This window comes from Fibrobacter sp. UWT3 (genome assembly GCF_900230125.1).
In the GTDB taxonomy this organism is placed as follows: domain Bacteria; phylum Fibrobacterota; class Fibrobacteria; order Fibrobacterales; family Fibrobacteraceae; genus Fibrobacter.
Genome location: NZ_OCSS01000001.1, coordinates 115,343 through 346,028, shown reverse-complemented (window position 1 = coordinate 346,028; position 230,686 = coordinate 115,343). Strand labels below are relative to the sequence as shown.

General features: G+C 54.2%; 173 protein-coding genes and 1 tRNA gene (2 of these 174 cut by a window edge). 55 read left to right on the top strand and 119 right to left on the bottom strand.

All coding sequences use genetic code 11. The features are described from left to right. Window positions 1-719: the 5' portion of a fibro-slime domain-containing protein gene (locus CRO08_RS01370; RefSeq protein WP_097034761.1), read on the bottom strand. The gene continues 3,763 nt to the left of window position 1, outside the view; only the first 719 of its 4,482 coding nucleotides appear in the window; it begins with the start codon at window positions 717-719; its stop codon lies off the left edge, out of view. 166 nt (window positions 720-885) lie between these two features. Continuing rightward, window positions 886-5,325, bottom strand: a complete 4,440-nt coding sequence (locus CRO08_RS01365) for a fibro-slime domain-containing protein (protein ID WP_176495019.1) — start codon at window positions 5,323-5,325, stop codon at window positions 886-888. A 331-nt stretch (window positions 5,326-5,656) separates the two neighbouring features. On the opposite strand from CRO08_RS01365, the gene CRO08_RS01360 reads away from it, so the two are divergent. Beyond that, window positions 5,657-6,544: a GGDEF domain-containing protein gene (locus CRO08_RS01360; protein WP_097034759.1), complete on the top strand. Its 888-nt coding sequence runs from the start codon at window positions 5,657-5,659 to the stop codon at window positions 6,542-6,544. Between the two features lie 57 nt (window positions 6,545-6,601). Next, a complete protein-coding gene (locus tag CRO08_RS01355) occupies window positions 6,602-7,987 on the top strand; it encodes an MATE family efflux transporter (RefSeq protein ID WP_097034758.1) in 1,386 nt (461 codons plus the stop codon). On the opposite strand, the gene CRO08_RS01350 is transcribed toward CRO08_RS01355, so the two are convergent. The 3 genes from CRO08_RS01350 to CRO08_RS01340 all read right to left on the bottom strand — a co-directional run bounded on the left by CRO08_RS01350 (window position 7,988) and on the right by CRO08_RS01340 (window position 11,453). Then, complete coding sequence (locus tag CRO08_RS01350; protein WP_097034757.1) at window positions 7,988-10,042, bottom strand: fibro-slime domain-containing protein; 2,055 nt, start codon at window positions 10,040-10,042, stop codon at window positions 7,988-7,990. Between the two features lie 72 nt (window positions 10,043-10,114). Continuing rightward, the gene (locus CRO08_RS01345) at window positions 10,115-10,600 is read right to left on the bottom strand and encodes a hypothetical protein (RefSeq protein WP_097034756.1); all 486 of its coding nucleotides are present in this window, start codon (window positions 10,598-10,600) and stop codon (window positions 10,115-10,117) included. A gap of 34 nt (window positions 10,601-10,634) precedes the next feature. After that, a complete protein-coding gene (locus CRO08_RS01340) occupies window positions 10,635-11,453 on the bottom strand; it encodes a hypothetical protein (RefSeq protein ID WP_097034755.1) in 819 nt (272 codons plus the stop codon). A gap of 58 nt (window positions 11,454-11,511) precedes the next feature. Here CRO08_RS01340 and CRO08_RS01335 point away from each other — a divergent pair, with 58 nt between their 5' ends. Continuing rightward, window positions 11,512-12,423 carry a hypothetical protein gene (locus tag CRO08_RS01335; RefSeq protein WP_097034754.1) on the top strand — a complete coding sequence of 304 codons (912 nt, stop codon included), beginning with the start codon at window positions 11,512-11,514 and terminating at the stop codon, window positions 12,421-12,423. On the opposite strand, the gene CRO08_RS01330 is transcribed toward CRO08_RS01335, so the two are convergent. Beyond that, window positions 12,404-13,267 (bottom strand): GRP family sugar transporter, encoded by an 864-nt coding sequence (locus CRO08_RS01330; protein WP_255252198.1) that lies wholly within the window; start codon window positions 13,265-13,267, stop codon window positions 12,404-12,406. The two genes, CRO08_RS01335 and CRO08_RS01330, sit on opposite strands and share 20 nt — an antisense overlap. Beyond that, the gene (gene mnmE, locus CRO08_RS01325) at window positions 13,257-14,672 is read right to left on the bottom strand and encodes a tRNA uridine-5-carboxymethylaminomethyl(34) synthesis GTPase MnmE (RefSeq protein WP_097035682.1); all 1,416 of its coding nucleotides are present in this window, start codon (window positions 14,670-14,672) and stop codon (window positions 13,257-13,259) included. The genes CRO08_RS01330 and mnmE overlap by 11 nt, the downstream gene beginning before the upstream one ends. A 127-nt stretch (window positions 14,673-14,799) precedes the next feature. Between mnmE and CRO08_RS01320 the strand changes: the two genes are divergently transcribed. Beyond that, window positions 14,800-15,807, top strand: a complete 1,008-nt coding sequence (locus CRO08_RS01320) for an aldose 1-epimerase (RefSeq protein ID WP_176495018.1) — start codon at window positions 14,800-14,802, stop codon at window positions 15,805-15,807. Between the two features lie 31 nt (window positions 15,808-15,838). On the opposite strand, the gene purF is transcribed toward CRO08_RS01320, so the two are convergent. Then, window positions 15,839-17,224: an amidophosphoribosyltransferase gene (purF, locus tag CRO08_RS01315; protein ID WP_097034752.1), complete on the bottom strand. Its 1,386-nt coding sequence runs from the start codon at window positions 17,222-17,224 to the stop codon at window positions 15,839-15,841. A 526-nt stretch (window positions 17,225-17,750) separates the two neighbouring features. On the opposite strand from purF, the gene carA reads away from it, so the two are divergent. From carA to carB, 3 genes are read left to right on the top strand one after another with little or no spacing between them, the layout of a single operon-like run. Continuing rightward, entirely contained in the window at window positions 17,751-18,938 is a 1,188-nt protein-coding gene (carA, locus tag CRO08_RS01305; protein WP_097034750.1) for a glutamine-hydrolyzing carbamoyl-phosphate synthase small subunit, read from the top strand. After that, the gene (locus CRO08_RS01300) at window positions 18,931-20,655 is read left to right on the top strand and encodes a CTP synthase (protein WP_255252197.1); all 1,725 of its coding nucleotides are present in this window, start codon (window positions 18,931-18,933) and stop codon (window positions 20,653-20,655) included. The genes carA and CRO08_RS01300 overlap by 8 nt, the downstream gene beginning before the upstream one ends. Continuing rightward, the gene (gene carB, locus CRO08_RS01295) at window positions 20,648-23,935 is read left to right on the top strand and encodes a carbamoyl-phosphate synthase large subunit (protein ID WP_097034749.1); all 3,288 of its coding nucleotides are present in this window, start codon (window positions 20,648-20,650) and stop codon (window positions 23,933-23,935) included. Before CRO08_RS01300 ends, carB begins: the two co-directional genes overlap by 8 nt. A 65-nt stretch (window positions 23,936-24,000) precedes the next feature. On the opposite strand, the gene CRO08_RS01290 is transcribed toward carB, so the two are convergent. Together CRO08_RS01290 and CRO08_RS01285 are read right to left on the bottom strand one after the other, a co-directional pair. After that, window positions 24,001-24,189 carry a hypothetical protein gene (locus CRO08_RS01290; protein WP_072813443.1) on the bottom strand — a complete coding sequence of 63 codons (189 nt, stop codon included), beginning with the start codon at window positions 24,187-24,189 and terminating at the stop codon, window positions 24,001-24,003. After that, a complete protein-coding gene (locus tag CRO08_RS01285) occupies window positions 24,176-24,634 on the bottom strand; it encodes a hypothetical protein (RefSeq protein ID WP_255252196.1) in 459 nt (152 codons plus the stop codon). The genes CRO08_RS01290 and CRO08_RS01285 overlap by 14 nt, the downstream gene beginning before the upstream one ends. A gap of 560 nt (window positions 24,635-25,194) precedes the next feature. Between CRO08_RS01285 and CRO08_RS01280 the strand changes: the two genes are divergently transcribed. The 3 genes from CRO08_RS01280 (at window position 25,195) to CRO08_RS01270 (ending at window position 27,591) form a co-directional block, all read left to right on the top strand. Continuing rightward, window positions 25,195-25,674, top strand: a complete 480-nt coding sequence (locus tag CRO08_RS01280; protein WP_097035681.1) for a GNAT family N-acetyltransferase — start codon at window positions 25,195-25,197, stop codon at window positions 25,672-25,674. 252 nt (window positions 25,675-25,926) lie between these two features. After that, window positions 25,927-26,268 carry a P-II family nitrogen regulator gene (locus CRO08_RS01275; protein WP_097034748.1) on the top strand — a complete coding sequence of 114 codons (342 nt, stop codon included), beginning with the start codon at window positions 25,927-25,929 and terminating at the stop codon, window positions 26,266-26,268. A gap of 57 nt (window positions 26,269-26,325) precedes the next feature. Beyond that, on the top strand, window positions 26,326-27,591 hold the full coding sequence (locus tag CRO08_RS01270) for an ammonium transporter (protein ID WP_072808933.1): 1,266 nt from the start codon (window positions 26,326-26,328) through the stop codon (window positions 27,589-27,591). A gap of 130 nt (window positions 27,592-27,721) precedes the next feature. On the opposite strand, the gene CRO08_RS01265 is transcribed toward CRO08_RS01270, so the two are convergent. The 3 genes from CRO08_RS01265 to gltB all read right to left on the bottom strand — a co-directional run bounded on the left by CRO08_RS01265 (window position 27,722) and on the right by gltB (window position 35,797). Next, entirely contained in the window at window positions 27,722-29,752 is a 2,031-nt protein-coding gene (locus tag CRO08_RS01265; protein ID WP_097034747.1) for an NAD(+) synthase, read from the bottom strand. A gap of 89 nt (window positions 29,753-29,841) precedes the next feature. After that, window positions 29,842-31,206: a glutamate synthase subunit beta gene (locus tag CRO08_RS01260; protein WP_097034746.1), complete on the bottom strand. Its 1,365-nt coding sequence runs from the start codon at window positions 31,204-31,206 to the stop codon at window positions 29,842-29,844. A 172-nt stretch (window positions 31,207-31,378) separates the two neighbouring features. Then, window positions 31,379-35,797 carry a glutamate synthase large subunit gene (gltB, locus tag CRO08_RS01255; protein WP_097034745.1) on the bottom strand — a complete coding sequence of 1,473 codons (4,419 nt, stop codon included), beginning with the start codon at window positions 35,795-35,797 and terminating at the stop codon, window positions 31,379-31,381. A 425-nt stretch (window positions 35,798-36,222) separates the two neighbouring features. Here gltB and CRO08_RS01250 point away from each other — a divergent pair, with 425 nt between their 5' ends. Beyond that, window positions 36,223-38,343, top strand: a complete 2,121-nt coding sequence (locus tag CRO08_RS01250) for a glutamine synthetase III (protein WP_097034744.1) — start codon at window positions 36,223-36,225, stop codon at window positions 38,341-38,343. 105 nt (window positions 38,344-38,448) lie between these two features. On the opposite strand, the gene feoB is transcribed toward CRO08_RS01250, so the two are convergent. Genes feoB through CRO08_RS01235 form a run of 3 tightly spaced genes read right to left on the bottom strand, consistent with a single transcriptional unit; the run spans window position 38,449 to window position 41,452 of the window. Further along, complete coding sequence (feoB, locus tag CRO08_RS01245) at window positions 38,449-40,776, bottom strand: Fe(2+) transporter permease subunit FeoB (RefSeq protein WP_097034743.1); 2,328 nt, start codon at window positions 40,774-40,776, stop codon at window positions 38,449-38,451. After that, window positions 40,776-41,015, bottom strand: a complete 240-nt coding sequence (locus CRO08_RS01240) for a FeoA family protein (protein ID WP_072799394.1) — start codon at window positions 41,013-41,015, stop codon at window positions 40,776-40,778. The genes feoB and CRO08_RS01240 overlap by 1 nt, the downstream gene beginning before the upstream one ends. A gap of 11 nt (window positions 41,016-41,026) precedes the next feature. Continuing rightward, on the bottom strand, window positions 41,027-41,452 hold the full coding sequence (locus tag CRO08_RS01235; RefSeq protein WP_097034742.1) for a metal-dependent transcriptional regulator: 426 nt from the start codon (window positions 41,450-41,452) through the stop codon (window positions 41,027-41,029). A 233-nt stretch (window positions 41,453-41,685) separates the two neighbouring features. On the opposite strand from CRO08_RS01235, the gene CRO08_RS01230 reads away from it, so the two are divergent. Next, the gene (locus CRO08_RS01230; protein WP_141398185.1) at window positions 41,686-42,363 is read left to right on the top strand and encodes a DUF3800 domain-containing protein; all 678 of its coding nucleotides are present in this window, start codon (window positions 41,686-41,688) and stop codon (window positions 42,361-42,363) included. An 82-nt stretch (window positions 42,364-42,445) separates the two neighbouring features. Here CRO08_RS01230 and CRO08_RS01225 read toward each other — a convergent pair whose 3' ends face one another. The 15 genes from CRO08_RS01225 to CRO08_RS01155 form a co-directional block, all read right to left on the bottom strand. Continuing rightward, complete coding sequence (locus CRO08_RS01225) at window positions 42,446-43,123, bottom strand: fibrobacter succinogenes major paralogous domain-containing protein (RefSeq protein WP_255252195.1); 678 nt, start codon at window positions 43,121-43,123, stop codon at window positions 42,446-42,448. Between the two features lie 233 nt (window positions 43,124-43,356). Further along, entirely contained in the window at window positions 43,357-45,078 is a 1,722-nt protein-coding gene (locus CRO08_RS01220; protein WP_097034739.1) for a hypothetical protein, read from the bottom strand. Between the two features lie 12 nt (window positions 45,079-45,090). Then, window positions 45,091-45,393, bottom strand: a complete 303-nt coding sequence (locus CRO08_RS01215; RefSeq protein WP_097034738.1) for a hypothetical protein — start codon at window positions 45,391-45,393, stop codon at window positions 45,091-45,093. Window positions 45,394-45,438: 45 nt separating this feature from the next. Further along, window positions 45,439-46,227: an FISUMP domain-containing protein gene (locus tag CRO08_RS01210; RefSeq protein WP_255252194.1), complete on the bottom strand. Its 789-nt coding sequence runs from the start codon at window positions 46,225-46,227 to the stop codon at window positions 45,439-45,441. Beyond that, window positions 46,169-47,344 carry an FISUMP domain-containing protein gene (locus CRO08_RS01205; protein WP_176495017.1) on the bottom strand — a complete coding sequence of 392 codons (1,176 nt, stop codon included), beginning with the start codon at window positions 47,342-47,344 and terminating at the stop codon, window positions 46,169-46,171. Before CRO08_RS01205 ends, CRO08_RS01210 begins: the two co-directional genes overlap by 59 nt. 753 nt (window positions 47,345-48,097) lie before the next feature. Beyond that, window positions 48,098-48,301, bottom strand: coding sequence for a DUF3791 domain-containing protein (locus tag CRO08_RS01200; protein WP_097034735.1), 204 nt, complete (start codon window positions 48,299-48,301; stop codon window positions 48,098-48,100). After that, window positions 48,298-48,537, bottom strand: a complete 240-nt coding sequence (locus CRO08_RS01195; protein WP_097034734.1) for a hypothetical protein — start codon at window positions 48,535-48,537, stop codon at window positions 48,298-48,300. The genes CRO08_RS01200 and CRO08_RS01195 overlap by 4 nt, the downstream gene beginning before the upstream one ends. Window position 48,538: 1 nt before the next feature. Further along, window positions 48,539-49,042: a DUF3990 domain-containing protein gene (locus tag CRO08_RS01190; RefSeq protein WP_097034733.1), complete on the bottom strand. Its 504-nt coding sequence runs from the start codon at window positions 49,040-49,042 to the stop codon at window positions 48,539-48,541. A gap of 114 nt (window positions 49,043-49,156) precedes the next feature. Continuing rightward, window positions 49,157-49,426, bottom strand: coding sequence for a hypothetical protein (locus tag CRO08_RS01185; RefSeq protein ID WP_141398184.1), 270 nt, complete (start codon window positions 49,424-49,426; stop codon window positions 49,157-49,159). A 56-nt stretch (window positions 49,427-49,482) separates the two neighbouring features. Further along, window positions 49,483-50,331 carry an IS3 family transposase gene (locus CRO08_RS01180; protein ID WP_176495013.1) on the bottom strand — a complete coding sequence of 283 codons (849 nt, stop codon included), beginning with the start codon at window positions 50,329-50,331 and terminating at the stop codon, window positions 49,483-49,485. Between the two features lie 17 nt (window positions 50,332-50,348). Then, a complete protein-coding gene (locus tag CRO08_RS01175; RefSeq protein WP_097034692.1) occupies window positions 50,349-50,678 on the bottom strand; it encodes a transposase in 330 nt (109 codons plus the stop codon). A 440-nt stretch (window positions 50,679-51,118) separates the two neighbouring features. Beyond that, entirely contained in the window at window positions 51,119-53,200 is a 2,082-nt protein-coding gene (locus CRO08_RS01170; RefSeq protein WP_097034731.1) for a heavy metal translocating P-type ATPase, read from the bottom strand. A 51-nt stretch (window positions 53,201-53,251) separates the two neighbouring features. Further along, the gene (locus CRO08_RS01165) at window positions 53,252-53,473 is read right to left on the bottom strand and encodes a DUF1490 domain-containing protein (protein WP_097034730.1); all 222 of its coding nucleotides are present in this window, start codon (window positions 53,471-53,473) and stop codon (window positions 53,252-53,254) included. A gap of 295 nt (window positions 53,474-53,768) precedes the next feature. After that, window positions 53,769-56,027: a TonB-dependent receptor gene (locus tag CRO08_RS01160; RefSeq protein ID WP_097034729.1), complete on the bottom strand. Its 2,259-nt coding sequence runs from the start codon at window positions 56,025-56,027 to the stop codon at window positions 53,769-53,771. A gap of 171 nt (window positions 56,028-56,198) precedes the next feature. Beyond that, window positions 56,199-57,470 carry a hypothetical protein gene (locus CRO08_RS01155; protein ID WP_141398183.1) on the bottom strand — a complete coding sequence of 424 codons (1,272 nt, stop codon included), beginning with the start codon at window positions 57,468-57,470 and terminating at the stop codon, window positions 56,199-56,201. Between the two features lie 302 nt (window positions 57,471-57,772). Between CRO08_RS01155 and CRO08_RS01150 the strand changes: the two genes are divergently transcribed. The 6 genes from CRO08_RS01150 to CRO08_RS01125 all read left to right on the top strand — a co-directional run bounded on the left by CRO08_RS01150 (window position 57,773) and on the right by CRO08_RS01125 (window position 65,755). After that, the gene (locus tag CRO08_RS01150; protein WP_097034727.1) at window positions 57,773-58,609 is read left to right on the top strand and encodes an AraC family transcriptional regulator; all 837 of its coding nucleotides are present in this window, start codon (window positions 57,773-57,775) and stop codon (window positions 58,607-58,609) included. A 75-nt stretch (window positions 58,610-58,684) separates the two neighbouring features. After that, the gene (locus tag CRO08_RS01145; protein ID WP_097034726.1) at window positions 58,685-60,469 is read left to right on the top strand and encodes an ABC transporter ATP-binding protein; all 1,785 of its coding nucleotides are present in this window, start codon (window positions 58,685-58,687) and stop codon (window positions 60,467-60,469) included. Further along, entirely contained in the window at window positions 60,462-62,192 is a 1,731-nt protein-coding gene (locus tag CRO08_RS01140; RefSeq protein WP_097035680.1) for an ABC transporter ATP-binding protein, read from the top strand. Before CRO08_RS01145 ends, CRO08_RS01140 begins: the two co-directional genes overlap by 8 nt. Window positions 62,193-62,282: 90 nt before the next feature. Continuing rightward, window positions 62,283-62,849 (top strand): DUF3793 family protein, encoded by a 567-nt coding sequence (locus CRO08_RS01135; protein ID WP_097034725.1) that lies wholly within the window; start codon window positions 62,283-62,285, stop codon window positions 62,847-62,849. Between the two features lie 42 nt (window positions 62,850-62,891). Beyond that, the gene (locus CRO08_RS01130) at window positions 62,892-63,320 is read left to right on the top strand and encodes a flavodoxin (RefSeq protein WP_073192126.1); all 429 of its coding nucleotides are present in this window, start codon (window positions 62,892-62,894) and stop codon (window positions 63,318-63,320) included. A gap of 86 nt (window positions 63,321-63,406) precedes the next feature. Further along, a complete protein-coding gene (locus CRO08_RS01125; protein ID WP_097034724.1) occupies window positions 63,407-65,755 on the top strand; it encodes an RND family transporter in 2,349 nt (782 codons plus the stop codon). 204 nt (window positions 65,756-65,959) lie between these two features. On the opposite strand, the gene CRO08_RS17235 is transcribed toward CRO08_RS01125, so the two are convergent. The 5 genes from CRO08_RS17235 to CRO08_RS01105 form a co-directional block, all read right to left on the bottom strand. Beyond that, a complete protein-coding gene (locus tag CRO08_RS17235; protein ID WP_255252193.1) occupies window positions 65,960-67,030 on the bottom strand; it encodes a carbohydrate-binding protein in 1,071 nt (356 codons plus the stop codon). Further along, a complete protein-coding gene (locus tag CRO08_RS17230; protein WP_255252192.1) occupies window positions 66,952-67,932 on the bottom strand; it encodes a hypothetical protein in 981 nt (326 codons plus the stop codon). The genes CRO08_RS17235 and CRO08_RS17230 overlap by 79 nt, the downstream gene beginning before the upstream one ends. A gap of 116 nt (window positions 67,933-68,048) precedes the next feature. Next, window positions 68,049-71,549, bottom strand: coding sequence for a glycoside hydrolase family 2 TIM barrel-domain containing protein (locus tag CRO08_RS01115; protein WP_097034723.1), 3,501 nt, complete (start codon window positions 71,547-71,549; stop codon window positions 68,049-68,051). Between the two features lie 110 nt (window positions 71,550-71,659). Beyond that, window positions 71,660-73,741, bottom strand: coding sequence for a family 43 glycosylhydrolase (locus CRO08_RS01110; protein WP_097034722.1), 2,082 nt, complete (start codon window positions 73,739-73,741; stop codon window positions 71,660-71,662). Between the two features lie 172 nt (window positions 73,742-73,913). Beyond that, window positions 73,914-76,892, bottom strand: coding sequence for a glycoside hydrolase N-terminal domain-containing protein (locus tag CRO08_RS01105; RefSeq protein WP_097034721.1), 2,979 nt, complete (start codon window positions 76,890-76,892; stop codon window positions 73,914-73,916). Window positions 76,893-77,373: 481 nt separating this feature from the next. Here CRO08_RS01105 and CRO08_RS01100 point away from each other — a divergent pair, with 481 nt between their 5' ends. After that, on the top strand, window positions 77,374-79,185 hold the full coding sequence (locus CRO08_RS01100) for a BatD family protein (protein ID WP_097034720.1): 1,812 nt from the start codon (window positions 77,374-77,376) through the stop codon (window positions 79,183-79,185). 35 nt (window positions 79,186-79,220) lie between these two features. Next, entirely contained in the window at window positions 79,221-79,985 is a 765-nt protein-coding gene (locus tag CRO08_RS01095) for a BatE protein (protein WP_097035679.1), read from the top strand. A 41-nt stretch (window positions 79,986-80,026) separates the two neighbouring features. Here the strand turns inward: CRO08_RS01095 and sprA are convergent, their stop codons facing one another. Together sprA and CRO08_RS01085 are read right to left on the bottom strand one after the other, a co-directional pair. Continuing rightward, complete coding sequence (gene sprA, locus CRO08_RS01090) at window positions 80,027-86,914, bottom strand: cell surface protein SprA (RefSeq protein WP_255252191.1); 6,888 nt, start codon at window positions 86,912-86,914, stop codon at window positions 80,027-80,029. Between the two features lie 391 nt (window positions 86,915-87,305). Beyond that, window positions 87,306-89,198, bottom strand: coding sequence for an AIPR family protein (locus CRO08_RS01085; RefSeq protein WP_073113480.1), 1,893 nt, complete (start codon window positions 89,196-89,198; stop codon window positions 87,306-87,308). Window positions 89,199-89,468: 270 nt separating this feature from the next. On the opposite strand from CRO08_RS01085, the gene CRO08_RS01080 reads away from it, so the two are divergent. The 3 genes from CRO08_RS01080 (at window position 89,469) to CRO08_RS01070 (ending at window position 93,081) form a co-directional block, all read left to right on the top strand. Then, the gene (locus CRO08_RS01080; protein WP_097034718.1) at window positions 89,469-90,221 is read left to right on the top strand and encodes a leucine-rich repeat domain-containing protein; all 753 of its coding nucleotides are present in this window, start codon (window positions 89,469-89,471) and stop codon (window positions 90,219-90,221) included. Window positions 90,222-90,263: 42 nt separating this feature from the next. Continuing rightward, window positions 90,264-91,616: a S41 family peptidase gene (locus CRO08_RS01075; RefSeq protein ID WP_097034717.1), complete on the top strand. Its 1,353-nt coding sequence runs from the start codon at window positions 90,264-90,266 to the stop codon at window positions 91,614-91,616. Window positions 91,617-91,686: 70 nt separating this feature from the next. Beyond that, window positions 91,687-93,081 (top strand): S41 family peptidase, encoded by a 1,395-nt coding sequence (locus tag CRO08_RS01070; RefSeq protein WP_097034716.1) that lies wholly within the window; start codon window positions 91,687-91,689, stop codon window positions 93,079-93,081. 175 nt (window positions 93,082-93,256) lie between these two features. On the opposite strand, the gene CRO08_RS01065 is transcribed toward CRO08_RS01070, so the two are convergent. Next, the gene (locus CRO08_RS01065; RefSeq protein ID WP_097034715.1) at window positions 93,257-94,135 is read right to left on the bottom strand and encodes an FKBP-type peptidyl-prolyl cis-trans isomerase; all 879 of its coding nucleotides are present in this window, start codon (window positions 94,133-94,135) and stop codon (window positions 93,257-93,259) included. Window positions 94,136-94,276: 141 nt separating this feature from the next. Here CRO08_RS01065 and glmS point away from each other — a divergent pair, with 141 nt between their 5' ends. After that, the gene (glmS, locus tag CRO08_RS01060) at window positions 94,277-96,106 is read left to right on the top strand and encodes a glutamine--fructose-6-phosphate transaminase (isomerizing) (protein ID WP_097034714.1); all 1,830 of its coding nucleotides are present in this window, start codon (window positions 94,277-94,279) and stop codon (window positions 96,104-96,106) included. A gap of 156 nt (window positions 96,107-96,262) precedes the next feature. Here glmS and CRO08_RS01055 read toward each other — a convergent pair whose 3' ends face one another. After that, window positions 96,263-97,111, bottom strand: a complete 849-nt coding sequence (locus tag CRO08_RS01055; RefSeq protein ID WP_176495016.1) for an IS3 family transposase — start codon at window positions 97,109-97,111, stop codon at window positions 96,263-96,265. A gap of 17 nt (window positions 97,112-97,128) precedes the next feature. Then, entirely contained in the window at window positions 97,129-97,458 is a 330-nt protein-coding gene (locus CRO08_RS01050) for a transposase (RefSeq protein WP_073321178.1), read from the bottom strand. Window positions 97,459-97,710: 252 nt separating this feature from the next. Here CRO08_RS01050 and CRO08_RS01045 point away from each other — a divergent pair, with 252 nt between their 5' ends. After that, entirely contained in the window at window positions 97,711-99,102 is a 1,392-nt protein-coding gene (locus CRO08_RS01045) for a segregation/condensation protein A (protein WP_255252190.1), read from the top strand. A 130-nt stretch (window positions 99,103-99,232) separates the two neighbouring features. On the opposite strand, the gene CRO08_RS01040 is transcribed toward CRO08_RS01045, so the two are convergent. The 14 genes from CRO08_RS01040 to CRO08_RS00975 all read right to left on the bottom strand — a co-directional run bounded on the left by CRO08_RS01040 (window position 99,233) and on the right by CRO08_RS00975 (window position 115,109). Then, window positions 99,233-99,517 (bottom strand): hypothetical protein, encoded by a 285-nt coding sequence (locus CRO08_RS01040; RefSeq protein ID WP_072809059.1) that lies wholly within the window; start codon window positions 99,515-99,517, stop codon window positions 99,233-99,235. 8 nt (window positions 99,518-99,525) lie between these two features. Then, a complete protein-coding gene (locus CRO08_RS01035; protein WP_097034712.1) occupies window positions 99,526-100,239 on the bottom strand; it encodes a zinc metallopeptidase in 714 nt (237 codons plus the stop codon). A gap of 104 nt (window positions 100,240-100,343) precedes the next feature. Further along, on the bottom strand, window positions 100,344-101,525 hold the full coding sequence (locus CRO08_RS01030) for an ABC transporter permease (protein ID WP_097034711.1): 1,182 nt from the start codon (window positions 101,523-101,525) through the stop codon (window positions 100,344-100,346). Then, entirely contained in the window at window positions 101,522-102,712 is a 1,191-nt protein-coding gene (locus CRO08_RS01025; RefSeq protein ID WP_255252189.1) for an ABC transporter permease, read from the bottom strand. Before CRO08_RS01025 ends, CRO08_RS01030 begins: the two co-directional genes overlap by 4 nt. Window positions 102,713-102,724: 12 nt before the next feature. Beyond that, complete coding sequence (locus CRO08_RS01020) at window positions 102,725-103,723, bottom strand: HlyD family secretion protein (protein WP_072809068.1); 999 nt, start codon at window positions 103,721-103,723, stop codon at window positions 102,725-102,727. Next, window positions 103,723-105,510, bottom strand: a complete 1,788-nt coding sequence (locus tag CRO08_RS01015) for a TolC family protein (protein WP_083579480.1) — start codon at window positions 105,508-105,510, stop codon at window positions 103,723-103,725. The genes CRO08_RS01020 and CRO08_RS01015 overlap by 1 nt, the downstream gene beginning before the upstream one ends. A gap of 146 nt (window positions 105,511-105,656) precedes the next feature. Next, the gene (locus CRO08_RS01010; RefSeq protein ID WP_097035677.1) at window positions 105,657-107,300 is read right to left on the bottom strand and encodes a lamin tail domain-containing protein; all 1,644 of its coding nucleotides are present in this window, start codon (window positions 107,298-107,300) and stop codon (window positions 105,657-105,659) included. Between the two features lie 41 nt (window positions 107,301-107,341). Further along, on the bottom strand, window positions 107,342-108,160 hold the full coding sequence (locus CRO08_RS01005) for a polyphosphate polymerase domain-containing protein (RefSeq protein ID WP_097034710.1): 819 nt from the start codon (window positions 108,158-108,160) through the stop codon (window positions 107,342-107,344). Between the two features lies 1 nt (window position 108,161). Beyond that, window positions 108,162-109,541: a hypothetical protein gene (locus CRO08_RS01000; protein WP_097034709.1), complete on the bottom strand. Its 1,380-nt coding sequence runs from the start codon at window positions 109,539-109,541 to the stop codon at window positions 108,162-108,164. After that, a complete protein-coding gene (locus CRO08_RS00995; RefSeq protein WP_097034708.1) occupies window positions 109,541-110,641 on the bottom strand; it encodes an HlyD family secretion protein in 1,101 nt (366 codons plus the stop codon). The genes CRO08_RS01000 and CRO08_RS00995 overlap by 1 nt, the downstream gene beginning before the upstream one ends. 11 nt (window positions 110,642-110,652) lie before the next feature. After that, complete coding sequence (locus CRO08_RS00990; protein ID WP_097034707.1) at window positions 110,653-111,336, bottom strand: DUF4956 domain-containing protein; 684 nt, start codon at window positions 111,334-111,336, stop codon at window positions 110,653-110,655. 284 nt (window positions 111,337-111,620) lie between these two features. Next, window positions 111,621-113,120, bottom strand: coding sequence for an NADPH-dependent glutamate synthase (gltA, locus tag CRO08_RS00985; protein ID WP_097034706.1), 1,500 nt, complete (start codon window positions 113,118-113,120; stop codon window positions 111,621-111,623). Then, the gene (locus tag CRO08_RS00980; RefSeq protein WP_073113492.1) at window positions 113,120-114,007 is read right to left on the bottom strand and encodes a sulfide/dihydroorotate dehydrogenase-like FAD/NAD-binding protein; all 888 of its coding nucleotides are present in this window, start codon (window positions 114,005-114,007) and stop codon (window positions 113,120-113,122) included. Before CRO08_RS00980 ends, gltA begins: the two co-directional genes overlap by 1 nt. A gap of 283 nt (window positions 114,008-114,290) precedes the next feature. Further along, window positions 114,291-115,109 (bottom strand): alpha/beta fold hydrolase, encoded by an 819-nt coding sequence (locus CRO08_RS00975; RefSeq protein WP_097034705.1) that lies wholly within the window; start codon window positions 115,107-115,109, stop codon window positions 114,291-114,293. A 73-nt stretch (window positions 115,110-115,182) separates the two neighbouring features. On the opposite strand from CRO08_RS00975, the gene CRO08_RS00970 reads away from it, so the two are divergent. Next, the gene (locus CRO08_RS00970; protein ID WP_255252188.1) at window positions 115,183-116,133 is read left to right on the top strand and encodes an MBL fold metallo-hydrolase; all 951 of its coding nucleotides are present in this window, start codon (window positions 115,183-115,185) and stop codon (window positions 116,131-116,133) included. A 45-nt stretch (window positions 116,134-116,178) separates the two neighbouring features. Here CRO08_RS00970 and CRO08_RS00965 read toward each other — a convergent pair whose 3' ends face one another. From CRO08_RS00965 to CRO08_RS00915, 14 genes are all read right to left on the bottom strand, one after another. Further along, the gene (locus CRO08_RS00965; RefSeq protein ID WP_097034704.1) at window positions 116,179-116,394 is read right to left on the bottom strand and encodes a hypothetical protein; all 216 of its coding nucleotides are present in this window, start codon (window positions 116,392-116,394) and stop codon (window positions 116,179-116,181) included. A 60-nt stretch (window positions 116,395-116,454) separates the two neighbouring features. Beyond that, the gene (locus tag CRO08_RS16600; protein WP_141398181.1) at window positions 116,455-116,682 is read right to left on the bottom strand and encodes a hypothetical protein; all 228 of its coding nucleotides are present in this window, start codon (window positions 116,680-116,682) and stop codon (window positions 116,455-116,457) included. Between the two features lie 54 nt (window positions 116,683-116,736). Next, complete coding sequence (locus CRO08_RS00960; RefSeq protein WP_097034703.1) at window positions 116,737-117,237, bottom strand: DUF3368 domain-containing protein; 501 nt, start codon at window positions 117,235-117,237, stop codon at window positions 116,737-116,739. Further along, complete coding sequence (locus CRO08_RS00955) at window positions 117,234-117,509, bottom strand: UPF0175 family protein (RefSeq protein ID WP_073113499.1); 276 nt, start codon at window positions 117,507-117,509, stop codon at window positions 117,234-117,236. The genes CRO08_RS00960 and CRO08_RS00955 overlap by 4 nt, the downstream gene beginning before the upstream one ends. Window positions 117,510-117,607: 98 nt before the next feature. Then, the gene (locus CRO08_RS17225) at window positions 117,608-118,162 is read right to left on the bottom strand and encodes a DUF5915 domain-containing protein (protein WP_255252284.1); all 555 of its coding nucleotides are present in this window, start codon (window positions 118,160-118,162) and stop codon (window positions 117,608-117,610) included. Between the two features lie 145 nt (window positions 118,163-118,307). Further along, window positions 118,308-119,282, bottom strand: coding sequence for a class I tRNA ligase family protein (locus CRO08_RS17220; protein ID WP_255252187.1), 975 nt, complete (start codon window positions 119,280-119,282; stop codon window positions 118,308-118,310). Window positions 119,283-119,464: 182 nt separating this feature from the next. Continuing rightward, entirely contained in the window at window positions 119,465-122,425 is a 2,961-nt protein-coding gene (locus tag CRO08_RS00945) for an InlB B-repeat-containing protein (protein ID WP_097034702.1), read from the bottom strand. A 56-nt stretch (window positions 122,426-122,481) separates the two neighbouring features. Further along, entirely contained in the window at window positions 122,482-123,330 is an 849-nt protein-coding gene (locus tag CRO08_RS00940; protein ID WP_176495013.1) for an IS3 family transposase, read from the bottom strand. Between the two features lie 17 nt (window positions 123,331-123,347). Further along, a complete protein-coding gene (locus CRO08_RS00935; protein WP_097034692.1) occupies window positions 123,348-123,677 on the bottom strand; it encodes a transposase in 330 nt (109 codons plus the stop codon). A 199-nt stretch (window positions 123,678-123,876) separates the two neighbouring features. Next, on the bottom strand, window positions 123,877-124,026 hold the full coding sequence (locus CRO08_RS16860; protein WP_176495015.1) for a hypothetical protein: 150 nt from the start codon (window positions 124,024-124,026) through the stop codon (window positions 123,877-123,879). Window positions 124,027-124,041: 15 nt separating this feature from the next. Then, on the bottom strand, window positions 124,042-124,782 hold the full coding sequence (locus CRO08_RS00930) for a hypothetical protein (protein WP_141398180.1): 741 nt from the start codon (window positions 124,780-124,782) through the stop codon (window positions 124,042-124,044). Between the two features lie 461 nt (window positions 124,783-125,243). After that, entirely contained in the window at window positions 125,244-126,791 is a 1,548-nt protein-coding gene (locus CRO08_RS00925; protein ID WP_097034700.1) for an ATP-binding protein, read from the bottom strand. Between the two features lie 115 nt (window positions 126,792-126,906). Further along, window positions 126,907-127,086, bottom strand: a complete 180-nt coding sequence (locus CRO08_RS00920; RefSeq protein WP_097034699.1) for a hypothetical protein — start codon at window positions 127,084-127,086, stop codon at window positions 126,907-126,909. An 11-nt stretch (window positions 127,087-127,097) separates the two neighbouring features. Beyond that, entirely contained in the window at window positions 127,098-127,709 is a 612-nt protein-coding gene (locus CRO08_RS00915; RefSeq protein WP_255252186.1) for a DUF5915 domain-containing protein, read from the bottom strand. 257 nt (window positions 127,710-127,966) lie between these two features. Here CRO08_RS00915 and CRO08_RS00910 point away from each other — a divergent pair, with 257 nt between their 5' ends. The 10 genes from CRO08_RS00910 (at window position 127,967) to CRO08_RS00865 (ending at window position 134,537) form a co-directional block, all read left to right on the top strand. Beyond that, on the top strand, window positions 127,967-128,932 hold the full coding sequence (locus tag CRO08_RS00910) for an IS110 family transposase (RefSeq protein ID WP_097034697.1): 966 nt from the start codon (window positions 127,967-127,969) through the stop codon (window positions 128,930-128,932). A 339-nt stretch (window positions 128,933-129,271) separates the two neighbouring features. Beyond that, complete coding sequence (locus tag CRO08_RS00905) at window positions 129,272-129,556, top strand: hypothetical protein (RefSeq protein ID WP_141398179.1); 285 nt, start codon at window positions 129,272-129,274, stop codon at window positions 129,554-129,556. Window positions 129,557-129,582: 26 nt separating this feature from the next. Further along, complete coding sequence (locus CRO08_RS00900; protein ID WP_097034695.1) at window positions 129,583-130,056, top strand: hypothetical protein; 474 nt, start codon at window positions 129,583-129,585, stop codon at window positions 130,054-130,056. A 39-nt stretch (window positions 130,057-130,095) separates the two neighbouring features. After that, window positions 130,096-130,425 carry a transposase gene (locus tag CRO08_RS00895; RefSeq protein ID WP_097034692.1) on the top strand — a complete coding sequence of 110 codons (330 nt, stop codon included), beginning with the start codon at window positions 130,096-130,098 and terminating at the stop codon, window positions 130,423-130,425. Window positions 130,426-130,442: 17 nt separating this feature from the next. Further along, the gene (locus CRO08_RS00890) at window positions 130,443-131,291 is read left to right on the top strand and encodes an IS3 family transposase (RefSeq protein WP_176495014.1); all 849 of its coding nucleotides are present in this window, start codon (window positions 130,443-130,445) and stop codon (window positions 131,289-131,291) included. A 145-nt stretch (window positions 131,292-131,436) separates the two neighbouring features. Further along, window positions 131,437-131,862, top strand: coding sequence for a triacylglycerol lipase (locus CRO08_RS00885; protein ID WP_097034693.1), 426 nt, complete (start codon window positions 131,437-131,439; stop codon window positions 131,860-131,862). A 55-nt stretch (window positions 131,863-131,917) separates the two neighbouring features. Then, window positions 131,918-132,247, top strand: coding sequence for a transposase (locus CRO08_RS00880; protein ID WP_097034692.1), 330 nt, complete (start codon window positions 131,918-131,920; stop codon window positions 132,245-132,247). 17 nt (window positions 132,248-132,264) lie between these two features. Further along, on the top strand, window positions 132,265-133,113 hold the full coding sequence (locus tag CRO08_RS00875; RefSeq protein WP_176495013.1) for an IS3 family transposase: 849 nt from the start codon (window positions 132,265-132,267) through the stop codon (window positions 133,111-133,113). A 56-nt stretch (window positions 133,114-133,169) separates the two neighbouring features. Next, complete coding sequence (locus tag CRO08_RS00870) at window positions 133,170-133,418, top strand: hypothetical protein (protein WP_097034690.1); 249 nt, start codon at window positions 133,170-133,172, stop codon at window positions 133,416-133,418. Window positions 133,419-133,502: 84 nt separating this feature from the next. Continuing rightward, window positions 133,503-134,537 (top strand): hypothetical protein, encoded by a 1,035-nt coding sequence (locus CRO08_RS00865; protein WP_141398176.1) that lies wholly within the window; start codon window positions 133,503-133,505, stop codon window positions 134,535-134,537. Window positions 134,538-134,650: 113 nt separating this feature from the next. Here CRO08_RS00865 and ileS read toward each other — a convergent pair whose 3' ends face one another. Next, window positions 134,651-137,848 (bottom strand): isoleucine--tRNA ligase, encoded by a 3,198-nt coding sequence (gene ileS, locus CRO08_RS00860; protein ID WP_097034688.1) that lies wholly within the window; start codon window positions 137,846-137,848, stop codon window positions 134,651-134,653. Window positions 137,849-138,124: 276 nt separating this feature from the next. Here ileS and CRO08_RS00855 point away from each other — a divergent pair, with 276 nt between their 5' ends. Further along, window positions 138,125-139,516: a sugar porter family MFS transporter gene (locus CRO08_RS00855; protein ID WP_097034687.1), complete on the top strand. Its 1,392-nt coding sequence runs from the start codon at window positions 138,125-138,127 to the stop codon at window positions 139,514-139,516. A gap of 130 nt (window positions 139,517-139,646) precedes the next feature. On the opposite strand, the gene CRO08_RS00850 is transcribed toward CRO08_RS00855, so the two are convergent. The 7 genes from CRO08_RS00850 to CRO08_RS00820 form a co-directional block, all read right to left on the bottom strand. Then, the gene (locus tag CRO08_RS00850) at window positions 139,647-140,912 is read right to left on the bottom strand and encodes a carbohydrate binding domain-containing protein (RefSeq protein ID WP_097034686.1); all 1,266 of its coding nucleotides are present in this window, start codon (window positions 140,910-140,912) and stop codon (window positions 139,647-139,649) included. Beyond that, the gene (locus CRO08_RS00845) at window positions 140,912-141,760 is read right to left on the bottom strand and encodes a TIGR02147 family protein (protein ID WP_097034685.1); all 849 of its coding nucleotides are present in this window, start codon (window positions 141,758-141,760) and stop codon (window positions 140,912-140,914) included. Before CRO08_RS00845 ends, CRO08_RS00850 begins: the two co-directional genes overlap by 1 nt. Window positions 141,761-141,941: 181 nt before the next feature. Next, on the bottom strand, window positions 141,942-142,589 hold the full coding sequence (locus tag CRO08_RS00840) for a GNAT family N-acetyltransferase (RefSeq protein ID WP_097034684.1): 648 nt from the start codon (window positions 142,587-142,589) through the stop codon (window positions 141,942-141,944). 418 nt (window positions 142,590-143,007) lie between these two features. Next, a tRNA-Leu gene (locus tag CRO08_RS00835) sits at window positions 143,008-143,091 on the bottom strand. A 105-nt stretch (window positions 143,092-143,196) separates the two neighbouring features. Continuing rightward, window positions 143,197-143,781: a hypothetical protein gene (locus CRO08_RS00830; RefSeq protein ID WP_097034683.1), complete on the bottom strand. Its 585-nt coding sequence runs from the start codon at window positions 143,779-143,781 to the stop codon at window positions 143,197-143,199. A gap of 151 nt (window positions 143,782-143,932) precedes the next feature. Then, complete coding sequence (locus tag CRO08_RS00825; RefSeq protein ID WP_097034682.1) at window positions 143,933-144,472, bottom strand: hypothetical protein; 540 nt, start codon at window positions 144,470-144,472, stop codon at window positions 143,933-143,935. 6 nt (window positions 144,473-144,478) lie between these two features. Continuing rightward, on the bottom strand, window positions 144,479-145,267 hold the full coding sequence (locus tag CRO08_RS00820) for a hypothetical protein (protein ID WP_097034681.1): 789 nt from the start codon (window positions 145,265-145,267) through the stop codon (window positions 144,479-144,481). Window positions 145,268-145,725: 458 nt separating this feature from the next. On the opposite strand from CRO08_RS00820, the gene CRO08_RS00815 reads away from it, so the two are divergent. Then, complete coding sequence (locus tag CRO08_RS00815; RefSeq protein ID WP_141398175.1) at window positions 145,726-147,168, top strand: toxin-antitoxin system YwqK family antitoxin; 1,443 nt, start codon at window positions 145,726-145,728, stop codon at window positions 147,166-147,168. 2 nt (window positions 147,169-147,170) lie between these two features. On the opposite strand, the gene CRO08_RS00810 is transcribed toward CRO08_RS00815, so the two are convergent. After that, window positions 147,171-149,114, bottom strand: a complete 1,944-nt coding sequence (locus CRO08_RS00810; RefSeq protein WP_097034680.1) for a carbohydrate-binding domain-containing protein — start codon at window positions 149,112-149,114, stop codon at window positions 147,171-147,173. Between the two features lie 239 nt (window positions 149,115-149,353). Between CRO08_RS00810 and CRO08_RS00805 the strand changes: the two genes are divergently transcribed. From CRO08_RS00805 to pheS, 3 genes are read left to right on the top strand one after another with little or no spacing between them, the layout of a single operon-like run. Further along, window positions 149,354-149,887, top strand: coding sequence for a pyridoxamine 5'-phosphate oxidase family protein (locus tag CRO08_RS00805; protein WP_097034679.1), 534 nt, complete (start codon window positions 149,354-149,356; stop codon window positions 149,885-149,887). A 4-nt stretch (window positions 149,888-149,891) separates the two neighbouring features. Next, window positions 149,892-150,542: an N-acetyltransferase gene (locus CRO08_RS00800; RefSeq protein ID WP_097034678.1), complete on the top strand. Its 651-nt coding sequence runs from the start codon at window positions 149,892-149,894 to the stop codon at window positions 150,540-150,542. After that, a complete protein-coding gene (pheS, locus tag CRO08_RS00795) occupies window positions 150,539-151,561 on the top strand; it encodes a phenylalanine--tRNA ligase subunit alpha (RefSeq protein ID WP_072801315.1) in 1,023 nt (340 codons plus the stop codon). The genes CRO08_RS00800 and pheS overlap by 4 nt, the downstream gene beginning before the upstream one ends. A 160-nt stretch (window positions 151,562-151,721) precedes the next feature. On the opposite strand, the gene CRO08_RS00790 is transcribed toward pheS, so the two are convergent. The 6 genes from CRO08_RS00790 to miaA form a co-directional block, all read right to left on the bottom strand. Next, window positions 151,722-153,101 (bottom strand): mannose-1-phosphate guanylyltransferase/mannose-6-phosphate isomerase, encoded by a 1,380-nt coding sequence (locus tag CRO08_RS00790; protein ID WP_097034677.1) that lies wholly within the window; start codon window positions 153,099-153,101, stop codon window positions 151,722-151,724. A gap of 6 nt (window positions 153,102-153,107) precedes the next feature. After that, complete coding sequence (locus CRO08_RS00785) at window positions 153,108-154,250, bottom strand: polysaccharide biosynthesis/export family protein (RefSeq protein ID WP_097034676.1); 1,143 nt, start codon at window positions 154,248-154,250, stop codon at window positions 153,108-153,110. Further along, window positions 154,250-154,693: a low molecular weight protein-tyrosine-phosphatase gene (locus CRO08_RS00780; protein WP_097034675.1), complete on the bottom strand. Its 444-nt coding sequence runs from the start codon at window positions 154,691-154,693 to the stop codon at window positions 154,250-154,252. Before CRO08_RS00780 ends, CRO08_RS00785 begins: the two co-directional genes overlap by 1 nt. Before the next feature lie 64 nt (window positions 154,694-154,757). Then, window positions 154,758-155,321, bottom strand: coding sequence for a dTDP-4-dehydrorhamnose 3,5-epimerase (gene rfbC, locus CRO08_RS00775; RefSeq protein WP_097034674.1), 564 nt, complete (start codon window positions 155,319-155,321; stop codon window positions 154,758-154,760). A gap of 7 nt (window positions 155,322-155,328) precedes the next feature. Further along, window positions 155,329-156,462 (bottom strand): dTDP-glucose 4,6-dehydratase, encoded by a 1,134-nt coding sequence (locus CRO08_RS00770; RefSeq protein ID WP_097034673.1) that lies wholly within the window; start codon window positions 156,460-156,462, stop codon window positions 155,329-155,331. Window positions 156,463-156,774: 312 nt separating this feature from the next. After that, window positions 156,775-157,665, bottom strand: coding sequence for a tRNA (adenosine(37)-N6)-dimethylallyltransferase MiaA (miaA, locus tag CRO08_RS00765; protein ID WP_097034672.1), 891 nt, complete (start codon window positions 157,663-157,665; stop codon window positions 156,775-156,777). Window positions 157,666-157,693: 28 nt separating this feature from the next. On the opposite strand from miaA, the gene CRO08_RS00760 reads away from it, so the two are divergent. Both CRO08_RS00760 and CRO08_RS00755 read left to right on the top strand, forming a co-directional pair. Continuing rightward, window positions 157,694-158,824 (top strand): divergent polysaccharide deacetylase family protein, encoded by a 1,131-nt coding sequence (locus tag CRO08_RS00760; RefSeq protein ID WP_097034671.1) that lies wholly within the window; start codon window positions 157,694-157,696, stop codon window positions 158,822-158,824. 5 nt (window positions 158,825-158,829) lie between these two features. Beyond that, a complete protein-coding gene (locus CRO08_RS00755; protein WP_072809148.1) occupies window positions 158,830-159,561 on the top strand; it encodes a pyridoxine 5'-phosphate synthase in 732 nt (243 codons plus the stop codon). A gap of 14 nt (window positions 159,562-159,575) precedes the next feature. Here the strand turns inward: CRO08_RS00755 and truA are convergent, their stop codons facing one another. From truA to CRO08_RS00740, 3 genes are all read right to left on the bottom strand, one after another. Further along, window positions 159,576-160,328, bottom strand: coding sequence for a tRNA pseudouridine(38-40) synthase TruA (gene truA, locus CRO08_RS00750; protein ID WP_072809150.1), 753 nt, complete (start codon window positions 160,326-160,328; stop codon window positions 159,576-159,578). Further along, complete coding sequence (locus CRO08_RS00745) at window positions 160,329-161,261, bottom strand: hypothetical protein (RefSeq protein ID WP_072809152.1); 933 nt, start codon at window positions 161,259-161,261, stop codon at window positions 160,329-160,331. Window positions 161,262-161,533: 272 nt separating this feature from the next. Then, entirely contained in the window at window positions 161,534-162,907 is a 1,374-nt protein-coding gene (locus tag CRO08_RS00740) for a GGDEF domain-containing protein (RefSeq protein WP_097034670.1), read from the bottom strand. A gap of 99 nt (window positions 162,908-163,006) precedes the next feature. On the opposite strand from CRO08_RS00740, the gene CRO08_RS00735 reads away from it, so the two are divergent. Both CRO08_RS00735 and CRO08_RS00730 read left to right on the top strand, forming a co-directional pair. Further along, window positions 163,007-165,580 (top strand): TIGR03960 family B12-binding radical SAM protein, encoded by a 2,574-nt coding sequence (locus tag CRO08_RS00735; RefSeq protein ID WP_097034669.1) that lies wholly within the window; start codon window positions 163,007-163,009, stop codon window positions 165,578-165,580. 147 nt (window positions 165,581-165,727) lie between these two features. Further along, window positions 165,728-166,375, top strand: coding sequence for a hypothetical protein (locus CRO08_RS00730; protein WP_097034668.1), 648 nt, complete (start codon window positions 165,728-165,730; stop codon window positions 166,373-166,375). A gap of 128 nt (window positions 166,376-166,503) precedes the next feature. Here the strand turns inward: CRO08_RS00730 and CRO08_RS00725 are convergent, their stop codons facing one another. Then, window positions 166,504-166,716 carry a hypothetical protein gene (locus CRO08_RS00725; RefSeq protein ID WP_097034667.1) on the bottom strand — a complete coding sequence of 71 codons (213 nt, stop codon included), beginning with the start codon at window positions 166,714-166,716 and terminating at the stop codon, window positions 166,504-166,506. A gap of 111 nt (window positions 166,717-166,827) precedes the next feature. Between CRO08_RS00725 and CRO08_RS00720 the strand changes: the two genes are divergently transcribed. The 3 genes from CRO08_RS00720 to CRO08_RS00710 are packed head-to-tail and all read left to right on the top strand — an operon-like array spanning window position 166,828 to window position 170,287. Continuing rightward, window positions 166,828-167,661: a TIGR00730 family Rossman fold protein gene (locus CRO08_RS00720; protein WP_097034666.1), complete on the top strand. Its 834-nt coding sequence runs from the start codon at window positions 166,828-166,830 to the stop codon at window positions 167,659-167,661. A gap of 57 nt (window positions 167,662-167,718) precedes the next feature. Continuing rightward, entirely contained in the window at window positions 167,719-168,822 is a 1,104-nt protein-coding gene (locus CRO08_RS00715; protein WP_255252185.1) for a protein kinase, read from the top strand. A gap of 1 nt (window position 168,823) precedes the next feature. Next, window positions 168,824-170,287, top strand: a complete 1,464-nt coding sequence (locus CRO08_RS00710) for a hypothetical protein (protein ID WP_097034665.1) — start codon at window positions 168,824-168,826, stop codon at window positions 170,285-170,287. Window positions 170,288-170,345: 58 nt separating this feature from the next. Here the strand turns inward: CRO08_RS00710 and galE are convergent, their stop codons facing one another. From galE to CRO08_RS00680, 6 genes are all read right to left on the bottom strand, one after another. Beyond that, the gene (gene galE, locus CRO08_RS00705) at window positions 170,346-171,323 is read right to left on the bottom strand and encodes a UDP-glucose 4-epimerase GalE (RefSeq protein WP_097034664.1); all 978 of its coding nucleotides are present in this window, start codon (window positions 171,321-171,323) and stop codon (window positions 170,346-170,348) included. Between the two features lie 61 nt (window positions 171,324-171,384). Then, window positions 171,385-172,428 carry a tRNA preQ1(34) S-adenosylmethionine ribosyltransferase-isomerase QueA gene (queA, locus tag CRO08_RS00700; RefSeq protein WP_097034663.1) on the bottom strand — a complete coding sequence of 348 codons (1,044 nt, stop codon included), beginning with the start codon at window positions 172,426-172,428 and terminating at the stop codon, window positions 171,385-171,387. Window positions 172,429-172,430: 2 nt separating this feature from the next. Next, window positions 172,431-173,387 carry a YafY family protein gene (locus CRO08_RS00695; protein ID WP_255252184.1) on the bottom strand — a complete coding sequence of 319 codons (957 nt, stop codon included), beginning with the start codon at window positions 173,385-173,387 and terminating at the stop codon, window positions 172,431-172,433. 52 nt (window positions 173,388-173,439) lie between these two features. Continuing rightward, the gene (locus tag CRO08_RS00690; protein WP_141398174.1) at window positions 173,440-174,570 is read right to left on the bottom strand and encodes a BON domain-containing protein; all 1,131 of its coding nucleotides are present in this window, start codon (window positions 174,568-174,570) and stop codon (window positions 173,440-173,442) included. A 169-nt stretch (window positions 174,571-174,739) separates the two neighbouring features. Then, the gene (gene gltX / locus CRO08_RS00685) at window positions 174,740-176,209 is read right to left on the bottom strand and encodes a glutamate--tRNA ligase (RefSeq protein WP_097034660.1); all 1,470 of its coding nucleotides are present in this window, start codon (window positions 176,207-176,209) and stop codon (window positions 174,740-174,742) included. A 116-nt stretch (window positions 176,210-176,325) separates the two neighbouring features. After that, the gene (locus CRO08_RS00680; protein ID WP_097035673.1) at window positions 176,326-177,987 is read right to left on the bottom strand and encodes a LamG-like jellyroll fold domain-containing protein; all 1,662 of its coding nucleotides are present in this window, start codon (window positions 177,985-177,987) and stop codon (window positions 176,326-176,328) included. A 151-nt stretch (window positions 177,988-178,138) separates the two neighbouring features. On the opposite strand from CRO08_RS00680, the gene CRO08_RS00675 reads away from it, so the two are divergent. After that, window positions 178,139-179,923, top strand: coding sequence for an ATP-dependent endonuclease (locus CRO08_RS00675; RefSeq protein WP_072809643.1), 1,785 nt, complete (start codon window positions 178,139-178,141; stop codon window positions 179,921-179,923). Here CRO08_RS00675 and tsaA read toward each other — a convergent pair. After that, entirely contained in the window at window positions 179,898-180,707 is an 810-nt protein-coding gene (tsaA, locus tag CRO08_RS00670; protein WP_097034659.1) for a tRNA (N6-threonylcarbamoyladenosine(37)-N6)-methyltransferase TrmO, read from the bottom strand. The two genes, CRO08_RS00675 and tsaA, sit on opposite strands and share 26 nt — an antisense overlap. A gap of 12 nt (window positions 180,708-180,719) precedes the next feature. Continuing rightward, window positions 180,720-181,427 (bottom strand): LamG domain-containing protein, encoded by a 708-nt coding sequence (locus tag CRO08_RS00665; RefSeq protein ID WP_097034658.1) that lies wholly within the window; start codon window positions 181,425-181,427, stop codon window positions 180,720-180,722. Between the two features lie 62 nt (window positions 181,428-181,489). Between CRO08_RS00665 and prfA the strand changes: the two genes are divergently transcribed. Together prfA and CRO08_RS00655 are read left to right on the top strand one after the other, a co-directional pair. After that, entirely contained in the window at window positions 181,490-182,557 is a 1,068-nt protein-coding gene (gene prfA / locus CRO08_RS00660; RefSeq protein ID WP_097034657.1) for a peptide chain release factor 1, read from the top strand. Between the two features lie 92 nt (window positions 182,558-182,649). Then, on the top strand, window positions 182,650-183,636 hold the full coding sequence (locus CRO08_RS00655; protein WP_176495012.1) for a HemK/PrmC family methyltransferase: 987 nt from the start codon (window positions 182,650-182,652) through the stop codon (window positions 183,634-183,636). A gap of 3 nt (window positions 183,637-183,639) precedes the next feature. On the opposite strand, the gene CRO08_RS00650 is transcribed toward CRO08_RS00655, so the two are convergent. The 14 genes from CRO08_RS00650 to CRO08_RS00585 all read right to left on the bottom strand — a co-directional run bounded on the left by CRO08_RS00650 (window position 183,640) and on the right by CRO08_RS00585 (window position 206,989). After that, a complete protein-coding gene (locus tag CRO08_RS00650; protein WP_072809186.1) occupies window positions 183,640-183,867 on the bottom strand; it encodes a hypothetical protein in 228 nt (75 codons plus the stop codon). 128 nt (window positions 183,868-183,995) lie between these two features. Beyond that, window positions 183,996-184,427, bottom strand: coding sequence for a septal ring lytic transglycosylase RlpA family protein (locus CRO08_RS00645; protein ID WP_097034655.1), 432 nt, complete (start codon window positions 184,425-184,427; stop codon window positions 183,996-183,998). An 8-nt stretch (window positions 184,428-184,435) separates the two neighbouring features. Next, window positions 184,436-186,355, bottom strand: coding sequence for a tetratricopeptide repeat protein (locus tag CRO08_RS00640; RefSeq protein WP_097034654.1), 1,920 nt, complete (start codon window positions 186,353-186,355; stop codon window positions 184,436-184,438). Between the two features lie 74 nt (window positions 186,356-186,429). Continuing rightward, entirely contained in the window at window positions 186,430-189,363 is a 2,934-nt protein-coding gene (locus CRO08_RS00635; RefSeq protein WP_141398173.1) for a carbohydrate-binding protein, read from the bottom strand. Between the two features lie 126 nt (window positions 189,364-189,489). Continuing rightward, complete coding sequence (locus CRO08_RS00630) at window positions 189,490-191,649, bottom strand: hypothetical protein (RefSeq protein WP_141398172.1); 2,160 nt, start codon at window positions 191,647-191,649, stop codon at window positions 189,490-189,492. A 189-nt stretch (window positions 191,650-191,838) separates the two neighbouring features. After that, window positions 191,839-193,884, bottom strand: coding sequence for a M6 family metalloprotease domain-containing protein (locus CRO08_RS00625; RefSeq protein WP_176495011.1), 2,046 nt, complete (start codon window positions 193,882-193,884; stop codon window positions 191,839-191,841). Window positions 193,885-194,184: 300 nt separating this feature from the next. Next, on the bottom strand, window positions 194,185-197,073 hold the full coding sequence (locus tag CRO08_RS00620) for a hypothetical protein (protein ID WP_255252183.1): 2,889 nt from the start codon (window positions 197,071-197,073) through the stop codon (window positions 194,185-194,187). 108 nt (window positions 197,074-197,181) lie between these two features. Next, complete coding sequence (locus CRO08_RS00615) at window positions 197,182-198,897, bottom strand: lipopolysaccharide assembly protein LapB (protein ID WP_097034650.1); 1,716 nt, start codon at window positions 198,895-198,897, stop codon at window positions 197,182-197,184. After that, a complete protein-coding gene (locus CRO08_RS00610) occupies window positions 198,897-199,745 on the bottom strand; it encodes an RNA polymerase sigma factor RpoD/SigA (RefSeq protein WP_072809196.1) in 849 nt (282 codons plus the stop codon). Before CRO08_RS00610 ends, CRO08_RS00615 begins: the two co-directional genes overlap by 1 nt. Before the next feature lie 54 nt (window positions 199,746-199,799). Continuing rightward, window positions 199,800-200,096: a DUF971 domain-containing protein gene (locus tag CRO08_RS00605; RefSeq protein WP_097034649.1), complete on the bottom strand. Its 297-nt coding sequence runs from the start codon at window positions 200,094-200,096 to the stop codon at window positions 199,800-199,802. Continuing rightward, the gene (locus tag CRO08_RS00600; protein WP_097034648.1) at window positions 200,093-201,217 is read right to left on the bottom strand and encodes an Mrp/NBP35 family ATP-binding protein; all 1,125 of its coding nucleotides are present in this window, start codon (window positions 201,215-201,217) and stop codon (window positions 200,093-200,095) included. The genes CRO08_RS00605 and CRO08_RS00600 overlap by 4 nt, the downstream gene beginning before the upstream one ends. A 2-nt stretch (window positions 201,218-201,219) precedes the next feature. Further along, window positions 201,220-202,665, bottom strand: a complete 1,446-nt coding sequence (locus tag CRO08_RS00595; RefSeq protein WP_097034647.1) for an ATP-binding cassette domain-containing protein — start codon at window positions 202,663-202,665, stop codon at window positions 201,220-201,222. 98 nt (window positions 202,666-202,763) lie between these two features. Beyond that, window positions 202,764-204,206: an esterase gene (locus tag CRO08_RS00590; RefSeq protein ID WP_255252182.1), complete on the bottom strand. Its 1,443-nt coding sequence runs from the start codon at window positions 204,204-204,206 to the stop codon at window positions 202,764-202,766. Between the two features lie 212 nt (window positions 204,207-204,418). Next, entirely contained in the window at window positions 204,419-206,989 is a 2,571-nt protein-coding gene (locus CRO08_RS00585; protein ID WP_255252181.1) for an Ig-like domain-containing protein, read from the bottom strand. A 184-nt stretch (window positions 206,990-207,173) separates the two neighbouring features. Between CRO08_RS00585 and CRO08_RS00580 the strand changes: the two genes are divergently transcribed. After that, entirely contained in the window at window positions 207,174-208,025 is an 852-nt protein-coding gene (locus tag CRO08_RS00580; RefSeq protein WP_097034646.1) for a TIGR02147 family protein, read from the top strand. On the opposite strand, the gene CRO08_RS00575 is transcribed toward CRO08_RS00580, so the two are convergent. Continuing rightward, the gene (locus CRO08_RS00575) at window positions 208,022-209,185 is read right to left on the bottom strand and encodes a hypothetical protein (protein ID WP_097034645.1); all 1,164 of its coding nucleotides are present in this window, start codon (window positions 209,183-209,185) and stop codon (window positions 208,022-208,024) included. The two genes, CRO08_RS00580 and CRO08_RS00575, sit on opposite strands and share 4 nt — an antisense overlap. Next, complete coding sequence (locus CRO08_RS00570; protein WP_072809215.1) at window positions 209,182-210,030, bottom strand: TIGR02147 family protein; 849 nt, start codon at window positions 210,028-210,030, stop codon at window positions 209,182-209,184. Before CRO08_RS00570 ends, CRO08_RS00575 begins: the two co-directional genes overlap by 4 nt. 169 nt (window positions 210,031-210,199) lie before the next feature. Here CRO08_RS00570 and CRO08_RS00565 point away from each other — a divergent pair, with 169 nt between their 5' ends. Both CRO08_RS00565 and CRO08_RS00560 read left to right on the top strand, forming a co-directional pair. Beyond that, window positions 210,200-211,876 (top strand): glycosyl hydrolase, encoded by a 1,677-nt coding sequence (locus CRO08_RS00565; RefSeq protein WP_097034644.1) that lies wholly within the window; start codon window positions 210,200-210,202, stop codon window positions 211,874-211,876. Window positions 211,877-211,952: 76 nt separating this feature from the next. Next, window positions 211,953-213,266, top strand: coding sequence for a hypothetical protein (locus tag CRO08_RS00560; protein ID WP_097034643.1), 1,314 nt, complete (start codon window positions 211,953-211,955; stop codon window positions 213,264-213,266). 53 nt (window positions 213,267-213,319) lie between these two features. On the opposite strand, the gene CRO08_RS00555 is transcribed toward CRO08_RS00560, so the two are convergent. Together CRO08_RS00555 and CRO08_RS00550 are read right to left on the bottom strand one after the other, a co-directional pair. Then, entirely contained in the window at window positions 213,320-215,470 is a 2,151-nt protein-coding gene (locus CRO08_RS00555; RefSeq protein ID WP_176495010.1) for a M6 family metalloprotease domain-containing protein, read from the bottom strand. Between the two features lie 134 nt (window positions 215,471-215,604). Beyond that, entirely contained in the window at window positions 215,605-217,737 is a 2,133-nt protein-coding gene (locus tag CRO08_RS00550; protein WP_097034641.1) for a glycoside hydrolase family 9 protein, read from the bottom strand. Between the two features lie 483 nt (window positions 217,738-218,220). Between CRO08_RS00550 and CRO08_RS00545 the strand changes: the two genes are divergently transcribed. Next, window positions 218,221-219,162, top strand: coding sequence for an aldolase catalytic domain-containing protein (locus CRO08_RS00545; protein WP_073113535.1), 942 nt, complete (start codon window positions 218,221-218,223; stop codon window positions 219,160-219,162). Between the two features lie 93 nt (window positions 219,163-219,255). Here the strand turns inward: CRO08_RS00545 and CRO08_RS00540 are convergent, their stop codons facing one another. The 5 genes from CRO08_RS00540 to CRO08_RS00520 form a co-directional block, all read right to left on the bottom strand. Beyond that, window positions 219,256-221,373 carry a carbohydrate-binding protein gene (locus CRO08_RS00540; protein WP_097034640.1) on the bottom strand — a complete coding sequence of 706 codons (2,118 nt, stop codon included), beginning with the start codon at window positions 221,371-221,373 and terminating at the stop codon, window positions 219,256-219,258. Window positions 221,374-221,926: 553 nt separating this feature from the next. Beyond that, complete coding sequence (locus CRO08_RS00535) at window positions 221,927-224,155, bottom strand: carbohydrate-binding protein (protein WP_255252179.1); 2,229 nt, start codon at window positions 224,153-224,155, stop codon at window positions 221,927-221,929. Window positions 224,156-224,626: 471 nt separating this feature from the next. Beyond that, complete coding sequence (locus CRO08_RS00530) at window positions 224,627-226,852, bottom strand: carbohydrate-binding protein (RefSeq protein WP_097034638.1); 2,226 nt, start codon at window positions 226,850-226,852, stop codon at window positions 224,627-224,629. Window positions 226,853-227,058: 206 nt separating this feature from the next. Next, window positions 227,059-229,308, bottom strand: a complete 2,250-nt coding sequence (locus tag CRO08_RS00525; protein WP_097034637.1) for a carbohydrate-binding protein — start codon at window positions 229,306-229,308, stop codon at window positions 227,059-227,061. Window positions 229,309-229,468: 160 nt separating this feature from the next. Next, window positions 229,469-230,686 carry the 3' portion of a carboxypeptidase-like regulatory domain-containing protein gene (locus tag CRO08_RS00520; protein WP_141398170.1) on the bottom strand. It continues 24 nt past the right edge of the window, so only the last 1,218 of its 1,242 coding nucleotides appear in the window; its start codon lies beyond the right edge, outside the window; its stop codon occupies window positions 229,469-229,471.

Here is a 230,686-nt window from a genome sequence, read left to right as displayed (position 1 = left end):
TCAAAGACAGTAGCAAGGTCAACCGGATCTGCCACGCCGTCATCGTCCCACAGGCCGTTGATGCCCAACTGCACATCCTTGTTGTTCTTCAGGTACAACACAGCATCGGAAGGCGGAGTATCGAACACCATATAGTGCCAGCCGCAATAGTCCGGCGAAGGAATCATGGCGGTATCCTTCTTTACTCCCTGCGCAGTGGTATAGCTGATCATCAGGTCATCGGACTGCCATTCCTTTTCTTCGGGCAACAATATGTAGAAAAACTTCGCATCGGGAGCAGTACTACCAATATAGGTCTTACCTGGATTCAAAACATCTTCTGCAATATAAACCAAACCATCATCAGAAGTCGGGCACGGGAGGGTCGTCATGTTAGCACGTGCATTGGCATCGTACGGATTTTGAACCATCCACGTAGTATCAGTTACAATAAAACTGGTCATGCCCGAAGACATGCTATTCGTAATGCTGAACCGATTGGCGTAATCCGGAGCACCAATAGTAGACAAATCAACCACAAAAAAGCCTTCGGCATTCCTCTCGGTAATTGTCTTTGCCCCAGCAGCATTATTCTGCCCCGTAAATATCGCCTGAGTCCAATCACTTGGAGCCTTGAAAAGAGCTGTGCCTAAGCAACCAGCAAAAGCGCCCTGCACCCCTGCAAGGAGCCCCATGATACCCAATACAATCCCTAAGATGGATGTCTTATTATGTTTCATACCTTTTATCCATAACTGCTTCAAACCAGTAGCATACGGGATACCCCAACATGCCACACTTGCGGGGAAATTTACTTTTTTTTCGCGCAAAAAAAAGCCTCCCTTTCGGGAGACTTAAGTAAAATCACTCAATTTCAGCGATGTAAGTTTTTTGTGTGTTTCGCAATTACTTGACCACGCCCTTGCCGCGCTTCACGCCCCACACTTCGGTCAGTTCCTTCTTCGCGACCTTGCCCTTGTCGGCAAGCTTCACGAACGAAGTGTACTTGGTGATGTAGGCGCCGGTACCCACCAGACGGTGCTTGTCCGAAAGCATGTTCCAGGCCACGTAGAAGTTGCGCGGGTTCTTCACGCAGTCACCCATGCCATCCGGAGTGGTGCTCGGGTCGGGTGAGAAGAACTTGTCGTTGCAGTAGAGCCTGCCGCTCTGGTGAGCAACGAAGGCACCCAGGTTGGTGAAGTAGTCCACCTCGTACTGGAAGTAAACTTCGCTCTTGTCCAGCGAGGCATATTCGTCCTTGGACCCGATGATGGAACCCATGTCGGACTGCACAAAGTGACCGAGCGTACCCGGATGGTCAGCCTTCACCTTGTCCATGTTCTCGTTCGTCTTCACGGGGAATATCTCGCCCACCGGCATGTCGGGAGTCACCCTCGACGGGTCAGCAACGTTGTACGAAATCGTAGACACGTCAATCTTTGCGTCACCCACGACCTGCACCCACGGAGAAGGCAGACGGTTCGTCGCATTGTAGTTCGTCGGCGAATTCCAGTGCCAATCGGGGTCTGTCGCCTGGCGGAGCGTATCCATACCCGGAGCAACACCGTTCGAGGTATCGGCCCAAATCACGGCATCGGCACGGAAGCGGATGTAGTCGCCCACGTGCGGGGTCGGGTTGTTCGGGTCGGCGTTGTAGTAGCGAAGGTTGATGGTATCCTTCTTCGGCTGAGGCACGTTACCCGCCGTCGAGTGCATGTAACGGGCAGACTCACTCACGATATCAATGGCGGAGTTCAGGTAGTAGCTGAACGCCTGGGCGCCATAGTTCGCATCCATCATGGTCACCGGTTCGGAAACAATAATCCTCACCTGGTCGTAAACGGCACCATCACCTTCGTTAGACGCGCGAGCCGAGAGAATCACCGGAGCCATGCGGTCGGTAAGTCCCTTCTCGAAGAAGGTACGCGCTTCCTTGCCCTTCCACTTGTACACCGTGAACGAGGCAATCTTGTTATCCGGGTTCACGAGCGTCTTCACATCCTTACTGAGCGGTTCGTCGACAGCGAACACGAGCGTCTGGCCACCGTCCGGGCTCTTTTCGAACGCCTTGCGGATAGCGACAGTATCGAACTGGGCGGAGCACTTCATCTCCGTATCCTTATTGTTGTTCGAAATGCCCATTTCATAGGGATTAATCTTCTCGAGGTTCGATTCGTCGAAATTCAAGCAAATGTAGGTCGGGATGGAATCCTTGTCAATCTTGCGGTCGTAGATAATGGCCATGGAGTCGGCCTTACCGTCGAGGTATTCCTGGCTTTCGCTATGGAAGTCATGATAGATGTTCATTTCGCCAAGCGGGGCGCCCTTCACGTCGAACAGGTCGACAATGAGCGGCATCGGTGCAGGCGGCTTGTAGAAGTGCATGTTGCCATAGGGAGCGGCAATCGCGTTGTTCTCGATAGAACCGACAACCATGGAGGCAGCCTCGACCGAGTATTCTAGATTGCTGCGGATACGCACCAGGTACACGCCATCGGCATACTTGCCTATCTGCGAAGTAATACCATTCGAGGCATCGAGTACATCGATATCAAACGTACATTCCGTGCAGAGGGCACCGGTAACCGGGTTCGAAATAATCACGAAGAAGTCCACGTCGGAACCCACCCAGTGGAAGTATTCCGTAACGCCGTCCTCCTCGAAGTCCGGGTCCTGCGTGACCGGGTTCCAGGTAAGCACATTGCCCAGGGAATCCCTCGTTGCAGGTTCGGCAAACGAGATTGCCGGAGCATAGAACGTAATGGTAGCCGAAGTGTTACCCACGGAGGCGGTGACCGGCATGGAACCGGCAGAAAGCCCAGCAAGCGGAACTTCGAGCCAGAACGTGTCGATACCCGTCGGATTCACAGACGACGCCAGCGGGGTCACGAGCGGGACACCGTAATTCGGATCGGCGGGGTCGTTCGTCTTGTAAAGCGTTGCACCCACGGTAAGCGTAAGCGTGTAGCTCTGGCCCGGAGCAGAGATAAGGTCGATACCGCCTTGGTCATCGGGAGCAGACACGTATATCGGCACGCGCGTACCCGCCATACCTTCACCGACAAACTTCCAGGTAGTACCGCTAGCATAGGCGGCATCGTCGCCATCGACGTTATCGAACTTGACATCGTTAGAAACGATACCCAGGTTACCCTTCACGCGGAACTTGAACTTTTCCTTGCTGCCGTTGACTTCCACGTTCAGGAAGTAAGTACCAGGAGCAAGCCCGGTAATCTTGTCGGGGTTGACAACAGGGTTTCTCGGATCTGCGAGGTTGATACCGCCGTGTACCCAGCCGTTGTTACCGGCAGTCGGGCCGAACGGGAGCGCAGCACAGTCGGCACAGCCGGCAGGCGTTTCGCCCTTGCGGGTGGTAATAGAGTATGTAATGGGCTTGTCGATTTCGTCACCGCACTTAATAGTCTTTTCTGGGCCGGTGCCGCCACCGAGAGCCACAGAGGCACAGTCGCCACCACCCGAGGTTTCCACGCAGATATTCACCGCGATATCACCTGAGGCAGCGTCCTTCTTCGAAGAAAGCATAACACCCGTAGACTGCTTGATGTACATGTTCGTCTTGATAATCACGTTACTCATCGTGGTACGGCGGTCACAGAAGAAGATGTCAATCGGGTAATCGTTGCCCGGCACAAGGAAGCCTGCTCCATAGGTGGTGTTCAGGTTCCTCAGCACCACGTGGCCCGGAGCGGCAAGGTGCGCACCGCCGTTATCCACGGCAATCTTCCTGTTGATGAACACCCAGATGTCGTCGTCACCGCGGAAGGTAAATTCCTGAGATTCATTGTAGGTGAACGTTGCATGCGATTCGAAGCAGAAATGCTGGTTACGCGTTTCAGTCTTGGAAACAGTACCATCCTGGCCCCAGCGATTGAAGCCGGGCTTGCAGTAGTCACCCCAGCACCAAATCTTACCCACAGGGACTTCATCACCATTGGCAAACAGGCCTTCGCAATCCTTGCCCGTCGGCCAACCCGGAGTCTTGCAGTAGTGGTCAAGGTCCACGCCAAGAATGGAATCCGCAAAGTTCGGGACAGGGCCACATGCCGGGCGCTTGGTTCTGGCAGCGGCAAGCGGGCCGGCCAGAGTCGGCACGCCGTTGATGTTCAACGTAACCACGCCGGCATCCGTAGAATTCTCGAGCGGAGAGAAGCCGCCGATAAGGCCATTTGTAACAGCGGAATCGGAATCGTAGCCCCAACGGGTATCATTACCGTAATGACGGAAGGGCATATCGTAGCACTGCACTTCGTTCTTGCCAGGAGTATAGTTGAACAAGGTCTTGAAGTTGGTTTCGTTGGTAAAGCAGGTTTGCGCCCAAACGCTAGCCGGGTTGAACACGGGCTTATTGTCATCACCAAGGTCAGTCATCACCATTCCCTGATGAACGCCCACGCAGGTTCCATACCCGGTAAGGTCAATCGCATCTTCCGTGAACAGCGGGTTCACAGACTTATCCGTATCGTAAATAACAGCGGCGAGGCTGAAGGTACAACGGCTATTGTTGCCCGGTTCAGGAACACCAGGGTCGGTCACATACCAGCCACCATCTTCTTCACCGGGCCAGTCGCCATCGTCAGGAATAAAGTAAAGAGTATTCGTGCCGTAGGCTTCGTAAAGGAGGCTCAGGTCTACCGGAGTAGCGACTTCTTCTTCACCCCACAGGCCATTCATGCCCAGCTGCATGGTAGTGTCGTTCTTCAGGTACATGTACACGTTAATCGGAGCATCGTTGAACACCATGCCGAACCAGCCGCACATCGTCTGCATCGGGCTCATCGCCGTGTCCTTAGGGACACCGTTAAGTTCGTAATGGATCATCATCTCGTCGGACTGCCATTCCTTCACTTCGGGGACTAGCACATAGAAGTACTTTGCCGTGGGAGGAACTTTACCCACGTAGGTCTTGCCCGGCCTAGTGTCATCGGGCTGGATGTAGATTTTTTCACCTGCACCGGGGCACTGGAAATCCCTCAAGCCAGGGCGACCGGCACCCACATAGTCGGCACCGGTACTGCCGTCCATACGGCGAATACCCGGACTGTCGATGTTCGTACCGTCCGTCGTCGTGTAGACGATAAACGTAGAGTTGTCATTGCCCGTCACTTGAGCAAGATTGAACACGTAGTATCCCGAAGCGGCATCAAGCGCGGTTGCAGGCACCTTGGTACTTTCGTTACCGTAGTAGATATATAAGTCCGTCCAGGTGGCCGGAGTCTTTATATAAGCCGTTCCCGCGCAATTTGCCGCAAATGCACCCTGCACCCCTGCAAGGAACATCGCGATACCCAATACACACCCTATGAGAGAGGACTTATGTTCTTTCATAATTTTTTTATCCATTTTGGTTCTCCAGCCAATAGCATAGCAAAAAGACAGCGGCCTCTTGCGATGCCACACCGCCTTGAAATTTATCCTTTTTTTACAAAAAAAGGTAATTTTTTTTGAAAATATTTGAAAAGGGGACCGTTCTTGTGATTTTTTCGCGTATTTTGCGGGTTATACGGTAAATTTTAAGTTACATCATGGCTTTTCATCCTGTTTTAATATCTTGATGAGCGCTTTTAGGGTCCTTTTGTTCACTATTTTTCTATAATGTCATGCAGGCACATGCCGTAAATTTCAGACTATATTTATAATAGGCTGTGCGGAGACTTTTATGCAGGATTTAGACCAGACCATCGTTACCCCGGGCAAGACAATCAAATTCGAGAAAATCGAGCTGCGTCCGCACCTTATAATCCTGTACCCCCAGACCCAATTCAAGCAGATTCCCCTCCCGAAGGGGACGATTACCCTCGGGCGCGGGCAAGATGCCGACGTGCGCCTCGATGACGAGCTCGTGAGCCGCAGGCATTGCGCCATCACGTTCGACGGAATCCGCGTGACCGTCAAGGACCTCGGGAGCACGAACGGCACCTTCGTGGACGGGGAATTCGTGGAGGAGAAGGTCCTCGATTCCGACAACCGCCTGCAGATTGGCAAGATGGTGATGAAGGTGGAATTCAAGGACAAGAGCGAAGAGGCGATAGACAAGGCCCTCTACGAGGCGGCAACAATAGACCCGCTCACCAAGATAAGCAACCGCAGGAACTTCTTTGACCGTAGCCTCGGCGAACTCGCGCTCGCCCGCAGGAACAATTACTTTGTACACACCATCATGGTGGACGCGGACCACTTTAAGCGCGTGAACGACACCTGGGGCCACCAGTGCGGCGACATGGTGCTGAAGGAAATTGCGAGAATCCTGAACGAGGAAAAGCGGGAGGCCGACCTGCTCGCCCGTTACGGCGGTGAAGAATTTTTGCTGCTGCTCGCGGGGATAGGCCCCGAAGACGCACGGAAGAGCGCCGAACGCCTCCGCAAGGCGGTGGAAAGCCACAAGTTCTCGTGGAAGGACACGGTCATTCCCGTGACGATTTCCCTCGGGCTGTGCAGCCGCCAGGGCGAAAACATCGGGAAGGTCGAGGAACTGATTGCCGAATGCGACCGTCTGCTGTATGTGGCCAAGGAAGGCGGCAGGAACCGGGTAGCCTTCGAACCGTAGCTTCGCGCTGCGGTATGACGAGGGCACATTACACATTTTCTATATTTGCGCGCCGAAATGTCGAAACTGAATTCCGAGCGCCTCAATTCCTTTGGTACCGCGAGCATCCCGAAACTGGTTTTGCAGTTCTCGGTGCCCTCCATCGTGAGCATGCTGGTGAATGCGCTCTACAATATAGTAGACCGCCTCTTCGTGGGCCAGGAAGTCGGAAGCCTCGGCATCGCAGGTATCACGCTGTGCTTCCCCATCATGCTGTTCATCATGGCGATGTCGATGATGATTGGCGTGGGCGGCAACACGCTGTTCGCCATCCGCCTCGGGCAAAAGAAGTACATCCAGGCGAGCATCATTCTGAACAACTCGTTCTCGCTCCTGTTGCTGATGGCCGCCACCACGTTCACGCTCGGCGAGATATTCATGGAGCCCCTGCTCCGCCTATTCGGCGCGAGCGACCAGACACTCCCCGTTGCCAGCAGCTACATGCGCATATTGCTTTGCGGCGCGGTATTCCAGACGGTCGCCCCGGGCATGAACCACTTTATCCGCTCGATGGGCCACCCGAAAACCGCCATGTTCCGCGAGGTCATCGGCGCCGTCACGAACATCGCGCTCGACTGGCTGTTCATAGTGCAGTTCCGCTGGGGCATAGAGGGCGCCGCGTGGGCGACCATCGGTTCACAGCTGGTGGCGGCATCGCTCATCACGCAGTTCTTCGTAAAGAAGGATACCCCCATCCGCATCCGCTGGCGCCACATGAAGTTGCGTTTCGCGTACGTGAGGAAGATTATCATCCTCGGCATTCCGCCCAGCATTATGCAGGTATGCAACAGCCTGATGAATGCCATACTCAACTGGAGCCTCACCACCTACGGGGCAATCAGCCTGCACGACACGGGTGCACTCTCGGGCGGCGACCTCGCGATTTCCGCATTCGGCATCGTGAACAGCATCGCCTCGTTCATATTGCTCCCGCTGCTCGGCTTTGTACACGGCACGCAACCCATCATCGGGTACAACTTCGGCGCGCGCCTCAACGCCCGCGTGAAGGGCACCCTCAAGTTCACGTTCATCTACGCGGGGAGCTTTATGCTCGTGGCGTGGGCAATACTGATGTGGAAGGCCGAAGTGTTCGTGGCCCCCTTCGCGCCCTCCGACCTCAAGCTGCAAGAAGTCGCCGCGTGGGCCATGCGTATTTTCGGGGCGGCGTTCTTCATGATTCCGCTCGGGCTCGTTTCGGGCAGCTTTTTCCAGGGTACGGGAAAGGCGCTCCGGTCCATGTTCCTGAACGCCTGCAGGCAGGTGATTCTGCTGATACCCTTCATGCTCGTGCTCCCGCACTTCTTTGAACTGAAGGGCGTATTCATGGCGCAGCCCATCGCCGACACGGGTGCGGCCATCATCGGCGTGCTCATGCTCCGGCACGAACTGAAGAAGCTGAAATAGCTAGCGGATGTTCACGCGGCGGTGATCGAGGCCGATCTTCACGATGTAGGAACCAGCGCGCAAATTCTGCACGAGAGTCTCGGTTCCTGCGACAACGCCCTGACGCACGATGCGGCCCTGCAAATCCATAACCGCATACGTTTTCGCAGACGCATCCGGAGTAACAATGGCAAGTGTCGAGCGGGAACTGTTGCGGACAGTAAAGCCCGGGACCTTTCCGGCAACACGCACGGCAGGCTCCTTTACTGCATCAGTACCTTCCGGATTAGGCGACCCGGCCAGGTTCAGGTTCGTCAGAATATGCAGGTTGCTCATTGTCGTACGGCGATCGCAGAGGAACATGTCGAAATCGTAAACTTTCCCCGCTACAAGCTCGCCAGAAGCACCAGCAAACTCGTCCAGGTTCACGTAAGCGGGAGCCGGCATGTGGAGGCCGCCCAGGTCAATCGCCAGTTTGTTGTCGATATACACCCAGATGTCGTCGTCACCGCGTACCGCAAGGAACGCTCCCGGCCGGTAAGTGAACATCGAGTGCGTTTCCAGGCAGAAATGCTGATTGCCCTCGCTCTTGACGCGGTCATCCCACGAAAGAACGTCGTAGACATTGGGCTTATCCCCGTCGGCGAACTCGCCCGCCGATACCGGATACAAGTCAATATACGGAAGCCCGGTCTTGGGTTCTGTCAGGGACCAGTCGTAAACATCGCCAAGCGCCTGTTGCGCCTTATCGGAAATAAAGTTTTTTGCGAGATCATTGCTAGCCATGCCATACCGGATGCCACCATATTCCTCCCTTAGGGTGGCGGCGATCGCACACGTTCCCGTGCACTTTTCGTTCTTGACAGAATCGGCAAGGTCGTTCAAGGGAGTGAATGCCTGCGAAGGATTCGTGCTCCAATAGCTGTCGTATTGCCACAGGCCGTTTTGGTTCATGTAAAAATACACCCCGCGCGAACCGAACTCGTGGACCACGTTCACATCCGGAGTCGCCGTAAACATCGCGTTGAATGCTTCCGCACTCACGAAGCAGCCGCTTGCAGCATTGTAGGTCGGCTTCTTCGTCTGCGGGTCAAGCAGATCGGCAACGATTCCCGGAGTCACGCCAATGCAGGGGACTGTATTCTTCGCACCCTCGCCAGGATAGTTGTACTTGGCGTTTGCGGAATAGCACGCGTTGGCGCCCATATTCGGGTAATCATCGCAGGTAAACGCGCCGTGCAGGCTTGCATCGGTATCGTAGAACGTCATCTGCAAGAAGTAGGAACAATTGCCACTGGCATCATTGTCAGATGTCCCAAACAATTCGCCACCTGCCGGGACCATATCGGGATCGGCAAAGAAGAAAAGAGTGTCCATTTCGTAGACCTCGAATACCATATCCAAGGGAATCGGTTCGAGGGCGGCACCCAGCCCATCTATTCCGATGGCTTCCTTCAGGGATTCATCGCCCTTCTTGAAGATAATGAAATCACCCGGCACGTTTCCATAGACCCACGACGTATAGAACCAACCGCACCTGTCTTCGGCAGGCTTGAGCGGCTTGCCACTCGCATACTTTCCGTCGCCCGACCACATGGGCGGGGTCACCCACCATTCTTCCTTATCGGGAGGCAAGAAATAGAGATACTTGATTTTCGGTTTTTCCGAGGTAACAAGGGTCTTACCCGGCTGTTCCGGGTCCTCGAGAACAAATACGCTGTTGCCGGCTCCTGGGCACTTGATGTCTGTTTTTCCTTTGAGGTAACGGAAATCCTCATTCACAGCGTTGTTCCATTCTGCCTGAACGATATACTTCATCGGCATATACAGATGATTCACCAAGGCAAAGGTCGAATCCTTTTCACCGCTCGCCGCCCGAGCCAGGTCAACCTTAAAATAACGCGTTTCGGCATCGTAGCGAGGGCTCACCTCGGTCGACGTGGAATCGGTCATGACGTAGAACCGACCCGTCCAGCCTTCCTGCGGCATCAGATAGAGCGTGCCTTCGCATTTTGCAAGGGCGTTCTGCACGCCCGCAATCGCAACCGCAGACAACAGAATTTTTAAGAACTTCATATTTCCTCCTATCCAAAGAATTTAATTTACACTAAAAATATAGTATAAATTCTATCAACTATTCTTTGCGAACTAGAACAGTTTCTTCGCGTCGGTCAGCTGGCCGTCCTTCTCGTGGAAGAGGATGACGGAGCCGCCCTCGAGGGTCTTGAAGACTTCGACCAGGCGGTTGACGGTCTTTGCCTCGTCGAAGCCGATTTCGTTATTCGCAGCCTCGTTAATGACAATACCGAAGTTCACGGCGTTCGGGGCGGAACGGCGGAGGTAGGCAATGAAGTCGGCGGCGGATGCAATCACGTCGGTACGGCCCTTCACCTCGATGTTCATCGGGTCACGGATGCTAGCCGAAAGCGGGAACAGATCCTCGTTCACGGTCTGCTTCGCATTCAAGAAGAACATGTTGCCCACGTAGAGGCTAATGGTATCATCGAGCACCTTGCCCACTTCGATGGACACGTCGCAGGCAGACGACATTTCCTGAATTTCTAGCTTGGAAGGTCCGCAGGCAATGAGGGCTGCGGAAGCGAGGATGGCGAAAGCGGCCAGAATCTTTTTCATATAGGACTCCTATTGTTTGTTTCTAAATATATACTTATTTCGAGAGGATACCAAGCGCCTTTGACACGAGTTCGGACGAAAGCCTGAAGATTTCGCTCAATTTCTCGACCCTTTCGGGTTCGGCGATGCATTCCATGCGGCTGCCGTTTGCGTCGCGGATCACGAGGTTGCCCTTCTGGTAATAGTACTGCACGCCGCGCTCGCGGTCGAGGCGGTTCAACACCGGGTAGGTCATCATCTCGCGGTAGAAACTTTCGGACCAGTGCTGTTTAAATTCCTCGACGCTCACGCCTGCCACCGGGTATTCGAACCGCAACTTCATGGGCGAAGAAATCGAGCCGTCGGTACGGAGGGCGCCGCCGGTCCAGAGTTCCATGGAATCCATGTCGGGCCGCACGAGGCGCACGCTGTTCGGCACCAGCGGGAAGAGCGCCTCACCTGCACCGAAGGGTTTCGGGAGCGGAATCGGCAACGGGTCAAAAATCAGGTAGCCGGGATCGAATAAAAATTCTGAGTGGATCGCCACGCCTTCGGCTCGCGATGACGCGTTAGGATCCGCATCCGGTAAAATAAGTGCGCAGTGGATGTTCCGTTCCTTGCGTTTGTGGCCCATCACGAGCCGCGGGTTTAATCCCATGTCGCGCAGGCTTTGGTACAGGTGCCACGTCATGCTGAAGCAGGTGCCGCCGCCCATCCAGGTGTCTATATCGTTCTGGTCGCTGTCGTCGAGGTTGCGCGCGGCCGTAGCGCTGCCGGTAGATTCGAGGCGTATGATTTTCGTGAGGTTCTCGTACGTGACGTTCGAGAGCCTGTTGCACAGGTCGAGAATCTTTTGCCAGAGGGCCGGTTCCATATATGTAAATATAGGATTTTGATTCAGGTTAGAGATGACTATTTGCTATATTGTAGTCATGCTCGGTATTGAACAGAAAAAAGGAAACGACGACAGGCTCTGCGGCAGGATGATTGCCTACGCAAGGATTTTGCCCACGCCAGACGCCGAAGAAAGCAACACGCCGTTCGACGACATGATCAAGAACGGACTCTTGACGCTTGAAGGCGATTTCCGCAAGTTCAACCCGACCGTGCCCTCGCGCCGCCGCAGGAACCAGGTGATGGACGAGCGCCTGAACGAGCTCCTCGAAACGATGGAGGAGAACGGCGTCGAACTGCCCGAGAATCTTGACGTGGAAACGGTGCGCGACCGCCTGCACGAACTTTCGAACATGGAAGTCATCCCCATCCCGGCGCGCATCGGCAACTTCACCAAGGAAGAAGACATTCTCAAGGAAGAAGCCGACATTTACTTTGTCGGGGAATTCATCGGCGCGAACCAGGCGCATTTCTGCCTCACGACGCTCCCCATCTACTACCAGGCGCGTTACCGCGAGCAGACGAAGAAGCACGAGATGGAGCTCCTGAACGATATGCTCTCGCAGTTCGAGAACGGGCAGTTCCTCGACAACGACGACATCATGAGCGACACGGTGGAGCTGTTCCCCGAAGGAGCATCGCTGAACACGTTCGTGGGCGACCTCGGGAACCTTTTGAACGTGAAGGTGATTCCCTTCCTGCTCGCCTGCGAATCCGACGAGGATTACGACCGTCAGGTGAAACTGCTGTACAAGTTCATGAAGGACTACCCCGAGCCGCTGGACGTGAAGCGCATTGACGCATCGCTCCGCATGCTGCGCGAAGAAGGCAACAACGAACTTGCCCGCAAGGTGCTGGAACTGAGCACAAAAAAAATCTGCGCCCTCTACAACGAGGACGCAAAATCCGCCGAAACATTCGAGGCTGAAATTACATCTTTGAAAGTGTAAGGAGCACCGCTCCAACCAATATGACAATGGTCGAGAGCGCAAGCTTTATGCGGCCATGACGGCTTGCGTATTCACCGAACACGAACACGCCCCACATCTGGTTCACCACGAGATTGAGCTGCAGAAGCGGGTAGCCCACTGCGTAGCCGAACATGCCGTCGTCGGCGATGGCCCAGAAGATGGCGAGGGTACCGAGCATCCAGAGGATGCCGGACGCAAATGCGAACAAAGTAGGAATTTTAGGATAACCGAAACTTTTCTTGCGCTTGAGCGTCATGATGGCGACAAGCAATACGCTACCTACGCACACGCCCACCGAAAACGGGAACAGGAATTCCATATCACCAAGGGAACTAAACTTGTACGGAATCAGGTACGTACCGAAAATCGCGCCCGAAAGGAGCGAGCGCCAGTTTTTCCACACGGACTTGGTCTTGCTTGCAGGAATCCAGATGCCGATAACCATGCAGGCAATCGCCGGAACGGAGAAGTACAGAAGGGTCGGTTCCTGGAATATGACCACGCCGCTGAAGAACGAGAGCAAGATGCTCACGCTCATGGACCGAAGCCCCGTACCCGCGAGGTCCTGTTCGGCCTGCACCGCCCAAAAGCAGAGCGCGCCGCCGATAACCCAGAGAAGCCCGCAGAAAATACCGACCGGTGCCAAGTTGAACTGCCCGGTTACTCCCGCGATAACGGTGGAACAGAAGAGCGCGCCCACCGCCATCACGGCGAGGAACGCCCACGAAGAATAGTTCGGGTACTTTTTCAGGGGAACCATGTAGGTCCCGAAAGCGAAAATCCCGATGAGGACACCGATTAAACTGAGCGTGCTACTTGCCAATGCAGAACCCCGCGAAAATAGATTGTAGAATGTCTTCGGACGAGATTTCGCCCGTTATGCTCTGGAGTGCACGACGCACCACCTGCATTTCAAAAGCCAAAAGTTCGACTGCCGGATTGTTCCGGAGCAGGTCGAGCGCGCGGTCGATACCCGCAAGGGCGTCTTCGAGGCAGGCTTTCTCGCGCTCGCTCGTAATCCAGAGGTCTTCTGCGTCCGCAGATTGCTTGAACAGGGAGGCGTTCATCGCCTGGCGGAGAGCGTCGAGACCCTCGCCTGTTTTGGAAGAAACACTCAGTTCGCCATCGGGAATCGGGGATGCGCCGTTCCTGTCGGGGACTGCGCGCAGGTCGGACTTGGAATAAACGACAAGGTCCGCGTTATTTGTCATGTCCGCGAAGGTGGACGTTCTAAGATTCTCGCCTTCGCGAGAATGACGAGATGCTAATTCGCCGTCGCGAGAACAACACTTCCGCGAACCCCCGTCCACCACGAGAATCTTCATGTCGGCTTCTTCGAGAATTTCCCTGCTCTTCTTCTGGCTGAGCGCATCGAGTTCGTCTGTCGCCTGCGCCGCGATGCCCGCGGTATCGACCAGCCGGATTTCGCCACCCGCGAGAAACAGGCGCACTTCCACAAAGTCGCGCGTTGTACCCGGGACATTGCTCACGAGCACGCGGTCTTCGCCCAGGAGGGCATTCACAAGGCTTGACTTGCCCGCATTCGGCGCGCCGTAGAGCACGGCCAGCGGGAGCCTGCTAAGCGAAGCCTTCCCGTGAAAACTGTTTAAAATTTGCTGGATAGATTCACGGACAGCAACAAACCGCGCCTCCCAACCCGCAAAGTCCGGGTCGGCCTCCTCTTCCGCGAAATCCACATCGAGTTCGAGGCGCGCCGAGATGTCCTTGACCTGCGAAGCGAGTGCCGCAATCTTTTTCGAGAGGGCTCCCCCCAGAAGGCGGTGAGCGTTCTCGAGTTCTGCGCGGTTCGCGCTGTGAATCACGTCGGCCACAGATTCGGCCTGCGTCAAGTCCATCTTGCCGTTCAGGAAGGCGCGACGCGTGAATTCCCCGGGTTCGGCAAGGCGCACGCCATCGAGCCCGCGGATTGCCTGCAGCAGGTCGCGTACGATAAGCGGGTTCCCGTGCGGGTAGAGTTCCAGCACGTCTTCGCCGGTATAGGAATTCGGGCCCTCGAAGAAGATGTACAATAGGCTATCGATAAGCTTGCCCGACTGCGGGTCACGCGCAGTCCCGAGGCACGCCTCGCGCGCCTTCAATTTCTGCAGACGTTCATTCCCGAACAGGCGCGCGACCACGTCACGGACGTGGGCTCCGCTCACGCGGAGCGCGGCCACGGCACTCACGCCGGAAGGGGTCATCGGGGCGACTATCGTCTGGGAATCCATGCTCATAAAGATAGTTATTAGTAGTTAGTCCTTAGTCATTAGTAAAAAAAATGGCGCCTTCGGCGCGACCATAAGAACCAGCAACTATTGACCAATGACTAGTGACCTTTTTTCTATCTTAAAAAACATGAGCAACTTCAAACTGATTTCCCGCCCTATCGGCACAGTGCAGTGTTTTGTCCTCCAGCGCGACGACGGCGCTGAATTCGAAATCCTTTCGGGCTACGGCGGCGGGCTCAACGCCTGGCGCATCCCCGTCGCAAACTTTGCCTCCGCGGGCAAATCACCCGAGGCTAGCGCCGGCAAAAAAACGCTCGACCTGCTCTACGGTTACCGCGAAGGCGACGACATCTTCAAGATGGGCCCAGACACCAACGCGGGCTGCAGGCTAGCCCCCTACCCCGGGCGCACCGCCTACGCGAAGTTTACCTGGCTCGGGAACACCTATCAGCTCATCAACAACGTAAGCTGGGCCCCGCACGCCCTGCACGGTTTTTTGCAGAACCAGGAATGGAAATTCGAGCGTTTCGAAAGCGATAACGAAAGTTGCTCTGCCGTTTTTACCTGCGACTGGCCGGGTGCCTTCGCGGGATTCCCCTTCCCGTTTCGCGCTACAAACAAAATAACGTTCTCCGGGAACACCTACAAGGTTGAATCGACCGTAGAGAACACGGGCAAAACGGACATGCCCTATTCCGAAGGCTGGCACCCGTACTACATGCTGGGCGAAAAAATCAACGACCTGGTAATGACACTCCCGGAATCGCTCCTTGCGGAACTCGACAGCGCAGACCTCCCGACGGGCAACTTCCATGCGGACACGCGCTTTACTGCAGGCCGCAAGATTAACGACGAGTTCATCAACGACTGCTTCTGCCTCGTGGACAACAGTAATCCGGGAGAAGCAGGAAGAGGCGTCGTTACGCTCGAAGGCAAGAACGGCAAGCTCACCATCTGGCAGGACTCCCGCCTCGGGCAGTACAACGCCATCCAGATTTACACGCCCCCGACCCGCGAGAGCATCGCCATCGAGCCCATGACATCGGAGCCCGACGCACTGAATCACCACCGCGGACTCATCGTAATCCCGCCCGGCGAAAAACGCACGTTTACCTTCGGCGCGGAATACAAGTAATCCTTCGGCAAACGAAGTTTGCCTCGCACACTTACCCGCACCGGGTCTTTGTCAAATCACTTCCGATGTAGTCGGGATAGTTGTTGTCGAAACAGGCGGCGCAGTAATGCTCGCCCTCGCCGGTGCATTCCTTCATGCCCTCGACGCTCAGGTAGCCGAGGCTTTCGACGCCCAGCATCTTGGCGATTTCGTCGGGAGTCATGGAGCTTGCGGCCAGTTCGCCCTGGCTCGGGAAATCCATGCCAAAGAAGCAGGGGTGCGCCACCGGAGGCGATGCTATGCGGATGTGGACTTCGAGAGCGCCCGCGTCGCGCAACATTCGGGAAAGAATCTTGAGCGTCGTGCCGCGAACGATGGAATCTTCCACCACGCACACGCGCTTGTTCTTGAGCACGCCCTCGATGGGGTTGAACTTGAGCTTGACCTTCTGCTCGCGCACGTTCTGTGTAGGGTCAATGAAGGTGCGGCCCACGTAGTGGTTACGGAGAAGCCCGATTTCAAAGCGGATGCCGCTGGCTTGCGAATAACCTAACGCAGCCGTGGTTGCGCTGTCGGGTACAGAAATCACGATATCTGCATCTACAGGGCATTCCTTCGCAAGTTGCTTTCCCATCTTGCGGCGAATCTTGTCACAACTTTGTTCGAAAATCTTGGAATCTGGGCGACTGAAGTAGATGTACTCGAAAATGCAATGGGCCAGCCTGTCCTTGTGGGTAAAGCGCTCGGAGTGCAGCCCGTTCTGGGTGATGGTCAAGAACTCGCCGGGCTGGATGTCGCGCACGTAGTTTGCACCCAGCAGGTCAAATGCGCAGGTTTCGCTGGCGACACACCAGGCCTTGCCCATGCGGGCAAGCGAAAGCGGGCGGAACCCGAAGCCGTCGCGGGCCACGAACATGGTGTCCTTGCTGATAAACACGAGGCAGAAACTGCCCGTGAATTTCGTGATGGCTTTCTTGATGGCCTCTCCCAGGGAGTCCGCCTCGGTGCGGGCGATTTCGTGCAAGAGAATTTCGGAATCGGAGGTGGTCTGGAAAATGTGCCCTTCGCTTTCCATTTCGGCGCGGAGTTCGGTGGCGTTGGTGATGTTTCCGTTGTGGGCCACCGCGAGCTGCCCCCACTTGCAACTCACCAGAATCGGCTGGGCGTTGGCGAGGGTCGATGCCCCGGTAGTGCTGTAACGCACGTGGCCAATGCCAGCAAAGCCGTCAAATTCGTCGATGTTGTGTTCCCGGAGGAGGGTGGATACAAGCCCCATGGACTTGCGGACGCGAACCTTGTCTCCGTCGGTGACCGCGAACCCGGCGCTTTCCTGACCGCGGTGCTGCAGGGCGTAAAGCCCCATGGTTATATTCCTCACGACGGTATCGCCATTGTAAATGCCGATGACGCCGCATTCTTCGTGTAATTCGTCGAGCATAACGCCTCTCTGAAATTTATGTCTCCCCTACCTCGAAGGTCATAGCCCACCCGTTCGGGTGCAAGCAGGGAAACGGACGCGCCAGGCGTGCAAAAATCGTGCCATTTTATGGTTCGAGGGGGCAAAAAAAGGTGCAGTGCAGGCGCATGCGTCGCATAACCGAAAATTTTGGAACATGACCGGCATAATGTCGAAATTCGGCTTTACATTTTATGTAAGATAAATCTCAAAAAATACAAAAATTGTAAAGAAATTGGCCTTTTCGGGCGAATTTCGCAAAAATTTTTCTTTTTTCATGCCTTACCAACGCCTTGGCAGAATGCTAGTTTTTGGTTCCGATGAAAATATCGGAATCCATCGAGGCACACATGAGTACCGCCGTTGCAAGCCACTCGCAACGGAACCAGGCGACTCTCCCCGGGCATCTGATTTTCATTCCTGTCTTTAAAGTTTTCAATCGTTTGGCAAAAGCTTCTGGCTTTTGCCTTTATTTTTATCCGGATTTTCATTACACAGCGAGCAATATATGACAGATAAATTCAACTGGAAAGCGAAACGCGAGAAGAAAGCGTTCTTGGCACTGGCGGATGGCGCCGTGTTCCACGGGTATGCCTTTGGAGAGGCTACCGATACCGTCGGCGAAGCGGTGTTCAACACCGGCATGGCGGGCTACAAGCAGATTTTGACGGACCCCTCCTATGCGGGGCAGTTCGTGGTGTTCACCACGGCAGAAGTCGGCGCATACGCTGCAAATCTCGAAAAGTCCGAATCCCGCGATGTGTTCCTGAACGGCATCGTCGTGAACTCGCTGGACGACGTGAGCAAGGAAATCGGCGAAGAGAGCCTGCACGACTACATGCTCGCCCACAAGAAGCCTGGCATCGCAGGCGTGGATACTCGCGCACTCACCATCCACCTGCGTGAACACGGCGCACAGAAAGCTTACCTCCACGTAGACGGCACCGACATGAGCGAAGCCGACGCGATTAAGAAAGCGAAAGAATGGGAAGGCCTCGACGGCCAGGATTACGCCAGCAAGGTCAGCGACCCGAAGGGCTACGAGTTCAGTACCGAAGGCGACTTGAACGTGGTCGCGCTCGATTTCGGTATCAAGACGAACATCTTGAGAAATCTCGCAGAACAAAACATGAAGGTGACGGTGCTTCCGATCAATGCCACCTACGAACAAATTATGGCGAAGAATCCGGACGGAGTTTTCCTCTCGAACGGCCCTGCCGACCCGAACAGCCTCCCGCAAGTGGCTGCAGTCGTAAAGCAGCTTTTGGGCAAGGTCCCGCTGATGGGCATCTGCCTCGGTAACCAGCTCTTGGGTCTTGCGCTCGGCGCGAAAGTTTCCAAACTCAAGTTCGGCCATCACGGTTGCAACCATCCGGTAAAGAACTTGAAGACCGGCGCCGTGGAAATCACGAGCCAGAACCACAACTACGCTATTGAAGAAGCGTCGCTCCCCACGAATGTAGAAGTCACGCACATCAACCTGAACGACAACACGGTCGAGGGCATCCGCCATAAGGAACTCCCCGCATTCAGCGTGCAGTACCACCCGGAATCCGCTCCGGGCCCGAACGATTCCTACTACCTGTTCGGTGAATTCAGACAAATGATTTTGGACTTTAAGGCCCGCGCGGGCAAGGATTGCGCTTGTATGAATGGTGCGGGTAAGGAATGCGCCGGGGAGGTGAAAAATGGCTAAGGCAACTGCAAAGAAACAGACCAAGTACATCTTCATTACCGGCGGCGTGGTCAGTTCCCTCGGTAAAGGCATCACCTCCGCATCGCTCGCGCTGCTGCTCAAGAGCCGCGGCTACAAGGTGTTCATGCAGAAGCTGGACCCGTACCTGAACGTGGACCCGGGCACCATGAGCCCTTACCAGCACGGCGAAGTTTTCGTAACCGACGACGGCTACGAAACCGACCTTGACCTGGGCCACTACGAACGCTTCGCAGGCGTGCAATGTTCCAAGGCCTCCAGCTACACTTCGGGCCGCATCTATTCTTCCGTGCTCGCGAAGGAACGCGCCGGCAAGTACCTGGGCGGTACGGTGCAGGTCATTCCGCACATCACCAACGAAATCAAGGACGCCTTCCGTTCTGCAGCCGAAAGCGGCGCAGACATCGTGCTCTGCGAAATCGGCGGTGTCGCAGGCGACATCGAATCGCTCCCGTTCCTCGAAGCCGCAAGACAGTTCCGCTTTGAAGTCGGCGTGGAAAACACCTGCTTTGTCCACCTGGTTCTCGTGCCCTACCTCAAGGCTGCCGGCGAACTCAAGACAAAACCCTCGCAGCACTCGGTTGCCGAACTCCGCAACATCGGTATCTTCCCGGACATTCTCGTGTGCCGCACTGAAATGACGATTCCGCAGGATCACTTGGACAAGCTTGCGCTCTTCTGCAACGTAAAACCCGAATGCGTCATCGAAGAAAAGGACGTGACGGATTCTGTGTACGCCGTGCCCCGCGAACTTTCCAAGCAGGAACTTGACCTCCGCGTGCTTGAACAGCTCCACTTGAGCGTACACCCCATCATCCACTCCGAATGGGACAAACTCGTCAAGAAGGCCACCCAGCCCAAGTACGAATGCACCATCGCGCTGGTGGGCAAGTACATCGCCATCCGTGATGCCTACAAATCCGTACACGAAGCCCTGCAACACGCCGGCATGGAACACAACGCCAAGGTGAAGGTGGAATGCATCGAGGCCGAAGAACTCGAAAAGAATCCGAACCTCATCAAGAATGCTGACGGCGTCCTGATCCCGGGCGGTTTCGGTAGCCGCGGCGTGAACGGCAAGTGCGTGGCCATTCGCTATGCCCGCGAGCACAAGATTCCGCTGCTGGGAATTTGTCTCGGTATGCAGTGTTGCGTGATTGAATTTGCGCGCAACGTGCTCGGCTGGAAGGACGCCAACTCCACAGAATTCGACGAAAAGACGGCCCACCCGGTCATCGACCTGATGGACGAACAGAAGAACGTCACCGAAAAGGGCGGCACCATGCGCCTCGGCGCTTACCCGTGCAAGCTCATGAAGGATTCCAACGCGGCAAAGCTCTACAAGAGCGAAAAGATCAGCGAACGTCACCGCCACCGCTACGAATTCAACTACAACAGCGAATTCCGCAAGGAACTCGAAAAGGCCGGCCTCAAGATTGCCGGCACATCGCCCGATGGCAAGCTCGTGGAAATGGTGGAAATCAAGAACCACCCCTACTTTGAAGCCTGCCAGTTCCATCCGGAATTCAAGAGCAGACCCACCGCGCCGCACCCGCTGTTCAGCGGGCTTGTAAAAGCGGCACTTGCACAGAAAAACGCATCAAAAAAAATGACAAAAGAGAAAGTAGATTCCCGCCTTCGCGGGAATGACAAGAATAACCGCGGGAATGACAAGAATGGAGGCAAGAAGAATGCCTAAGCGTACCGACATCAAGAAGATTATGCTCATTGGCTCCGGCCCGATTGTGATTGGCCAGGGCTGCGAATTCGACTACTCCGGCGTGCAGGCCTGCAAGGTGCTCCGCCGTGAAGGCTACGAAGTTGTGCTCGTGAACTCTAACCCGGCCACCATCATGACCGACCCCGAAATGGCCGACCGCACCTACATCGAGCCGCTGAGCGTCGACATTCTGCACGAAATCATCCGTCGCGAACGCCCCGATGCACTGCTCCCGACTCTCGGTGGCCAGACGGCTTTGAACCTCGCCATGGAACTCAACGAACGCGGCATTCTCGACCGCTACCAGGTGGAACTCATCGGCGCCAAGGCGCAGTCCATCCAGCGCGCCGAAGACCGTCACTTGTTCAAAGAAGCCATGCTCAAGATTGGCCTGGACCTTCCCCGCTCCGGTTCTGCACACTCCATGAGCGAAGCACTCGCCATCGCCCACACCATCGGAAGCTGGCCGCTCATCATCCGTCCGGGTTTCACTCTCGGCGGCACCGGCGGCGGTATCGCCCACAACCCTGAAGAATTCGAGACCATCGTGAACCGCGGTCTTGACGCGTCGCTCAACAACGAAGTCCTTATCGAAGAATCGCTGCTTGGCTGGAAAGAATTCGAGATGGAAGTCATGCGCGACAAGAAGGGCAACGCCGTTATCGTGTGCTCCATCGAAAACCTCGACCCCATGGGCGTGCACACCGGCGACTCCATCACCGTCGCCCCGATCCAGAGCCTTGATGACCGTGCCTACCAGGCCATGCGTGACGACTCCCTGAAGGTCATGGAAGCCATCGGCGTCGAAACCGGCGGATCCAACGTGCAATGGGCAATCGAACCGAAGACCGGTCGCCGCATCATCATCGAAATGAACCCGCGCGTGAGCCGTTCTTCGGCTCTGGCCTCCAAGGCAACGGGCTTCCCCATCGCAAAGATTGCAGCGCTCCTCGCTGTGGGCTACACGCTCGACGAACTCCGCAACGACATTACGCAGACGACCCCGAGCTGCTTTGAACCGGCGCTCGACTACGTTGTCGTGAAGGTTCCGCGATTCACGTTCGAAAAATTCCCGAAGGCAGATTCTACGCTCGGCACCCAGATGAAGTCTGTGGGCGAAGCGATGGCCATCGGCACGAACTTCAAGCAGGCCATGCAGAAGGCCCTCCGCTCCCTCGAAACAGGATTCGGCGGATTCGGTGCCTGCGCCAAGTGCGAAAAGTTCAAGGAATACGACGACGAAACGCTCGCCAAGGAAGTCGCCCGCCCGAGCGCCGAACGCATCTTCGTGCTGCACGAAGCACTGCGCCGCAAGTGGGGTGTCGAGAAGTTGTACGAAATTACAAAAATTGACCGCTATTTCCTCCGCCACCTTGAAGAACTTGCCCTCTACGAAGACGAAATCCTTTCCGCAGGCTCGTTGGAAGCATTGGCAAAGGACCTGCCGCTCTTCCGCCAGGCAAAGGAACTCGGTTACAGCGATATCCAGATCGGTTACCTGTTCCACAAGACTCCCGAAGAAGTCATGGCGGTGCGCAAGCAGATTGGCCTTGTTCCGAGCTACTACTCCGTGGATACCTGCGCCGGCGAATTCGAAGCCATCACGCCGTATTACTACAGTTGCTACGCTTCGACAGGCTCAGCGCAGGCGCCTTTCAATGGCGAACCCGTCCGCGAAATTCCGGGTCATGGTCACAAGAAGCGCATCATGGTGCTGGGTGGCGGTCCGAACAGAATCGGTCAGGGTATCGAATTCGACTACTGCTGCTGCCACGCCGCCTTTACGCTGCGCCGCGAAGGCTACGAAGTCATCATGGTGAACTCCAACCCCGAAACGGTCTCTACCGACTACGACACTTCGGACAAACTATACTTTGAGCCGCTCACGCTCGAAGACGTGATGGGCATTTACGAACGCGAACAGTGCGCCGGCGTCATCGTGCAATTCGGTGGCCAGACTCCGCTGAACCTTGCCATGCGTCTCAAGAAGGCCGGTGCAAACGTCGTCGGCACGAGCCCCGAAGACATCGACCTCGCCGAAGACCGCGACTTCTTCAAGCAGCTGGTTGACAAGGTCGGCATCAAGCAGGCCGAAAGCGGCATCGCCCACAACGTGGAAGAAGCCCTCGCCATCGTCGAGAAAATCGGCTACCCCGTTTTGGTGCGCCCGAGCTTCGTTCTCGGCGGCCGTGGCATGGTGATTGTCTATAAGGAAAAGTACCTCCGCAAGTTCGTGGAAGAAGCCGCCGCTATTGGCGAAGGCAAGCCCATCCTCATCGACCGTTTCCTCGAAGACGCCACTGAACTCGACGTGGACTGCATCAGCGACGGCAAGCACACCGTGGTAGGCGCCATCATGGAACACGTGGAGCCCGCAGGCATCCACTCCGGCGACTCCGCAAGCGTCATCCCGCCGATGACCCTCTCCAAAGAAATCCAGGACAAGGTCCGCGCCTACGCCAAGGAATTCGCGAAGGAACTCCACGTTTGCGGCCTCATGAACATGCAGCTTGCCGTCAAGGATGGCGAACTCTACATGATCGAAGTGAACCCGCGCGCCTCCCGCACGGTGCCATTCGTGTCCAAGTCCATCGGCGTCCCGCTTGCAAGCTACGCTAGCCGCTGCATGCTGGGCGAAACCCTCGAACAGATTGGCTTTACCGAAGAAGTCCACGTGCCTTACGTGAGCGTCAAGGAAGCCGTCTTCCCGTTCGTCAAGTTCCCGGGTGTCGATATCACGCTTTCTCCGGAAATGAAATCCACCGGCGAAGTTATGAGCCTCGATCGCGACCGCGGTCTTGCCTACCTCAAGAGCCAGTTGGCATCGGGCAACAAGGTCCCGAGCCAGGGCAACATTTTCGTCTCGCTCAAGGACGAAGACAAGCAGAAGGCCGTCCCGCTCATTCGCCAACTCGTGAACCTCGGTTACGAACTGTACGCGACCCGCGGCACCTCTACGATGCTCTACAACGAAGGCATCAAGACCCGCGCCGTGTTCCGCATCTCCCGTGGCCGCCCGAACCTGCTCGACCTTATCCACGATAAGGAAGTGCAGTGGATCGTGAACACCACCGAAACCGGCGCCGAAGCCATGGTTGACGAAATCCAGATGCGCTCCAAGGCAGTCGTGTCCGGCATCCCCATCACCACGACCATCGCCGCCCTCACCTCCACCGTGGAAGGTCTCATGGACAAGCACGACTTCGGAAGATTCGAAGTGTGCAGCCTCCAAGAGTACCACAGGCACGTGAAGAAGTAAACCACGCCCTTTAAAACCAAAAGCGCAGACTCAACACGAGCCTGCGTTTTTTGCTTTAACTAACCCTATATCTTGAACTGGGCTATTTCTTCTTGAGAAAGACTACTGATGTCCTTGCCATTCCTGTCTGCATACCGAGCCAGTTCTAGCAGGTTCAACTTGCAGGGAGGAGCATTCCTGTACGGGTCGGGAACCGCCGAAAACGGAATCCGTACATCGGACAGAATGTCCTCAACCTTCTTAGTTCCATTCATAAGTGTACGTCTCCAACAATTTTTTTGCAGCAATCGGCCCCAAAATGAAATGATACGGATGAAGCGCGCCGATATGCGCACACCCTAATACGCCAATATAGTGATTTAGCAGTTCTTTGTTAAGGGCAAAACCGAAAATAACGCCATCGTAACCCCATTGTACAGATTTATCAACGGCAATGGCAAAAAGATGCCCACCAACGCCGCTATAGCGCTGTGAGCCATATACACGTTTATTGTTGTGCGGAGCAGTGCAGGCCCAGTGCAAGTACGCCGCCTTAGGCCCTTCATCATTTTTCACCCCGACCAGCCCCTGAATTTCGTTATTTTCCTTCAAGGCGAGAGCAAACACTTCAACATCGTTAGGGACCTCAATCCAGTCAATTCCCCAGCCGTTCTTTTCGTTGAACTTTTTCAGGAACGAGCGACTCTCAATCCTGAACACCACGGTTTCCTTGATTTCTCCGGTTTCGTTGTCCTTGAGGCAAGGAACAATCTCATCCAGTCAAATTCCGACACCACCGATTATTGCATCGCTATACATCTTTTACTCCTTCCCGCAAACAAGCTTAAAATTGCGGGTCTTTTGAATTCACGCTTAAAATATACATTCCTTAAATGTCATATTATGACAATCGGCAAAATTCGCGGAAATTTTGGAAATCTTGACGAAAATTGACCCCCGCAGGCGGTTGGAATCTGCTTTTTTACGCTTTTTTCTTGCCTTCCGGGCGTAGCGTCACCTTTTGACAGCGGAATAATCTATATTTTGAATGAAAATAGAGTTTTTGCTCTTGTTCTCCTCTTGAAAACTAGACTCTTTCAGTCACGGCAGACAACGCCATAATAACGCCAACGGACACTCTGGTCCATAGAGCATGATTCATAAAACCACTCCTTTTGGATTTTCTATTCCAGAAAATACTTTCAAAAAAACTGTTCCGATTGCATGTAAACTTTTTTCCGTTGACATCGCTGTCCACAAAAAATTCTATGTTCTCCAATATGCTTATCAGGCAATACAACGAAATGGACCTTGCGGCAATGATCCGCATCTGGAACGAGGTGGTCGAAGAAGGCATCGCCTTCCCGCAAGAGGACTTGCTCACGCCCGAAACCGGCAGGCAGTTCTTTGCCGCACAGACTTACTGCGCCGTCGCCGAAGAGGGCGGCAAGATTTTCGGGCTGTACATACTGCACCCGAATAACGTGGGACGTTGCGGGCACATTTCAAATGCGAGCTACGCGGTCGCTTCGGAATCCAGGGGCAAGCACATCGGCGAAATGCTCGTGAAGGACTGTCTCGAACAAGCTAAAAAGCACGGCTTCGGAGTCTTGCAGTTCAATGCCGTCGTCGAAAGCAACACGCATGCGCGGCACCTGTACGAACGCCTCGGGTTTGTCCAGCTCGGAACCATCCCGAAAGGTTTCCGAATGAAGAACGGGCATTACGAAAACATCTGCCCGTACTATCACGAACTGTAATTCTCTTCCGCAAAAAAAACAAGATTACTTTATTCGTCACACCCTGTCCTTGCGCGGCAGGAATTTTACGTTTTTTGAATATTATTCAATAAACGAAAAACATTATCCGTAAAGCCAGCGCAGTTTTCTTTCATTTTCCCCGCGATTTCGCCGTTTTTCGCGAAATTTCGCGCATTTCTCTTTTTTGGCACGCTCTTTGCATAGAGGGGGTGAATTCCAAAATTCCTTGGAATCAAACAAGGACAAAAAAAAATGAAACTCGTTACGGCCTACATCCAACCCGAACGACTGAACCTCGTGAAGCAAGCGCTTTACGAAAACAACATTTTCAAGATGTCAGTTACCAACGTGCTCGGCTGCGGCCAGCAGAAGGGCTATAACCAGCGCTTCCGCGGCGTGGTGACCGAGGTGAATTTGCTCAAGAAGATTTGCCTCAAGATTGCGGTAAACGATGATTTCGTGCAGCCCTGCATCGACGCCATCATCAAGGGCGCGCGCTCCGGCGAAATCGGTGACGGAAAGATTTTCGTCACAAGCCTTGAACAGTGCATCCGCATCCGCACCGGAGAAACGGGCCCGGAGGCAATCGGTTAGACGAAAGAAAGGCGTTTCGCGCCTACAGACGAAAGATCAATCAAAAGGATTTAAAGAATGAACGAAGTTACACAAGTCGTACCTGTCAGCGACGCAATCTTTATGACAGAAAACATCTGGATCATGATCAGCGCCATGCTGGTGTTCATCATGGGTCTTGGATTCGCCTGCGTTGAAGCGGGCCTCGTGCGCGCCAAGTGCGCTGCCAACGTCGCCTTCAAGAACATCGCGGTCCCCGCCATAGGCATCACGATGTACGCCCTACTAGGCTTCGGCCTCATGTATCCGGGAACCTTCAACGGGATTCTCGGTTTCGCGGGCTTTGGCATTGGCGACTGGGCCAACCCGGCAAGCTTCACCTCTGCCTACAACGGCCACTTTACTTTGTTTGCAGACTGGCTTTTCCAGGCAATGTTTGCAGCGACCGCAGCAACGATTGTCTCGGGTGCCGTGGCCGAACGTGTGAAACTCAATTCCTTCCTGGTCTTCACCATTGTCTACGTGGCTCTCGTCTACCCGATTGTGGGTAGCTGGACATGGGGCGGCGGCTGGCTTTCGACCATCGGCAAGGCTGGTTTCCACGACCTCGCCGGTTCTACCCTCGTGCACTCCGTGGGCGGCTGGGCAGCACTTGCCGGCGTAATGATTCTCGGGCCCCGTATCGGCAAGTACGTGAACGGCAAGGTGCACGCCATTCCTGCACACAACATCCCGCTTGCAACCATCGGTGTATTCATGCTGTGGTTCGGTTGGTGGGGATTCAACGCAGGTTCCGCACTCAGTGGCGACCCGAAGGCCACTAGCTGGATTCTCGTGACCACGAACCTCGCCGCCGTCGCAGGTATCATTACCGCAACGCTCACGAGCTGGATCGTCTCGAAGAAGCCTGACGCCACCATGGCTCTCAACGGATGCCTTGCCGGCCTCGTGGCAATCACAGCCGGTGCAGACGTGGTAACCCCGCTCTCTTCCTGGATTATCGGTGCCATCGCTGGCGTGCTCGTAGTCGGCGCAGTATTCATGTTCGACCGCCTGCACTTGGACGACCCGGTCGGCGCCCTCTCTGTTCACCTGGTGAACGGCGTGTGGGGTACGATTGCCGTGGGTATCTTTGACATGACGGGCGATTACAGCGTGCTCACGCAGCTCATCGGTGTTGCCGCCTACGCCCTACCCTGCTTCGCCGGCGCTAGCCTGATATTCTTCGTCATCAAGAAGACAATGGGCCTGCGCGTCACGGAAAGGCAAGAACTCCGCGGCCTCGACCAAAGCGAACACGGACAAGAATCCTACAGCGGATTCCAAATCTTCAGCAACATGTAATCCATTTATCCATAATCCACGTACTCCGCAAAACGAAGAAGCCCCGGGACGAACGTCTCGGGGTTTTTGCGATTTAGACTAAAATAAAAAAGCCTCGGCACGGAGGCATAAATACATACATTTTTTTTGATTAGATTTCCTTGAGCCAATCCCCAAAACTTGCGTCGCTGGGCATACGCCAGTCGGCGCGGGGCGACAGCGAGATGGTTCCGACCTTCGGGCCGTCGGGAATGCAACTGCGCTTGAACTGCTGCGTAAAGAAGCGCCTGATAAAGATGGCGAGCGCCTTGTAGATTTCTTCGTCAGTATGCTTGTTTGCAAATGCGTATTTCGCGAGGTAGCGGAGTTTTTCGGGAGAGGCTCCGTATTTCGCAAAGTGGTAAAGGAAAAAGTCATGGAGTTCGTAAGCACCGAGAATGCTCTCCGTCTTTTGCGCAATCTGGCCACTTGAATCGGCGGGCAAAAGTTCCGGAGAGACGGGCGTGTCGAGGATGTCGCGGAGGACCGCGGCAAGTTCTGCGCCTTTTTCGCGGGTTTCAAGATGCGCACCGGTTTCACTCGGGGCAAGATGCGTGCCGAATTCGCTCGGGTTGCGAACAGCGCGGTCGGCGTACCAGTTCACAATGTGGCGCACGAGCGTCTTGGGAATATCGCAGTTCACCGCATACATGGACATGTGATCGGCATTGTAAGTGCTCCAGCCGAGCGCAATTTCGGAGAGGTCACCCGTGCCGATAACGATTCCGCCTTCGCTGTTCGCGATATCCATCAGGATTTGCGTGCGTTCGCGGGCCTGGACGTTCTCGTAAGTCACGTCGAGCTTTTGCGGGTCGTGCCCGATGTCGGCAAAATGCTGGAGGCATGCCTTCTGGATATCAATGGTGCGCAGTTCCACGCCCAGGAGTTTCGCGAGTTCAACTGCATTGTTCCTGGTGCGATGTGTTGTCCCGAATCCGGGCATCGTGAGCGCAAGGATTTCTTTTGCAGGGCGGTTCAGCAGTTTGAACGTTTCCGCAACCACAAGAAGCGCAAGCGTAGAATCAAGCCCGCCGCTCAGGCCAATTACAGCACGCTTGCTTCGGGTCGCCTCCAGGCGCTTGGCAAGCCCTGCACACTGTATGTTAAAAATCTCGGTGCAAGATGTATCGCGGGTTTCCGTATTCCCTGGCACAAAGGGCGTCGGCGAAACATAGCGGTACAGGAGCGTATTGCAACCACGCAGGCAGTCAAGAGTCGCCGCACGCGCAATAATGGCACGGCTGTCAAAATCCTGGAACGAACCTTCGCTCAGACGCTGCATATTCAGGCGTTCCACGTCCACATCGGCATACACGATTTCAGTTTCCCGCGAGAAAGGCTTGCTTTCGGCGAGCATGCTCCCGTTTTCTGCAATCATCAGGTGGCCACTGAAGACCATGTCCGTTGTAGATTCATGCACTCCGGCAGAGGCGTACACGTAGGCCGCCATGCAGCGTGCCGACTGGTTCATCACCAGGTTCCTGCGGTAATCGCACTTGCCTACCAGCGCATCGCTCGCCGAGAGATTCACGATGACGTTCGCACCTGCAAGGGCAAGTTCCCCGCTCGGTGGCGCAGGCGTCCACAGGTCTTCGCAAAGTTCCACGCCTATGCGAACTTCAGAACCAGAACCCTTCACCGTGATGAAATTCGTGACAGGGACTTCGCCTGCGCCTTCTATAAAGCACGTCACGGCGCCCGCGGAATTCCCGGCCGAAATTCCACACGATCCGCGCAACAAATCGCGCCCGCTGGAAAAATGCCGTTTCTCGTAGAACTCGCGCTGGTTCGGCAAGTGAATCTTGGGCGTAATTGCAACAACGCGCCCGTGCTGCACAAAGGCAGCGCAGTTATACAGCCTTCCGAATATGCGCAAAGGCAGGCCCACCGCAATCACGGCGTCGCTTTCTTTTAAGGCGTCCGCAATCCGCACCAGCGAGCGGGTGCTGTTCAGCAAAAGCAGTTCCTGGTGGAACAAGTCGCTGCAAGTATAGCCCGTAATGCAAAGTTCCGGGAAAACGACAAAAGCCGCCCCGTTAGAGGCAGCAATTTTCGCGCTCCTGATGATTTCCTCGGTATTGTAGGCGGTATCGGCCACCTTCAACACCGGAGAAACGCATGCGAATCGATAAAATCCAAACATGATTCCGTGCGCAGTTTATATTACAATAATCAGTTGCAGTTTATATTACGACAAACATTTTCATTCCCGCAAGAATCAACAGGCGGTCGTTACTTCAGCGCTGCGACTTTCGCCTTAGCGTCGGCCATGGCGCGGACCACAAGGGACGCGCCATTTGCGCAGTCGCCCACCGCATGGATGTGTCGGGCAGGATCTGCGATAATTGCCGTACGCGGAGTGAGTTGCAGGCCCAGGTCGTTCACGATGCCTTCGGCAGGCACACCGGTGAATCCCATCGCGAGCACCACCAGGTCGGTATCGATGACTTCAGTAGAATTCGGGACTTCAGCAGGCTTGAGCGGGCGACCCTGCGGGGACATTTCCCATTCTACGCGAACCGCTTCTACGCCTGCCACGCGACCGTCCTTCACAATGAACTGCTTGGAAGAAACATTCCAGCGGCGTTCACCGCCTTCGTGCTGAGCGTAGCTCGTGCGCAGCATGTACGGCCAGTCGGGCCACGGCGTAGACGGGGAACGTTCCTCGGGAGGCTTGGGCATGAATTCCACCTGGAGCACGCTTTCGCAGCCTTCACGGATGGCCTTGCCCACGCAGTCGTTACCCGTATCGCCACCGCCAATTACCAGGACCTTGCGGCCCTTCGCGCTGAACTTTTCGGGATTGCTTTCACCCGGCATTTCGGCACCGTGCAAAAAATCGAGGGCAAGGAAAATTCCTTCGGCTTCGCGGCCAGGGATTTTCAAATCGCGGGCATTCGGCGTACCGATGGCGAGGAACACCTCGTCATAATTCTTGTGGACGTATTCTGCGGCAATGTCCTTGCCGATTTCGGTATTGTAGACAAACTTAATTCCGGCAGCTTCGAGCAGGGCGATGCGGCGGTCGATAATGGACTTGTCGAGTTTCCAGTTCGGGATGCCGTAGCGCAGCAGGCCACCCGCCTTCGCATGCTTCTCGAAGACCGTGACAGCATATCCCTTGCGGCGTAATGCCTCGGCAGCAAAGAGCCCCGAAGGACCAGAGCCGATGACGGCGGCAGACTTTCCATTGGGTTCAGCCGTCGGGAGCACCACGCGACCTTCCTCGAAGGCAGTCTCGATGATGAACTTCTCGATCTGGCGAACCATCACCGGGTCGTTATGCACGTTGCCGGTACAAGCGGACTCGCAAAGCGCGGGACAAACGCGGCCCGTAAACTCCGGGAAGAACGCCGTCTTGCTGATGATATCGTAGGCCCGTTCCGCATTCCCGGCAGCAATCGCCGCATTGAATTCGGGAACGAGGTTTCCGAGGGGGCAACCCGCACCATGGCAGAAGGGGATTCCGCAGGTATGGCAGCGTTCCGCCTGGCCGATGATTTCTATCGAGGTGAGCTTGCGCTCAACTTCGTTGTTGTCCTTGACACGCTCTTCGACAGGGCGGTAGATGTCTTGTATGCGATTAATTTGTTGCATATCAGATCTCTGGTTATAAATTTTCCTACGTGTCATTCTGAGCGAAGCCGTTAGGCGGAGTCGATATAGAATTGTTAGCAACTTGTTGCTCTACAATTCTTAGGTTCGAAGGAGCAGAATCTAACGAGCCTTGAGATCCTTCGACGCGCTACGCTTGCTCAGGATGACAACTTTAAGCCTTCTTCGCCAATGCGTTCCTGTAATCCACCGGGAAGATCTTCACGAATTTCGGGCGTTCGCTGTTCCAGTTTTCCAGAATGCGCTTGCCCTTCTCGCTGCCCGTCGCTTCAACGTGCTGCTTGATGATGTCGAGCAGTTCGCTTTCGCTCTCGGTACCCGGAAGCACGCTTTCAAGGTCGGCGGAATCCACGTTGCAGCTCAGGTCAAAGTGGCCAGTCTCATCATAGACATAGGCAAAGCCACCTGTCATACCCGCGGCGAAGTTCACGCCCACGCGGCCAAGTACCACAACGCGACCGCCCGTCATGTATTCGCAGCCGTGATCGCCCACGCCTTCGCTGACCAGGAGCATACCGGAGTTGCGGATGCCAAAGCGTTCGCCCGCGAGGCCGTTGATGAAAATCTTGCCCGAGGTTCCGCCATAACCGATGACGTTACCCGCGATCACGTTATCTTCGGCCTTGAAGCTTGCGTTGCTCGGCGGGCGCACGATAATCTTACCGCCCGAAAGACCCTTGCCCATAAAGTCGTTCGCTTCGCCCTGCAAATCGAGAGTGATACCCGGAGCGAGGAATGCACCGAAGCTCTGGCCCGCGACACCCTGCAGGTGAATCTTGATGGTATCTTCGGGGAGGCCCTTCACACCGAAGTGTTCATCCACCTCGCCGGAAAGTTCCGTACCCACCGTACGGTCAACGTTGTGCACCACCGTGCAAAGTTCCACCGAAGCGCCACTCTTGAGCGTGTCGGCCACAAACGGCAGGAGTTCACGACGGTCGAAGTTTTCAAGCGGTTCCTTCACGAAGTTCTTGTCGAAGGACTTGATGCCGCCATTGACGGTTTCGAAAATCTTGCTGAAGTCCAGGTTGTGCGCCTTGTAGAAGGCAATAGCTTCGTCCCGTTCCAGCAAGTCGCTACGGCCGCAGGCTTCGGCCAACGAGCGCAGGCCAAGGCTTGCGAGAATCTCGCGGACTTCGTCGGCAATGAAATAGAGGAAGTTTTCCACGTATTCGGGTTTGCCCGCAAAACGCTTGCGGTATTCAGGATCCTGCGTGGCGATACCCATGGGGCACTTGTTCGTATGGCACTTGCGGTCCATCACGCAACCGAGACTTACCAGCAGGTTTGTTGCAAATCCGAATTCTTCAGCACCGAGGAGGGCAGCCACCACCACGTCACGGCCCGTCTTGAGCTGGCCATCCACCTGGAGCTTGATGCGCCCGCGCAAATCGTTCAGCACCAGCGTCTGTTCCGCTTCGGCAATACCGAGTTCCCACGGGAGGCCTGCATGCTTGATGGAAGTGAGCGGAGATGCACCAGTACCGCCATCGTGACCGGAAATCAGCACCACGTCGGCATGGGCCTTCGCGACACCCGCGGCAATCGTACCCACGCCCACTTCGGACACGAGCTTCACGGAAACACGGGCCTTCGGGTTGGCGTTGCGCAGGTCATAAATGAGCTGCGCCAAATCTTCGATGGAGTAAATGTCGTGATGCGGCGGCGGAGAAATCAGCGACACATTCGGAATGCTGTGACGGATGCGCGCCACGAACTCGTTCACCTTGTGAGCCGGCAACTGGCCACCTTCACCGGGCTTTGCGCCCTGGGCCATCTTAATCTGCAAATCCTTTGCATGGCGCAGATAATCGATGGTTACGCCAAAGCGGCCCGAGGCAACCTGGCGAATCGCGGAACTGCGGATATCGCCGTTTGCAGCCGGAGTATCGCGGTCAGGGTCTTCACCACCTTCACCGCAGTTGCTCATGGCACCGATGCGGTTCATCGCAATGGCAATAGTCTCGTGGGCTTCCGGGCTCAAGGAGCCAAGGCTCATGGCACCCGCCACAAAATGCTTCACGATGGATTCGCGGCCTTCGACTTCACCAATATCGATCGGCGTTGCAGCCTTGAACTTGAAGAGCCCGCGCAAAGTCGCCTGACGTTCGGACTGGTCGTTAATCAGCTTGCTGTAGACCTTGAACTTCTCATAGTCGCCACCCTGCACCGCCTGGCGGAATGCGGCAAGAGACTGCGGAGTCCACAGGTGTTTCTCGCCTTCCTTGCGGAACGCATACTGGCCGCCCGACTGCAGCACCTTGCTTGCATCGGCAAAGGCAATCTTCTGGCGCTCGCCCACTTCACGGGCAATTTCTTCCAGGCCGATACCTTCGATACGGCTGGCCGTACCCGGCAAAAACTTCTCGATGAGTTCGTGATTCAGGCCCACGGCTTCGAAAATCTGAGCGCTGCGATAGCTGCGGAGGGTGGAGATACCCATCTTTGACATAATCTTGAGCAGCCCCTTATCGACAGCCTTTACATAATTTGCAGCAGCCGTCACCGGGTCCACATCCAGGTCGCCGTTGTGGCACATGTTGGTGATGCTTTCGAAGGCGAGATACGGGTTGATGACCGTGGCACCATAGCCGAGCAACAACGCAAAGTGCATCACTTCGCGCACTTCACCGCTCTGCACGATCAGGCCGATTTCGGGGCGAACACCCGCTTCCACCAGGGCACGGTTCACGCAAGCCGTCGCCAAGAGCGAAGGCATAGGCACGTAGCCCCAGTCGATGTTCTTGTCCGAAAGCACGATGATATCGTAGTGGTCGTTCACCGCACGCACGGCATCGCCGGCCAAATTCTGCAGGGCCGCTTCCAGCACGGAGCCGTCACCGCCCAGCGGGAACTGCATCTTGAGCACCTTCGCCTTGAACGCCTTGTCGCCGATATTTTCAAAGCGGCGGATTTCATCTTCGGTCACAATCGGGCGCGGAATCTTGATAAGGTGCGCCTGTTCCGGAGTTTCTTCCAGAATGTTGCCGTGGTTCCCGATGTATGTCGTAAGGCTCATCACCAGCTCTTCGCGAATCGGGTCAATCGGCGGGTTAGTCACCTGAGCGAACAGTTGCTTGAAGTAGTTGAACAGCGGTTGTGGCTTGTCCGAAAGTACAGCCAGTGCGGCATCGTTACCCATGGAGCCAATCGGCTCTGCCCCGTTCTTGGCCATAGGCTGCAAGATGATGGAGAGGTCTTCTGCAGAGTAGCCAAAACGCTTCTGCTGCACCAGAATGTCGTCGGGAACTTCGGACGGGTTGATTTCACTAAAGAGCCCGCGAACGCTCATCTTATTTTCGGCAACCCAGCGGCGGTAAGGCTTGGCGCGGGCCACCTGCGCCTTCATCTCCGCATTCTTCAGAATACGGTGGTTTTCCAAATCCAGATAAATGATTTCGCCGGGTTTGAGGCGGCCCTTTTCTTCCACCTCGTCATCACGCAAATCCAGCACGCCCGTCTCGGAGGCCATCACGAAAAGACCGTCTTTACACAGAGTGTAACGCGCCGGACGGAGGCCGTTGCGGTCGAGAATCGCACCCGCATTCACGCCATCGCTGAACGCCACGGCGGCCGGACCGTCCCACGGTTCCATAAGCATAGATTCGTATTCGAAGAACCCACGCACATCGCGACCCAAGTAATGCTTTTGGCCCCAAGCCTGCGGCATGAGCATCATCATCGCATGCGGAAGGCTACGACCCGCAGCGACGAGAAGCTCAAACATGTTGTCAAGGCTAGCCGAGTCACTCTGCCCCGCCGGAACCAGCGGCAAGAGCTTCTGCAAGTCATCGCCGATAATTTCGCTTTTCAGCTGCGGCTCGCGAGCGCGCAGGCTGTTCAGGTTACCGCGCAGGGTATTGATTTCGCCGTTATGAGCGAGGTAGCGGAACGGGTGCGCCAGCGGCCACGTGGGGAACGTATTCGTGGAGTAGCGCTGGTGAACAAGGGCAATCGGGCTCTCGAAATCGAGATCGTTCAGGTCCTTGTAGAAACTCTCAATCTGGCTGGCCAGAAGCAGGCCCTTATAGACGATGCTACGGCGGCTGCAGCTGCAAACATAAAGACCCTTGCAAGCCTTTTCCATCAGGCGACGCACCACATACAACTTAATATCAAATGCGCAGTCATTTTCAAAAGCGGAACCGTCAAAGAACACCTGGCGGATATGCGGCAAGGTCTCGCGGGCCGTGCGGCCAATCTTTTCGGGATTCACCGGCACCTCGCGGAAATTCAGCACCTTCACACCCTCGGCAGCGGCAATCTCCTTGATTTTCGCGTCAAAGGCATCCGCCGCAAGCGTGTTCTCCACAAAGAACATCGCCACGCCGTAACGCGCAGGCAGTTCCGGGTACAATTTGCAGAAAAACTTGTGAGGCATCGAAAGCAAGAGACCCGCACCGTCGCCGGTTTCCGGGTCTCCACTTGCTGCACCGCGGTGCATGAGCCTCTTCAAAACGGTAATGCCCTGCAGCACAATCTGGTGCGAGGCAACATTATTAATATTGGCGACCAGGCCAACACCGCAGGCGTCGTGTTCGTTGGCCGGATCGTAAAGTGCTTGAGCGTTCATACTCGTCCTTTCCTAATTTTGCGAATCATTCTCAAATTCGCGCATTATTCCTATTTTTGCGAAAAGGCTTTGCAAATTCCGTGCCAATTTCTGGAATTACCCGCCAATTATTGAAAAAGCGGAAAGAAAATGTAAAGAACGAAAGAATATCGCTCAAACTACACGCCTCTACATTTTCACTTTTCGTAAAAAGGAATTATGCAATTACAATTTTTGAAAATAGTTGGTGCTGCGGCTAGAACCTTTTTCAACAGCTTCAGATTTACGTTTTTCGTAATAGTAGAGAGAAATTTTCAAATTTTGGAAAGTCATCAATTTCTGTAACCGGTCTGCTTTTTGGGTTTTTGCAGAATTTCGCCATTTTCACTTTTGGCACACATTTTGCAATAGGGTCTCCGAAAAAATTTCAAACTAGGAGACTCACAATGAGCAACGAATACAGGCTGAAGGCCATCAAGGAAATCGCGAGCGAAGCCGCGGGCGCAAACATGCCCGCAGCACCCGCAAGTCTCGACTTTTACGGCGAGGACGTCTTTAACGCGGAGGCCATGCGCGCCTACCTGCCCAAGGACATCTGCAAGAAACTGTTCGCCACCATCGACGAGGGCGCACCGCTTGACGCGAGCATCGCGAACGAAGTCGCACACGCCATGAAGAAGTGGGCAATCGACCGGGGTGCCACCCACTTCACGCACTGGTTCCAGCCGCTCACCGGTTCTACCGCCGAAAAGCACGACTCCTTCCTGGAACCCGAAAACGGCAAGGCCATCATGGCCTTCAGCGGCAAGAACCTGATCGTGGGCGAACCGGACGCGTCCAGTTTCCCGAGCGGCGGCCTGCGTTCCACCTTCGAAGCCCGCGGCTACACCGCCTGGGACCCGACCTCGCCCGCATTCATCAAGCGTCACGGTAACGGCGCCACGCTCTGCATTCCGACTGCATTCTGTAGCTACACCGGCGAAGCCTTGGACAAGAAGACTCCGCTGCTCCGCTCCATTCAGGCCCTGCAGAAGTCCGCCGATCGCCTCATGGGCATGTTCGGCGTTGCCCAGCAGAAGGTCACCGTCACTCTCGGTGCCGAACAGGAATACTTCCTGATTGACAAGCGTTTCTACCTGCAGCGCCCCGACCTGTACCAGGCCGGCCGAACGCTGTTCGGTGCAGCTCCGGCAAAGCACCAGCAGATGGAAGACCATTACTTTGGTAGCATTCCTGCCCGCATCTTGAACTTCATGAACGACGTGGAAAAGGAACTCTGGAAGCTCGGCATTCCGGCCAAGACCCGCCACAACGAAGTCGCTCCGGCACAGTTCGAACTTGCCCCGATGTTCGAGGAAGTGAACCTCGCCTGCGACCACAACATGCAGATTATGGAAGTGCTCCGCCAGGTCGCCGACCGTCATGGCCTCGTGTGCCTGCTGCACGAAAAGCCGTTTGCTGGCATCAACGGCTCCGGCAAGCATAACAACTGGTCGGTGAACTACGGCAAGACGAACCTCTTGAACCCGGGCAAGGACCCGCACCAGAACGCCATCTTCCTCACTACGCTCTGCGCGGTGATTTACGCCGTGGATACTCACGCCGACCTGCTCCGCATGGCAGTTTCGGGTGCCGGCAACGACCACCGTCTCGGTGCCAACGAGGCTCCTCCGGCAATCATCTCCATGTACCTCGGCGACCAGCTTGCCGACGTCATCGACCAGCTTGAAAAGGGCGACCCCAAGTCCAGCAAGCAGGCTGGCGTCATGAAGCTCGGTTCCGACACGCTGCCGCCTCTCCCGCGCGACGCGACCGACCGTAACCGTACTTCTCCGTTCGCCTTCACCGGCAACAAGTTCGAATTCCGCGCTCCGGGCTCCAGCCAGAGCTGCTCCGAACCCAACGTCATCTTGAACACGATTGTTGCCGAAGCATTCGACATCATCGCAGACAAGCTCGAAAAGGTTCCGGCTGACAAGTTCCACGAAGAACTGCAGTCCTTGCTGCAGAAGATCGTGAAGGAACACAAGCGCGTTATCTTCAACGGCAACGGCTACACCGACGAGTGGGTGGAAGAAGCGGCCAAGCGTGGCCTCCCCAACACCCGCACCACCATGGAAGCGCTCCAGGCCCTGAACAAGGCGGAAAACGTCGCCCTCTTCGAAAAGTACGGCGTGTTCAACAAGCGCGAACTGGAATCCCGCTACGAGGTGAACCTGGAAGAATACCACAAGAAGATTCACATCGAAGGAAAGATTTCCGACGACATCGCGAAGAACGTCATCTTGCCGCAGGTGCTCTGCGCCTACAGTGCGGCCCTCAAGACCAACGCCATGGCCAAGGAACAGGGCTTTGCCGCGGTGGATTCCTACGCACAGGAACTCGGTGAAGGCTACAAGGCTCTCGCCTCTGCAATCGAGCGCATGGAAAAGGCCCTGGGCGAAAAGCACGAGAACATCCTCGAAGCGATGGCGGATCTCCGCGTGCAGGTGGACAAGCTCGAAAAGGTTATCCCCGACGAGAAGTGGCCCCTGCCGAAGTATCGCGAGATGTTGTTTATTTACTAATCCCCTTCACAAGCACACTCCTCCTTATTGCTCAATAGACACAAGGCCGTGCGTCCACAAGGCGCACGGTCTTTCCTTTTTACAATAAACTTCTAGAGAACAGCGTTAGTCGAATACCTTCTTCTTGCGCTGGTCACGGCCAATCAGCACGAGGCTCACGACCACACCGGCGAGAAGCACGAGTGAAGTCACGATTAATGCGACGGAATGCCCGCAGGTCACCTGGAAGAACAGTACCGAGAGACTCCAGCCGATAACCGTCTGAAGCACCATCATGAGCGTCCCGTAAAAACGCCCGAGTTCGCGGAAGGCGGTTCCCATGGCGGCGAGGCATGGCACATAGAGCAAGATGAACAGCAGGTAAGCCAGCACCTGGAAGCGACCGAGGTTGAAATGTGCCTGCATCGTCTTGTACGCACCTTCGTTTCCGGCACTTTCGGATTCATCGATCGCATCCTTGACGCCCAGCGGGTTCGCAATCGAGGTAAAGACTTCTACCAAATTCGCCGGGACACTCACGAGAGCATCTTTCACGGTAGATTTTAGGCTAAATGACGACTCAGGTCCCTGAGCCTGTCGAAGGGCCTCGTTCTCGTCTGGAGCTGCGCCGGCCTCCCCCTCGTCGCCCGTGCCCTCGATAGCATACAGCGAATTGAGCGTTCCGACAATCGCCTCTTTCGCAAAAAGCCCCGTAAAGAGCGCGACAGATGCAGGCCAGTTATCGCGTTCGACACCGAAGGGTTCAAACACCGGCGTAATCACCGTGCCCACGGCGCTCAGCACCGACTTTTCGTTGTTGTCGTTGCCGAAACTACCATCTGTGCCGACGGAGCCCATAAAGCCAAGCACCGTCACCATAATGAGCACGACCTTGCCCGCGCGGAAAACGAATTCCTTGAGGCGGAGCCATGCGTGGCGGAAAAGGTTGCGCACCTTGGGCAAATGGTAAGGCGGCAGTTCCATAATGAACGTCGATTCCTTGCCCATGAAAACCGTATGGCGCAAGAGCAGGCCGTAAATCAACGCAATCACGACGCCTGTCAGGTAAATTCCGAACACGAGCGTCCCCGCGCTTTCACCGAAGAACGCCGCACCGAACAGCGCATACACCGGGAGGCGTGCGCCACAACTCATGAACGGCACCAGGAACAAGGTCAAAAAGCGTTCGCGCTTGTTTTCGAGCGTACGCGTGCCCATGAGCGCCGGCACCGAGCAGCCGAAGCCCACGATCATCGGCACGAACGCCTTGCCCGGGAGCCCGAGAAACCGCATAAAGCGATCCGCTACGAACGCCGCACGCGACATATAGCCGGAATCTTCAAGGAACGAAAGACAAAGAAACATGAAGAAGATGACCGGAATGAATGTTGACACCGTCTGGATGCCCGTACCGATGCCGTTCGCCAACAGCGCCACGACAACGCCCGGCGCGCCAATCTTCGTCAACAGTTCCGTCATGCCTTCCACGAAAATGCCACCGAACAAAATGTCGAAGAAATCAATAAACGCGCTACCGACCTTCACCGCAAACCAGAACACCAGATACATGGCGACTAGGAAAAGCGGTATTCCCAGAATGCGGTTCAAGAAGAGCTTGTCGAGCTTGTCAGTTCGCGTGCGCTTGGTAGTGTTGTCGCGGATGACCGCCTTTGCGATGTCGCGGGCATAGGAGTAGCGGGAATCAGCCAGCGCAAATTCCACCTCTTCGCCCAAGTCCTCCTCAATCTTGTCATGCGGGATTTCGACACCAAGTTCGTCGGCAAGTTCCAAAACTCGCCCGCTATGCTCCAGGTACTGCACCGCTGTCCAGCGGGGGCTTGCGCCAAGCTTGTCGGCAACGGGCTTGAGCGGCACCGCAATTTCTTCAATCAACTTTTCAAGGACCTCGGAATGCTTGACCGCCTTCGGGAGCGGAAGCTCGCGGCTGTTATGCAGCAGCTTGTGCAAGTCGTTCACAAAACCTTCGCAGCTCTTGGGCGAAACCGCCGTGAGGCCAATCGCCGTCACGCCGAGGATTTCTTCGAGCTTGTGCAGGTCCACATGGATGCCGCGACTCGCCGCGATGTCCATCATGTTCACTGCCAAGACCATCGGCACGCCCTTTTCCATCAGCTGGCTCGTGAGGAACAGGTTGCGTTCCAGGTTCGTGGCATCCAGGATGTTCACCACCAAGTCCGCCTCGCCCTTAAGCAGGTAATCGAGAGCGGCGCGTTCGTCTTCGGAGTTCGCGAACAGCGCATAGATGCCCGGCAAGTCCACCACGCGAATCGTGTGGTTGTCGAGCTTGAACTGGCCTTCCTTCTTTTCGACAGTCACGCCCGGCCAGTTGCCCACAATCTGGTTCGAGCCGGTCAGCGAGTTAAAGAGCGCAGTCTTTCCGCAGTTCGGGTTGCCCGCAATCGCAATCGTAAAAATCTCTTTCTCGATAGGCATCAGACTCTCCTCAACTTGAGCACATTGGCTTCTTGTTTACGGAGCGAAAGCCTGTACGAAAGCACGCTCACCTCGACCGGGTCGCCGAGCGGGGCCACCTGCAAAACCTGCAGCACTACGCCACGCACAAGCCCCATCGACAAAAGTTTGGACTTGTACTGAGAATCACCCGTGTTGTATCCAATAATTTCGGCCTTGTCGCCTTTTTTAAGTTCCGAAAACTTCGGTTCGTTATTCATACACCAACGATTTACTTTTTCGTAGATTTAGCGGTCTTCGACTTTTTGGCCGTCGCACCCGTACTAGGGGCATTCACGAACTCCTCGATTTTCTCGAGAGTCTCCGCCGAAAGAATGTGTTCCATGCAGCAGGCGTCCTTGTCGGCAATCGCCTCGGACACGCCGAGCTTTATCAGGAAACTCTTCAGCAGAATGTGACGGTTCAGAATCTGGGACGCCACAAGCGCACCTTCCGAAGTAAGTTCGATGCCGCTGTAAGGCTCCTGCGTCACAAGGCCGAGTTTCTTGAGTTCGATTACCGCCTTGGCAACCGACGGCATCTTGACCTTGAGCGCCGCCGCAATGTCGCGAACACGGGCAATCCCGTTCGCAAGGCGCAGCATGTGCACCATTTCCAAGTAGTCTTCAAGGCTCTGACTTAACTTTACTTGTTCCATAGGACGGCTCCGATTAGACGAAAAACACTCCTTATATATTAGTCAACGCTAAATTTAGAAAGCCTTGGCTAATTAGTAAAGGCTAAACTCTGGGAAATGGGGGTAAAAAAGGGGGTGAAACGACTTGACTTTTTTCCTAAAAAACACTATATTAGTATTATCGGGCTGGTCGAAAGACCCAGGTCCATCTATTGGCGAGGAAGTTCCTCGCTTTTTTTATGGAGGGAAGCATTTTGAAGGAATTAAGTGTTTTCATAGATGAGTCGGGGGATTTTGGCGATTACAGTTTTCATTCCCCGTTTTACATCATAACAATGGTGTTTCATAATCAGGATGCCGATATTCAGGAAAAAGTCCATCATCTTGATACAGAATTGTCATTTCTGGGACTTAACAACCTCTGCATTCACACTGGTCCAATTATCCGCAAGGAAGAAATCTATAAAGATATGGACATTGTTAACCGGCGGCGTATTTTCAACAAAATGATGGCCTTTATCCGTTCAATTGACGTTAAATACAAATGTTTTTACATCGAAAAGAAGCACATCGAAGATTCTGTAGAAGCGACAGGTAAACTTTCGAAGCAGATATCTTCGTTTATAAGGGCTCATTACGATGAATTTCTTGCTTTTGATGATGTCAAGATTTACTATGACAACGGACAGGTCGAAGTGAGCAGGCTTTTGTCATCTGTATTTAACGCACTCCTGCCGAATCCGATTTTCCGAAAAGTGATGCCAGCCGATTACAAGTTGTTCCAAGTCGCAGACTTTATTTGCACCATGGAACTTGTAAGCCTAAAGCTTGAAAACAGTCTTTTTTCGAAATCAGAAATGACCTTCTTTGGCAATAGACGCGATTTGAAACAGAACTACCTAAAGGCGTTAAAAAAGAAGGAATGGAATTAATCTGCCAATCTCGGTTGGTCGGATATTGCGCGCCTTGCTCACGGACTTGGGCTAGCACAATGACTCGTTTGCCGCCTTGTTGCTAGTCAGAGTCCTTGAGGCAACGGACAGAGAACGCACGACTCTTACCGTCGGTGAGTAGATGCGCACCATCACGGCCACGGATATAGTCAAAATCCATAAAATATGCATATTCACTACTGTACCCCGTAGAACTCCAGATGCCTGTGCCATCGCCTGCGAAGTTGAAATCACCACCATTGTCCCTCATACCTGCAGGGAGCGCCGAGAACCCGAATGCATCAGTACCATTACCTTCTTTATTCCAGCCCACCTTAGACTTTAAAATTTTGCCCGCAATAGAAGTGTCTCCGACTACAGTGAACATGGCATTCCACTCATCTTTACTAGGCAAATGCCACCCTTCTGGGCACACTCCGCGCACAGGATATGTCGGCGAACATGACCTCCTATAACCGCAGACTTTGCCATTCGTACTCCATGTTCCCGCACTGTCCATTGCTGCCGCCCAAGTATAAAGACGACCGTACTTAGTGCAGTTTTCCGTTTCATCATTGTAGCAATAACTAGCCGTAGTTTCGTAGTTGAGGTTTTCCGCCATCCACACCTGATTGCCAATCTTCACAGTTTTGTAAATCTGGCCATCGCGATTATCCAATAATTCACCATACTCGCAGTTATCCTCCGTTTCGGTCTTACATGGTTTTGCAGGGTCACTACTGCTAAATCTAGAATCCATGCCCGACGAGGATCTCACGGAACTACTGGAGAACGATTCTATTCTCTGGCTACTAATAAAAAATCCAGCATTCAGACTACCGCTCGGATCCTGTTCATTCGGAGCCATAGTCGTACTTGAGTCACCGCAGCCAGTGAATTGCAAAATGGCATTCAAAACCGCCAATCAAAGTATTTTTTGGGGAAGGTTCTTCGCAAGCATCGCCACCTCTCCTTTTTAATGTCACCTAAATCCTATTTTTCAAGCCGGGTCCCTTTCCAGTCGACCCACTCGGGATAGAGAATTTCTTTCACATCGGCCTCGGTTCCTTCGCCAAACACATCAGGGATGCCACCGCAATAGGCACGAACCCTATCCTTGCCGAAAACAGCAACCGCATTAATAATCGCTTTCACACCACGACCAATAGCCTCGCTGGTATACCGATACTTTTCTACAACCTTCATCATCTCGTCACCCTGAATCCAGCGTTTGTCACCCAAGTGACCAACAACCACTGTACAGAAGGCTTCATCTTCAGTTCCCTTACGGCTCCTGATGGCTTCCGAAAAAGCCTCCTGCCAAAGGACATCATCTGGCGGAAGCTGATAGCCGAACAGCACAATATGGCGAGCCTTGCGGAGTAGCACTCGCGATTCGCGCTGCACTTCGTCCAAGAATGACGTTGGTATTCCCTTGATCATCGTCTGCATAATCATCGGGGCATTGCTTGCAATAGTTTGCTCACCACAACTGATGCATTCAAGGGAATCATAGCGTAGCCGTTTTTTCCATTCCTTCTCCTTTTCTGTCCGATTAAAATCGTTATTTTCGAACAAGGGAACCGGAAACGGTGGATTTGCGTGTATGGAGTTATCTCCCCACTCGTCACCCAGATAATACATCATGCGCCCGCACGAAGGGCACTCACGCCAGTTGCAGCAGCCATGCGCAAAGAAGAACGAACCTATCCGTCCCACAGGCGAGCCTGGACTGCAGCACTCGTTTGCCCGAAATACAGAAGTTTCGTCCTGCGAATAGGAGAACCTACCCGTAGAACGGTCACGGGAAACCGCAGAAATCTTCCGGCTCTTGCTCGGCACGCCAAAATCAAGCCACTGTTCCATTTTCTGCGAAGTTTCTGGAAGATAGAACCCAGCATGGTTCACCCTGCGGTTTGCATTGAAAAGCAACCAGAGAAAGACAATCTCGAAATTGAGCGTAATAATAGAAGTCGATTGTCTGTAGAATGCGGGACTTGTCCTGTCATACCTGCTAGCAAAACGGCCGCCCTCCTTCTGCATCATGCGGGCGAGACAGTCCATAAAGCGGACATATTTCTGGAACTGTTCAGCGCGTTTCCCCTTGGAAAGCCCATACCAGGCATTGGCGAAAATGATATTCGTGAACAGGACCAGACAGTTACGCGCCTTCGGAAGACGGTTCGGTTCAATGAGAACAACATTGCCGTTCTTTCCACGCACCTTTATCCCCTGCTTGTCACGGAGCTTCATGTCTATCATGGTATAGACATCGCGGATAAGGTTGTCTTCTCCCTCGTCATGGGGGCATACCGGTATTATCTGTTTCAGCGCATTCCAGTCGTATTCACGACGAAGTTCCATAATACGGCTGCGCAAGGTCCTTTCGTCAACATTTTCTCCGAACACTATACGACCATTCGCCATGTCATCTTCGTCAACGACATTCCAATCCTTTTCCAAGTCGTCACCTAGGAACCGGATGAATGCGGCCATGATTTCAAGATTGCGACCCTCAAAAGCGGGAGTCATCCCAAAAATCCGTTTCGGCCGGGAATCGGCAAGAATATCTTCCAGCCGAACATTTGGCTCATTGCTAGAAAAAGCACGAAAAATCTTTGTCTGAAGGTCGCTCTGCGGCATGCCCAGCTGGGCTGTCGCACCGGCACCTATAAACAAAACCGTTTCCGGGAAGGATGGATTGGAGGAGCGCATAGATTAAATTGATTAAGCAAGAATTTTAGCCAATTTGACGGTATCATTTTCTATTTCAAGTTCGACTTTTTTGTTATTGCAAGCGGCATCACGGAGGAAATCAACTAATTTGCCATCCAATTTGTAATTTTCATATTGTTCTCTCAAACAGAATCTACCATCGCTTTTTGCACTTTTATTGCCGTCCCATTCCAGCAAAAGATTCATGTCCGTTCCTTCTTTCTTGAAGGTGTATCCCTCGCACCCTTTAATCTCTATAGTTCCAGAGGAAGAAATTTTAGTGATAGTAGATTGAATGATGAACTTTGTAGTCATAGTTGATTCCTTTTTTTGTTTTGAAATTTAAACGGTATAGAGTCTTTACTCGGCGGAGTCCAGAAGGCAACGGACAGAATGCGCACGTTTCTTAGTTTCACGGTAAAAGTACACACCGTGGTATGTATCCCTATCGGGATAGTAGTACAACGTCATGTAGTGCGCTTCATTAATATCCGCAGTAGAACTCCAGAAGTACGCTTCACTGCCCTCTCTGGAGTAATCTCTCTTACTTCCCATCCTTATACCAGCAGGGAGTACCGAGAATCCGAATAAATCTGTTCCAACGTCTCCATTAGACCAGCCAGAGGTGGACTGAAGTGCAGTAACAGCAATCGGCCCACCGCCAACAGCCTCAATCAAGATTTTCCATTCGGCCAGACTAGGCAGGTGACTACCACTCGGGCATGCCACTGTCGCAGCATCCCATGTGTAAAGGTGACCATATTTCTCGCAATATTCTGCAGAATCGTTGTAGCAAAAACTAGAGTCAACCTCGTAATTCAAATTTTCCGCCATCCACACTTGGTCGCCAATCTTTACAGTCTTGTAGGTCTGACCATCGCGATTGTCCACCAATTCACCATACACGCAATTGTCTTCCGTTCCATTTTTACAAGGTTTTACCGCCACGCCAGTATCATTAAGACAACGAACCGAGAGGGCGTACTTCCGATTAGGGAATTCTATAGTGCACTCTTCCCTACTCGAAATTCTCATAGCGAAAGCAGTGTTGACAGTGGTGTCAGTGGCACTCCAAAAAAACGCAGAACCTCTATGAAATTCGTAAGGCCACCCCCCCCCAATAGCCAGCAGGAACTGCAGAGAAGCCATACATATCCGTATCCTTGCTGCCACTGGTACCGATACTAGGAGTGGGCCAAGACCAACCGGAAGTGAATTTGAGTCTTTTAGCAGCAATCGATAAGCCACCGACTGTAGCAATCAGCACATTCCATTCGTCTTTTGTGGGCAGATGCCAGCCGGCTGGACACACATAACGCGCGTAATCCCATTTATAAAATCTTCCACCCTTGGCGCAATTAATTTCTTTATTGTCATAACAGAAACTGGAATCCATTTTGAAATTGAGGTTTTCCGCCATCCAAATCTGCTTCCCGATTGTTACCGTCCTGTAGGTTTGACCGTCGCGGGAGTCCGTCAATGTTCCGTATTGTACCTCGCTAGACGAGGACTTTATGGAGCTGCTACTGATTATTGAGTTTTGCACAGATGCATCGTCCTGAACACAACGAACAGAGGCATCCCAGTCTTTTGCAATGATGCATGAATGATCGTTTGGGATACCCTTGATGTCTACACAATAGCCATCTACCTCGGAGGCACTCCAGAAAAAAGTAGCAGTTTCTCCGTAAAAATTACCTCTGGTGGACTGCCGCAAGCCGGCAGGAAGCGCAGAAAAACCATAGGCATCCGAGCCATTATTATCCCAACCGGACATAGACTTTAACACCTTGGTGCCGATTTTTTTTACCCCAACCGCATCAAACAAAACATTCCATTCCGTCGAGTCGGGCAAGTGCCAGCCTTCGGGACAAACGCCCCGGATTTTTCCCGACGGCAACGAGCAGATATACCCATAACCACATTCCGCCTCCGATTTGCCTACCGCCGCCGCCCACGAATAAAGTCTTCCATACTTGGAGCAATAGCTTTCTTCATTATTGTAACAGAAGCTGGAGTCCACTTTGTAGTTCAAGTTCTCCGCCATCCAGGTCTGCGTACCAATTTTAACAGTCTTGTAGGTCTGACCATCTCTATTGTCCACCAATTTACCATACTCGCAGTTGTCTCCCGTTTCGGTCTTACAAGGTGCCACTAACGGAACAAATTCGCTACTGGATAATGAAGAGGACGATTCTATATTCTGGCTACTAATAAAAAATCCAGCATTCAGACTACCGCTCGATTCCTGTTCATTCGGAGCCATAGTCGTACTTGAGTCTCCGCAGGCTGCCAGGAGAAGGGTGAAAGAGATTGTTACGCACACCTTCAGCAAGTTCGTAACGACACATGTGAATTCCGCTGTTTTATTCCAAGCCATGACTGCCTCCGTTCAAACTTCCGGAGCTCGCCCTTGCCAGCAAGGATTCGTGCCGATTTCGAGAATACAAAAAGGGCGCAGGTCATTGCATTTACCTACACGGGGCTCTAGACTTGCCTCAACACGATAAACGCAAACGACCCACGCCCCAAACGGGCTGTTGCTTTTGGTCAGATACGACCAAAGACCGACTAAAAGCCGGTATAGCAAACCGAGGCGCGCCGCATAAACGGCGCACCTGCGTGAGCGTTCGCCTTGTCCTCGTGTTTTGAAATTGTCTAGATTTCGTGTAGAAGACAAGAGCAAAAACTCTTTTTACCCTCTAAAAATAACTTATAAGCCCCTATTCCGCAACAAAAATTTACACGAAAAAGCGTTTTGAAGCACGAAATTTGCGTAAAATCACCATTTTCCTATGGGTGCGGGATAGTCCAATTTGGAGTACGCCCCCTCCCCAACCCTTAACGAACTAATCATTTTTGCTTAAATTTCGGCAATTTCACAAAATCATACCGAATGGAAATGCAGAATCACACCGATTGGAAATACAAAATCAGACCGAATGGATAGCGATTCCGCCACTCTTGCTTTTACCAAATCTGCACTTTTTTATGAGATTTGGTAATAGAGTATCAATTTTTAAGCAGAGCGGTTCGCGATGAACTTATCGATATCCTGAACGCAATAGCCAAAACCAGTCGTATGCAAGGCATCGTAATGGCGTACCAGATAATCCATCACACCGAACTTCTTGAAAAGTTCAATTGCATCGCGACCGGTTATTTTATGCCGGAACTTATACTCCTCAAGGCAGCAAATGCCGAATTCCATTTCAACACTCATGCTTCCTCCGGGTAAACAATTTTGCCGGTCGTGACTTCCTGATGCCAAAGCTCCGCCAAGGCTAGCGGGCTCAGGTGCCAAAGTTTCGTCCGTTCGCGTTCCAAGTCGCTATAGAGCCGCGACACATACAACGAATGCAGGGCGGAAAATTCATCCATGCCATATTGCTTGCAGATGGTCTCGACAACCATCGGCACAAGCATCTGCAAAGTCGCCTTGAATTCTTCGTCGGGCATATCAAACCTTTACCTGAAAGGAACGATCAAAAGATAGATATTCAATGGCCGCCATGGTTTTAAACACCAGCTGATTGTACAATTTTTTCACGCGCAAACGCTCAATAGTATCCTGCTTACTGAGAATGCCGTTCTGGTAGGCGATAAATGTCTTGAAAATGGTATCATTTGCAACGGGTCCATAAATAAAATCGTACGGCGAATCCTGTATTTTCCCGGAACGGTTATCGCTGACAAAATCAAGCCATTCCTCGGTCGGGCTATCGAACCAGAGCCCCCGCTTAGTCGCTTTTAGAGCATCTAGATCGATGTTATAAACGGAAACGACCGCGTTGGACGAATGTTCCCGCTCGGCCACCTTTGAAGCAAAATTTCTCGCCTGTTCTATATTCAAGGTCGTGTAAAAACCTGCACCAAAATCAAGTGCATGCGTTGACTGGCGAAGTTCGGGGGTTTTGACTTCGACATTGCTTCCGTGATAAAGAACAGTTTCATTTGATGGCATAGCGCTAATCTATATATTTGAGATTAAAATGTCAATAGCGCTATTTGTGGCATAGCATAAAGAAAAAGAGCCGCGGCAATTGCCGCAGCCCCTTTTGAGCATTCTATGAAGTAACTAGAAGCTGAACACGGTTTCGAGACCGAAATGCAGTGCGGTATCGTCCTCGTTGTCCTGCACGGGGATATCCACCATGCCAAACGCCGTGATTTCGAGGTTTTCAACCGGCGTAATGTAGGCGCGGGCACCGACATTGAACGTAGCGGCAGTATCATCGTCGTCATCCAGCGTGTTGGTGTGGTATTCCACAGGAATGCCGAACTTGATGAATTCAGCCAATGGATTTGTAGTTTTTTTAATAGTGGGTTCATGAACGACCATATTCATTACCGGTTAAGTTAAAATATATCCTTTTTTCTTGTTAAGTGGTATACCCTTGTGGTCTAGGCAGCCTGTTTTGACAGCCTATATTCCACCGGTGTCATGTAACCGAGCGAACTATGGAGCCGTTTCCGGTTGTAGAACAGCTCGATGTACCTGAAAACGGCCTCCCGCACGTCTTCGATGTCCTTGAAGTCTCGCCTGTAGGCCATCTCCTTCTTGAAGCTTGCGAAGAAGCTTTCCATGCAGGCGTTGTCGTAGGGGCAGCCCGGGGCGCTCATCGAGGGCGTTATCCCATTCTCCGAGAGCATCGTGCGGTAGCCCATGCTGCTGTACTGCACGCCACGGTCGGAATGGAAGATTAGTCCGTCGTGATGGCCGCGTTGCATGATGGCATTGGACAACGCGCGCTTGACAAGTTCCGTGTCGATGTTCTTGCTCACGGCATAACCCACCGCCTCCTTGTTGCATAGGTCAAGTACCACGGCAAGGTACACCCAGCCAAGCGTAGTCTTGACGTAGGTGATGTCGCCGGCCCAGACGGCGTTCAGACTGTCGGGATCGAACTTCCGCTGCACCAGGTTCTCGCTGTACATGGAGTCACATTTGCCCTTGCGGTAGGGTTTCCATTTCTTGAGCGTGACCGGATAGAGACCGTTCTCGCGCATGATGCGGCGCAGTTTCCACACCTTTACCTCGTCACCCTTGTCATGGAGTGCCGCCTGCATCTTCGGGCAACCGTACACGCGGTGGTTTTCTTCGAAGGTGTCGCGGACCTTCTGGACAAGCCGTTCTTCGCGGGCCTTCTTCTCGGCACGTTTTTCCTGCTGGCGCGACCACTGGTAGTAGGAACACTGCGGTATTCCTAGGGCTCTGCACATCTTCCTGACTGAGTATTTCTTGCGGTTCACGTGTATCGCCTCGCATTTCAGTCGTGTGGTCGCATAAAGATGTGCAGGGATTTTTTTAGGATCTCTACCGTCTCCTTCTCGTCCGCAAGCTCCTTTTCACGCTTCTTCAGGAGTTTTTCCAGTTCCCTGTTCTTGGCGGCGAGTTCCTCGACGGACACCTTGCGGATTCGCCGTTCCTCGCGGTAGCTCGGCAGGTTGTGTTCCTTGCGGTACTCGTTTACCCACCGACCGACTGTATTGGGCCCGATTCCGAGTTCCTTGGCTATTTGGTTTGCTGACTTTTCGCCTTTCAGGACCAGCTTGATGACCTGTTCCCTTGTCTCGGAGCTATAGTTGATTTTTGCCATTGTTTTACCTTTTGGGGGTTGCGCAATGAATATAGTAGCTTATGCTACCCTCTTATTAAACTCCTGCATGGTCCAGTTTTGTATGGTCCATATCAACTTGCCTTATTTAGACGAGGCTAATATAGTTTAATAAAACTAATTAGGCAAGGCTAAAAATATTACAACAGCCATACTTTTTTAGACAAATCTAACTTTGAAATGAAATTTTTACAAAATTTCAGCAATTTTCCCCTTGTTTTTCTAGTTAGATTTATCTAACTTTTAGTTAGACAAGTCTAATTCTGATTGTTGCCATAGCTTTTGGACCCGGGCTTGTCTGGTTGAAGCAAAAATCCAATTCCCTCCTTGTGTCTCTTTGGGAACGATTGCGCCCCCGCTCAAGTAGCTCTGAGCAGGGGCGTTTTTCGTTAATTATGCCCGATTTTTTAGGCGGAGGGTCCCTACGCCTGCTTCAACGGCGTCATGCTCTTGGCGCAAATCGCCATGGTCGAGAGGTTATGCAGCAGGGCCGAGGTCGAGGGGGCAAGTATTCCGAAGAATCCTGCGGCCAGGAGCGACGTGTTGAAGGCGACGATAAAGCGGTAGTTCGCCTGGATGCGTTCCATGAGCTGCGTACTCAATGCGCGGAGTTCGGCGAGGTCGCGCAGGTCTTCGCTGCGGAGGGTCACGTCGGCGGTTTCGCGGGCAATGTCGCTGGCATCGCTCATGGCGACCGACACGTTCGCGGCGGCCAATGCGGGCGCATCGTTGATTCCATCGCCCACCATAATCACGCGGCGGCCTTCGGCCTTCATTTTTTCCACATAGCGGTGCTTGTCTTCGGGCAGCACCTGCGCAAAGAAGGTATCAATGCCCAAAAGTTGCGCCGTGCGTTCAGCGGCCTTTTGGCTGTCGCCGGTAATCATCGCCACATGCTTGATTCCGCGTTCACGGAGCATGCGGATGGCTTCGGCGGCTTCGTCTCGTGGAGGGTCGCTAATGCAAAGCACGCCCGCAAGGTTCCCGCCAATGGCAAGGTAAATCACGGATGCGGCTCCGGCGAGTTCGTCGATCTTTTTCTGTTCCTCCTCGCCCACTGCAATTTTTTCGTCTTCGACGACGAAATGCTTGCTGCCGATAACGGCGCGTTCACCGTCGAGAGTCGTCGCGATTCCATGCGCCACAATGTACTTGACATCGGCGTGTTCTTCTTCGTGGTCGATTCCGCGTTCGGCGGCACCACGCACAATGGCGCGTGCCATGCTATGCGGGAAATGTTCCTCGATGCAGGCCGCAATGCGGAGAATTTCTTCTTCGCTGCGGTTTCCGAACGGAATCACGCGTTCGAGTTTCGGTTCCGCCTTGGTGAGCGTTCCCGTCTTGTCGAAAACGATGGTGTCGGCAAGCGCAAATTCTTCCAGGTACTTGCCGCCCTTCACGGTCATGTTGCGGTCGGCCGCTTCGCGCAGCGCCGAAATCACCGAAATCGGGGTGGAAAGCTTGATGGCGCAAGAATAGTCCACCATCAGAATCGAGACGGCCTTGGTGATGTTGCGCGTAAACAGGAGCGTGAGCCCGAATCCGATAAAGCTGAACGGCACAATTCCGTCGGCCAGGCGTTCGGCGCGGCTCTGGATAGAGGCCTTCAGGTCTTCGGAGCGGTCGATGAGCTCGATGATTTTCTGGATCTTGGTGTTGCCGCTCACGGCGCGCACCGACACCACAATGGAGCCTTCGTCCACGACGGTGCCCGCGAAAACGGACTTCCCGACAGTCTTGTGGACCGCCTGCGATTCGCCCGTCATGGTCGCTTCGTTCACGAAAGCATCGCCCTCCGCAACGGTTCCGTCCACCGGAATCATGCTGCCGGAACGCACGCGCACGAGGTCGCCCACTTGGACATCCTGCATGCGCACCTGAACATCGACGCCGTCCTTGACAACCCACACGCGGTCTACCTTCACGGCAAGGCTTGCGGTAAGGGCGGTTCGCGTACGCGCCTTGGTGTAATCTTCCAGAAGGCTGCTCACGTTCAGCAGGAACATGATGGTCCCTGCCGATTCGTAATTGCGCTGCAAGATGCTTGCCCCGATGGCGGCACCGTCCAACACCTCGACAGAAAGTTTTCCTTCGCCAAGACAGTTCAAGCCCTTCGCCACAAACTTGAGGCCCCTGTAAATCAGGTGTGCCGTACGAATGGGGGCAGGGATCAGCAACTTGGCCAGGTAACGCCGCGCAATCATGAACGCAAGCCGGTTCTTGAATCGCGTGTCGAGTTCCTGCAGTTGATATTCAGTAGCGGGCTCGCTATCAGGGAGGTTCGCGATGTCCAGATTCCGGACAAAATCAATCACCTGTTCACGATAGCCGTCTTCGTATTCCAGCAGAATGCCGCCGTTTTCCGAATGGACTACCGCTTTCTGGACATAAGGTTCACTCACGCATGCCTTGTGGATGCGCGGTTCATGCATTTTTTCAAACGCGTAGGCCCCCGCCCGAAAGCGGATACGCCCCGGCTTATCGTAAACGATTCTACATTTCATCGAAAACTCTTTCGTCTTTCGTCTGTAGGACCGAAAGGTCCGTTCTTTCGTCTATTTCTCCGCTTCTTTCTTCGCGTCGTTGCAGATGTCTGCAGCTTCGTCCTTCATATCCTGGAAGGCGGCCTTGGCGTCAGCAGTAATCTTCATGCCTTCGGCAAGTCCCTTGACCGCATACTCGCGAGTTTTGGGAGCCTTGAGAATCTTCTTGATGATTGTCGGGCCAACGACACCGGCCACCACACACCAGAACTTTTCATTTTTCCATACGGACATAGTTTACTCCTTTTGTTTTGCCCTAATGTCATCCTCACTACAATCGGCCCTTCGACAGGCTCAGGGACCTTAGTAAAGACTCCATCAGAACATTGTTGTTCTTTGCATAATAATCTACCTAAAATTCACTTAAAAAGCAAACTACATACAAACTAACAAACAGACTTCAAGCCCTAGTCCCATAAGCTTTCCGAGCGACTAACAATGTTGCAAGTACGCAATTTAGTTCACGCTATGCAACTTAGTTTCCAATCATAAAACTTAGTTAGCGTAAACTATCCGAAGTTAGATATATCTACCTGAAACTGTACCGGATCTTGGTTGCAAAAGTGCGTCCCGGTTTAGATTCTCCGTACTTGTCGTAAACGGTTTCGTCCAAAAAGTTGTCAACCTCGAAACTCCAGGCGAGCTTATTATCCCACACGGAATATTCTACACCCAAATCCTGCGTGAACGAAGCGTCAATCTTTCGGCTCTGGCGGGAACTGATTTTCCACCCATAGTAATACTCGTCGGTATAGTTGGCGGCCCACCAGAACTTGACAAAATCGTTCTTGTTGAGTATATCGCCCATGTGGAATTCCGCCATGTAATTCATAAAGAACCGCGGAATGTTCGGGATAATCGCATCTTCAGGGATTCCCTGCTTGGCATTGTAATCAACGTTGCGCAAATCTTGGAAAGTCCAGTTCGTGCCTAGCAGCACCCATTCATTCACATCAAGTTTTACATCGCCTTCGTAGCCCCAGCCACGAATCGGATTCATATTAAAGTAGGGCACCGACATCTGAGAGGTGCTCATATAGTGAATGCGGTTCTTGTAATAAGAATAGAAAACGTCTCCGTCAAAACGGAATCGCGCCACTAGCGGGATTTCTTGCAAATCAAGAGACAGGCCTACGTTAAAATTGTCCGCTTCTTCAGGCTTGAGGTTTGTCGCAGCACTCACGCGGATTCCATCGCCAAAGAGTTCATCGGGCGTGGGCAGGCGCACTGCATGCTGGTAAGAGCCCTTGACCGCAAGAGGCTTTACAATCCTAAACATCAAGCTTTCATCGTAACTAAAGTCCGTATAATCATTCTTTTCCAATACCGCTTGCTGTATCATACTGGTGGAAGTATTTGAAATTTCAGCCTTCAGGTAATGGAATTTGAAACCCAACAGGTTTTGGAGTCTTGAATCAAAGAAATTGTCTTCAAGCGAAAGACCCGTCGTCACCGAAATTGTCTTGCCAGGATAGCCAGCCGTATTGAATCCGACCATTTCGGAACCCACGTCATCTTCGGGATCTTCCTTGTGGTACCGGAAAAGCGTATTCCAGTAAACAAACTGATTCTTAATGAACTGATAATCTAAATTCAGCAAATCGTTGAAATCATACGCCTGCACCGTTCTCAGTTTCGGGAGTCCCATCATCGTCAACTCGCCCACATTCTTTTTGGCCGTATCGCAGCTATACCAGTTGCGGCAATGAACACGGCTCGTGTCAATGATTTTATTTTCGCTGTATCCGAACGAAAAATGGTTACCGAAAGTCAAATCTTTTACAAAGATATTCTTCTTGTCGAGGCCAAATGTCGCTCCGACATTGTAACCTTCAGCCTTCGTTTCGATAATGCGATTCTCATCGCCCTGAATTTCCTTATCGAACGCGCCGTAGCTTGCACCTAGCGAGACCTGGTCAAACCATGCATTCATCAAGTTCGCAAACGCCTGCACATTGTAAGAGGTGTAATGGTCGTGATCACGAACGACGCTCGTGTCTTTACCTGTAGAACTTTTCATATAAGGCGAAGTAAACTTGTAATCGTTATCGGAATGATTAAAGTAGCCAGAAACACCCACCTCTAGGCCAGCATCACCCGCAATGCTATCGATTAGGTGACTTGCGGCAACAGAAGCCTTGTGCGTATTGAAACTCGAAAGGCTGTAGGACGCATCCACCGAATTAGCAGGGCGCTTCTTGGTAATGATATTGATGGCTCCGCCTGCGCCATCTGTCGCAAAACGCGCCGGAACATAGCCCTTGTAGACTTCAATGTCCGCAATCTGGTCGATGGGAATATCGTCAAGGCCCAGGTTTCCCTGCGTCTCGACAGGGACGCCGTTTACCAGCACCTTGATATTCTTGCCTTCCATGCCGCGAATGTTGATTTTGCCTTCGCTGCCCATGCCGCCGGACTTGCGCACTTTCACGCCCGAAGCGGAATTGACCGCTTTTGAAACGGTCTTGCTTGTATTCTGCATCTCGGCCGCGTCAATTGTCGCGACAGATTCTGCCTTTTTCGCCTGCTTCGCCTGTTCCGCTTCTATTTCAGATTCCACCGAAAGTTCGTCCAACTGCGTGACGCCCGAGGCATTTGCCGCAGATGCTTCTGATTGCGCCGTCGCGCTGTTTGCGTCATCAGTTGTCGCATTGTTCTCTGGAGCAGATTCTTCCAGAAAATCGTCTATCGAGGTAATTTCATCATCTTGAGCACGGGCCGAAACCGCACCAACCGTTGCAAATATAAGGGCAAGCGTTGCCGCCTTGTAAATAGGCTTCTTTTTCATCGCAGCGCAATTGAGCAATTTTCAGGCTAATTTTCTACTCCAAACGGGCCTTTGAAAATCCGAATGGATTTATCCTGTACCAATAACAAAATCCGCCCCCACCATTAGGCGGGAACGGACCATCGTGTTTATGAGGACTATATGTTTACCGCAGATTTGCGGAAATTTCGCTTACTTGAGTGGCACAAGCCACATCGGAATCTGCTTTACATCGGCAATCTTTTCCGCCTTTTCGGTCTTCGGGTCGTAACGGAAGTAGGCGTTGCCGTCTTTTTCGGTAGAAACGGCGAAAATCACTGTTCCGTCTTCATCGATGTACTTGCCGTAGCTAGCCCAGCTGGAGGAATAGTCGATGGGGAGCGCCTTCATGGTCTTTTTGGCGAGGTCGATTTCTACCGGCTTGCAGGTGTTGTTGTGGTAGCTGTCCATGTCAGTCCAGACCTGCTGCAGGTCCACCATCACATTCAAGAAGGAATACACCTTGGTGCCGTTGGCGTAGGTAGTGGGGCTCAGGTACTTGAAGTTATCTTTCTTGGTGACACCATCGATAGCAACATCCTTGGTTACGAACCACTGATAATCCTTGTCGAACTCGGTTTCACCCACCTTGATACGCAGGAATCCATCAACCTGGCCGGGAGCGTAGCCCCAAGAAGCGTTGCTGTAGCAGTAAATGTAACCGTCGGCAACGATGAAGGCCTGGTTCTGAGAATCATCCAGGGAACCCACGGCGGCAACGCGGTCATCTTCGGCCACGGCAATCAAGGAATCATTTTTCACGTCGATAATGGCGACTTGCGCCGTATTGCCGGTGGCGTAATCGCTTACGTTCTGCAGCAGACCCACATAGAGACGGCCGTCAACAATCACGCCCGTGCCCGGAGACACAACGAGAGCGTCGTCGCCCTTGTATTTGGAAAGGTCAATTGCGCCCGTGCGCTTCATGGTTTTCGGGTTGAAGATAATTAAGGAATCGAGCATACCGCCCAAATAGGCTTTTTCTTCATTTACAAAGTAAATGTGGTTTGCCCATGCGCCTGCAAGCGTAAGTTCCGCAGTTTTGCTGCCAATCTTGTTATTTGCGTCGAGGCTGTAACGCGCGATGGAACCCACATCAAGGTCAGCAATAAATAGGGAGCCGTCGTAATAGACAACGCCTGCGCGGGTGCCGACTTCAACATAGTCCGTCCCGATTTCATCCGTATGGTCCAGCGACATCGTGCCGATGAACATCGTTTCGCCGGTAGAGATCGATGTCGCGAATTCGCGCTTGTATTCGCCATTATCTTCTTTTTTAGAGCTGCTGGACTTGTCGTCTTTTTGGGTCGAAGAAGAGGAAAGATCCTTTTCGTCGCCACCGTTGGCAGAAGAAGAGTTGTCGTCGCCGCAAGCGACAAGCATGCTGAACGATACAGCAAGAGCCGCCAGAAAACGTGTTTTCATATATACTCCTTGATTGAGATGCGGGAAAACCGCGGTTGTTAATTTTGCGGAGCATTTTAGAAATGTCGTCCGGGGAGTTCAACTCCAAACGGAGGAGGAAAAACCCGAAAAGACCAAGATCCTTTTCTCGAAATACAGACTCCATTTAGTCCATTTTCACTCCATTCAGACATTTTTGCAATAAAAATTTTCTATTGCCGTCACAAAATTAGCCTTGACAAAGTTTTTCTCGCTTGTTAGATTTGTCTTACTTTTTAAGACTAGACTAACAACGTCAGTCTGAATCGTTTTATGAGGAAAGAATGCTAAACATCAAAGGAATTGAATGGTTGCACAAAATCGGGTGCTACCATACGACACTCGCAGGAGATCCAATTCTCATTCTTGAATTTTGCCGGAAGGGGCGCATTACCTGGGCCGGCGGAGCACTGCCCTGCAATCAGCTGAATGCGGGAGAAATGCTGGTTTATGACGCCTGGACTTCGGGTGCGCTAACGCGCTCTGCCGATTACTGCGGCGACCGCATCCTTTTCTACGAGGAATCAGCAAAGTACATCCACGAACATTTTGCAGGGTTCCAAATTGACATCAAGATGCTTGCACAGAAGATGTGCCGTCCGGGCCGACCGTTCATTGTGCACACCAAAGAAGAAGTGGCCAACGCATTCGAAAAAATCGAAAACAAGCCCGAAAAAACACAGGCAGAATACTGCAGACTCGCCATTTTAGAATTGCTGCTCACGTTAAAAAACTTGGACACTCAAAGAGAATACGCCTGCCGCGAGTGCAATCTGTCTTCACTCCAAATAGAAAAGATTTACTGCATCCGTTCGTTTATCTGCGAAAACATCGACAATCACTGGACTATCGACGAACTTTCCGACAAGTTTGACATGCCGCCTACCGCAATGAAGCTCTGCTTCAAGAACGTGTTCGGTTTGCCGGTATTCACCTACGCCCGACGCGAGCGCATGAAAATCGCCGCCAAGGAACTCCGCGAAAGTGACCGCGGGATTCTCGAGATTGCAGGCGAAGTCGGTTACAATAACGGGAGCAAGTTTGCCCACGCCTTCCAAGATGTGATGGGCATGACCCCGAAGGAATACAGGAAAAAATACAGGATGACAAACGTCGCGTGATTAGACGAAAGAACGGCTCTTCGAGCCTACAGACGAAAGACGAAAGATAAAAAAGACGCTTCGCGTAAAACAATTATGAAAAAGACATTCTCTAAACTCTATGCATACATGGGCAAGCGTAAACCGCTGTTTCCGCTCGCCTTGATTCTCTCGGCATTGAGCGCCATCGCGGGGCTCGTGCCGTTTTTACTGATGTGGCTGATTGTCCGCGAGATTATCTCTGGCGGCGACATGACGAACATCAAGATTTTCGACTACTCCATCGGAGCGGTTCTCGCCTCGGTCACAAGCGTATTGCTCTACTTTGCGGCCCTCGCCTGCTCGCACCTAGTAGCATTCAGGCTCGAAGGCGACCTGCGCCGATTCGCCATGAAAAAGTTGATGTCAGCTCCGCTTGGATTTTTCGACAAGAATCCAACGGGCAAACTCCGCAAGATTATCGACGACAACGCCGCAATTACGCACACCTTCGTCGCGCACGAGATGCCCGATATTTCGGGCACCATCCTGATTCCCATCGTGGCGCTTGTGATGATGTTCGTTTTCGATTGGCGACTCGGCCTTGCCTCTTTGGTGCCTATCGCATACGCCTTGTTCATTTTGGGGACCCTTGGCCGCAGGGGAACCAAGTTCATGGAACGCTACATGCAGGCCCTCGAAGAGATGAACGCCGAAGCGGTGGAATACGTGCGCGGAATTCCCGTAGTCAAGGTTTTCCAGCAGACGATTTTTTCGTTCAAGAGTTTCTACAACAGCATCGTGACTTATCACAAGATGGTCACAGCCTATTCCGACAACTGGAAAGTCCCTTACTGCATCTACACGATTCTCGTGAACGGATTCGTGCTGTTCCTGGTGCCGACAGCTGCGCTCATCATCGGTAACGACGGCGATGTAAAACTCACCATCGTGAACATGATGATTTACGTGTTGGTGACGCCACTGTTCTCGCAGTGCGTGATGCGCAGCATGTACCTGAGCAATGCCACGAACCAGGCGGGAATCGCGGTTGACCGTATCAACGATATCGCCCGCACCAAAGATTTGGAAGTTTGCGAGAATCCGGTACCGATGCAAAAGTTCGATGTGGAATTCCGGAACGTGAACTTCACCTATCCCGATACCGACAAGCAGGTATTGAGCGACATTTCGCTCACAGTACCGGCGGGCCACACGGTAGCGCTTGTCGGGCCTTCGGGCGGCGGCAAGAGTACAATCGCAAAACTCCTACCGCGCTTTTTCGACGTCGATAGCGGCGAGATTACCATTGGCGGTATTCCCGTAAAGCAGATTGACCCGAAGGAACTGATGAAGAACGTTTCGTTCGTGTTCCAGAATACACGTCTTTTCAAGATGAGCATTTTGGACAACGTTCGCTACGGCATGCCCGATGCAACTCTCGAGCAGGTAAACAAGGCGCTTGATCTTGCGCAGTGCCGCGAAATCATCGACAAGTTGCCCGGCGGTATTGATACCGTTATCGGGAGCAAGGGAACTTATCTTTCGGGTGGCGAGCAGCAGCGAGTGGTACTTGCGCGCGCTATCTTGAAGAACGCCCCCATCGTGGTGCTAGACGAGGCGACCGCCTTTGCTGACCCAGAAAACGAACGCTTGATTCAAGAAGCCTTGCACAAACTGGCCGCAGGCAAGACCGTTCTGATGATCGCCCACAGGCTTACAAGCGTGGTGAACGCAGACCAGATTATCGTTGTCGAAGATGGCGAAATCGCCGAACGCGGAACGCACAACGAATTACTTGAAAAGAACGGCGTTTACGCCAAGATGTGGGCCGAATACCAGCAGTCTGTCACATGGACCCTCGACAATTCCAAGGATAATGAAGGAGGCGAAAATGTATAAGTGGGTTCAGAATACTTTTGCTCTATCGGAAGAAGGTTCGCGCACGTTCGTCCGTGGCGTCGTCTGGACATTCCTGCACTTTGTTTCGCTCATGTTCCCGATGATGATGCTCTTTTATTTTTTGATGGAGCAGATGGGTGTTGGCGAATTTGCAGGCAAGACTCCGCACGGGACCTTGTTCTATGTGGGAATTGCGGTAGTCCTGTTTATCGTGATGCTTGTCATTTACAGGTTTTCGTACAGTGCGACTTACAGCAGCGTGTATGACGAAAGCATGCGCCGCCGCGTCTCGATTGCCGAAAAGCTTCGTAAGTTGCCGCTTTCGTTCTTTGGCAAGAAGAACCTTTCGGACTTGACATCGACCATCATGGACGATTGCAACGCACTCGAAATGATTTTCTCGCACGCGGTGCCGGAACTTTTCGCCGCCATCGGGAGCGTCACCATTATTGGCATCATGCTGTTCTGCTACAACTGGAAAATGTCTATCGCACTTTTCTGGGTGGTACCCGCAGCAGCATTGCTCATTGCGCTTTCCAAGAAAATTCAGGACCGCTGGTTCGAAAATTCATATAACGCACGCCGCGTGATTATGGAAGATATCCAGGAAGGTCTCGAAAACGTGCAGGAAATCCGCTCGTATTCGGGTGAAACCGCCTACCTCAATCATTTCGACAAGGATTGCATCAAATACGAAAAATCGCAGATGGATTCCGACGTGAAGGTAGGTTCCTTCCTGAATTCAGCGCAAGGCATTCTCAAGATGGGCCTTGCCACGGTGCTGATTACGGGCGCTCGCCTCTGGACCAAGGGCGAAATCGATGTATTCACCTATCTGGTGTTTATCGTGTGCGCGGCAACGGTCTACAATCCGGTTTTCCTAGTGTTCAACAACCTCGCCGAACTGTTCTTTGTGAATGTGCGCCTGCGCCGATTCCGCGAAATGGACCAGATGAAACCTCAGGAAGGTGTAACTATATTCACTCCCCAGAATTACGATATCGAATTCAAGGACGTCGATTTCAATTACAACGAGAACAAGCAAGTCTTGAAGAAGGTCTCGTTCACGGCAAAGCAGGGCGAAATCACCGCACTTGTGGGCCCGAGCGGCAGCGGAAAGACGACTGCAGCAAAACTCGCGGCACGCTTCTGGGATATTCAAGGCGGCAAGGTGACCCTCGGCGGGCAGGACATCAGCAAGATTGACCCTGAAACGCTCCTCAAGAATTTCTCCATCGTCTTCCAGGACGTGGTGCTGTTCAACACAAGCATCAAGGACAACATCCGCATCGGCAAGCGCGATGCCAGCGACGAAGAAATCCTGAAGGTCGCAAAACTCGCGGGATGCGACGAATTCGTGCAGAAGATGCCGCAAGGCTATGACACTGTCATCGGTGAAAACGGCGAAACGCTCTCGGGCGGTGAACGCCAGCGCATCTCGATTGCGCGCGCCCTGTTGAAAGATGCGCCCATCATCTTGCTCGACGAGGCGACCGCAAGCCTCGACGTAGAAAACGAATCCAAGATCCAGCGCGGCATTTCGCAGCTGGTGAAGGGCAAAACAGTCATCATCATCGCGCACCGCATGCGTACCATCGCAAACGCCGACAAGGTCGTGGTTCTGCAAGACGGTCACATCGCCGAAACGGGCACCCCTGCCGAGCTCAAGGCGAAAGGCGGCCTATTCAGCAAGATGCTCGAATTGCAAATGAACAAAAATTAATACAAAATTAGCCTTGACAAACATCAAGGCTTTTTTATATATTTGTTAGACAAATCTAACTTTACAATTTATTTGTAGTTTGCAATAAAAATGAATCGCCTTTTAGACCACCGTCTCGTTCGCCAATGCGCGCCAACACTCGCCGGACTCAAGGTCGGAAGTTTATTCTGCCTTGAATCTTCATCCAGCGAAACGCTGTGTAAACAACTCGCCCACTGGAACAAGGAACTCAACCCTCGCGGCGTGTGCGTGCGCGTTATTGCAGAACGCTGCGGTCGCAGTTTTATCTACGTCTATCGCGAAGACGCCCTGAAAAAGCTTATTGCCGAGCCGGAAATCCGCCATTTTCTCGCCGCCTACGGCTACGCCGACTTTGGCACCGACAGTGCACTCGCATACATGACGGCGCGCATCCGCAAATGCCACTGTTTTCCGCACGAAGTCGGACTTTTCTTGGGCTACCCCCTCGAAGACGTGAAAGGGTTCATTATCAACGGCGGCAGGAATAGCAAATATACGGGCTACTGGAAAGTTTACGGCGATGTAACCGAATGCGAAAAACGGTTCGCCTGCTTTCGCAAGTGCTTTGATGTTTTCAACAAACTATTTGAAAAAGGATATTCGCTGCCGATGCTAACTGTCCGAAACGCAGCGTAATCAAACGACATTCACCTCTTTAATTCACCTAGGAGAATCACAATGGAAAAAATCGCAGTCATTTACTGGAGCGGAACCGGCAACACCGAACTGATGGCAAAGTACGTCGCCGAAGGTGCCAAGGCCGCCGGTGCCGAAGCCGACGTGTTCAGCGTCTCGGACTTTTCGCAGGGCCAGCTGAGCGAATACGCCCGCTACGCGCTGGGTTGCCCCGCCATGGGCGCCGAGGAACTTGAAGATTCCGAATTCCAGCCCTTCTACGAAGCCGTCAAGCCCGCTCTCAACGGCAAGAAAGTCGCCCTGTTCGGCTCTTACGGCTGGGGTGGCGGTGAATGGATGAACCCGTGGAAGGCTGACGCAGAAGCCGCCGGGCTCGTGCTTGTAGCCGAACCGCTCGCCATCGAGAACGCCCCCGATGACGCCGGCAAGGCCGCCTGCCAAGATCTCGGCAAGGCACTCGCCACCGCCTAAAAAGACTTTTTCTTTCTTATAGTGTTTTGGATTGAAGCAGCCCTGACGGAATCACACTCCGTTGGGGCTTTTGGAGGATTTTTACAATGCAAGTTTCTCGTGTCAACAAGGTTTTTGCCCGATTGGGGCGTTTTCAGGTTCGTTTTCGCTGGTTGATTCTGCTGGTAACAGCCATCGTGACGGTTTTGGCGAGCCTCGGGCTCCCGCATCTGCAGATGAGTAGCAGTGAAGAGGACTGGTTCGACGACTGGGACAAGGTGAAAATCGACCAGGCGCATTTCAACGAAAAATTCGGCAGCGACGACGGCTACATGGTGATGGTCCGCGCCGACGACGTTTTTGCGCCGGAGGTGTTGCAGGCAATCGACAGGCTTTCGCGCAGGCTCGAAAACGAGGTTCCGTACGCCGACCGCGTGGTTTCGCTGACGCACAACTTGTCAATTCCGGTCGCAAACGACGAAGGTTTTGAAGTCATCGATCCGTTCGAGGGCGGCATTCCCAACGACCCGCAGGAGTTGGAAGCGAAAAAACGGCTGATTCTTTCCCGCGAATCGCTCGTGAACAACATCGTTTCTGACGACGCGAAAGAAACGTGGATTATCCTCGCGCTGAAATCATACGAAGGCGGCGTCAATTTTGGCAAGGACAGCATTGCGCCTTTCGCCCGCGAGGTCATCTATTCCGACGAATTCAAGAGCGACAAGTTCGAGATGCTCCCGACGGGCATGAGTTACACCGAGATGGAAGAAAACGAAGTCATCTCGCGAGAATGCGCTATGCGCATCGGTTTCGGGTTCCTGGTGATGCTCGTATGCCTTATCTTGTTCGTAAGGTCTTTCCGCGGTGTGGTGGTGCCCGCGATTGCAACGGTCGGCGGCATCGCCTCGGTGCTCGGCATCAATGCGTGGCTCGGAGTTGTCGGTGACGAGAGCATGGTCGCGCTCCCGGTGCTTTTAGGCATGGCGCTTTCGGTGGGCTATTCCATCCACTACATCAATTCGTTCCGCATGCATTTTAGGCGCACGGGCAACCGTCGCGAATCCGTGATTTGCGCAGTCGAAGAAACGGGCTGGCCCATCCTCTTTACAGTCATCACTACGGTTGCTTCACTGATTTCGTTCCTGTTCGCAGGCATTCGCCCTATCCGCTGGATTGGCGGGATTTCGGCGGGCATTGTCACGATGGTTTATCTGTATGTCATCATCCTGATTCCGATCCTCATGAGCTTCGGCAAGAATGCAGAACCCGACCCGACGCAAGTAAAGTCGGCAGGGGCCACCAAGGCAGACATCCTCTTTGAATTCTTTGGGCGCAAAGTCTGCAGGCACAGCGTTGTCATCGCGGTGATTTCGGCGGCGGTAATGTTGCTGCAGATTCCGGGAATGATGCGTATCGACGTGAATATGGACTACACCGAAACTATGGGCGAAAAGATTCCCTTCGTGGTGCGGCTCAAGGACATGCTCAGCGGAAAACTCGGAAGCCTTTACGACTTTAACGTGATGGTGGAATTCGATGACGCGGACGCGCTCAAGGATCCCGCCAACATGAAGCGCATCGAGCAACTTGAACAGAAACTCGGCACGCTCCAGCTCACGAAAATTTCAGGCGACAAGCCGCGCGTGCAATCGGTGACGCGCCTCGTGAAAGAGATGAACCGCACGCTGAACGCCGACAGTATCGAGTATTACAAGATTCCCGACGCACAGGACATGCTCACGCAATTACTTTTCCTGTACGAGATTTCGGACCCAGACGCGCTCTTTGAACGCATGGACGAAGAATACAAAACCACATTCATCCACATAGAACTTTCGGGCTACGATGCCAACAAAATCGTCGAGGACCTAGATTCGGCAAACGCCTATGCCGCCCGCATTTTCCCGGACGCCAAGACGTCTGTCGTGGGCGAGGTCGTGAACTACGCCGAAATGAATGGCAAGCTGGTCGGCGGGCTTTTGCGCTCCTTCGGCGGGTCGTTCGTGATTATCGCCATCATGATGATTCTTGCATTCGGGAGCATCAAGGCGGGCCTTATCGGGATGATTCCAAACGTAGCGCCAGTCCTCCTGATTGGCGGCGTCATGGGCTATTCGGGCATGCCGCTCGACATGATAACGATGATCGTGATGCCAATGATTCTGGGCATCGCCGTCGACGACACCATCCACATGAACAACCACATCAAATACGGCTTTGAACGCACGGGCAGTTACAGGCACGCGTTACTGCTCTCTTACCGCGAAATCGGAAAGACCATGGGCATGACCACCTTCATCCTTTGCGCGATGTTCTTCGTATTCATCTTCAGCCCCATGGGCGCACTCCACAACGTGGGTCTGCTCTCCATCGTGGGCCTCGGCGCCGCACTCCTTGCCGACTACACGCTCACCACGGCGCTTGTTTACCTGTGCAAGCCATATGGGAAAGGTTAACGGCTAATTCAGAGAACGAAAACAGCGTTCTCGTGACGAGTCCGACTGAAATCGGGGATTGCACAAAGCCATTCCAACATGTTGGGCGAAAATGAAAATATCGGCCTCTAGTGTCGGCCGAAGCACCCCAAAAAAGGCCTCCGCAAGAATGCGGAGACCTTTTGTGTGTAGAGATGAGACTTTACCGTACCGGCTAGCGGTGCGCTATTTGACAGCGCGAATGACGTAGCGGGACTGCAATGCGGAGCCGCGCTGCACCAGGTTGCGGGCCTTGACATGAGCCTCGGCGAGCGATGTGGCAGAAACCTTCCCGAGCAGGCGGCCATTCAGGGAGAATATGCCGTAGGTTTGCGCCATGCCGAAATCCACGCGGTAGTTCTGCACGAGGGTCGTCGAATCGCCCGTACCTGAAGGCTCCGTGATGGTCGTATCGCCTGCACTGCACTTTTCGCCGGAGCAGAACTCGAGGTAGTCCACGTTCACGTAGTTGCCCACGATTTCGAGCTTGAGCACGTGCTTGCCGGCAGAAAGATTCACCTTGCCCGCATCGAACGCGGTGTAGGTTTCCCAGTCGGCGCCCTGCGGGAATATTATGTTATCCGTAACAGCAACGTCGTCGACATAGAGCTTGATGCCCGCATTCTCCGAGGAGGTTGCGTAGTTTGCCCTGAGGGCATATTCACCCGCCGCCGCTACATCCACAGTGTATTCAAGCCATTCGCCTTCCTGTGTATACCCGATGGCGTAACCCGTACCACCCTTCACGATATCGACGGCATCTTCGCGGTATTCACCACCCTTATTCTCGTCGTCCTTATCCAGGTAGGCCTTTCCGGAGCCACCCACATCGTAGTTTTCAACTTCAATCTTGCCCGGGATGGCGGCGGCGGAACCCTTGTACGGTTCCTGCGGGATAATCGGAGTCACGTAAACGCGGTAACCGTACTTCACATTCGTGATGTTCACCGGCACCGTAATCTTGCCTCCGTTCACGTCATATTCCTTGCTCGAAACCGGAGTGGTAGAAGGCACGGCCTTGTCCTTGTTTTCCCACACGACGTATTCCACGTCCACGTTCACCTTCTTACCGAACGCCTCCGGAATGCCCGAAATGTTCACGCTGATTTCGCCCTTGGTGTTTCCGCCGAGCACGATGCTTGCAAAGCCCTTCTTCTTGTCGAGGGCGGCAAAGCCGTCTACGCCGTCGCTCTTGTCGTTGGGGGCGTGACCTTCGCCATGTAGCCGCTCATGTCGCCGTACCACTTGTACAGCCACCAGCCGCCACCGCGCTCGTTATTGGAGGTAAGGAGGCTGCCGAGACGCCCCGGAAGCGGTACGAACCACCAGGAAATCATCGCGCTCTCGACGCCATAGCGTTCGAACTTGGCGATAAACGGCACCGATACGCCCGGGCAGCCTTCCTCGGAATGTTCCTCGGAGGAATACTCGTTGATACTGAAGGGGCGCGGAGACACGTTGTATTTCTTCTCGATACTGCGGTAGCTTTCGACAGTGTTCACGAAGTTCGCGCTACCCCACTGGTGCCAGCTGATTACGTCGGGCATGCAGTTGTTCTGCGAGCAGTACTTCACGAAGGCGTCCATGCGCGAGGAATTGTAGTACGAATACGAGGGGCCGATAATCTTTGCGGTCGGGTCCAGTTGGCGGATCAGGTCGTAAGTCTGTTTCCAGAGCACCGAATTGAAGTCGCCGTTCTCGTTTTTCCAGGTACCGTCCGGTTCGTTCCAGATTTCGTAGCCGTCAAAGTTCTTGTTGTTCGATTTGAGCTTGTCGTTGATGACCGAGGTAACCTCATTTTTCCAGTGGTTCATGTTCTGGAACTTGTACGGCCAGCCGGGCAACACGTCGGCAAGGCGTATCTGGATTTTGGCACCGATGCTTTCGACACGCGGGGCAACGAGGAATGCGCCGCCTATACCCTGCTGGCGGCCGCTACCGCTACGCGCAGGTGAAAGGAACACGTTCGGCTTGAGCGGGGCTACATCTTTCGTGATATCGCTCGGGAGCGTTTCCGTAAGGCCGTAGAGCGAGCCCGTGGCCACATGGGTCACCGGCTTGATACTATCGCCAAGACTAACGTTGAGGTTGACAGCAGCCAGAGCGCTTGCAGGCAGGGTGAAAGCCAACAGCGCGATTGCAGGAATTTTCTTGAACATATAACCATCCCTTGTGCGTTTGCACAAATACACACATATAAATGTATGTAAAAGGGCGCCTTCCAAGAAGGCGCCCAAAACAAATACTTTTGACAAAATTGCAATGGGGTTTTAGGCTATCTCACGACGATGCGGAAGGCGTTGCCGCCCCGTTCCGGGCGAACCAGGTACGAGCCCGCACGGCCAATCGCACGCTTGGTTGCAACATGCAGGTCTTCGACACCGCGGGTCATGAACCTTGCCACCTGGCGCCCCTGCATATCGAACACCCTGTAGTAGCGCATACCTTCGGGTACAAGCACAGAGGGCGTACGCAGTTTGTCCGTCGTTTCTACCGTGCCGACGTTTGCCGTCTCAGTAACATCCTTTTCCGGCTGGTTCTTGTAAATACCGGCGACTTCATCCGGGCCATACGCTGCAGGCGGGAGGTCGTTCCATCCGAAGTTCTTGAAGCCGAGCAGCGAGTATTCGGTCGGGTCGTTCAACTGCTGGCGAATCGGAGCGATGCGGAACTTATGCGAGTATTCGCGGTTCGCGTTCAGGCGATATTCGTTGAGCGGTTCCGCACCCCAGCTGTTGATGCCGCCGAGCCCCATCTGGTGCAGGTCCACACGCATCGTGATATCCTTGTTGCGTTTAAGTTCCCACGGGAGCTTGGTATCGGAAAGCTGTTCCGGAGTGTAGTGCTGCGCGTTGAATTCCATACGCGGATTGCCCACGACCATCAAGCCCTTGCCGGTCTTGTCGCTGGTGAGCGTCGCCCACTTCACGTCGGTGCGCTGGCCCGTTTCGCCAATTTCCATATACATGACCGTCATGGAATCTACGAGAGTCGAGTAGATGCCCATGAAACTGCCACGGTTACGGCCCATGTAGTTCTCGTCGGGGCCGCGACCGAAGTAGCGCACCTTTTCGTAGCCGCCCGGCACCGTGAAGAGGGTACCCACGTTCGGGATGTAGCTCTTGGAGCCATCCGGGTTGAACGTGTATTCCACAACGATATCGCCACTGCCGTACACGTAGTAAGTCATCTTCATCTTGGAACTGCCCACGTCCGGGAAGCTGAAGTTGAAGGTCACACGTGTTTCTTGCGGAGATACCTCATTGACTTCGGAGGTCACATTGCGGCTCTTGCTCGCCTTGCGCCATTCGCCGTGGCCCTTTTCCATGTTGAAGCCCTTGTCGTTATCGGTCGGGGCACGCCAGAAGTTCGGGATACCGCCGTTCTTGATAATGGTATCGCCACCGAGAACGTAGCTGGCAAGCGTACCCGCCTTCTCGTCGAAAGTAATCTTGAAGTCGGTACCTTCGATGGTGAGGCCGCTGACACGGGAAACCTTCTGGGCACTCAGAGTGCTGATATCCACTTCGGTAGACCAGGGCTGGTCATAGTTGACGCCGAACTGTTCATGAGCGACACTGTGACCCGCCTTCGCCCAGAGTTCGTCCTTCTTGAGGCGGAAATCGATATCCAGATGGTATTCCGCACCGATTGTCGTCTCGATGTCCGGCAATTCGATGGTAATTTCCTTCTTCTGGAGGGGCCCGATGTTCAACTGCGAGCCGCTCAGCTTGCCGTCCTTGATAATCTTGCCGTTTTCCCTGAGCTGCCAGATACCTTCGAGGAAGTCGCCGAGGTTCTTGAACAGGTAGCGGTTCTCGATTTCGATTTTGCCCTTCGCGGCATCGACGTTCTTCACGCGCAGCTGGCTATACTGATACTTGACTTCCCACATTTCCGGCTGAATCGCACGGTCAGGGAACACGAGGCCGTTCGCGCAGAAGTTGTCATCGTTCTGCCAGTCGCCCCACATGCCACCGAATTCCCAGTACGGAGTGCCCTTGTGGTGCAGGCCCTGGTCAATGAAATCCCAGATAAAGCCACCGAAGGCGCGCGGGTTGCTATAGAAGGCATCCATGTATTCCTTCAAATCGCCCACGGAGTTGCCCATGGCGTGTTCGTATTCGCAGAGCATCACCGGCTTGTTCGCATCCTTGTAACCGGCGATGTAGTCGTAGCCCCAGTACATCTGGCTTGTCACGTCGGCATTGTTGTTGTCGCCTTCGTAATGCACGTAGCGGGTAGAGTCGATTTCGTGGGCACGCTGGCGTTCGGAGGCAAACACATTGCCGTTACCGGCCTCGTTGCCGAGCGACCACAGGATGATACTCGGGTGGTTCTTGTCGCGCTGCACCATGCTGTTCAGGCGGTCCACCACCGGAGCGCGCCAGTCGTCGCTGCTCTTGGGCAGGTCGCCGTTTGCGCCGTGGCTTTCCACGTTCGCCTCGTCAATCACGTAAATACCGTACTTGTCGCAAAGGTCGTACATTACCGGGTTGTTCGGGTAGTGCGACATGCGGAGAGCGTTGATATTGAACTGCTTCATCAGGATGATATCCTGTTCCATGCGCTCGTAGTTCACTGCGCGTCCGTTATCCGGGTCGAGCTCATGGCGGTTCACGCCATGGAACTTGACCGGCATGCCGTTCACCAGCAGGCGCGGGGCTCCGTTGTCCTTCTTGATTTCGACCGTGCGGAAACCAATCTTGTTGCTTTCGACCTGGATTATCTTGCCCGCGTTATCCTTGATGGTGAGCACCGCCGTGTAGAGGTACGGCGTTTCTGCAGACCAGCGATTCGGCTTGGCATACGGGATTTCGAAATGCACGCTCTTTTCGCCACCGTTCGCGCCGATACCCGAGACCTTCTGCGCAGTCGGGGCAATCACTTCGCTGCCGGCGTCGTTGTAGAGCGAAAGTTCCACCGTATATTCGCCCGAAGAGGAACCCGTGGAGTTGTAAATCCAGGCGGTTGTCTTCAGCAAGCCGTCAGTATAGTTGTTCGTGAGGGTAGCGTCAATCTGGAAGTCCTGAATATGGACCTCGGGAACGGCGTAGATGTACACGTCACGCATGATGCCCGAAAGGCGGATGAAGTCCTGGTCTTCGAGCCAGGAGCCGTCGCACCAGCGGAACACCTGCACCGAGATGTTGTTCTCGCCCTTGCGCAGGTACTTGTTGATATCGAACTCGTGACCCGTGAAGGAGTCTTCGGAATAACCCACGTAGTTGCCGTTCACCCACACGTAGTAGGCGGATTCCACGCCCTCGAAATGCAGGCGGATGCGCTTGCCGGCCCACTTGGCGGGCACGGTGAAGGTGCGGCGGTAGTGGCCCACCGGGTTAAAATCGGTCGGGGCGCCCGGAGCGGACACGCGGTTGTTCTGCGCCCACGGGTAAACCACGTTGGTGTAAATCGGGTGGTCGTAGCCGAGAATCTGCCAGGAACTCGGCACAGGAATCTCGTCCCAGCCGGACACGTCGTAGTTGTCCTTGTAGAAGTCGTTGTTGCGCTGGCTCGGCTTGTCTACGTGGTAGAATTTCCACTTGCCCGAAAGCGTCTGGTACCATTCGGATGCATGGCGGTCGCCCTTGACAGCCTCTTCCACCGTAGTGTAGGGCATCGAGGTCACGTGCGGGTTAAGCCGGTTCACGCCGAAAACGCGCGGTTTGCCGTTCCATTCGTCGTTCGGGCCGCTCTGCGCAAAAGCGGAGCCCGCAAGCGCGGCAAAAATGGCCGCACACGAAACAACCTTGGCTATTTGGGAATTCTTCATAACATCCTCTTTGTTTATTCTACACCATAAAGAAAAATACCCCTTTTTCGGGGGTATTTAAATGGTTCTAGAAGAGGTTTCGTGGATAAGTTGTCAATGGTTCGGCAGGCTTACCTCACCTGCACGCGCTGGATTTGGGCACGGTTCGTGACGCTGCGGACGATGTACATGCCGCTCGCGTAACCGGCACGCTTGAGCGATGCCGCCATATCTTGCGTGGAGGTCGCTGCGCCCAGGTCAATGCGCCCGATGTACTTACCCGTCGCACCGAACACGTTGAACTCGCCTTCGGCCATCGGGGCAAAGCGAACCTGCTTGAGAGCCGTAATTTCCGCATTCGGGTCAACGAAGTTGATCCAGTCCACGTTCAGGTAGGCGCCCGTAATCAGGAGCTTGAGCACGTGTTCGCCCTTCTTGAGTTCCACGGAGCCGATTTCCACTTCCTTGTACGTAGTCCATACGCTGTCAACCTTCGGGAGCACCACAGATTCGGTAATTTCCTTGTCGTCAATGAACAACTGCATTGCAGAGGTCTCGAATGCGGTAGCCACGTTCGCAACGATGTTGTACTTGGCGTCAGCGGCGACATTGATAGTGTATTCAACCCATTCGTTTTCTTGCGTGTAACCGATGGCATAACCCGTGCAGGCCGCGTCCCCGCACTTGGAATCGCTAATGTCCACCACGTCGACTTCGTCTTCGCGGTAGACCTTGCCCTGGTTTTCGCGGTCATTGTCGTAGAAGGCCTTGTTGTGGCCGCCTTCGTCATAGTTTTCGGCCTCGATCTTACCCGGAACCGCAGCGGCAGTGCCCTTGTAGGCCGTCTGCGGAACAGCAGTCTTTTCGCTTTCCATGTACCAGTAGTCGAAATCGAACCCGCCCTGCTTTACCACAAAGAACAGGTCGTCGACGCCGGCAGCATCGGTCACGTCGAAGGAATGTTCTTCCCAAGCAGAACTTGAAGGGATATTCATGGATGCAAGGAGAGCGCCGTTTTCGGAACCGGCATGGAGTTCAAGCTTACCGCCGTTACCCCTGGTGCAAACGATAATGCGGTCGGCACCGTCGCCCATGTCTACGGAGCGCACCTTGGTATAGAATCCGCTGTTCATCTTGGTGAGGAACACATTGCCGTATTCGGCACCGACATGCTCGATGATGGTGTAACCGCCCGACGTATTGACAGTCATGCCGCCAACCCAGGCCTTGGTTTCGGCTTCCACGCGCACGAACGGGTCAAGGTTCTTGATAGGCTTCACGACGCCATTGTTGGTGGCGCGGATCGTGGGAATGGTACCGTCGGCATTCCAGGTGAATTCTTCGATTGCGGTAGAACGGCTGTAGCCGCCACCCTTCACGTTCTTCTGGTTGTGATAGAAGAAGAAGCTGCGGCCCTTAAAGTCGACAATGCCGGAGTGGACGGTGAACGCGGAACCCGGTTCGCTACTCGGCATAATGACGCCCTTGTAGGTCCAGGGGCCCGTCGGGGAATCGCTCCAGGAATAGTCAATGGATTCGGGAATGCCACCGGCGGCGTAAATCATGTAATATTTTTTGCCGCGCTTGTGAATCCACGGGCCTTCGGTATACTTGCCGTTAAAGGTGCTCATATCGGAGACCTTGATGTCGCTTGCGCATTCGATCATGTTCTCCTTGAGGGGGCAGTAATAGAGCTTCGGGTTACCCCAGTAGAGCCATGCCTGGCCATCGTCGTCAATAAATACGGTGGGGTCGATGTAGTCCCAGTTGGGGCCCGCCAGGTGCTTGCCGTTCAAGGCGTCCTTGAAGGGGCCTTCCTTCTTGTCGGACACGGCTACGTTGACGGCGCGGCCTCCGCGGGTAGATTCCACGGTCACGTAATAATAGTACTTGTCGTTGCGGCGAATGCATTGAGATGCCCAGTCGCCGTTTTTCTTGGCAGAACCGTTAAAGTCACCCGCTTCCAAAATGAGGGTGTTCATGTCGGTCCAGTTCACCATATCCGTGGTGCACGATACGCGCCAGCCATGCATCGTAAAAAAGCTACCGCCCTCGTCGTTGCCGGAATAGGTGCAAAGCGTATCGCCAAACACCACAGGCGCCGGGTCCGGAGAATAATAGGTCTGGATAAGCGGGTTTTCGGCCATGGCCTGCGTGCAGAGCCCAAAACCGATGACGGCTACGGCTATTTTTGCTGTCTTGGCAAAACTCATAGAACATCCCTTTCGCCTAAAAAGGCGACTTTTTTAACTCACCATTCTAAAATTATCCATAAACAAGGGGAAAAATCCATGTGAAAGCCATGTTCGCGTGGATAAGTTGTCAATGGTTCACCGAGCTAAGTGCTGTCCGCTCGGGGCCATTGGCCCCAGGATGACGATTTGGCTAAAAAGCGCGGATTTTGAGCGTTTTTTGCAGGTTTCCGCTGGTAACGACCGCAATGTAGTTCCCGCGGGCAAGGCTACCGTCTTCACCGAATTCCACGAGCGAACTGCCGAAACCTTCATGCGTGCCAACCAGCATTCCCTGCACCGTGTACAGGCAAACCTTAAAGCCGGCATTGGAACGTATCATGAGCGAAACAGAGCCCTTCGAGAGCGATACGGGGCGCACATCGAGCATCGTTACCGCCTTGCGCGCCTCGGGTACGGCATCCGTGCCCTTCGCGATGCTGAACCAGTCAAAGTTCATCAGGAAGTTGCTCTCGCCGGAGTACTCGAAGCGGAGTTTCTGCTCGCCCGCGGCAAGCGCGATATCCGCCGTAGTCTCGTACCAGTCGTTCCAGCCGTTCGTCTTTTCGGGGTCTACCGTGAGGGTCGCGAGCGCCTTGCCGGTAGAATCCGTAACCGTGATGGTAGAGGCGGCCTCCGCCTCGCTCGCCACGCGGGCCGTAAGCGTATAGGCGCCAGCAGTCGGGACCTTCACCAGATATTCGCTGAAATCGCCATCGTTAATCCAGCCCAGGTTCGGCTCTCCCTCAGTATCATCTTCAATCTGCACGCCGTCCATCGCGATGTAGCTTTCGGCCTGAATCTTGCCCGGGACCGTTACCGGCTCAAACGGCTGGTTCGTGAGCTTGAGGTTGCCGTCAAATTCATAAATCTTGCCGGGGACCGTCGTAGTCGTGAAGGTATTCGTACCGCTGACCAAATTCAGGGTCTGGCCCACATCGGACTTGATGGCGACATACGTGAGCTTGCCGCCCTTCCAGGCCATGGAATCAATCTCGAAACCACCGCGGGCACGGATACCCTTGATAGAGCCGTCCTTCCACTGCGAGGGGAGCGCCGGCAGCAAGTTGATCCTGTTGTTGTGGCTCTGCATGAGCATCTCGTTCACGCCCGAGACCGCACCGAAGTTGCCGTCAATCTGGAACGGCGGGTGCGCATCGAACAGGTTGTTGTACGTCTTGTTCGGGGTAAGGAGCATGCGGATCATCGTGTAGGCATGGTCGCCATCGTGCATGCGGGCCCAGAAGTTGATTTTCCATGCGAGAGACCAACCGGTCGCATCGTCACCGCGCTGCTTCAGCGTAACGCCTGCGCCCTTGATCAGGTCGGGAGTTTCTTCCGGCGTAATCTGCGCGCTCGGGAAAAGGCCGTACAGGTGCGAAATGTGGCGGTTCTTGTTGTTCGGGTCATCCCAGTCCTGCAACCATTCCGTAATCTGGCCGTACTTGCCCGTCTTTGTGGGCGGGAGCCTCTTGACGGTCGCCTCCATCTTGGCACGAACATCCTCGTCGACGCCGAGAATCTTGGACGCCTCAATGGTGTAGTTCAACACGTCGCGAATAATCTGGTTATCCATCGTGGGGCCAAAGCAGACGTTGTAACCGCCGTGGTCGTTTTCCGGAGAATCGCTCGGAGCCGTCACCAGGTACTTGTGGCCGGTTTCAGGTTCTTCCACAAGGCTGTTCACGAAGAAGAGCGCAGCCCCCTTCATGGTGGAGTAGACGTCCTGCAAGTAAGCCTTGTCAGTCGGGTTGAACAGGAAATGTTCCCAGAGGTGCGTGCTGAGCCAGCCTGCGCCAGAGGGCCACAGGCCCCATGCGCCGTCAATCGGGGCGGTACGGTTCCAGAGGTCGGTATTGTGGTGTTCCACCCAGCCCTCGTCTACGCCCCAATGCACCTTCGCGGTCTTTTCTCCCTGCGGGACCATGCTCTTGATCTTGTCAATCAGCGGCCACACGCACTCGCCGAGATTCGCCGATTCTACCGGCCAGTAGTTCATCTCGAGGTTGATGTTGGTCGTGTACTTGCTGCCCCAAACCGGGTTCGTGTCCTTGTTCCAGATGCCCTGCAGGTTTGCAGGCTGGCCGCCCTTGCGCGAACTCGCAATCAGCAGATAGCGACCATACTGGTAATGCAGTTCTACGAGCGAGGGGTCGTTCGTGGAATTGAAATTCTTCACGCGGGTGCTGGTGATATCGCCTGCGCTCGCGTCGGCAGTACCCAGGTCGATACTCACGCGGTTGAAAATCGTCTGGTAGTCCTTCAGGTGCGCCGCAAGCAGGTCGTCGTAAGACTTGCCCTTCACCTTGCTCATGATATCGGCTGCAATGGCGCCCGGGTCGCCGCTCACGTCATTATACGATTTGAAATTTGTCGCAATCGTGAGCACGAGCATTGCAGAATTCGCGCCCTGCACATTGATGTTCCCGTTCGAGACAGAGACCGTGCCGCCGTCGGCCACCACGTTCAGGCGGTTCTGGAACTTGATGGAATTGACCGTCACGTCGTAAATGAGCGTGTTCCCGCTATTCGACATCTTGTTGTTGCGATGTGGGGTTGTCATGGTCGCCCCGAAGCTCACCGATCCCGACTTGTCTGCAGACAAACGAACAACAATCACATGGTCCGGGTAGCTCGCGAAGTATTCGCGGGTGTACTTGACTCCCCCGCTCGTATAGGTCGTTTTTGCGATGGCCGTCTTGAGGTCCAGTTCGCGGCGGTAATTCGTGGCCCCTGAATGCGACGTGGTAATCACGAGGTCGCCCACCGGCTGGAAGCTCGCAGGGCCAGGGCCAATCATGTAGTTGGAGACGATGGATTCCGCAGTCTTGTAGTCCCCGCGGAACATGGCGTCGCGGGCATCCTTCAGGTGGTTTGCCGCACCCTGCTTGTTGTTGTCGCCCGGGCCGCCCGACCAGACCGTGCTCTCGTTCAGGCCGATAATATCTTTTGTGACGCCACCGTAAATGATGCCGCCCATGTAGCCGTTGCCGATGGGGAGGGCGTTCGTGAATTCGCCCGCCGCATCGCTGTTGTACCAGAGGGTAAGCGGGTTGTCCGTCGACGCGAAAGACAAGGTCGCCGCGCAAAAGGCTGCCGCGATTTTTACGCCAAACATCAGGCCAAGTTTCATACGTTCTCCTGGTTTTTCATACACCCAAATCCAAAGATATATGCCGAAAACGCCAAAATTACGAACCGCAACCCAGTTTGCATTGATTTTTTATCAAGAAGCGCCCATTTTGCATAAAAAAAACCGGCCCGCCTATCCAGCGGAACCGGTAATCACTAGAGAGAGATGTCTAAAAAAAAAACCGAGCGGCAATTAGGCGCGCTTGGCGTACTTCTTGTAGCTCTTGACCAGGAGGGCGGCGAGAATGCAGTACATATTGACTTTTTATCCTTTATTTTTGCGTTTTATCGTCGTTTTTATGTGATTTTCGTAACGACGGGCCAAAATTAACAAAAATTTACTAACGCGTCAAGGGAAAAAATTATATAAGAAAAACTTTTTTCTCCGATTTCAGGCAAAAACTGGCTCCCCCCGCCCCTATACCCCGCATCCGGCACCCTCATTTTGGTTTTCTACCCGAAAAATTGGTATTTTTGGCGGTATGAAACGAATTCTACTCATATGCCTTGCCCTCGCCCTCGGAGCGTCCGCGCGGCCTTCCCTGCAACTCGACAGGGAGCGCGTAGAAGCGGGCAAGACCTTTGGACTGCAGCTTGTATACCCGTTAAGCGATTTGCCCGAAAACAGGAGCGGTTTTTCCATCGACACGCAGAACGGATTCACGTTCCTGGGCATGGACAGTACAGACCAGGTGATGCGCCCCAGCATGGAAGAAATGTTCAATTCCTTCTGGGGAGGCGGAAGCCGCGGCGCCTACAAGGCCCGCATTTACACCTTCAAGCTAAGGGCCCCCAAAAAGACAGGGCGCCTGAACATCGGCAAGGTCCTAATCGAATTTGAAGGGCAAAAACAACCCATCTCGGGCGACATTCCCATCAACATCCAGCGTGCCTATACCGACGATGCACTCGGCGTATCGCTTACCGCAAGCAAGAAGACCATCTATGAAGGCGAACAGTTCTACGTAACGCTCGGGCTCCACACCTACGAGCATTTCGAGGGCAACCTGCAGGCGACAGACATGAATACGGGCAACGACTTCATCGTGCACCGTAGCGACCTCTCGAACCTAAAATTTGAACCCGTGGAAGGCAGCCGCCGCGAAATGCAGGCAAGCGCCAAATTCGCATGGCTTAGCCCCACCAAGAGCGGCAATCTGCAAATTCCTCCGTTCAAGTTCAAGTACACCAAGCGCGGCGAACCGAAAATTGTCGAAGAGAAAAAGCAGATGGGCGGCATGTCATTCCATTCGCAGAGCATCCAGCAGGAATCCGTCGAAGCCGAAACCCAGACACCGGCAATAAACATTACCGTAAAGCCGCTCCCCACCGAAGGCAAGCCCGCGGACTTCAGCGGGATGGTGGGCAACTACAGCTTCAGCGCCGACTTTGACCGCACCGACGTGAAGGTGGGCGAAGCGCTCACACTCTCCGTAGACATCAAGGGCGACGGAACGCCCGGCACCATTACCGACCCGAAGTTCCCCGACTTCAGCGACTTCCGCTCCGTACCTCCCGAAAACAATATCAGCAAGAAGGTCGTGGGCAGCAAGGTCACTACCAGCAAGAGCATCAAGGTGTTCCTCTACCCCAAAAAGAAGGGGGACTTTACCGTACCCGAGATTACCTACAGCTGGTTCAACCCCGCAAAGAAGAAGTACGAGACCGCAAAGGCGGGCCCCTGGAATATCCACGTGGAGAAGGGTGAAAACGCTCCCGAGGCTGTTTTCCAGAACCCCGTCGCCGCAAGCGGCCCCGCAGCCGTGCAGAAGCAGGAAATCGAATCGCTCGGTAACGACATTCGGTTCATCCATGCGGTCGGCAAGAACGCAGGTTCATCGCACCCGCACAGGAACGCCATTTTCTGGACCATATTCTTCGCGGCAATCCCGTTCTACGTACTCGTAACATTTGCAATCCGCAGGCGCCGCAAGCACAACAGCGATGCAGCCCTCGTGCGCAAGGGCAAGGCAAACAAGATGCTCAAGGCACGGTTCGCAAATGCACGCGCGGCCCTCCAGAAGGGAGACGCGAAGGCTCTCTATGCGGCGCTCGAAAACGGGCTTATTGACTACCTGAGCGACAAGACGAACCTGGAATTCAAGGGCATGACCCGCCCGCAGATGAAGGAAGAACTCGCAAGGCTCGGCATGAACGCAGAGACGATTGCGGCCATCGACAGCTGGCTCGAAAAATGCGCGTTCGCGCGGTTCGCCCCGGTGAATCCCTCCGCCGAAGAACAGAAACAGATGCTCGACGACGTCGAAAAACTTTGCGAAGAGCTGGATATTTAATTGATAATTGATGATGGATAATGGATGACGGATTTATGAAAAAAGTTTTGCTTATCTTATTTGCAATCGCAGTGGCTTTCGGTTCGGCATTTGCTACCGAAAAGTGCGCGGGCATCGAGGCCGGCGCCAAGACGTACAACGAGAGCGATTTCGAGCGAGCCATTGACGAATGGCGCACCTGCGTCGACAACGGCATGGAAGACGCCGACCTCTACTACAATCTCGGAAACGCCTACTTCCGTAACGGCAAACTCGGGTTCTCGATTTACTACTACAAGATGGCGCTCCGGCTCCGCGCCACCGATGACGACATAATGCACAACCTCAAGTTCGCGCAGGCCATGACCCGCGACAAGGTGGAAGAAGACGAGGAAGAAAATCCCATCCTCACCGGGCTATTCAAGGCGCACCACGCTCTTTCCCTCAAGGCGCAACTTTTCACGCTGCTCGCCCTCTTCTGGATTATCACGCTCGTGCTTATCGCCCGCAAGCTTGTTATCGGAGAGACCCGCAAGAATATCTGTACGGGAATCGTATTCGCGCTCACGACGGTCTTCTGCATCATCGGGGCGAGTGCCGCCTACAAGGTAATTGTCCTCGAGACCGAAATTACCGGCGTGGTGACTGCAGCCGATGCCGACGTGACAAGCGCACCGAGCGACAAGTCACAAACGCTCAACACACTTTCCGAAGGCACGAGCTTCGAGGTTATTTCTGTGCAGGGCAACTTCGCAGAGATTCGCCTCGGCGAAAAGATCAAGGGCTTCGTAAAGCTCAGCGAAGTGGGGATTATAAAGTAAGTCCTCGCGCATACGCTCAGCGTATGCGAATAAACTTCAAGTTAATTGAATCTCAGGAGGAGTGCGATTTCGAACTGCAGGATCTGGCGCAGGTGCGGGGTTTCGTCATCGAGTTTCTCGTGAATCTGCCTGTACTCAATGTAGCTGCTCATCGACGCCATCTTGTTGAACTGGTAGCTTGCACTCGGGCGGATAAACCACTCGTGCGTACGTGAAGGCACCGTGCGGTCAGTCAGTTTCAGCTCGGGGTTATATGCGGTCGGGTTGTCCGTCATGTTGTACGCCGAGAGGTCTTCAGAATCGAACTTCCATTCCCTAAACACACCGTCCGTACCGCTCTCCTTGTTCCACATGTTGTAATCCTTGTTTGCAGGCGTGTATTCCTTACGGATGGTCTTGTTGTAGTCGTAGCCCGCAGTGAGTTTCAGGTCCACGTTGTTGTCGAGCTTGAAGTACCATTTCCACAGCTGGAACCCGCGCTTTAGCTTGAGCGGGTACGATATGGTAAAGTCATCGCCGATATTGAACGCAAAGTCGTTGTAAAGCGCCGTGTATATCCAGGGCGTATTCCAGAAGTAGTCCGTAGTGTCGGCGATGTTACCGAGCGAGTCGGGCCAGCACGGGAGCCCGATAACCTCTTCCTTCGGGCGCCTATCCGTAGTCTCTATCTTCATGCGCACGCTGTTCTCAATCTTCAGGTTGTTCTGCAACAGGAACGTAGCGCGCACCAGCGGGTTGAAGTTAATCTGGTACGACCAGGAATCTTCCGCGCTCTGGAAGGGCTTCACGCTCGTCGTCTTCGTGAAATCGAACCTGTGGATTGTGCTCACGCTCTTGAAAGTATTCAGGAACGATACGCGCTGGGCAAAGTTCGGGATTGTCACACCCACGCCAATCTTGGGCCACACCGTTGTGGTGTCGATGTACAGCGGGTATTCACGGGACTGCGCGAAATCTTCCTTCCACTGCAAATCACCGGTAAGGCCAATATCCCAGATGGGGAGCGTGATGCCCGTACCAATCTGGAAGCTGCGCGATACCGCATGGCGGAAGTTGCCCTGGTAAACAAGCGTATCAACATCCCTGTTGCGGTACTGCCCGAACTTTTCGAAATCTCCGCGGGAGGTAAGCCCCATGTCGCCTGAAACAATGTTCCAGAGCCCGCGATTGCGGTAGCCGTTGCCGATACCGAGACCGTAGAGGTAGTACTGGAAGGGAGTCACGCCCTGCTGCTCGTACAGTTGTGCCAGCGTGAAGTTCTCGCCCAGCGTGTTGGTACTCGCGGTCCAGTTGAACCGTATTTCACGCCACTTGATTTTTTCCACCGCGCTCACGGCCTTCGATTCCTTGCCGAAGAGTTTCAGGAAGTCGACAATCTTGAAGGTCGGGCTGAACTCGAAGCGGTTTGTCTGCGATATGGTCCAGTAGTTCTTCTCGAGATTGTTCTGGTCCATAAAGTCAAAGTTGTCGGGAATGGTCTTCTGCTGGTTAAAGTCAGAGGTGTACCCCATGTTGAACGGCAGGAACGGCACCAGGCGCGGGTTAAAGTTTATCTTGAACTGCTGCGTGCGGGAACGTTCGTTCCTCAATATGCCGTAGGACTTGCCGTACTCGCGGGTACCCACGCTATCCACCTTGTAGAACGTGGTGGAGTCATAGCGAATTTCGTAGGAATCCGGGTTCGACATGTCGATTGCCATCGGCTGCCCATTTGCATCTTTCTTCGCAATAGTATCGGTCGGGATAATCACGAGACTGTCGCGGGAAACATACACCTTCCTGTCGGTATGGTCGTAGTCAAACACGTAGCCGCTCGCAAAGAGCCCGCCTTCGTCGGGGCTGAAGAAGTTTTCCTTCACGAATCCTTCGCGGTCACCGCCTCCGTACATGTCACGCTTGATGTTCAGGGAGTAACTCGTAGACAGGAACGAAAGGATGTTCCAGCGCATATTCAGCTTGTGGTTCAAGTCCGCCGTGTAGGTCACCACCTTGTCCACCTGCGGTTCCACGTAGTCGGGGTCGCGCACCTGGTTCACATAGCGCACGTAGTTGAAGTCGAACAATGTCACGTCGAACGTCTGCGGCCACGGTTCGAATTCCGTCTTCGCGAGAGCCTTCAGGAAGCTGTTTTCGGACTTCGCGAGGGATTCGAACGGTTTGAACTTGAAGAGGCTGAACGTACCCAGCTTGTACTCGAGCACCGTATGGTAAGAATACGTGGAATCCGATGCGGTCGTCGCGCGGCCCTCGGACTGGCGGTAAGAATAGCTCGCCGCCGGGCGTTCCAGGAATATCTGCGAAAGCGCCTCGCCCACCTTGGAATCGGCCGCCTTGTAGCTCTTGCTATAGCTGATGCTGAAGTTCTTTTCACGGGTGTAGGACTGGTAGCCCTTCGACTGAGCGTCGTCACGGAGTTCCTGTTCCTTCTTGTCCTTCGTCACGGCGAGTTCGTTCTGGAACATGTCCTTCGTGAGTTCGCTAAAGCTGCTGCGGTCAAGCGTCAGGTCATCGGAAGGCTTCATGTAGGGGCGCTTGGTCGTACTCCTGTAACCGAGGCTCATCGGGATATGGAACCCGAGACTATCGGCAAGGAACTTGTTCAGGCTAAGCGTAATATCGCCCGAAACATCGAGCTGCGATGCGGCCTGAGAAAGCTTGGGCTTCGGAGAACCGCCCGAAGTAGAAAGTGTCGCGAAGGCTCCGTCCTGGTAACGCACCGCACCCGAAACAGAAAGGAAGTCGGCAAAGTTCACCTGCGCAGATGTACGGGCCGCATAGCCCCATTCAGTATCCATGTCCGAAAGGCGCAGGTCATCGATCCAGAAGGTTCCCTCGAGGTCTTCCGCCGAGGCGCTCGAATCCGCGATAATCACGAAGCGCATCCAGTCGACGCTCGTCACGGCCGGATTACCCACCAGCCTCAGCCGTTCTTCACGATCGCCGCCAAGTTCCTTCACGACAGGTTCCACGAACGGCGGGCGGCGTCCCTGCTTCAAATCCGAGAAGTCGGAAACGTTCATCGCGAAGGCGTTCGCAAGCCAGTTCTGCTCGTGGCAATCCTGCTCGCGTTCGCACGATGTGCTATCGTACATTACCGGACGGAAGCTCCATTCATAGTAATCGTTCGAGCCCTCAAGCGAGCCGGAACCGAACTGCAACGCGAAACGCACCGGAGCCTTCGACGTCTTCGCCTTCGTCACGTAGTGAATTTCCATCTTGAGCGACTTGTACGACGATAGGTCCTTCTTGTCGGTCTCGAATATGCGCGTCACGCCCACTTCCTGGCCAGGGTTCATGTTCTGGTAGTCAAGTACCAGCGCAGTTTCCTTCAGGGGGGCGTTCGTCTCGGAATCGCGTTCCGTCTTGGTGTTCGGACTCTTGAAATACGTATTCGCGTTTTCGCGGCTATTGATGGTAGAGACCTTCACGTAGGTGGTATCGGTCGTGCCCACCGATTCCGAAACGGAAGTTTCAATCCCGTTCACGCTAACAATCTGCGAATTCTCGGTCGAAGATGTCTTGTAGAAGTCGGCAACAGTCGTTTCTTCCCAGGCATTCCCCACCACGGCAAGGCCAACAATCTGCACCTTCGCCTCGGCCACGCCCGGATTAAGCTTGCCCATCCAGAGCCTGGTAAAGAGCGACTGCGCAAGGATAGACTTGTAGTCGCTACCCGCAGAAGACACAACCGTATCGTACTGGTTCAGCGGAATGCGCCACTTGCGCCATCCGTTCTTCAACTTTTCGAAATGGGCCTCGTTCGTATCCGAAAGGTCAATGCGGTAACGCACGAAGTTGATGTCGGTATCAAGCGAACCGTTCTTGTTGATGTCTTCGGTATCGTACGTACGTTCACCGGAGTTGTTCTCGGTTCCGTTGATGGTTACCGGCGGGTCACTGTCATCGTCCAGGTCATCATTGAAGTTATCAAGCGCGATATCCGTCGTGGGGCCGGAGTTCGTCGAATTCTTTACCGAGGAGATACACCCGGCAATGCGACAATCCCAGACCTGGCGTTCTTCCTCGTCGCCCGTCTTGCCGTCCAGGCCCCTGTCATGGAGCGCAGTCGTCGAGCCCAGGTCGTTTTCGCCATCGTACTCGCCGTTCGGCGCAAAGCCGTTGATGGAAACATCTTCGCTCACCTGGCCCAAATCGAGGAACAGCGAGCCCACGTTACCGCGCGCCACCACCTCGATATACTTCATCTCGCTCAGGTCCTGGTAGTAGGCGCTATTCGGGCGCATGATGCCGCCCCAGGAGTTGCCCACCAGGTTGTCGTTTGCACGGAGAGTCATCTTGAGGACGGTCAGGTGCTGGTTGTCGACATCGGAGTTGCCGACATTCGGGTAGATGTACTTGTACAGTTCCGTATTGTTGCTGTGCCAGATGAACTCGCCCTGGTGCTTGTAGTCCAGGTTCTCTATGTATGTCGAGACATCTGCATCCGAACCGCCCGGAGGAGAAGCATGGTACCAAGAAAGCCTCGAGAGCGGGTACGTGAGACCGTTCGACGTCGTCTCGAAATCTTCCACCAGAGCCTCGACATCGTCACTCGTGTTCGCGTTGTGCCTGCTCGCCGCGAATTCGGCCTCGAACCGCCAGCTGGACTTTGCGTCCGTGTTTATTCCCGGAATCTTGTTCACGAGGTCGGTCAGGGCCTGCACCGTATCTTGCAGGCGGAGGTTCATACCCCACAGCACACTGGAGAACGGTTCGTTACCGAGCGTCGGGGTCTTCGCCGTAGTGCTCTGGCTCTTGTAGAGCGCGGTAACGCCAAAGAGCGATCCCGTACCGAACCCGTAGCGTTCCAGCGGGAGTTCCGCGCGGGCGCCCAGCAACAGTTTGTTGTCTATCTCGAACAGCGGTTCACATTCGAAGGTGACCTTGATTTCCTTGTTCGGGTCAAGCGCGCGTTCGCTCAAGAGTTCAATCTGGCCGAGCTCGTAGTTCACCTCGTAGTCGGTGCCGCGGGTAAGCACGGTAGAACCCGCAGTGAGCTTTTCGGTACCCGGCGATATGTCCATACAGCTGGAACCGCTCACGGAGTAGCTCGAGTTCGGGTCGCGCACACTGATCGTGGAACTGCGGCGCTTGCCCACCGATTCAAAGTAGAACTGGCTCGTGTAGCGGCTCAGGTTGTAGACCGGGAGCGAGTAGAGCTGCGCCACCACGTTCGTAGAATCCAGGTTGCGCAAGGGTTCCAGGCAGTTCGCCCGTGCACGCTCCGTAGCGTTCGGTCCGGAATACTCCGAAAGCGGTTTACACGGGAGCCACATTTCGCCGGTGTAGTTGCCGCTTGCATCCTTCTTGAAAATCGTAGCATCGCTCACGAGGGGCGTACCCGTCGTCGTGTCCGCGACGCCGAGCGTCTTGAGGAACGTTCCCGCCACGCCCGACTTGTTCTTCATGCGGAGCACAAAATTCGAGGAACTCGCATCCGTAATGCCAATAGCGTACACGTTTCGCAGCATGAGCTTCCCGATGTCCGTAAGTTCGGCAAGTTCCGCATCCCACTGGATAAGCACGATTTTAGCCCCATGGCTCATGGTCGTACCCGTACGTCCGGTGCCGTCGTTACTCCACAGGGCGGCAAGCAGCGTAGAGCGGGTCACGCCGTTCACCTTCACGATACCCGTCTTGGGGTCGTAGGAGTACTCGCTCGCAGGGATTTCCACCATGCGCTCTACTGTCTTCTCGATGGTCTTGCCGTTCGGGGCAGTGTACATGACCACGACATCGCGCCACACGTCGTTCTTGTTGTTGAGAGCGCTCCTCTTGAACAGCTTGAGGCCCGTCGCCGGGTAACTCGACGTGGTGCGGCCCGCAATGGCTGCGTTCACGTACTTGTCACGTGCATCGTGGTTCAAGAAGTAGTAGCGGTAAGACACGAACTGCTTGTCGAGCACCTGGAATTCGGTTGTCGTCTCCGAGGCGTTGATGGTGTATTCCTCCTGGCTTCCACCATCCTGCGACGCGATAGTCGTGAGCCGCCAGTCACCCAGTTTCCAGTCCGCCTTGATACCGAACAGGCCCTGGTGGTTCTCGGAATAACCCGTAAGTTCCGTACCCGAAAGCGAGAGCGAGGTGGTACCCGCTTCCACGCGCTGCAGTATGTAGTCCTCGAACTCGTCCTTGAACGATTCCTCGTACACCACACGCACCTGGTTCTGCACGCCAAGCCCGCTTTCCACGTTGTTAATCTCGACCGTCACGTAAGGGCCTATCTTGCCCTTCACCATGAAGCTCGGTTCGTAATCGAGCGAAGGCGAAGGCCAGAGGCTCGTCTTGGTACTGCCTTCCGCATCGTCAATCTCGCCATAGCCCTTCAGGCGCACGTTCATGGTACCCTGGAGCATCAGCTTGGGCTTGTCGAACCCGAAGGTCTTCATCCACGCGGGCATGTTCACCGGAATCGTGATGTCGAACATCGAGCCCGTCTCGGGCGCCTCGTACCCGCCGTCGCGCTGGCCGATAAGGCTATTGAGCCACAGGTTCTTGCGGCCCACGTCGTACATGTCTGCCACGTAGTCGGTAAGTTCGGGGTAGTGCGCCGTCCAGAGCGTAGTCGTATCTCGCGACACGCTGTTCACTCGCTTCTCGCTCACGTCGAGCTCGCGGGTCGCCATGTTGATTTCGTGGTCGAACACCTGGCCCTTCGTTTCCTTCATCAGGCGGGGCGATGCGCCCACGCCCCCGAACGGAAGCAGGCTATTCAGCGGATTCGAAGATGCCGGCAGCGGGAAGTACTGGAGGGTCGGCTGCCACTCGGTCTCTGCCGGGTCCGGAGCCTCTTCCGCTTCCGCATTTTCGGGTTCATCTGCAGACGCGGAAACGCTCACGGAAGAATCTTCCTGAGACCACGCGATGCCGAATGCCGTAAGGCACAGGGCCAGAAAACCCGAGCGGGTTCTATGTAAGAACCTTTTCAAAAGCAACAATCACAAAATACAGAATTCAGCCGAGCCAAATTCAGTTAAAAAGTGAATTTTCTGCCAAATTAGCAAATTTTCACTTTGCAATTTCAAAGTTGCAAAAAATTAAGGATTAAAAGTCATGCGGGAGGGGCCCCAGCTCAGAGTTGCGAAGGCCGCACGGGCCCCTCCCTGCACCCTCCCCATCCTTGGCCGACGCCTTCCACTTATAAGCCGTTTGTTTCTTATCCGAAAAGTTTATTGCATGCATAAAACGAATGTTTGTGGTTCAAGATGTTTGTGCACTATGTACGCGGATTATTTGCGTGGGCACCTGCGGTGCTGTGAATGCCAAAAAGAAAATCCCCGCCGGGGCGGGGATTAAATCCTTAGGGCTGTTAGCCTGCGACTAGATGAACATTTCGATGCCGCCGCGGCACTTTTCCCAAGAGCGATTCTTCTTGCACAGGAGATCCATCATCTTGTCGTAAGTGGCGGTGTTCGCAAAGCCCTTCCACAGGCGGCGTTCCACGGATTCGCCGCTATCCTTGTCGATAGTGGTAATCGTGTCGTAGTAGGCGGGATTGTCCTTGAACTCGTTGATGAGAATGCCCTTCAGGTCTTCGGTGTAGATCTTCGAAGCGTACCTGAGGATAGACTCGTTGAAGTTGAGTTCGTTGTCGACAAGCCATTCGAAATCCTGAATCGGGTCGCCGTACACAAGCCAGTGCTTGAGCGCGAGAGCCACCACCAGGTCCTTCACGGCGCTACGGAAGATGAACTTGTCTTCCAGGCGGCCATTCCAGGTAATCTTGGTCAGCGGGTTATCGTCGTTGGCCTCGATAGACACGCCCTTGCCCGGGGTAACCTTGCGAATCTTAATCGGGAGGCGGCTAAGGAGCTGCCATGCCTTCGTGAAGGCGATAGTCTTGCGGACGAAATCCTTTTCCTTGTCCGGGGCGACGCGCACGAACGCACCGAAGCAACGCTGGTAAAGCGTTTCCTTGTCGAAAATGCAGTCGCTGGAGCGGCATTCGCTGAGCTTGCCGTCCATCATGAACAAAGTCTTGGCGAGTTCGGGGCGCATGCGGACTTCGAGCTTACGGGTACGTGCCTTGAGGCGCACGCCATCCTTGTAAACGTAGGTGAAGCCTTCTTCCTGGTAGCGCTGCCAAATGAAGAACTGCAGGTCGTCTGCGGCGCGCAGGTGGTAACTGAACACCGGGTTCTGGCGGTTGTTGGCCATGGTCACCTGGTTCAGGAAGTTGTCGGCACCGGGGTACGGCACCACGACCTTCACGAGCACCTGCGGGTTCACGGGCTTCTTGCTCTTCTTCGCGTAGGTTTCGTAGGTGAACAGGGACTGGGCACCGTTAATGATTTTCGGGCGTTCGATGACGAGCACCTTCTTGCCGTCGCGTTCCTTGGCGCGCAGGTCATCACCCGTGAGGGTCATACCGTTGTGCAGGAACGGGAAGTCGTCGATATTCACGTTCTCGTCGTCGTTACGTTCCATAGTCTGGAAGGCGTCGATGAGGGCCGCGTTCGTATGCGTGAGGTTACCGAGGTAGGTACGGATGTTGCTCGAGACGATGGCCATATTGTGCTTTGTCTTGAGGCGCTTGCCGAGGGCTACGTGGTAATCGAAAATCGTGCGGATGGGGCAGAAACCGAGGAAGAGTTCGCCATGGTCGCTCGTGAGGTGGAGCGGTTCGGATTCCATCACGATTTCAAGTTTGTCGTCGGCGCTGCGGAGGTCGCGGGTAAGGTCGTCATGCTCGGCGATAATCTCGAGCTTGGCCTTCACCTCGTTCTTCCAGATACCGAGCTTGCGGCGCATATCCTTGAGGGTGCGTTCCAGTTCAGAGTCGGTGAGGTCGCGGCTAGCCTTGGTGCGGAGCACCGTAATCTGGAGCGTTTCCATGTACGGGCGGCTTGCCGGAGTATCTTCATCTTCCTCCTCGTCGCCGTCAGAAATCTTCTTCACGTCCCACGGGTCTGCCTCTTCACGCAGGGAGAGGAAGAACGGGTTCGTGGGGTCACTTGTGCGGAAAACGGCAATCTGGAGCAGTTTGAGGTCGGAATTCAGGTGCGCGACAACCTTCTCGAGCGGGGTATCCTCGTCCAGGAATATGAAGAACTCCATAAAGCCCTGAGAATACTGGAAGCCGTGGAAACAGCCGTTTTCGTCCAGGTTCAGGTGCCGGAGAGCCTTTATTCGGTCGTTGGGATCGTTAGGGTTCAAGCTTAGGAGGCTAGCGACAAATGCCAGACGGCGTTCCTGCGATTTTGTTAGTTCCATTTTTTCCTCAACTATTATACCGGCGGCATACCATATAAAAACATTACATAATATGCCAGTATCGTAATTCGCACACTAAAAATAGTTTCAAAACTACAATTTGAGTAAAAAAATAACAAATCTTTTGTAAAAACACCACTACAAACGTCAAAAAATAGTGAACAAATGTACAGAAAATCGTTTTTTTTCTTTTTTTTCGACGCCGCTTCCGCAAAATCGGGTAAAAATACTATGATTTAGGGGAGAGAAACTATCGACAAGGAGTGACGTATGAATCTGCTTGATATTATTGCCAAGGCAAAGGCCGAGAAGGCCAAATCGCTCGACCTGTCCCAGAAGGAACTCAGGCTCCTCCCGCCCGAGCTTTTCGAAATCGACTCCCTCGAAGAACTGAACCTCGACCGCAACAAGCTGGTCGAAATACCCGACGAAATCGGGAAACTCAAGAACCTGAAGAGCCTCTCGGTGAGCGAGAACGACCTGATGGAGCTCCCCGAGACCATCGGCGAGCTCAAGAACCTGAACCACCTCTACCTGGGCTACAACAGCCTGTCCGAACTGCCGGCTAGCGTCGGGAACCTCGTGAACCTGAATACGGTGAACATCGCGAAGAACCAGCTCCTGGACCTCCCGAAAGAGATTGGCAAGTGGACAAAGGTCACCAAGCTCAGCCTCCACGACAACATGCTTTCCGAAATCCCCGCGACCATCGGCGACATGAAGAGCCTCGTGAAGCTCTACCTCGACAACAACGAACTCGCCTCCATCCCGGCATCCCTCGGGAAGCTTGCGAACCTCGAGATTCTCATGGTTTCGGGCAACAGCCTGAGCAGCGTGCCCTCCGAACTCGGAAACCTCAAGAAACTCCGCGAACTCGTGCTCGACGCGAACCAGCTGTCGACGCTCCCCGAATCGCTCAGCCAGTGCGACAAGCTCGAGACAGTATCCGTCGTGGAAAACCCGATGGAAGAAGGCGTACCGCACGCACTCCTGAACAAGAAGGGCCTGAAGGTAGATCAGTAGGCGCCCGGGGCGCAATGTGGAGAGTGGAGTGAGGAGTGTGAAATGAGAAATTACACGTCCTGCATTACACATAAAAAGAGTATCCACAGATGTATTGTCCTTGCATGTGTACTGCCTGCACTAGCGTTCCTTGCTGCATGCAGCGACTTTTTGTCGCCTGTAGATAGCACTCCTGCGCCAAGCGAGTACGAATACAACTACTGGCTGTTGCAAAAGACCTACCTCTACGGGGAAGAACTGGCGGCGATACCCGAAGAGGGCGATTCCGTGCAGGTACTCTTCAACGCGCTTACCGACAGGTACACCCGCTATACGGAACCTTCGCACAGCGAGGCAGTCATCGAGTCGCGCAACACGAGCATCATCACCGGCGACATCGGCGTGGAGTTCTTGCGCGACGTGAGCCTCGAGCATCCGCTGTTCATCAACCGCGTGTACCCCGAAAGCCCCGCCGACCGTGCGGGCGTCCCCCGCTACGGCAACGTCATTTCGATAAACGGGGTCGAACTTACCGGCGACGACGCCTACTCCACCTACAGGAGCGTTTTCAACGATACCGCGGACATCTCCCTCGAAATCGAGTACAACGGGGAGGTCAAGACCTACGACATGAAGCGCGAGACCATCTACGCCCCGACGGTATTCGTGGATACGGTCGGCGGACATGCGGTCATCAACATCCGCGAGTTCAAGCCCGACACGTACGACCGCGAAAACGGCACCTACGGGGAACTCAAGAAATACCTGGAATCCTCTACGGGCGACAAGTCACCGCGCATTCTCGACCTCCGGAACAACCCCGGCGGGCACGTGGACCAGTGTATCCGCATGGCAGACCTGTTCGTAAGGCAGGGGACGCTTTCTTCCCGGAAATGGTACGCGTTCTCGCCCGACGGGAAGCGCACCGAGTACAACACGAAAAACGACGCCACCGCGGGCGACCCCGGAGAAGGCGGGAAGTTCGTGTTGCTCGCCAATAACGGGAGCGCATCGTGCGCGGAGATTTTTGCAGCCGCGGTCACCGAACTCGAAGATATCCCGCTCGTGGGCATTACCACCTACGGCAAGGGAATCGGCCAATCGTCCTGGAGCACGCCCGCAGGGGGGCTTGCCACCATAACGACGCTCGAGTTCTTGACCCCGAAGGGGAATTCGTACCACAAGAAGGGGCTCGTGCCCCAGTACCGCTGTGAAGGCGGCGCGAGCATCGCGTGTGCCATCGAGGCGGCGGAGGTTCACTTCGGCGGGGTCCCGAAAAAGACCGGCTATGCGCCCGCAAAGGCGGCAGGCTCCATGTCTAGAAATGTTGTCAACGAACCGGAAATCATCGTGCCCGAAAGGCCCCGATACGAGATTCCCGGCGGCGCACTTGTCGAAAATTTTGTAGTTTGGTAAAGAAAAAAACTTCAGCAAGCAAAGCTAGCCTCGCGCATACGTAAACGTATGCGATAAAAAAGGAGAATGTATGAAATTCACGCATCTGTTTATAGCTGGGCTTAGTGCAGCGGCATTGCTGTTCCAGGCCTGCACGACATCCGCTTCTGACGAAGAAATTCTATCGCCTTACATGGACGAGGACTCCTTTAACCGTCTACCCAAGGCCCAGCAGGAATTACTCTTCACGAATTTCTTTCTCCAGGCGATGTACGTCAATGCCGAAACGGAAGTCAAGGACGTCAACAAGTACCTCGACGAAGGCGCAAAGAACGGATTTACCGAGGACGACTACGAATTCCCCGACGTATCGTACATGTACTCGACCCTGAGCGACAACTTCACGAACTACTTCAGCCCGTATATTGCAGAAAGGATTCTCAAGCAGTTGGTCTATTCCGAAGCGACGGCGGGCATCGGCGCAGACTTTCAGGAAATTATCGAAACCAACTGTACAACGGACGGCTTATGCACCAATTCTGGCACGCTCGTATTCAAGCACGTGTATAAAAACGGCCCTGCAGACAAGGCGGGCGTGCTGAAGGGAGACACACTGCTTATGATTGACGGAAGGGAGCCCCGCAACGAGCAGCACTTCAGGAGGCTCGAAGCCGTATTCGACGCCGGAGAAACCATCCCCTTCGCCATCAAGCGCGGCGAGGACACCCTCAATATTTCAATCACGTTCGACCAATACTTTTCCCCCACAGTCTTTGTCGACATGGTCGACTCCATCCCGGTAATCACCGTCAGCGAATTTACGGACACGACCGTACTTGTTACCGGCACTTACGGAGAGTTCCTTGACGCCCTGGAAGAAACCGCCGGCGCGAAATCCACCATCATCGACCTTCGCGGAAACCCGGGCGGCACCGTGGAGCACTGCGTCAACATGGCGGCAGAAATGCTCCCCAAGAACGACACCATCATCACGATTATCAGCCACACCATTGACTCCCTCACCGAGGAACCCTATATCGACACGACCACCTTTATTACCGAAGAGGACGGCATCGGAGCCGAGCGCTACTACGTGATTCTCGCGGACAGCAATAGCGCCAGCTGTGCAGAACTCATGGTTGCAGGCGTCGTGAGCAACACGAAATCACCCGTCGTGGGGCAAACCACCTACGGCAAGGCCATCGGGCAATCGTACCTGCCAACTATCGCAGGCGGCCTCACCGGCATTACCAGCATGAGGCTCCTGGACAAGAACTGGGGAACCTACCAGAAGTACGGAATTGTCCCGGATTTTGAAGAAGGTGATGCCGACAAGGCGATGCAGAAGGCGGTTGAGCTCGCGAAGGAGGGCACGGCACAGCGTACGCAGGGCTACGGCACCGTCGACAAGGGACACTTCACGCTTGCGAAGAAGCGCGACAACAAGGAACTCGACCGCGGGTTGTTCAGGATAATCCGCAGATAGGGTTTTTAGACTAGGGAGGGCGAGCCCTCCCTAAGACCCTCCCGACACTTAATAATTCGTTTCGTTTCTAGTCACAAGATTATGGTAAGCACGAATTATTTACGTGCGCACCTGCGGTGCAAATAAAAATACCTCCGCATTGAGCGGAGGTATTTTTACGATTTTCTAAACCGCCTTATTCAGCCTTCGGGGCTTCGGCGGGCTTGGCCTCTGCCTTCGGGGCTTCGGCAGGCTTGGCTTCGGCCTTCGGGGCAGCGGGCTTGGCAGCCTTCACAGCCTTGGCGGGCTTGGCAGCAGGTTCAGCCTTCGGGGCTTCAGGAGCCTTCGTATCGATAAGTTCCATTTCGAACACGAGCAGGCTGTAACCCGGAATCTGAGGAGGACGACCGTACGGTCCATAAGCGAGGTCGAACGGAATCCATGCGGTAACCTTCTCGCCCACCTTCATGAGCTTGAGCATTTCGGTCCAGCCCGGAATCACGGCGTTAATCGGGAATTCGAGCGGCTGGCCACGGTCGATGGAGCTATCGAACTTGGTTCCGTCGAGGAGCGTTCCGGTGTAGTGCACCTTGACCACGTCGGAATCACCCGGAGTAGCGCCCGTACCTTCGGTAAGCACCTTATACTGGAGGCCCGAAGCAGTCGTCACGACGCCTTCGGCAGTCTTGTTCGTCTCAAGGAAGGCGGCGCCTTCGCTCTTGCGCTTTTCAGAAGCGATGCTGTCCTTCTTCTGGGCTTCAAGCTGCTTCTGCTGCTGGATGTTCATGAGGGTAGCAAACACGGTGGAGTCGTTCATCAGGTACTTGCTGGAATCCTGGTTGAAGCGGTCCTTGAAAGCCTGGATAAAGAGGTCGAGATCCAGTTCAATGGAATCGCGGGCCACGAGCTGGGCATACACCTGGTTGGCAAAGTGCGCACCGAAGGCGTAGCTGGTCGTATCCTTCTGGGTAACCAGGGAGGTCTTGGCCGGAGCACTCTTGCTCGGGCACAGCTGGTCACAGCCGGTCATGAGCATGGCGAGGGCGCCAGCGGCAATAATCAATTTTGTTTTCATAGTGTCCTCTTTTGAGTTTATTTTAGACGCTATTTAAAATAGCAAATCAAACGTGATTTTTCTCACATAAAAGTATTTTTTACACTTTCTTTTCGTATATTTTGCCGTATAGTTCTTTTTTACCCCATTCAAGGAATTTTTATGTGCGGAATTGTCGGATACATCGGTCAAAGCGAAGCGTTACCCATCCTGGTCGGCGGGCTCAAGAAGCTCGAGTACCGCGGCTACGATAGCTCGGGCATCGCTGTCATCGAGAACGGCAGCATCCACGTGGTGAAGGCTTCGGGTAAGATAAGCGCACTCGAAGACAAGCTGAAATCGCAGAAAGTTACCGGAAAGACGGGCATCGCGCACACCCGCTGGGCCACCCACGGCGCCCCCACCGTCGAAAACGCCCACCCGCACACAAGCTACGACGGGAAAATTTCGATTGTCCACAACGGCATCATCGAGAACTACGCAAGCCTCAAGGCAAAACTCATTTCGGAAGGCATCAAGTTCCAGTCCGAAACCGATACCGAGGTGTTGGCTCACCTCATCGCCCGCTTCTACAAGGGCGACCTGAAGGCAGCCGTGCTCAAGGCGCTCGACAAGGTGGAAGGCACGTTCGGCCTTGCCGTCATCTGTAGCGAGGAACCGGGCACGCTCATTGGGGCTCGCCGTGGCAGCCCGCTCATCCTCGGCATCGGGAGCAATTCCGACTTTTTCCTCGCGAGTGACGTCTCTGCAATCATCAACCACACGCAGAAGGTCGTTTACCTCGACGATAACGACATCGTGCAGATTACGGGCAACAACTACTCCATCGTGAACATGAACAGCCACGAGGTGCAGCGCGAAGTCAAGGACGTGGAATTCGACGCGGACGCCGTCGCGAAGGGCGGGTTCGCGCACTTCATGCTCAAGGAAATCTTCGAACAGCCCGAAGTGTTGCGCAACACCATGCGCGGGCGCCTGCTCAGCGCAGAAGGCAACGCCAAGCTCGCGGGCCTCGACACGAACATCAAGGAACTGAGAAACATCAACCGCATTATCATTACCGCATGCGGCACGAGCTACTACGCGGGCATGGTCGGCGAATACATGATCGAAGACCTGGCAGGCGTCCCGGTGGAAGTCGAATATGCATCCGAGTTCCGGTACCGCAACCCCATCATCAAGCCGGGCACGCCCGTGCTCGCCATCAGCCAGTCCGGCGAAACGGCCGACACGCTTGCGGCCCTCAAGGAGGCTCAGCAGAAGGGTGCGACCGCGCTCGCGATATGCAACGGCGTGGGCTCCACCATCGCCCGCACGAGCGACGGCGGCGTATACCTGCACGCGGGTCCCGAAATTGGCGTGGCTAGCACCAAGGCGTTCACATCGCAGGTGACCGTGCTCGCCATGATCGCCCTCTTGCTCGGTCGCCAGCGCAGGCTCAGTTTCGAAAGCGGCGCGGACATCGTGAAGGCCATGCAGGAACTCCCCACTCTCGTGGAGCAGACCTTACAGCTTTCGGACCAGATTGCGGGCATTGCGCAGAAGTACGCGAAGGCGAACAACTTCCTGTACCTGGGCCGCCACTTCAACTACCCCGTGGCCATGGAAGGCGCCCTGAAACTCAAGGAAATCAGCTACATCCACGCCGAAGGCTACCCCGCCGCCGAAATGAAGCACGGTCCCATCGCCCTTATCGACGAGAACATGCCGGTGGTCGTGATTGCCCCGAAGGATGCGCTGTTCGACAAGGTCATCAGCAACGTGCGCGAAATCAAGGCACGTGGCGGCCGCGTCATTGCAGTCACCACCGAAGACTGCAAGCCGCTCGACGAATTTGCGGACCACCTCATCAAGGTGCCGAAGACAATCCCGATGCTCATGCCTATCGTGACATGCGTTCCGCTGCAGCTCCTCGCCTACCATATCGCGGTGCTCCGCGGGAACGACGTGGACCAGCCACGCAACCTCGCAAAAAGCGTGACGGTGGAATAGCTTTCGGACAGTTTAATAAAAAAATTAGCGGCTCCCGGAAGGGAGCCGTTTGTGGATTTGTAGTTTTTTTAATAGTGGGTTCATGAACAACCATATTCATTACCGGTTAAGTTAAAATATATCCTTTTTTCTTGTTAAGTGGTATACCCTTGTGGTCTAGGCAGCCTGTTTTGACAGCCTATATTCCACCGGTGTCATGTAACCGAGCGAACTATGGAGCCGTTTCCGGTTGTAGAACAGCTCGATGTACCTGAAAACGGCCTCCCGCACGTCTTCGATGTCCTTGAAGTCTCGCCTGTAGGCCATCTCCTTCTTGAAGCTTGCGAAGAAGCTTTCCATGCAGGCGTTGTCGTAGGGGCAGCCCGGGGCGCTCATCGAGGGCGTTATCCCATTCTCCGAGAGCATCGTGCGGTAGCCCATGCTGCTGTACTGCACGCCACGGTCGGAATGGAAGATTAGTCCGTCGTGATGGCCGCGTTGCATGATGGCATTGGACAACGCGCGCTTGACAAGTTCCGTGTCGATGTTCTTGCTCACGGCATAACCCACCGCCTCCTTGTTGCATAGGTCAAGTACCACGGCAAGGTACACCCAGCCAAGCGTAGTCTTGACGTAGGTGATGTCGCCGGCCCAGACGGCGTTCAGACTGTCGGGATCGAACTTCCGCTGCACCAGGTTCTCGCTGTACATGGAGTCACATTTGCCCTTGCGGTAGGGTTTCCATTTCTTGAGCGTGACCGGATAGAGACCGTTCTCGCGCATGATGCGGCGCAGTTTCCACACCTTTACCTCGACACCCTTGTCTTGGAGTGCCGCCAGCATCTTCGGGCAACCGTACACGCGGTGGTTTTCTTCGAAGGTGTCGCGGACCTTCTGGACAAGCCGTTCTTCACGGGCCTTGCGTTCGGCCCTTGCCGTTTCCTGTTTTGACCACTGGTAGTAGGAACACTGCGGTATTCCTAGAGCTCTGCACATCTTCCTGACTGAGTATTTCTTGCGGTTCACGTGTATCGCCTCGCATTTCAGTCGTGTGGTCGCATAAAGATGTGCAGGGATTTTTTTAGGATCTCTACCGTCTCCTTCTCGTCCGCAAGCTCCTTTTCACGCTTCTTCAGGAGTTTTTCCAGTTCCCTGTTCTTGGCGGCGAGTTCCTCGACGGACACCTTGCGGATGCGCCGTTCCTCGCGGTAGCTCGGCAGGTTGTGTTCCTTGCGGTACTCGTTTACCCACCTACCGACCGTATTTGGCCCTATTCCGAGTTCCTTGGCTATCTGATTTGCGGACTTTTCGCCTTTCAGGACCAGTTTGATGACTTGTTCCCTTGTCTCGGAGTTGTAGTTGACTTTTGCCATTGTTTTACCTTTTTGGGGTTGCGCAATGAATATAGTAGCTTATGCTACCCTCTTATTAAACTCCTGCATGGTCCATTTCTTCAGAGTTTCAAAAACCTTCATGGATCCTACCCTTTGCAACCCTATGGCAAAAAAAGGCCACAGGTACCTGTTTGAAAATATACGTTTTCATTATTCTACGGTCAATAGGGAATGCGCCACACAAAGAAAAAAGTCCTTCCACGTCTAAATTATTACTACATTTCGTGAATAATGACCGAAATCGAGGAACAGGAAGATTACGAAGTCCGAATCGGCTCCTTTAACGGGCCGATGGACCTGCTCGTGTACCTTGTCCAGAAGAAGGAAATGTCGCTGGACCAGATCCCGATTGCAGAAATCGCGGATGACTTCCTCGCATGGGTCAACAAGATTGGGGTGACCGACCTCTCGAAGGCGGGCGACTTCTTGTACATGGCGAGCCGCCTGATGGCCCTCAAGGTGCAGGAACTGCTCCCGGCAGAAGAACGCGACCCGGAACTTGTCGAGGAATACAACGCCGACCGCGAAAAGCTGATGCAGGAGATGCTCGAGTACCAGCGCTACAAGCAGGTCGCGGGCGGGCTCCAGGACATGGAAGGCAAGAACTTCGGCACGTACAGCCGTGGCCGCCTCGAAAAGACGCAGAGCGACGAGGACACGCTCGCCGACGCAAACATCTGGCAGCTTTTCCGCGCGTACCAGAAGAGCCTCAAGACAAAGATTTCGGATACGGTCCACCACATCGAACTCGACTACGTGACCATCCAGGACCGGCAACAGGCGATAAACAACTACCTCTCGGTAAACGGGCGCGCACTCTTCGAGGAACTGCTCGACAACGACAGCCACCCGATTGTAGCCGCAGTGACCTTCATGGCACTCCTCGAGATGATAAAGACCGACGAGGTGGTGTTCCGCCAGAGCGAACTCTTTGGCCCCATCTGGATTTACCGCAAGAAGAACAACCCGGACTATGCCGACGAGATGGCGCGCGAGACCGTGTTCTACTCGAAGGACCCGGACGTGAAACCCGGCCTGGTGGAAGAAATCCGCAACATGGCGCTGGCCCGCTCGCAGGCAGGCAGCGTGGGCGATATCGCCGCCGTGATGAAGGAGGCCGTACTCTGGACTACCCGCGGGCGTGAGGTGACCGAGGAAAACCTGCAGGCCATGCTCGAAGGGCGCGAAGACCTGAGCGAAGTTCAGGAAAACCCGTTCGCCGAGATGATGAAGGAAGACGATGCTGCGGAAAACGCCCAGGCTCCGGCTGAAGGCACTCCGGCCGAAACCGCACCAGCCGACGGATCGACGGGCACACCTGCCGATGCAGCAGCAGAAAGCGTATCGCCGGTTGTGGAAACGGCATCGCCGGCTGAAGAAACCGCAAGCGCAGACAAAGTAATTTCTTCACAGCCCGAACCTCCCGCAGAAACGGAAAAGCCGGCGGCTCCTGCAACATCGCAGATGAGCGACGAGGAATTCGAGGCGTTCATGAAGAAGGCCCAGGCGTTCTACGACACCCAGGCAAATGCTTCGGATAGTGATGGTTCTCCGGCAGAAGACGCAGCGCCGGAAGACGATGACGAATTCCCGTCACTGGAAGTTCATTCCGGCGATAACTAATGCGACTAGGGAGGGTTTCGCACGGCTCACCCTCCCTAAGACTCTCCCGGCGCGCACATGATTGCCTAGAATACGGCAATTTTTATAGGGTAGAGGCAATCAAGTGCACGGGCACCTTCGGTGCAAAAATTTAATCCCAATTAATGCTCGGCGGAGGGTCCTTCAGGTCCTTGTTCTGCTTGGCAGCCTCGAACTTCTTTTCCAGGAGTTCGGCGCGGTTCTTCTGCGCCTCCTTCGCTGCGGCAAATTTCGCTTCCAAATCAGAACTGCGCGATTTCTGCTCCTTGAGGAAATCATCGAAGGACTTGACCTCCTTCTTGAACTCCTTGTGGCTCAGCACCTCGCCCGTATCGGCATCCACTACGATTTCGCCCTTGCACATGGGGCATTCAATGGTAAGCGTCCTTACGGCCATAACACCCCCTAGTTCCTGCGTCCGCCGATGAGGCCTGCGCGGTACGCCCAGTAGAGCAGTTGGAGAATCGAACTGATTGCAGCAGCCACGTAGGTAAGGCCCGCGGCAAACAGCACGCCCGAGACGGTGTTGTACTCGCGGCCCTGTGCCACCACGTCCATGCGGGCGAGAGCCTTCTTCGCGCGGCTAGAGGCATCGAATTCCACCGGAACGGTCACCAGCGTAAAGAGCGTCGTTGCCGCAAACAGGAGCACGCCCACGATAGATATCGGCTGGCCTATCGCCTTCCCGAGTCCCATGAGCATGATGCCGATAATCACGAGCCACGGCCCGAGATTGTTCCCGATGTTAGCGACCGGCACGATGGCAGAGCGCAACCACATGGGGAAATACCCCTGCGCATGCTGGATGGCGTGCCCCACCTCGTGGGCGGCGACACCCGCGGCACTTGCATTGCGGCCGTGATAGACCTCGCGGGAAAGGTTGAGCGTCTTGTTGAGCGGGTTGTAATGGTCCGAAAGGAACCCATGGTGTTCGAGTACCTTCACGTCGGTAATGCCCGCATCCATGAGGATAGCCTTCGCCACGTCGGCGCCGGTAAGCCCGCTAGAAATGTTCACCTTCTGCCCCGCATTGAAGCGCGACTTGACCATCAGCGAAACACCACCCGAAAGGGCGAGCGTCACCACGAGAATCATCATGTAAAGCGGATCAAAATACATCTGTGTTTCCTCAATGAAATATTTACACTCTAAATGTATAAAAACAAAGCCGGAAAAGGTAACACCCTGTCCGGCGTATTCGCATTTCATCAAAAAAAAGCAGGCTACATGTCGCCGATGTCAATCTTCGCTTTGTCGCGGGCGCGGGTCAGGACAAGCCCCAAAACCAGGTACACGACCGCCTGGATTGCAAGCTGGTACAACTTGGGCGCAACCTCGTATATATCGGCCCCCATCTGCTCGATGGAGAGCCACGCCGGTACGGCAAAAGTGCTCGGCAGTATGTACGATATCGAGACCATCCACTGGGGCATCAGGTAACTGGGCCAACTGAAATTCGCAAGGAAGAGAATCGGGATGGAAAGGTACAGGAACAGCTGCATGCTGGATTCGCGACGCAAGAACACCTGCGAGACAACCATGCCCAAATTGATGACCGACGCAAGGAACACGACGGAGAAAACCACCATGGGTAAAAGTTCGCCACGACGCGGGAAATCGAACAGGTTGTAGATGATGCAGTGATAGAAGAGGATAAACGAGCAGTAGTGAACAAAGTAAGCAAGCGCACGGCCAAAGTAGCGGTATTCGGCAGTTTCGTTCTCGACGGGGCTGTCACGGAATTTTTTGCGGAATCGCCTGTGCGCACGGGAGCCACCCAGCACGCAGATACCAATAATGAGCGACTGCTGCAGAATCACCACAAGCACGCTCGGCACCACGTAGTTGGAGTAGCTACCCGAACTGTTGAACATCGTCTGGATGCTGATGGGTATCGGGTCGCGCATCGCAATCGCCTTCGCGGAAGGCACTTTTTTGCCCAAGGCAATCTGCTTTACTTTGTTTGTAGCACCGACGGTAAGCGCGCATGTCGAGAAAGCCGTACCTATGGCACCGTGCAGCATCACGTACGCTCCGTGCGTAAAGATGTTCACCGAGACCTGCTTCTTGCTGCGGATATCCTTCTCCATGTTCTCGGGGATGACCATGAATCCGAAGATATCCTCGCGGGCCATAGCGGCCTCCGCCTCGTTCATGTCGGCAAAGACCGACTTGACGCTGACCTGCTGGGACGCATCCGCCATCTGGATCAGCTGGCGCGACATCGCAGTATTGTCGAGGTCAACTACCGCGACCGGCACTTTCGAGACCGTCTGGTATATGTAGGGGGTCGGGTAATAGAACGCATACAGGACCCCTGCCACCACAAGGAGGAGAATTGCGGCAGGGTCCGTGTAGAAGAGTTTCCACTCCGCAAAGGCGACTTTCCAGAGGCGACGGATCATGATACCGCCTCCGTTTTGGTGTCCATACCTGCGACATCCATGCCGGAGGACTGCCCGCGGGCCGCTTCACGGCGCAGGTGCTGTTTCCAGCGCATCGACATGAGGAGCGCTCCGAGTATATTCCAGAATATCGCCATCCCGATAAGGATTTTCATGGACTGCCACGCGGGTTCCATGCTCACATCGCCGAGGAGCATCATGGACTGCACCTTGAGCACGTGCGTAAGCGGAAGAACAAATGCAAAGCAGCGCACGGCAAAGGGCATCGCCATCACCGGGAAGGTCTGGCCCGCAAACGCGAACGCGGGGCTCCCGATAACACCCGCCGCACCTGTCGCTATACGCATCACACCCACCACGCCAATGAACACGATCCCAGCCCCCGAACAGGCGCATATCATGAACAACTGTGCGGCAGCAGTCATGACAAATTCATCGAACGTGAGCGGGGCGAGCATCCTGTGGCAATAGGCGTAGCAGCCCATCAGTTCGAGCCAGAGAGCGATGTTCATCGGGAATACGCTCGCCACCCACAGGGTAAGGCGCGAACCGCCCGCATAGCGGATCATCTCGGTAACGCGATGGTCACGAAGCGGGAACGAGAGTACATACACGCCCACAATCATCGCCGCGAGGTGGAAAATCGCCGTCACGAGCCCGAGCGCTAAAAACCCCTGGTAGTTGCCCTCCACGTTCCCCACGGAATGGATTTCGGTCTTTACCGGGTCGGCGATTTCGGGCACGAACATCTCGCTACCCACAGAAGAAATTACAGAGCGAATTTCCTTGGTTGCGAACATGTTCGTGAGGTAATTCTGCCCGCTGGAATACACGGGGATCACGGGAGTCTCAAGCCGGAGCGCACGGCGTTCCAGTTCGTTCGGGAGCACCAGGAACCCCTGCAAATCCCCGCGGACTACCGCACGTTCGCATTCATTCATGCTGCCGCATTCAAGCTTCACATCCAGAACGGGGCTCGAACGCAACCGGGCGTTTATCTTGTCCGCAAGCCTGCTGTCGTCTTGCATCACGATGCCTATAGGCACGTGCTGCACAATCTGCGACGTGAACATGCCCATGGTAAACAGCGATACGCCCACGGGCAACACCAGGAGAATCATCCACAACACGATATTGTGGCTGAAATAGATTTTCCTGATGGTATTCAGCAGGCCACTCAAAATCATGGCAAATCCCTGCTACTGGATTGCATCTACAGAAAGGAGCACGCTCATGCCGGGGCGCAAGTTTTCGACCTTCTGCGTGGGGCGCAGGCGCACCTCGAACGTCTTGAGGTCGAACCCGCCACTTTCCTTGCTGCTGCGCCAGGTGGCATAGTCACCCACGGAAGCGATGTAGCTCACTTCCATTTCGACCTGCCTGTCGAGCGCCGGAATGCTGAGGGTAAACTTCCTGCCCTTGTACACGTTCTTGAGCATGTCCTCGCGCAGGTGGAATACCGCCCAGGCATCGTCCAAGTCGGTCACCGCGATTACGGGCATGCCCGAGCCCACGACCTCGCCCTCTTCGACAAGCTTGAGCGAGACTTCGCCACTGATGGGGCTACGAATCTTGGTTTCTTCGAGGTAGGCGTCCACCTCGGCGGTGGCGCCGCGGGCCTGCATCACGAGGGCGTTCGCGGCAGCCTTGTCTTCGCTGCGGGCGCCGGCCACTGCCTGGTTGTACTGCGCCTTCGCGGCGTCGGCAGCGGACTGGCTCGCCTTCATCTGCGTTTCGGCTTCGTCGCGCTTCTGCAGCGGGAGCACGCCCTCGTTGTAGAGTTTCTGCACGCGGTCGTAGGTGTTCTTCGCGAGCGTCGCCGCATCCTGGGCGCGGTCGGCCATCGCCTTGAGGGCGGTGATATCTTCACTGCGGGCACCATTGCGGGCCTTGCTCGCCTGGGCGCGTGCGGCACCGAGGGCGCCCTGCGCCTGCATCTTCTTCGCCTCGATTTCGGGGCTGCTGATTAACGCCACAAGGGAATCCTTGATGACGATGTCGCCCTCGTGCACGAACAAGCGTTCGATGCGGCCGGGGACCTTCCCGGCCACAAGCACGCGCCTAGCCTCCATTTGCCCCTGCAGGAACTGCTCGCGGGGAGCGGTCGCAAACTTCTGCAACTGCATGATTCCAAGCACCACGAGGACAATCAACGCGGCGACAACTATAACCTTTCCGAGAGTTTTCAGCACGTTCATTATTTCTTCTCCGTATTTTCATTTGCAGGCAAGGGTTCGGCGGGATTTGCGGCAGTTCCGACCGCGGCAGGCGGTTCACCCGCAGTGTTTTCTGCGGGCTGCACGGCGGCAGGTTCAGCGGGGGCCGGCGCGGCAGCCGCATCGGCGGCAGGCTGCGTTTCGGGTGCAGCCGGTTCGACAGGCGTTTCTGCCGGCGCGGATTCCTCCGGCTTTTCCACCGGGCGTGTCGCATTCAGCATCGTGCCCGCATCGGCAACCTCGCCAGATGCTTCCAGCAGGCCGAGCCATGCAATCACAGCATCGAAATGCGCCTTCAGGTCGGCCACCTGCAAGCGCGAAAGCGCAAGCTCCGCATCCACCACGTCAAGCCCGGTTGCAAGACCCGCCTCGTAGGCACGCGTCTGGCTGCGGAGCGCCTCGTCGGCAAGCTCGCGCGTCTTGACGAGGCTCTGCAGGCGGCCCCGCGCATGTTCCAGTTCACGCCAGCGTTTTTCTACCAGCAGGCTTATATTGTCGAGAGTCTGTTCCTCCATGTTCGAGAGCGAGCGTTCCATCGACTTCGCGGAACTGACCTTCGCGCGGGATTCCTTCCCGCCCAGAATCGGCAAGTCCCACTGGGCCTTCGCGCCCACAGCCCACTCGGGCTCCAGAATCGTCAAATCCTTCGTGTAGAGTTCCCTGTAACCGAACAGGGCAATTGTCGGGAACCAGTCGGCGCGTGCGGCCCGCACGGCATCCTGGCTGCGCTTGCGTTCCGTACGGAGCTGCCTGAGCCCCGGGTGCTTTTCGCGCGCAAGCTGCTTGAATTCCTCCATGCCGTGCACCACGTCCGGCGCTTCCACCGGGGTCGTCGCCGTAATGCTCGTGTCCGTGTGCAGCAAGCTCGCAAGCGCCATTCGGGCAAGCGACTGGTCACGCAGAGCATCCTCGTATGCATTCTGCGCCTCTGCAAGCGCGACTTCTGCACGCAGGCGTTCCGCCTTGCTTATCTGGCCGCCTTCCTCGAGCTTCTTGGAGCGTTCCAGGTGGCCTTCGAGGTTCTTCATCGTGGATTCGCGCATCACGGAAAGTTCCTCGGTGAGGCGGAGCGTAAAGTACTTGGTCGCCACATCCATCAGGATGGTGTTCTGCGCCATGTCGAATTCCGCCTTGCGGGCAGCCACGTTCTCTTTCGCGGCATCGTATGCCGAATAAATCTTGAGGCCGGTAAAGATGGGCCACACCACGGTCACGCGGGCGTTGAAGAACACGTCGTCCTGTACCTTCATGCCAAAGTCGGTATCGTTTATCTTATTCGACGCATCGGCGCCGTAATTTTCTGCAGCCTGCTGGGCAAGCGTATTTACCTTGTTGCTCCCCATGACACCGCTGCGGATTTCGTCCACCCTCTGGTCCACCATGCTCTTGGCAGTCGCCTCGTCCAGCCCGGCGGCCATCGCCTGCTTCACGGCATCGTTGTAGGCCTGCGTGTACGCCATGTTGTATGCCGAAAGGTACGCCTTCGAATACGCGGCGGCACCGGCCACCTCGCTCAGGGGCCCCTGGAGGCGGCTCAAGTCAATCGTAATCGGGTCGTTAATCTTCGTGACACCCGCCGAAAGGGAAACCTTCGGCAAGAACCGGGAGAAGGCTTCGCTCTGCCCGCTTTCGGCCATTTCGACCTTTGCCTTTTCGGCCTTAATCTGCGAGTTGTTAGACTTCGCCATTTCCAAGGCTTCCTGCAGCGTAAGCGGGGCTGCCATGGCGGCAACGCTCAGGGAAGCGATATAGACCAAACTCTTTCTCATATAATGAAAAATACATATTTAAATAAGCAGGGGCAACTCCGCCCATCCTACTAATTGTGTAAAACATCCGGCCTTATGAAAACAAAAAGAATCCCGTTTTTCGCGGGATTCCTTCAAAGTTTACCTTATTGTTCTATTGAACTGATTTAAATCTTACCGGGGGTCGGAACGTCCACCTTCCACGCCTTCGCCTCGTAACCCATGGTAGTCACATCGACGCGGTGCAAGCTGTAACCGTAACCATCCGCTTCGGCAAGGCCATCCCACCCATCAGAGTAAAGGGTCGCATCGTGCCAGATGTAGAAGTACTTCGTTACGCCATCAACTGTTTCCTTGGAATACGGCTCCTTCACGGCAATGGTTTCACCGCGGTTGGAAAGTTTGCCCTTGTAGGCAACAATCTGCACGTCCGCAGGAATCTGGTAGGTCTCACGGACAAAATCCGCATTCCATGCAGTAATGCCGAACGAAGCCATGTCGACATCCTCAAGCGTTTCCGGAATCAGGAGTATCAAGCCCTTCGCCGGGACAACCATGCTCGGGAACTCGAGATTGATACCTTCGACCTTCCAACCCTTCGAGACGGAAGAACTGTAAAGAGTGACAGGGGTTTCCGAGCCATTCACGACTTCCATGAATTCGAACGGAACCGTGGTGTTGGCAGAAGCCGGATGGTAATGGATTTCGTTTATATAGAGAGAACCGACAGCGAGGGTGGAATTCTTTTCGCCGGGGGTTGCCGCGGCAAGCGGGCCCTGCGCCGTAGAACCATCGGAAAGGTCAACAACGCCACTCGTTGCAGTAGTCGCCGGCACCCAGATGCTCGATTCGTCGCCTTCCTGCGGGCCACGCAGGTAGAACTCGCCACCATCGGGAGCGACAACCAGTTCCTTGTCAAAAGCAGTTTCCGCATCAAGAACGAGGTAACCCTTCGCAGGGACCACGCCCGCACTGATTGTGAGAGTTTCTCCGCGGCGTTTCGCCTCGAGAGTCCAGCCCGTGATATCTACCGGCTGGTCGCCCGCATTGTACACTTCAATCCAGGACTTTTCGCCAAGCTTGAACGGCATGATTTCGTTGATGCGCACCTGCGTCGGGGCAACCCATTCATCGCCACCTACACCCGGATTGCCCTTATCCACCTTGCTTGCCGCCCAGGAATTGGGCTGGGCAGCGTTGCCGCCCACGTACACGAGGGTACGGCCCTTGCCATCGGCAATGCTCGGCCAGGGAGGTTCGTTACTGAAGGCGCAGCTCACGTCACCTTCGCCCTGAACCTTCACGTTCACCACGTCACCTTCATTGGTAAGCTTCACCGTAGTTCCACCAACCCACGGGCCAAAGAGCCTTCCCGCAAAGGTCGGGTACATCTTCCTGAATTCGGCAGTGTCGTTCGCAACCACCACGTATTCGCCCTTCTTGAGGGGTTCTGCCGGGAACGTGTAGTCCACGGCGCCGCTCAGGTGAAGGAAGAAATTCTGCATGTTGTCCATGTCCATGCCGCCAGCGATGTAGACTTCCACCCACTCAAGAGGGGATCCACCGGGCGCGTTGTACATGATTTCGGAACAGGCCATCTGCGGTTCGGCATTATCCGCAATAGAGGAACTGGACTTCGCCGTAGGCTGGCCGTCACTACTGCCGGGAACATCCCCGCTGCTATCGGGAACGAGACTGCCGCTAGAATCTACCGGCCCCACCGGGTCGCTGCTCGAGTCTTCGGAACATGCCGTAAACGCACCGAGCGTAGAGATTAGGGTTCCTGCCAAAAGCCACTTTTTCATATCCATAAGGGCCATCCTTTTTGAGGTTTTCGCTCTTTAAAAAAATCCTAGAAATTGCCCGCCAGCTTTGTCCAGTACGGGGACTTGAACCGGCGAGGGTTCTCGTAAACACGTTTCCATTCGGCTGCCGCATTACCGAATTTAGAAAATGCGGCGTGCTTGAGGTTCAAAAATCTTATCAGATCGAACATCCAGTAAGGAACCTGTGAGCAAGGACACTTCAATTCGAGCACTGCATCGGCACCGGGCTGGAAAAACCTCGGGAGACCCGTCGAATGCATATAGTGCGGGTCCACCGTATAGTCAAATCCGTTCTCTTCGCGGAAGCGCATACCCGTATCGATGGTGACGCGGGAATATTCCTCGCGTAGCCCGAACCAGGCGCGGCGCTTGTACTGCGTAAGCAGGCGCGGGTGCGCCCCGTGGAGTTCCGTCTTGTACAGGAAATCCTTGAGGTACATGCGGTCTTTTTCGCCCTTACAGGGCCATTCATCGGGTTTCATGTGCCAGACTTCGCCCGGGTTGATTCCCTTGATGGTCGCGCGGCTCTTGTAGCAGATGCTCTTGATCTTGCGCTTGACCTCGAAATGGAACGTGCCGTCCTGTGCGGGGTGCTCGCCGTAGGTGCGGATTCGCATGTTGAAACGGTCCAGCAGTTGCTTCTTTTTCCAGCCGAGGAACGTCCACTTCGGGGTATCCAGGTAGAGGTTCGTAATCCAGTAAAAACCGCCCGGAGTAATCTTGGAATAATAGTCCTCTTCGCAGTACGGCGCAAGGAAGGCGCCAATCCGGTCCGCCCATTCGACGGGGATGTGGTACTTGAGCTCAAAACGCTCGAGGAGGCTAAAACCGCGGGCTTCTGCCATACTACTTCAGAGCCTCGCGCAGGTGGTTTGCGCTGTTTTCGCGGGCAAGGATGCCTGCGTAGTTGAGCAGTTCAAGATAACGGGCAAAGATATCGTATTCGAGCTTGACCGCCTTCATGTTGCTTTCGAGCGCGCTTTCCTTTGCACGCAGGAGCAGCAACGGGTCGGAACCGGCATTGCGGGCGAACTGTTCCATGAACCCGCTCGCGTTCACCTGTTCCACGAATTCCTTCTGCACCTTCCACTGGCCAATCAGAGCGAGCACTTCTTCGGTGAGGCGCGCCACCTTCTGGTTGATGTCACGCACGTCGGCGAGGTAGTCGCTCTCGGCGTCGAGCTTTGCCACCTGGAGCTTGAGGTCGGCATCCTTCCCGCTGTCGAAGAACGGCAGGCGGAACGCGAGGTTCACGAAGAACTTGTCGGCAGTCTTGCGACTGTCCTTGTCAGGGACGAGGATTGTTGCAACGTTCGGGCAATTGACAGCGCTGGCACAGCCCGTCTTTTCTTTGAATTCTTGCTCATAATCCTTATAAGCGCCCGTACCAAAAACATCGGTGGCATCCAGGTCCTTGTACTTTTCCATCAGGGATTCAATCTGCAGGGAGTACCCGATACCGATATGCGAGATGTAGTCGCGGCCCTTGCTCACGTCCTGCTTGGCCTGCGCCACTTCACTGTCGCGCTTGCCGCGGGCCATCGCCACCAGCGGGAAGTTCTCGTTCACTTCCACGCCGTTCGAGAGGTTCTGCGCAAGTTCTTCCATCGTGGGGAGGAACGACGAATCCAGATCGACGCCTTCGAAATCGGGCACCCAGATTTTCATCTTGAGTTCCGCATCGCGGAGCGCCGTGCTGTCCGAAAGCAAATCCGCCTTGATGGTTGCACCCTTCTCGAGCGTAGACATCAGGTCTTCGGCACTGAACGAGGCAGAGCCCGACTTCATGTGCAGCACTTCTATGCGGTCGGCATTTACCTGCAGCAACTGCTTGTTAATCTCGTTAATCTTCTTGCGCATCACGTAACGCACGCCACGTTCGTAACGGTCAAAGAGCAACAAAGAACGTTCGACGCCGAACCTCGCCTTCTCGTAATTCCTTACGGCATCGGCCCTTTCCTTGTCGGCACTGCTTTCGCCGAAGGTCTTCGGACTCATGCGCAGTTCAAAATCGTGCTTTGCAAAACTGAACCCGTCAAGCTGGTAACGGAGTTCCAACTTGTCCCAGAGTTTCGTATTCCGTTCGCCCGAGGTGGCCTCGGAACGCTTCTGCGCCGCCTCGTAGCGGGGGTCGTTCTTGGCCGATTCTACAAGCTTATCCCATGTGAGCGGTTCCGCGAATACGGCTGCCGCAAGCATGGCGGGGAGGACTGCAATGCGTTTCATTACTTGTTCTCGTTCTTCTTGAGTTTCTTTCCGCTAGTTTCAGAAATGGTCACCATCTCGCCCAGCAGGAACGGATTGTTTTCGGGAATCTTGATGGTCACTTCACGGCCGTAGACCGGCATCTCGGGCATCTTCCACATGCGTTCCGGGAAAGCGACGATACGGCTCGAAAGACCGACGACCTCGCCCACCACGGCCTTGCCCGTACCGGCAAGCGTAGTGACCTTCACGGCCTCGCCCAGGTCCATATTCTGGTAAATCTGTTCGTTGATGTAGCCGCGCACGAGCGTCGGGGACTTGTGGGTCAGCGTCACGATCGGAGCAAAGCTAGACACCTTTTCGCCGTCACGCACGTTCACGTCGCCCACGACCCAGTCTTCCTTCGCAATCTGGATAAGTTCTTCCTGCTGCTTCTGCATTTCCTCAAGTTCCTTCTTGAGGTTCTCGGCTTCGTTCTTGCCGCTCGCCTTCTGGAGCTTGCTGCTACCGCGGAGGAGGGCAATCTGCTCGTTCGCGCTCTTGGTGGCAAGGGCGAGTTCATTCTTGAGGCTCTTGATGCGCATCGCCATCGCGTCGTTGCCGTCGCTCTGGGATTTGGAGTTCGAGAGGCTCTTGAGCTTTGCAGAAATAGCCTTGTTGCTGTTGTATTCGGCTTCGAGGTTGCGGATTTCTGCAGTGAGGGTCAGGCGGCGGGTCTCGAGGTTCGCCTTCACGTCGGCCACCTTCTGGTCAATTTCGGCGGAACTCAGGTTGCTGCGGCCTTCGAGCGCATCAATCTCGCGGGTAAGTTCGGCAATGCGGAGAGTCAGGTCGGGGCGGTTGATCTGGACAATCGTATCGCCCGCATGGATTTCCTGGCCGGGAACCACATGCACCTTCACAATCTCGGTAGCACTGGGCACGCTGATGATTGTTTCGCTCGCCTCGGCGATACCCCTGAACATGGCGACCTTGCCCTGGTAGACAAACCCGACCACGATAGCCAGGATAACGCAGACAACCCATGCAATGGAAAGCTTGTGGCCGTAGACGTAGGCCACGCCCGCATTGTTCTTGTGGGTATTCCAGAAATTATCAAGGAGATCTTCCAAAAAACGCATTTTCTATCTCCTTACATCTCAGTAGTGGCGTCCTGCATCATGAACTGCACGTCCGAGATGCCTTCCAGCTTGGAAAGATCGTTCAGGATTTCCGCCGCGGGCTTCGTCGCCCTCAGGCGCACCTGGTAGGCCACGTCAAGGCGGGTACCGCCATCGACTTCGCGCATGGTGATAAGGATGAACGTCTTGAGACTCGTCTTCATGATGTGTTCGACCTGCTCGCGGACCGGGCCTTCGTTCGGGAGAGCGAAGCGGAGCATGCCGTCAAAGAAGTGCTTGGTGCCGAGGCCCGTACGCGAAAGCAGGAAGGCGACACAGCAGAAGGCAATCGTACCGCCGGCAGCGGCACCCCAGGCATACACGCCACATCCGATACCCGCACCCAGCGAGGCGAATATGAACATGATATCGCGCGGATCCTTGAAACTCGTACGGAAGCGGACCACCGAGAGAGCACCCATCATACCGAGGCCGCGCCCGACGTTATCGCCGATGGCCTGCATAATCATCGCAGCCGCGACAGAACTCAGGACAATGCCCTGGACGAAGTTGCGGGAATAGGAAAGGCCGAGGAACGTCTTTTCGTACGTCCAGCCGATGATGGAAGAAAGGATAAAAGCCAGCGTAAGGGTATAGACCAGCGTGATGAGAGTCGCGTTGGTCGTGCTGGACTGGACCGCAAGAAGGTCAAGCATGTTTTACTCCATATAGGTTTGCTTTTTGTTCCCATAATCTACTTAAATAACGCCGTTTTTAGGGCATTTTCTTGTAAAAATGGGTCAACAAAGAGCCATTATAATAACGTTTCATCCGAAAAATAGATAAAAACTCCCGAAAATCCTTGTAAAGATGCGTTAATAAAGCATTCTCCGTTGTAAAAGAGAACATCAAAAAGCGGTATTTTTTCGGAACAGTTCGTTCCATAAAAAAAGATGGCCGCAAGGCCATCCTTTTTTCAAATCCAAGATTTGAGGAAGAATTACTTCTTCAGGAATTCATTTATTCCCGCTGCTGCACGACGCCCCTCACCCATGGCGAGAATCACGGTTGCGGCACCCAGCACGATGTCACCACCGGCATAAACCTTCTCCATGAAGGTCTTGTTGGCGGTTGCATCTTCGAGAAGGATGTGACCCTTCTTGTCCACAGAGAGTTCCGGCGTGGTGTTGCTGATAAGCGGGTTGGAACCGTTACCGATAGCAACGAGCACGGTGTCGCATTCGATTTCGAAGCTTGCACCTTCGATCTTGACCGGACGCGGACGACCCTTTTCGTCGGGTTCACCCAGCTCGTACTTGTCGACGAGCATGCCGCGTACGTGGCCGGCTTCGTCGCCAAGAATCTTGGCCGGGTTCTGCAAGACGCAGAATTCGACACCCTCTTCCTGGGCATGGAGAACTTCTTCCTTACGGGCCGGAAGTTCGTTCATGCTGCGGCGGTAAACGATGCGGACCTTTTCGGCACCCAAGCGGAGAGCCATACGGGCAGCGTCCATAGCGACGTTACCGCCACCGAGAACCACCACGTTCTTGCCGGGCCACATCGGAGTATCGGCATGTTCCTTGTCGTAAGCGCGCATGAGGTTGGCACGGGTCAGGTATTCGTTAGCGGCGAACACACCCACCAGGTTTTCACCTTCGATGTTCATGAACAGCGGAAGACCGGCACCAGTACCGACGAACACGGCATCAAAACCGTCCTTTTCAATCAGGTCCTTGAGCTTGCGGGTACGGCCAATCACAAAGTTGGTCTCGAACTTCACGCCCATGGCAGCGAGAGATTCGATTTCGTTGTCCACAATTTTCTTGGGCAGACGGAATTCAGGAATACCGTAGCGGACCACACCACCCAGCTTGTGGAAGGCTTCAAAGATGGTCACGTCGTGGCCTTCGCGGCGAACGTCGGCAGCGACGACCAAGCCGGCAGGACCGGAACCGATCACGGCAACCTTCTTGCCAGTAGCGGGCTTCACGGCCGGCACAGAGGCGCCACCGTTGTTGCGTTCGTAGTCGGCAGCAAAGCGTTCCAGGCGACCGATAGCCACAGCCTGGTTCACGTCCTTGTGCATCTTGCCCATGGTGCAGTTCATCTGGCACTGGCGTTCCTGCGGGCAAACACGGCCGCAGATTGCCGGGAGCAAGCTGGTTTCCTTAATCTTCGCGATAGCGGCCTTGAAGTCACCTTCGGCAATCTTTGCGATGAAGGCCGGAATGTCGATGTGCACCGGGCAGCTTTCAACGCAAGGCTGGTTCTTACAAGCGAGGCAGCGGTTAGCTTCCACGATAGCCTGAGCTTCGGTGTAACCCTGGGCCACTTCTTCCATCACGCGGGCGCGGTAGCTGGGTTCCAGCTGCGGCATGGGCTGAGCCGGAATAGCAGTCTTGTCCTTGGGCTTGAGCGGCTTCGGAAGGGCATTAATCTTTTCAAGTTCCACCTTGGCGGCGGCGTCCAACTGTTCACGAGTCAAATGTTCAGACATTACTTGCTCTCCTTGGCCTTTGCGTCAGCCATCTTATCAATGTTGCACTTGTGGCCGTCATTGGCACCGAAGCGGTGCAAGGCTTCCTGTTCCTGGGGCTTGAAGGCGCCCATGCGCTGGAGCATGTTGTTCCAGTCCACTTCGTGGCCGTCGAATTCAGGGCCATCGACGCAGACGAACTTCGTCTTGCCGCCGATAGTTACGCGGCAGCCACCGCACATGCCGGTCCCGTCCACCATGATGCTGTTGAGGCTCACCACGGTCTTCACGCCGTAGGGCTTGGTGGTGAGGGCGCAGAACTTCATCATGATCGGAGGACCGATGGCGAGCACCATGTCGGGCTTGCCCTTGGTGTCTTCGCAGAGTTCCTTCAGCGGTTCGGTCACGAGACCCTTGCGACCGTAGGAGCCGTCGTCGGTCATGAAAATGATTTCGTCGGCGAGGGCGGTCATTTCTTCCTTCATGAGGAACAGGCTCTCGTTACGAGCACCCATGATGATGGTGACCTTGTTGCCGGCCTTCTTCATGGCCTGCACGATCGGGTGCATCGGGGCAATACCCACGCCACCGCACACGCAAACCACGTGGCCAAAATTCTCGATGTGGGTCGGGGAACCCAGCGGGCCCACGAGCACCGGGATATCGTCACCGACTTCGAACTTGGAGAGTTCGGTGGTGGTCTTACCGACGGTCTGGAAAATCAGGGTGATGGAGCCTTCAGTCGTATCGGCATCGGCGATGGTGAGGGGCACGCGTTCGCCGTTGTCCTTGTTCGTCTGGAGGATGATGAACTGGCCGGCCTTACGCTCTTGGGCGATCAGCGGGGCCTCGACGCGGAATTGGAATACCGCAGGAGATAACTGTTTTTTAAAGAGAATTTTTGCCATAGTGGGAACAAAAATAAAAAAGTCCTTCTGGTCAGAAAGGACTTTTTCATGAAAAAGAGGCTTCTTTTAGTTTAATTCTTGCGGGAGGGGCCCCAGCTCAGAGTGGACGCCTACGGCGTCCGTGGCTGCACTCGGTCATATCGGCAAGTAAACTTGCCGCTGCGACACTCGTTTGCACACTACTGCGAAGGCCGTATTTTATGGATTTTGGCCGACGCCTTCCACTTATAAGACTGTTTATCGCAGGGTTATGACCGTTTATTTCAAGCAGAAATAAGTTTATTTATGGAATCTCTTTCAGCAAGAACTGCAATATGCGGTCCTTGTATTCCTTGATTTCATCAAAAGCGGCGTGGCCGTAGCCCTCGAAAATCTCGTACTCGTAGGGGACATTTGCGGCCCTCAGCTTTTCCACGATCTTGTCGGATGCGATGGGCAAAACAACGCGGTCTTCGCTCGCGGCAAGCACGAGCACGGGGCACTTGATGCTTGCGAGCATATCGCCGGTATCCACGTTGTCACATTCGCGGGCGAATACGGCGAAGCGGTCCATTTCAGCTTCGGAAACGTCCTTGTACATGGCACGGAGTGCGCGGCTGTAGCGTTCGGCAAACTTCGACGAGAAGCAGTCGCGGATGAAGGCTGCCACTAGGCCTTCACGGTCGTGCGCGCGGGCAAGGCGCGCCCAGTTCCCGATGACTTCAAGCTGTTGCGGCTCCGGCTTGGAAGTCGAACAGCCGAGCACGAGCTTCCACACGAGTTCCGGGTGCGTCGCCGCGATATGCTGGGCTACCATGCCACCCTGCGAAACGCCGTAGAGCGCCACGTCCTTGAGGCCGAGCGCCTGCATGGCAAGCACCTGGTCGCGAGCCATCTCCTCGAGGGAGTAACCCGGGTCCACGTCCTTGCGACGGTCAAAGAAGTAGAGCGTATAGCCCTCGGTGAACATCTTGTAGGGCACCTGCAGGGAGGCTGCGGATTTCATCACGCTCTTGATGGCAAGCCCGGGAATAATCACGAGGGCGCGCGGGCCGTTCCCGAACTTCGCGTATTCCATTTCAAATCCGTCGGTGCGGACACACTGTACAAGTTCTTCGCTCATGGTGTAAAAGATAGATACATATCTTGCGAACGAAAGCCGTTTTTTCTTATTATTACAGTGTCAAGGAGTCACCATGAACAAAATTTTCGCTATCCTCGGAACCATCTCGCTTTCGATGCTTGTCGCCGCCTGCAGCGACACCAAGACCGCCAAGGAAACCGCCACCGCAGAAACTGCGGGCGTTGAAACTGCCGCACCGGCAAATACTGCTGTCGCGGAATCCGAGACGCCCGCTGCCGATGCTTCGGCTGGCTCAGCAACCTTCGCACAGGTCGAAGGTACGAAAACCATAACCCTCGCAAACGGCGCGACGGTCACCTGGATTCAGGACAACGAGGGCGAAAAACTGAACCCACGGAGCCTCTTCAGCGACGCCAGCGACTCGCTCTACAACAGTCTGAACATGCCCGACGGCATCCCGGCCAGCGTGAGCACCTTCCTCGTGAACGTGGACGGCAAGTACATTCTGTTCGACGCAGGCCTCGGGGCATTCGGCGGGCAGCTCATGAACCGCCTTGCCGCGCTCGGCGTGAACCCCGACAGCATCGGGCTTGTCTACCTCACGCATTTCCATGTGGACCACATCTCGGGCCTTGTCGCAAAGGATGATGCCGGCAACGACACGAAGGTTTTCAAGAACGCCGCCGTATATGCGGGCAAGGTGGAATACGACGCCTGGATGAACGACATCCCGAAAAACGATTTGCAGAAGAACATCATGGCGCTCTACAAGGATAGCCTGCACCTGTTCGCCTTCGGCGACAGCCTCCCCCACGGAGTGCTCGCGATGGACGCCGTCGGACATACGCCCGGCCACACCGCCTTCCAGCTAGCGAACCTGATGATCGTCGGCGACCTGATGCACGGTTACGCCCTGCAGAAGGACCACCCCGAAGTCAATTCCAACTACGACATGGACAAGCCGAAATCCGCCGAGAGCCGTAAGCGCATTATGCAATACGCCCGCGACAACAAACTCCTGATGGCCGGCATGCACCTGCCCCCTCCGGGATTCGCGGAATAGCCCTATTGTCACCTTGGAGGGAACCCGCAGGACGACCAATAGGGGCTAAATGGACAATGCAGCCAAAAAGCCCAATGTAATATCAAGGGAAAATGTATAATACACTTTTTTGGAATTGATTAAATAACCAAATTCGTGAGAACCAAAGCCTAATCCCGCAAGTCCTCCTATACGGACAGACCATCCGTAGTCAAATCCAGTTTTGTATGCCCATACAATTTCTGGACCAGAGGTAACCGTGAATATCATGTTTTCAAACATATAACGCAAATTGGGCTGAAAATAGAATCCCACTTGATCATTATCAAAATCATAAATCAATCAAATTCGATTGGTCCACATGAGCTCATTGGTTGGTTCCCCAAATCCTATCAAAGAATCTGGTCTAGCAGTTTCGTACAAAATAGCGGATGCGCCAATTACAAAATCTATCCCGCCAGAAACTATATATGGTCCACCGCCAATAGACCATCCCCAAAGCGTCGGTGAAAAGCCATCTAAAATGCAGTAGTAATTATCTGATTTTTGATATGCCGATTCCTCTGCCATCGAAATACCCGGGCCAAAGCAAAGCTAAAACAAAAATCAGGTTCCTAACAAACTTCATTTATTATCGTGGACCAACGACAACAGCAAATTAAAAAGTTTTTCACCGATAAAGCGGTTCATGCCCCTAAGCATAGTAACGCTTTGGTCAATTTCATCTGCAGTAAGCAACTTCTTCTGATATGCAGCAAAGAGAATGCCTATGCTTCCGGTAATGGTCAGTTTCATACTCTCGGCTACAACACGGCCTTTGCTTTCATCAATTAGCAAAAGACTCGGTTGTTTTTCGTCTGCCAAGATAATCGCTTCGCTTTCGCCCAGGTCCAAACCAGTCGCCCGTTGCAATAGAGATACTCTTTCTGCGGAAAGCTCCGAATGGACTTCTAAAAACGGGCAATTCCTAAAATACTCTGCTTCTTCAGGGTATTCAGTATTGCGAGTCAATTCTTCAAATACAGCAAAAGGGATGTGAACGGAATTATATAGTTTATTCAAAACATCAATCCGTCCAATTTTGAACAGAGTCAATAATGGAGTCGTGTCAGAGACAACTATCACTTAGACTCTCCGCAAGCAGCCAAAGCGTTTGCAATGTCGCGTTCAAGTTCCGCTTCGTCCATGTCAATATACGGAATGCCCATAGAACCATACAGCTGGATTAGAGACCACTTGTCCATTTCAAGAATCTCGGCGGCACGGCCATGCGAAATCGTCCCGTTCTGGATATAGGGGTACAGGAGCATCGCACGTTGCTTCAGCCACATGTCACGCTTATTTACATAAGGTTCCATCGCAGTCGTTATTTCAATTGTTGCGGTTTGCATATTCATACCTCATCTATAAATATACACTTTTTCAAACAAAAGACCAAATAAAGAAAACGCCCTTTCGCAAGGAAAGAGCGTTTTTAGAATCTTTTTGAGAGTATTTACGCTTTTACCGTCGTGAAGCTGAATGCTTCGCCGTCGGCATCGTTGGCTTCGAGGCCATCGGCGGCGGCAGCCCAGGCAATCTTCACAGCTTGCGTCTCGCCGGCGATGTAAGCTTCATTCTCCGCGACGGCCTGCTTGAATACGTCGCTTGCAGAGAACAGCGTCACTTCAATCTTGTCGGTGATGGCGTAGTTCTGGTCCTTACGGCGGTTCTGGATGCGGTTCACGAGTTCGCGAGCCACGCAAGCACGGCGAAGTTCGTCCGTGATCTTGAGGTCCAGAGCCACGGTGAAGTGCTGGTTGGCTTCCACGGCCATGCCGTCGGCCACGATGCGGTTGAGCATCAGGCAGTCGGCACCGACTTCACCGAAGTCGAACTTGATCGTCTCGCCATTCTGCAGCGCCTTGATTTCGTCAACGCTCAACGAATTCAGCTTGGCAGAAATCACCTTCATGTTCTTCGCGTAATCCGGACCCTTCGCCTTGATGGCGAGGAAGTTCGGCTTAGCAGAAAGTTTCACGAGCTTCGTCTCATCTTCCAAGAACTTCATTTCGCGAACGTTGAGTTCTTCGAGGATCAAGTCCTTCATCGTTTCGGCGACGTTCTTTTCTTCGTTACCGTGAGCAACAACCGTCATGCTTGCAATCGGCATACGGTTCTTTACGTTGTTCGTTGCACGAATCACGCGGCCCATTTCAACCATGCCACGCACCATGGCGATGCGTTCCACGAGCTTTTCGTCCATGAGGGACTTGTCGGCGCTCGGGAATTCGCAGAGGTGCACGCTCACCGGAGCGTTGGCATCGACTTCGCGCACAAGAATCTGGTAGATTTGCCCTTCGGGCCAACCTCCCGCATCTCGGCAAAAAAATTGCAAGCATTTTTCTGCACTCGATTTGATCGGTTCCTTCGGCGAGGAGCGGGAGGAACGGGGCGAGAATCTTGGAGAAGTCTACGAGCACCTTGTACATGGTAGCGTAGGCGGCGTTCTTGTCGCCATCGTTTTCGGACTTCCAGAAACGGCGACGGCTGCGGCGCACGTACCAGTTCGTGAGGTCATCGACCGCGGCAATCACGGCGGGCACCACGTTGTACAGGCGGTATGCCTTCATTTCCACTTCAACCTTGGCGGCCAAATCCTGCAAGGTTGCAAGCATCCAGCGGTCAAGTTCGTTATCCGACTTCACTTCCTGACCCGGCTTCCACGTGAGCTGACCCTTAGCGGCATCGGCGTTGTGGTTCGAGACAAAGAATGCAACAGCGTTCCAGAGCGGCAACATCACCTGCTTCACGATGCCCTTCACGCCTTCTTCACTGAAGCGGAGGTCTTCGGCCTTCAAAGCGGCGGAGTTGATCATGAACAAGCGAATAGCGTCGGCACCCGTGCGTTCGATGAGGTCGTTCGGGTCCGGGTAGTTGCGCTTGGACTTACTCATCTTGGAGCCGTCTTCGGCCAAGATAATACCGTTCACAATCACGTTCTTGAATGCGGGCTTCTGGAACAGAGCGTTCGAAAGCACCGTCAGCGTGTAGAACCAACCGCGGGTCTGGTCGAGGCCTTCAGCAATGAAGTCCGCTGGGAAGCTGCGTTCCACCAGTTCCTTGTTTTCGAACGGGTAATGGCGGCTGGCATACGGCATGGAACCGGATTCAAACCAGCAGTCGAACACTTCCGGCGTTCCCTTGCACTACGGCAAGGTCGGGCTATATTCTGGGGGCAATCGGCTGCGCTTACGCTTGCCGCTCACCTCCCAGAACAAAGCCTCGCTTCGCGAGTCTTGTCCCCAAGGGGTCACTATCCCTAACGCAAATGGGCGGGCTTACGCCCGTCCCCAAAAAAGTTGTTGAAAATTTATTTTATGCTAAATTTCTGAGTATAATTTTCTATTCGTATCAGATAGTTGCCTGCCCGCGGTATAACAATATTGAAATTAGCCAATTCAACGAGCCCCATTTTCAATACTTTTCCCTGCATGTCAAAAATTGCATAAGCAGAACCAACTTTTGCTCCCGCAATCTGAACTCCGCGATTAAGGGCTTTCACAGTAAACGGTGCATTCACAGATATGCTAATCGGCATACTACTAGAATTACACGGTTTATTCGGGTTTCTTATGGTTAGCTTGATTTTATACACATTGCCGTTAACCGTCAAAGAATCCGTTTCAACAGTCCCATTACATACAAGATCCCTGTAGGTTTCGGGAACCGTTCCGTAAATAGACAGATCAATTCCAGATTTTTCCACCTTTAGGAACGGAATGTCATAACTTTCGCGAACATAACTTTGGACATCTCTAAATATTATTGTTTCCATCCAATCGTTTATACCGAGCGTTTGTTCTAGATTTCCATATATGACAATTTTGTTAGAAGATGACGAAGTTGTTTTACTTGAACTACTCGACAAAGCTATAGAACTACTACTTTTTACAGAACTCGATGATTTTGGAGCACTGCTGGAACTTGATTTAGCAACACTGCTAGAACTACTTTCAGGATTCTTCGAATACTTCGCTGTAATAGTAATATCACTTACAACCGAGATTTCAGTTCCTGCAGTTCCGATTTTATTGTCACCATTATAATAAGCATCAAAAGTATAGCCATCCTTTTTAGGCGCAGTCGGCAAAACGTAGGTTTCATTTTCTTCAACCTTAACACTATCTATTTTCTCATCATTTGGTCCAACAACCTTAACGATATAGGTAATTAATTCTTCAAACAAAGCCTTAACCGTTAAGTTTTCTGTCACATTTGCAAAAGTAGCGTTCCAACCAACAAATTTATAACCCTCACGAGCTACATTTGTAGGAGCTACAGCAGCACCACCATAAGGAACCATCTGTTCATCAATGATGGTCGTCCCATTCAAGAACGTCACCTTATATTCAACCTTACTAGAATCAAACAATGCCGTATAAGAAGCATCTTCTGTAACATAATCAAGAGCAGGTTTCCACCCCTTATGCGTATATTTCCATTCAGCTGTAGTCGCACGAGATGGCGTCTTCGAACAACTTGGCATTTTGCCATATTCGAAAGCTTCACTTTCTATCTTTGTTCCATCATAATTATTAAATGTAATGACATACGAGCGTATCGTAGAATCATAAACCGCATGATAGTCAAAATCTTCTACAGCATTTGTAGGCTCAACATCCCAGCCTTTAAATGTATAAGTGTATTGAGCCGTTGTTTCTTTAGTTGGCGTTTCGCCTCCATATGCAACAACGCTACCATGCTGATACGACTTGGTTTCAAGCAAAGTTGATTTTGCATCCGTATTGAAGAAATTGATAGTCCAAAACACTTCACTTGCATCGACATAAACAGCATTAATCGTTTGATCAGCAGTAAACACCGTTGTCGGCTTAACTCTGACATCGTTAGCATTATACCATCCAGTAAAAACAAATCCTTCTGCAGGTTCTGGATTTTCAGGGAAAGTCGCCAAACCTTTGTTTGGATTTGTATAACGATTTGTCATCACGCCTTCATCATTAAAGATGACTTTATAGATAGCGTGATTTGACTCATCAGCAAATATAGGATATCCACCATTTCGACTCCAGACACTACTATTTGTTTCCGTTCCATTTGTCGTGTTAAGAATCCAAGCGAATTGGTCTTTTTGCATATCTTTTGTTGATTTTCCCGCCACACTTGTGGCGGTTCCAGAATTGGAACCTATCGAGTTCATCGATAAAGAATCCGCATTAAAGTAAGTGTTTGACACGGTGCTTGTATTGGTTTCATTTTTTCCAATAATGGCACCGACATCAATTGTTCGGCTACTCTTTATTTTATTAGCAATAACAAAACTATTTTTTACTTTTCCTGAATTAGAGCCAACCACACCTCCCATGTTAGATGAAAATACATCTCCGTTAGAGTATGCCGGCGAAAAAGATATGGACGATTTTTTTACACAATTTTCTATGACCGCATCCTTGTTGTTTGTTCCGCTTATTCCACCGATATAGTTTATCCTTACATACGAAGTGATTTCCATACTTCCTTCACTCATGCACATATTAATATTGCTATTATTTCTACCAGAAACACCACCAATATGCAATGTTCCTCGCCCATAAGAATTGTAATAAGTAGAGTTAGAAATTTGCATACTCCCTCTATTTTGGGCATTCCTAATCGTTTTTCGGTTAAGTCCGACAATTCCACCTCCATAAATGGTTTTTGGTGTGCCGTAATCGTTAGGAGCAGGAAATGTAATTACTTTTACAAGACCCTCATTTTGTACGTATTCTATAATTCCATCGTTTATCCCTGCTATTGACCCAATATTTGCATTAAGTGAATCTTTTTTTCGTTCTTCATCAACTAAAATCGAATCAGCGTTAAAACAGTTTTTTATCAAGCCATAATTCTGCGCAGCAAATGCAGCAATCCGTATATCACTGCCCATAAAAATATTTTTTTCACGTAGTCCATTACGAAGGCTCAGATTACGCAAAACACCATCATTCCCTAAATAACCTACTAATCCCGTAAATTTAAGATTTCTTGCATACAGGCCATATATAATATGTCCTGCTCCATCAAGAACACCGTTAAAAGCATGATTATTATCTTCTCCGATTGGCGACCAAGGATATGTTGTTCGAGTTGTTTTTTTCGCGCCAAAAGTAATATCATTTCCTAGCACGGCATTTATCGTTGTTTTTCCGCCATTAACCTGGTCCGCAAACCATGCAAGTTCATCGGCTGTTGTGATGACATAGAATGACTTGCCATCAATCTTTGGATTTGTAGTTTTTTTAATAGTGGGTTCATGAACAACCATATTCATTACCGGTTAAGTTAAAATATATCCTTTTTTCTTGTTAAGTGGTATACCCTTGTGGTCTAGGCAGCCTGTTTTGACAGCCTATATTCCACCGGTGTCATGTAACCGAGCGAACTATGGAGCCGTTTCCGGTTGTAGAACAGCTCGATGTACCTGAAAACGGCCTCCCGCACGTCTTCGATGTCCTTGAAGTCTCGCCTGTAGGCCATCTCCTTCTTGAAGCTTGCGAAGAAGCTTTCCATGCAGGCGTTGTCGTAGGGGCAGCCCGGGGCGCTCATCGAGGGCGTTATCCCATTCTCCGAGAGCATCGTGCGGTAGCCCATGCTGCTGTACTGCACGCCACGGTCGGAATGGAAGATTAGTCCGTCGTGATGGCCGCGTTGCATGATGGCATTGGACAACGCGCGCTTGACAAGTTCCGTGTCGATGTTCTTGCTCACGGCATAACCCACCGCCTCCTTGTTGCATAGGTCAAGTACCACGGCAAGGTACACCCAGCCAAGCGTAGTCTTGACGTAGGTGATGTCGCCGGCCCAGACGGCGTTCAGACTGTCGGGATCGAACTTCCGCTGCACCAGGTTCTCGCTGTACATGGAGTCACATTTGCCCTTGCGGTAGGGTTTCCATTTCTTGAGCGTGACCGGATAGAGACCGTTCTCGCGCATGATGCGGCGCAGTTTCCACACCTTTACCTCGTCACCCTTGTCATGGAGTGCCGCCTGCATCTTCGGGCAACCGTACACGCGGTGGTTTTCTTCGAAGGTGTCGCGGACCTTCTGGACAAGCCGTTCTTCGCGGGCCTTCTTCTCGGCACGTTTTTCCTGCTGGCGCGACCACTGGTAGTAGGAACACTGCGGTATTCCTAGGGCTCTGCACATCTTCCTGACTGAGTATTTCTTGCGGTTCACGTGTATCGCCTCGCATTTCAGTCGTGTGGTCGCATAAAGATGTGCAGGGATTTTTTTAGGATCTCTACCGTCTCCTTCTCGTCCGCAAGCTCCTTTTCACGCTTCTTCAGGAGTTTTTCCAGTTCCCTGTTCTTGGCGGCGAGTTCCTCGACGGACACCTTGCGGATTCGCCGTTCCTCGCGGTAGCTCGGCAGGTTGTGTTCCTTGCGGTACTCGTTTACCCACCGACCGACTGTATTGGGCCCGATTCCGAGTTCCTTGGCTATTTGGTTTGCTGACTTTTCGCCTTTCAGGACCAGCTTGATGACCTGTTCCCTTGTCTCGGAGCTATAGTTGATTTTTGCCATTGTTTTACCTTTTGGGGGTTGCGCAATGAATATAGTAGCTTATGCTACCCTCTTATTAAACTCCTGCATGGTCCACTATCTGATTTGCGGACTTTTCGCCTTTCAGGACCAGTTTGATGACTTGTTCCCTTGTCTCGGAGTTGTAGTTGACTTTTGCCATTGTTTTACCTTTTTGGGGTTGCGCAATGAATATAGTAGCTTATGCTACCCTCTTATTAAACTCCTGCATGGTCCACTTTTTCATGTTTTCTGGTTCTGACATAGAACCAGTCCATGCCGCCGCAATCGCATCACACGCAAGCAACGCAACCAAGGAGACAATGATTAAGTAAAGTTTAGTGATTTTCATGATTAAGTCTCCTTGCTACTTACACTTTTGATTAGGATGATTGTTGTTATATTCCTCTGTAATTCGATCAACAAAAGCCCAGAATTCTTTGAGACCTTTGGAGGCGATTTGTTTTGCCAACTTTGAGTCTTTTTCTTTTATATTGTCCATGATTAGAGAAAAGGAATTTTTAGACAGTTTTCCGTATAACCAAACAAGATTGTCAAAAGAACTATAATTATTTCTTATTGGTTCAAATTTTAAAAGATCATTTATTAGGGTTGCCTTGTGTTCATTTTTCGAATGCACAGGGAATTCATATCCGAAAAATTCTAGAATTTTATTTACATTTTCCTTTAGAAGGGAATCTTCTATTGGAAAATTATGCTCCGTAAGAAAGTAAAAATACTTGCTAATCAAAGAAGGGGCTTTTGCTGAGGGGGTTCCGAAAGATGTTTCAAACAAATCCTTGATATCAGATTGCTTTAGCGACTCCTTATATTGGCTTATTTTCTCTTTCAGTTCATCATCGTCCTTAGACCTATCTGCAATAGCTTGTGCCAGTTCGTCCATTCCACCTACATGTTTTTTCATGTTTGTAGAATAAAAAGAATCAACTACAGCGAGACGAATATAAACAATCTCCCGATATGATAAATCTGATTTTAATTTAAAAAGCGAATCAATGACATTTCGATTCCTAAAATATGGAGTATCATTTTCTAAGACTTCTTTGGCTAACGCCATGAGTTCCCGAAATTCTTTTTCCTTAGCCATAACAGCCTCCATCGTATACACCTATGGAGTTTCGCCCCTGCTCAGCAATGAACTTCGCCAATTTTCGTGAGAATACAAAAAAGGCGCAGATCGTTGCATCTATCTGTGTGGGGCTCTAGACTACCTCTGAACGATAAACACAAACGACCCACGCCCCAAAAGGGCTGTTGCTTTTTGATCTATACGACCAAAGTCCAGCTCTGATGAGCTGGTACAGCAAACCGAGATACACCGCAAAACGGCATACCTGCGTGAGCGTTCGCCTTATTCTCGTTCAGGGAAATTGTCTAGATTTCACACAGAGAACAAGAGCTAAACTCTCTAACATGTCCAATTTAAAAATAACTTAAATATGGGCGAGATGCACGGAAAATTTACAAAAGAACCCAGTTTTGTGACGAAAACGGCGATTTCGGGCCAATTTGTAAAGGAAAAGGGCTGTTCCAAGTTGTAATGGGGGCTTAATCATCCCGTTCGCCATGCGACGTGATGTATTTGCGGTTTGGATCATGGGAAGCCGTGGTAGTCGGGCGAAGCATACCCATCATAACCAATTTGGTAGTATATTGCTGACGGGTCTTTGTTTGATTTTTCACGCCTAACATGTCCAAAATTTCTTGTGCCGTTCGAGGCATTTCATTGCAAAATTCCAGTACCTTTTGCTGCTTGGCAGTAAGACGCATTTTATCACCTTTTCCACCATGCTTGGTTACTTTCCCGCCTAAGTTGGTTACTTTTTTGTCAAGGTTGGTTACCTTTTCGCTGGAGTTGGTTACTTTTTCATCGGGGTCTGACACCTTTGTCTTACGATATATGACCGTGCGGAAGTCTTCTGCCTGGTAAAATTCCGGTGTCTGGAGACCATATTGTTCACAGGCCGCTATCAAATCGGTCGTTCCTGTTCCCAAATGCTCAATATAGCCGGCAAGGAACAACGGGTGCGCAATGACGGGATTTGTGGGCTCAGACGAATGCATTTCACGCAGTTTCTGTACAGTAAAACCATCGGGAAGCCGTCCAGGGTTCCAAATCTCGACACGATCACGAAAAAGCATCACCTGCACGCTGGCATTGCTGGTATAGTCACGATGCGCAACGGCATTGGCAATAGCTTCTGCCACGGCACTTTCCGGCAATTCGTAATCCACAGGAGCATCCGCCGAATGGTCGCGAGTACCCACGCGAGCGTCTATGCGCGACATTACGAAACCAACGGCCTTATCTATCATCTCAAAGAGCGAACCTGCGAACACTTGATAATTGCGGATGGGTTTTTCCACTTTTGTGCCATAGAACTGAGCGCAGCGAACCTCCGATGTGCGGAAGAACCGTTGCGGATCCTTGGCAAAAAGGAGTAGAGCTGAATTTGTCAAGCGACCGTCATCCGTCAATACATGTATGCCCGAAAAAATCTTTTCCATACCATCGGCAAATGTCAGCGGGAAATTGCGTTTTTCCTTTGCCCTGTTGATGAATGTCCGCACCCGCTCAGGGTCAATATCATCGTAAGTTGCAACCGGATGAGCCGCAGCATCAAAGGGAGCCTTACGAATGAATTCTTTTTGTTCCAGATAATCAATGAGAGAGTTGTAAACGGCTGTGCGTAGTTCTTCGTAGGTGGTAAAGCTGCGACGGACAAGTTCCTGCTCGACCTTCTTTACAAAAACTTGTTCCTTTGGCTCTCGCTTGGATTCGGTTCGTAACGTGTACACCAACCGATGTACAAAATGAGCCTTTGCTGTATCGTATTCACGTTCCGTGGGTGAAACGCCCTCAGAGTCCTCGTAGCCGTATTGCGTGCCAAAAATACCCAAATAAATATGGCTTTCGGCAGCTTGAGCAAGATACGCCTTTTGTGCAGAAACCTCGGATGCAGGCATATCCTCAAAAATAAACGGCACAAAGAATCGACCGAGCAGGGAATCCGTCCGGATATAATCGCACAAGAGTCGTCGTTCGCAAGCAAACTCTCGCTGAACACTGCTGATGAATACTTTTATATCACCCATTTTTCTCTCTTCAGATTATCTCTGTTCTTTCGTTTTGAAGATAGATAATTTTCAGAAAAAAGGAAACGGCGCTCCCACGGGGAACGCCATTTTTGATTTAAACCATTCTCTTTGATTATGCCTTAACAGTCGTGAAGCTAAATGCCTCGCCGTCGGCGTCATTCGCTTCCAAGCCATCGGCTGCTGCAGCCCAGGCAATCTTAACAGCCTGCGTTTGGCACTTCGTGCCCAACCTCTTCGGCTCGGCAATGTCCACGCAAGCGTGGCCGCTGCTCTCGCCTTGCGAGGTTGTCACCTGCGATGTACTTATCTTACAGCTTCAACGAAGACCTTTTCGCCATCTGCATCAGATTCCTGCAAACCAGCAGTAGAATCCTTCCACACGATAGCGTTAGCTTGGGTCTCGCCCTTGATGTAAGATTCGTTTTCCTTTACAGCCTGTTTCAGCACTTCGCTTTCAGAATAAAGTTCAATGCTGATACGGTCAGAGATTGCAAAGTTCTGGTCCTTACGGCGGTTCTGGATGCGGTTCACGAGTTCGCGGGCCACGCAGGCGCGGCGGAGTTCGTCCGTGATCTTCAAGTCCAGAGCCACGGTGAAGTGCTGGTTGGCTTCCACGGCCATGCCGTCGGCCACGATGCGGTTGAGCATCAAGCAGTCGGCACCGACTTCACCGAAGTCGAACTTGATGGTTTGCGCTTCGCGCCCAACCTCTTCGGCTCGGTCCTGAGAAGACAAGTCTTCTCGCGACTCTCGCCTTGCGTGGTTGTCGCCATTCTGCAGAGCCTTGATTTCATCAACCGTGAGGCTGTTGAGCTTGGCAGAAATCACCTTCATGTTCTTCGCGTAATCCGGGCCCTTCGCCTTGATAGCGAGGAAGTTCGGCTTGGCGGAGAGCTGCACGAGCTTCGTTTGCACTTCGTGCCAAATGCTAGGCTCGGTCCTATATTTAAAAAGGACGAAAATCACTCCTTCATTAGTCTATTTTTAGAAATGGGTAGGAGATGGGCAACCCGCCGGCTCGGTAGCGCTAGACGCAGTGCATGACATTGGGACCCATCTCCCTCAACCCAGGACCCCGAACAAGTATGCTGGCAAAACGCAGATGCCGAATACCTTTGGACAATGGGGCGTGGGGTGATTACCCGTTAACAATATAGCAAAGGAATCTTAAAATGGAAACATGGGTCGGCATTGACATCTCCAAGGACACTTTCGACGCAGCCTGGATTATGGACGGCAAGAAGAATCATCTGAAGCTGGAAAATAGTTCCAACGGTTTCAAACGTCTTCTGAACGAAGTGCCGGCTGAGTCCCGTTTTGCGATGGAAGCTACAGGAGAATATCACCTGAACTGTGCCAGATACCTATCCAGCCGCGGAAATCCGGTTGCTGTCTTGAACCCATTTGCCGTGAAAATGCATATGCAAAGCGACCTCAGGCGTTGCAAGAACGACAGGGCCGACGCCTATTCGATAGCGAAATTCGCAGCGGAAAAGAATACCGATTGCTGGACATGCCCGACAGACGACGAAATAAGGCTCAAGCATCTTGATGCCGTTATAGACAACTTGCAGAAACAGATCCGTCAAAGCAAGAACATACTGCATTCGCTAACCCAGGTCAATTTACGAGACGACCAGGCCGTTTCCATCATCAAGAAAACAATATCCAGTCTGGAAGCCCTCATGGAAAAAGCCAGGAACAGGCAACTTGAAATGGTCGAGACCGGCAAGAAAGAAGAAATCGCCTTGGCATGCTCCATTCCCGGGATCGGTCTGGAAACATCGCTGAAGTTTTTCACACACGTTGGGAACATCGAAAGGTTTGGCAGTTCCAGAAGCCTGATTTCCTGGATAGGCCTGACTCCACGGAATGCACAATCAGGGACAAGCATCCATAAAAACGGAAGTATTTCGAGAATGGGCTGCACAAGGCTGCGAGGGCAATTCTATATGTGTGCAGTCGTCGCGATAAAATACAATCCTGATTGCAGGTCATTCTATACACGATTGAAGGAATCGGGCAAGCCTAGCAAAGTAGCCTTGATTGCAGTGGCGAACAAGCTGCTTCGACAACTTTATGCAGTCCTTACGAAAAAAGAGGCCTATGTACCAAATTTTTGTACAAAAGCCTCTTGACATTTAATACAGTATGTCATGACCGTGCAAGCACGGTCGCGACTCTCGCCTTACGCATTTGTCGTCTTCGAGGAACTTCATTTCGCGAACGTTGAGTTCTTCTTTTTTGGGGCGTTCCCCACCTTGGTGGGTCGGGCTATATTTTATGGGTTGCCCGGTTCACTCCGTTCCCGCCCAACCTCATAAAACGGCGCCTCAGCGCCGCCCCAAGGGTCACTATCCCTAACGCGGACGCGCTCAGCCTACCAAAAATTAAAAAAACGTCCCGAGAATACGTGTCTAAAAATTTACTTGACAATGTGTGTTTTTTTTTACATTTCCCAAAAAAAGGAGTTTGTTATGGCCAAAATAAGCTGGAGCAAGGCGGAAGAATACATTTTTTCTTTTTTATGCTTCAAGCAATATGTGGTCCCATCCCTTACTGTAGAAGAATTTTTGGATTTCGCTCACAAAAGCTTACCACGATTACCCAAAGCCTCCTTAAAGGCAAAGCTTTCGAATGTTAAGCATCTGTTGGATGCAAAAAACATATCGAATACCATTCCTCTTAAACCATTGAGGAATTTCGCAAAAGCAAATGAAGAAGCCATAAACGACTTGATAGATTCTTTGAAATTAAGGTAATTTCCATTAAAAATAGAGAACTTACAATGTCTGGGAAAATGTATCAGTGCTATTATTGTGGTCGATGGATAAAACCAGCTTTTTTGGATATTGGAAATTCTGGCTTTTACGCACTACGCCCTACGTGTCCGGCCTGTCGTAGAAAAAAAAGCGAGAAAGCGAAAAGACAATTTAACGAAGGTGTACAAGATATAAAAAACTCCTTTAAAGGTCTTGAAGACTACTTTAAAGGAGTTGAAGAAGAAGAACGTCGGCGACAGGCCGCTTTTGATGCATTGAGCGACGAGGAAAAAGCAGAATTGGCCGTTAAAGACGAGGGTGCTTCTCTTTTTGCTCTATCAATCCTTGCAGGAATAATTATTGGCATTGCTCTAGCCATAATAGCCTATGTCAACGATATGAGTTGGCCAGTGGCTCTTGGTGGCTTGCTTGTTCCCGGAGTCCTTTTTGGAGTTCTGAACAAGTGGACCATGCAGGAGTTTAATAAGAGGGTAGCATAAGCTACTATATTCATTGCGCAACCCCCAAAAGGTAAAACAATGGCAAAAATCAACTATAGCTCCGAGACAAGGGAACAGGTCATCAAGCTGGTCCTGAAAGGCGAAAAGTCAGCAAACCAAATAGCCAAGGAACTCGGAATCGGGCCCAATACAGTCGGTCGGTGGGTAAACGAGTACCGCAAGGAACACAACCTGCCGAGCTACCGCGAGGAACGGCGAATCCGCAAGGTGTCCGTCGAGGAACTCGCCGCCAAGAACAGGGAACTGGAAAAACTCCTGAAGAAGCGTGAAAAGGAGCTTGCGGACGAGAAGGAGACGGTAGAGATCCTAAAAAAATCCCTGCACATCTTTATGCGACCACACGACTGAAATGCGAGGCGATACACGTGAACCGCAAGAAATACTCAGTCAGGAAGATGTGCAGAGCCCTAGGAATACCGCAGTGTTCCTACTACCAGTGGTCGCGCCAGCAGGAAAAACGTGCCGAGAAGAAGGCCCGCGAAGAACGGCTTGTCCAGAAGGTCCGCGACACCTTCGAAGAAAACCACCGCGTGTACGGTTGCCCGAAGATGCTGGCGGCACTCCAAGACAAGGGTGTCGAGGTAAAGGTGTGGAAACTGCGCCGCATCATGCGCGAGAACGGGCTCTATCCAGTCACACTCAGGAAGTGGAAACCCTACCGCAAGGGCAAATGCGACGCCATGTACAGCGAGAACCTGGTGCAGCGTAAGTTCGATCCCGACAGCCTGAACGCCGTCTGGGCCGGCGACATCACCTACGTCAAGACTACGCTTGGCTGGGTGTACCTTGCCGTGGTGTTGGACCTGTGTAACAAGGAGGCGGTGGGCTACGCCGTAAGCAAGAACATCGACACGGAACTTGTCAAGCGCGCGTTGTCCAATGCCATCATGCAACGCGGCCATCACGACGGGCTCATCTTCCATTCCGACCGCGGCGTGCAGTACAGTAGCATGGGTTACCGCACGATGCTCTCGGAGAACGGGATAACGCCCTCGATGAGCGCACCGGGCTGCCCCTACGACAACGCCTGCATGGAAAGCTTCTTCGCAAGCTTCAAGAAGGAGATGGCCTACAGGCGTGACTTCAAGGACATCGAAGACGTGCGGGAGGCCGCTTTCAGGTATATCGAGCTGTTCTACAACCGGAAACGGCTCCATAGTTCGCTGGGATACATGACTCCGGTTGAATATAGGCTGTCAAAACAGGCTGCCTAGACCACAAGGGTATACCACTTAACAAGAAAAAAGGATATATTTTAACTTAACCGGTAATGAATATGGTTGTTCATGAACCCACTATTAAAAAAACTACAAATCCACTGGATGGACCGAAAAAAAAGATTATGTAAAAAAATCATATGTGTATAATTGGCGGTCTTTCTCAAATCCGGCGAATACTTCCCATAACAACGCCTATGAATTGGGGGATAGAACTTGGAATAAGGATAAAACATTTGGTAAACGTCGGGCACTCGTTGAAGAAGCCCAAGAAGTGAAGGCTTGGTTTGTAGTAGATCCAAATGATACTTCGAAGAACTTACATGGTCAAGAAGCTCTTGATTCTATGCACAATCATCCAGATTTATTCCGTCAACTTGCATCCCGTTATATTCTAATTGCTCACAGCATGGGCGGTGTCGTTTCCCGCGAGTATGTACAGGGCAACTTCTACAATGGAGATGTGGACAAGATTGTGACGCTTGATTCTCCACACGAGGGCACGGGTGCGTTGAACATGTTGATTGAAAAGAGTATAAGAGAAGAATTGGACCATGCAGGAGTTTAATAAGAGGGTAGCATAAGCTACTATATTCATTGCGCAACCCCCAAAAGGTAAAACAATGGCAAAAATCAACTATAGCTCCGAGACAAGGGAACAGGTCATCAAGCTGGTCCTGAAAGGCGAAAAGTCAGCAAACCAAATAGCCAAGGAACTCGGAATCGGGCCCAATACAGTCGGTCGGTGGGTAAACGAGTACCGCAAGGAACACAACCTGCCGAGCTACCGCGAGGAACGGCGAATCCGCAAGGTGTCCGTCGAGGAACTCGCCGCCAAGAACAGGGAACTGGAAAAACTCCTGAAGAAGCGTGAAAAGGAGCTTGCGGACGAGAAGGAGACGGTAGAGATCCTAAAAAAATCCCTGCACATCTTTATGCGACCACACGACTGAAATGCGAGGCGATACACGTGAACCGCAAGAAATACTCAGTCAGGAAGATGTGCAGAGCCCTAGGAATACCGCAGTGTTCCTACTACCAGTGGTCGCGCCAGCAGGAAAAACGTGCCGAGAAGAAGGCCCGCGAAGAACGGCTTGTCCAGAAGGTCCGCGACACCTTCGAAGAAAACCACCGCGTGTACGGTTGCCCGAAGATGCAGGCGGCACTCCATGACAAGGGTGACGAGGTAAAGGTGTGGAAACTGCGCCGCATCATGCGCGAGAACGGTCTCTATCCGGTCACGCTCAAGAAATGGAAACCCTACCGCAAGGGCAAATGTGACTCCATGTACAGCGAGAACCTGGTGCAGCGGAAGTTCGATCCCGACAGTCTGAACGCCGTCTGGGCCGGCGACATCACCTACGTCAAGACTACGCTTGGCTGGGTGTACCTTGCCGTGGTACTTGACCTATGCAACAAGGAGGCGGTGGGTTATGCCGTGAGCAAGAACATCGACACGGAACTTGTCAAGCGCGCGTTGTCCAATGCCATCATGCAACGCGGCCATCACGACGGACTAATCTTCCATTCCGACCGTGGCGTGCAGTACAGCAGCATGGGCTACCGCACGATGCTCTCGGAGAATGGGATAACGCCCTCGATGAGCGCCCCGGGCTGCCCCTACGACAACGCCTGCATGGAAAGCTTCTTCGCAAGCTTCAAGAAGGAGATGGCCTACAGGCGAGACTTCAAGGACATCGAAGACGTGCGGGAGGCCGTTTTCAGGTACATCGAGCTGTTCTACAACCGGAAACGGCTCCATAGTTCGCTCGGTTACATGACACCGGTGGAATATAGGCTGTCAAAACAGGCTGCCTAGACCACAAGGGTATACCACTTAACAAGAAAAAAGGATATATTTTAACTTAACCGGTAATGAATATGGTTGTTCATGAACCCACTATTAAAAAAACTACAAATCCAAAGTGGGTGGGTCGTGGCGTACGCTGCATTTTGGCCGCAGTCGTGATATTCATCCCCATAGGAATTGTCGGAGCTATTTTTGGCTATTTCTATGAGTGCGTCGCCAATGCGCTTATATGTTGCGGCATACTCAGCGTAATCATTGCAATGGTTCTCGAAATTTCAGGCAAACTAAAAGCAACCGGAAAAGGAATGCTTTAATTATAATCAGCAAGAAAACTGAAATTCTTACAATCATCCATTAAACAAACTTTTCAAAAAAAACAATCCAAGGAGATGGACGCGATGGGAATGCTTGACGATTTAAAAAAGATGCATGATGACATGCAAAACTATATGCAAGAAAGAGAACTCGATAAAAGAATATCGGAAAATGGCTCCGAATATAAAATGTATAATATGTCCTTAAAGGGATTCCCATATATTTATCCGAGCGATCTATTTGAAACTTTTCGAAGGAAGGTGACAGATACATACAACCAAAGAATGGAAATTCTTTCAGAAATCAGCAATTTGGAAAAAAAGAAAAAGAACTTTCTTTCTTGCGGGTGTATGAGTGTCGGTGTTTTTATTGTGGCAGCGGGTATCAGCTGTTTAGCCAAAAGCTTTTATGCAGTTCCTGTGATTTTTTTCAGTTTGATGACGCTGTTGATTATATTGGGTTTTATATTTTCTTCGAAAATTAAGGAACTTAAGAATTCTTTAACGGAAAAAGAAATCTTCCTTGATTTGAATTTTGCTCAAGAGGACTATCTTCAAAAATTTAAAGATGCTCAAAAAACATGGACAGATGTAAGTAAATCGGATGCTGTTTACTTAGTAGGAAATAGGGAAGAAATTGAAGATCGCGTCAGAGAACGAACCAGTGCGGAAGCACGAGTTGACAGAACTCGACTTGGAAATCTTTTGGCAGACACGACTTTCGTCAATTCATCTCTTTCGCCTATTGTGTTCAAATCTTCAGGAGACGGATATATTCAGGTCTTTCCCGGTTTAATAATTGCAGCGTCTGACAATCCCAATTATGAGCCGAACCATATTCGGGTATGCTTGTGGAACGATTTGATTGTTGATTTGTTCTCAGTAAGATTTGTAGAGAATGAATATTTACCCAAAGATGCTAATGTGGTAGATTACACTTGGAAGTATGCAAATTTAGATGGTTCTAGAGACATGCGTTACAATGACAATTCTAGAATTCCAATTGTTAAATATGAGGAAATTTCGGTGTCGGCCGCCGAATGCAAAACTGCATTCCACATCAGTAATGAAAGTTTCGCACTGAAATTCTTTGAAAAAATGGCGGCTTTGATTTCGTGATGAAGTCGTTGGTAATTACGTAAACATTGGTTGAATAGAAATTACATTTTGAGCATCAAAAAAAACTCCCCACGAATTAACGAGGGAGTCTTTTTGATAGCTAAATTATTCGTTTATCTAACAGCTTCGACTGCAACCTTTTCGCCGTCAGCATCAGTATCCTGTAAACCAGTTGCAGAATCCTTCCACACGATAGCGTTTGCCTGAGTTTCACCCTTGATGTAGGATTCGTTTTCGGTTACAGCCTGTTTCAGCACTTCACTTTCAGAATAAAGTTCAATGCTGATGCGATCTGTAATGGCGAAATCTTGGTCCTTACGGCGATTTTGAATACGATTAACCAATTCACGAGCAATGCACTTACGACGAAGTCTGTCAGACACCGTCAAATCAAGAGCAATCGTGAAATGTTGGTTCGCTTCGACTGCCATACCTTCAGGAACTTTTCGTTGAATAAGCACATGCTTAGAAGTGTATTTCACATCAGAGCAGAAAGCACTTGTAACAGAGCCGCCGTTCTGAAGATTGATAATATCACTTGAACTAAAGCCAGAAATTTCCTGCTGGAATTCACGCATCGGATGTTGTCCGAAAAGCGATGCGAAATCAGACTTGATGTTCAAGAAGTTGGGTTTAGCAGAACATTCAACTAAACTTGATTCGTCTTCTATGAACTTCATTTCTTCGACATTGAGTTCTTCGAGGATCAAGTCCTTCATCGTTTCAGCAACATTCTTTTCTTCGTTACCGTGAGCAACGACCGTCATGCTAGCAATCGGCATACGGTTCTTTACGTTGTTCGTTGCACGAATCACGCGGCCCATTTCAACCATGCCACGCACCATGGCGATGCGTTCCACGAGCTTTTCGTCCATGAGGGACTTGTCGGCGCTCGGGAATTCGCAGAGGTGCACGCTCACCGGAGCATTGGCGTCCACTTCGCGAACGAGAATCTGGTAGATTTCTTCGGCAAGGAGCGGGAGGAACGGGGCGAGAATCTTGGAGAAGTCCACGAGCACCTTGTACATGGTGGCGTAGGCGGCGTTCTTGTCGCCATCGTTTTCGGACTTCCAGAAACGACGACGGCTGCGGCGCACGTACCAGTTCGTGAGGTCATCGACCGCGGCAATCACAGCAGGCACAACGTTGTACAGGCGGTAAGCCTTCATTTCCACTTCGACCTTGGCGGCCAAATCCTGCAAGGTTGCAAGCATCCAGCGGTCAAGTTCGTTGTCGCTCTTGACTTCCTGACCCGGCTTCCACGTGAGCTGGCCCTTAGCGGCGTCGGCGTTGTGGTTCGAGACAAAGAATGCAACAGCGTTCCAGAGCGGCAGCATCACCTGCTTCACGATGCCCTTCACGCCTTCTTCGCTGAAGCGGAGGTCTTCAGCCTTGAGGGCTGCGGAGTTAATCATGAACAAACGAATGGCGTCGGCACCCGTGCGTTCGATAAGGTCGTTCGGGTCCGGGTAGTTGCGCTTGGACTTACTCATCTTGGAACCATCTTCGGCCAAGATAATACCGTTCACGATCACGTTCTTGAAAGCGGGCTTCTGGAACAGGGCGTTCGAAAGCACCGTCAGCGTGTAGAACCAACCACGGGTCTGGTCGAGGCCTTCGGCAATGAAGTCAGCCGGGAAGCTGCGTTCCACGAGTTCCTTGTTTTCGAACGGGTAATGGCGGCTGGCATACGGCATGGAACCGGATTCAAACCAGCAGTCGAACACTTCAGGCGTGCGGCGGTAAACCTTGCCGTCCTTTTCAATCGTGAGCTTATCGACAAAGTGCTTGTGCAAGTCGTCGAGCTTGACGCCAGTGAGCTGCTGCAGTTCTTCGATGGAGCCCACGGCAATCATGTCGCCGTCGTCGCTGAGCCACACCGGAATCGGCGTACCCCAGAAGCGGTTACGGGAAAGGTTCCAGTCGCGGGCGCCTTCGAGCCACTTGCCGAAGCGTCCGTTCTTGATGTGGTCCGGAACCCAGTTCACGGTCTGGTTGTTTTCGACCATCCATTCCTTCAAAGTCTTGGTCACGCCGTCCTTGCTCGTGACAGGCGCATCAATCTTCAAGAACCAAGTCTTGAGGGCGCGGTAAATCAGAGGAACGCCGGTACGCCAGCAGTGCGGGTAGCTATGGACAATCACGTCCTGCTTGAACACGCGGCCCTGTTCCTTGAAGTAGCGGATAATTTCCTTGTCGGCTTCCTTCGCACCGAGGCCCTTCCACATCGGGACCTTGTCGGTGAACTTGCCTTCGGTATCCAGCGGGTCGAAAAGGCCGAGGTCGAGTTCGGCGCCCTTCTGGAAGTCTTCTTCACCGAAGGAAGGAGCGGTATGCACGGCGCCGGTACCGTCTTCGGTACTCACGTAGTCGGCGGGGTAAATCTTGTAGTGGCGGGACAGCTGGTCCGGCGTCACGAACGCGTCGGAAATGCGGGAAAGCGGCTCGTAGTCCTTGCCCACGAGTTCGGAACCCTTGCAGGTATCGACGATGTTCGGGTTCTTGAAGTAGGCGGCGGTACGGCTTGCGGCAATCCAGTACTTCTTGCCATCCTGTTCCACCAGGTTGTAGTCCATGTCCGGGCCCACAACGATGCAGAAGTTGGAGTACAGCGTCCACGGGGTCGTCGTCCACACGAGGATGCTCGTGTCCTTGAACTTGGGCTCGTTCGAGTTAATCGGGAAAATCAGCGTGAGGGACGGGTCCTGACGGTCCTTATAGCCCTGGTTCGTTTCGAAGTTCGAAAGCGGGGTCGCGAGAGCCGGGCTGTACGGCTGGATGCGGTAGCCCTGGTAGATGAGGCCCTTGTCAAAGCACTGCTTGAACACCCACCACACAGATTCCATGAAGTTCTTGTCCATGGTCTTGTAGCCCTTGTCGAAGTCGACCCAGCGGCCCATGCGGCGAACGGTCTTCTTCCATTCGCTGGTGTACTTGAGCACCTTGCCGCGGCAAGTTTCGTTGAACTTGTCGACGCCAAGCTTCTGGATTTCGGCAACGCCAGCGAGACCGAGTTCGTTCTGCACCAAAGATTCAATCGGAAGACCGTGGCAGTCCCAACCGAAACCGCGCGGAACCTTCTTGCCCTTCATGGTCCAGTAACGCGGAACGATATCCTTGATGGTACCGGCAAGCAAGTGACCGTAGTGCGGAAGGCCCGTTGCAAACGGAGGGCCATCGTAGAAGGTATAGGGTTCAGTTTCCGGACGGGAGTCCAGCGACTTCTTGAACGATTCATCCTTGTCCCACAAGCCGAGCACGCGCTCTTCTATTTGTGGAAAGGTCTCTTCTTTCTTTACTTCACGAAACATTTTTGAACCTCGGAAGGGTATTGCTAGACGATAGACGAGCGGTTCGACAGGCTCACCGACCTTGTAAGATCCCTGAGCTTGCCGAAGGGATTGCACAATCCATCGCCAACGCAACCTAACGTTAAATTTTCGGGTTCAAATTTAGCAATTTAGCAGCGAAGCCCCTTCCCTATTCCAACTTGGAATATCGTTTTGCGCTATTTATTCTTTTTATAGTGGCTTTTTTGCCCATATTCAAATAGTTTACCTTTAAAGCAATTCAAAAAAGGAGACTCAATGTCAAAAGACAATCCGCATATGGGACATATCGTCCTGATTACGCTCTCCGCCGCCATTGGCGGATTCCTGTTCGGTTTCGACTCCTCCGTCATCAACGGGGCAAACGGAGCCCTGAAGGCGCACTTCAACGCGACGGATTACGAGCTCGCCTGGGCCGTTTCGCTCGCACTGATCAGCGCCGCCATCGGTGCATTCTTTGCAGGCCGCATCGCCGACGCCTTCGGGCGCGTGCGCTGCATGCTTTTCGCCTCGGACCTGTTCTTGATTAGCGCCATCGGTTCCGGCATTCCCTTCGGCATATCTGACTTTATCCTGTGGCGCGTCATTGGCGGTTTTGGTATCGGCATGGCAAGCATCATCGCCCCAATATACATCGCCGAGACTGCACCCGCCCACCTGCGCGGGCGACTGGGTTCCATGCAGCAGTTCGCCATCGTGATAGGCATCTTCGTGGCGCTCCTTTCGAACTACCTCATCGTGCAAATTGCAGGGGCAGCAAACAACACGATAATCGGCAGCGTCAAGGCATGGCAGGTAATGTTCTGGGTCGAAATCATCCCGGCTGTACTCTACGGGTACGCCGCCTGGAAACTCCCCGAATCGCCGCGTTACCTTATCCACAAGGGGTTCACCGACCAAGCCAGGGACGTGCTCGCGAAGATTAACCCCGAGGGCGTCGAAAAGGAAGTGGAAATCATCCAGGCTTCCTTCAAGAACAAGAAGCAGCCCAAGTTCACCGACCTGCTCGAAATCATCAACGGCAGGGAGCGCATTTCCCCGATTCTGTGGGCGGGCCTCGGGCTTGCAATATTGCAGCAGCTGGTGGGCATCAACGTGATTTTCTACTACGGCACGATGCTCTGGCAGAGCGTGGGCTTCGGCGAGAGCGACGCATTCCTCACAAGCGTGATTTCGAGCGCCGTAAACCTGGTAATGACCGTAGTCGCCATATTGCTTATCGACAAAATCGGGCGCAAGCCGCTCCTGCTAATCGGTAGCATAGGCATGGCCGTAACGCTCAGCACGCTCACGATATGCTTCATGAGCGCGGGTGCCGACGGAAGCCTTCCGGGAATGGCTGCCGTAATTGCCCTGATTGCGGCGAACCTCTACATTACCTTCTTCGCGGCAACTTGGGGCCCGGTCATGTGGGTAATGCTCGGTGAAATGTTCAACAACCGCATTCGCACCATCGCCATCGCCATCTGCGGGCTTGCACAGTGGTTCGCTAACTTCGTGGTTACCTGGACGTTCCCGGTGCTTACCGGCAAGGACGGCATCGGCGTGGGCCCGACATATGCCATCTATTCATTCTTCGCCATCTTCAGCATATTCTTCGTGGCAAAGTTCATCAAGGAGACGAAGGGCAAGGAACTCGAAGATATGTAGCGAGGAAACGCAGCGCGAAGAATCTTTGCGCAAAGAAATATAACGCAAAGAAATATTGCGCGAGTCAATCAAAAACAACAGAAAGGCCGGCAGAAAAATCTGCCGGCTTTCTCATACACCAAACTTTCGGTTATTCCTCGATACGGTAGATTTTCACGTCCTTGATGTAGAACGTGCGTTCCATCTTGCCGAGGTTCAGTTCGAACCTTGCAAACGGAGTGCTTTCGCTCGGGGTAAATTCCTTCTCGAACGACTGGCCGGTCGTTTTCACAATCGGGTGTTCCATGAAGCCCACTGTCTCGTAGTCATCGTAGGTGCCAATGCGGGCGGTAATCTGCCCTTCCACATCGGACCAGATGGTAAACACGCACTTGTACTTCTTTTTCGCGACAAGCGCAATGTCTTCCTGGATAAGCTGTACGCTATAGGACTTGTTACCGCCACTGGTCACGACCACCTTCAGGTAGCGATCGCCGCCCTTTTCCTCTACCACGTTGGCTGTCGCCACGCCGTTCATCTGCGTGAAGAAAATCCAGTGAGCCATGCCGTCGGCGAAATTGCCGTTCTCTATGGTATTGTCGCTCATGGCGCCGACAACGCCGTCCCAGATGTCCTTGACGAAATCCTCGCCCTCGTTGCCCTGGGCATCTACGAAGTCGTAGCGCAGCGGGCGGAAGGCCGATACAAAGTTGTTGTTGAGGGCATTCCACAACGCCGTATTGTTGGCATTGTTGAAGTAGATTGTCCCGTCTTCGTCAATTTCGGCCTTGGTCAGGTCCAAGCCCTGTACAAAGTAACGCACGCGGAAAATCACAGACAAGTTCGCAACGGAATCGGACACGCGTTCAATCTGCGAGAAGTGGTAGCGCAGCCTTACCCTCTGGAATCCGTTCAGGTCGTACACGAACGGGACATACTTGCCGTCAATCAGTACCCGACCGCGAATAGTGGACTCCGCCCCTTCAGGCTTGAACGACACGCCTATTTCTTTCAGGTAGCCCTGATCTTCGAGGTTGATGTTCTTGAACGGTTCCTCCACCGAGGAGCCTTCCGTGAACGAAACGGGCAAGGAAGTTTCCGGAGAGTCTTCCTCGGGCCAGATCGGCAAGCCTTCGGTCGGATCGATGGAAACTGCAACGTAATAACTGGAATAAGAACGCACCTCGAACAGAGACATCGAGAATGAATCCAGCAACACCGGTTCATCCTTCGCGGCGGACTTCAAGAGGGCATTTTTTTCAACTTCGGAATAATCCACAGAAAAATCCGCAGTGAGCGCGAGCGCCGGGTTACCGATTTCGATACCGGCAATAGGATCGGAGTTACCGCCGGAAGAACATCCGACGACGGCAAGCAAACCCATCACGCAAACAACTATGGACCAAACAAAACGCATTATACTCCTCGAGTAAGCGGAAACAGTTGTATGTTCACCTGAACCACATCGTCCGCTTCGCCAGGCTTTGCGGAGAAATCTAGTAGTTCTTTGCGCATGAGTTGGATATGTTTTTTCAAATTGGGGAAATCTGAGCGCTTGATACTGAACGTTAGTGCAGATATATCGCGTTCTGCACTCGGGAGTTCATTCATCATGTTGGCCGAGATGCGCAACATCTGCTGGTGATAGAGTTTCACCATCATGTCCTGCACTTCGTCTTCGGTCGTGAGCATCGGGTCGCGCTGGCGGTAACCGTTGGCGGTCTTCACCAGGAGGCCGAGTTCCATAAGGAGGTCAAAAGATTCCTGCACCTGCGAGGGCGTGACCATACCGCGGAGCTTGCGACTCACCCAATCGGGAATCGGGCGGAAGCCCTTGAGGGCCACCATCTCGAGGATGACGGAGTGGTGCCATTCGCGGAAGATGCGGAACTGCGCCTGGTCCATCTTGTGCAGCTTGGAGCGCGGGCTCGCCTTGAGGAGCTGCGCATAGTATATCTGTTTTTCGGTGTCGTTCTGGGCCTGGTTAAAGAACACCAGGCTTTCGAAATAAGCGGCACGCTGCTTTTCGAGACCTAAACCCTGGATGAGCTTCAGTACGGTCCCTTTCGTGATGTTCCGCTTGCCGTCGATGGTAAGCTTCAAATGGGCGTGGCTCGACAGCCCTGCCTTCTCAGCGAAGAAACGCAAACTGAAAGAGGGCTGCGTCTTTTTCTTGTATTCGTAGTAATCACGGAGATACACACGAAAATTGGTGTACTGCAGCACATCCGGTTCAGTTAAAATTATTTTCTCACCATTGTCCATGCCTATAAGATAGCAGAATGTAAGTTTCAGGAACAAAAAAATTTACGTTTTCGTGTTTACCCAAGAAACCAGGGGAGTCATTAGTTGTTAGTTATTAGTTATTAGTTGTTAGTTATTAGAGTTGCGGGTTTAAGACTGTTTATTGCGGGTTTTAGGCCGTTTATTGCGGGTTTTGGGCCGTTTATTGCGGGTCGCGGGCAAGGCGGGAAAAACGCACATGGTCCTCGAAATTCCCGTTAATTCGCTCAAATTCGCGGGAAATGCCCTCCTGCGCATAGCCTGCGCGGGTGGCGACGGCCTGGCTTGCCCTGTTGGTTACAGATGCCGAAATTTCGAGCCGGTTGAGGCCGAGTTCTGTAAACGCAAAATGCGAGAGGAGCCTCAGAGCGTCGGTCGCGAGACCCCTGCCGGTAAAGCCTTCGCCGAGCCAGTAGCTCACGCTCGCGGATAGGTGGGCCGCCTGGATCCAGCCGAGGGTGATGACGCCGGCGAGTTGCAGGCTGCTTGCGTGTTGCTGGCTGCTTGCGGGAACTGAACCGTCCGCGGGCCTTAAACTGCCCACGGATTGCGAATTGCCCGAGCCCTTCGCAAAGATGCCCCAGCAGGCGCCGTTCGCCATCTGGGCCTGGATTTCCCACGAATCGATGCGGGACTCGACATCCTCGACGCAGGTACATTCCGCGGGCCACGGCAGGTGGCGGGCAAGAAAATCGCGGTTCGCGTCTATGAGGGAAAACAGCGCGGGCGCATCGCCTTCGTGCAGCAGGCGGAGCGTAACGCGCTCGCCGCGCAGTTCTTCGTCGGGAATTTCGTCCAGGAAGTTTTCCATACGGAGCAAAATTAGCAAACGGAATGCAGGCTAGATGCTTGAGCAGACCAAATCACGAAGACGACGCCGTTTGGTCTGCTGGGAATGCGATTTTTTGATGTAGGACGCCGGCTTTTTGACCAAAGTAGCAGACCAAACCGAAGTAAAACTGTCTTTTAGTCTGCTGACGGCGCATTTTCCGGGCAACAGGAATGGTGTTTTGAGCTGAATCAGCAGACCAAACCGAAGTAAAACAGCCTTTTAGTCTGCTGACGGCGCATTTTCCGGGCAACAGGAATGGTGTTTTGAGCTGAATCAGCAGACCAAATCGAAGTAAAACTGTCTTTTAGTCTGCTGACGGCGCAGTTTCCGACCTTCGGCTTCGCAAAGGCAATGCAACAAAACAAAAACCCGCCGACCATAGTCAGCGGGTTTTCAGTGCGGATGAAAGGACTTGAACCTTCATGCCCTTGCAGGCACTAGAACCTGAATCTAGCGTGTCTACCAGTTCCACCACATCCGCGTGGTGCACCAAATTTTGAAAAAAAACGGATTTTTGTCAAGGGGTTCTTGATAAAAAAGGGGGTCCCCCTTTCTTATTTCAAGTTTTTTTCTGGTGCGGGGCCGTTTATTGCCGGATGGCTTCGCGGATTTCGTCCAGGTGCTTTTCGCGCCAGTAACTCCAGTCGTGTTCGCCGGCAGGGTCAAACCGGAGCATGCAGTCCACCCGGACTTCCCTGCAGAAATCTTCTATCCAGGGTTTCGCCTCCCCCGCCGGGAAAAGCCTGTCGTTGCCGCCCTGCAGAAAACGCCACCGTCCGTCGCGCATCCTGGGGCTTGCGCCGACGACCGCCGGAGCATCGCCCAGCAACTTGCCGAACGAACTGACCAGCAAGCGGTCCCTGACCCGACGCCTGCCCTTTACAGAATAGTTGATGACACCCAGCGCCCCGTCCGAAACGCCCACCAGCGAGACCTCGTTCACGGGAGCCTTGCGCCTCGCCGCAACAGAATCCAGCGCGGCCTCGATTACAGATTCCATGGTCGCAGTCACCCAGTGGTTTTCCCTGCATGCTGACGCACTCACCACAATTACATGGGGAAACAGTTTCGAGAAATCATCCCCCGCCACAAAGCCCTTCTGGCAGTTGCCGCTCGTCATGCCGCCATGGAACCACACGACGACCTGGGCCGAAGCCAAATCCTTCGGCACCCCAGACCGCACCTTTTTCGGTAATTCAGGCCACCACACGCCTACAGCACTTCTGAAAGGTGCGCCCCCATTTGCCGCGGTCACGAACAGCGAATCCCTGGCAGCCCAGGAACATGCGCAAAAAAACAAAATCAAAAAGAGGACTGCAAGACTACGCATGGCCCTTGTACCGCGCCCGCGGTATTTTCGTCTTGATACCCAAGATAACGAACACGACCATCCCGATAAAGCAGAACAGGACTATGCCCGCAACGATAAGCAGGTTCCCCACCATGTAGTCGGCGAGTTCCTCCCATTCCAGTCCGCCTTCCGATGTCGAGATGGACTGCACCACGAAAAGGTTGTCCTTGACACGCGAAGCCCATATTTCGAGCGGAATGCTCGCCGCATCAACATCGGCAAAGTCATACCATTCCGACAAGATCTCGTTCATTTCGCCCGTAGCGTAAAGCACGAACGTGACATCCTTGTCGCCGTTTATCTGGAAATACGTCTTGTCCAGGAACGGGATATCCGTACCGCCAAAGAGGCTCGGGATAGAGGCGTGGCTCAACGTGCCGTAAAAGAGGTGAGGCTCTTCCCGGAAACTGCGCACCACAAGATGCGTACTCGACACGCACCACACTATCACCAGCAGGAACAGCAGTGCCGCATTAAAGTAGACGTATTTGCGCGTGTGGAAAAATGCCATAACAAACTAGTTTTTTGACCTGAATATAAAAAAGAAAGTCGAGAGCAACAGGATGAGCGTGAGGAAATAGAACACCAGCGGGATCTTCGCCTTCAGGGTTATCTCGTTCATGCTTTCTTGCTGGAAGTACTGTATGAGGTCTTCACCCGCGAGGACGGTCTCGTGATTGTCAAGGCGGTTCCACGCAAGCGCATGTTCCACGTTCTCGTCCAGGAGGGCCTTCACGCGCAGCGCGAGCGAATCGGGAACGTCGAGCCCCTGCGGGAACGTGACCGGGAACCCGAAACGCGCAGAGTCAAGCGTAACGAGCAGCGGGTACGAAACGTTATCCGGCAAGAAAGCCACGTCGGCATACACCTTGTCGTATGTTCCGAACCACGCTTGACGGACAGACAGATAACGGCGGACGCCGGCCACCTTCGAAAGCACGCGGCGTTCAAACTCGTGAACGGAATAAGGCGGAGGGGCAACGACTCCCCGCGACGAGAATTCATCCATCTCGCGTGCAAACGAGACTGCCAGTTCACGCAGCGACATGGACTGCGAAAGCACCTTCATGGAATCGCCCGCGTACCCGCAACGGACTGCATTCATGGAGCGCATGAGTTCCATATCCATCAGCTGGTAATCGGAAAGCGACTTGATATAGCGCGAGTAGACGATGACGCCCGGTTTCTGCGAAAAGTAGAACAGCGCGGTAAGCCCGAGCGTTATGAGGATAATCAGCCAAACCCACGGAGTCTTGAGCTTCGCGTTGAAGGTATCGGCAATCGTCCTGTTTTTTGTATCTTCCACACTAAGAAATTACCTTTTTTTATCTCAAATGAAAAAAGGTAACACCAAAAACTGGTATAAAAAACCATGCGGGAGGGGCCCCAGCTCAGAGTGGACGCCTACGGCGTCCGTGGCTGCACTCGGTCATATCGGCAAGTAAACTTGCCGCTGCGACGCTCGTTTGCACACTACTGCGAAGGCCGCACGGGCCCCTCTCCACCATCCGGGGACCATGCGCACTAAGCGCTAAAGCGCTAAGTGCTGTCCGCCCTGCACCCTCCCCATCCTGGCGCAAGCGCCAACCCTACGGCTCGGCCATAGCCATACCAGTATGGCTGCGGCTCTCGCCTTGACCGGTGGTGGCCGACGCTTTAGATGCTATTTAAACACGTTTATTTCATGTATTAAATGAATTATTAATACAAGACGTATATTGCTTACATAAACATTCTCTTTACCTTTTTTCTACTTTGGTGGACATGCGCGGGAAGATTTTTTCGACATTTTTGACCTTTTTGCCGCTTTTGGGCACTTGTGGCGTGCTTTATGGTTGCACCATTGAGCATGCCGAAGAGCAAGTCCTCGAAAAGCACGTAAACGGCACGAAGAAAACCTCCGTGTGGGTATACCCCGACGGCGAAATCCTCAAGCGCAACGAGTGGTACGACAACGGCATCAAGGAATTCGAAATCCAGTACAAGAACAACGTGCCGCACGGGAATATCAAGCGCTGGACCGTACTCGGCGACGTGGCGCTCGACGGCGAATACAAGAACGGCAAGCGTGAAGGGACATGGACAAGCTACTTCGTAGAACGGCTGAACTCCCGCCGCAAGGAAGCCGTGCGACACTACAAGGACGACCACCCCGTGGGCGACTGGGAAAGTTGGCACTTCAACGGGAACAAGGCTTCCGAGGAGCATTACGACGAAAACGGCAACGCAACCGGAGTGTGGAAAAAGTGGCACGAGAATGGAAATCCACAACAAGAGGGAACATGTCATGCCAGATGGGAACCCAACCGCGAAATAAAATCCGCTCCCGAAATGAGCAAAAAAAGTTACCTGAAAAGGTATTCCATGAATGGCGCCCTGCTCGAAAAATTCACCTGCCACAAAAACAAACTATATGGCCCCTTTGAACTATACTATGAGAATTTCAGTGAAGATCCTAAAACGGAACGTATCCGCATTAAGGGAACACTAGGATTCCGTTTAGATGAAACAACATTTTATGGGCCAGCATCTGGAGATAGCGCCCTCATCGGCACCACAGAATACTACAGAGCCGACGGAACCCTCCTAAAGCAGGAACATAGGACAGTAACCGGGCAACGCGATTCCATATGGAGTTGGTATGACGAAAACGGGAAACTACTTCGTGAAAGCAAATTCATTATAGAAACATACAAGGGCTTCAGTGAAAATACCGGAATATCTTACGGAACATGCGAAACATCATCGACAATGTTCTGTGCGGAAACCTCTTTTTTTCGTTCTCCAATCCCAAGCGGTCTTCTCAAAACAAGCGGTTTGAGCGACAAAGACGCATATAAACTAAGTATCGGAAAATTTCCAGCAACACTGCGCTATATCAAGGCAGGGCACAACCTGTTACACGAAGAGTTCTGGGGTGCCGGAGAAGATTCTACCCAGATCGAAGAACGAAGTTTCTACCCGGACAGCATGGGCGGCGGAATGGCGAGCGAGGGCTTTTGGCAGAGAAACCTAGACGGTTCCAAACGTCACGGCGTATGGCGCAATTGGTACCCGAACGGAATCTTGAAAGACAGCCTCAACTACATAAACGGGGAACGCGTCGGCGAGCAGTTCGGTTACGACAGCACCGGCAAGCTCACGATACATAAAACAGAGGCCGGCAAGAACCGGCCCGTGATTATGCATTTACCCGTTAAGCAATAAACTTACTTGTACATGTAGCTCACGCCGTTGGGGAACTTGAGTTCCTGCATTCCAGCCGTATTTACCTGAGTAACCGACTGCACGGAACCACCGTAGATAATCGCGTTGCCCTGGTAGGTCGGCTTGAATGCAGCGTTGTTTGAGCCGTAGTAACTGCTGTTGTTGTAGGTGACGGTCGCGCACTTGGGAAGGTCGGTCGAGTAGTTGCCGAACGCGAGGAGAACGCCGCCGGTAATCTCGAAGCCGGCATCCGTATCAATAAGGCCGCCCGCCATGTTGGAAGAGCATCCGCCGCTACCACCGCCCATGCCGCCACCCATGCCTCCGCCGCCCCAACCTCCAAAGTTGAAGCCGCCCTGGTTCTCGTAGCTCTGGCCAGTGATTTCGAGAATCAGCACGCCGCCGGTCATCTTTCCGGAACCGTTCGCGTCGAACACGTCGATCATGTCGCCCTTCGCGCTGATGTAGTGGTAGCCGCCGCTAACGACAATATGGCCACCGCTCTCGCTGAACGCAGCGTACTGGCCCACGTTTTCCTTCGGGCCACCGGCGCCGTTCCAGCCGTCGTTTGTAGCAAATGTCGAAGTGATTCCGCCTTCCGCAAAAATCCTGTAGGCTTCCAGGCCTTCGCTAGCGGTAACCACGTTGATTGTAGAGCCCTTCAGGTACAGGGCGGAATCGGCGTGAATGCCGTCATCCTTCGAACTGACCGTCACGTTGCCCGCATTCATGTAGACACGCCATTTTGTATGCATTGCATCGTCATCGGCGGTCACATTGATATCGCCCCCGTTCACATAGATGAACTTCGTGGCGACCATTCCCTTGCCGGTAGAAGTCACCTTGATGGTGGAGGCTTCGGCAGAATCGTTCACAAGAATGTAGTTTGCCGCCTGGATGCCGTCGTCACCCGCCTTGATGGTGATGTTTCCGCCGGAGATTTCCACGATGCCCTTGCCGGCAACCGTATCCTTGCAGGCGCCACCCGCCTCTTCGCATTCGTCGCTTTCGAGTCCGTCGCCCTTCTTGGCGGTCACGTTCAAGACACCGCCCGAAATCTGGAGACTTCCCTTGCCCTTGATGGCGTTTTCTTCGGCTTCGACAGTGATGTTGCCGTTCTTGATTTTGAGGTCGTTGCTGCACTGGATGCCGTTCTTGAACTTGCCCTTGACGGTCAAGGTGCCTGCGCCCTTGATGTTCAAGTCATCGCGGGAGTAGATTGCAGCCTTCGAAGTATCCTGCGCTCCGTTGACCTTCGTGAACAGGTGGTTCCCGTTGCCGTCCTCGACCACGTTGGTGGTTCCCTTCACTAGGTGAATCACCGTCTTGTCGGCGTTCTTCACGAGGATGGGAGAATTGGAACTCTTGATGGTCGCGTTATGGAGGTAGATGCCGGTATTGCCCTCGTTCTCGGCGCCCGGAGTATTCACCACCACCTGGAAGTCGGATGATTCGCCCGTCACGTAGTAGGCGCCCGGGCAAGTGATGGTCGCGCTCTTGTCCGCCACTTCGACACAGCCGTTGTTGTTTTCGACCGTAGCCGAAGTGCCCGCAAGTTTCAGGAGAATCTGCGAGCCGTCCAACGTCCTTGAATCCTCGTTGTCGTTCTCGTCGTCTCCGCTCTCGTTGCCGGGATTGCTGCCACCGGGAATCACGACGCTCGAGCTGGAAACTACCGGGCCGGGCCATACGAAGCTTGAACTGGAGATGCCGAAGCCGGGGCCGGCAATACTCGAACTCGAAAGTTCAATGCCGGGCATGAAGAAACTGGAACTGGAAAGTTCTACACCAGGGAAGTCAGTTCCCAGGAAATCGCTGCTGGAAGAAATTTCCACAGGGTTCAAGGCCCCACTATCGACATTAGGATTCGTGGCCGCATCTTCAGAACAGGCTACAAGACCCAACGAGACTCCAATGGCGGGAAACGCCAAAAGCCCTAATTTCATATCTGACTCCTTTTTTACTTAATATAGATTGACCCCTCCAAATACGCCACTGCAGCCTATAACATTCTGTTGAAGTCGAGAACAACAAAACCCGAAAAATCGGGAGTTTAAGTTCCGCGCGTTACACATTATCCCGAAAAAAATTTCTGGCATCCATTTATGTAAAAATCATTTTTCAAGCGGGAGAAAAAGTCAAGAAAAAATTAGATTTGCAAAAGAGGAAAAAGGACAAATTAAATATGCGGCGCAAGGATAGAGAAGTTTTAGGCGACGAGAATATCGCGAAGATTATCGAGCAGTGCACGACATGCCACATTGCGATGGTGGACGACGCAGATGCGGGCATGCCCTACGTGATTCCGATGTCGTTCGGGTATAGCCTGAAGGATGGCGTCCTGGAGCTGTACTTCCACTGCGCGCATGTCGGCAAAAAACTTGACTGCATTCGCAAGAATCCGAACGTGGCGTTCAGCATGTGCGTCGAGAACCGCATCGAGATTCACGAAGACGTTTATTGCAAGAGCGGGCGCTTTTATGCAAGTGTCGTGGGGCAGGGCAAGGCCGAAATCGTCGAGGATAGCGCCGAAAAATGCCGCGGGCTCTCGCTCCTGATGGAACGGCAGGCTGCAGGCGCCGCGCACGGTTCAAGTTCCGCGCAACCTATGCACGCGACCCCGCACAAGTTCGAATTCACGCCCGCGCAGGCCGCCGCCGTGACCGTCCTCAAGATTACAAGCACGAATTTCACCGGTAAAGCGAAGTCGGAGAAATAGATATATGGCAAGTAAACTTGAATTCGGGTTACAGACTCGCGAAGAACTCGACGAAGCGGGCTTAATTATGGCCAGGGCGTACGAAGATTATGACTACGTTACGCTCTATTTCCCTGATATGGAAAAAAGCCGAAAGGGACTGCAGATTTTTATGCAATGCGTCCTGAAAACGTGCTATGGAAAGGCTGATTTGTTGGCAGCGCATCGGGACGGCAAGCTGGTTGCCCGCGCAACACTGGAAGCTCCCGGCTTCAAGAAGCCTTCCGCGTTCCAATACATTATACACGGCTTCTGGCGTGTGTACCTTAATACAAAATGGAGCGAAATCAACGGATTCTTGGCTATGGACGAAAACGCCAGCAAACCCTGCCACGATTTTCAGAAATCAGGGCCGGACATCTGGTATCTCAGCATGCTCGAAGTGGACCCGTCTGCGCAGGGGCAGGGAGTCGGCTCGCAGTTTTTAACTTATATGGAAGAATACGTGCGGGAGCGTGGCGGCAAGCAGTTGGCCCTATTTACCAACTCACGGGAAAACCTCGCTTTTTACAGCAAGCGTGGCTACGAGGTCTTTCACGAATGCGAAATTGAGCACGACGGCAAAAAAATCGGCAGCTGGAGCATGAAAAAATTTCTAAATTTACGGCCACTATGAGTGAAGCTATTAACAATGTGAAGCAGGCGTTTGACGCAGAACTTGCGCAAACCGACCTTACGAACCAAGAAGCCGTCAACAACCTCCGCGTGAAGTACCTGGGCAAGAAGGGGGCCGTCACCGACCTCATGAAGCAGATGGGGAGCTTGAGCGCCGAGGAACGTCCGGCTTACGGCAAGCTCGTGAACGAACTTAAGGTCGCCGTCTCCGAGGCCATCGACAAGGCTATCGAGACTGCGAACCAGGCTGCGCTCCAGAAGAAGCTGGAAAGCGGTTTTGTGGATACGACGCTCCCGGGCGCAGGGATTCCCGCCGGCAGCACGCATCCGCTCTACGACGTGCGCGAAGAGATTATCGACTTCTTCAGCCAGATGGGCTTCGAGGTGGACTTCGGCCGCGACATCGAGACTGACTGGTACAACTTCGAGGCGCTCAATACGCCGCCCGATCACCCGAGCCGCGACATGCAGGATACGTTCTACGTGGACGACAAGGTGATGCTGCGTACGCACACTTCCGGCACGCAGATCCACTACATGGAAACGCACAAGCCGCCGTTCCGCATGATTGCTCCGGGCCACGTGTTCCGCGTCGACAACGATGCAACCCACGCCCCGATGTTCCAGCAGTGCGAAGGCCTGGTGGTAGACGAGAACATCAGCTTTGCAGACCTCAAGGGTGTGCTGCAGGTGTTCATGAACAAGCTGTTCGGCGAAGGCGTCAAGACGCGTTTCCGCCCGAGCTTCTTCCCGTTCACGGAGCCGTCTGCCGAAATGGACGTGAGCTGCGTGTTCTGCGGTGGTAAGGGTTGCCGTCGCTGCAAGGGAACCGGCTGGATGGAAATCGGCGGTTGCGGTTCTGTGGACCCGAACGTGTTCAAGAACTGCGGCATCGACTCCGAAAAGTACACGGGCTTTGCATTCGGCTTCGGTCTCGACCGTATCGCGATGCTCCGCCACGCGATTCCGGAAATCGGTTTGCTGACCAGCAACGACCAGAGATTCCTGAGCCAGTTCTAGTTGGAATGGGCACGGCACGAAGTGCCGTGGATCCTATCGGGGCGGAGCCCCTCCAGGATGACAATATGAAAAAAACGGGCCTTGCGGCCCGCTTTTCTTGTATAAAAAAGAGATCCCCGCCTTCGCGGGGATGACAATTGTTGTGCGGGGATGACGCTTGTTACTTGCAGCGGTGGAAGTCGTCTTCCACGCGGATGATGTCGTCTTCGCCGGTGTACTCGCCCACCTGGACTTCCACGATCACGAGCGGGAGGCGACCTTCGTTCTGGAGGCGGTGAACTTCGCCCACAGGGATGTAGGTCGATTCGTTCGGACGCACGTAGAACACCTTGTCGCCCACAGTACATGTCGCAGTGCCGCTCACCACGACCCAATGTTCGGAACGGTGCAGGTGCTTCTGCAGGCTAAGGCGCTTGCCCGGCTTCACCACGATGCGCTTCATCTTGTAGCGTTCGGTGGATTCGAGCACGGAATACGTACCCCACGGGCGGCTCACCGTCTGCGGCACGTTGATGAGGTCGGAGCCGCGCTGTTTGAGCTCTTCCACCACCTTCTTCACCTTCTGGCTGCTGCTGAGCGGGGCGACCAGCAATGCATCCGGGGTGTCGACGATGAGCATCTTGTCGAGGTCGATCGTTGCGATGGCGCGCTGGCTACCCATCACGAGGGAGTTCTTCGAGCCCACCGCGATGTGGCGCGGATTCACGTTGTTGCCGTTCTCGTCGTGCGGGTATTCTCCGTACAAACTATCAAAGCTTCCGAGATCGCTCCAGCCGATGTCGCTCGGTACGACCTTCACCTTCTTGGACTTTTCCATCACGGCGTAGTCGATGGAGTTGCTCGGGATGGCCATCATGTCGTCGCGGTCGATGCGGATGGGTTCGCCATCCTCGATGGTCGCGTTGGTGAGCGCCTTCTGTGCGGCGGCGAGCATCTCCGGGGAGTACTTGCCGAGTTCCGCGAGGAAGGTTTTCGCCTTGAAGCAGAAGATGCCGCTGTTCCAGTAGAAGTTGCCTGCGAGCAGGTACTTCTCGGCGGTCGCCAAGTCGGGCTTTTCCACGAAGCGCTTCACATTCTCGCCGTCGGCCTCGATGTAGCCGTAGCCCGTCTCGGGGCTCGTGGGCGTGATGCCGAACGTAACGAGGTTACCCGCCTCGGCGAGTTCCTGCGCACGGAGGAGCACCTTCTTGTACTCGTCCTTCTTGCGAATCACGTGGTCCGAGGGCGAAACGAGCACGATGGTTTCCGGATTCATGGTGAGGCAGGCGAGCGCAATCGCGGGCGCGGTGTTGCGGCCCACGGGTTCCAGCAGGAACTTGCTGCCGCTCATGCCTTCCATCTCGAGCTGGTCCTTCGCGAGGAAGAACTGGTCGGCGTTAGAGACTATAAACTGCGACTCGCAGACGGCAGCGTTCGTAACGACCGTCTTGCGGAACAGGGACTGCCCGTCAAAGAGCGGGGCAAACTGCTTGGGCATCAGGGAACGGCTCACGGGCCAAAGGCGCGTGCCCGAACCACCACAAAGGATAAGGTTAATCATAATCTATTACCATCCCTGAAGTTCAATCAACTCGATGTTACGAACTGCGCTAGCACCATTGTTGATGAATGCGGAGCTCGGCACGATCAGGTTCATGATGCGGTTCCACGTTGCGAGGTCGGAAGCATCCACATAGACAACATCGCGTGCGTTCAAGTTAAAGCGTTCTGCCATCGCAAGAGCCATCGCGTTCTTCGCATTCAGGTGATACACGTCGATCTGCTTGTCCGAAGTATTGCGAATGACATAAATCAAGCGAGCCGAAGCACTACCCGTATTCAGGCCACCGGCTGAAGCCAAGGCCTCTACAAGCGAAAGCTTGCCCTGGTTCACGTTCACGGCACCGGTCCTTGCGACTTCACCCATCACGTACACGCGGTTTTCCTTCTGCGTCTCGGTGAGTGCCGGAATGAAAATCTGGTCGTCGGGCTTGAGCAGAATCTTGTCGAGCGGAAGGTTCGCCTTGAACGCATCGAGGTAGTTGATGTTGTACACCTTGTCACCACGGCGAAGCTGCATTCCGGCAGGGTCGGCCTCTTCGGCAAAACCACCTACACCGGCAATCGCTGCGGGGATAGTCATCGGCAGTTCATTGAATGCGATGTAGCCCGGCTTGTTCACCGCACCGGAGACAAACGCCTTGAGGCTGTTGTAGCCCGTCACGCGCACGTCGACCTGCGGGTCGTTCAAGATCTTGTCAGAAAGACGCTTCGTGATTTCGGTACGGAGTTCCTGGGCGGTAAGGCCAGCAGCCTGAATCACGCCCGCATACGGGTAGAACAAGGTACCGTCGGTCGTCACGCGCTGGCCGGCAGGCTGGTACTGGCCCATCGGGGAGGTAAGTTCCGGGTGTTCCCAGACAACCACCTGAACCATGTCCAGAGGACCGATACGGTATTCAAGACTCGGCAGGGAATCCACAATCAGTTCGGCAAGGTCACCGAAATCCGACTTCGAAGAATCACCGGCAGCAGCCGTGCCCGTGCCAAAATCACCCTTTTCGATAGAGTGGACAACCACCTTGATGCCGTTATAATCCGCGGAGCCTTCCGCATCGCCTTCCGGGACTGTCATCCGCATATGGGGGCCAAGCGAACAGCCGCCCAGGACAAGAGCCACACCGGCAAGCAAAAGATTCAACTTTTTCATTATTGAGCCTCGCTCTGTTTGATTTTTTCAACCCAATAGGGCGTAAGTTTCGAAATAAAATTCCAGGCCAGCACGAACGCATTTTCCGGGCGGCGGTACGGGTCGGGAATATCGACCTGCTGGGCTTCGCCATAACGGTGAACTTTCTCTCCGAGTTCCGGGTAACGGCGCTGGAGTTCGGTCTTGTGACCGTTTTCCATCACGAGAACCAGATCCGCCCATTTGAGGATATCCAAGTTTATCTGGCGTGCACGGTGTGCACTCATGTCGATTCCGTGCTGCATGGCAATTTTCTGGCTGATTTCATGGGCAGGATGGTCCACCAGGGCACCAAGCCCGGCACTCATCACGTTAAAGCCCTCGCCCAGTTCCTTTTTCAGGAGGTATTCCCCCGTAGGACTGCGGCAGATGTTGCCTGTACAAACGACTAGAATGTTTTTCATTGGCTCTTAAATTAGAAAATTATATCATAAGAGATGCCCGCCTGCGCGGGCATGACAATTAGAATTACAGTTCAAAGGCGAAGCCCAGGTCCTTGAGCGGCGGGTTCTTCGTGTCCTTTTCGGAGAGGAGCGGTTCGAAGCCGTTGCCCACCGGCCACTTGATGCCGATTTCGGGGTCGTTCCACATCAGGCCGCCTTCGTCCTTCGGGTCGTAGAGGCGGGTGCACTTGTAAACAAATGTCGCTGTTTCGCTGAGGACCACAAACCCATGCGCAAAGCCTTCGGGAATGTAGAACTGCTTCTTGTTCTCGGAAGAAAGCACGACGCCTTCCCACTTGCCGAACGTCGGGCTACCCTTGCGCAGGTCCACCGCAACGTCAAAAACTTCACCGTCAATCACGCGCACGAGCTTTCCCTGCGGGTTCTTCTTCTGGAAGTGGAGGCCGCGGAGTACGCCCTTCTTGCTCTTGGACTCGTTGTCCTGCACGAAGACCATATTGAGGCCGGCAGCGTCAAATTCGCCCTTGTTGTAGGTTTCCATAAAGTAGCCGCGCTGGTCGCCAAAGACCGTCGGCTCGATAATCGTCACGCCCTCGATAGAGGTTTTGATAAAGTTAAACTTACCCATAAGTCCACTACCTATTCTTGTACATCGTTTCGTAATACTTCTCGTAGTCGCCGCTCGTGATGTTGTCGAGCCATTCCTGGTTGTCGAGGTACCAGCGCACCGTCTTCTCGATGCCTTCCTCGAACTGGAGCGAAGGTTCCCAGCCGAGTTCCTTCTGGAGCTTGGTGGAATCGATGGCATAGCGGGCATCGTGGCCCAGGCGGTCCGTCACGTAGGTAATGAGGTTCATGTCCTCGCCTTCAGCGCGACCCAAGAGTTTATCGACAGTCTTGATGACGACCTTGATGATGTCGATGTTCTTCCATTCGTTGAACCCGCCGATGTTGTAGGTCTCAGCAATCTTCCCGTTATGGAAAATTACGTCGATAGCGCGGGCGTGGTCTTCCACGAAGAGCCAGTCGCGCACGTTCTCGCCCTTGCCGTAGACCGGGAGCGGCTTCTTGTGGCGAATGTTGTTGATGAAGAGCGGGATCAACTTTTCGGGGAACTGGTACGGACCGTAGTTGTTGGAGCAGTTCGTCACAATCGTCGGCATGCCGTAGGTGTCGTGGAACGCGCGCACAAAGTGGTCGGAACCGGCCTTGCTTGCGGAATACGGGGAATGCGGCGTGTACTTCGTCGTCTCGTAGAAGAAGTCATCGCCGTAAGCCAGGTGATGCTCGGAGCTTGAGGCCGTCGTGGTGAACGGAGGCGTGATGCCTTCCGGGTGGTTCATCTTGAGGGCGCCATAGACTTCGTCGGTCGAGATATGGTAGAAGCGTTTGCCCTCGTATTTTTCCGGGAGGCTTTCCCAGTAGAGCTTGGCCGCCTGGAGCAGGGAGAGCGTACCCATCACGTTCGTCTTCGCGAAGGTAAACGGGTCCTTGATGGAGCGGTCCACGTGGCTTTCTGCCGCGAGGTGGATGATACCGTCGACATGCTCATCCTGCATGAGCTTGTAGAACGCGTCAAAGTCGCAGATGTCCATCTTCACGAACTTGTAGTTCGGCTTGTTCTCGATATCCTTGAGGTTCGCGAGGTTGCCCGCGTAGGTAAGCTTATCGAGGTTGATAATCTTGTATTCCGGGTACTTGTTCACGAACAGGCGAACTACATGGCTCCCGATAAAGCCTGCACCGCCGGTAATGACGATATTCTTCATAGAAACTCCAGTTTTATGGAGCAAATATAGAAGATTTTCTTTTTACCCTATAAAAAATCTTCTTAAACAGGTTTAATATGCACGAGGGAGGGGCCCCCGCTCGGAGTGGACGCCTACGGCGTCCGTGGCTGCACTCGGTCATGCCGGGGTGCAAGCACCCCGTCGCGACACTCGCTTGCTCACTACTGCGAAGGCCGCACGGGCCCCTCCCTTCACCCTCCCCATCCTAGGCCGACGCCTTAGATGCATGCATAAACAGGTTTATAGGAGAAGAAAGACGCTTATTGATCAAAACAAGAAGATATATCAGGTTTATAAACTCTGTACGACAAACTCGTACGGGTTAGCAAGTGTTTCCAAATCTACGGAAACAGAGGGAATTTGCCAGCGGAACCATGTCAGCTGGCGTTTCGCGTAGTTGCGGGTCTTGCGTTTGACCTCATCGACAACCCGCGCCACATCCGCAGGTGATGTCGCCTGCAGGAGTTCACGGTACCCGAGACTCTGCCATGCGGGAGCATCGAGCGGCACGTTCTTTGCAAGGCGGTGAACCTCATCGAGCCAGCCATCCGCCATCATCTTGTCCACGCGGGCGTTGATGCGGGCGTACAGGTTTTCGCGCGAACGCTGGAGCCAGAAGACGGGAATCTGCCCAATACCGCCCTCGCGTTCCTTTTGCCAGTCCGAAAGCTTGCGGCCCGTCGCCTGCCACACTTCCAGTATGCGGATGATGCGCTGGGCGTTTTCCTTCTCGACTCCGGCCATCGCCTCGGGGTCTACTTCCTGCGCAGTTTTGAACAAACTATCAAGACCTTCGCAGACCGCTTTTTCTTCAAGGCCTGCACGCACACCCGGCTCTATCTTCGGGATTTTCGGGAGCCCGAGCATCAGCGACTGCAGATAAAGTCCCGTGCCGCCAACCGCAATGTAGTTCCTGCCGGGATTTGCTTCCAGCAGTTCGCGCACGTTCCTGCAAAAATCCCCCGCCGAAAAAGTTTCCCGCGGATCAAGGAAGTTTACCATGCGGTGTTTCACCCGCTCCATTTCTGCAGGCAAAGGCTGTGCCGTCCCTATCGCGAAGCCCGTGTATATCTGGCGCGAATCCACCCCGATTATTTCGGCATCGAATCGTTCCGCGAGGTCGAGCGAAAGGCGCGACTTCCCTATTCCCGTGGCTCCGGCGATTGCAAAGAGGATTGGCATGCCCGCAATATAATTATATTTGGAGGGGATGAAAAACGCAAAGCATATAATCGCCATATTTATTGTTCTCGGGGTACTCGCTACGGCAGCCTACCTACTCCCCAAGAGCGATATCGAAAGTTTGTGGGCGAAGAGCGATACTCCGGCAGAAGAAATTGCAGACACGACCGTTTCCGTACAGGACACCACGCCGTTTATCGACCGCATGAAGGCAGACATAGGCGTTATCCAGGCGCAGTTCTCCCGCCGGAAAAAGCGCGACGTGTGGACTCTCGGGAACGGAACTACGATTATCCGCTACCTGTTGCAGGCGAAGCGGTTCATCGACAAGAACAACGGGAAGGTCCTCTACATGGAGGAGCTTTTCAACGACAACGACGCGTTCCAGTCTGCAAACCTGGACGCGCTCTCCCCCGATGGCGATACGCTCCGGATAAACCTGCAAATATCACGCAACATATTCCGCGACAACGCATCGTACCTTTCAGTTTCGTTCCAGATAACCGGAGAAGCTTTCCAGCAAAAAAGGATTATGCCCGAAATCATCGCGACGCTCAATTCGCTCGACTACCCCTACGACCTGCTAATAACCCCGTTCGACATGCCGAAGGGCTTCTACCCCGACCTGGACAAGATAAAGAACAAGGAACTCGTCCTGTGGCTTCTCATGGAATCGAACAGCCTTGACAGCAGGCACAAGAACATGCGCGCCATCCGCAGTTACCTCACGGAAGACCAGATTTCAGAAATCATTGCTGACGCCAAAACGCTCGTACCCTCGGCAAACGGGATAGCCACGCGATTCGCCGACAAGGCAGTCGAACACAAGCCGCTGCTGCAGGCGGTACTCAACGCAGCGAAGGCACACCAGCTGTGGTTTGCTGACCTTTCGGGCAACAGCAAGTCCAAGGTTTCGGACGTCTGCCCCGAAGTGGGCATGAACTGCAAGATTATCACGCCCTACAACCCCTCGAACAGCAGCATTGACGACTTCGTCCACAAGAAACTCCGCGGGGCGGCAAGGAGCGGCATGGCGGCAATCATTCTCCCCCTCACGCTCGAGAGCGTCCAGAAAGTCAAGACATTGAAAGAAAAAACGACCGCGCAGGGTACCACGCTCATAAATTTATCTACCTTTATGAACACCAACAAGGAGTAGTTTCCATGACCGTAAAACTGGGTGTCAACGTAGACCACATCGCCACTATCCGCGAAGCACGCAAGATCCGCGAACCGGATCCGGTTGCCGCAGCGATTATTGCCGAACTCGCAGGCTGCAACGGCATTGTTGCCCACCTGCGCGAAGACAAGCGTCACATCCAGGACCGCGACCTCAAGCTTTTGCGCGGCACGGTTTCCACGAAACTCAACCTCCAGATTTCTACCAATCCCGAGATGGTGCAGTTCGCCATCAACGTGCAGCCCGATATGGTGACGCTCGTACCCGAGAACAGCCAGGAAATCACGACCGAGGCGGGCATGAACGTCGCGGCAAAGATTGACGAGATTGCAAAAATCGTGATGACCCTCAAGAACAACGACATCGCGACATGCATCTTCATCGACCCCGAAACCGAGCAGGTGAAGGCATCGAAGAAGGTCGGTGCCGACTTCGTGGAATTCAGCACCGCAAGGTACGCCTCGGCTTGCGACCTCGGCAGCATCCAGGAAGTCAACCGCGAAATTTCCGCCATCCAGGACATGACCGTCCTTGCAAAGAAGTACGGCCTGCGCGTCAATGCTGGTCACGGTCTCAACTACAGGAACGTGGAAGCCATTGCAGCCATCGAGGGCATCGAAGAACTCAACATCGGCCACAGCATCGTGGCGAGGGCAGTTCTCGTGGGCCTTGAACGCGCAGTGAAGGAAATGCTCGACCTGCTCAGGCGTCAATAGTCACTAGTTGTTAGTCAGTAATCGCTGTATTCTACATCCTGGAGCACAAGCCCCTGGGGAGGAGCCCAGGTACGTTCGCCCTTGAAATCCTTGGCGAATATCTTTTCCACCGTACCCAGCGGGTAACGACCGCGGCCGATATCAAATAACGTTCCGACCATCGCGCGCACCTGCCGGTGCAAAAAACGGTTGCCCCTGATGTGGAACATGCAGCTCCAGTCGTTCAGGCGTTCCAGGCGGAATTCCGTCAGCGTGCAGAGAGTGGACTTGCCGTCGTTACGGGGAATGCAGAAATCGATAAAGTCATGTTCGCCCAGGAAGGCCTTCGCCTCGCATTCCATTACATCCAAGTTAAGGTCAACACTGCCGCATTCCCAGCCAAAATCGCGCATCAGGGCTACGGGCCGCGTAAAGATGGTGTACTGGTAATAACGCGAAAGCGCGTCGTAGCGGGAATGGAACTCGCTCGGGCACGCCTCGAGGTCACGTATGCGGATGAGTCTCTTGGTGAGGCCGTTTACAGAGCGGACCGTACGTACCGGGTCCAGTTCGCCGTCGAAATCGAAGTGGACGCACTGCCCGCGGGCATGCACGCCCGTATCCGTACGCCCGGAACCCACCACGCGGATAGGCGCGCGGAGAGCCGTAGTCAGGGCTTCCTCGAGAGTGGACTGCACCGTAACAAAGCGCGTCTTGCCCGCGCAGTTCTGTTCTTGCCAACCGTAGAAGGCGCTTCCCAGGTATTCACAGCGGAAGCGGTAACGCATCTAGTTCCCCGATTCTAGGGATTCCTTGATAACGGCCTCGACCTGATCTTGCGGAATCTTCAACTGCGATGCGATTGCGGAAGCAGGGAACCCGCGGCGGGACATCTGCATGATCTTCGTCTTTTCCGTGAGTTCGCGGTCGAACCTGCTGGTCTTGAGGGGCGATTTCGCCTGCAGGGTCGGGTCGCCCGTCATGTTGTGGCTCTGCGCACGAATCTTCATGGTGCGGTCACGGGTCACGCCGCGCGGGGAGCGGAGCACGTCGGAAAGCGACTGCATGGCCGAGGTGATGCGTTCCTTCGCCGTAGGCCTGAGCTGCGGGCGCGGCGCATCGAGGTCGGTCGTCATAATCTTGTTCTCGGGCACGCCGTTCTCGTCCTCGAAAGCCATCTTGGGCAGTTCCTGCTGCTTTTCGCGCTCGGCGAACTCGGACACTTCGTCTATGATGGAACGCTTCTGCGGGCGGGGGCGCGCAATCGTCTCGTCGTCGAGCCCTCCCTTCGGTTCCTTGAAACGCTGTTCTTCTGCAGCCTTGATGGCCTCCATCTTCATGGTGAGGACCTTTTTCCTGTGCGCAAGGACGGCGAAAAGCAAGATAATGCAAAGGATAATCGCAGCGACGCCACCCGCAATCCAGAGCATGGTCTCGCTGGAAACTCCCAGCGGGTTTTCCGCCGCGACGGGCACGGGTGCAGTCCTCATGTCGCCCAGGGATTCCCAGGACTGTTCCAGTTCGGTGCGTATACTAAGCTGTAAATCGGGGTTCCCCTGAGCCTCGAACAGGGCTACCTGCAGGGAATCTATCCTGCTGCGGGCTTCCAGGTAGGATTCCGCATCAAAAGACGACTTAACCGCGGAAAAATCAAGGAGCAAATAGGCGCCAAGCCCTGCTGCCACGATAAACAAGACAACTGGAGCAATAAACTTCTTCATACGGCATATAATTTAGAAAATGAAGGCCGATTATTTCCAGGCAAAACGGCGAAATCGCCCCTTTTTGAAAAACGGGACGCTTCGCCCCGCTTTTTTGCGGGTGGTGTGAAGTTCTCTACACTTTTTTGGAAAAAACGCAAATTTAATGTCCACAACCTGTTTTTTTTTACTATCTTATAGTACAAGAACTCTTTGTTCTCCTCCTAACCCCAAAGAACACCCCGGCTTCGGTCGGGGTGTTTTGGTTTATAGTCCTTGTTTTTTGCGGGAAACTACGTGCGGAGAGCGCCGAACGACACAGCCCTGTCGCCGCCGTTTTCGAGTGCCGCCTTGAGGGCCACCTGCGCGTTGTAGATGAGGGTTCCCTCGTCAATCGCATGGTCGGGCATCACGGACACGCCAAGGCTCAGCTTGGTCGCAAGGATTCCGTCGCCGTAGGAAATCTGCAACTGAGAAATCTCGTTACGGATGCGTTCTGCGCGTTCAAGCGTAATCTTGCTATCGGCGCCGGGCAGAATCACACACAGCACGTTACCATCGAACCTGCAGGGGATATCTTCGGTACGGATGAACCCGGGCAGGCGCTGGCCCAGTTCCCAGAGCAGCTGCTCGAGGGCATGGTTGCCCTTCTCAGTCTTGATGGCTTCGGCCGCATCGGGGTAAATCATGATTATCCCTATCGGGGTCGCATGGCGGTTTGCGGCAGCCACCTCGCGGCGCAGGGATTCTTCCATGTAGCGCCTGTTGAACAGCCCCGTAAGGTTGTCGCGGATGCTGTGCTGCTGGAACCGCAAGTTGAGGTTCTGGTTTGCCACGTAAAGCCCGAAGGTCGCGGCGACAATGCTCACCTTCGCCTTCCAGAATTCAAGGGAATCGCCCTCGGGGAACTTGTCCACCTGGACCGAAAGGATACCGAAATGCTCCTCGAGGCCTTCAATCGGGGCGCAGAAGGAAACACCCTGCGGGTGGTGGTGCAGGTGGGTGCATCCGCCCGTAAATTCACCGGAGGTATAGTCGCTCACCACGACATCGCCCACGTTGTAGCTCGCGCATTCGCCCGGCATAATCACGTCATCACTGATAACGTAATCGCCGAACGAAAGAATCTTGTGGAGTTCGGTCTGCACGCCGCCGTACATGTAGAGGATGCCTGCGCCACCCGGGAACAGTTCGGGGAGCGACTTCTCGAGAGCCTCCACCACATCGGGGAACGGCCTGTTCTTGAGAATGCGCTTGCAGAACGTGTTCCAGGCATCGAGCGGGAAGGCGTGCTGTACGGCATCCACCTGCTTGAGGGCCTCGGCTGCCGGAATCGCTTCGGGAGGGAGAATGCTGTCGAAAGGCTTCTTCTTTACGCTCGGGCCTTCGAAAGGCTGCGGTTCATCGCTCAGGGACGGGACAACGGGCACATACTCGGTTTTCGGGGATGCGTTGCGGGTCTCATTGAGGGCTTCGGTAAAGTTCGCTTCGGCTTCGGTAAACTTGCGCTTGCAATGGCTGTAGTACAGGAGGCCGAGAACCGCGCCCCAGGCTCCAATCAATACAAATTTCAGGTGCAGGGCCAGAGTCTTTTCGGGTACGAAATAGGCCGCGACGACACCGCCGACAAAAAATACAAGGCAAAGGAAATAAGAAAAGAAGCTCATGCCATAAATTTATCAAAAGAAATATGTTTTCGTTCTCAAGTAAACGAAAATTTTATAAAAAAACGTGCTTTTGGGGTTCCTTTTTCTAAATTTAGCACTATGACCATTCTCGAGAAGATTGCCCTGGCCCTCCCCGCCGTCGAGTCCCCCGCCCGTTACATGGGCGGCGAGGCGAACAGCGTGGTAAAGGACCACAGCCAGATGCTCTGCCGCATGGCGTTCGTATTCCCGGACACCTACGAAATCGGGATGAGCAACAACGGCATCCGCATCCTGTACCACGTGATAAACCGCGAGAGCGACCTGCTTTGCGAAGTCTCGTTCGCACCGTGGGACGACATGGCCCGCGAGATGGCGAAGTACGATATTCCGCTGTACAGCTACGCGACCTACACGCCGGTGCGCGAATTCGAGGTGGTGGGCATGACGCTCCAGACGGAGCTGAACTTCACGAACGTGCCCTACGTGCTGGAACTCGCCCGCATTCCCGCGTGGCAGAAAGACCGCAAGGAAGACGACCCCATCGTGGTTGCCGGCGGGCCCTCGATGGCGAACCCCGAGCCCGTCGCCGACTTCTTCGACGCGTTCATGATTGGCGACGGGGAGAAAGTCATGATTGACTTTCTGCGGTGCGTAGGCGAAGGCCGCAAGGCGGGCCTCAGTCGCGCCGAAATACTCGAGAATTTATCCAAGATTGACGGCGTTTACGTGCCGAGCTTGCGCCCGGTAGTCACGAACGAATTCGGCGCGATTGTACCGGCGGAACCTGCCGCCGGCGCCTACGCCACCACGAACGGGGTTCGCCGCCTGTTCATCCCGGTAATGGACCCGAAGGACTACCCTGTCAAAAACCTCATCGCAAACATGCAGCTGGTACACAACCGCTTCAGCGTGGAAGTCATGCGCGGCTGTGCACAGGGTTGCCGTTTCTGCCAGGCGGGCATCTGGTACCGCCCGTGCCGCGAACTCGACCCGGACGATGTCCTCGACATCGCGAAGGCGGGCATCCGCGCCACCGGCGAACGCGAACTCGGGCTTTTGAGCCTTTCTACCGCCGACTACAAGCCGGTGGAAGCCCTCACCGACAGTATCATCGACGACCCGTTCTTCGATACGGTGGACGTGAGCCTCCCGAGCATCCGCGTGAACAGTTTCGGGCAGACGCTCGCCGGCAAGATTGCGGCCCTCAAGGGTGGCCGCAGCGCCACGTTCGCCCCCGAGACGGGCTCCGAGCGCATCCGCAAGATGATCAACAAGACCATCAGCGACCAGGACATGTACGATGCCGCCGAGCACGCGTTCAGCAGCGGGTTCAACAAGATTAAGTTGTACACAATGATAGGGTTCCCGACCGAGAACCTGGACGACATGCAGGCATTCTGCGACCTCATCTTCAATCTCGTCAAGATCGGGCGCAAGTACAACCGCGGCATCCAGATTGCGGTCAGCATCGGCATCCTCATCCCGAAATCCTTTACCGCGCTCCAGTGGGCGCCCTACATGGACAAGGAAACCGCGCTCAAGCATATCCGCTTCGTGCGCGAAAAGTTTTTCAAGCACCCGAACGTGAAAATCAACTGGGCCAGCTGGGAAACGAGCTTCCTCGAGGCCATCTACAGCCGCGGCGACCGCTCGCTGGCTCCGGTCATCTACGAGGCGTACAAGCAGGGAATCATCTTCGAGAGCGACAGCTACCGGTTCGACTTCGCCAAGTGGGAAGCCGTCTGGCAAAAGATGGGCTACGACACCAGCTGGGTTTACCGCGAGCGCGAAAAGAGCGAAGTGTTCCCGTGGGACTTCATCCATGCGGGTACCACCAAGCAGTACCTGAGGCGCGAGTGGGAGAAGGCGTTCGACCCGAACAGCGAACCCGTGCCCAACTGCAAGTGGGGCGACTGCCAGAAGTGCGGCATTCCCGGGTTCGGCGCCGAAATCAAGCTCGCCAACGACCCCGTGCGCCACAAGGCGCCGAGCCGCACCCCCGAAGAAATCAAGAAACTCGTCGCGGAACGCCGCCCCAAGAAGACGGAAAGTTTCAGCTACAAGATTACCTTCAAGAAGACCGGCCTCAGCCGCTTCCTGCCCCACCAGAACATGCTCAGCTTCTTCGAGCGCACGTTCCTGTGTGCGGGCATCCCCGTCAAATTCAGCGAAGGCTTCAGCCCCAAGCCACGCATCTCGAACATGGGCGCGCTCCCGCTAGGGCTCGAGACGTACTGCGAAATCATCAGCGTGGACTTGCTGCAGAAGCTCGACATATCGCCCGAGAACCTCCCCCGACTCATGGAACAACTGAGCGCGCCGTTCCCGCGGGGCATGGAAATCGTAAACATCGAACCCCTCAAGGAAAAGCTCAGCAAGCACTTCCCGAAGGCGATGGTTTACCGCCACACGCCCGAAAGCATCCCCGCCGACCTGATGGAGCGGTTCAACGCGAAGGCGCTCCCCGTAGTGAAGAACCACCGCGGGCAGGAAATCGATTTGAACGAGCACGTGCTCGGCATCGACGCTGTAAACGGAGCTCTCTTCGTGAAGGTAAAGTGCAACGACCAGGGCTGTACAGCAAGCCCGTTCGTAATCTACGCGGGCCTTCTCGGGTTCGAAATCGACCCCGCCAAGCTTGACGAGGTTTCCAGGCGGTTCCTGATTGCGAAAGTCAGCATGGAACTCTAGTCATTAGTAATTGGTCATTAGTCAATAGCAAAAAAGGCCATTGACCAACGAATAATGACTATTGACCTTATGAATTGTATAGACAGAAATCTGGATATAGTTTATATTTCAAGTAGCAAATCAAATTTCCACAAGGAGTATGGTAAAATGAAGAAGATTTTCCTCGCAGCCCTCACGGCTATGGCACTCTGCAGCTACAGCTACGCTCAGGACGATGAAGACGAATACGAAGAAGACGAAGCCCCGGCGGCCGCCGCCCCCGCTCCGGCACCTGCTGCATCTGAAAGCAGCGCACCTGCCGCAGCCCCCGCCCAGTCCGGTGCAGGTTTCTTTGGTCTTGGTCTTGACCTGACAGACGCCATCATTAATGGCGGTGTGCAGAAGTTCTACGCTACCATCAAGGTTGCCCCGAACATGGAACTTTCCATCATCTTCGGCCTTTACCACCATGGCGAAACGACCACGGAGAACAAGGCTTCTGGTGGCGAAGTTGACCATGGCGACGACTACACCCAGCTCAGCCTCGGTGTGGGCTTTGATATGTTCATCGCCCAGATTCTCCTGCCCATATCCGTGGGTGGCGAGCTTATCTACACCCACCCGGCAGAAGACAATATGCAGCTCACCCTCAACGCCTGGGCCGGTTTCCGTGCAAGCCTGGTCGCCAACTTCTACCTCACCGGCAAGGTCGGCCTCGGCTTTGACTACTACGATGTAGAAACCGCTACGGACGAAGACACCCGTCTCGACGTCGGCTTCAAGACCCAGCTGCAGCTCCACTGGTTCTTCATGTAATCCAGGCCGGATAGATACAATTCAAGCCGCTCCGATTGGGGCGGCTTCTTTTTTATGTGGATTCTATCGCCTTCGGCTCCAGAATGACAGGCTCCAGAATGACAATCATGCCGTTTGCGACGGCAGCGCTACTCTGCGGGCAGGATAATCTCGATGTGGCTCGTGCTCACATTGAGGAAGTGCGTGCGGAACAGATCGTGGTCGTTCCTGTCGCTGACCTTTACCTGGGTCACGGCGATAAAGTCCTTGTTCTCGCGGATATAGTCGGTGAGGCGTTCGTCACGGAGCGTATCGATTTCACCTGTAATGATAAAGCTGTCTGTCCAAATCTTTACTAGCATAGCCTAAATATAAAGTTTTTTCGGGAAATAAGTGAAAATTCTAAAAAATTTTGGTTCAATTTCGTATTTTGCAACATATATTATAGTAAAACAGCAAAAAGGACCCTTTTTATGGCTAAGAAGAAACTCTCCCCCGCACCGGGCCAGATGGCATACCTGAACAAGGAATTCATGGAAAGCGACGCAGGTCGCCCGCTCCGCATACTTTCGGAATTTTACGAGCCCCAGCAGGTGTTCGAGCAGGAAGAAATCAAGAACAGCATCGTCTTCTTCGGTTCGGCACGCACGCTCCCGCCCGACGAAATCAAGAAGCGCCGCAAGGGCTGCAAGGACAAGAAGGCACTCGCCCGCCTCGCCAAGCTCGAGAAGGTGGCGGAATCGTACAACGCCGCGCGTGAACTCGGGCAAAAGCTCGGCAAGTGGGCGAACAAGCGACACCAGGGCTACGCCATCATGACAGGCGGCGGCCCCGGCATCATGGAAGCGGGCAACCGCGGCGCGACCGACGTGGGTACGCCCTCCATCGGCCTCAACATCAAGCTCCCGTTCGAGCAGCACCCGAACCCCTACCTCGACGACGCATTGAACCTGCAGTTCCGCTACTTCTTTATCCGCAAGTACTGGTTCCTGAAGAAGGCCCGCGCGCTCGTGGTGTTCCCCGGCGGTTTCGGCACGCTCGACGAGATGTTCGAGATGCTCACGCTTATCCAGACCGACAAGTACGCGCAGCAGCTACCGGTGGTGATTTTCGATTCCACGTTCTGGAAGAAGGCGGTGAACTGGGAGTACTTCGCCGAGACCGGAATGATCAACCCAGAAGACCTCAAGCTCTTCAAGTTCTGCGACACCGTGGACGAAGCTTACGACTATATTACGGGCGTGCTCGACGAGCAAGAAGAGGAATGGACTCTCCTTACCTGGAACCGCGAAATCAAGAAGAAATAGTCCGGCTCGCGTCCCGGTAAAAACCTATATTTGGGCGCCAAACAGGAAGGCTTGATTATGATGCTCCGGAACTTTCTCGCTGAATCGCTCGACCGTATTTCCCGCAATCTTGCGCTGCGCCCGCAGTACACGATGCAGGAATACCAGAGGTGGTTCGACCAGAATCCGGAGTTTTTGCACAACGGCGCGATGGAAAAAATCGAGCTCCTTGAGCCGCTCACGCTCGAGGGCACGAACAACCTGTACCGCGCGAATTTCTGGATACAGCACCCGAACGACGAGCGCCGTTACGGCGAGCGCGAAATCGTGGTAAAGATATGCAAGTTCTGGGCCACGCCGGGCAAGAACAGGCTCCACCGCCTGAACATGCTCCTGAGTGCATTCCAGGACGAAATCCGCATCAACAACCTGATACGCGCAACAAACATCGAGGGCGTGGTGCAGAGCTTTGGCGGGGGCATCGCCGGAAGGCACCCCTACCTGAAGATGGAGTTCATCAAGGGCTGTTCGCTCGACCGCCTGTTCGACACGAAACTTACCGACGACGAGATACTGAAGCGCGTCGCCCAGATTGCCTACCTCGCGAATACGATTAGCCAGCTGCACTACTACCAGGTGGTGCACAAGGACCTGAAACCGAAAAACCTGCTTTTGTGCCAGAACCCGCTGCACAAGAACAATCACAAGATACTTATCTGCGACCTCGGTTACGCACAGGCGAAACTCCGCGAGACGGTGAACGAATACGGCGGGCAGCTCACCCCGTGCTACAGCGCGCCCGAGCAGGCAATAATGGGAGAGAACCTCTCCTACTCCGTAGACTACTTCAGCTTCGGCATCATCGTGCACGAGTTCCTTACGGGCTACAAGCTGTTCCCGAAGGCGATGGACATCTTTATCGAGGACGGCCACAAGATTACGGACCGCTACCTCGAATACCTGAAAACCGGGCGCGAGAACCGTTTCGATGACAGCAGGTTCCCCGAACTCGCGCAATGGATAGACAGCCTCACGCTCTTTGACAGTTTCGAGCGCATGCAGAACTGTCCGAACCTTTTCGACATAACGCACAAGCTCCGCGAACGCGTGAACGCGCAGGGCTACCGCGACGTGAATACCGACTTTTTGTGGAATCAACTTGGTGAATACGGGAAACGGTAATATGGACAAGTTTGTCAGGGATTGCAAGAAGTTTATCAAGAGACTCAGGGTACACCACTACATCGCATTCGCAGTGGTGCTCGGCATCGGCGTGTTCAATGCCGTCACGGCGCTTTCGCCCATGATAAGCCAAAAAGAACTCGAGAGCAACATCGAGAAATCGTTCGAGAAATGGTGGGCCGAGGAAGGCGCCGCACAGTTCAGGACCGTAGGGCTCAGTGACGACGAAAAGACCAAGATGCAGGAGTTCGTGCAGTACCGCGACAGGATTATCTCTGCGGGCAAGGGTTTCGATATCGACGAGCGCAAGAAGGCCATGAGGACGGAGTTCCGCGAATGGTGGGAAATCGGCGGCGGGAAGGAACAGTACACCCGCGAGCACGGGAAATACCCCACCGAAAGGGAATTCGAGCGCGAATGCTACAAGTACATCAAGAACTACACCGACAAGTTCCTGCGGTACAACATGGCGTACGTACCCAAGGACGGCGAACTCGAGCGCCTTACCACAAGCTGGCTGTTGTTCCCGAGTTTTGCGAGCTACCTGCTTTTCGCCATACTCTTCCTGTTCGCGTACGTGAGACTGTGCGAGCGCTGGGGCGTGCCCATTACCGCAGGGTTCTTCCTGTTGCTTGCCGTCACCGGCGGCCCGATTGTCGGAGTGTTTACCGACATGAGCCTCTTTAGCCACGCGAACGCGGAACGCTACATGGGCGCAAGTATCGCGCTCGCCTTTATGCTGGGCGCCACGGCGTTCGACCACAACAAGGACGACGTGCCCGCAATCGTGCGCGGGATAGCCGTTATGGGGTTCATGCTCGACGTCATCGTGAACGTGTTCGTGAACCCGAGCATTTCTACCGCGACGGCGGTCGCTTCGCTCCCCGCATTCGGCCTGGGCGCCCTCGCCGGCACCAAGATGCCCAAGCGCAGGAAGAGTTTCTCGGAACTGCGCAAGGATGCGCTCGAGACCCGCATGAAGCAGACCGCCCAGAGAAACATTACCGCAGAACGCCGTGTCAAGACGCGCATGCAGATGGATACCGGGTTCAGCGAGGCGCAGAAGGGCCACTACGACGCGGCCAAAATCAACCTGTGCCAGGCAATGACGGGCATGCTGCAGGAACATCCGCTCGATACCGAAGGCCTGAAGAAACTCGCCGAACGCATGGTGAGCCCGAACCTGTTTATCGACGTTCCGAGCACGCAGTGGCTGGAATGGGGCGATACGGCAAGGTCGCGCATGTGCTACGAGGCAGCTCTCGAACTGCTCGAAAAAGGGCTCAAGCTCGAGAAAGACGCGAAGATTGCAAGGCGCGCGCTGTTCACCATCGGCGAGATACGCATCAACCGCAAGATTGAACCCGAAGAAGGCGTAAAGCGCCTGCAGAAGGTCGTCGAGATGGACGGCGAAGACCTGCTTGCAAAGCAGGCGAAGCGGATGCTGGAAAAAGCAGGCGTTTAAAAAAGAATCCCCGGCCTAGCCAGGGATGTCTTTATTTTCGCGGGGGCGACAAGAGGGCCTATTTCTCGTTGGCGAGGTAGGCCTTCCAAGTCGTGGAAAGGAGCGTCTCCAGATCGCTGTACTGCGCCTTCCAGCCAAGAATCTCCAGGGCCTTCGCGGGGTTAGCCACAAGCGATGCCGGGTCGCCCGGGCGACGCTCCACGATGCGGTACGGGCACTTGCGTCCGCTCACCTTCTCTGCCATGTGGATGACGTCGAGCACGGAACTCCCCTGCTGCACGCCCAGGTTCACGATGAGGCTCTTGTTGTTCTTCTGCAGGTAGTCGAACGCCATCCCGTGACCAATCGCAAGGTCGTTCACGTGGATGTAGTCGCGCACGCCCGTGCCATCGGGCGTATCGTAGTCGTTACCGAACACAAGCAGTTCCTTGCGCTTGCCGAGAATCGCTTCCATCACCACCGGGATGAGGTTCGCCGGGTTCTTCTCGAGCCCGCAGAGGCGGCCCTTCACGTCGTAGCCCGCGGCATTAAAGTAGCGGAGAGCCGCAAACTTGATTCCACGCAGCTGGTCGTACCACTTGAGGAACCCTTCGATGGCGAGCTTCGTGTAGCCGTAGTAGTTCTCGGGCTCGGTCGGGTGCTTTTCGTCAACCGGCTGATACTTCGGGGCGCCGTAGGTGGCCGCGGAACTCGAGAACACGAAGTACTTCACGCCGGCAGCGGAGGCGGCGTTCAGGATGTTGATGGAACCCGTGATGTTGTTCACGCTGTACTTTTCGGGGTTAATCATCGACTCGCCGGCGGCCTTGAAGGCGGCCAAGTGCACGAGGCCTTCGGGCTTGAAATCGTTCAGGAACTTGCCAATCTCTTCGGGGTGCAGAATGTCACCCTTCACAAAACCCGCCTCGGGGAACAGGTTCTGCTCGAGACCGCTGCTGAGGTTGTCAAAAACGCAGACTTCGTGCCCGCGGTCAAGAAGCTCACGCGTCGTGTGGGATCCAATGTAGCCGGCACCGCCGATAACTGCAATCTTCATGTCTTTTCCTTTTCTAATTGACCGCTCGCGCGGACTCGGCAAAGCAGGACTTCGCCTTCGGTTATAAAATTAGCATTCCGTCGCCGTAGCTGAACAGTTTCATCTTGTTCTCGACCGCCATCCTGTAGGCTTCCAGAGTGTTTTCGCGCCCGTAGAAGGCAGAAACCAGCAAGATGAGCGAACTCTTGGGCCAGTGGAAGTTCGTGAGGAGCCCGTCCACAATCTTGTAGCGGTAACCCGGGTAAAAGAATGCGTGCGTCACGCCCGACTGGGCCTTCACAATCCCGTTCGCATCGGCAATCGTCTCCACGACGCGCGTGCTCGTTGTACCCACGGTAACGATGCGCCCGCCTTCGCGTTTCGCCTTGTTGATTATCTCCGCGTTTTCCTTCGTGAGTTCGTAATGTTCGCCGTGCATCTTGTGCTGGGTGAAGTCCTCGACCGAGATGTTCTGGAACGTGCCCGGCCCTACGTGCAAGGTGACCTCGGCAACGTACACGCCTTTCGCCTTGAGGTCAGCAAGCATCTGTTCGCTAAAGTGCAGGCTTGCCGTAGGGGCGGCAACGGCACCCGAATACTTCGCGAAAATAGTCTGGTAGGCCTTCTTGTCGTCCTCGTCATCGGGGCGGTTTATGTACGGCGGCAGCGGCACGTGGCCCTCGCGGTTCATCACGGCCTCGAGTTCCACGGGGGTCGTCGCAAAGCGGAGCACGCGGGCGCCGTCCTCGTGAATTTCCTCGACCGTCGCCTTCACGCCGGCAATCTCGAGTTCGCGCCCGATCTTGAAGGCCTTGCCCGGGCGGACCTGCGCCTCGTAGCGGGCATCGCCGTTTTCTGCCGGAATGAGCGACTGCACAAGGAGGGTTTCCACCTCTCCGCCGTGCAGCGTGTGACCGTAAAGGCGCGCGGGAATCACCTTCGTGTTGTTTACCACCAGGCAGTCGCCGGGGCGGAACAGTTCCACGATTTCAGGCGCCTTCAATATACGGCGTTCACCGCCATCCTTGGGGCAATGCAGTATGCGCGTCTTGCCCTTGCCCGCCGTGCGGGTAGCAATCAGTTCCTTCGGGAATTCGAAGGTATAGTCCGAAAGCGAGTGTTCCATCTTTACTTTGCCTGCATGGATGCCAGCGCATCCTTGAGCATCTTGACAACATCCGCCTTGAGCGACTCCGGCTTCAGGATTTTCACGTTCGGGGAAACGCCCAAGAGCCACGTCTTGAAATCCGGCGTAATGCGGATTTTCAGGTCCACAATCATGTTCTTGTTCTTGTCCATGCGGAGGCTTGCCTGCGGGTGGAAACTCGACTTCGCGAACTGCGTCTGGAGCCACTTGGATTCCGGGCCAATCAGGAGCGAGACATCCTGCGGCTTGCTCGTATCGGTGTACTTGCCGAACGCATACTGGTAATGAATGGCCGGGTCAAAATGCATCGACCGCACGCTCTCGTTCGTAACATTCAGGCTCACGATGTTTTCGAACATGTAGTTCTTGAAAACCTGCGTTTCCTCATACGTATCGTCGGCTGCAATCAGGTACAGCGTGTCCATGCGCATAATGACCTTCACCGGGCTCACCACGATTTCGTCAGATTCCTCCGCACGTGCAGAATACTTGTAGTTGATGCGGATCTTGAACCCATCGCGAATGGCCTTCAGCACCTTGTTCACCATGCTATCTACGATATGGTTGTCGCAGAACGGGCCGTAATCGAGAATGTAGTTCGGGTCAAGCGTAACCGCCTCGGCCTTGAATTCATCCGGGTCGGTCGTCGAGAGCATATCGATAATCTTGTCGACTACCTTGCGGTTCTTGACATCGGCCGGATTAGATTCCGAGAAAGTCTTCTTGAGCTTTTCAAGTTTCTTGACAATGTCCTGGTTGAAATTCGCAGCCTCTTCGGTCTGGATCACATAGCGGGTTTCGCCTTCCGCCTTTATCTTGTGCAGGCCACAGTTTTCCGCCATGATAATCTCGATGTGGCGGAACATGGTACGCTCGCTGCAATTAAGCGCTTCTGCCAGTTGCTTAATCGACATCGGGTTTCTCAGCTTGGCTTTCACCCGATTAATTTTTTCGTATCCTGATCCTGATGTCATGAGTACTCCTTTCTAATTATTCTACAACCCTAAGCCTATTCTCGACAGATGTCGAAAAAGCCTTCTTCATCGCATTGACAAACGCAAACTGTTTCTGTATCGACGAATGCACGCGCCCCTCGAGCAGGTAGTGGTCATCTACGTACGAGACCTTGATTTTCGCGCCCTGGAATCGCGGATTCAGGGAATAAGCCCTTTCCATGTCTTCGCAGATATCGCTATTCTGCAAATTCGACTCCGGTACAGCGACCATGGAAAAAGCGAGGTCCTGAACGCCTGGAATTTCGGCAATGCGGTTTTCCAAATCCTTCGGGCGCGTACTTTCAAAACAGAACAGCGAAACACGCACCTTGCCCTGCGACACATCCACGCTGTAGTTAAACACGTTGCGCCCGAACGATTCCAGGAGCGTGTACACCCTGTTTTCGATGTGAGCATCCGTAATGCCCGGTTCCGGAATGATTTTCGTAAAGTCGACACACCCACGTATGCGCGGCATGCTGTTGATGCAGGCCTGCAACGTACGCTTTACCTGGAAACTGCGTACGAGGCCATCCAGGTAGACGATTCCCTGCCCCACCGTTACCGACACGCGGCGCATGTCGTCCGGGAAAAGCTGGCGCAACCTGTTCTGCACAATTTCGGACAACCTGTCGTTCGGAATATTCTGCGCATTTTCGGGCAGGGTAATGAACAGCACCGAGGCATCTTCGAGCAGCACGGCGAGTTTGTCCTTGCTACCGTCCGTCACGAGCCCCACAGCGACACCGAACTGGTTGCGTATGGCGTGGAAAACGTGATCGCCCAAAAGCGTCTGCGCACTCTGGGCCGGCAGCAGGCGGTAACCTTCCGGCGACTTTTCATCTATCTCGTGGACACGTTCGAGTTCTATCTTCTTGTCGGGGCCGCCATCGTAATTCATGACGACGACCTCCTTGTCGGCTGTCTGGAAAATGCTCTTGACAATGCCCGGCTTGGGTGCGCCCCTGAAGTACAGCCAGTTACCCGCCGCAATGCGGCTATTCCCATAGACCTTCGTGTAGTCGCCCGCATCGGCGGGGTGCGAGAAGGCAAACTCGTTCGAGAAAGCGACAAACGCCGACTGGCAATGTTCGCACACGCAAAGTAGTGGAATGCGAGGTTTCATACCCCCGTAGGTAGAATACGGCTCGCGCGCAAATACCCCATGTTCCATCACCTTGCGGCAACAGCAGCAGAACAACTGCTGGGATATAATCCTATGGGGAAAGAGATTGCGCATTGTTTAGACGAAAGACGAAAGACGAAAGACGAAAGAGGAAAGACGAAAGAGGACACTACTTCATGAGCGGGAGAGCCACGTCGATGCGGCGGAGCACTTCTTCCTTGCCGATGAGTTCGAACATTTCCCAGAGGCCAGGACCTGCGGTAACGCCAGAGACGGCGAGGCGCGGGGCACCGACGAGTTCACCGACCTTGTGACCGCAACGTTCGGCGAGGTCGTAGAATCCCTTCTCGATCACCGGGGTCTTGAAATCTTCGATGGAGGCAAGCATGTCGCGCACGAGGGTCGCCACTTCCTTGGAGCCTTCGCCGAAGTGCTTCTTCGCACCCTTCTCGTCGTAAGTGGTCGGAGCGACAAAGAAGTACACCGCCATGTCGGCCAGGTCCTGCACAAAGTGGGCACGAGGCTTCAACTGCTTCACGATTTCGTCGAGGCGTTCTTCGGGTTCCTTCGAGAGGTCGATACCCTTCGCAGCAAGGCCTTCCTTCATGATACCCTTGAGGAATGCGTCGTCGCACAGGTGGATGTGCTGGCCGTTCATCCACTGGAGCTTTTTCTCGTCGAAGCTTGCGGACTTCGGGTTGATGCGTTCCAGCGTAAAGCTTTCCACCATTTCCTTGATGGTCATGACTTCGCGGTCGTCGCCCGGATTCCAGCCGAGGAGCGCGAGGTAGTTCACGAGAGTCTCCGGCAGGTAGCCGAGGTCGCGGAAATCGCCCACGGAGGCGGCACCCTTGCGCTTAGAAAGCTTACCGCCGTTCTTGTCGAGAATCACCGGCAGGTGGCACCATACGGGCGGCTGCCAGCCGAATGCCTTGTACAGCAGTTCATGTTTCGGCGTGGAGCTGATCCATTCGTCGCCGCGGAGCACGTGGGTCGTTCCCATCAGGTGATCGTCCACGACGCTTGCAAAGTGGTACGTCGGGTAACCGTCGCGCTTGATGAGCACGAGGTCGTCCAGGAGTTCGTTCTGGTAGCTGATGTGGCCACGGATCATGTCGTCGAATTCGGTGACGCCAGTTTCCGGCACCTTGAAGCGGATAACGGCCTTTTCGCCGGCGGCAATGCGGGCTTCGGCTTCTTCGCGGGTAATGTTACGGCAGTGACGGTCGTAACCCGTGACCGGCACGTGGCTCTTTTCCTGCTCGGCGCGGACTTCTTGCAGGCGCTCTTCGGTGCAGAAGCAATAGTAGGCGCAACCCGCGTCCAAGAGCTTCTTGATTTCGCGGTGGTAAATATCCAGGCGTTCGCTCTGGAAATACGGACCGCAGTCGCCTTCGCAACCCGGACCTTCGTCCCACTGGAGTCCCAACCACTTGAGGTCGCGCATCAGGTCGTGCAGCGCAGTCTCGTTATAACGCTTGCGGTCGGTATCCTCGATACGCAGGTAGAACGTGCCACCCATGTGCTTGGCAAAGAAATAGTTGTAGATGGCCGTACGGGCACCGCCCACATGCAGGTAGCCCGTGGGGCTCGGGGCAAAACGCACGCGGACAGGACGGGTAGCAGAATTTTCGCTCATATATTCCTCTTAAAAAATTCAAATATCCCGCGCAACTCTGCGCAGGAGTTTTCCGTGTCAAAAAATAGCAATTTATGGAGCGGAGTTTGCAATGCCCCATGCGTTCCGCAGCCAAATCAGCGGGGCTGCAAAGCAGGCCAGTTCATAGACTGGTTCAAGTAGGTGAGGTGCGTCCAGGTATCGTCGCGGAAGCAGCCGCCCACCATGAGTTCGTCGAGCTTGCCCGTAAAGCCGCCCACCTGGAAATCGGTCAGGGAATCGCGAGAACCGTTCCAGTCCGTTTTTTCCGGTGAACCAGAAACCTTTGCGTCGTTCACGTAGAACACAATCTGTTCCAGCGCGCGACTGCTGAACGCCACATAAGTCCACTCGCCCGCCTTGATTCCCTCCGCACCCGAAGTCCAGGAAACCTTGTAGCTTGCGGTATCGGCGCTATCCGCAGGATTCGCCACATGATATATTTCCACGACAAAACCCTTTTCGGGAACATAGAGCAGCGCATATTCCTTTGGCTTCTCGAAGATGGTCTGTTCCTTGTCGAGCGCATCAAGTTCTACCCATGTCGAGAAGCAGAAATAACCTTTCATGTCAAAAACGAGGTTCACCTTGTGCGAAGTATCTGCGATAGCAGAATTCTCGGCGACAATAACATCGCCTTCATCAAGTTCCACCCCCCTGCCCACAACACCGTCGGCAGGCACGGCCCCTGTCGGCAGACCTTCGAAGTAGCCCTTTTCCGCCCCATCGTCCACAGGTGCAAGGCCGCTATCGAAATGCCACACCAGCGAATAGCTGCGGTTCGTGGGGAACACATCCTTCGCGTATGCGGGGTCCATCGTGTTGTCAAAATGGAGTTCCAGGGAATCTGAAACATTCAGCGAATCGACACTCACCCAGAACACGGCCTCCTTGGCAGAAGCGTCAAAGTAGGTCTGCGTAATGGGAAGTTTCTTGCTGCGGTTTCCATCCTGCGAAATGCGCACGGCTTCCCAGCGACCGTTCACCACCTCCGCGGAATCGAAAACAATTTCATTTTCTGTCAAGCGGATAGCCAACGGGAAATTGCTCACGACGGTGCCGAGCGAATCGATTCCTTCGGGGAGTGCGAGCGGAGCTTTCAATGTGTACGTCACCGAATCGCCCCAGACCGTCGTTTTGTTTGGTTGTACCGCAATATCTTCAAAACCTACCGGGAACAAATTGTCCATGTAAATGAGAAGATCGAACGTATCTGCCGGGAGGCTATCGACCACGATTTTCCCGTTCTGCACAGAAACCCTTCTGCGAATTGTCGTCCCGATGACGATGGCCTCGCCACCCTGGTTTTCGCGGAACTCATCCGATACGAGAAGCTTGACCGTACCCGGACCTTGCAAAGTGTCATTTACAGCAAGGGGCTCATCCTCTTCGGCACTCAGGTTCTGCAACAGGAGCATCTGGCCCGATTCCTGGTGGAAAGCCTCGAGAGAAAAATTACCCGACGGGATGGAGTCAAATTCATAGTTTCCGTTTTCATCCGTTTCGGTTTCGAACGCGGAAGGCAGGACCTGTTCAGCCTCGCTTGCGGCAATGATGTTGTAGCTGCCCGGCACGCACTGAACCTTCGCATATGCGGCCGGCTTGCCGTCGTCCAACATCAAGATACCCGCGAGTTCCGGGGAACCCGTCTCGGCGCTGTTGCCCGCAACATCGTCGTTCGAACACGCCGAAAGGAGCGCCGCCGCACACGCGAGGGCGCACCAAAGACGACAGTGCGCAATCCATTGTCCGTTTCTCATCTTCACCAATATAAATATAATTCCAATTTGGCTCCTGCGCACGATTCCCCAAAACTTGCCGTTGCCCGCAGACAACGGCTTTTTTGTGAAAAAAACGTGTTTTTTTGTTAAAAACGCAACTTTTCGCCGATTCTTGATATATATTGAGGGTATGCAAGCCCAGCCACAGCCCCTCAGACTTTCAGAGATCACTATTTCGAACCTGCGTTCCATCCAGCGGCAGACGTTCCCGCTCAGCGGGATTACCGCGCTTATCGGCTACAACAACGCGGGCAAGACGAATATATTGATGGGCATCCGCTGGCTCCTGTCGAAATTTTCGCTCGACATCTCGTTCTTTGACGACCCGAACCAGCCCGTAGAAGTGGAAGGCCTCTTCGAGGGAATTTCCGAAACGGTGCTCAACCGCCTCGGCGAAGAGAAGGCCGCCGAAATTACCCCGTTCCTGAACAACGGCTCCATGCGCGTAAAGAAGGTGCAGCGCGTTCCCGGCGAAGTTCCCGAGAACGTGGAACTGTGGGCATTCGTGCCCACGAACCGCAAGACGGAACGCCGCAAGGACTGGGTCCGCTGTTCCGACGCCTTCCGGCACGCATTCCGCAGGCTTTTCCCCGAGCCCATCGCCATCTGGGATTTCGAGGGCAACCAGGCGTTCACCAAGCTCCTGCACGAAATATTCAAGCCGCTCGAAAGGCGCTTCGGCGGGGAATTCAACGACATCCTGAGCAAGTTCAGCGACATGCTGAGCCCGGGCGGCGAAAACCAGGCCGCCGAAATCCAGAGCTTCGACCGCGACGTGAACGAGAAGCTGAAGCCTCTGTTCCCGAGCGTGCGCGTGGAGCTCGACATTCCCATACCCACGCTGGAAACCTTCCTCAAGAACGCGACCCTCAAGGTGATCGACGAGGACGACGGTTTCGAGCGCGATATAAACCGCATGGGAGCGGGGAGCCAGCGCGCCATACAGATGGCACTCGTGCGCTACCTCGCCGAAATCAAGAAGCACCACAACAACCATTACCTGAGCCGCACCATGCTGCTCATCGACTCGCCGGAACTGTACCTGCACCCGCAGGCGGTGGAACTCATACGCGTCGCCCTCAAGAACCTTTCGAACGAGGGCTACCAAGTGATATACGCGACGCATTCCGCGCAGATGGTCACGAGCGAAGACGTGAGCACGTCGCTACTCATCCGCAAGAACAAGGAACGCGGCACCTACATGCGCAAGCGAATGGAAGATGCCGTGCACCAAGTTATCCAGGATGCGCCGAGCCAGCTGCAGATGCTGTTCAGCCTCAGCAACAGCAACGAACTGCTTTTCGCCGACTACGTGCTTTTGACCGAAGGCAAGACGGAATGGCGCGTGCTGCCCGCACTCTTCGAACGCCTGACGGGGCAAAGTTTCGCCCTCATCAAGTGTGCACTCGTGCGCCAGGGAGGCGTGAGCAACACCCGCAAGAGCATGCAGGTGCTTTCGGCGATGGACATGCCCGTGCGCGCCATCGTGGACCTGGACTACGCCTTCACTACGGCCACCCGCGACGGATTCCTGGAGCCGAACGACCCCGACATAAGGTACTGCACGAACCTATTCCGCGAACTCGCGTTCCACAACCACCTGCGACTCGTGAACGGAAGGCCCGTGAGCAAGCACAGCAATATCTCCGCATCGAAGGCATACGCCATGATGGCTGCCATGCCCGAGGCGGAAACGCCCATCAAGAGCATCCACATGAAGCTGCGCCAGCAGGGAATATGGGTATGGACGAAGGGCGCCATCGAAGAACATCTCGGGCTCGAGGCCAAGAACGAGACCGCATGGAGCAACTTCATCGAGCGCTGCAAGGGGCAGAACTTCGTCAAGAACCTCCCCGACTACGAGGGCATCGAGGCGCTCTGCCAGTGGATTATTGACGGAAGTCGGGAAGTTTAATGAAATCGCGGTGAAGTTGCTTGTCGCCGTACTTGTCTTCGGCGCCTTCTTGCAACTCTTCGGCAGTATAGCCGCTAGAGACGCGCTGTAGGCAAACAACGCGCGTCGTATCGTCGTAGGTAAAATGAATGCGGAAAGTGCGGTAGGCCAGCACGCCCGTATGTGCGGATTCGTCGACGGTCAAGCGCCGGCGCGTGCAGTCGAAAACACCCTTCGAAAAATTCCCGCGGGAAAGCTGCACGCGGGCAAAACTTTCCAGATCGAAATCGCTGCGTTCCGCAATCCAGCGGTTCTGTGCATCGAAGGGGGCGTCGGCAAGTACCGTCCACAAGTCGCCTTCCTGTTCCTCGACCCAGCCAGCCTTCGCATCCGGGAAGGCATCCGCCATCGGAATGTAGGGTTTGATGTCAAGCACAGGGGTTTCGTTCAACAAGTCCGCCTCGTCTACATACAAAGTAAGACCTTCGACTTTCAGCAGGCGAACGCAACTAAGACCAATAGGATTCGGGCGGTAAGGGCTACGGCTCGCAAAGGTGCCCACGCGGTCCTTTCCCTTGGGCGGCACCGGCGGGCGCGTTGTCGGGCGCCATCCCTCGTTTTCATGAAATTGAAAAATCACCCAGATTCGTTCAAAGCCATCCAAGTCGCGGAGCGCCATCTCGAAGTTCTGCCCCGCATTCAGTTCAATGCGGCCCGGATGCCCCGCAAACAGGCGCCCCTGCCGGGGAGCGTCGTACTTGTAAATGGCATCGCCGTAGAATGTGCCTATCGGGCTGACTTGCATGCAGGAGAACTATTACCTATTCCCGTAGCGGATGTAGTCGATTTTACCGATAAAGAAGCGGTCGTCGTACCTCGACTGATGATGCGGGTCATAACCGATTCCCAAATCGAACTGCAAGTTGGCGGCATCCGAATAGAGAACCTCCGAAACGCGTTCCTTCCCGTCCAAGGTAATTTTCAAATCGTAACCTTCAACGGTCAATCCGCCCATATCTGCCGAGGTAAATTCCACACGTACCGTATGCCATTCGTTCAGGGAAATTTTCCCCGCAGAGAAGATTTCCCAGTCACCTGCGCCACGGATATGGAACCTCAGTTCCGAACCGTCCAGACGAATCATCCAGCCATCTACTCCAGCACCGGGAGGGTCGGCAGAAAAGATATTGGAAAGCGGCAAGGTGTCGGTCGCCATAAAGCGGACTTCAACAACAAAGTAGGGACTCTTGAAGCTGTCACTCAGGGGGACGCGCAGGCCCGATTTTCCGTCGAGCACAAGGCATTCGTCCTCCACCTTTACGGCAGGCATGTCTTCATCCAAAACGGCATTGTTCTTCCCGAAGAAGTCCTTGCCCACATTCGCCGGATCGTCAAATTCATAGGCGACGGAATATTCGGCCAGGATTTCTTCCAGAGACGGCCCCGTAGAAGAATCGTCCGAACAGGCCATCATCGCAAGCGACCACAGCAGCCACACCCCCGCCATCATCTTTCCATATTTCATAGCGCCTCCTTTTGCTTGTATACGCTACGATAAATCTAGTAAAATTTCTAAATTTGCATCCGATGAAAGACAAGGCTCAAAAACTTATTGAAAAGTACGAGGAACTGGAATCGGAACTCGGGAACCCGGACGTTCTCGCCGACCAGGCCCGTTACAACAAGATTCACAAGCAGTACAAGGGTATCGAGAAGGCCGTACAGAAGGCGAAGGAATACCTGCAACTGGTAAACGACCTCGCCGAATACAAGGAGGCTCTCGGAGACCCGGATCCTGAGATGGTCGCGATGGCAAAATCCGAAATTTCGGAAATCGAGAAGAAGTTGCCGGGCGTGACCGACGAGCTACAGATACTGATGGTGCCGAAGGACCCGTGGGACTACCGCAACGCGACACTCGAAATCCGCGGCGGTACCGGCGGCGACGAATCGGCGCTCTTCGCGGGCGACCTGTTCCGCATGTACCAGGGCTACTGCAGCCGCATGGGCTGGAAGATGACCATCCAGGATGCGAGCGAAGGTACCGTGGGCGGCTACAAGGAAATCCGCGTGTTTATCGAGGGCGACAGCGTGTACGGAACACTCAAGTTCGAGAGCGGCGTGCACCGCGTGCAGCGCGTGCCCGAAACCGAGACGCAGGGCCGCGTGCATACCTCCGCCGCGACCGTCGCAATTCTCCCCGAAGCCGAGGAAGTCGACGTGGAAATCCGCGAGGCAGACATTCATATGGACACCTACCGTTCTTCGGGTGCGGGCGGCCAGTACATCAACAAGACGGACTCCGCCGTGCGACTCACCCACATTCCGACGGGCGTGGTGGTGAGCTGCCAGACCGAACGTAGCCAGCTGCAGAACCGCTTGCACGCCATGGAAATGCTGCGTTCCAAGATTCTTGACGCGGTTATCGCGAAGAAGGAACAGGAAGAAGCGGCAAGCCGCAAGGCCTTGGTGGGCACCGGCGACCGCAGCGCGAAAATCCGCACCTACAACTTCCCGCAGAACCGCGTGACCGACCACCGCATTGGCCTCACGCTGTACAACCTGGACAAGGTCATCACCGGCGACCTGGATGAAATCATCAACGGGCTCCAGATGGCCAACGCGCAGGAGAAACTCGGGAAGTTCAACGCTTAATTGGATTGCCGCGCCCCCTCCCTTCGGCAAGCACAGGGACCTGGGGCTCGCAATGACGAATACGCGAAAGCAAAGGTAACGCAATGCCGCAGATGACCGTACTAGAAATCCTGAACCGCACCAAGGTCTTCTTCGAGAAGAAGGGCGTGCCCGACGCGCGCCTCGATGCGGAATACATCATCAGCTACGGCCTCGGCATGAAAAACCGCATGGACCTGTACCTGAACTTCGAGAAGCCCCTGACCGCAGCCGAACTCGACACGCTCCGCCCGCTGGTAGCGCGCCGCGCGAACCGTGAACCGCTGCAGCACATCATAGGCGACACGAGCTTCCGCGGGCACATCATCAAGTGCGACACGCGTGCGCTGGTCCCGCGCCCGGAAACCGAGGAACTCGTCGACATGGCGAAGAAATCGCTGGAAGGCGTTACGGCCCCGTTCATCGTCGAAGTGGGTACGGGCACGGGCGCAATCGCGATTGCCTGCGCGAAGGAGATCGAGGGCGCGAAGGTCCTCGCGACAGATATTTCTAACGACGCGCTCGCGCTTGCCCGCGAGAATGCTGCTGCAAACGGGCTCGATACCAACGCCGCCACGACAAGTTCCGCAGCCGCCGGCGATAGCAACGCTCCGGGCGAAAAAACTGCGGGCTCCCTGCAATTCGCGCAGGGCGACCTGCTGGACGCCGTAACGGGCGACATCGTGGCGAAGGTTGCCGGCGCTTCGGCTGGTTCGGCAGGCTCACCAACCTTATCAGCGACCTCGCCTAAAATTGACTGCCTTATCGCGAACCTTCCCTACATACCCGATGGCGAGAAGGGGAAACTCCAGCCCGAGGTGGACAAGTTCGACCCGGAACTCGCCCTCTACGGCGGACCCGACGGGCTCACGCTCGTGCGCAAGATGCTCCAGCAGACCGAAGGCAGGATGAGCGCGGGCGCCCCGATTTTCCTGGAAATCGGTTCGGAACAGGCCCCCATGCTCGAGGCGGAAGCCGACAATTACCCCTGGCTTGAATTTGCAGGAAGCCACAAGGACTTCTGCGGGAACGTCCGTTTCGTCAGCTACAAGGCTAAGTAACCCTTACACCCCAACAGGGCAACCGAAGGCAGAAAGCACGTAGGTTTCGCTCTCTCCCATACGGTAGAACGGGAGCAGGGTCTCGTCGTCAGCGAGGGAACCGTCGATGCCGTTCATCTGCAACTGCTCGCCGATACGCCGCTTGAACACGGAAAAGCCGGAATCCCACAGGTTCTTCTCGGGAAGCCTGTAGGCGCGCGCCATGTTGTTAAACCTGTACTTTCTATCCATATTTTACCTCTTTTTCTCAAAGAGAAGCACACAAACGTTCAAGTGCCTCTCTGTGCAGTAAAATATAGAATCACAGAATGTCATAATATGACATTTTCGGCATTTCACTAAATTTTTTCAAAAAAAATTCATTCTATGACGGTCGCCACGACCTCGGCATGCCCGACCTTGTCGAGCCCGATTTGCTTGCCGGCAGCGACGCTCAGGTCAAGAATCCGCCCGTCCACGTATGGCCCGCGGTCGTTCACGCGCACCACGACGCTACTGCCGTTATCGACACGCACCACCTTGAGCTTTGTCCCGAAGGGCAGGCTCTTGTGCGCACACGTATAGTCATCCTGGTCAAAAATCTCGCCACTCGCAGTCTGCTTGCCATGGAATCCAGGTCCGTAGTAACTTGCCTCGCCCTTAATCTTGAGACCAATTTCCGCCTTCTCGCCCGAGGCATACTGTTTTTCCGGAAACCGCACGTAGCCTTTGCGCGAAGCAATCTTCGCGTTACCGGCGGCACAACCCGAAAGCAAAACCGCGAGGCAAACCAACAGGCTAAAAAAACGCACGTAAGCCCCTACTCGAAATCGTACATGCTGTTGTACGTATTCTCAAGAACCTCGTCTTCCTTGCTCTTGACTTCGGCCTTCTTCTCTTCGGGCTTCTTCGCAAGTGACTCGTAATACTGCGCCGAAAGCCGGTCAATATGCTCAAGGCTCTGGGCGACGCGCTTGCGCAGGCGTTCCAAGTCCATCTCGGAAAGCTTGAGCCGCGTATTCAGCACGCTCGCCGCCTGCTGGCCCCAACGGGTGCGGCCATGCTTGTCGCGCAGCACCCTGTAAACCGCCGCCGCACTGTCGAGGCGCTCGGGATTCATCTGGAAATAGATTGCCTTCATGTAGAGCGCCTGTATGCCGGCCTCCGTCTCGGGATACTGCTGGTACAGGCTATCGAACACATAGAAAGCAGTCGCATACGCGGTATCCACAAGTTCCATCTGGTCAAGCGGCATTTCCGAGGCAATCGTCCACAGGCTTTCCGCACGCATGTACATCTCGCGCGCCTCGTCGTCGGGAGTCTTCACCGTCACCTTCATGCCCAGGTTCACCTGCGCCTGCTTCGCGTACTCGGTGTTCGGGAACTTCTCGATAACTTCCTTGTAGAGTTCCTCGGCCGTATCGACGTCGCCCTTGAACTCGTCGTAGATAAACGCCCTCGCATACGATGCTCGCAACACCTTCGCGGAATCGTCCGTGCTCTCAATAATGTTCGTGAGGCGCGCAATCGCGCTGTCCACTTCCGAAAGCTTGAAAAGGAACAGTTCCGCAATCTGGAATTCCGTACCGAAGAAGCGGTCCATGTTCGGAATGGAATCCTTCTTCATATCGTCGCTCTGCCCGCGCAGGGCAATAAGCCTCCGCAAGGCATCCCTGCGCTCACGGCTTTTCTTCGCCCATTCCGAGATGCTCCTGGAAACAAAGCTCGAGTCGTAGTAGACAATCGCCTTCTCGTAGTCGAGAGTCTTGTTCTGCTCGTAGTCGCCCAGGTTGTAGTAACTGCGCGAAGCCATGGTCGAACGCGGGTATTCCGTGTTCACCTTCTGGAAAATCACGAACGCGTCCGGGTAACGGCCCCCGAGCAGGGTGGCCTCGCCTATGCGCACCAGGTATTCGGACTGTTTGGATTCGTACTCGGGGTTTCTGTAGAGTTCCTTGTACTCGTCGGCACCCTTCAAATACTCCTGCTTGTTGATGAGGCATTCCGCCGCCTGCTCACCCGCAGTCTGGCGTTCGCGCACGTTCAGGAGCTCGATTTCCTTTGCCTTGTAATGCTCGCGGGCCTTGTCCCAGTTTTCTTTCTTGTAGTAGAGCCCCGCCAGCCGGAAATGCGCCTTGCCCTTCATGAAGGGCGTTCCCGCAGTATCGGCAAGCACGGCCTCGAGAGCCTCGATGGCCTGGTCCGGGTGTTCGGACTGCTCGTCCAGCAGGGAAAGCAGGTTCAGGCCCTGAAAATAGTACGGGTGGTTCTTGTCCGAAATTACGGGCTCGAGCGCAAAGCGGCTGATGTTGTATTCAAGATTCCTGTAAAGGCAGTAGGCGCGCTGGTATTCCACGGTACGCATGGAGTCGTGATCGGCAAAATAGCGTTCGAACTCATCGTACTTGATAATCGCCTTGCCCCATTCGCCCTTGTGCCGGAAGGATTCGCCGATAAGGAACACGGCCTCGGCGGTACGCTTCTTGTTCTTGGGGAAGCGTTCGAGCACGCGGGAGCCCTTCTCGATAACCTTGTCGTACTTCTGGCGTTCCTCGCTGGAAGGCGACGAAGCCTCCGCATCGGGCACGCTGTCGAGACGCGCTGTGCGCATCTCGCCCGCCTCGTCGTACAGGCGTTCCGCATTGAACATGTGGTTCAAGTATGCACAGCAAGTGCAGCCCTCGAACAGGAAGGCTGCTAAAGCAAGCAGGGCATACGCCATGTAGCGGGTGCGGAACATGGAAATAAAGATACAAAAAATGTGTAGTGCGAAATGTGCAACGATCAGTTACGCATCACACATTACGCATTCCATCAGCGATTCAGGTTCACCTGGACCATATTCTGCATGGCACGGCCGTTAAACTTTACGCGTACCATGTAGGCCCCTTCGGGGAGGCGGCCTATTTGCTTGCCGAGGTCGGAACTTCCGGCCGGGACATTCTTCGCAAGGCCTGCGACACGGTGACCCGTCATGTCGAAGAATTCCACCTGCGCAAAGCCTGCCTCGCGGGCAACGAGCGTGCCCTCGGCGATGTTCAGGTAGATGCCGCTTGCGAGGCGGATGTTTCCGGCAAAGTCGTCTTCGGCGGTAAAGTCGCCACGGGTAAGCGCCGTCGTGCTCGAAGAATCACCGGGATTGACCGTCGAGGTATCACCCGCGGCAACTTCCGTGCCCAAAGTATCAACCGCCGAAAGCTGCGTAGAATCTTCGAACAACACGATTCCTTCCTTGTCGAAGGCAATCTGGTCAAGATTCGGAGCACCATTCTCTTCGAGCGATTTCAGATAAAGTACATTCAGACCCGCCTTCAAATCCACGCCGACCATCACGGAATCCCAGGTATCCCAATCCGCGGTAGGCTTAAACGTGAGCGAACCGATCAAGTCGTCGTTCATTTTCACCATGATGCGACGGGAGTCCGTCTTGCCGTGGGCATAGCGCAGTACCATCGTCGCATTGCTATAGGCCTTGGGAGAAACCAGGTGGTAAATGCCGTAACTGTCGAGGCTGTTTTCAAAGTCGTAGAAGCCCTCACCGCGGTAATTTTCATGGTTGTTATTCGCCATGCCCTTCGCGTCGGTCGGAACGGCAGCCTCGATGTCGCTCTTCACGGCAAGCGGAGCAGGGCCCGATTCTACCACGCTCAACACGGTAATGGTTCCGTTGCGGGTCGCTTCGCCAAAGTCGGCATTGCCACCCTTCGTGGTAATCGTGTAGGTAAACTCGCCTTCCACGAGCGGCGTTCCACTGAAGTAGAACGATGCGGTCGAGGCATTCCAAGTTGCAGTCACACCCGCCGGGAGACCGTCAACCGTGCCGCCATCGGCATACTGAATCGCGAAGGTAAACGGAACAATCGAATCCCCCTTCACAATCACCTGGCTGCTGGAACCCGCGCCCTGCTTCACAATCGCGGCGGCCTTCGGCGTATCGTCGCCAATCAGGACGATGTCCGGAGTCGGGAACTTGCCCTTGTTGCCGTACAGCCAGAATCCCAGATGCGGCGGCTGATTGTAGGCAGTATTCTGCCAGCTCATGCCGTTGCGGTAAACCGGATCGTGCGCGAGCGTGTACATGCGATGTACCGTCGGGATCGTGGTCGTGTAAATGTAGAGCTTAGACGCTCCATCGTGCAGAATTACTTCTTCGCGCCAGTCACCCAAAATGTCACCGCTGAAATTCGGGGTCGCCTTGGTGGTGTTGCAGCTGTTGCCCTGCATCTGGAAAAGCGTTTCCCCTTTGAGCTTGGAATGGTTCCACTTGCTGATGGTCGTATTGTCCAAAAGTTCATCGAGCAGATCGCCGTCCCAGTAAATGCGGAAGTTGTATGCGGGACGGCTAGAACTCAAAATTTGCCCCTTGACCGAATAGGTATTCCAGTTGGCGGCAGACCAGAGTTCATGCCCACGGTTGGTGGAATCCACATCGCCCGCGACACCGCGACCATTGTCGCCATCGCTTGTCTCACTGAAAAGCAACTTGCCCGTGCGGGCGTCGTGCAAGTCGTAGCCGTAAGGTTTTTCCTCGTGCACCTGCCACACTTCGAGACCGTCGTTGTCCGGGTCCAAATCGCTCAGGTGGATTGCATCGCCGTGGCCCTTGCCCGTACGGTACATAAATTTTCCGTCATGGTCGACAGCGCAGCTGCCCTCGATGATTTCGTCAAAACCGTCGCCGTCCACATCACCTGCAGAAAGGTTGTGGTTGCCCTGCCCGTAACATTCCTGGCCCGAAGTCGCCGCGTTGTAGTACCAGCGCTGCGTCAGCGATTTGCCATCCCAATCGTAAGCGGTAATCGCCATGCGCGTGTAGTAGCCGCGCTGAAAGACCATGCTCGGCTTTTGTCCGTCGAGGTAGGCGTTGGTGGCGAGGAAGCGATCCACGCGGTTGCCATAGCTATCCCCCCAACTCTTGACCGTGCCGCGGCCAGGATTGAAATTGACAGTCGCCATTTCAAGACCGGTTTCGCCGTTGAAAATCGTGAGGTATTCGTCGCCGCTCAGCACGTAGCCGTCGGAATTACGGTAGTCGCTGGTGTGAGCCGCATTTGCCGCAGGGCCCTTGCTCAGGTACTTGCCGCTCGCATCCTTTGTGCCAGGAGCCGTCTTTACTGCAAGTTCCGCCTTGCCGTCGCTATCGTAGTCGCCCACCAGCATCTGCGTGTAATGCGCCCCCGCGCGGATATTCACGCCGAGGTCGATACGCCAGAGTTTCTTGCCGCCCATCTTGTAGCAATCGATGATGACGTTACCCGTCTTGCCCTTCTGCGAATTGTCCTTGGAATTGCTCGGGTCCCACTTGAGGATGAGTTCGAATTCGCCGTCGCCATCCACGTCGCCCACGGCGATATCGTTCGGGCTGTAAGTATAGTCGCTACCGCCTGCGGGGCGGTCGAGATTCACCGTCAAGGACTGGTCGTTCCAAACAGAAACTGCCGCATCTGCCGCCAGTTCCTTGCCGTTCAGCACCGCCTTTACGGAATAACGATTCGAAGTCGTTCCCTTCGCATCGGTGTAGTTCGTCGCGTCGGTCCCGGAAAGTGTCGCAATTTTTTCACCATCGCGGTAAAGGTTAAAGCTCGTCGAAGAGCCTTCCGTGCCAAGCAGGCGCCAGCTCAAGAACACTCCCCCGTTTGTTTTTACCGCCACGAGGCCGCGGTTCAACCATTCCATCTGGCGGGCCGCATTAGCCATACCAAAGCCCATCAAGAGGGCTGTTCCCAAACATATCCACACCTTTTTCATAATCCAATCCTTTTGATGTACAAAATCCGCACCACCGGATTTCGTCATTATAAATATAAACCCCGCCACTCCGAAATAGAATAGCAGGGAAATTTTCCGGTTGTCTAAGGACAACGGGGTTTTTGACTACCGGGGCACCGCAAGCCGTATAGTTTCGGTGCGACTCTCGCTCTTGACCTGGAGTACGGTCGCAGTACCTGCTGCGGGAATTTCCCAAGATGCGCCCTGCTGCAACTTTTTAGAGGCGAGCAGTTTGCCGTTCAGGTCGAAAAGCTGCGCTGTAAGGGACGAACCGCCAGCATTCAGCACGACCCCTTCTGCGCCGCGGACAATGTTCCAAGAACGCAGAGCCTTTACAGCATCCAACGCAGTCGTATTTTCCGTCGAATCCGCAACAGCGCTCGAATCGGCCCCAGCGACGACACTTGAATCCGCCAAGCCCTCATCGGGTTCATCAATGTTCACGTCGGCAAAACTCATTTCACGATTGCCGCCAATAATTACGATGTCGGGCTTTTTCGGGGTATCCATGCCATAACCGAGGAAATAGTCAAGCATGTGCGCCTGTACATACCCTTTCGCCGTCATTCCATTGCGGTAGCAGGGGTTCTGCGAGAGCGAATAAAAGCGGTAATCGCTCGCGACATCGGTCGTAAAAATCACCAGCTCGTTCGTCTCGTAATTCACGAGAATCGATTCTTCGCGCCAGTCGCCCAGAATATCGCCATGGAACATCGCCGCACCGCGTTCGCTGCCGCTACTGCCATAAACTTTCCACGTAGTCACCAACCGCAATACGCTCTTGTCTTCGTAACGCCACTTCTCGATTTTACCGTCGTTGTAGCTTTCAGAAGCGAGGTCGCCGTCCCACCAGTAGCGAATCACGGGATAAAGGTAATTGTCCGCAATTTTCGTATCGCTCGCGCCATTGAATGTACCCTGGAAACTCCACACTTCAAAGCCGTCATAATTCGGGTCTATGTCGCCCACATTGCCACGGGCCACATCGCACTGTCCCGCACAAGATTCATCGCCATAATGCGTCCACACGACTTTTCCTGTCGAAGCGTTGTAGTAGTACTCGAGCAAGTTCTTCGGATGGTCCTGCTGGATTCCGTAACCCATCATCACCTTGTCACCCTTGTTGAATGCGCCCACATACCAGCGGTCGCCATGGACCACTTCGTCGATATGGTAACGCAGGCTCCCGTCGCCATTGAGCGCATAGCCCATGTGCAGCACTTCATCCTTGCCGTCCAAATCCACATCGGCTACGCGAATCTGGTGGGCCTCGGCATAACCTTTCTTATTGTCATATTTCCACTGTTGCACCAACTTGCCGTTTTGTACTTTGTACGCAACCATCAAGCTGTTGAAGCTTTTGTCAGCATTGCGGTTCTTTAACCAGCAAATAATACTCGGAGTTTTTCCGTCAAGGTAACCGATTTCCATCATGCAAGCAAGCGGCCCGATATTTATATAATCCTTCGGGGTTTCGGCAGAATACTTGAGTGCGCCCGTACGACCATCCAGCACGGCAATCACCTGCCCGTTTGTCGTACTGTTCGAGTACTTTTTACCATCTCCAAAGACAACGCCATCAGCAATGCGCACGATCAGTTCCGCATAACCGTCACTATCGATATCATAGACAGTCGCGCCGTCCCACATGCCCACGTCAAGCGTCGAAGCACCCGGGCTGATATTGTTCTTGTTCGCGCTATTCGCGCCCATGTTTACAGTCCACAGGTGCTTACCCTTGCTGGAATACGCCTCGAGTTTCTGTTCATCGTCGCCCGGACGGTCAAGAACATAATCGTACGCCCCGTCACCATCAAGATCCCCAACCCACACGAAATGGACCGTTGAACCGGCCTGGATGGGCACCGTCACATAAGGGCCTACACCCTTGTTCGCGGGCATCGTGTAACTTCCCATTGTCGGAAGTTCATGACCTTTCAAGACTTTTTTCACGAAGTACGTGTTTTCTTTCGTGAAATCCGCCTTCGCATCCACGAAGTTCGTGCCCTTCATAAGGACCTCGGCATTTACCTTGACCGTATCCTTGCCTGTCACGCGGTACACGTTAAAGCCAAGATCGGCCTCGTCATCGGCAAGGCTTCGCCAAGTGACCAGGGCACTGGTATTACTCTGCCTGACCGCAACTACGCCGCGATCGAGGTATTCGAACTGCCGGGCAGCATCGGCCGTTTGCAACCCAAATGCAAGCCCCATGGCAGAAACCACTGCAAGGTGTCCAAAACCACCATTCAGTTTATATCCCATAACACACTCCTTTTTTTACGGATTTGTCGTTTGTGAAACTGCATCCGCACTGTACTATACAATGTACTACATTTTTAGAAAGAAGTCAAGTAAAAAAAACAATTATTCCAAAAAGTTTTTTCACAAGAAAAATCCCCTCGGGGTTTCCCAAGAGGAAATGTCTTTGAAATACCTTTGCGGAGGAGACTCTTACTTTCGCATCACCTTGACGGTTTTATTCATTCTTTGCCCGTTTACGCCCACTCCGCGGATGTTCACGAGATAGATTCCACAGCCGAAGGGCTGGAGGTCAACCACCGCCATGCCACGGGTCTGCACGACGCTCTTTTGCACTATGATGCTGTGGCCACTCACATCCATCACGGTTATCTGCGCATCGTTCGGGATTCGCGCAAAAGTCGCAACGTTACCTACAATCTGCATCTTGAACGGTTCTGCCACATTTGCAGATGCTACAACACGAACCGACACTTCACTTGAACTGCTTAACGCAGGCAATTCATAAGAACTACTCGAAACCATTTCCGGCACAGAACTGCTTGACACACGCCACATCCATGAACTGCTCGATTCGGGCAACGTCCATGAGCTGCTTGACGATCTTATACGGATCGAACTTGAACTTTTTGCAACCGACGAGCTAGAACTTCTCGGCTTCGAAGAACTTGAGATTTCAGCAGTACTGCTTGAACTTGCCACAGCTTCGCAATTCCCTACAGACACCGACTGGTCTGTCGAGAAACACACGTTAGTATTCTTTTCGGTTATATTGAAAATTCCTGACAACAATTGAGAACCGCTCCACGAATTTAGCGGAGAAAGTTGCGTTACATTCTGGCTTCCAGGAAACGGATCATCCACCAAGTTATCACCGCCATAACCTCCAAATCCATCGTAATACTCCGTCACCCGCTTATTTCCGGCCTCTACAACATCTACGCGCTGGTGCGCCGGGTCGTCATTCAAGACATCATTATCCCATGTTTGCAAATTGTAGTCAATATGCCATACAAGCATACCATGATTCGGCAGAGCGCCGTCCCACTTGACCTTTTGACGATTTTCAAAAACAAACCATTCATCCTTGCTTGCCTTAACGCACAAAGCAAAGTTGCCCGAATTCAGAGGAGGCAACATTTTCACCTCAAAATCATCTTCTAGAGTCGTATAATCGAGCCAGCCCATAAAATTCCGCTCAAATGCGCTATAATTCGGCGGTGTAAGGCCGTTATTGTTGTACATTCCCGTTGCCATCACGTCCCAGGCATGCGCTCCCGGGGCCTGATACTGAGAATTCTGGTATTGCGAATAGCAGGCGTCACTTGCCACACAGTAGTGATCGCGGAGGCCCATCGTGTGGCTGAATTCGTGAACGAACGTCGGGAACAACTGCTCCTTTTGCTGTATGAGAAAATAACTATTGAACCTTTTTCCACCGCCTGCATCCTGCTTGCCGCATTCATTCCACTGCAGTTCATACTGATATCCGCCCAAAGTTTTGCCACCCGAGCTGAGTTCAGCACCCGCATAGAGCACGGGCACGGCATCTATATCGCCATCATTGTCCGAATCATAGAGCGCCGCGTTAAACGAGGTGTATTTCTTTTTCAGTTGCGCAATGCCTTCCTGGATAAGAGCGTAATCCCTGTTTATATAGCTTGAAAGAGATGAATTCACTTTAACCAGATAAATATCGAAAGACGGCACAAATTTTCCCGAAGACTGGTCCACAAAATAATCGCGCACCGAGCCCGTATAACCGTTCCGCGTGTAGTTTTCCTGATTGAGAATCGCGTAGAGGCTTGCCGAATCAAGATTTTTCGTAGAATTGTCCTCTATGAGCAGCACCGGAAACCGGTTTGTGCCGTTCGCGTGGCCTTCCGCCTTCGGGAGCCTAAGTACCGGGGGCAATTTCTCGCCCGAAGTTTCGGTACCGTCCATCACCGAAGAAGCCGGCACCCAGGAAGCACGCTTTGCACGGGCGGCATTCATAGGCAACTTATGCCTGTCGGGGTGGCGTTCCCTGTGCTTCTTGAACGCCTTTTTACTATCAAGCCTATTCAGGAATTTTTCTGCCGCGGCAGAACGGGCGCCCTTATTTTTTGCCTTGAATTTCGAAGCAGTACCGTTCTCGTCTGCAAAGTAATAGATTCCCGCAGAATCGGCAACCACAAGAAAACCGTCAAGAGTCTGCGTGTAACGATAATGTTCATCGCCCAGAGTGCGAACCGTCAACGAATCGCCTCCATTATCAACAACCCTTGGAGAAGGATTTACCGGATAGGCAAAGGAGACTACAGATAAAGTACCTGCAACACCAACAAACAAGGCAAACTTTTTAGAAAATTTCCCAAACACCATAAACAAGCCTCGTTCGGAATATATACCCGCTCGCTCCAAAGCGTTTCGAACAACCTTGTGCGGCGATTGAAAAATGTGTAAAGGCGTGTAAAAGTCCCACCAGCACAAACATTTCTTTACAAAAACTCCCTCCAGCATTATTGCCGGAGGGAGGAAATGTTATGTGGATAAGCTTTACCTTCGCATCACCTTGACGGTCTTGTTCATTTTTTTCCCGCTTACGCCTACTCCGCGGATATTGACAAGGTAGATTCCGCAGCCGAAGGGCTGGAGGTCAACCGTCGCCATGCCACGGGTCTGCGCGACGCTCTTTTGCATCATCACTTTCTTGCCACTAATATCCTTCACGGTGATATTCGCCTCGTTCGGGACACCTGCAAAATGCACGACGTTATCGATGACACTCATGCGGAACGGCCTTGCGGAACTTTCGGCAAAGGCAATACCCGTGGGTTCATCCGTGCCAACGGAACTGCTCGAAGAAACCGGTTCCGAGCTGCTTGACGGCGGGTTGCCTCCTTCAGAAGAACTGCTCGCGGGTGTCGCAGCACTTTCAGCAAGCATCTGCGTCACGCCGATATTGCGGGTAAAGGTGTCGCCCGCGTTATCCTTGAGCGTGAACTGCACGTAGCCCGCACCTGCAAAGTTATCGGCGAGTTTCACGGTCATCTTGGAGCCCGAAACAGTCGCAGTCACGCCGCTCGGTGCCGACACGGTGTAGGTTCCGCCGTCGTAACCACGGGTAAACTGCGCAAGGTCAACTACCTGCGTTTCGCCCTCCGCAAAGGTGTAATGGGCGCGGGCCATCCATTCCAGATATCGTTCGAGTTCCGTCCAGCCGTCACCCAGGCGATCCTTGTTGGCATCGCTAAAGTCACCGCTCTTGGAATTCGGATTGTAGCCGTACATCTTTTCCCACCAATCCGGGAGTCCGTCCAGATCGCTGTCGTAATCGGCGGCCCAACTGGTACTCGGGTACGGTTCCCAGCCCTTGATGTTCGCAGTATCCTTCACGTCGGTTTCGCGGTCGGGAATGCCCGCGATGCCGCCCACCGAGCCCTTCATACTGTATGTCCCGTTCTTGGTTTCGCTAATCATGCGCTGGTCGTGATTATCAAGAACCGGCATACGCTGGCCCACATCGCTCAGCACGTCCTTGTAGGCGGCCTTTGCGCTCTGGACAGTCGCATAGGAGGGGAAATACGGCCCGTTATGCCACACGTTCCAGGTCAACTGTTGCCCGTTGCTCAAGGTATAGCGGCGGCCGCATTCGTCGTTCGTGCCGTCGCACTTGAAACTGCCATTGCTCAACTGCAGCACGTTATTGTGGAAGTAGTATTCCTGCGAGCCCTTGCCGGTGCCTTCGAGGTCTGCGCTCAGCACGTAGTCAAGCAGTTTGGTTCCGGCACCCGCCTTGTAGTAGTTGCCCACAAAGTTCACCTCGTGCGCACCGCCATCCGTTACGCGACTGTACCAGTTATAGACAACGTTGTTGAATATGTCCAAGCGGCCCGCATAATAGCCGTCGCCATCGAGCCCACCGCCCATGCTCCAGTTGCGGCCCGCATTATGGGCAAGCAGATTGTGGTGGAAACTTCCGATGTCACCGCCGATAGTCGCCGCGTATCCATGCCCCGTCCCGGCAGCGTAATTCTGGTGGTCGGCGATGTTGAGCGCTTCTGAAATCAGCGTGCGCTGCAGCGTGATGTTCTTGCCGCCGCGACTACTGAAGGCTTCGTCGATTGTCCAGCTGATACTCGCGTGGTCCAGGATGCTGTTGTTGCCGCCCGTGAGGCCCATGCCGTCAAATGTGGCACCATAACCGAGGCGGACACGCATAAAGCGCACAATCATGTCGCTGCCGGTAAAGCCGATGGGAGCGCTCTTGATGGTAATGCCCTTGCCCGGCGCGCTCTGTCCCGCAATCGTCGTGTAGTCATGATTGCAGACCAGGCGCGACTTCAGCTGGATCATGCCCGAGACCTTGAACATAATCGTGCGGGGACCAATGTCTGCCGTACATGCTTCGCGCAGGCTACCCGCGCCGTCATCATTCAAATTCGTCACGTAAACGACCTTGCCTCCTCGGCCACCGACCGCGTTGCGGCCATAGCCTTCGGCTCCGTCAAACGCCAAGCGACCCGGCTGAAATTTCCACACGTCGCCCTTGGTCACATTGCCATTGCCGTCCACCTCGTCAACGCGCCAGTAATAAGCCGTAAGCACGTTCGTGCCCGTCACCTTGTAAGTCGTCGCGGTCTGTTCGCCCTTATAAAGAGCGGTTGTCGCCGTTGTCGCAGATTCCACCGCAACGGAATCTGTACCGAGATAAACCTGGTGCTTTTTCGCGTTGCCTGCCGCCGTCCAAGAAAGTGTCAAGGAGCCATTTTCATGCGGAGCGTGCATATCCAGGTCCGCGGGAGACGGGTTCTTCGCCTGCGCCGCCGCATTGGGAACATCGAGTTCAAACCCATTCAGCGTCACGTTCTTGAAAGTCGCGCTCGTTCCCGGCTTGAAAGCAATCACCGTCGAAGCACCCGTACCACTCACGTCGAAAGTCACGTACGCCGTAGCCGCTTCTGCCGTCGAGAGCGCACGCATCGAAGGTTTCACCGTCACCTGTTTCACGTTGTTCACGTAGACATCAATGTTGCTGTAAGTGGTGCTGCTCAGGTCGTCTACATTGTTCAGGTAAGCGAGCAGCGAATGCGTTCCCGCCGAAAGATTCGAAAAAGTGAGGCTGATTTCGCCACCGGAATTGCCATCTTCTACCATCACACCGTCGCCGACCAACTTCGCGTAGCTCGGCGACTGAATCGACGCTTTGTACCAATTCGCACGAAGATTTGTGCCGGCACTGCCTTTTGCGACCTTGATTTTCACGCCGTTCAGGGTCGTATCCTTGCTTGCCGCACCCGTAACGACCCACGGCACGTAATTCGGTTCGGTCACTTCGCTCGAATTTCGGCCACTCATGTCGAAATCCACCTTGACTACGGGCGATGCGGCAAAGGCAAGCGCCGCCGACAGGCCCAAAACGTGAACAGAGTTCAAACATCCCATACAAAACTCCTTTACACCAACAAAAATACCCTCAGTTTTGCACCGAGGGTAGGTCTTATGGAATTATCTATTGTCTATGGACAACGAGCGACATCAGTTCATGCCGAATCAGAATTCTTTCAGGTACGGGATGTAGTCGCAAAGCTTGAGGCCGGGCGGGAGCGCCGTCTTGTCGAAACGGACCATGCGGACTTCGGCGGGCTTGCCCACCACGCGGGCGAGAATCTCGAAGTTGTCCTGCGTTTCCCACACGGCTGCATCCAGGACGGTGCTATCGCCGCAATCGGTTTCACCGGTACTGCTCCCGATGCCGGAAATACGCGAGTTCTGCTTCAGGAGGCGCGTAAAGACTTCGGGCGCCATTCCCATGTGGTTCGACTTCGCAGAAGAATCGAACACCACCACGTGCACCTCGCGGAAATGGTTCAGCGAGTCGAACACGATGGTGTACGTATGCTTGTAGGGCGCCTCGTAGAACGATTCCTGCCACACGTTGGTACGGATGGGCCTGAAGTTCCCGATGGCATATTTCTTGAAGAATTCGCCCGGGGTAGCGCCATAGCGGACAAGGTAATGCCCGAGCATCGTCGTGAAGTCGTGCTCCTTCGTGGGGAGGCTTGCACCCTTGATGCTGTCGAGGGCGCGGTTCAGGTTTGCGGCAAGCCCGTCTGCCGCAGAAACGGGAGCGGGTTTCGTGACGTTCGCTTCCTGGATGCGCAGGCGAATATCCGGATATTCGGGATCTGCCTTGAGGATTTCCTGGAACTGGATGCGGGCACGGTCAAACTCGCGCCCCTTCAGGTAGGCAAGCCCGAGCGCCTCGCGTAGCGGGAGATTCTCGGGATAGCGATCCACGAGCGGCAACAGGATATCTACCGCCATCTGGGCGCGGTCGCGCGGAGTGAGGTTCACGGAAGCGCCTGCACCCGGCGGGGACTTTTCACCGAGGGTCGCCTGCGCCTCGGAAGCCTTGCGAAAATCCGGATTGAACGCGAGCATGCGCTGGTATATCTTGTCGGCGGCATCGAAATGCCCGCGGTATTCGGCGAGGTAGCCCTGCAGCAGGTGTAGTTCCATATCGACCGGGAACTGCGTGAGCGCATATTCCACGAGGGCGGAGCAACTGTCCAGCAGGCCCTGGTCGTGATAGAGTTTCGCCATAATCTCGTAGGCACGCGGGTCCGCACCCACAGAGAGGCTTATCGCCGTGCGGCCCTCCACGGAAGCCTGCGCGAGCCTGCCTTCCTGAAGGAGGAGGCGGGCCAGCCACAGACGCGCATCGTAAAGTGCAGGGGCCTTCTCGACCGCGACCTGCGCGAGCTGTTGCGCAAGTGTCGGGTTCGACATGCGGTAGGCGAGCCTACTCTCGATATACCTCGCCACGCCCGTATTCAGGAACTTGTTCTGGAGCATATCGGCAAACTGCTTCATGCGGAACTCGTCGCGGTCAGACAGCGAATCCATTTCGAACAAAGTATTAAGTTCCTCCCACTGGACTTTCAGGACGTCCGGGTAGATCATGACAATCGCTTCGAAAATTTCGACAGCCGCCTGGTAGTTGCCGCTGCGTGAAAGTTCCACCGCACGGCGCAGTTCGGCCTGGGTCTGCACCGGGAGCGCAGACAGTCCCGCATCGAAATCGGGGGAATCGCCACGCACGACCGACGTGCCGGCCGGGAGCCCGAACGGCACCGCCTCGACAGAAACCCTCGTCGGGCCGAATTCATCGTACAGTCTAAAGCCGCCAAGTGCAAGGAGGGCTCCGCAGCAAACTGCCAGGAACCAGTACGCGGCCTTACGGGCCGATGCCGATGATCGAGACATTAAAGCTCCAGGAAGTCAGCGAGTTTTTCTTTGTGTTCCTTGCTCTTCTGCAAGCGACGCAAGGTCTTGTTCTTGATCTGGCGGACGCGTTCGCGGCTTAGGCGCAGGTCTTCGCCAATATCCTTGAGGGTCGTATCTTCCACGGTGTCGAGACCGTAGAACATGCGCAAAATTTCTTCTTCGCGACGCGGGAGCGAGGCGAGCGTTTCCTGGATGAGCTTCTTGCGCTCTTCCTTCTCCATGTCGTCGTCCTGGTTGCCGTCGGTACCGAGCACGTCCATAAGCGTGCTCACCGAGTCAGCGCTGCCGCCACCGACATCGTCACCGATCGGGGCGTCGAGCGAGATATCGACGATCTTTTCCATGACCTCGACGATGTCCTTTTCGAACGGGGCAAATTCTTCCATGGAGATAGTCTTGTCGTAGTCGCCGCCGTTGAGCATGAGCGCTCGCTTGAAGCGGTTGACCAGGGCAAGCTTGTTGGGCGGGATGCGGACCGAGCCCACCTGTTCAAACAGGGCCTTCTGGATAGACTGACGGATCCACCACACGGCATAGGAAATGAACTTCACGTCCTTTTCCATGTCGAAGCGTTTGGCCGCCTTGAAAAGACCGAGGTTGCCTTCATTAATGAGGTCAAGCAGTGCGAGGCCGCGGCCCTGGTACTTGCGGGCGACGCTGACCACGAAGCGGAGATTGCCGCGAATGAGCCGCTGGAGGGCCGACTTGCGGATTTCTTCACTCTCGTCCGACCGGATAATCGTCAACAAGGCCATCTCCTCCTGCGGGGAGAGGGTCGGGTAGCGATTCAAGTCGCGAAAATAAAGCGCTTCGTTAAAATCACTCATAAACTTTGCACCTATCTATCTTCCATAACCTTTCGGTCAAACAAATATGGTTTTTTACGCCTTTTTCGTCAATTCTTTCAACTTGTCGTAAGGGTAAATTCCCGAGTTGTGACCATCACTGAAGGTTAGCCCCGCAGCGTAGCGACCGATGGATTGCACCCTCTCTAACTTTATATCGGCAGGAACGGTGGAATCGTCAAGCAGTTTTTCGCCGGTATGTTCATCGACACAGAGGGCACACGGGCAGGCCAGGCGAAGTTCACGTACCGAGCACGCACCTCGCGTACCGTCGTTCCACTCGAACCCGAGCTTGCCGTCCTTTGTCCTGAAAATCTTCTTGGGCTGGATCATACGTCTTCCTCCGGCAGTTCCGCGAATTCAAAATTGAACGTCTTGAGCACGCCGTCACCTTCGGACTTGAATACCGAGAGCGTGCGCACCATGGCATCTGCCGCCTGCAAGAAGGCCTTCGCCGACTCGGAGTTCGGGTACCGGAGCACGGCAGGAGTTCCCTCGTCGCCGCAATCGGCAACCGCAGGTTCAAGAGGCACCTTCGCGATGAGCGGTACGCCCCAGCTTTTCGCAATGCGGTCACCGCCACCCTGGCGGAATATGTTGTGGTGCTTGCCGCACTGGTCGCAAATGAAGTAGCTCATGTTCTCGACGACGCCCACCACGGGTACGCCCACGCTGTCGAACATCGCGAGCCCCTTGCGGCAGTCGGCGAGCGCCACCTCCTGCGGGGTAGTCACCACCACGGCACCCGCCATCGGGCAGTTCTGTGTGAGGGTGAGCTGTATGTCGCCCGTTCCGGGAGGGAAATCCACCAGCAGGTAGTCGAGCTTGCCCCACCGCACGTGGTGGATAAAGTGCTGGATCATCTGCGAGACCATCGGGCCGCGCCAGATGGTCGCCTTGTCGCTGTCCGCGAACATGCACATGCTGACGATGCTGATTCCGCCCTTCGCCTCGACCGGCGCAATCGTGTTGTCTTCGAACACCTCGGGAGCACGGTCGATGCCGAACATGAGGCCCATGGAGGGGCCGTAAATGTCGGCGTCGAGGATACCCACGCGGGCACCCGAGAGGCTGAGCGCCATCGCGAGGTTCGCCGTCACGGTGGACTTTCCGACGCCGCCCTTTCCGCTCGCTACCGCGACCACGTGTGCGACTTCATTGATGTAAGAAACCTTCGGGGCCTGCGCTGCGGTATTGCCCTCGCCCACGCGGCCCTGCGCGGTAAACGTCACATTTACCTCGCTTGCACCGAGGCTTTTCACGATGGCGATGCACTGGTCCTTGAACTTGTCGCGGATGGGGCATGCGGGCGTCGTGAGCCGCAGGTCGAAACTCACCCTGCCGCCCTCTACCTTCAGGTTCTGGACAAAGTTCAGTTCCACGATATTCTTGTGCAGGTCAGGGTCCTGGACCGCCTGCAAGGCATTCAGTATGTTCTGTTCGTTCAATTGCATAATCACCCCGAGAATTTGGGCATGCGGAGGAGGTGCGTCATGCAGGGGGGCCATTCCTCTTCGTAGTGGCTCACCAAAATGATGGTCGTCTCTTTCGAAAGCAGCTGCAACAAGTTAAAAATCTTTTCGCGGTACTCGCCCTTGAGCCCCTGCGTGGGTTCGTCGAGCAGCAGAACCTCGGGCGGGCGGATTGCCGCACGCGCCATGAGGATTACGCGCTTGTCGATGGGAGAGAGGTTGCGGTAGCGCGCCTCCACATCGTCAAAGCCCAGGTAAGTAAGCCATTCCTTCGCCTTCGCACGCTCTTCCCAGGTAGTGTTCTCCGCCTTGCATAAATTCGCGGTAAAGCCCGTGCACAGCACCTCTTGCAGGTTCAAGTCCTCGCGGTACTGGAGCGCGAGCTCCGGCGAGAAAAACCCGAGTTTCGCCTTGTGGTCCCAGATGTTGAGGCCGTGCCCCGGGCGCATCCCTAACAAAGTAATATCATTCTTGTAGATTTGCGGGTGATCTGCGGTGAGCATCCCGAGGAGCGTGCTCTTGCCGGCACCGTTCTCGCCCATCACCGCCCAGTGTTCACCCTTGCGCACCGTCCAGTTCAGGTTCTTGAGCACCGTCGTATCGCCAAACTGCACGTTCACGTTTTTCAGGTCAAACAAAATCTCGGCAGTGGACTGCGAATCAGGTTGGTGAGCCTGCCGAACCACCTGATTTGAATCAACTACAGTTCCCTTCGGCAAGCTCAGGGAACTTCCACGAAGTTCCACAATCTCGTAGTCCTTCAGCTCGGCCTTCGTAAATTTCGGCTTCGCGACTTCGGAAGGTAACTCGCCCGCATACTGCGTGAAGGTCTTGTTCGCATACACGAACGCAGGGATTTCCGGGAGCAGTTCGTCTTCGCGGGCAAGGCGCACCGCAACTTTCAGGCCCGGGCGCCTGCAGAGTTCCACCACACTTGCGGCAAGGTGCCTGCGGTATTCCGGATCTAGCCCGCCAAACAAATCATTGAAGTAAACCCACTCGGGCTTTTCCATCCACATGCGGGCAAGCAGCACACGGCGCAGTTCGCCGTTCGAGAGGCTAAGCAGTTTGCGGTCAAGAATTTCCTCGGAAAGGTCAGCAATCTTCAAGGCTTCGCCCAGCTTGTCCGGGTCCGTCTCCGGCCAGGCCATGTCATCGATGTAGCGGTCGGTCTGCAAGAAGAACTTCTTCTTCAACAGCAGGTGGCGCACCAGCGGGGCTTCCTCGTCGTGCAGGCTGATGAACCGCTGCTGGAAAAACGGAGCGAGCGCATGCTGGATTTTCCGCTGCATCGCTTCCGACATCGTGGAAACATTCTTCCGCTGGTTCAAAAAATGAGTAATGACCCGGTCAAGGTCCTCCCCCTCGGTGCTGAAAATCTGCACCTGCGGGAACATCTCGATAAGGGCCTCAAAACGCTTGAATTCCATATATACAAAGATAGAAAATGAGACAAGAGAGGGTTAATCAAAAAACCTCCCCGGCCGTAAAGCCAGGAAGGTTATTGGAGTGTGGATGTGTGAACTTTCTAGAACTTGCTGAAGAATTCCCATGTGGCCTGCGGAACCCAGGACTTGTTCTGGCCAGGATCCTTGTGGTCCCAGATGTGGCCACCGTTCTGCGTGCACCAGCGGACCGGGAAGCGTTCTTCAACTGTCGTGTAATCGTAGCAGACGTGCGGACCACTGCCACCGTATTCCTGGGCCTTTTCATTCTTGGCCTTGCCGTTTTCGGAGTTGAGTTCCAGGATGATGTCGCGAGCGGCGCGACCCATTTCAGGGCGGCAAAGGTCATCTTGCAGGCCGAGCACGCCCATCCAGCCGATGCCCATTTTCTTGCGCTGCGGGAGCCAGATGTTGCGCTCTGCAGTCTCGTACACGGCAACTGCACGGAGCACATCCTGGTGGTTCCAGGAAAGGCCGTTACTGAACATGGAACCGTAGCTGAAGCCCGTAGAGAACACGCGGCTAGAGTCAATGCAAAGGTTGCTCTGCAAGTCGGCCAGGAGTTCATCGAAGAGCAGGTAGTCATCCTGACCCCACGGGGCCTGGTTTCCGTTGCCTTCGGGAGCGACATAGATAGCCGTCTTCTGAGTATCAAGCGGCTTGAGGCCATAGTAGCCTTCCTGCTGCACACCGCCGGCCCAGCCGCCCATGCAGTGCATGCCGAAAATGAGCTTGTACGGTTTCTTGTTGTCGTAATTGTCGGGAATGTCGATGCGGATGGTACGCTTGCCCTTGCTCCACTGGAATTCGTAACTGCCCGACTTGACACGGTTCCAGGTCTTGCCGCAACCACGTGTGGGCACCGGATCGTTCTTGAGGCCCCAACCGTAGGCATACTGCGACTGAGCAGCCTTCTTCTTGAGCGTGAGCGTGACGTTCGTATCGAGGTTGTAGAGCTTCACGCTGAGCGTGTCAAACCCTTCCTTTACAATGCGCAAGATATCGGAGTTGTCAATCTTGAGGAGAGCCTTTGCGGAAGTCTTGTCACCGAAGGAGGCGTTAAAACTTCCATCGGCGGTGAACTTGAAATTCTGCTGGGCGCTCCCCACGCGGACGCGGGCGAAATACGTGCCGTGCGCCTTCACGGAAGCCTTCATGTCGACAGAACCCGTACCGTACAGGGTTTCGTTGAGCAGGCGGTTGCCCACCATGTCAAAAATCTGCACCTGCACCGGAGTGCTGGAACTCTGCGAGTACGAAAGCACGCCGTTATTCACGGACAGGGAGCCGACCATGCCGGAGTTCGCCATTGTCAGCGCCTGCGGATCTTCCTTGTGGAAGGAGAACACGCCATCGGCATCCGTCTTTGTACTGAGTTTCTTCTGGACAAGGGTAACATCAGCGTCCTGGACAGCCGCCCCGCTTTCGTCTTTCACCTTGCCTGTAAGGGTAAATGCATTTGCCGCAACGGCAGAAATAGCCATGGCGACGCCGAAGGACACACCTGTCCATAGAGTATGTTTCATACCAAACACTCCTTTAGAGTAACACCTGGTACAAAAACTACCCTATTTCAGGTGACATCGCTCACACCGGAATGAACGTTGTATGGACAATAAGTCCACAACCAAACGTTTACAAAGCGGCGAAAAACAATAAAAAACAGCAATTCCATACAAAATAAGCACAAAAAGAACCGCCCCGAAAGGCGGTTCCCTGGTGTTAGGAGGAGAACTTATTAGTATTTTGCGGTGATATAGCGGCGGACGACACTACCCGAATTCGAGTATTCCACCACGATTGCGCGTACTGCGGGCATCTTCGCGGGCATCCTGTAGCCGGTAAACAGCGGGCGCCCCTGCATGTCGAATATGCGGTAGTACGCGGTTTCGGCCTCGGTCGCAAAGTTTGTTGCGCGGGTAGCGATAGAGGTCGTTCCACTGCTGGATTCCACGACTTCGCCCGAAGAAGATTCCGGTTCAACACTCGAAGACGACGCGGGAGCGTTCGGGTCCGTCACCACAATGCGGCCACTCTTAATAAATGTGGAATCATTGTTGGTGGCCGTGACGGTGAAGGCGAACTCACCCGCTTCTGCAGGTGTCCCGCTGATGGATATCTTGCGGTTTGTTTTATCGATGCTGGTCGTAACGCCCGTCGGGAAGCCTTCGGGCACGACCGTCTCGGCACCACTCCAGGTGTAGCAGAAATCTACAATCGGTTCGCCCAGGTTGATGCTCTGGCTGCTGGAACCCCCACCGCACTTTACAACTTCAGGGTAGGCCGTCCCTTCGACAGAGAAGGTCACGAACGCAGACATCTGCGAAAGGCCCGAATTGTCCGTCACGACTGCAACTGCGGAATACATGCCCGGCTCAAGCCCACTCGCGTTGACCTGGTAAGGCGATGCCGTCGCAGAACCGACTAGAGTATTGCCTACATAAAAATCTACCTTCTTCACGGAACCGTCGTTGTCCTTCGCGTCGGCCTTCAACGTCACCATCGCGCCGGCATCAAATTTCGCACCCGCCACAGGAGCGGTCATCGAAACGGTCGCTGCCTTGTTGCTCTGGCCAAAGCCCTGGTTGTATTCGGGCATCTTGCCGTAACGGCCACCCACACCCACGAGGCTCGGGATTTCCTTCGGGATATTCGCCACCGTGCGCTTTTCAAAGCTGTAACTCGGGTTGAACGTAGCCGCATTCGGAACTCCCTGCGTCACCGTACCGTTGTAGCGGTGCTGCTGCTTGGTTCCGCTCCCGAACGTGACTCCGCTAAAGTACACGTAGCCGTTATCGCCCCATTCGGCCAAATAGCCCTGTCCGTTATCGATGTAACTGTTCTCGTAGCGCACGTACGCCTTCGCGTTTGTGCTGTGGCCGTTTGCACCCGCAATAAAAAAGCGGTTGTAGTCCACGTACTGGTTGTACAGATGCACCTGGGAACCGTTGCTTTCGCCAGTGACCTTCGGCACACGGCCGTACGTATTGTGCCAGTAGTTGTTCGCGTAAGTCAGGTGCGCATCTTCGACAAGCGCCATGTAAGGGTCAGTTCCCCAGCAGTTGTATTCGTTCGCGCCGTCAAAATCCAGGTAGCTAATGGTGGCATCGTCCACGAATTCCATGTCCATACCGTCGCTAATCCACTTGTAGCTGATGTGATCTGCCCAGAAGCCCTTCACATGCTTTGAGGCGGTGCCCACAGTTTCAAGGCCATCGCCGCCTTCAATCAGGTGCGGGTTCACGTCGTAAATGGCAAGGTTGCGGTAAATGTGGTTGTACGAGCCCTCGTTACTGCGCACCACTATGGATGCGCCACGCAGGTTCGCGCCGCGACCCATGCCCACGAGGCTCTTGTTCGGCTTGGTGGTAATCCAGTTGCTCCACGCCTGCAGATTGTCCGATTCCTTCACGATTTCGAGTCCGGATTCGCCGAGGCTTGCGCAGCTGTTCTTTTCGAAGGCGATGCGGTAAAACTTGTTCGTCTTGCCCGTCACGCGGTTCTTCTCGCTGCAAGTCGTGCGGCACCAGGTACGCCCCTGCTTGTTCGCCTCGGTTACCGCATTGCGCATCTGCCTAAAATCGTAAGTACCTTCGGGCACAAGGATCGTTACCGCATCGTTACTCTGCAGGTACTTGCGGATGCTTGCGGAATCGCTCGCGAAAACGATATTGCCAGTTGCACCGCCCGTTGTGGAGGCGCCGAAGCCTTCGGCCTTCACGTTGAATGTGAAAAGCAGGACGGCCGTCGGGTCGGTTTCCGCGCCGCTCCAGATCCACTTGGCCTGCGTATTCGCGGCAAATCCCGAAAGGGCAGCCCCGCTCGGGAGCTTGTTGCTCGCATAGTTCAGGGTCGTCGCACTCCCCCACTGGCTAAGGTCGCGCCCCTTGTTTTTCCAGGAATTGTTGCCGACAGACGGCTTTGCCTTCCAGCCGCTGCCGGAATAGTAAGATCTGTCCAAATCGTCAATTTGCACCATGACGCCCGGGGCGCCCTGGCTGTTCACGCCCACGACTGAAATCGCGTTCTCGCCGGGCAAAAAAGTCATCGGAACAAAGCGTACGCGGCCCGCCTGGTTGTCTTCGGCAAGGAGTGCTCCGTTATGGTAGAGCCTGTAGCCGCCATCGGCCACAATCCAGATACCCGGACCCTCACCCGCATTGTAGGTCGCGGCCACCAACTGCGAACCCACCTTGTCACCACCACCGTAGGCGGCGTCGCCCGGAAGCGACACCACCTCGGAGGGGCTTATCGCCGCGGCGGCAACCCACACTCCGCACGCCACGGTACCAAACATCCTTTTCAACATAATACACCCTTTCCCGGACAACGCAAACATCTGCACAACTTTCGCGGGAACTAGGTAAAATCTACCTTGAAAAAGTGATTTTGCCCACACTTTTCTTTTACTCCCCCTATTTAGCGTTGTTCCCGGACAACGGGAAAACGGACGCGGAGCACCCCCTTCCACGCATTTTTCTTACATTTATGGCATGGGCGAAAAGAAACCGTCAAAGAAGATCTTCGAATACCTGGACTACCGGGAATTCCTGAAAGATTACTACAACACCAAGAAGGAGGCGAACCCCGCCTTCTCGCTCCGCGTGTTTTCTGACAAGATCGGTTTCAAGGCCAAGGACTTTATAAGCCGCGTGATGAACGGCGACAAGAACCTTTCGAGCCAGAGCATTCCCAAGGTAGCAAGCGGGCTCAGGCTCGGCAAGCACGAGACGGAATTCTTCATAGCGCTCGTCAAGTTCAACCAGGCAGAAACTACCGAAGAACGCAACAGCGCATTCGGCGAGATGCAGGCCGTGCTCAAGGTGGTGCGATTTGCCGAAAAGCAGCACCTGCTGGGGCACGCGCAGTACATGGTTTATAGCCACTGGAGGCACCTTACCATAAGGAGCCTCATCGGCATGTACGGCTTTGACGGAGATTACGAGGCACTCGCCAGGCGCGTACACCCGCGCATCACCGCCGAAGAGGCGAAGGCTTCCGTCAAGTTGCTCGAAGACTGCATGCTCATCAAGAAGGGCAAGAACGGCAAGTACGTACTGACGGAGAACGCGATTACCACGGGCGACCGCACGTCAAAACTCGCACTCCGCGGGTTCCACCAGGATTGCCTGAAGCTCGCCGCCGATTCCATCGACCGCGACCCTCCGGGCACGCGCCATATTTCAGGACTCACCCTCGGGATAAGCCAGGAAGGCTACGAGCGCATCGTGGAACGCATCAATGCATTCCGCAAGGAGATTGCGCTTATTGCCGAAGAGGACGAGAACAGCGACAAGGTTTTCCAGCTGCAGTTCGCGCTGTTCCCTGTCGGCGGCAAAGACTAGGGAGCAGGCGCTACCGTATCGATTCCCTCGAATACGATCTCGTCGATTTCGATGAAGCTTCCGCTACTGGCAAAGATGCTCACGAACCCGATTTCGTGGGCGATATTTTTCCATTCCACCTGGTACACGGATGCATTCAGCTTTTCCCTGCCGGGCCTGAACACGAATTCCTTCCAGGCGGTGTCGGCAGTCGCGTGCCAGAGCGATTTCTGGAAGTTGTTGTCGCCAAGATCCTTGTAGTGTTCCAGCGCGAAACTGAAATCGCAGTCCCCGCGAACCTTCATGCGGATGGCGGTGAGCGCGCTCAGATCATAATAGCCCGTGTCGAGCCCGAGATGCGTGCCGAGAAGCACGTAGCCGGAATCGCCCAGGTCGAACTGCAGCGAAAGGTACTTCCCGCGGTCACCGTCCACGATGGCACCGCCGAACCCGCCTGCAGAATCGGGCTTGATCCAGGTCGCCGTACCCGAGGCGATATAGTACCAGCCATAGTTCCTGTAATTCTTCGCGAGGTTGTTCAGGCTGTCGCCATCGTCGAAATCCTCGAAGACGTATTCGAGAGTCTTTCCAGGAACGTTCACGAGCGTGTCGGCTTCGGCTCCTGCTTCGAGCGAGAACGTGGCGACAGCGGAATCTCCGGCGACCACGGTGAACATGCCTGCGGGGACGTGAGCGAATACGTAATCGCTTCCGGAGCGCGAGGCCATGTAGGGGGTAGATTCCAGGCGCAGGAATTCAAAGACCTCTTCGTCAGTCGTCGCTCCCGTACGCAGCGTGAGCGATGCCGACGGGGCGAGTTCGATTTGCGTCGCAATTTCGGTCTCGGAAATGGCGGGCTTGAATTCGCTCCAGTTCATGAGTGCGGAATCTGCCCCGGCGATACCTTCGACAAAGCAGTTCCCGCTGGAACATTCTTCCGCGAGCGAATCGAAGTGGGCTAGACCCGAATCGTTGGCGACGGCACTATTGACTACTGCAAAATCTGCCTTCGAATACAGGGTAACACGCGCCTGCGGAACCGGTTTGCTCGCAGCATCCACCACCATAACGGCAATCCCGTTCGTCGTCTCGCTCGTGGCTCCCGCAGTTTCGGAGCCGCTGTCGGAACAACCGGCAAGCAAGGCCACGCCCAATATTAAACACTCCACAGCCCTTTTCATCGTTCTTCCTTTTTCATCATCGGGAACAACTGGAAATTTAACTGATAAACGCTGTCGCAAATTTGCGAAGGCATCGCATTGACCACATTTACGATGGATTTTCGCGTCTCGGCGAGGATTTCGCGGATTTTTTCTATCTGTTTCGAGTCGAGCGCCATCGTGAGCGTGCTGATATCGCGCTTTTCCTTGGGGGTATCGGCGATGGACTTGCGGGCAAGTTCCGCAATGCTCGCCTGGTAGTCGCTAATGCAGGCGCTCAGCCAGTGTTCCTTCGTCTTGAGGTGGGCCTCGGTAGGTACCACGCGGCCATCCTTGCGGGTATGCGCGAGCCCGAGCTGCAACAGCGCGTCTACTGCGGCCTGTACCTGCGTAGCGGTGAGTTTCGGGACGCTGCTCTCGCCAAGCTTTGCGGCATCCTGCGGGCCACGGTAGTCGAACACGTCGAGGGCCGAACGTATCATCGGGTAGAACCACTGCTGAAAGTAGCGGTAGCGGGCCTCGTCCAGCTCGCGGCAGGCGGCAGGGCGCATCTTCTGCAGCGTCTCGAAATGCTTGCGCACCTGCTCGTCGGTTTTCGCCTTCCCGTAGGCGACCATCTCGCGGAAATACTCCGCCTTGGCTTCCTTGAACCGGAAGAACTGCACGAAAGTCTCGATGCACTTGGGCGAAACGTGGCGCTTGCCCTGCAAAATCTTTACCAGGAGGCTCGCATCCATGTTGACCGCAGTGGCGAACACGCGGTAGCTGAACGTCGGGTCCAGCGACTTTTCCAATTCGTAGAACTCCTGCAAAAACTTGCGGTAGTCGGAATAGTCGTATATGTTGATCTTGTTTTTCGAAAACATGGCGGGCCTGCCGGTATAAATATAGTTTCTCGCTATTAAATTTCCAATTTTTTCGGATCAATTTGTAAATTTTTTCACAACAATGTTGACTTTTTTGTCCACACCCGTGGACATTTTACTGGCGGCAACCCGCAAAACAAGGTATATTCAGTATAACCAAGGAGTTCTAATGAATATCGGCCTTAAATTCGCAATTCTCGGTCTGTGCGTCTCGACGGCGGCATTTGCCACCAAGTACGAGGCGGAATCGGCAACGCTCTCCGGAGGTGCCAAAAATGTCAACGCCTCGGGTGTTTCGGGCACGGGGTACGCCGACATGCAGGAAGGCAACATCACCTTCGCGGGAGTCACCGCAGAAAAGGCGGGCAAGTACCAGGTGACCATCCACTACAAGGCGGGCGATTTCAAGGCAAACTACATCGTGGTCAACGGCGCCACCTCGGGTACCGTCGACTTCGAAGCGGCATCCAACTGGTCCGACGTCTCTACCGTCGTCACGCTCAAGGCGGGCACAAACTCCATCTCGCTCGAAAAGTACTGGGGCTGGATTAGCGTGGACTATATCGACGTGGAGCCCTACGAATCCTCCCCCTTCAAGATTTCCGCGACCCCGGTCACCCCGAACGCGACCGAAAGCGCCGTGAAGCTCTACAGTTTCTTGCGCGAAAACTTCGGCAAGAAGACGATTAGCGGAATCATGACCGGCGACATGAGCGGATACACGCTGGGCGCCGACTTCAAGACCCACGACGACGTGAAATACATCTACACGCGCACGGGCAAGTACCCGGCACTCGTCGGCCTCGACTTCCTTTTCGCGACAGGCCCGAACGCTTCCGGCAGCTGGAACATGGAATACACCGACAAGGCGATTTCTATCGCGAAGGGCCTCTGGAAGGCTGGCGGCATTCCCGCATTCACCTGGCACTGGAAAGACCCGCTCGACAAGGATGACGCGTTCTATATCCAGGGCGCCGATAACGGCCAGGGATACACGACATTCGATTTTGCGACCGGATTCAAGGCCGGCACTACCGAATGGAACACCGAAAGTGCCGCCTACAAGGGAATCGTCGCCGACATCGACCACATCGCCGACTACTTCCTCGAACTGCAGAAAGAAGGCGTTGCAGGCATCTTCCGCCCCCTGCACGAAGCGGGCGGCAAGTGGTTCTGGTGGAGCATCAATTCGGGCGACCAGTTCGCGGCCCTCTACCGCCTTGTCTATGACCGCATGGTAAAGGTCAAAGGCGTAAAGAACATGATCTGGGTGTTCAACCCCGAAGGGAGTACCGTCACCTCCTGGAATCCGGGCAGCGAATACTACGACGTACTTTCCATCGACATCTACAACAGCGCAAATGACCACTCCAGCAACGCGAGCGCCTTCGACAAGTTCAAGAGCGCCTCGAACGGCACGAAGATTCTCGCGCTCAGCGAAAACGACCCCATTCCCGACGTAAACAACATGCACACCGACGAAGCGGTATGGAGCTGGTGGATGCCGTGGTACAGCACCTGGAGCGGAACCTGGCCCGGCCAGACAAAGGATGCCGTGTGGAAGAGCAATATGGATGACGAGCGGGTCCTTTCGCTCGAAGACATGCCCGGCTGGGACAAGTACACGGCGGACGTCACCCCCGATACGACAGTAACGCCTCCCGACTCCGGCACGACCCGCATCGCGACCGCACCGCGCCTGCTCGGGACGGCAACCACCATCGGAATTTTCGACATGAACGGCCACTACGTGGGACTCACTACGCAGGGGCTTCCGCAGGGCCGCTACGTCATCCGCAAGCAGGTGCAGGGCCACGTCGTGAATACGGTTTACCTCAAGAAGTAAAGGACAGAAAGGGAAGTGTATGGGATGCATGAATAAAAAAGTCGTTGTCGCCTCAGCGGTGTGTTTCTGGGTTGGTTTGGCAAACGCCATAGTCCCGAACAAGCTGGTTTCTGGCGGTTTGCCGGCACATACGGGGGCGACAACGACCGATTACTTGACAGACGGTTACCTCACGAACTGGAAGAGCAGCAGCGCCAAGGAAATCGCGCTGAACGTGGGCGAAGGCCCCACGAAACTGCGAATCAACTGGGAATCGTACGGCGATTGCGCCTGGGCCACCGACTTTACGAGCGGCTGCGGGCATAGCGGCGTCGCGCTTTCGAATTTCAAGATTTTGACCTCCGCGAATTCCACCGACGGCAGCAACGGCGACTGGGAAGTGGCAGCTACCATCGAGAACAATCCCGTGATGGCGCGCGGCGTCGACATCGAATTTGCGGGAAAGTCGTGGTTCAAGTTCGTGAGCGAAGGCGACGTGGGCCAGATTCTCGAAATCGAGGCTTTCGACATGAGCGCGGGCGGAACCGACACGTGGTTCTTCATGGGCACGAGCATCAGCCAGATGGGAATCAAGCAGCAGGATACCGACTCCACGACGGCGCAAATCATTCACGCGAAGTTCCCGGAATACACGCCCGCCATGCTCCGCGGGGGCATCGGCTGCATCAACAGTTCCGAGGTCGTCGAGCACTTGGGCGAATACCTGGAGTACGCAGGCAACGTGAAGTTCTGGGCCATCGAGATGGGCACGAACGATGCCTGGGGCGGCGGCGACTGGAACCTCGCCACATACAAGAAGAACATGCAGACGATTATCGATTCGGCGAAGGCGCACGGCATCACCCCGATTATCGCCCGCATTATCGCGACAGATTCTTCCAAGGCGGGCTGGCAGGTGAACCCCGCATTCCTCGAGGCCGTCGACAAGCTGACCGAAGAAAACAACCTCCCGAAGGGTCCCGACTTTTTCGCCTACTTCAAGGAACATCCGGAACAGCTCGCGAGCGACGGCGTTCACCCGAACGGCGACAAGAAGGGCGGGCAGGCGATGCACCACCTGTGGGCCGAAGCGCTCGCCCCGCTGTACGCTGCGGGCGATACCACCTGCAAGGATTGCGCAACACCTCCCGACAGCACGGAGCCGCAAGGCATCGCACAAGGAATTAGATTCTCGGCACCCCGCATCTACGCGCAAGGCCGGAGCATCTTTATCGAGGGGCTAGGCGATGCACCCGCAAGCATCATCCTGGTTTCTGCGACAGGCAAGACAGTCGCGCAGAGGAATTCCACAACAGGGTGCGAGCGGTTCGAAAAACTCCCGATGGGGCAATACATTGCCATTATCCGGAGCAAGAACGCAGTCCAGACAAGCAGAGTACAGGTAAAGTAAATAATTTCCTAAACCAAACAAAGAGGCATCCCGAACGGGGTGCCTCTTTCCTGCTACAGGCGCTTGACCGCAAGAATGCGGTTCCCGGCAGTCAGCCGCACCACGTGCGCCCCGCGGGCAAAGTCACCCAACCGTAGCGCAGTGGAATTACCCGCAAAGCGGCCCGCATAGAGCTGATGTCCCTGCACGTCGAACACGCGGATTTCCTTCTCGCCTTCAATGCGGGCAACAACTCGAAGCACGCCGCCTTCAAGCGTCATGTGCACCTGCGGGGCAAATGCACCCGCTACGATGCCCGAAATTTCTTCAGACGAACTCGTGCCCGGCACGATGGCGGAACTGCTCAACGATTCGCTGGAACTGGACTCTACAATTTCGCTGGAACTGGAAGAACTCTCGGCCAACGACGAACTTGAGGGCCAGCCTTCCACGCCGTCCCACTTCACCTTGAAAGTGACTGCGGAATCCGTCTCGGCAATATCGTATATACGGAGCCCGAGATTCTCGCGAGCGTACGTTATGAATTCGTCAAACTCCGTGACATCCTTTATTCCGGGGAACGGGTCACCCTTCAAGTATTTGTCTTCAAGCGTAGGAGCACGATATGAATACCAACCATTCCGTACCGTTTGCAGGCTGTCATTCTTGTCGGCGCGAATCAGGTTCATGCGGTACGAGCCCTTTACGTTTACCTTGTTGTTATCCCAGGCATTGGCGTTGTAACTCACGCGCCAGACAAGCAGGCCGCTGCTCGGGAGCGGCGTTATCTCATCATATTTTGCGCGATAGTCAAGAAAAAAGTATTCGTTCTTGTTCGTGGAGGGGATAAGAATGGCATCGTTCTGATCTATTCCATACAAGGTAATTTCGCCGTTCTGCTTTTCGAGCACGCGCGGGGTAAGCCATCCGAGCGAATAGCGTTCAAAGGCGGTGAGCCTCGGGGGAGCACTCCCTGCAAGAAGGTCATTTTCGGCATAGCTATTGTATTCGCCCATGTCCATCAGCGACCATATAAACGGCGTCGACTGGTCATTCATGTCTTCCGTGTTGTAAAGGTCCGGCAGGCCGAGCACATGGCCATACTCATGGACAAACGTGCCTATCCCCGCAAGAATCTTGGTAGACTGGCCATACTGCGAGTAAGCATTCCCGCTTATCTCGTTGGAACACGCATAATGGGAAACGGAAACGCAACCTCCACCCCACCTATTACACGTTCCCACAACAGCAATCGGATTTACGTAGGCCGCCTGTGGCCAGATAGCGTCCTCTACACCCGTATCGGCTTCACCGATACCCGCATAGATCATGTATACGAAATCCACCTTTTGGTCGCCATCATTGTCGTACAGGGTAAAATCGACATCCCCGCGCTGCTTGATGAGCTTAATGGCCTCGATAAACGCGGAGTCAGGATAGTCGTAGTAGTTGGCACCATCGTAGGTAATCTGGAGAGTCCCGTAATAGGCCCGGGTATTCGAAAGCGTTACCGGAGCGGCAACATCGAACGTGGGCTTGAACGCCCCCATGGAATTCGCGACATAGTAATCACGCACACTCCAGCGCATTCCATTTTCGTGATAGCCTTCCTCGTTCATGTAGCGGCTGAAGTCGGCCTGCGGGTCACTAGACTTGAACTTCACGTCACTAAACTGCACAAGGATTATGAGCCCGCGAATTTCGCCAGTGGTCATGCTCTGCGTAAACTTCGGGCGCGTCGCTATCTGCACCACATCGCTTGTCGGGGTCGCTACGGCAGCACGGAGGGGGGCCGCCCGAAAGGGTACTGCATTTAGGGACGCCGTATCGGCCTCGCCTTCCTGGGGGACTTCGCTCCTATGAAGCGGACGCTTCCTATCGCGCCCCCTCTTCTGGAATTCCTTGAGGATTTTTTTCGAATCGCGTTTCTCGTTGAACTTGCGTTCCTTGTCACCGCGCTTGTCCCGATGGTGGAACCGCATTCCCGTAGGCTTCCCCTGTTCATCGGCGTAGTTCCAGTACCCGAGGGAGTCGCGCGCAATAAGTTCGCTATCCTCTGAAACGGTGTAATGGAAGTGCTCATTTCCCATCACGCGGATCTGCACTACGGAACCATCAGGCTGCTTCGATTCGATGAGTCCTGGATAAGCGGGCACGGCAAACGCAGCGCCACAGAAAGAAAGCGCAAGAACCGCAAAAACGGGGAAAGACCTAAAAAAGTTCATAAGGCACCCAATACACTTATATGACATAATATATGTCAGAAAGTAGCCAAAAGAACCATGAAAACTTTTTTTTCTGTGTAAAAAAAGAGAACGGAGGCGAAATCGCCCCCGTTTCGTGCAAAAAAGCCCCGTTTTTAGCGGACAAGCACCTTCCTTGCGCCGAAGCCCTCGACCTTTACCAGGTAGGCGCCGCTCTTCACGGATTCAAGGCCCAGCGTCGCGCGGCCCGCATTCAATGTACCCGAGGCGACCTTCGCGCCATCGAGCCCGAGCACCGTCACCGTAACGCCGTCCTTTGCGCCGGCGGCACTTACCGCAAGCACACGGCCCTGCAGGTTCACAACCATAGCACGCGAAGCCACCGCCGCCTTCCCCGGAATGGAGACCGGCGGCTCAATCGACTCCGGCTTTTCGTCGTAACGGGTGGCAAGTGCCATCAGGAACCACGTGGTATGCGGAATCCACTGTTCATCCCAGCGCCACACCTGCCACGATTCCTTCATCGAATCAAATCCCACCGCGGCTACACCGTCATCGGTCCAGGCGATTCCGGAACCATCCTTGTTCTTGCCGGTAATGCCGTTCGCGATACCGCCCTTGAGCGTCGCGTCGTATTCAGACTGGCCGTCATATTTCTGGGGAACCTTCTTGCCAAAACCATACATCATGCACGTGGCGTACGGGTTCTTGCCCAGAATCCAGTCGAGCTGGTCGGTCGCATATTTTTGCACGCTATCCGCAACATCCCCATCCAAGGCGTGGGCGGCATACATCGCAGCAGTAGCAAGGCTTGCAAGGCGAGCATCCTCGCCCTGCCACCAGTAGTTGCTCTCGTTGTCATGCGGGATAAAGAAACCGTCCTTGATAGAGCCCTGCGTCTTGTAGGTCTGACGGGCATAGCCGAACGGGTTTTCTACCTTGTTCGTAATACCGACAAGCCAGTTCAAATGCGTCTTGATGGCATCCAAGGCCGCGACCGCATGGGGATTGTCGCAACTAACCCCAATCATGTCCACGCAGTACCAATCAATAAGTCCTCCTTGCATCGTCACAGTAATCTTACTTTCGATTTCGGCATAGCGGACAAGCGCCACCAGCGGGAGACCCGCATCGCTTGCATGCCAGAACGGACGAGTCTTGGCATCGTCGCTCCAGAAGTACCCATCATCGCTCAGGCGTCCAATAAGGTTTGTCGCACGGGTGCGTGCATCCTTCAGGTAATCCACCTTCTCCGTCGCCACATAGAGTTCCGTTGCCGCAAGGAGTGCAGTGTAATCGTCAATAATGTTTTCCTTGTGGTCATCGCAGTAGTCACAGGACTTGCCGATTCCCTGCTTTTCGGACAAATGAGCGTAGGCCTTCTCGGCTGCGGCAAGGTACTGTTCGCTAGTGAAGTCGCCCTTCACGCCGAGTTTTGAGACGCGCGCAAGGCCCGCAATCGCCATGCCACCGCCTTCGCGGAAGGCCGTCTGGTAATCCGTACTCTTGATGCCGTCGGAGCCCGAGAATGCGCAAAGTTCGCGCTTGCCCGTCGGGCTTCCCCAGTTGTCGAACACCGTCATGTAGAAGAAGCCCTGGTCATCGAGCATGCGCACCAGGAAATCCGCACCGAAGGCAGCCTCGTCCGTAGTCTTTGCCTTGGTGTTCGTCTGGCCCAGCAACTGCGAAATACGTTCCGCCGCAAACGCAAGCGACCACACCGTCAGCGGGATTTGCTGCGGGTTCAGGTAGTTCGCGTAGGAAAGGTGAGAGAGATACTTGCTCACATCACCGCTCGCATCGTACCAGCCACCATGCACGTCGCGGGTCTTGCCACCGCCATTGTAGACTGCAAGCTTGGAATCCCAACCCACAATGGTCGAATTCACCGCACGGTCATTGTAGAAGTAGTCGAGCACCGCACCGAGTGTCAGCTTTGCAAGGGCATTGTCTTCCACCTTGAATTCGCCGGAAGTCGCAGGCTGTCCGTTTTCGGTTATCTGCAACGTATAGGTGCCGGCCGCGACACCCTTATCGAGATTCGCCACATAGAACTTGCCATTGTTCGTCCAGTTGTCCGGATTCGACCCTTTCGAAAGCGTTCCTGTCTGGACGGCGTTCCCGCCCGACATCAGCTTGAACTCGGCACCATCAAGCTGGGCGTCGCTCTTGACGATGATGCTGATGGGCATGCCCGCATCGTAACCGACCTGGTTGTAGTAGAAATTCGCAGCGAACGCCGAAGTGGCAACCGCCATGGATAGTGGGATAAGCGTTGTTCTCTTCATGACAAGGAATATAAGTTTTCAGGGCGGTTTCTCCAAACGATAAATCGGAGAGGGCGATTAAAATCACAGGAACAGGAGGCGGAGAACACCCAGGGGATGGCAAGCCGAGGTTTTGCGCACTTTCAATTAACGCAGATAACGCGTAGATTACAAACCAAGTACATTTTCTGGGTAAGGGTGTACCCCCGGGCAACCCAGACAACCCCCTCTTTCGGCGCCTCAGCAACCCTTTTTTTTATCCAGACGGATTTAAACGCTCGTAAATCAACACGCAATTTTGACAAAATATCGGCATTTAGTTCACATTTAACGCTATATTTGCGTAAAATAAACCAGTTTTTAAATCAAGCCATCTTTTTCCCTTGACCATCGTTCTCGCAGAACCTATCTTTGCCTGTGAACCAATCAACCTTAACCAACGACGATTGCGTCAGCCGCCAGAATAACTTCTTTCGTCTCTCGCCTTTCGTCATTCGCCTAAATATGTACTACGAAAGCATCAAAGTTCTCGACTGCACCATCCGCGACGGCGGCCTCGTCAACAAGCACGACTTCTCCCTGGAATTCGTCCGCCGCCTCTACACCCTCCTTTCCGCAGCCGGCATCGACTACATGGAAATGGGCTACAAGAACTCCCCCGAACTTTTCGACCCCAAGGAATACGGCCCGTGGAAGTTCTGCGACGACGACCTGCTCTGGAAGGTGAAGGACGGCATCGAATCCAAGATGAAGATGGCCGTGATGGCCGACGTGGGCCGCGTGAACATGGACGCCGTGAAGCCCGCCAGCGAAAGCCCCTACCAGATGTTCCGCGTGGCTAGCTACGTGAAGAACATCGACAAGGGCATCAGCATGGTGAACGCCTTCCATGACATGGGCTACGAGACGACGCTTAACATCATGGCCGTGAGCCGCGACCGCGGTCCGGAACTTGACGAAGCGCTCCACCAGGTGAACGAAGAATGCAAGGCCGACATCCTGTACCTCGTCGACAGCTTCGGCGCCTTCTACCAGGAAGACATCGACAAGGAAATCACGCGCTACAGGAGCATCGTGAAGAACAAGAAGTTCGGCTTCCACGGGCACAACAACCAGCAGCTGGCTTTCTCCAACACGATCCAGGCCATCATCGACCACGTGGACTACCTCGACGGTTCCGTCTCGGGCATGGGCCGCGGCGCAGGCAACTGCACCACAGAACTCCTGCTCGGCTTCCTCAAGAATCCGAAGTACGACCTGCGCCCGGTGCTCGACGCCTACCAGGAACTGTTCTTGCCGCTCAAGGAAAAGTATGAATGGGGCTACATCATCCCGCAGATGATTACGGGCATGCTCAACCGCCACCCGCAGGATGCCATCGCCATCCGCAAGACCGAAGACAAGGACAACTACACCAAGTTCTACAACCACATGATGAACGATTAAGGTCGAACACCAACAATAAACCATTAGAAAAAGGGCCTCGGCGATTGCCGAGGTCCTTTTGTTTTCAACCAACCCAGTGTTCACTGAGATGCTTTACTGAGTCACGCGGATGCGGAGTGCACCGGCAGCGGACTTCGCGATGAACATGCCTCCACGCTTGGCGAGGTCCGCAGCGCCCGCACGCAGTTCCTGCATTCCGGCAGCACGCACCGTTCCGAGGTAGCTACCGCCCATGTCGAAGATGCGGTATTCCATGGATTCGTTCGACATCTGGAACTTCGCATTCACAAACGTGGTGCTGGTATCGCCACCGATCGGTTCGGGGTCTGTAGCATCCTTGCCCTTCACGAAGGTGAAGTAGTCCACGTCCATCCAGTCACCGACCACCGTAAAGCGGAGGATATGTTCACCCGCAGGGAGCGTCACGTTCTTCTGCACCTTGTTGTAGTCGTCGTAGTTCTCTTCGCCATCGTTTTTGGGGACAGAGATATCGCCCGTGAGCTCGTTGCCATCGAGGGTCATGTTGAAACCGGAAGTCGCATTGGCAGATGCAACCGCAGCAAAGAAGGTGTAGTCGCCCGCTTCCTTCACGTTCACCGTGTATTCGAGCCATTCGCCAGCCTGGTTGTAACCCACGATGTAGCCGGTCGCCTTCTTGTAGATATCGACACCCGTGCCTTCGCGGTAGTTGGTCTCGCCGTGGTCTTCGGAGTCATTTTCGTTGTAGGTCTTGTTTTCCTTGCCGGTACCCGGGATGTCGAAGTTTTCGGCCTCAATCTTGCCCGGCAAATCAATCGCCTTGCCGCCAAACGGTTCACGAGGTACGGGGTCAGCAGGAGTGCCCACGCCCACGAGCGTCACGATGCAGTCCTTGAATTCCGAGCTACCCGCATCCATGGTGATAGTCACGGAGCCGTTCTTCACTTCGACTTCGCCTTCATACTTGGCATTCTTTGCCTGGCTCGTCGTGTACACGTGGAATGTTTCCACATCGGCACCCTTCACGTTAACCGTTACGGTCTTGGAATTCTTGTAATCGCGGTTCACGAGCACCACGATGACGGAGTCGCCTTCGGAACTCTTGTAGGCACTCGCAAACAGGTTCGATTCGGGCTTATCAGTCGCACCCACGCGGATTGCACCCGGACGGATAAAGCGGGCGAACTGGCTCATCACGTAGCCGCGCTTCGAGACCTTGCCGATTTCGTTGGACGGTATCTGGAGTTTGTTGCCGAAGTCCTTCTCCATGATGAGGCCGTAGCAACGGCGGATATACCACCAGGTGTACTGGTTGAAGTTGCCCACGACCATGGCGCGGTGGATTTCGTAAGCCACGTCCATGGCGTTCACGGTATCACGCTTGTTCTGGTTCGCCTGGTCACCCGTATTCGTAATCGTGCGCCAGTAGTTGCCGCTTCCCTGGCTTTCGGTGTAGTGTTCCGTCATCCAGCGTTCTACGCCCTTCTGGTCTGCAAGAGAATACTGGAAGAAATTGTCCCCGGTGTTTCTGTCGCTTGCATAGAAGTGCGCTCCGAGAATATCCCAGTTCTTGAGGGCGTTGGCGTCGTTCAGCACCTTGTTGTAGAGGTTCTTGTCGTAGCGGAAGGATTCTGTCGAAATCACCTTGGCACCGTTCTTGCGCATCTTGTCGGCATAGCCCTTGGTGAAGTTGTAGATTTCGTCGGCGCTCCAGCAGGCCCATTCACCGCACCAGTCCGGTTCGTTACTGATGGAGATGGCGTACAGGGGAACGCCCTGGTTCTTCATGTAATCGTTAAAGCCGTTCAGGTGGTCCACATACTTCTGGTAGTTAGACGAAGACATGTGCTGGTTTGCACCCGCATAAGGAGAAGTCCACGGCGTTGCATACAAGATAAAGTCATCGCCGGCATACTTCTTGGCGTACTTGGCAGCCTGCACTTCCTTGTTGAAGTCGCTGGAGTTCGCATACACCGGAATACGCAGCGTGTTCAAGCCAATCTGGCCATCGCCCGTACCGAACGCAAGTTTGGCATCGGCCTCGGAAAGGCCGCCACCGCCCTGCCACTGGTTGTGCACCATGCCACCGAAACCACGGATAACCTGGTGTTCGTCGGTAACATCGACATTGACAGTCGATGCGAAAGCGGTCGAAACCAACGCACCGCAACCCAACGCGAGTGCAGTCTTCCACGCCCCCTTAACAACGCTGTTTTGATTCAAACTTTTCATAACATCCCTTTGCCAAACAGAAACCCGCAGGATTGCGGTCCCATAACCTAAAATTAGATGAAAAAGCTCAAAAAAACGCACATCGCGCCATTTTTTCCATTGACGTTTTGGCAATAAGAACTAGGGAGGACATACGCACGGCTAGTCCTCCCTAAGACCCTCCTGACGCGCGCATAATCGCCTGGAACAGGGTTTGTGCTTTATGGTATCGGCGATTAAGTGCACGCACACCTTCGGTGTTTGAGACTAGGGAGGACATACGCACGGCTCACCCTCCCTAAGACCCTCCCGACGCGCGCATAATCGCCTGAAACAGGGTTTGTGCTTTATGGTATCGGCGATTAAGCGCACGCGCACCTTCGGTGTTTGAGACAAGGGAGGGCGCCCACGGGGCTGGCCCTCCCTAAGACCCTCCCAACACTCGACACAAGTGTCTTCGTGGGCACCTTCGGTGCGTAAAAAAAGAGCCCCGGAGCGGGGCTCCGGGGCACTTCATGACGCTCTTGAGAAGCATCAATCTGGATGTGTGGTGTTTAGGGACTCTTTTATGGTATTACTTTGCCGTATTCACCATGAATTTCTTGTTGCCGGTCAGGGAACGGAGCATGTACACGCCCTGGTTGAAGCCTGCCGCACGGAGGGCCTCGCCAGCAGTCGCACCGTCCAGGCGGATCTTACCGACCATAGCGCCCTTCAGATCAAACACGCGGTAGGTTTCGTACGGTACGGCCTTGAACGCAACACCAGTCTCGATGGCATCCGTGCTAATCGGTTCCGTATCTTCAGCATCCTTGCCTTCGAGGATATTGAAGTAGTCAATATCGAACCAGGAACCGACAACCGTGAGCCTCAGGACATGTTCGCCCGCAGGGAGCTTGATGTTCGCCTTGACCTTGTTGTAATCATCGTAGTTTTCTTCGCCTTCGCTGGCCGCGGGCACGGTGATTTCTTCGGTAATGTCCGTTCCATCGAGGGAGAACTTGAAGCTCGAGGTGCTACCGGCAGCGGCAACTGCGGCATAGAGCGTGTAGTCGCCTTCCTTCGCCACATTGATGGTGTATTCAAGCCATTCGCCTTCGGTATTGTAGCCCACGATGATGCCCGTCGCCTTCTTGTAGAGGTCAACACCGGTGCCTTCGCGGAGGTCGCTATCGCCGTGGTTCTCGGAATCGGATTCGTTGTAGGAATCAATGTCGCCACCGCGACCCGTACCCGGTTCATCAAAGTTTTCGGCCTCGATCTTGCCCGGTACCGCCCAGGCCTTGCCACCGAACGGCTTCTGCGGTTCCGGCGGAGTCGTGCCGCTGCCTTCGAAGCCCCATGCCTTGATAGCCATGGTAGAATCCCTGCTGCCCTTGAATACGAGGAACACCTGTTCCACGATTCCCTTGAGGCCAGTGACTTCGCAGGAATTCTCGGCAAAGGTATTCTTGTTACCGGTATTCTTGAGCGTGCAGGTGCCGGCGAGCGTACCTGTCGCAGAACCCGTGTGGATTTCAACCTTGTCGCCATCCGCAGTGCTTGCGGCCTGCACCACGAAACCGGTGGCTGCAGTACCAAAGTCAACGCCACTCACGCGGATCCAGGATTCCTTCGTGGAAAGCGGGAGCAACAGGTGTTCGGCAACCTTGCCCGGAGTCCAGTTGGAACGGCTGCGAATGCCCTTTTGCTTGGAACTCGTGAGTGCCGGGTACCAATCGTACGGGTCAAAGTTCTCGATCTGTTTCGGGCCTTCCTTCGTGAAGGTCAGTTCCTTCATGGTGCCGTCGTTGTTGTAGAAGAACTCATCCACGCTCACACTACGGTGGAATGCGGGTACCGGATTCGCCTGGCCGTCATCGGCAGGAATCTTTTCCAGACCATCGTAACCGTTCGCAATGCGGCGGTCATGGTAGGCAACGTACCAGTGGCCCTTGAATTCGGCAATGCCATGGTGGTTGTTGTTGTTCGCGTTGATGTTCTGCCCGTTGATGTTCGGGTTACCCATGAATATTCCCTTGTATTCATAGGGACCCATCGGGTTCTTGGACATGCCGTAGGCAATACGCAGGTCTGCCGTACTGTAAGACAGGTAATAGTTGCCCTTGTACTTATGGATGTAAGAAGCTTCCATCGCCTTCGGGCCACCAATCTTCAGGTGAGTCTTGGTGCTCACATCAAAGCCCTTCATGTCCTTGTTGAGCTTGTAGATGTTGAAAATGTCGTTGTTGTTGTTATTTGCCGGGCGGCTATCGCTGCTGCCGCCACCAAACGTGAAGTAGCCCGTACCGTCGTCATCGAAGAAGATTGCCGGGTCAAAGCACCAGCCGATGCCGTCGCAGTCCGAAATACCGCCACCCCAGTTGTTGATGAGCTTCTTGTTGCCCGAAACAGGGTTCGTCCAGGGGCCGGCAATGCTGTCGGCGCCGATGAGGCCAATGCCGCCACCACCGCCATCGGGGAACACGATGTAAAGCCTGTGATCGTTGGGGTTCACAGCAATGCCGGACGCCCAGATATCGCCGATACCGTCAACCTTGCGGGCATCGTAGATAATGCCGAAGTCGGTCCAGTTCTTCATGTCCTTGGTGCGGAAACCGTAGAGGGCCTTGATGTTGTAGCCGTTGGCATTGGCTGCCGCCGGGTCGTCAGAGTCGGTAATGACGTAGAAGTAGGTGTCATCGGCAGCGGCACCCGGGTCGGCGAGGTAATGGTAGCTGGAAATCGGGTTGTCCGCGAGAGCGGATGCAGCCAGGCCGCACACGGCAGCGAGGCCAAATTTTCCCATAAAAGACTTCTTCATTTTACACATCCCTATGTTAAAACGGCAAAATTGCCCTTTCTTGACTATAATCTACCTCCGAAAATGGCGATTTTCCCACCCACGAGCCGACTTCTCATTGACTATTTATCAATAGCGACTAGGGCGGGTTCGCACGGCTCACCCTCCCTAAGACCCTCCCGACGCGCACATAATCGCCTAAAATATGACAATTGCTTTAGGGCTGAGGCAATTAAGTGCACGCGCACCTGCGGTGCTTGCGACTAGGGCGGGTTCGCGCGCCGCCCCCTCCCTAAGACCCTCCCGACGCGCGCATAATCGCCCGGAACAGGGTTTTTGCCTTAGGGAAGCGGCGTTTAAGCGCACGGGCGCCTTCGGCGCATGAGGCAAAAAAAAGCACCCCGGGACACGCCTGGGGTGCTTTTTATGACGCCGTAAAGGCGCCGGTCTGGATGTGTGGTGTTTAGGGACTCTTTTTGGCCTTTTTCGGGCTTATTCCGCCACCCTGGCCATAAACTTCTTTTCACCGCGGAGGGAGCGGAGCATGTACATGCCCTTGCTGAACCCTGCAGCACGGAGCGCATCGCCCACATGTGCACCATCAAGATTCACCGTACCCACCTGCTTGCCCTTCAGGTCGAACACGCGGTAGGTGTAAGACCCGAACGAGTTGAACTGAGCCACGGTCTTGATCGCGGTAGTGCCTTCGAGCGGGTCAGTATCTTCGGCATCCTTGCCCGCGACGAAGTTGATGTAGTCGATATCCATCCAGTCGCCCGTAACGGTAAACCGGAGGATGTGTTCGCCCGCGGGGAGCTTCACGTTGGCAGAAACCTTGTTGTAGTCATCGTAATTCTCTTCGCCGGAACTTGCCTGCGGGACGGCAATCGCATCGGTGATGTTCTCGCCATCGATGGAGAGCTGGAAGCCGGAAGTGCTATTGGCAGAAGCGACGGCGGCAAACATGGTGTAGTCACCCGCTTCCTTCACGTTCACGGTATATTCGAGCCATTCGCCCACCTGGTTGTAACCCACGATTACGCCAGTAGCCTTCTTGTACAGGTCGACACCGGTACCTTCACGCAAGTCGCTATCACCGTGATTCTCGGAATCGTTCTCGTTGTAGGAATCGACACCCGCGCCGCGGCCAGTACCCGGTTCGTCAAAGTTTTCCATCTCGATCTTGCCGGGGATAGCCCAGGCCTTGCCGCCAAACGGCTTCTGCGGTTCCGGAGGCGTGGTGCCACTGCCCTCGAAGCCCCAAGCCTTCACGTACATGGTAGAATCCTGGTTGCCCTTGAACACGAGGAACAGCTGGTTCACGATGCCCTTGAGGCCATCGACTTCGCACTTGTTTTCGGCATAGGTATTCTTGTTGCCGGTATTCTTGAGCGTGCAGGTACCTGCGAGCGTACCCGTCGCAGAACCCGTGCGGATTTCAATCTTGTTGCCGTCAGCAGCACTCGAAGCCTCGACAGTAAAGCCCGTTGCCGCGGTACCGAAGTCCACGCCACTTACGCGGATCCAGGATTCCTTGCTGGAAAGCGGAATCAGCACGTGTTCGGCTTTCTTGCCCTGCACGAAGTTGGAACGGCTGCGGATGCCCTTCTGCTTGGAACTCGTGAGCGCCGGATACCAGTCGTACGGGTCGAAGTTCTCGATCTGCTTCGGGCCTTCGTTCGTCACCGTGACCGTCTTGATAGTACCATCGTTGTTGTAGAACATTTCATCAACAGAAACGCTGCGGTGGTAACCTTCGTTCGGCTTCGGCTGACCGTCATCGGCCGGAATAATTTCAAGTCCGTTATGGCCCTTGGCAATACGGCGGTCATGATAGACAACGTAAGAATGGCCCTTGAATTCGGCAATACCATGGTGGTTGTTGTTGCCGTTAATGCTTCGACCATTCATACTCGGGTCGCCGAGAATGGTACCCTTCCAGGTGTACGGTCCCATTACGTTGTTCGACATGCCGTAGTCAATGGTAGGTGCACCCTGCTGCCAGCCAGTACTGTAAGAGAAGTAGTAATTGCTCCCGTGCTTGTGGATGTAAGACGCCTCGAGCATCTTGCGGGTCGGGAGGTTGTTCACCTTCACGTGAGAGCCGTTACCCACCGGAGCATCCTTCGCGTCGTTCAGCTTGACGATATCGAAGTTGTCGGTATTCGGACGGCTATTGCTTTCGCCGCCGCCCCACGTCACGTAGGTGGTGCCGTCGTCATCGATAAAGATACCCGGGTCAAAGCACCACGAAACGCCATCGCAACCGATGATGCCGCGGCCACCGACCAACTTGTCCTTGCCCTGGCCCACGGCGTTTGTCCACGGGCCATCGATAGCCGGGGCCTTGATGTAGCCGATACCGCCGCCACCGCCATCGGGGAACACGATGTAGAACGTGCCATTGTGCACGGCGATGCCGGAAGCCCAAATGTCGTTAATGCCGTTCACCTTGCGGGCGTCGTAGATGATGCCATAGTCGGTCCAGTTCTGCATATCCTTGCTGCGGAATGCATAGAGGGCGTAAATCTTGTAGCCGTCGGAATTTGCGGGCGCCGGATCGTCGGAATCCGTAATGATGTAGAAGTATTCATCGTCGGCAGCGGCACCGGGGTCGGCCAGATAATGGTAGGTAGAAATCGGGTTATCGGCAAGTGCAGAACCAAAGAGACCGCACGCAAGAGCCAAACCAAGCTTTCCCTTGGAAATCTTCTTCATATTAACATCCCATATTCAACCGCGACACCGCAGTCTAACCATTATAAAATTTACCATCCCCACGTGCATTTTTAACAACCTTTCAAACAAAAACCATTGACGTTTTGTCCACGGGCACCTCCGGTGCTTTAAAAAAGGCCCCCGGCATTCTGCCGGGAGCCTTTCAAACACAAGAGAGAGTTTGTACGAACAAAGACTGAGCGGTTTTATTTCGTCACGCGGGTCATGAACTTCTTGTTTCCGTTCACCTGCTTGAGCATGAATACTCCCTGCTGGTAGCCCGCAGCCTTGAGTACCTGGGCCGCAGAGGCACCGCTGGCAAGTTCCACCTTGCCGAGCATCGTACCCGCAAGGTCAAACACCTGGTAAGTAGCAGCGCTGCTCACATGGAACTTAATCCCATTCGAAATCGCGGTGGTGCCAATCGGTTCCGGGTCCGTCGCATCCTTGCCTTCCACGAAGGTGAAGTAGTCGATATCGAACCAGTCGCCCGTAACCGTCATACGCAGGATATGTTTACCCGCAGTGAGCGTCACGTTCCTCTGTACCTTGGCATAGTCATCGAAGCTGCCCTCGACATCAGTCTTGGCGGCAAGGATAGTATCCGTAATGTCCTTGCCATCGACCGACATCACGAAGCCCGCATTCTGGTTGTCCGTCGCCACGGCGGCAAAGAACGTGTAGTCGCCATCCTTCGCGACATCGATGGTGTATTCAAGCCATTCGCCGGACTGGTTGTAGCCCACGATAATCCCGGTCGCATTCGCGTAAAGGTCAACAGACGGGGCATCTTCCTTGCGGTAATCGACCTTCGCGGAATCTGCAGCACTCTTCGCCTTTTCGAAGCCGTGGTTCTCGGAATCGTTGTCGCTGTACGAATCGTTGCCCGCACCGTAACCCGGCACGTCAAAATCTTCGGCCTGGATCTTGCCCGGAACAGCCCAAGCTTTGCCACCAAATGCAGTCTGCGGTTCAGGTTCACGCTTGGTGCCCTGGAATTCCCATTCAAGGATGCCCATGGTAGAATCTTTAGAGCCCTTGAACACGAAGAACAGCTGATCGACAACGCCGGTAAGGCCGCTCATTTCGCAGTCGTTATCGGCATAATCCTGCCAGCCGCTAGTCTTTGCAAGGTTGCAGGTACCGGCAAGCGTACCGCTGGCACTGCCCTTATGGATTTCAATCTTGTTACCGTCAGCCACGCTCGCTGCCTTCACGCGGAGGTTCTGCGCACCGTTACCGAAGTCCACGCCACTCACGCGAATCCAAGATTCCTTGGATGCCTGCGGAGTCAGCACGTGCTTCACCGGCTGGCCCTTGGTCCAGTCCGTACGGCTGCGGATATTAAGTTGTTTGGAACTCGTCGTTGCCTTGTACGTCCTGTACGGGTCGAAGTTCTTGATTTGCTTCGGGCCTTCGCGGGTAAAGGTCAGCTTGTTCATCTTGTCGCCACTCCAGGTGAGTTCGTCAATAGACACACTCCTGTGGTTCTCGTAATTCGGGTTCACCGAGCATACGCCCTGCTGGGTACAGGCTGTCGGGTGGTTGTCAGATGTCACCAGGCGACGGTCATGGTAAACGGCATACCACTTGTCCTTGAACGGGGCAAAGCCATGGTGGTTGTTGCCGCCTTCGCCGTGAGCATCGGGCACAGAACCGATGCCCGGAATGACCTGGCCCACATAGTTGTAGGGGCCCATGATCTTGTTGGACGTACCGTAATCAATAATCTGGCTACGGTTGTTGAAGCTCAGGTAGTAGGTGCTGCCCTTCTTGTGCAGGTACGGCGCCTCGAAGGAGTTCGGCAACTGGACACGCGTAAGGGAGTTCTTGTCCATGGTAATCTTGCCGTTGCTTTCGTTAAACTTGATGATGTCGAAGTTGTTGCCGTAAGGACGCTGGCTGCTTTCGCCACCGCCGAAAATCACGTAGCCCGAACCGTCGTCATCGAAAAAGATGCCCGGGTCAAAGCAGTGTGCGATTCCATCGCAGCCACCGATAACGCTGCTGCCACCGCCGGCGATTCTGTTCACGCCATGAGACGCCTGAATCGGGTCGGTATAAGGGCCGTCAATCGCAGGCGCCGTAATCATGCCCACGCCGCTCGCGCCATCGGGGTAAACTATGTAGACCTTGCCGTTCTTCACGGCGATGCCCGAAGCCCAGGTGTTGTTCGGGTAGCTGCCGAATTCACGCTTGGAGCGGAAAATCATGCCGTGGTCGGTCCAGTTCTTCATATCTTCGGAAGTGAACGCGAAAAGGCCGACGATGTCGTAGTTCCAGTTGGTCTGGTTGTTGTAGTCGTCGACGTCGGTCAGGATGTAGAAGGTATCACCATCGGAGGCACACGAAGGGTCCGCCAGGTAATGGTAAGAGGATATCGGGTTGTCGGCAAGGCCGAAGGTAGCAAGGCCTGCGCCCAGGCAGAGCGCGCCCACGCTTTTCCACACGTTCATAATAACTCCTTATGAGGGGAAGCCCGTGAGCAACATCCACACCACAAACATCCCTTTGATAATAAAGATACCCCCAAAAAACAAAAAATGTACCGTTCGTCACGGCACATTCATTGATAAATTGTCAAGGCCAAAATGGCCAAATTCGGTCAAAAACGCGCTATTCCGGGTCCCTAGCGACAAACTTGGAGTAACCGAACACCTCGATATCGTCGATCCAGAACTCACCGCCCGTACCGCCGAAGATGGATATGTCGGTAATGTTGCGCTTCACGACATCCCAGCCGAGGTTTCCGCCAGTCTTGTTGCTATCGGGTTCCAGGAAGTCGTCCGGAGTCACCACGTAGCGGTTCCAGGTCGTATCCACATCCAAGTGGACCCAGGCCTTGCCGCTCGTCAGTTCGGACGTGCTATCGACGTTCAGGTCCAGCGAGAACGAAATGTACTTGCGCTTCGCGGTATCCACGATATCGGTGCGGGCCCAGAACACGATGGAATCGAGATTGCTCATATCAACCATGCCACCGAGCGAGCGGCCCATCAGCACCCAGTTGTAGTTGGAGTCATTCTCGCACGTGAAATGCGCGGCCTTGCCTTCGCGGCCAAGGCCCGCATCCACAATTTCGATACTGCCATTGGCATTTTCCGAATGCTGGACCTTCCACGCATCGATGCTACCCTCGAAGTCCTCGAAAACAAACGACGGGAGGGAATCCTGCGGGCGGGTATCGATAACCACCGCACTTTCCTGACCGGCACGCACATTGGCAATGGAGGACCCGAGCTTGCGGATGACACGCACCTTGCCCTTCTTGCCCGAATCGTCCACGACAACGCTATCGGTCTGCACGAAGGCGACCATCTCGAAGAAGCCCGCGGGGAGCGACTTGAACTCGAAGTTGCCCATACCATCGGCCATAACGCTGTAATCAAGGCCCTGGACCGCCACCGTAACTTCGGAGGCATCCTCGTCATCCTCGACCAGCACTCGGCCCGAAACAAGACCAGGCTTGCCCAAGTGCAAGGACACACGGCCGCCCTCGGTCTGCCACGACCTGTAGTTGAACTTGGAGGCGCCCTTCAGGGAATCGCTCCTGGCCTCGACAATGTAGCTGCCGTAGCCCAGGTTATCCAGAATGAGTTTGCCCGTAGAATCCGTCTCGAAGTTCATATTCTCGTCCACGAGGGAATCTTCGAGGGAATCAGCCCCGGCCAAGTAGCTGTCGGGGCGAACAATAACGCGAACACGTGCCGCCGGTGACCCATCGGCGAGCTGAACGGAAAGGGCGATGGAATTCTCAGTTTCCATCGATGATCCGGCGACACCGCTGTCTCCACCGGAACACGCGACAAGGGCTCCACCCAGTGCCGCCAACCC

Excerpts from the sequence above, each read along its gene's own strand:
- CRO08_RS01365 (WP_176495019.1), bottom strand. The coding sequence starts at position 5,325 with ATGAAAGAACATAAGTCCTCTCTCATAGGGTGTGTATTGGGTATCGCG.
- CRO08_RS01360 (WP_097034759.1), top strand. The coding sequence starts at position 5,657 with ATGCAGGATTTAGACCAGACCATCGTTACCCCGGGCAAGACAATCAAA.
- CRO08_RS01355 (WP_097034758.1), top strand. The coding sequence starts at position 6,602 with ATGTCGAAACTGAATTCCGAGCGCCTCAATTCCTTTGGTACCGCGAGC.
- CRO08_RS01350 (WP_097034757.1), bottom strand. The coding sequence starts at position 10,042 with ATGAAGTTCTTAAAAATTCTGTTGTCTGCGGTTGCGATTGCGGGCGTG.
- CRO08_RS01345 (WP_097034756.1), bottom strand. The coding sequence starts at position 10,600 with ATGAAAAAGATTCTGGCCGCTTTCGCCATCCTCGCTTCCGCAGCCCTC.
- CRO08_RS01340 (WP_097034755.1), bottom strand. The coding sequence starts at position 11,453 with ATGGAACCGGCCCTCTGGCAAAAGATTCTCGACCTGTGCAACAGGCTC.
- CRO08_RS01335 (WP_097034754.1), top strand. The coding sequence starts at position 11,512 with ATGCTCGGTATTGAACAGAAAAAAGGAAACGACGACAGGCTCTGCGGC.
- mnmE (WP_097035682.1), bottom strand. The coding sequence starts at position 14,672 with ATGGATTCCCAGACGATAGTCGCCCCGATGACCCCTTCCGGCGTGAGT.
- CRO08_RS01320 (WP_176495018.1), top strand. The coding sequence starts at position 14,800 with ATGAGCAACTTCAAACTGATTTCCCGCCCTATCGGCACAGTGCAGTGT.
- purF (WP_097034752.1), bottom strand. The coding sequence starts at position 17,224 with ATGCTCGACGAATTACACGAAGAATGCGGCGTCATCGGCATTTACAAT.
- carA (WP_097034750.1), top strand. The coding sequence starts at position 17,751 with ATGACAGATAAATTCAACTGGAAAGCGAAACGCGAGAAGAAAGCGTTC.
- CRO08_RS01300 (WP_255252197.1), top strand. The coding sequence starts at position 18,931 with ATGGCTAAGGCAACTGCAAAGAAACAGACCAAGTACATCTTCATTACC.
- carB (WP_097034749.1), top strand. The coding sequence starts at position 20,648 with ATGCCTAAGCGTACCGACATCAAGAAGATTATGCTCATTGGCTCCGGC.
- CRO08_RS01290 (WP_072813443.1), bottom strand. The coding sequence starts at position 24,189 with ATGAATGGAACTAAGAAGGTTGAGGACATTCTGTCCGATGTACGGATT.
- CRO08_RS01280 (WP_097035681.1), top strand. The coding sequence starts at position 25,195 with ATGCTTATCAGGCAATACAACGAAATGGACCTTGCGGCAATGATCCGC.
- CRO08_RS01275 (WP_097034748.1), top strand. The coding sequence starts at position 25,927 with ATGAAACTCGTTACGGCCTACATCCAACCCGAACGACTGAACCTCGTG.
- CRO08_RS01270 (WP_072808933.1), top strand. The coding sequence starts at position 26,326 with ATGAACGAAGTTACACAAGTCGTACCTGTCAGCGACGCAATCTTTATG.
- CRO08_RS01265 (WP_097034747.1), bottom strand. The coding sequence starts at position 29,752 with ATGTTTGGATTTTATCGATTCGCATGCGTTTCTCCGGTGTTGAAGGTG.
- CRO08_RS01260 (WP_097034746.1), bottom strand. The coding sequence starts at position 31,206 with ATGCAACAAATTAATCGCATACAAGACATCTACCGCCCTGTCGAAGAG.
- gltB (WP_097034745.1), bottom strand. The coding sequence starts at position 35,797 with ATGAACGCTCAAGCACTTTACGATCCGGCCAACGAACACGACGCCTGC.
- CRO08_RS01250 (WP_097034744.1), top strand. The coding sequence starts at position 36,223 with ATGAGCAACGAATACAGGCTGAAGGCCATCAAGGAAATCGCGAGCGAA.
- feoB (WP_097034743.1), bottom strand. The coding sequence starts at position 40,776 with ATGCCTATCGAGAAAGAGATTTTTACGATTGCGATTGCGGGCAACCCG.
- CRO08_RS01240 (WP_072799394.1), bottom strand. The coding sequence starts at position 41,015 with ATGAATAACGAACCGAAGTTTTCGGAACTTAAAAAAGGCGACAAGGCC.
- CRO08_RS01235 (WP_097034742.1), bottom strand. The coding sequence starts at position 41,452 with ATGGAACAAGTAAAGTTAAGTCAGAGCCTTGAAGACTACTTGGAAATG.
- CRO08_RS01225 (WP_255252195.1), bottom strand. The coding sequence starts at position 43,123 with ATGGATTCTAGATTTAGCAGTAGTGACCCTGCAAAACCATGTAAGACC.
- CRO08_RS01220 (WP_097034739.1), bottom strand. The coding sequence starts at position 45,078 with ATGCGCTCCTCCAATCCATCCTTCCCGGAAACGGTTTTGTTTATAGGT.
- CRO08_RS01215 (WP_097034738.1), bottom strand. The coding sequence starts at position 45,393 with ATGACTACAAAGTTCATCATTCAATCTACTATCACTAAAATTTCTTCC.
- CRO08_RS01210 (WP_255252194.1), bottom strand. The coding sequence starts at position 46,227 with ATGGCTTCTCTGCAGTTCCTGCTGGCTATTGGGGGGGGGTGGCCTTAC.
- CRO08_RS01205 (WP_176495017.1), bottom strand. The coding sequence starts at position 47,344 with ATGGCTCCGAATGAACAGGAATCGAGCGGTAGTCTGAATGCTGGATTT.
- CRO08_RS01200 (WP_097034735.1), bottom strand. The coding sequence starts at position 48,301 with ATGAGTGTTGAAATGGAATTCGGCATTTGCTGCCTTGAGGAGTATAAG.
- CRO08_RS01195 (WP_097034734.1), bottom strand. The coding sequence starts at position 48,537 with ATGCCCGACGAAGAATTCAAGGCGACTTTGCAGATGCTTGTGCCGATG.
- CRO08_RS01190 (WP_097034733.1), bottom strand. The coding sequence starts at position 49,042 with ATGCCATCAAATGAAACTGTTCTTTATCACGGAAGCAATGTCGAAGTC.
- CRO08_RS01185 (WP_141398184.1), bottom strand. The coding sequence starts at position 49,426 with ATGAATATGGTCGTTCATGAACCCACTATTAAAAAAACTACAAATCCA.
- CRO08_RS01175 (WP_097034692.1), bottom strand. The coding sequence starts at position 50,678 with ATGGCAAAAATCAACTATAGCTCCGAGACAAGGGAACAGGTCATCAAG.
- CRO08_RS01170 (WP_097034731.1), bottom strand. The coding sequence starts at position 53,200 with ATGAAATGTAGAATCGTTTACGATAAGCCGGGGCGTATCCGCTTTCGG.
- CRO08_RS01165 (WP_097034730.1), bottom strand. The coding sequence starts at position 53,473 with ATGTCCGTATGGAAAAATGAAAAGTTCTGGTGTGTGGTGGCCGGTGTC.
- CRO08_RS01160 (WP_097034729.1), bottom strand. The coding sequence starts at position 56,027 with ATGAAAAAGAAGCCTATTTACAAGGCGGCAACGCTTGCCCTTATATTT.
- CRO08_RS01155 (WP_141398183.1), bottom strand. The coding sequence starts at position 57,470 with ATGAAAACACGTTTTCTGGCGGCTCTTGCTGTATCGTTCAGCATGCTT.
- CRO08_RS01150 (WP_097034727.1), top strand. The coding sequence starts at position 57,773 with ATGCTAAACATCAAAGGAATTGAATGGTTGCACAAAATCGGGTGCTAC.
- CRO08_RS01145 (WP_097034726.1), top strand. The coding sequence starts at position 58,685 with ATGAAAAAGACATTCTCTAAACTCTATGCATACATGGGCAAGCGTAAA.
- CRO08_RS01140 (WP_097035680.1), top strand. The coding sequence starts at position 60,462 with ATGTATAAGTGGGTTCAGAATACTTTTGCTCTATCGGAAGAAGGTTCG.
- CRO08_RS01135 (WP_097034725.1), top strand. The coding sequence starts at position 62,283 with ATGAATCGCCTTTTAGACCACCGTCTCGTTCGCCAATGCGCGCCAACA.
- CRO08_RS01130 (WP_073192126.1), top strand. The coding sequence starts at position 62,892 with ATGGAAAAAATCGCAGTCATTTACTGGAGCGGAACCGGCAACACCGAA.
- CRO08_RS01125 (WP_097034724.1), top strand. The coding sequence starts at position 63,407 with ATGCAAGTTTCTCGTGTCAACAAGGTTTTTGCCCGATTGGGGCGTTTT.
- CRO08_RS17230 (WP_255252192.1), bottom strand. The coding sequence starts at position 67,932 with ATGTTCAAGAAAATTCCTGCAATCGCGCTGTTGGCTTTCACCCTGCCT.
- CRO08_RS01115 (WP_097034723.1), bottom strand. The coding sequence starts at position 71,549 with ATGAAGAATTCCCAAATAGCCAAGGTTGTTTCGTGTGCGGCCATTTTT.
- CRO08_RS01110 (WP_097034722.1), bottom strand. The coding sequence starts at position 73,741 with ATGAGTTTTGCCAAGACAGCAAAAATAGCCGTAGCCGTCATCGGTTTT.
- CRO08_RS01105 (WP_097034721.1), bottom strand. The coding sequence starts at position 76,892 with ATGAAACTTGGCCTGATGTTTGGCGTAAAAATCGCGGCAGCCTTTTGC.
- CRO08_RS01100 (WP_097034720.1), top strand. The coding sequence starts at position 77,374 with ATGAAACGAATTCTACTCATATGCCTTGCCCTCGCCCTCGGAGCGTCC.
- CRO08_RS01095 (WP_097035679.1), top strand. The coding sequence starts at position 79,221 with ATGAAAAAAGTTTTGCTTATCTTATTTGCAATCGCAGTGGCTTTCGGT.
- CRO08_RS01085 (WP_073113480.1), bottom strand. The coding sequence starts at position 89,198 with ATGGAACTAACAAAATCGCAGGAACGCCGTCTGGCATTTGTCGCTAGC.
- CRO08_RS01080 (WP_097034718.1), top strand. The coding sequence starts at position 89,469 with ATGAATCTGCTTGATATTATTGCCAAGGCAAAGGCCGAGAAGGCCAAA.
- CRO08_RS01075 (WP_097034717.1), top strand. The coding sequence starts at position 90,264 with ATGAGAAATTACACGTCCTGCATTACACATAAAAAGAGTATCCACAGA.
- CRO08_RS01070 (WP_097034716.1), top strand. The coding sequence starts at position 91,687 with ATGAAATTCACGCATCTGTTTATAGCTGGGCTTAGTGCAGCGGCATTG.
- CRO08_RS01065 (WP_097034715.1), bottom strand. The coding sequence starts at position 94,135 with ATGAAAACAAAATTGATTATTGCCGCTGGCGCCCTCGCCATGCTCATG.
- glmS (WP_097034714.1), top strand. The coding sequence starts at position 94,277 with ATGTGCGGAATTGTCGGATACATCGGTCAAAGCGAAGCGTTACCCATC.
- CRO08_RS01050 (WP_073321178.1), bottom strand. The coding sequence starts at position 97,458 with ATGGCAAAAGTCAACTACAACTCCGAGACAAGGGAACAAGTCATCAAA.
- CRO08_RS01045 (WP_255252190.1), top strand. The coding sequence starts at position 97,711 with ATGACCGAAATCGAGGAACAGGAAGATTACGAAGTCCGAATCGGCTCC.
- CRO08_RS01040 (WP_072809059.1), bottom strand. The coding sequence starts at position 99,517 with ATGGCCGTAAGGACGCTTACCATTGAATGCCCCATGTGCAAGGGCGAA.
- CRO08_RS01035 (WP_097034712.1), bottom strand. The coding sequence starts at position 100,239 with ATGTATTTTGATCCGCTTTACATGATGATTCTCGTGGTGACGCTCGCC.
- CRO08_RS01030 (WP_097034711.1), bottom strand. The coding sequence starts at position 101,525 with ATGATCCGTCGCCTCTGGAAAGTCGCCTTTGCGGAGTGGAAACTCTTC.
- CRO08_RS01025 (WP_255252189.1), bottom strand. The coding sequence starts at position 102,712 with ATGATTTTGAGTGGCCTGCTGAATACCATCAGGAAAATCTATTTCAGC.
- CRO08_RS01020 (WP_072809068.1), bottom strand. The coding sequence starts at position 103,723 with ATGAACGTGCTGAAAACTCTCGGAAAGGTTATAGTTGTCGCCGCGTTG.
- CRO08_RS01015 (WP_083579480.1), bottom strand. The coding sequence starts at position 105,510 with ATGAGAAAGAGTTTGGTCTATATCGCTTCCCTGAGCGTTGCCGCCATG.
- CRO08_RS01010 (WP_097035677.1), bottom strand. The coding sequence starts at position 107,300 with ATGGATATGAAAAAGTGGCTTTTGGCAGGAACCCTAATCTCTACGCTC.
- CRO08_RS01005 (WP_097034710.1), bottom strand. The coding sequence starts at position 108,160 with ATGGCAGAAGCCCGCGGTTTTAGCCTCCTCGAGCGTTTTGAGCTCAAG.
- CRO08_RS01000 (WP_097034709.1), bottom strand. The coding sequence starts at position 109,541 with ATGAAACGCATTGCAGTCCTCCCCGCCATGCTTGCGGCAGCCGTATTC.
- CRO08_RS00995 (WP_097034708.1), bottom strand. The coding sequence starts at position 110,641 with ATGCGTTTTTTGGAAGATCTCCTTGATAATTTCTGGAATACCCACAAG.
- CRO08_RS00990 (WP_097034707.1), bottom strand. The coding sequence starts at position 111,336 with ATGCTTGACCTTCTTGCGGTCCAGTCCAGCACGACCAACGCGACTCTC.
- gltA (WP_097034706.1), bottom strand. The coding sequence starts at position 113,120 with ATGTCTGAACATTTGACTCGTGAACAGTTGGACGCCGCCGCCAAGGTG.
- CRO08_RS00980 (WP_073113492.1), bottom strand. The coding sequence starts at position 114,007 with ATGGCAAAAATTCTCTTTAAAAAACAGTTATCTCCTGCGGTATTCCAA.
- CRO08_RS00975 (WP_097034705.1), bottom strand. The coding sequence starts at position 115,109 with ATGAGCGAAGAACTTGTACAGTGTGTCCGCACCGACGGATTTGAAATG.
- CRO08_RS00970 (WP_255252188.1), top strand. The coding sequence starts at position 115,183 with ATGAACAAAATTTTCGCTATCCTCGGAACCATCTCGCTTTCGATGCTT.
- CRO08_RS00965 (WP_097034704.1), bottom strand. The coding sequence starts at position 116,394 with ATGTTTGAAAACATGATATTCACGGTTACCTCTGGTCCAGAAATTGTA.
- CRO08_RS16600 (WP_141398181.1), bottom strand. The coding sequence starts at position 116,682 with ATGGCAGAGGAATCGGCATATCAAAAATCAGATAATTACTACTGCATT.
- CRO08_RS00955 (WP_073113499.1), bottom strand. The coding sequence starts at position 117,509 with ATGAATATGCAAACCGCAACAATTGAAATAACGACTGCGATGGAACCT.
- CRO08_RS17225 (WP_255252284.1), bottom strand. The coding sequence starts at position 118,162 with ATGAAGTTCTTGGAAGATGAGACGAAGCTCGTGAAACTTTCTGCTAAG.
- CRO08_RS00945 (WP_097034702.1), bottom strand. The coding sequence starts at position 122,425 with ATGAATATGGTTGTTCATGAACCCACTATTAAAAAAACTACAAATCCA.
- CRO08_RS00935 (WP_097034692.1), bottom strand. The coding sequence starts at position 123,677 with ATGGCAAAAATCAACTATAGCTCCGAGACAAGGGAACAGGTCATCAAG.
- CRO08_RS16860 (WP_176495015.1), bottom strand. The coding sequence starts at position 124,026 with ATGAAAATCACTAAACTTTACTTAATCATTGTCTCCTTGGTTGCGTTG.
- CRO08_RS00930 (WP_141398180.1), bottom strand. The coding sequence starts at position 124,782 with ATGGCTAAGGAAAAAGAATTTCGGGAACTCATGGCGTTAGCCAAAGAA.
- CRO08_RS00925 (WP_097034700.1), bottom strand. The coding sequence starts at position 126,791 with ATGGGTGATATAAAAGTATTCATCAGCAGTGTTCAGCGAGAGTTTGCT.
- CRO08_RS00910 (WP_097034697.1), top strand. The coding sequence starts at position 127,967 with ATGGAAACATGGGTCGGCATTGACATCTCCAAGGACACTTTCGACGCA.
- CRO08_RS00905 (WP_141398179.1), top strand. The coding sequence starts at position 129,272 with ATGGCCAAAATAAGCTGGAGCAAGGCGGAAGAATACATTTTTTCTTTT.
- CRO08_RS00900 (WP_097034695.1), top strand. The coding sequence starts at position 129,583 with ATGTCTGGGAAAATGTATCAGTGCTATTATTGTGGTCGATGGATAAAA.
- CRO08_RS00895 (WP_097034692.1), top strand. The coding sequence starts at position 130,096 with ATGGCAAAAATCAACTATAGCTCCGAGACAAGGGAACAGGTCATCAAG.
- CRO08_RS00880 (WP_097034692.1), top strand. The coding sequence starts at position 131,918 with ATGGCAAAAATCAACTATAGCTCCGAGACAAGGGAACAGGTCATCAAG.
- CRO08_RS00870 (WP_097034690.1), top strand. The coding sequence starts at position 133,170 with ATGAATATGGTTGTTCATGAACCCACTATTAAAAAAACTACAAATCCA.
- CRO08_RS00865 (WP_141398176.1), top strand. The coding sequence starts at position 133,503 with ATGGGAATGCTTGACGATTTAAAAAAGATGCATGATGACATGCAAAAC.
- ileS (WP_097034688.1), bottom strand. The coding sequence starts at position 137,848 with ATGTTTCGTGAAGTAAAGAAAGAAGAGACCTTTCCACAAATAGAAGAG.
- CRO08_RS00855 (WP_097034687.1), top strand. The coding sequence starts at position 138,125 with ATGTCAAAAGACAATCCGCATATGGGACATATCGTCCTGATTACGCTC.
- CRO08_RS00850 (WP_097034686.1), bottom strand. The coding sequence starts at position 140,912 with ATGCGTTTTGTTTGGTCCATAGTTGTTTGCGTGATGGGTTTGCTTGCC.
- CRO08_RS00845 (WP_097034685.1), bottom strand. The coding sequence starts at position 141,760 with ATGGACAATGGTGAGAAAATAATTTTAACTGAACCGGATGTGCTGCAG.
- CRO08_RS00840 (WP_097034684.1), bottom strand. The coding sequence starts at position 142,589 with ATGGAAAACTTCCTGGACGAAATTCCCGACGAAGAACTGCGCGGCGAG.
- CRO08_RS00825 (WP_097034682.1), bottom strand. The coding sequence starts at position 144,472 with ATGGCATTTTTCCACACGCGCAAATACGTCTACTTTAATGCGGCACTG.
- CRO08_RS00815 (WP_141398175.1), top strand. The coding sequence starts at position 145,726 with ATGCGCGGGAAGATTTTTTCGACATTTTTGACCTTTTTGCCGCTTTTG.
- CRO08_RS00810 (WP_097034680.1), bottom strand. The coding sequence starts at position 149,114 with ATGAAATTAGGGCTTTTGGCGTTTCCCGCCATTGGAGTCTCGTTGGGT.
- CRO08_RS00805 (WP_097034679.1), top strand. The coding sequence starts at position 149,354 with ATGCGGCGCAAGGATAGAGAAGTTTTAGGCGACGAGAATATCGCGAAG.
- CRO08_RS00800 (WP_097034678.1), top strand. The coding sequence starts at position 149,892 with ATGGCAAGTAAACTTGAATTCGGGTTACAGACTCGCGAAGAACTCGAC.
- pheS (WP_072801315.1), top strand. The coding sequence starts at position 150,539 with ATGAGTGAAGCTATTAACAATGTGAAGCAGGCGTTTGACGCAGAACTT.
- CRO08_RS00790 (WP_097034677.1), bottom strand. The coding sequence starts at position 153,101 with ATGATTAACCTTATCCTTTGTGGTGGTTCGGGCACGCGCCTTTGGCCC.
- CRO08_RS00785 (WP_097034676.1), bottom strand. The coding sequence starts at position 154,250 with ATGAAAAAGTTGAATCTTTTGCTTGCCGGTGTGGCTCTTGTCCTGGGC.
- CRO08_RS00780 (WP_097034675.1), bottom strand. The coding sequence starts at position 154,693 with ATGAAAAACATTCTAGTCGTTTGTACAGGCAACATCTGCCGCAGTCCT.
- rfbC (WP_097034674.1), bottom strand. The coding sequence starts at position 155,321 with ATGGGTAAGTTTAACTTTATCAAAACCTCTATCGAGGGCGTGACGATT.
- CRO08_RS00770 (WP_097034673.1), bottom strand. The coding sequence starts at position 156,462 with ATGAAGAATATCGTCATTACCGGCGGTGCAGGCTTTATCGGGAGCCAT.
- miaA (WP_097034672.1), bottom strand. The coding sequence starts at position 157,665 with ATGCCAATCCTCTTTGCAATCGCCGGAGCCACGGGAATAGGGAAGTCG.
- CRO08_RS00760 (WP_097034671.1), top strand. The coding sequence starts at position 157,694 with ATGAAAAACGCAAAGCATATAATCGCCATATTTATTGTTCTCGGGGTA.
- CRO08_RS00755 (WP_072809148.1), top strand. The coding sequence starts at position 158,830 with ATGACCGTAAAACTGGGTGTCAACGTAGACCACATCGCCACTATCCGC.
- truA (WP_072809150.1), bottom strand. The coding sequence starts at position 160,328 with ATGCGTTACCGCTTCCGCTGTGAATACCTGGGAAGCGCCTTCTACGGT.
- CRO08_RS00745 (WP_072809152.1), bottom strand. The coding sequence starts at position 161,261 with ATGAAGAAGTTTATTGCTCCAGTTGTCTTGTTTATCGTGGCAGCAGGG.
- CRO08_RS00740 (WP_097034670.1), bottom strand. The coding sequence starts at position 162,907 with ATGAGCTTCTTTTCTTATTTCCTTTGCCTTGTATTTTTTGTCGGCGGT.
- CRO08_RS00735 (WP_097034669.1), top strand. The coding sequence starts at position 163,007 with ATGACCATTCTCGAGAAGATTGCCCTGGCCCTCCCCGCCGTCGAGTCC.
- CRO08_RS00730 (WP_097034668.1), top strand. The coding sequence starts at position 165,728 with ATGAAGAAGATTTTCCTCGCAGCCCTCACGGCTATGGCACTCTGCAGC.
- CRO08_RS00725 (WP_097034667.1), bottom strand. The coding sequence starts at position 166,716 with ATGCTAGTAAAGATTTGGACAGACAGCTTTATCATTACAGGTGAAATC.
- CRO08_RS00720 (WP_097034666.1), top strand. The coding sequence starts at position 166,828 with ATGGCTAAGAAGAAACTCTCCCCCGCACCGGGCCAGATGGCATACCTG.
- CRO08_RS00715 (WP_255252185.1), top strand. The coding sequence starts at position 167,719 with ATGATGCTCCGGAACTTTCTCGCTGAATCGCTCGACCGTATTTCCCGC.
- CRO08_RS00710 (WP_097034665.1), top strand. The coding sequence starts at position 168,824 with ATGGACAAGTTTGTCAGGGATTGCAAGAAGTTTATCAAGAGACTCAGG.
- galE (WP_097034664.1), bottom strand. The coding sequence starts at position 171,323 with ATGAAGATTGCAGTTATCGGCGGTGCCGGCTACATTGGATCCCACACG.
- queA (WP_097034663.1), bottom strand. The coding sequence starts at position 172,428 with ATGGAACACTCGCTTTCGGACTATACCTTCGAATTCCCGAAGGAACTG.
- CRO08_RS00690 (WP_141398174.1), bottom strand. The coding sequence starts at position 174,570 with ATGAAACCTCGCATTCCACTACTTTGCGTGTGCGAACATTGCCAGTCG.
- gltX (WP_097034660.1), bottom strand. The coding sequence starts at position 176,209 with ATGAGCGAAAATTCTGCTACCCGTCCTGTCCGCGTGCGTTTTGCCCCG.
- CRO08_RS00680 (WP_097035673.1), bottom strand. The coding sequence starts at position 177,987 with ATGAGAAACGGACAATGGATTGCGCACTGTCGTCTTTGGTGCGCCCTC.
- CRO08_RS00675 (WP_072809643.1), top strand. The coding sequence starts at position 178,139 with ATGCAAGCCCAGCCACAGCCCCTCAGACTTTCAGAGATCACTATTTCG.
- tsaA (WP_097034659.1), bottom strand. The coding sequence starts at position 180,707 with ATGCAAGTCAGCCCGATAGGCACATTCTACGGCGATGCCATTTACAAG.
- CRO08_RS00665 (WP_097034658.1), bottom strand. The coding sequence starts at position 181,427 with ATGAAATATGGAAAGATGATGGCGGGGGTGTGGCTGCTGTGGTCGCTT.
- prfA (WP_097034657.1), top strand. The coding sequence starts at position 181,490 with ATGAAAGACAAGGCTCAAAAACTTATTGAAAAGTACGAGGAACTGGAA.
- CRO08_RS00655 (WP_176495012.1), top strand. The coding sequence starts at position 182,650 with ATGACCGTACTAGAAATCCTGAACCGCACCAAGGTCTTCTTCGAGAAG.
- CRO08_RS00650 (WP_072809186.1), bottom strand. The coding sequence starts at position 183,867 with ATGGATAGAAAGTACAGGTTTAACAACATGGCGCGCGCCTACAGGCTT.
- CRO08_RS00640 (WP_097034654.1), bottom strand. The coding sequence starts at position 186,355 with ATGTTCCGCACCCGCTACATGGCGTATGCCCTGCTTGCTTTAGCAGCC.
- CRO08_RS00635 (WP_141398173.1), bottom strand. The coding sequence starts at position 189,363 with ATGAAAAAGGTGTGGATATGTTTGGGAACAGCCCTCTTGATGGGCTTT.
- CRO08_RS00630 (WP_141398172.1), bottom strand. The coding sequence starts at position 191,649 with ATGGGATATAAACTGAATGGTGGTTTTGGACACCTTGCAGTGGTTTCT.
- CRO08_RS00620 (WP_255252183.1), bottom strand. The coding sequence starts at position 197,073 with ATGGGATGTTTGAACTCTGTTCACGTTTTGGGCCTGTCGGCGGCGCTT.
- CRO08_RS00615 (WP_097034650.1), bottom strand. The coding sequence starts at position 198,897 with ATGTCTCGATCATCGGCATCGGCCCGTAAGGCCGCGTACTGGTTCCTG.
- CRO08_RS00610 (WP_072809196.1), bottom strand. The coding sequence starts at position 199,745 with ATGAGTGATTTTAACGAAGCGCTTTATTTTCGCGACTTGAATCGCTAC.
- CRO08_RS00605 (WP_097034649.1), bottom strand. The coding sequence starts at position 200,096 with ATGATCCAGCCCAAGAAGATTTTCAGGACAAAGGACGGCAAGCTCGGG.
- CRO08_RS00600 (WP_097034648.1), bottom strand. The coding sequence starts at position 201,217 with ATGCAATTGAACGAACAGAACATACTGAATGCCTTGCAGGCGGTCCAG.
- CRO08_RS00595 (WP_097034647.1), bottom strand. The coding sequence starts at position 202,665 with ATGGAATTCAAGCGTTTTGAGGCCCTTATCGAGATGTTCCCGCAGGTG.
- CRO08_RS00590 (WP_255252182.1), bottom strand. The coding sequence starts at position 204,206 with ATGAAACATACTCTATGGACAGGTGTGTCCTTCGGCGTCGCCATGGCT.
- CRO08_RS00585 (WP_255252181.1), bottom strand. The coding sequence starts at position 206,989 with ATGTTGAAAAGGATGTTTGGTACCGTGGCGTGCGGAGTGTGGGTTGCC.
- CRO08_RS00580 (WP_097034646.1), top strand. The coding sequence starts at position 207,174 with ATGGGCGAAAAGAAACCGTCAAAGAAGATCTTCGAATACCTGGACTAC.
- CRO08_RS00575 (WP_097034645.1), bottom strand. The coding sequence starts at position 209,185 with ATGAAAAGGGCTGTGGAGTGTTTAATATTGGGCGTGGCCTTGCTTGCC.
- CRO08_RS00570 (WP_072809215.1), bottom strand. The coding sequence starts at position 210,030 with ATGTTTTCGAAAAACAAGATCAACATATACGACTATTCCGACTACCGC.
- CRO08_RS00565 (WP_097034644.1), top strand. The coding sequence starts at position 210,200 with ATGAATATCGGCCTTAAATTCGCAATTCTCGGTCTGTGCGTCTCGACG.
- CRO08_RS00555 (WP_176495010.1), bottom strand. The coding sequence starts at position 215,470 with ATGAACTTTTTTAGGTCTTTCCCCGTTTTTGCGGTTCTTGCGCTTTCT.
- CRO08_RS00550 (WP_097034641.1), bottom strand. The coding sequence starts at position 217,737 with ATGAAGAGAACAACGCTTATCCCACTATCCATGGCGGTTGCCACTTCG.
- CRO08_RS00545 (WP_073113535.1), top strand. The coding sequence starts at position 218,221 with ATGTACTACGAAAGCATCAAAGTTCTCGACTGCACCATCCGCGACGGC.
- CRO08_RS00540 (WP_097034640.1), bottom strand. The coding sequence starts at position 221,373 with ATGAAAAGTTTGAATCAAAACAGCGTTGTTAAGGGGGCGTGGAAGACT.
- CRO08_RS00535 (WP_255252179.1), bottom strand. The coding sequence starts at position 224,155 with ATGAAGAAGTCTTTTATGGGAAAATTTGGCCTCGCTGCCGTGTGCGGC.
- CRO08_RS00530 (WP_097034638.1), bottom strand. The coding sequence starts at position 226,852 with ATGAAGAAGATTTCCAAGGGAAAGCTTGGTTTGGCTCTTGCGTGCGGT.
- CRO08_RS00525 (WP_097034637.1), bottom strand. The coding sequence starts at position 229,308 with ATGAACGTGTGGAAAAGCGTGGGCGCGCTCTGCCTGGGCGCAGGCCTT.